At 61.6% G+C, this 230,686-nt stretch carries 203 protein-coding genes, 7 pseudogenes and 1 riboswitch (2 of these 211 only partly in view); of the genes and pseudogenes, 134 read left to right on the forward strand and 76 right to left on the reverse strand.

Annotated elements, in window-relative coordinates; translation table 11 throughout:
• The 4 genes from LDZ28_RS27725 to LDZ28_RS27740 all read left to right on the forward strand — a co-directional run.
• A protein-coding gene (locus LDZ28_RS27725) for a serine hydrolase (RefSeq protein WP_244831837.1) crosses the window boundary here: on the forward strand, window positions 1-399 show its end. The gene continues 657 nt to the left of window position 1, outside the view; the window shows 399 of its 1,056 coding nt (coding positions 658-1,056); the start codon falls outside the window, past its left edge; it ends in the stop codon at window positions 397-399.
• A 438-nt stretch (window positions 400-837) separates the two neighbouring features.
• Window positions 838-1,467 carry an SCO family protein gene (locus LDZ28_RS27730; RefSeq protein WP_244831838.1) on the forward strand — a complete coding sequence of 210 codons (630 nt, stop codon included), beginning with the start codon at window positions 838-840 and terminating at the stop codon, window positions 1,465-1,467.
• A 30-nt stretch (window positions 1,468-1,497) separates the two neighbouring features.
• Window positions 1,498-3,462, forward strand: a complete 1,965-nt coding sequence (locus tag LDZ28_RS27735) for an RICIN domain-containing protein (protein ID WP_244831839.1) — start codon at window positions 1,498-1,500, stop codon at window positions 3,460-3,462.
• The gene (locus tag LDZ28_RS27740; RefSeq protein ID WP_244831840.1) at window positions 3,462-3,869 is read left to right on the forward strand and encodes a hypothetical protein; all 408 of its coding nucleotides are present in this window, start codon (window positions 3,462-3,464) and stop codon (window positions 3,867-3,869) included. Before LDZ28_RS27735 ends, LDZ28_RS27740 begins: the two co-directional genes overlap by 1 nt.
• A 103-nt stretch (window positions 3,870-3,972) precedes the next feature.
• Here the strand turns inward: LDZ28_RS27740 and LDZ28_RS27745 are convergent, their stop codons facing one another.
• Window positions 3,973-4,890 carry a LysR substrate-binding domain-containing protein gene (locus LDZ28_RS27745; protein WP_244831841.1) on the reverse strand — a complete coding sequence of 306 codons (918 nt, stop codon included), beginning with the start codon at window positions 4,888-4,890 and terminating at the stop codon, window positions 3,973-3,975.
• Between the two features lie 157 nt (window positions 4,891-5,047).
• Here LDZ28_RS27745 and LDZ28_RS27750 point away from each other — a divergent pair, with 157 nt between their 5' ends.
• The 10 genes and pseudogenes from LDZ28_RS27750 to LDZ28_RS27795 all read left to right on the forward strand — a co-directional run bounded on the left by LDZ28_RS27750 (window position 5,048) and on the right by LDZ28_RS27795 (window position 14,250).
• The gene (locus LDZ28_RS27750) at window positions 5,048-6,103 is read left to right on the forward strand and encodes an ABC transporter substrate-binding protein (RefSeq protein ID WP_244831842.1); all 1,056 of its coding nucleotides are present in this window, start codon (window positions 5,048-5,050) and stop codon (window positions 6,101-6,103) included.
• Window positions 6,104-6,133: 30 nt separating this feature from the next.
• Window positions 6,134-7,213 carry an ABC transporter ATP-binding protein gene (locus LDZ28_RS27755; RefSeq protein ID WP_244831843.1) on the forward strand — a complete coding sequence of 360 codons (1,080 nt, stop codon included), beginning with the start codon at window positions 6,134-6,136 and terminating at the stop codon, window positions 7,211-7,213.
• Window positions 7,200-8,072, forward strand: a complete 873-nt coding sequence (locus LDZ28_RS27760; RefSeq protein ID WP_244831844.1) for an ABC transporter permease — start codon at window positions 7,200-7,202, stop codon at window positions 8,070-8,072. Before LDZ28_RS27755 ends, LDZ28_RS27760 begins: the two co-directional genes overlap by 14 nt.
• A 14-nt stretch (window positions 8,073-8,086) precedes the next feature.
• A pseudogene (locus LDZ28_RS27765) lies at window positions 8,087-8,884 on the forward strand (ABC transporter permease).
• A complete protein-coding gene (locus tag LDZ28_RS27770; RefSeq protein ID WP_244831845.1) occupies window positions 8,881-10,023 on the forward strand; it encodes an FAD-binding oxidoreductase in 1,143 nt (380 codons plus the stop codon). Before LDZ28_RS27765 ends, LDZ28_RS27770 begins: the two are co-directional and overlap by 4 nt.
• A gap of 7 nt (window positions 10,024-10,030) precedes the next feature.
• On the forward strand, window positions 10,031-10,393 hold the full coding sequence (locus LDZ28_RS27775) for a (2Fe-2S)-binding protein (RefSeq protein ID WP_244831846.1): 363 nt from the start codon (window positions 10,031-10,033) through the stop codon (window positions 10,391-10,393).
• Window positions 10,383-11,789 (forward strand): FAD-dependent oxidoreductase, encoded by a 1,407-nt coding sequence (locus tag LDZ28_RS27780; protein WP_244831847.1) that lies wholly within the window; start codon window positions 10,383-10,385, stop codon window positions 11,787-11,789. The genes LDZ28_RS27775 and LDZ28_RS27780 overlap by 11 nt, the downstream gene beginning before the upstream one ends.
• Window positions 11,782-12,954 (forward strand): FAD-binding oxidoreductase, encoded by a 1,173-nt coding sequence (locus LDZ28_RS27785; RefSeq protein ID WP_244831848.1) that lies wholly within the window; start codon window positions 11,782-11,784, stop codon window positions 12,952-12,954. Before LDZ28_RS27780 ends, LDZ28_RS27785 begins: the two co-directional genes overlap by 8 nt.
• A gap of 59 nt (window positions 12,955-13,013) precedes the next feature.
• A complete protein-coding gene (locus LDZ28_RS27790; RefSeq protein WP_244831849.1) occupies window positions 13,014-13,367 on the forward strand; it encodes a RidA family protein in 354 nt (117 codons plus the stop codon).
• Between the two features lie 110 nt (window positions 13,368-13,477).
• Window positions 13,478-13,646, forward strand: a riboswitch (FMN riboswitch).
• A gap of 100 nt (window positions 13,647-13,746) precedes the next feature.
• On the forward strand, window positions 13,747-14,250 hold the full coding sequence (locus tag LDZ28_RS27795) for a 6,7-dimethyl-8-ribityllumazine synthase (protein WP_244831850.1): 504 nt from the start codon (window positions 13,747-13,749) through the stop codon (window positions 14,248-14,250).
• 42 nt (window positions 14,251-14,292) lie between these two features.
• Here LDZ28_RS27795 and LDZ28_RS27800 read toward each other — a convergent pair whose 3' ends face one another.
• The 3 genes from LDZ28_RS27800 to LDZ28_RS27810 all read right to left on the reverse strand — a co-directional run bounded on the left by LDZ28_RS27800 (window position 14,293) and on the right by LDZ28_RS27810 (window position 15,656).
• Window positions 14,293-14,454, reverse strand: coding sequence for a hypothetical protein (locus tag LDZ28_RS27800; RefSeq protein WP_244831851.1), 162 nt, complete (start codon window positions 14,452-14,454; stop codon window positions 14,293-14,295).
• A 29-nt stretch (window positions 14,455-14,483) separates the two neighbouring features.
• Window positions 14,484-14,666 (reverse strand): hypothetical protein, encoded by a 183-nt coding sequence (locus LDZ28_RS27805; protein ID WP_244831852.1) that lies wholly within the window; start codon window positions 14,664-14,666, stop codon window positions 14,484-14,486.
• 279 nt (window positions 14,667-14,945) lie between these two features.
• Window positions 14,946-15,656 (reverse strand): hypothetical protein, encoded by a 711-nt coding sequence (locus tag LDZ28_RS27810; protein WP_244831853.1) that lies wholly within the window; start codon window positions 15,654-15,656, stop codon window positions 14,946-14,948.
• A 160-nt stretch (window positions 15,657-15,816) separates the two neighbouring features.
• Between LDZ28_RS27810 and LDZ28_RS27815 the strand changes: the two genes are divergently transcribed.
• The 5 genes from LDZ28_RS27815 (at window position 15,817) to LDZ28_RS27835 (ending at window position 23,883) form a co-directional block, all read left to right on the forward strand.
• Window positions 15,817-16,602 (forward strand): type VI secretion lipoprotein TssJ, encoded by a 786-nt coding sequence (locus LDZ28_RS27815; RefSeq protein ID WP_244831854.1) that lies wholly within the window; start codon window positions 15,817-15,819, stop codon window positions 16,600-16,602.
• 46 nt (window positions 16,603-16,648) lie between these two features.
• Window positions 16,649-17,998 (forward strand): type VI secretion system baseplate subunit TssK, encoded by a 1,350-nt coding sequence (gene tssK, locus LDZ28_RS27820; RefSeq protein WP_244831926.1) that lies wholly within the window; start codon window positions 16,649-16,651, stop codon window positions 17,996-17,998.
• 1 nt (window position 17,999) lies between these two features.
• Window positions 18,000-18,980 carry a DotU family type IV/VI secretion system protein gene (locus LDZ28_RS27825; RefSeq protein WP_244831855.1) on the forward strand — a complete coding sequence of 327 codons (981 nt, stop codon included), beginning with the start codon at window positions 18,000-18,002 and terminating at the stop codon, window positions 18,978-18,980.
• Window positions 18,977-23,035, forward strand: coding sequence for a type VI secretion protein IcmF/TssM N-terminal domain-containing protein (locus LDZ28_RS27830; RefSeq protein WP_244831856.1), 4,059 nt, complete (start codon window positions 18,977-18,979; stop codon window positions 23,033-23,035). Before LDZ28_RS27825 ends, LDZ28_RS27830 begins: the two co-directional genes overlap by 4 nt.
• A gap of 683 nt (window positions 23,036-23,718) precedes the next feature.
• Window positions 23,719-23,883 carry a hypothetical protein gene (locus LDZ28_RS27835; RefSeq protein WP_244831857.1) on the forward strand — a complete coding sequence of 55 codons (165 nt, stop codon included), beginning with the start codon at window positions 23,719-23,721 and terminating at the stop codon, window positions 23,881-23,883.
• Window positions 23,884-24,239: 356 nt separating this feature from the next.
• On the opposite strand, the gene tssA is transcribed toward LDZ28_RS27835, so the two are convergent.
• Genes tssA through LDZ28_RS27850 form a run of 3 tightly spaced genes read right to left on the reverse strand, consistent with a single transcriptional unit; the run spans window position 24,240 to window position 28,897 of the window.
• Window positions 24,240-25,817, reverse strand: a complete 1,578-nt coding sequence (gene tssA / locus LDZ28_RS27840; RefSeq protein WP_244831858.1) for a type VI secretion system protein TssA — start codon at window positions 25,815-25,817, stop codon at window positions 24,240-24,242.
• A 43-nt stretch (window positions 25,818-25,860) separates the two neighbouring features.
• A complete protein-coding gene (locus LDZ28_RS27845; protein WP_244831859.1) occupies window positions 25,861-26,601 on the reverse strand; it encodes a response regulator transcription factor in 741 nt (246 codons plus the stop codon).
• Between the two features lie 4 nt (window positions 26,602-26,605).
• Window positions 26,606-28,897, reverse strand: a complete 2,292-nt coding sequence (locus LDZ28_RS27850; RefSeq protein WP_244831860.1) for an ATP-binding protein — start codon at window positions 28,895-28,897, stop codon at window positions 26,606-26,608.
• Window positions 28,898-29,191: 294 nt separating this feature from the next.
• Here LDZ28_RS27850 and LDZ28_RS27855 point away from each other — a divergent pair, with 294 nt between their 5' ends.
• From LDZ28_RS27855 to LDZ28_RS27935, 17 genes are all read left to right on the forward strand, one after another.
• Window positions 29,192-29,680, forward strand: coding sequence for an Hcp family type VI secretion system effector (locus LDZ28_RS27855; protein ID WP_244831861.1), 489 nt, complete (start codon window positions 29,192-29,194; stop codon window positions 29,678-29,680).
• Window positions 29,681-30,150: 470 nt separating this feature from the next.
• Window positions 30,151-30,645, forward strand: coding sequence for a type VI secretion system contractile sheath small subunit (gene tssB, locus LDZ28_RS27860; protein ID WP_244831862.1), 495 nt, complete (start codon window positions 30,151-30,153; stop codon window positions 30,643-30,645).
• A 21-nt stretch (window positions 30,646-30,666) separates the two neighbouring features.
• On the forward strand, window positions 30,667-32,172 hold the full coding sequence (gene tssC / locus LDZ28_RS27865; RefSeq protein WP_370652288.1) for a type VI secretion system contractile sheath large subunit: 1,506 nt from the start codon (window positions 30,667-30,669) through the stop codon (window positions 32,170-32,172).
• Window positions 32,173-32,389: 217 nt separating this feature from the next.
• Window positions 32,390-32,878 (forward strand): Hcp family type VI secretion system effector, encoded by a 489-nt coding sequence (locus LDZ28_RS27870; RefSeq protein WP_244831864.1) that lies wholly within the window; start codon window positions 32,390-32,392, stop codon window positions 32,876-32,878.
• Window positions 32,879-32,941: 63 nt separating this feature from the next.
• On the forward strand, window positions 32,942-33,355 hold the full coding sequence (tssE, locus tag LDZ28_RS27875; protein ID WP_244831865.1) for a type VI secretion system baseplate subunit TssE: 414 nt from the start codon (window positions 32,942-32,944) through the stop codon (window positions 33,353-33,355).
• Window positions 33,356-33,385: 30 nt separating this feature from the next.
• On the forward strand, window positions 33,386-35,131 hold the full coding sequence (gene tssF / locus LDZ28_RS27880; RefSeq protein ID WP_244831866.1) for a type VI secretion system baseplate subunit TssF: 1,746 nt from the start codon (window positions 33,386-33,388) through the stop codon (window positions 35,129-35,131).
• On the forward strand, window positions 35,095-36,120 hold the full coding sequence (tssG, locus tag LDZ28_RS27885) for a type VI secretion system baseplate subunit TssG (RefSeq protein WP_244831867.1): 1,026 nt from the start codon (window positions 35,095-35,097) through the stop codon (window positions 36,118-36,120). Before tssF (LDZ28_RS27880) ends, tssG begins: the two co-directional genes overlap by 37 nt.
• A 37-nt stretch (window positions 36,121-36,157) precedes the next feature.
• Window positions 36,158-38,842: a type VI secretion system ATPase TssH gene (gene tssH / locus LDZ28_RS27890; RefSeq protein WP_244831868.1), complete on the forward strand. Its 2,685-nt coding sequence runs from the start codon at window positions 36,158-36,160 to the stop codon at window positions 38,840-38,842.
• Window positions 38,839-39,618 (forward strand): toll/interleukin-1 receptor domain-containing protein, encoded by a 780-nt coding sequence (locus LDZ28_RS27895; protein ID WP_244831869.1) that lies wholly within the window; start codon window positions 38,839-38,841, stop codon window positions 39,616-39,618. Before tssH ends, LDZ28_RS27895 begins: the two co-directional genes overlap by 4 nt.
• Before the next feature lie 159 nt (window positions 39,619-39,777).
• On the forward strand, window positions 39,778-40,266 hold the full coding sequence (locus LDZ28_RS27900) for an Hcp family type VI secretion system effector (protein WP_244831870.1): 489 nt from the start codon (window positions 39,778-39,780) through the stop codon (window positions 40,264-40,266).
• A gap of 64 nt (window positions 40,267-40,330) precedes the next feature.
• Complete coding sequence (locus LDZ28_RS27905) at window positions 40,331-41,908, forward strand: type VI secretion system Vgr family protein (RefSeq protein WP_244831871.1); 1,578 nt, start codon at window positions 40,331-40,333, stop codon at window positions 41,906-41,908.
• A gap of 78 nt (window positions 41,909-41,986) precedes the next feature.
• Window positions 41,987-43,030: a hypothetical protein gene (locus tag LDZ28_RS27910; RefSeq protein WP_244831872.1), complete on the forward strand. Its 1,044-nt coding sequence runs from the start codon at window positions 41,987-41,989 to the stop codon at window positions 43,028-43,030.
• Between the two features lie 13 nt (window positions 43,031-43,043).
• On the forward strand, window positions 43,044-45,761 hold the full coding sequence (locus LDZ28_RS27915) for a DUF2169 domain-containing protein (protein ID WP_244831873.1): 2,718 nt from the start codon (window positions 43,044-43,046) through the stop codon (window positions 45,759-45,761).
• Window positions 45,758-46,798 carry a pentapeptide repeat-containing protein gene (locus tag LDZ28_RS27920; RefSeq protein ID WP_244831874.1) on the forward strand — a complete coding sequence of 347 codons (1,041 nt, stop codon included), beginning with the start codon at window positions 45,758-45,760 and terminating at the stop codon, window positions 46,796-46,798. Before LDZ28_RS27915 ends, LDZ28_RS27920 begins: the two co-directional genes overlap by 4 nt.
• A gap of 23 nt (window positions 46,799-46,821) precedes the next feature.
• Window positions 46,822-47,523 (forward strand): DUF3540 domain-containing protein, encoded by a 702-nt coding sequence (locus LDZ28_RS27925; protein WP_244831875.1) that lies wholly within the window; start codon window positions 46,822-46,824, stop codon window positions 47,521-47,523.
• A gap of 56 nt (window positions 47,524-47,579) precedes the next feature.
• Window positions 47,580-47,972, forward strand: coding sequence for a DUF4150 domain-containing protein (locus tag LDZ28_RS27930; protein ID WP_244831876.1), 393 nt, complete (start codon window positions 47,580-47,582; stop codon window positions 47,970-47,972).
• A gap of 41 nt (window positions 47,973-48,013) precedes the next feature.
• A complete protein-coding gene (locus tag LDZ28_RS27935; RefSeq protein ID WP_244831877.1) occupies window positions 48,014-49,126 on the forward strand; it encodes a serine hydrolase in 1,113 nt (370 codons plus the stop codon).
• Between the two features lie 50 nt (window positions 49,127-49,176).
• Here LDZ28_RS27935 and LDZ28_RS27940 read toward each other — a convergent pair whose 3' ends face one another.
• A complete protein-coding gene (locus LDZ28_RS27940) occupies window positions 49,177-51,168 on the reverse strand; it encodes a hypothetical protein (RefSeq protein WP_370652289.1) in 1,992 nt (663 codons plus the stop codon).
• Window positions 51,169-51,743: 575 nt separating this feature from the next.
• Here LDZ28_RS27940 and LDZ28_RS27945 point away from each other — a divergent pair.
• Together LDZ28_RS27945 and LDZ28_RS27950 are read left to right on the forward strand one after the other, a co-directional pair.
• Window positions 51,744-52,937, forward strand: coding sequence for a type VI secretion system Vgr family protein (locus tag LDZ28_RS27945; protein ID WP_244831879.1), 1,194 nt, complete (start codon window positions 51,744-51,746; stop codon window positions 52,935-52,937).
• Window positions 52,938-53,062: 125 nt separating this feature from the next.
• A complete protein-coding gene (locus LDZ28_RS27950; protein ID WP_244831880.1) occupies window positions 53,063-53,323 on the forward strand; it encodes a PAAR domain-containing protein in 261 nt (86 codons plus the stop codon).
• Between the two features lie 405 nt (window positions 53,324-53,728).
• Here the strand turns inward: LDZ28_RS27950 and LDZ28_RS27955 are convergent, their stop codons facing one another.
• From LDZ28_RS27955 to LDZ28_RS28000, 10 genes are all read right to left on the reverse strand, one after another.
• Window positions 53,729-55,117, reverse strand: a complete 1,389-nt coding sequence (locus LDZ28_RS27955; protein ID WP_244831881.1) for an FAD-binding oxidoreductase — start codon at window positions 55,115-55,117, stop codon at window positions 53,729-53,731.
• 31 nt (window positions 55,118-55,148) lie between these two features.
• On the reverse strand, window positions 55,149-55,910 hold the full coding sequence (locus LDZ28_RS27960; RefSeq protein ID WP_244831882.1) for an SDR family NAD(P)-dependent oxidoreductase: 762 nt from the start codon (window positions 55,908-55,910) through the stop codon (window positions 55,149-55,151).
• On the reverse strand, window positions 55,907-56,671 hold the full coding sequence (gene rpiA / locus LDZ28_RS27965) for a ribose-5-phosphate isomerase RpiA (protein ID WP_244831883.1): 765 nt from the start codon (window positions 56,669-56,671) through the stop codon (window positions 55,907-55,909). Before rpiA ends, LDZ28_RS27960 begins: the two co-directional genes overlap by 4 nt.
• Window positions 56,672-56,691: 20 nt before the next feature.
• Entirely contained in the window at window positions 56,692-57,537 is an 846-nt protein-coding gene (locus tag LDZ28_RS27970; RefSeq protein WP_244831884.1) for a MurR/RpiR family transcriptional regulator, read from the reverse strand.
• Window positions 57,537-58,238 (reverse strand): HAD-IA family hydrolase, encoded by a 702-nt coding sequence (locus LDZ28_RS27975; RefSeq protein ID WP_244831885.1) that lies wholly within the window; start codon window positions 58,236-58,238, stop codon window positions 57,537-57,539. The genes LDZ28_RS27970 and LDZ28_RS27975 overlap by 1 nt, the downstream gene beginning before the upstream one ends.
• Complete coding sequence (xylB, locus tag LDZ28_RS27980) at window positions 58,235-59,764, reverse strand: xylulokinase (RefSeq protein WP_244831886.1); 1,530 nt, start codon at window positions 59,762-59,764, stop codon at window positions 58,235-58,237. Before xylB ends, LDZ28_RS27975 begins: the two co-directional genes overlap by 4 nt.
• A gap of 13 nt (window positions 59,765-59,777) precedes the next feature.
• Window positions 59,778-61,229, reverse strand: a complete 1,452-nt coding sequence (locus LDZ28_RS27985) for an aldehyde dehydrogenase (protein WP_244831887.1) — start codon at window positions 61,227-61,229, stop codon at window positions 59,778-59,780.
• Window positions 61,230-61,251: 22 nt separating this feature from the next.
• The gene (locus LDZ28_RS27990) at window positions 61,252-62,271 is read right to left on the reverse strand and encodes an ABC transporter permease (RefSeq protein WP_244831888.1); all 1,020 of its coding nucleotides are present in this window, start codon (window positions 62,269-62,271) and stop codon (window positions 61,252-61,254) included.
• An 11-nt stretch (window positions 62,272-62,282) separates the two neighbouring features.
• On the reverse strand, window positions 62,283-63,857 hold the full coding sequence (locus LDZ28_RS27995; protein WP_244831889.1) for a sugar ABC transporter ATP-binding protein: 1,575 nt from the start codon (window positions 63,855-63,857) through the stop codon (window positions 62,283-62,285).
• A gap of 72 nt (window positions 63,858-63,929) precedes the next feature.
• Window positions 63,930-65,024: a sugar ABC transporter substrate-binding protein gene (locus LDZ28_RS28000; RefSeq protein WP_244831890.1), complete on the reverse strand. Its 1,095-nt coding sequence runs from the start codon at window positions 65,022-65,024 to the stop codon at window positions 63,930-63,932.
• Between the two features lie 363 nt (window positions 65,025-65,387).
• On the opposite strand from LDZ28_RS28000, the gene LDZ28_RS28005 reads away from it, so the two are divergent.
• On the forward strand, window positions 65,388-66,449 hold the full coding sequence (locus LDZ28_RS28005) for an Ldh family oxidoreductase (protein WP_244831891.1): 1,062 nt from the start codon (window positions 65,388-65,390) through the stop codon (window positions 66,447-66,449).
• 18 nt (window positions 66,450-66,467) lie between these two features.
• Here the strand turns inward: LDZ28_RS28005 and LDZ28_RS28010 are convergent, their stop codons facing one another.
• The 6 genes from LDZ28_RS28010 to LDZ28_RS28035 form a co-directional block, all read right to left on the reverse strand.
• Complete coding sequence (locus LDZ28_RS28010; RefSeq protein WP_244831892.1) at window positions 66,468-67,208, reverse strand: Crp/Fnr family transcriptional regulator; 741 nt, start codon at window positions 67,206-67,208, stop codon at window positions 66,468-66,470.
• Window positions 67,209-67,952: 744 nt separating this feature from the next.
• Complete coding sequence (locus LDZ28_RS28015) at window positions 67,953-68,345, reverse strand: DUF3331 domain-containing protein (RefSeq protein WP_244831893.1); 393 nt, start codon at window positions 68,343-68,345, stop codon at window positions 67,953-67,955.
• An 84-nt stretch (window positions 68,346-68,429) separates the two neighbouring features.
• The gene (locus LDZ28_RS28020; protein WP_244831894.1) at window positions 68,430-68,648 is read right to left on the reverse strand and encodes a hypothetical protein; all 219 of its coding nucleotides are present in this window, start codon (window positions 68,646-68,648) and stop codon (window positions 68,430-68,432) included.
• Window positions 68,649-68,811: 163 nt separating this feature from the next.
• Window positions 68,812-69,486: a response regulator gene (locus LDZ28_RS28025; protein WP_310391042.1), complete on the reverse strand. Its 675-nt coding sequence runs from the start codon at window positions 69,484-69,486 to the stop codon at window positions 68,812-68,814.
• Window positions 69,470-71,299, reverse strand: coding sequence for a PAS domain-containing sensor histidine kinase (locus tag LDZ28_RS28030; RefSeq protein WP_244831895.1), 1,830 nt, complete (start codon window positions 71,297-71,299; stop codon window positions 69,470-69,472). The genes LDZ28_RS28025 and LDZ28_RS28030 overlap by 17 nt, the downstream gene beginning before the upstream one ends.
• 125 nt (window positions 71,300-71,424) lie before the next feature.
• Window positions 71,425-71,811: a response regulator transcription factor gene (locus LDZ28_RS28035; RefSeq protein WP_244831896.1), complete on the reverse strand. Its 387-nt coding sequence runs from the start codon at window positions 71,809-71,811 to the stop codon at window positions 71,425-71,427.
• 465 nt (window positions 71,812-72,276) lie between these two features.
• On the opposite strand from LDZ28_RS28035, the gene LDZ28_RS28040 reads away from it, so the two are divergent.
• The 5 genes and pseudogenes from LDZ28_RS28040 to LDZ28_RS28060 all read left to right on the forward strand — a co-directional run bounded on the left by LDZ28_RS28040 (window position 72,277) and on the right by LDZ28_RS28060 (window position 75,602).
• Complete coding sequence (locus tag LDZ28_RS28040; protein ID WP_244831897.1) at window positions 72,277-72,624, forward strand: DUF4148 domain-containing protein; 348 nt, start codon at window positions 72,277-72,279, stop codon at window positions 72,622-72,624.
• Window positions 72,625-72,699: 75 nt separating this feature from the next.
• Window positions 72,700-73,479, forward strand: a complete 780-nt coding sequence (locus tag LDZ28_RS28045) for an alpha/beta hydrolase (protein WP_244831898.1) — start codon at window positions 72,700-72,702, stop codon at window positions 73,477-73,479.
• Between the two features lie 158 nt (window positions 73,480-73,637).
• Window positions 73,638-74,685, forward strand: a pseudogene (locus LDZ28_RS28050) (catalase family peroxidase).
• Complete coding sequence (locus LDZ28_RS28055; RefSeq protein ID WP_244831899.1) at window positions 74,682-75,221, forward strand: cytochrome b; 540 nt, start codon at window positions 74,682-74,684, stop codon at window positions 75,219-75,221. Before LDZ28_RS28050 ends, LDZ28_RS28055 begins: the two are co-directional and overlap by 4 nt.
• Before the next feature lie 60 nt (window positions 75,222-75,281).
• Complete coding sequence (locus LDZ28_RS28060) at window positions 75,282-75,602, forward strand: pyrimidine/purine nucleoside phosphorylase (protein WP_244831900.1); 321 nt, start codon at window positions 75,282-75,284, stop codon at window positions 75,600-75,602.
• 68 nt (window positions 75,603-75,670) lie between these two features.
• Here LDZ28_RS28060 and LDZ28_RS28065 read toward each other — a convergent pair whose 3' ends face one another.
• The 3 genes from LDZ28_RS28065 to LDZ28_RS28075 form a co-directional block, all read right to left on the reverse strand.
• Window positions 75,671-76,216 carry a DUF2628 domain-containing protein gene (locus tag LDZ28_RS28065; RefSeq protein WP_244831901.1) on the reverse strand — a complete coding sequence of 182 codons (546 nt, stop codon included), beginning with the start codon at window positions 76,214-76,216 and terminating at the stop codon, window positions 75,671-75,673.
• Window positions 76,217-76,393: 177 nt separating this feature from the next.
• On the reverse strand, window positions 76,394-77,509 hold the full coding sequence (locus LDZ28_RS28070) for a nucleoside hydrolase (RefSeq protein WP_244831902.1): 1,116 nt from the start codon (window positions 77,507-77,509) through the stop codon (window positions 76,394-76,396).
• 83 nt (window positions 77,510-77,592) lie between these two features.
• Window positions 77,593-78,051 (reverse strand): cupin domain-containing protein, encoded by a 459-nt coding sequence (locus tag LDZ28_RS28075; protein ID WP_244831903.1) that lies wholly within the window; start codon window positions 78,049-78,051, stop codon window positions 77,593-77,595.
• Between the two features lie 67 nt (window positions 78,052-78,118).
• Here LDZ28_RS28075 and LDZ28_RS28080 point away from each other — a divergent pair, with 67 nt between their 5' ends.
• Together LDZ28_RS28080 and LDZ28_RS28085 are read left to right on the forward strand one after the other, a co-directional pair.
• Window positions 78,119-80,479, forward strand: a complete 2,361-nt coding sequence (locus LDZ28_RS28080; protein WP_244831904.1) for a penicillin-binding protein 1A — start codon at window positions 78,119-78,121, stop codon at window positions 80,477-80,479.
• 155 nt (window positions 80,480-80,634) lie between these two features.
• On the forward strand, window positions 80,635-81,288 hold the full coding sequence (locus LDZ28_RS28085) for a hypothetical protein (RefSeq protein WP_244831905.1): 654 nt from the start codon (window positions 80,635-80,637) through the stop codon (window positions 81,286-81,288).
• A gap of 12 nt (window positions 81,289-81,300) precedes the next feature.
• Here the strand turns inward: LDZ28_RS28085 and LDZ28_RS28090 are convergent, their stop codons facing one another.
• From LDZ28_RS28090 to LDZ28_RS28105, 4 genes are all read right to left on the reverse strand, one after another.
• On the reverse strand, window positions 81,301-81,702 hold the full coding sequence (locus LDZ28_RS28090) for a cupin domain-containing protein (RefSeq protein WP_244831906.1): 402 nt from the start codon (window positions 81,700-81,702) through the stop codon (window positions 81,301-81,303).
• 77 nt (window positions 81,703-81,779) lie between these two features.
• Complete coding sequence (locus tag LDZ28_RS28095; RefSeq protein ID WP_244831907.1) at window positions 81,780-82,592, reverse strand: AraC family transcriptional regulator; 813 nt, start codon at window positions 82,590-82,592, stop codon at window positions 81,780-81,782.
• A gap of 88 nt (window positions 82,593-82,680) precedes the next feature.
• Entirely contained in the window at window positions 82,681-84,792 is a 2,112-nt protein-coding gene (locus LDZ28_RS28100) for a phosphocholine-specific phospholipase C (protein WP_244831908.1), read from the reverse strand.
• Window positions 84,793-84,819: 27 nt separating this feature from the next.
• A complete protein-coding gene (locus LDZ28_RS28105) occupies window positions 84,820-85,104 on the reverse strand; it encodes a hypothetical protein (protein ID WP_244831909.1) in 285 nt (94 codons plus the stop codon).
• Between the two features lie 743 nt (window positions 85,105-85,847).
• Between LDZ28_RS28105 and LDZ28_RS28110 the strand changes: the two genes are divergently transcribed.
• A complete protein-coding gene (locus LDZ28_RS28110; RefSeq protein ID WP_244831910.1) occupies window positions 85,848-86,939 on the forward strand; it encodes a lipopolysaccharide biosynthesis protein in 1,092 nt (363 codons plus the stop codon).
• Window positions 86,940-86,967: 28 nt separating this feature from the next.
• Here LDZ28_RS28110 and LDZ28_RS28115 read toward each other — a convergent pair whose 3' ends face one another.
• Entirely contained in the window at window positions 86,968-87,402 is a 435-nt protein-coding gene (locus tag LDZ28_RS28115; protein WP_244831911.1) for an NUDIX domain-containing protein, read from the reverse strand.
• A gap of 293 nt (window positions 87,403-87,695) precedes the next feature.
• On the opposite strand from LDZ28_RS28115, the gene LDZ28_RS28120 reads away from it, so the two are divergent.
• On the forward strand, window positions 87,696-88,145 hold the full coding sequence (locus LDZ28_RS28120; RefSeq protein ID WP_244831928.1) for a response regulator: 450 nt from the start codon (window positions 87,696-87,698) through the stop codon (window positions 88,143-88,145).
• Window positions 88,146-88,148: 3 nt separating this feature from the next.
• On the opposite strand, the gene LDZ28_RS28125 is transcribed toward LDZ28_RS28120, so the two are convergent.
• Window positions 88,149-88,460: a DUF3613 domain-containing protein gene (locus tag LDZ28_RS28125; protein ID WP_244831912.1), complete on the reverse strand. Its 312-nt coding sequence runs from the start codon at window positions 88,458-88,460 to the stop codon at window positions 88,149-88,151.
• 420 nt (window positions 88,461-88,880) lie between these two features.
• Here LDZ28_RS28125 and LDZ28_RS28130 point away from each other — a divergent pair, with 420 nt between their 5' ends.
• The 11 genes from LDZ28_RS28130 to LDZ28_RS28180 all read left to right on the forward strand — a co-directional run bounded on the left by LDZ28_RS28130 (window position 88,881) and on the right by LDZ28_RS28180 (window position 101,070).
• Complete coding sequence (locus LDZ28_RS28130) at window positions 88,881-89,054, forward strand: Flp family type IVb pilin (RefSeq protein ID WP_244831914.1); 174 nt, start codon at window positions 88,881-88,883, stop codon at window positions 89,052-89,054.
• A 255-nt stretch (window positions 89,055-89,309) separates the two neighbouring features.
• Window positions 89,310-90,791, forward strand: a complete 1,482-nt coding sequence (locus LDZ28_RS28135; protein WP_244831915.1) for a collagen-like triple helix repeat-containing protein — start codon at window positions 89,310-89,312, stop codon at window positions 90,789-90,791.
• 111 nt (window positions 90,792-90,902) lie between these two features.
• Window positions 90,903-92,618 (forward strand): ShlB/FhaC/HecB family hemolysin secretion/activation protein, encoded by a 1,716-nt coding sequence (locus tag LDZ28_RS28140; protein ID WP_370652290.1) that lies wholly within the window; start codon window positions 90,903-90,905, stop codon window positions 92,616-92,618.
• A gap of 109 nt (window positions 92,619-92,727) precedes the next feature.
• A complete protein-coding gene (locus LDZ28_RS28145) occupies window positions 92,728-93,234 on the forward strand; it encodes a TadE/TadG family type IV pilus assembly protein (protein ID WP_244831917.1) in 507 nt (168 codons plus the stop codon).
• A 29-nt stretch (window positions 93,235-93,263) separates the two neighbouring features.
• Window positions 93,264-94,226, forward strand: coding sequence for a Flp pilus assembly protein CpaB (gene cpaB / locus LDZ28_RS28150; RefSeq protein WP_244831918.1), 963 nt, complete (start codon window positions 93,264-93,266; stop codon window positions 94,224-94,226).
• Between the two features lie 15 nt (window positions 94,227-94,241).
• Window positions 94,242-95,654 (forward strand): type II and III secretion system protein family protein, encoded by a 1,413-nt coding sequence (locus tag LDZ28_RS28155; protein ID WP_244831919.1) that lies wholly within the window; start codon window positions 94,242-94,244, stop codon window positions 95,652-95,654.
• A complete protein-coding gene (locus LDZ28_RS28160; RefSeq protein ID WP_244831920.1) occupies window positions 95,651-96,943 on the forward strand; it encodes a fimbrial protein in 1,293 nt (430 codons plus the stop codon). Before LDZ28_RS28155 ends, LDZ28_RS28160 begins: the two co-directional genes overlap by 4 nt.
• Before the next feature lie 3 nt (window positions 96,944-96,946).
• Complete coding sequence (locus tag LDZ28_RS28165; RefSeq protein ID WP_244831921.1) at window positions 96,947-98,329, forward strand: CpaF family protein; 1,383 nt, start codon at window positions 96,947-96,949, stop codon at window positions 98,327-98,329.
• Window positions 98,322-99,308: a type II secretion system F family protein gene (locus LDZ28_RS28170; protein ID WP_244831922.1), complete on the forward strand. Its 987-nt coding sequence runs from the start codon at window positions 98,322-98,324 to the stop codon at window positions 99,306-99,308. The genes LDZ28_RS28165 and LDZ28_RS28170 overlap by 8 nt, the downstream gene beginning before the upstream one ends.
• Window positions 99,309-99,316: 8 nt before the next feature.
• Window positions 99,317-100,291 (forward strand): type II secretion system F family protein, encoded by a 975-nt coding sequence (locus LDZ28_RS28175; protein WP_244831923.1) that lies wholly within the window; start codon window positions 99,317-99,319, stop codon window positions 100,289-100,291.
• Between the two features lie 29 nt (window positions 100,292-100,320).
• Window positions 100,321-101,070 carry a lipopolysaccharide assembly protein LapB gene (locus tag LDZ28_RS28180; protein ID WP_244831924.1) on the forward strand — a complete coding sequence of 250 codons (750 nt, stop codon included), beginning with the start codon at window positions 100,321-100,323 and terminating at the stop codon, window positions 101,068-101,070.
• 4 nt (window positions 101,071-101,074) lie between these two features.
• On the opposite strand, the gene LDZ28_RS28185 is transcribed toward LDZ28_RS28180, so the two are convergent.
• The 5 genes and pseudogenes from LDZ28_RS28185 to LDZ28_RS28205 all read right to left on the reverse strand — a co-directional run.
• Entirely contained in the window at window positions 101,075-102,910 is a 1,836-nt protein-coding gene (locus LDZ28_RS28185; RefSeq protein ID WP_244831925.1) for a diguanylate cyclase domain-containing protein, read from the reverse strand.
• Window positions 102,911-103,135: 225 nt separating this feature from the next.
• Window positions 103,136-106,054 (reverse strand): EAL domain-containing protein, encoded by a 2,919-nt coding sequence (locus LDZ28_RS28190; protein WP_244831053.1) that lies wholly within the window; start codon window positions 106,052-106,054, stop codon window positions 103,136-103,138.
• A complete protein-coding gene (locus tag LDZ28_RS28195; protein WP_244831054.1) occupies window positions 106,051-107,325 on the reverse strand; it encodes an extracellular solute-binding protein in 1,275 nt (424 codons plus the stop codon). The genes LDZ28_RS28190 and LDZ28_RS28195 overlap by 4 nt, the downstream gene beginning before the upstream one ends.
• A 198-nt stretch (window positions 107,326-107,523) precedes the next feature.
• On the reverse strand, window positions 107,524-108,027 hold the full coding sequence (locus tag LDZ28_RS28200) for an H-NS family nucleoid-associated regulatory protein (protein ID WP_244831929.1): 504 nt from the start codon (window positions 108,025-108,027) through the stop codon (window positions 107,524-107,526).
• A gap of 48 nt (window positions 108,028-108,075) precedes the next feature.
• A pseudogene (locus LDZ28_RS28205) lies at window positions 108,076-108,333 on the reverse strand (H-NS histone family protein); the annotation flags it as partial.
• Window positions 108,334-108,858: 525 nt separating this feature from the next.
• Here LDZ28_RS28205 and LDZ28_RS28210 point away from each other — a divergent pair.
• From LDZ28_RS28210 to LDZ28_RS28220, 3 genes are all read left to right on the forward strand, one after another.
• The gene (locus LDZ28_RS28210; RefSeq protein WP_244831055.1) at window positions 108,859-111,213 is read left to right on the forward strand and encodes an EAL domain-containing protein; all 2,355 of its coding nucleotides are present in this window, start codon (window positions 108,859-108,861) and stop codon (window positions 111,211-111,213) included.
• A gap of 8 nt (window positions 111,214-111,221) precedes the next feature.
• Window positions 111,222-111,956 (forward strand): TenA family transcriptional regulator, encoded by a 735-nt coding sequence (locus tag LDZ28_RS28215; RefSeq protein WP_244831056.1) that lies wholly within the window; start codon window positions 111,222-111,224, stop codon window positions 111,954-111,956.
• A gap of 102 nt (window positions 111,957-112,058) precedes the next feature.
• Entirely contained in the window at window positions 112,059-112,781 is a 723-nt protein-coding gene (locus tag LDZ28_RS28220) for an OmpW family protein (RefSeq protein ID WP_370652291.1), read from the forward strand.
• Between the two features lie 1,342 nt (window positions 112,782-114,123).
• Here the strand turns inward: LDZ28_RS28220 and LDZ28_RS28225 are convergent.
• The 3 genes from LDZ28_RS28225 to LDZ28_RS28235 form a co-directional block, all read right to left on the reverse strand.
• Entirely contained in the window at window positions 114,124-115,374 is a 1,251-nt protein-coding gene (locus tag LDZ28_RS28225; protein WP_244831058.1) for an IS256 family transposase, read from the reverse strand.
• Between the two features lie 2,173 nt (window positions 115,375-117,547).
• Window positions 117,548-118,525 (reverse strand): ParB/RepB/Spo0J family partition protein, encoded by a 978-nt coding sequence (locus LDZ28_RS28230; RefSeq protein WP_244831059.1) that lies wholly within the window; start codon window positions 118,523-118,525, stop codon window positions 117,548-117,550.
• The gene (locus tag LDZ28_RS28235; protein WP_244831060.1) at window positions 118,522-119,733 is read right to left on the reverse strand and encodes a ParA family protein; all 1,212 of its coding nucleotides are present in this window, start codon (window positions 119,731-119,733) and stop codon (window positions 118,522-118,524) included. The genes LDZ28_RS28230 and LDZ28_RS28235 overlap by 4 nt, the downstream gene beginning before the upstream one ends.
• 636 nt (window positions 119,734-120,369) lie before the next feature.
• Between LDZ28_RS28235 and LDZ28_RS28240 the strand changes: the two genes are divergently transcribed.
• Window positions 120,370-121,779: a replication initiation protein gene (locus LDZ28_RS28240; RefSeq protein WP_244831061.1), complete on the forward strand. Its 1,410-nt coding sequence runs from the start codon at window positions 120,370-120,372 to the stop codon at window positions 121,777-121,779.
• Window positions 121,780-121,824: 45 nt separating this feature from the next.
• Window positions 121,825-123,456, forward strand: coding sequence for an NYN domain-containing protein (locus LDZ28_RS28245; protein ID WP_244831062.1), 1,632 nt, complete (start codon window positions 121,825-121,827; stop codon window positions 123,454-123,456).
• Window positions 123,457-123,482: 26 nt separating this feature from the next.
• Here the strand turns inward: LDZ28_RS28245 and LDZ28_RS28250 are convergent, their stop codons facing one another.
• Window positions 123,483-123,623 (reverse strand): hypothetical protein, encoded by a 141-nt coding sequence (locus LDZ28_RS28250; protein WP_244831063.1) that lies wholly within the window; start codon window positions 123,621-123,623, stop codon window positions 123,483-123,485.
• Window positions 123,624-124,028: 405 nt separating this feature from the next.
• Between LDZ28_RS28250 and LDZ28_RS28255 the strand changes: the two genes are divergently transcribed.
• The 4 genes from LDZ28_RS28255 (at window position 124,029) to LDZ28_RS28270 (ending at window position 126,669) form a co-directional block, all read left to right on the forward strand.
• Window positions 124,029-124,352, forward strand: a complete 324-nt coding sequence (locus LDZ28_RS28255) for a DUF6566 family protein (RefSeq protein WP_244831064.1) — start codon at window positions 124,029-124,031, stop codon at window positions 124,350-124,352.
• Window positions 124,353-124,400: 48 nt separating this feature from the next.
• On the forward strand, window positions 124,401-125,450 hold the full coding sequence (locus LDZ28_RS28260; RefSeq protein WP_244831065.1) for a Dyp-type peroxidase: 1,050 nt from the start codon (window positions 124,401-124,403) through the stop codon (window positions 125,448-125,450).
• A 1-nt stretch (window position 125,451) separates the two neighbouring features.
• A complete protein-coding gene (locus tag LDZ28_RS28265) occupies window positions 125,452-126,258 on the forward strand; it encodes a family 1 encapsulin nanocompartment shell protein (RefSeq protein WP_244831066.1) in 807 nt (268 codons plus the stop codon).
• A 90-nt stretch (window positions 126,259-126,348) separates the two neighbouring features.
• Entirely contained in the window at window positions 126,349-126,669 is a 321-nt protein-coding gene (locus LDZ28_RS28270) for a DUF1330 domain-containing protein (RefSeq protein WP_244831067.1), read from the forward strand.
• Here LDZ28_RS28270 and LDZ28_RS28275 read toward each other — a convergent pair.
• Genes LDZ28_RS28275 through LDZ28_RS28290 form a run of 4 tightly spaced genes read right to left on the reverse strand, consistent with a single transcriptional unit; the run spans window position 126,666 to window position 130,365 of the window.
• Window positions 126,666-127,409: a FadR/GntR family transcriptional regulator gene (locus tag LDZ28_RS28275; protein ID WP_244831068.1), complete on the reverse strand. Its 744-nt coding sequence runs from the start codon at window positions 127,407-127,409 to the stop codon at window positions 126,666-126,668. The two genes, LDZ28_RS28270 and LDZ28_RS28275, sit on opposite strands and share 4 nt — an antisense overlap.
• A gap of 51 nt (window positions 127,410-127,460) precedes the next feature.
• Complete coding sequence (locus tag LDZ28_RS28280; protein WP_244831069.1) at window positions 127,461-128,249, reverse strand: ATP-binding cassette domain-containing protein; 789 nt, start codon at window positions 128,247-128,249, stop codon at window positions 127,461-127,463.
• A complete protein-coding gene (locus tag LDZ28_RS28285) occupies window positions 128,246-129,259 on the reverse strand; it encodes an ABC transporter permease (protein ID WP_244831930.1) in 1,014 nt (337 codons plus the stop codon). Before LDZ28_RS28285 ends, LDZ28_RS28280 begins: the two co-directional genes overlap by 4 nt.
• A complete protein-coding gene (locus LDZ28_RS28290) occupies window positions 129,259-130,365 on the reverse strand; it encodes a sugar ABC transporter substrate-binding protein (RefSeq protein ID WP_244831070.1) in 1,107 nt (368 codons plus the stop codon). The genes LDZ28_RS28285 and LDZ28_RS28290 overlap by 1 nt, the downstream gene beginning before the upstream one ends.
• A 321-nt stretch (window positions 130,366-130,686) precedes the next feature.
• Between LDZ28_RS28290 and LDZ28_RS28295 the strand changes: the two genes are divergently transcribed.
• The 10 genes from LDZ28_RS28295 to LDZ28_RS28340 all read left to right on the forward strand — a co-directional run bounded on the left by LDZ28_RS28295 (window position 130,687) and on the right by LDZ28_RS28340 (window position 140,889).
• Window positions 130,687-132,429 carry an IlvD/Edd family dehydratase gene (locus LDZ28_RS28295; RefSeq protein ID WP_244831071.1) on the forward strand — a complete coding sequence of 581 codons (1,743 nt, stop codon included), beginning with the start codon at window positions 130,687-130,689 and terminating at the stop codon, window positions 132,427-132,429.
• 182 nt (window positions 132,430-132,611) lie between these two features.
• Window positions 132,612-133,844 (forward strand): urea ABC transporter substrate-binding protein, encoded by a 1,233-nt coding sequence (locus LDZ28_RS28300; RefSeq protein WP_244831072.1) that lies wholly within the window; start codon window positions 132,612-132,614, stop codon window positions 133,842-133,844.
• Window positions 133,845-133,907: 63 nt separating this feature from the next.
• Window positions 133,908-134,777, forward strand: a complete 870-nt coding sequence (locus tag LDZ28_RS28305; protein WP_244831073.1) for a branched-chain amino acid ABC transporter permease — start codon at window positions 133,908-133,910, stop codon at window positions 134,775-134,777.
• Window positions 134,778-134,843: 66 nt separating this feature from the next.
• On the forward strand, window positions 134,844-135,824 hold the full coding sequence (locus tag LDZ28_RS28310) for a branched-chain amino acid ABC transporter permease (RefSeq protein ID WP_244831931.1): 981 nt from the start codon (window positions 134,844-134,846) through the stop codon (window positions 135,822-135,824).
• Window positions 135,821-136,531, forward strand: a complete 711-nt coding sequence (locus tag LDZ28_RS28315; RefSeq protein ID WP_244831074.1) for an ABC transporter ATP-binding protein — start codon at window positions 135,821-135,823, stop codon at window positions 136,529-136,531. The genes LDZ28_RS28310 and LDZ28_RS28315 overlap by 4 nt, the downstream gene beginning before the upstream one ends.
• A complete protein-coding gene (locus LDZ28_RS28320) occupies window positions 136,528-137,235 on the forward strand; it encodes an ABC transporter ATP-binding protein (RefSeq protein WP_244831075.1) in 708 nt (235 codons plus the stop codon). The genes LDZ28_RS28315 and LDZ28_RS28320 overlap by 4 nt, the downstream gene beginning before the upstream one ends.
• A gap of 13 nt (window positions 137,236-137,248) precedes the next feature.
• Window positions 137,249-138,235: an acetamidase/formamidase family protein gene (locus LDZ28_RS28325; RefSeq protein WP_244831076.1), complete on the forward strand. Its 987-nt coding sequence runs from the start codon at window positions 137,249-137,251 to the stop codon at window positions 138,233-138,235.
• A 74-nt stretch (window positions 138,236-138,309) separates the two neighbouring features.
• Window positions 138,310-139,464: a transporter substrate-binding domain-containing protein gene (locus tag LDZ28_RS28330; protein ID WP_244831077.1), complete on the forward strand. Its 1,155-nt coding sequence runs from the start codon at window positions 138,310-138,312 to the stop codon at window positions 139,462-139,464.
• A gap of 1 nt (window position 139,465) precedes the next feature.
• A complete protein-coding gene (locus tag LDZ28_RS28335; RefSeq protein ID WP_244831078.1) occupies window positions 139,466-140,107 on the forward strand; it encodes an ANTAR domain-containing response regulator in 642 nt (213 codons plus the stop codon).
• Window positions 140,108-140,124: 17 nt separating this feature from the next.
• The gene (locus tag LDZ28_RS28340) at window positions 140,125-140,889 is read left to right on the forward strand and encodes an SDR family NAD(P)-dependent oxidoreductase (RefSeq protein WP_244831079.1); all 765 of its coding nucleotides are present in this window, start codon (window positions 140,125-140,127) and stop codon (window positions 140,887-140,889) included.
• Window positions 140,890-140,904: 15 nt separating this feature from the next.
• Here the strand turns inward: LDZ28_RS28340 and LDZ28_RS28345 are convergent, their stop codons facing one another.
• Window positions 140,905-142,287: a hypothetical protein gene (locus tag LDZ28_RS28345; RefSeq protein ID WP_244831080.1), complete on the reverse strand. Its 1,383-nt coding sequence runs from the start codon at window positions 142,285-142,287 to the stop codon at window positions 140,905-140,907.
• A 912-nt stretch (window positions 142,288-143,199) separates the two neighbouring features.
• On the opposite strand from LDZ28_RS28345, the gene LDZ28_RS28350 reads away from it, so the two are divergent.
• Genes LDZ28_RS28350 through LDZ28_RS28365 form a run of 4 tightly spaced genes read left to right on the forward strand, consistent with a single transcriptional unit; the run spans window position 143,200 to window position 147,311 of the window.
• Window positions 143,200-143,919 (forward strand): FadR/GntR family transcriptional regulator, encoded by a 720-nt coding sequence (locus tag LDZ28_RS28350; protein ID WP_244831081.1) that lies wholly within the window; start codon window positions 143,200-143,202, stop codon window positions 143,917-143,919.
• Between the two features lie 37 nt (window positions 143,920-143,956).
• Entirely contained in the window at window positions 143,957-144,724 is a 768-nt protein-coding gene (locus LDZ28_RS28355) for an SDR family oxidoreductase (protein ID WP_244831082.1), read from the forward strand.
• 27 nt (window positions 144,725-144,751) lie between these two features.
• Window positions 144,752-146,059: an MFS transporter gene (locus LDZ28_RS28360; RefSeq protein WP_244831083.1), complete on the forward strand. Its 1,308-nt coding sequence runs from the start codon at window positions 144,752-144,754 to the stop codon at window positions 146,057-146,059.
• Between the two features lie 4 nt (window positions 146,060-146,063).
• Entirely contained in the window at window positions 146,064-147,311 is a 1,248-nt protein-coding gene (locus tag LDZ28_RS28365; protein WP_244831084.1) for an enolase C-terminal domain-like protein, read from the forward strand.
• A 2-nt stretch (window positions 147,312-147,313) separates the two neighbouring features.
• Here the strand turns inward: LDZ28_RS28365 and LDZ28_RS28370 are convergent, their stop codons facing one another.
• The 3 genes from LDZ28_RS28370 to LDZ28_RS28380 form a co-directional block, all read right to left on the reverse strand.
• Window positions 147,314-147,784, reverse strand: coding sequence for a hypothetical protein (locus tag LDZ28_RS28370; RefSeq protein WP_244831085.1), 471 nt, complete (start codon window positions 147,782-147,784; stop codon window positions 147,314-147,316).
• Window positions 147,785-147,826: 42 nt separating this feature from the next.
• Complete coding sequence (locus tag LDZ28_RS28375; protein ID WP_244831086.1) at window positions 147,827-148,294, reverse strand: zinc-finger-containing protein; 468 nt, start codon at window positions 148,292-148,294, stop codon at window positions 147,827-147,829.
• 155 nt (window positions 148,295-148,449) lie between these two features.
• Window positions 148,450-148,629, reverse strand: coding sequence for a CsbD family protein (locus LDZ28_RS28380; RefSeq protein ID WP_244831087.1), 180 nt, complete (start codon window positions 148,627-148,629; stop codon window positions 148,450-148,452).
• A 149-nt stretch (window positions 148,630-148,778) separates the two neighbouring features.
• Here LDZ28_RS28380 and LDZ28_RS28385 point away from each other — a divergent pair.
• Window positions 148,779-149,468, forward strand: a pseudogene (locus LDZ28_RS28385) (GNAT family N-acetyltransferase); the annotation flags it as partial.
• Between the two features lies 1 nt (window position 149,469).
• Here LDZ28_RS28385 and LDZ28_RS28390 read toward each other — a convergent pair.
• On the reverse strand, window positions 149,470-150,351 hold the full coding sequence (locus LDZ28_RS28390; protein ID WP_244831089.1) for a S9 family peptidase: 882 nt from the start codon (window positions 150,349-150,351) through the stop codon (window positions 149,470-149,472).
• A gap of 225 nt (window positions 150,352-150,576) precedes the next feature.
• Here LDZ28_RS28390 and LDZ28_RS28395 point away from each other — a divergent pair, with 225 nt between their 5' ends.
• From LDZ28_RS28395 to LDZ28_RS28425, 7 genes are read left to right on the forward strand one after another with little or no spacing between them, the layout of a single operon-like run.
• A complete protein-coding gene (locus LDZ28_RS28395; RefSeq protein ID WP_244831090.1) occupies window positions 150,577-151,656 on the forward strand; it encodes an ABC transporter ATP-binding protein in 1,080 nt (359 codons plus the stop codon).
• Window positions 151,653-152,558 carry an ABC transporter permease gene (locus LDZ28_RS28400; protein ID WP_244831091.1) on the forward strand — a complete coding sequence of 302 codons (906 nt, stop codon included), beginning with the start codon at window positions 151,653-151,655 and terminating at the stop codon, window positions 152,556-152,558. Before LDZ28_RS28395 ends, LDZ28_RS28400 begins: the two co-directional genes overlap by 4 nt.
• Entirely contained in the window at window positions 152,555-153,409 is an 855-nt protein-coding gene (locus LDZ28_RS28405) for an ABC transporter permease (RefSeq protein WP_244831092.1), read from the forward strand. Before LDZ28_RS28400 ends, LDZ28_RS28405 begins: the two co-directional genes overlap by 4 nt.
• Window positions 153,410-153,440: 31 nt before the next feature.
• Entirely contained in the window at window positions 153,441-154,520 is a 1,080-nt protein-coding gene (locus LDZ28_RS28410; protein WP_244831093.1) for an ABC transporter substrate-binding protein, read from the forward strand.
• Window positions 154,517-155,884: an LLM class flavin-dependent oxidoreductase gene (locus tag LDZ28_RS28415; protein WP_244831094.1), complete on the forward strand. Its 1,368-nt coding sequence runs from the start codon at window positions 154,517-154,519 to the stop codon at window positions 155,882-155,884. Before LDZ28_RS28410 ends, LDZ28_RS28415 begins: the two co-directional genes overlap by 4 nt.
• 10 nt (window positions 155,885-155,894) lie before the next feature.
• Window positions 155,895-157,124, forward strand: a complete 1,230-nt coding sequence (locus LDZ28_RS28420) for an acyl-CoA dehydrogenase family protein (RefSeq protein ID WP_244831095.1) — start codon at window positions 155,895-155,897, stop codon at window positions 157,122-157,124.
• 15 nt (window positions 157,125-157,139) lie between these two features.
• Window positions 157,140-158,438, forward strand: coding sequence for an NtaA/DmoA family FMN-dependent monooxygenase (locus tag LDZ28_RS28425; protein WP_244831096.1), 1,299 nt, complete (start codon window positions 157,140-157,142; stop codon window positions 158,436-158,438).
• A gap of 23 nt (window positions 158,439-158,461) precedes the next feature.
• On the opposite strand, the gene LDZ28_RS28430 is transcribed toward LDZ28_RS28425, so the two are convergent.
• The 5 genes from LDZ28_RS28430 to LDZ28_RS28450 are packed head-to-tail and all read right to left on the reverse strand — an operon-like array spanning window position 158,462 to window position 163,102.
• The gene (locus tag LDZ28_RS28430; protein ID WP_244831097.1) at window positions 158,462-159,658 is read right to left on the reverse strand and encodes an acyl-CoA dehydrogenase; all 1,197 of its coding nucleotides are present in this window, start codon (window positions 159,656-159,658) and stop codon (window positions 158,462-158,464) included.
• 39 nt (window positions 159,659-159,697) lie between these two features.
• Window positions 159,698-160,414, reverse strand: coding sequence for an ABC transporter ATP-binding protein (locus tag LDZ28_RS28435; RefSeq protein ID WP_244831098.1), 717 nt, complete (start codon window positions 160,412-160,414; stop codon window positions 159,698-159,700).
• A 3-nt stretch (window positions 160,415-160,417) separates the two neighbouring features.
• Window positions 160,418-161,233: an ABC transporter permease gene (locus tag LDZ28_RS28440; RefSeq protein ID WP_244831099.1), complete on the reverse strand. Its 816-nt coding sequence runs from the start codon at window positions 161,231-161,233 to the stop codon at window positions 160,418-160,420.
• A 23-nt stretch (window positions 161,234-161,256) separates the two neighbouring features.
• The gene (locus tag LDZ28_RS28445; protein ID WP_244831100.1) at window positions 161,257-162,261 is read right to left on the reverse strand and encodes an aliphatic sulfonate ABC transporter substrate-binding protein; all 1,005 of its coding nucleotides are present in this window, start codon (window positions 162,259-162,261) and stop codon (window positions 161,257-161,259) included.
• A 31-nt stretch (window positions 162,262-162,292) separates the two neighbouring features.
• Window positions 162,293-163,102: a class II aldolase/adducin family protein gene (locus LDZ28_RS28450; protein WP_244831101.1), complete on the reverse strand. Its 810-nt coding sequence runs from the start codon at window positions 163,100-163,102 to the stop codon at window positions 162,293-162,295.
• 291 nt (window positions 163,103-163,393) lie between these two features.
• Here LDZ28_RS28450 and LDZ28_RS28455 point away from each other — a divergent pair, with 291 nt between their 5' ends.
• A complete protein-coding gene (locus tag LDZ28_RS28455; protein ID WP_244831102.1) occupies window positions 163,394-164,965 on the forward strand; it encodes a sodium:alanine symporter family protein in 1,572 nt (523 codons plus the stop codon).
• Between the two features lie 48 nt (window positions 164,966-165,013).
• On the opposite strand, the gene LDZ28_RS28460 is transcribed toward LDZ28_RS28455, so the two are convergent.
• On the reverse strand, window positions 165,014-165,760 hold the full coding sequence (locus LDZ28_RS28460; RefSeq protein ID WP_244831103.1) for a glucose 1-dehydrogenase: 747 nt from the start codon (window positions 165,758-165,760) through the stop codon (window positions 165,014-165,016).
• A gap of 393 nt (window positions 165,761-166,153) precedes the next feature.
• Between LDZ28_RS28460 and aqpZ the strand changes: the two genes are divergently transcribed.
• Complete coding sequence (gene aqpZ, locus LDZ28_RS28465; RefSeq protein ID WP_244831104.1) at window positions 166,154-166,885, forward strand: aquaporin Z; 732 nt, start codon at window positions 166,154-166,156, stop codon at window positions 166,883-166,885.
• Between the two features lie 26 nt (window positions 166,886-166,911).
• Here aqpZ and LDZ28_RS28470 read toward each other — a convergent pair whose 3' ends face one another.
• The gene (locus LDZ28_RS28470; protein WP_244831105.1) at window positions 166,912-167,460 is read right to left on the reverse strand and encodes a MarR family winged helix-turn-helix transcriptional regulator; all 549 of its coding nucleotides are present in this window, start codon (window positions 167,458-167,460) and stop codon (window positions 166,912-166,914) included.
• A gap of 105 nt (window positions 167,461-167,565) precedes the next feature.
• Between LDZ28_RS28470 and LDZ28_RS28475 the strand changes: the two genes are divergently transcribed.
• Window positions 167,566-168,363 (forward strand): SDR family oxidoreductase, encoded by a 798-nt coding sequence (locus tag LDZ28_RS28475; RefSeq protein WP_244831106.1) that lies wholly within the window; start codon window positions 167,566-167,568, stop codon window positions 168,361-168,363.
• Window positions 168,364-168,392: 29 nt separating this feature from the next.
• Window positions 168,393-169,433: pseudogene (locus tag LDZ28_RS28480) on the forward strand (aldo/keto reductase).
• 82 nt (window positions 169,434-169,515) lie between these two features.
• Here LDZ28_RS28480 and LDZ28_RS28485 read toward each other — a convergent pair.
• The 3 genes from LDZ28_RS28485 to LDZ28_RS28495 form a co-directional block, all read right to left on the reverse strand.
• A complete protein-coding gene (locus LDZ28_RS28485) occupies window positions 169,516-169,653 on the reverse strand; it encodes a hypothetical protein (RefSeq protein WP_244831107.1) in 138 nt (45 codons plus the stop codon).
• Between the two features lie 89 nt (window positions 169,654-169,742).
• A complete protein-coding gene (locus LDZ28_RS28490; RefSeq protein ID WP_244831108.1) occupies window positions 169,743-170,198 on the reverse strand; it encodes a YaiI/YqxD family protein in 456 nt (151 codons plus the stop codon).
• Between the two features lie 52 nt (window positions 170,199-170,250).
• On the reverse strand, window positions 170,251-171,639 hold the full coding sequence (locus LDZ28_RS28495) for an MFS transporter (RefSeq protein WP_244831109.1): 1,389 nt from the start codon (window positions 171,637-171,639) through the stop codon (window positions 170,251-170,253).
• 214 nt (window positions 171,640-171,853) lie between these two features.
• Here LDZ28_RS28495 and LDZ28_RS28500 point away from each other — a divergent pair, with 214 nt between their 5' ends.
• Window positions 171,854-173,671, forward strand: coding sequence for an IlvD/Edd family dehydratase (locus LDZ28_RS28500; protein ID WP_244831110.1), 1,818 nt, complete (start codon window positions 171,854-171,856; stop codon window positions 173,669-173,671).
• Between the two features lie 15 nt (window positions 173,672-173,686).
• On the opposite strand, the gene LDZ28_RS28505 is transcribed toward LDZ28_RS28500, so the two are convergent.
• Window positions 173,687-174,787: a LacI family DNA-binding transcriptional regulator gene (locus LDZ28_RS28505; RefSeq protein WP_370652269.1), complete on the reverse strand. Its 1,101-nt coding sequence runs from the start codon at window positions 174,785-174,787 to the stop codon at window positions 173,687-173,689.
• 218 nt (window positions 174,788-175,005) lie between these two features.
• Between LDZ28_RS28505 and LDZ28_RS28510 the strand changes: the two genes are divergently transcribed.
• The 11 genes from LDZ28_RS28510 (at window position 175,006) to tssF (LDZ28_RS28560) (ending at window position 191,156) form a co-directional block, all read left to right on the forward strand.
• Window positions 175,006-177,375, forward strand: coding sequence for a type VI secretion system Vgr family protein (locus LDZ28_RS28510; protein ID WP_244831111.1), 2,370 nt, complete (start codon window positions 175,006-175,008; stop codon window positions 177,373-177,375).
• Window positions 177,376-177,450: 75 nt separating this feature from the next.
• Window positions 177,451-179,616 carry a M23 family metallopeptidase gene (locus tag LDZ28_RS28515; RefSeq protein ID WP_244831112.1) on the forward strand — a complete coding sequence of 722 codons (2,166 nt, stop codon included), beginning with the start codon at window positions 177,451-177,453 and terminating at the stop codon, window positions 179,614-179,616.
• Window positions 179,613-180,089: a hypothetical protein gene (locus tag LDZ28_RS28520; RefSeq protein ID WP_244831113.1), complete on the forward strand. Its 477-nt coding sequence runs from the start codon at window positions 179,613-179,615 to the stop codon at window positions 180,087-180,089. The genes LDZ28_RS28515 and LDZ28_RS28520 overlap by 4 nt, the downstream gene beginning before the upstream one ends.
• Window positions 180,090-180,696: 607 nt before the next feature.
• On the forward strand, window positions 180,697-181,377 hold the full coding sequence (locus tag LDZ28_RS28525) for a hypothetical protein (RefSeq protein WP_244831114.1): 681 nt from the start codon (window positions 180,697-180,699) through the stop codon (window positions 181,375-181,377).
• 77 nt (window positions 181,378-181,454) lie between these two features.
• A complete protein-coding gene (locus LDZ28_RS28530; protein ID WP_244831115.1) occupies window positions 181,455-182,024 on the forward strand; it encodes a hypothetical protein in 570 nt (189 codons plus the stop codon).
• Between the two features lie 478 nt (window positions 182,025-182,502).
• Window positions 182,503-182,958 (forward strand): hypothetical protein, encoded by a 456-nt coding sequence (locus LDZ28_RS28535; RefSeq protein ID WP_244831116.1) that lies wholly within the window; start codon window positions 182,503-182,505, stop codon window positions 182,956-182,958.
• A 625-nt stretch (window positions 182,959-183,583) separates the two neighbouring features.
• A complete protein-coding gene (locus tag LDZ28_RS28540) occupies window positions 183,584-184,207 on the forward strand; it encodes a hypothetical protein (RefSeq protein WP_244831117.1) in 624 nt (207 codons plus the stop codon).
• The gene (locus LDZ28_RS28545; protein WP_244831118.1) at window positions 184,204-184,464 is read left to right on the forward strand and encodes a PAAR domain-containing protein; all 261 of its coding nucleotides are present in this window, start codon (window positions 184,204-184,206) and stop codon (window positions 184,462-184,464) included. The genes LDZ28_RS28540 and LDZ28_RS28545 overlap by 4 nt, the downstream gene beginning before the upstream one ends.
• 116 nt (window positions 184,465-184,580) lie before the next feature.
• Window positions 184,581-185,771: a hypothetical protein gene (locus LDZ28_RS28550; protein WP_244831119.1), complete on the forward strand. Its 1,191-nt coding sequence runs from the start codon at window positions 184,581-184,583 to the stop codon at window positions 185,769-185,771.
• Window positions 185,737-189,306, forward strand: a complete 3,570-nt coding sequence (locus LDZ28_RS28555; protein ID WP_244831120.1) for an ImcF-related family protein — start codon at window positions 185,737-185,739, stop codon at window positions 189,304-189,306. The genes LDZ28_RS28550 and LDZ28_RS28555 overlap by 35 nt, the downstream gene beginning before the upstream one ends.
• A 65-nt stretch (window positions 189,307-189,371) precedes the next feature.
• Window positions 189,372-191,156: a type VI secretion system baseplate subunit TssF gene (tssF, locus tag LDZ28_RS28560; RefSeq protein WP_244831121.1), complete on the forward strand. Its 1,785-nt coding sequence runs from the start codon at window positions 189,372-189,374 to the stop codon at window positions 191,154-191,156.
• A 154-nt stretch (window positions 191,157-191,310) separates the two neighbouring features.
• On the opposite strand, the gene LDZ28_RS28565 is transcribed toward tssF (LDZ28_RS28560), so the two are convergent.
• Together LDZ28_RS28565 and LDZ28_RS28570 are read right to left on the reverse strand one after the other, a co-directional pair.
• Complete coding sequence (locus LDZ28_RS28565) at window positions 191,311-192,627, reverse strand: ATP-binding protein (RefSeq protein ID WP_244831122.1); 1,317 nt, start codon at window positions 192,625-192,627, stop codon at window positions 191,311-191,313.
• Window positions 192,624-193,286, reverse strand: coding sequence for a response regulator transcription factor (locus LDZ28_RS28570; protein ID WP_244831123.1), 663 nt, complete (start codon window positions 193,284-193,286; stop codon window positions 192,624-192,626). The genes LDZ28_RS28565 and LDZ28_RS28570 overlap by 4 nt, the downstream gene beginning before the upstream one ends.
• Window positions 193,287-193,707: 421 nt before the next feature.
• On the opposite strand from LDZ28_RS28570, the gene LDZ28_RS28575 reads away from it, so the two are divergent.
• The 3 genes from LDZ28_RS28575 to LDZ28_RS28585 all read left to right on the forward strand — a co-directional run bounded on the left by LDZ28_RS28575 (window position 193,708) and on the right by LDZ28_RS28585 (window position 197,161).
• Complete coding sequence (locus LDZ28_RS28575) at window positions 193,708-194,292, forward strand: hypothetical protein (protein WP_244831124.1); 585 nt, start codon at window positions 193,708-193,710, stop codon at window positions 194,290-194,292.
• Window positions 194,293-194,368: 76 nt separating this feature from the next.
• Entirely contained in the window at window positions 194,369-195,157 is a 789-nt protein-coding gene (locus LDZ28_RS28580) for a hypothetical protein (protein ID WP_244831125.1), read from the forward strand.
• A 156-nt stretch (window positions 195,158-195,313) separates the two neighbouring features.
• A complete protein-coding gene (locus LDZ28_RS28585; RefSeq protein WP_244831126.1) occupies window positions 195,314-197,161 on the forward strand; it encodes an FUSC family protein in 1,848 nt (615 codons plus the stop codon).
• A gap of 18 nt (window positions 197,162-197,179) precedes the next feature.
• Here LDZ28_RS28585 and LDZ28_RS28590 read toward each other — a convergent pair whose 3' ends face one another.
• The 3 genes from LDZ28_RS28590 to LDZ28_RS28600 all read right to left on the reverse strand — a co-directional run bounded on the left by LDZ28_RS28590 (window position 197,180) and on the right by LDZ28_RS28600 (window position 199,355).
• Window positions 197,180-198,106 (reverse strand): LysR family transcriptional regulator, encoded by a 927-nt coding sequence (locus LDZ28_RS28590; protein ID WP_244831127.1) that lies wholly within the window; start codon window positions 198,104-198,106, stop codon window positions 197,180-197,182.
• A 70-nt stretch (window positions 198,107-198,176) separates the two neighbouring features.
• The gene (locus LDZ28_RS28595; protein ID WP_244831128.1) at window positions 198,177-198,716 is read right to left on the reverse strand and encodes an ester cyclase; all 540 of its coding nucleotides are present in this window, start codon (window positions 198,714-198,716) and stop codon (window positions 198,177-198,179) included.
• A gap of 171 nt (window positions 198,717-198,887) precedes the next feature.
• Window positions 198,888-199,355, reverse strand: coding sequence for a cupin domain-containing protein (locus LDZ28_RS28600; RefSeq protein WP_244831129.1), 468 nt, complete (start codon window positions 199,353-199,355; stop codon window positions 198,888-198,890).
• A gap of 144 nt (window positions 199,356-199,499) precedes the next feature.
• Between LDZ28_RS28600 and LDZ28_RS28605 the strand changes: the two genes are divergently transcribed.
• A complete protein-coding gene (locus tag LDZ28_RS28605; protein WP_244831130.1) occupies window positions 199,500-200,384 on the forward strand; it encodes a LysR family transcriptional regulator in 885 nt (294 codons plus the stop codon).
• An 11-nt stretch (window positions 200,385-200,395) separates the two neighbouring features.
• Here the strand turns inward: LDZ28_RS28605 and LDZ28_RS28610 are convergent, their stop codons facing one another.
• The 4 genes and pseudogenes from LDZ28_RS28610 to LDZ28_RS28625 all read right to left on the reverse strand — a co-directional run bounded on the left by LDZ28_RS28610 (window position 200,396) and on the right by LDZ28_RS28625 (window position 205,800).
• The gene (locus LDZ28_RS28610; RefSeq protein WP_244831131.1) at window positions 200,396-200,776 is read right to left on the reverse strand and encodes a TraR/DksA C4-type zinc finger protein; all 381 of its coding nucleotides are present in this window, start codon (window positions 200,774-200,776) and stop codon (window positions 200,396-200,398) included.
• 99 nt (window positions 200,777-200,875) lie between these two features.
• On the reverse strand, window positions 200,876-201,562 hold the full coding sequence (locus tag LDZ28_RS28615) for a Fe2+-dependent dioxygenase (protein WP_244831132.1): 687 nt from the start codon (window positions 201,560-201,562) through the stop codon (window positions 200,876-200,878).
• A 60-nt stretch (window positions 201,563-201,622) separates the two neighbouring features.
• On the reverse strand, window positions 201,623-203,845 hold the full coding sequence (locus tag LDZ28_RS28620) for a TonB-dependent siderophore receptor (protein ID WP_244831133.1): 2,223 nt from the start codon (window positions 203,843-203,845) through the stop codon (window positions 201,623-201,625).
• 284 nt (window positions 203,846-204,129) lie between these two features.
• Window positions 204,130-205,800: pseudogene (locus LDZ28_RS28625) on the reverse strand (purple acid phosphatase family protein).
• Between the two features lie 121 nt (window positions 205,801-205,921).
• Here LDZ28_RS28625 and LDZ28_RS28630 point away from each other — a divergent pair.
• Both LDZ28_RS28630 and LDZ28_RS28635 read left to right on the forward strand, forming a co-directional pair.
• Window positions 205,922-206,662, forward strand: a complete 741-nt coding sequence (locus tag LDZ28_RS28630) for a DUF2278 family protein (protein ID WP_244831134.1) — start codon at window positions 205,922-205,924, stop codon at window positions 206,660-206,662.
• A gap of 7 nt (window positions 206,663-206,669) precedes the next feature.
• A complete protein-coding gene (locus LDZ28_RS28635; RefSeq protein WP_244831135.1) occupies window positions 206,670-207,035 on the forward strand; it encodes a glyoxalase superfamily protein in 366 nt (121 codons plus the stop codon).
• A gap of 13 nt (window positions 207,036-207,048) precedes the next feature.
• Here LDZ28_RS28635 and LDZ28_RS28640 read toward each other — a convergent pair whose 3' ends face one another.
• On the reverse strand, window positions 207,049-207,585 hold the full coding sequence (locus LDZ28_RS28640; protein WP_244831136.1) for a YbaK/EbsC family protein: 537 nt from the start codon (window positions 207,583-207,585) through the stop codon (window positions 207,049-207,051).
• Between the two features lie 199 nt (window positions 207,586-207,784).
• On the opposite strand from LDZ28_RS28640, the gene LDZ28_RS28645 reads away from it, so the two are divergent.
• From LDZ28_RS28645 to LDZ28_RS28665, 5 genes are all read left to right on the forward strand, one after another.
• The gene (locus LDZ28_RS28645) at window positions 207,785-208,369 is read left to right on the forward strand and encodes a hypothetical protein (RefSeq protein ID WP_244831137.1); all 585 of its coding nucleotides are present in this window, start codon (window positions 207,785-207,787) and stop codon (window positions 208,367-208,369) included.
• Between the two features lie 16 nt (window positions 208,370-208,385).
• Window positions 208,386-209,048: an HAD family hydrolase gene (locus LDZ28_RS28650; RefSeq protein ID WP_244831138.1), complete on the forward strand. Its 663-nt coding sequence runs from the start codon at window positions 208,386-208,388 to the stop codon at window positions 209,046-209,048.
• 121 nt (window positions 209,049-209,169) lie between these two features.
• On the forward strand, window positions 209,170-210,564 hold the full coding sequence (locus tag LDZ28_RS28655; protein WP_244831139.1) for an ethanolamine ammonia-lyase subunit EutB: 1,395 nt from the start codon (window positions 209,170-209,172) through the stop codon (window positions 210,562-210,564).
• Window positions 210,561-211,346 (forward strand): ethanolamine ammonia-lyase subunit EutC, encoded by a 786-nt coding sequence (gene eutC, locus LDZ28_RS28660; RefSeq protein ID WP_244831140.1) that lies wholly within the window; start codon window positions 210,561-210,563, stop codon window positions 211,344-211,346. The genes LDZ28_RS28655 and eutC overlap by 4 nt, the downstream gene beginning before the upstream one ends.
• A gap of 36 nt (window positions 211,347-211,382) precedes the next feature.
• Window positions 211,383-212,393, forward strand: a complete 1,011-nt coding sequence (locus LDZ28_RS28665) for a helix-turn-helix domain-containing protein (protein ID WP_244831141.1) — start codon at window positions 211,383-211,385, stop codon at window positions 212,391-212,393.
• On the opposite strand, the gene LDZ28_RS28670 is transcribed toward LDZ28_RS28665, so the two are convergent.
• On the reverse strand, window positions 212,366-212,980 hold the full coding sequence (locus tag LDZ28_RS28670; protein WP_244831142.1) for a helix-turn-helix domain-containing protein: 615 nt from the start codon (window positions 212,978-212,980) through the stop codon (window positions 212,366-212,368). The genes LDZ28_RS28665 and LDZ28_RS28670 overlap by 28 nt on opposite strands.
• 280 nt (window positions 212,981-213,260) lie before the next feature.
• Between LDZ28_RS28670 and LDZ28_RS28675 the strand changes: the two genes are divergently transcribed.
• The 7 genes from LDZ28_RS28675 to LDZ28_RS28705 are packed head-to-tail and all read left to right on the forward strand — an operon-like array spanning window position 213,261 to window position 219,391.
• Window positions 213,261-214,238, forward strand: coding sequence for a transporter substrate-binding domain-containing protein (locus LDZ28_RS28675; protein WP_244831143.1), 978 nt, complete (start codon window positions 213,261-213,263; stop codon window positions 214,236-214,238).
• 28 nt (window positions 214,239-214,266) lie between these two features.
• A complete protein-coding gene (locus LDZ28_RS28680) occupies window positions 214,267-215,070 on the forward strand; it encodes an amino acid ABC transporter ATP-binding protein (RefSeq protein ID WP_284503405.1) in 804 nt (267 codons plus the stop codon).
• A 1-nt stretch (window position 215,071) separates the two neighbouring features.
• Window positions 215,072-215,758: an amino acid ABC transporter permease gene (locus LDZ28_RS28685; RefSeq protein WP_244831144.1), complete on the forward strand. Its 687-nt coding sequence runs from the start codon at window positions 215,072-215,074 to the stop codon at window positions 215,756-215,758.
• Entirely contained in the window at window positions 215,755-216,408 is a 654-nt protein-coding gene (locus tag LDZ28_RS28690; protein WP_244831145.1) for an amino acid ABC transporter permease, read from the forward strand. Before LDZ28_RS28685 ends, LDZ28_RS28690 begins: the two co-directional genes overlap by 4 nt.
• A 55-nt stretch (window positions 216,409-216,463) precedes the next feature.
• The gene (locus LDZ28_RS28695; protein WP_244831146.1) at window positions 216,464-216,844 is read left to right on the forward strand and encodes a RidA family protein; all 381 of its coding nucleotides are present in this window, start codon (window positions 216,464-216,466) and stop codon (window positions 216,842-216,844) included.
• Entirely contained in the window at window positions 216,844-218,100 is a 1,257-nt protein-coding gene (locus LDZ28_RS28700; protein ID WP_244831147.1) for an FAD-dependent oxidoreductase, read from the forward strand. Before LDZ28_RS28695 ends, LDZ28_RS28700 begins: the two co-directional genes overlap by 1 nt.
• 40 nt (window positions 218,101-218,140) lie before the next feature.
• A complete protein-coding gene (locus LDZ28_RS28705; protein WP_244831148.1) occupies window positions 218,141-219,391 on the forward strand; it encodes an FAD-binding oxidoreductase in 1,251 nt (416 codons plus the stop codon).
• 23 nt (window positions 219,392-219,414) lie between these two features.
• Here the strand turns inward: LDZ28_RS28705 and LDZ28_RS28710 are convergent, their stop codons facing one another.
• Window positions 219,415-220,344, reverse strand: coding sequence for a LysR family transcriptional regulator (locus LDZ28_RS28710; RefSeq protein ID WP_244831149.1), 930 nt, complete (start codon window positions 220,342-220,344; stop codon window positions 219,415-219,417).
• A gap of 98 nt (window positions 220,345-220,442) precedes the next feature.
• On the opposite strand from LDZ28_RS28710, the gene LDZ28_RS32925 reads away from it, so the two are divergent.
• The 9 genes and pseudogenes from LDZ28_RS32925 (at window position 220,443) to LDZ28_RS28755 (ending at window position 228,144) form a co-directional block, all read left to right on the forward strand.
• Window positions 220,443-221,642: an NAD(P)-dependent alcohol dehydrogenase gene (locus LDZ28_RS32925; RefSeq protein WP_370652270.1), complete on the forward strand. Its 1,200-nt coding sequence runs from the start codon at window positions 220,443-220,445 to the stop codon at window positions 221,640-221,642.
• A pseudogene (locus tag LDZ28_RS28720) lies at window positions 221,551-221,874 on the forward strand (IS66 family insertion sequence element accessory protein TnpB); the annotation flags it as partial. The gene LDZ28_RS32925 and the pseudogene LDZ28_RS28720, both read left to right, overlap by 92 nt.
• Complete coding sequence (gene tnpB / locus LDZ28_RS28725) at window positions 221,871-222,218, forward strand: IS66 family insertion sequence element accessory protein TnpB (protein ID WP_244826215.1); 348 nt, start codon at window positions 221,871-221,873, stop codon at window positions 222,216-222,218. The pseudogene LDZ28_RS28720 and the gene tnpB, both read left to right, overlap by 4 nt.
• A 51-nt stretch (window positions 222,219-222,269) precedes the next feature.
• Window positions 222,270-223,814, forward strand: coding sequence for an IS66 family transposase (locus LDZ28_RS28730; RefSeq protein WP_244826214.1), 1,545 nt, complete (start codon window positions 222,270-222,272; stop codon window positions 223,812-223,814).
• Between the two features lie 7 nt (window positions 223,815-223,821).
• Window positions 223,822-224,418 (forward strand): plasmid pRiA4b ORF-3 family protein, encoded by a 597-nt coding sequence (locus tag LDZ28_RS28735; RefSeq protein WP_244826213.1) that lies wholly within the window; start codon window positions 223,822-223,824, stop codon window positions 224,416-224,418.
• Window positions 224,360-224,536, forward strand: a complete 177-nt coding sequence (locus tag LDZ28_RS28740; RefSeq protein ID WP_244831150.1) for a zinc-binding dehydrogenase — start codon at window positions 224,360-224,362, stop codon at window positions 224,534-224,536. Before LDZ28_RS28735 ends, LDZ28_RS28740 begins: the two co-directional genes overlap by 59 nt.
• Before the next feature lie 221 nt (window positions 224,537-224,757).
• Entirely contained in the window at window positions 224,758-226,047 is a 1,290-nt protein-coding gene (locus LDZ28_RS28745) for an MFS transporter (protein WP_244831151.1), read from the forward strand.
• A 159-nt stretch (window positions 226,048-226,206) separates the two neighbouring features.
• Window positions 226,207-226,866 (forward strand): DUF1275 family protein, encoded by a 660-nt coding sequence (locus LDZ28_RS28750; RefSeq protein ID WP_244831152.1) that lies wholly within the window; start codon window positions 226,207-226,209, stop codon window positions 226,864-226,866.
• Between the two features lie 48 nt (window positions 226,867-226,914).
• The gene (locus tag LDZ28_RS28755) at window positions 226,915-228,144 is read left to right on the forward strand and encodes a Gfo/Idh/MocA family protein (RefSeq protein WP_244831153.1); all 1,230 of its coding nucleotides are present in this window, start codon (window positions 226,915-226,917) and stop codon (window positions 228,142-228,144) included.
• Between the two features lie 25 nt (window positions 228,145-228,169).
• Here the strand turns inward: LDZ28_RS28755 and LDZ28_RS28760 are convergent, their stop codons facing one another.
• Window positions 228,170-228,784: a DJ-1/PfpI family protein gene (locus tag LDZ28_RS28760; protein ID WP_244831154.1), complete on the reverse strand. Its 615-nt coding sequence runs from the start codon at window positions 228,782-228,784 to the stop codon at window positions 228,170-228,172.
• A 94-nt stretch (window positions 228,785-228,878) separates the two neighbouring features.
• On the opposite strand from LDZ28_RS28760, the gene LDZ28_RS28765 reads away from it, so the two are divergent.
• A complete protein-coding gene (locus tag LDZ28_RS28765; protein ID WP_244831155.1) occupies window positions 228,879-230,213 on the forward strand; it encodes a PLP-dependent aminotransferase family protein in 1,335 nt (444 codons plus the stop codon).
• A gap of 15 nt (window positions 230,214-230,228) precedes the next feature.
• Here the strand turns inward: LDZ28_RS28765 and LDZ28_RS28770 are convergent, their stop codons facing one another.
• On the reverse strand, window positions 230,229-230,686 hold the 3' portion of the coding sequence (locus tag LDZ28_RS28770) for a GntR family transcriptional regulator (protein ID WP_244831156.1). 385 nt of this gene lie beyond the right edge of the window; 458 of the gene's 843 nt are visible here — the last part of the coding sequence; the start codon falls outside the window, past its right edge — the gene reads right to left on this strand; the stop codon is at window positions 230,229-230,231.

The raw sequence follows: 230,686 nt of genomic DNA on the forward strand, positions 1-230,686 counted from the left end.
ACCGAGATCGATGGACGGCGCATGCAGTCCGTTCCCGGAGGGACGCATTGGGGCGGCGGCATGTCGGTCAGTGCGAACGACCAGTTGAAGATCGCGCGGATGTTGCTGGACGAAGGTCTGGTTTCCGGGCGGCGGGTGCTGTCCCGCGAGTGGATCGAGAAAATGCGCACGCCTTGTGATATCGCGCCGTTTTATGGGTTTCTTGTGTGGCTCAATACGGGGCGAAAGATGTTTCCCTCGGTGCCGGAGTCGAGCTATTTTGGCGTGGGTGCGGGAAGTTCGTTCATGTGGATCGAACCTTCCACGCGGCTGGCGGTTATCGTGAGGTGGCTGGATTCGGCGTTTGCCGGGGAGTTTTTTGGGTTGGTGTTCGATGGCGTCAAGAGGATGACGCGTTGAAAGCTTGAGCTTCTTTCCGGCCGACACGACAAGTTGGCCGTCCTCTCATTTCGGGCTTTCGATAAATCTCCCAAGCGCGTACCTAGCGTGCACTAAAAAGGCCCCTGAATCGCCTCTGCTAAATGCCCCACATCGCAACATCAGCAATTCCGACCGAGTAGAACTTCCCGCAATTTCGACCCTTTATTTAAGCGCTCAAACGCAATGTGTCCGAGTACACATACGCGAGTATTTCCATTCGTGCGATGAACGTTCGACGCTGATTTGACCTGCTAAGCTTTCTTTCAATGGCATGACCAATACGCGAACGCGAAGCGGCTCGATCACGCTTCCCGGCACGTACGTCATTGGCCATTCGAACGGCGGGTCAGAGCCATAGAGCTCGATACGGGGATCATCAAAGTGTGGACAAGGTCAAGTTCGGCAGGTCACGAAACGATGCCCGATCGTGTGCGTTCCGGCATTCGTGCATGCACCCCGTCGTTGACTCGTCGCGCCCTGCTCGGTGACATCGCGGCGCTCGCTCTCGGTGCAGCGTCCCCCTTCGCCTTCGCTCAACATGATGCGGTGGGACTCGTCACGCCGCCGCTTCGCCTCGACGATATCGTGCTCGTCGATCAGACCGGCAAGACGCGTCGCTTGAACGAAGTGTTGCGTCACGGCGTGACTGCGTTGCAGACGGTCTACACCGGTTGCGGCACGGTATGTCCTTTGCAGGGCGCGCTATTCAGCGCGGTACAGAAACGCATAACGGGCATCCGTACTCGTCATGCGGTGCAGTTGCTATCGATTGGAATCAATCCGCTTTCCGATTCACCTCAGGCATTGCACGCATGGCTCGCCCAGTTCGAGGCGGGTCCTTCGTGGATCGCAGCGACTCCGACGCTTGCGGATGTCGACAAGATGCGCGTGGCGCTGTCGGGCAGCAAGGCATCGGCAAGTGACATCGCAGACCATTCGACGCAGGTCTATTGCTTCGATGCCAATGCGATGTTGCGCTGGAGAAGCGCCGATCTTCCACGCGTGAACGACGTCTGCGATGTGCTCGGCGCGCTTGCACTGACATAGCTATTCGACTTATCCACGGGGAGCAGGACCATGCCACGAATCCTTTCGGCCGGGAGCGTGTTGCTTGACGTCGCCCGCCATGCGCGCGTCGTCTTGCTGCTGGCGTTGGCGCTAACGTTAGCGAGTGTGTCGCACCAAGTCCGCGCGCAGACATCGGCGCCCATCACGCTAAGCGGCACCAGCATGTGCGCCGACGTGAGCGGCGAATCCAAAACACCGAACGCGCCAGTCATTACATGGCCCTGCACCGGCGGCGCGAATCAGCAATGGAAGCCGGTTGCTACAGGCACGCGCTACAACCTCATCAATCTCAATAGCGGTCTATGCATGGACGTGTCGGGTCAAAGTCCCGATCCCGGCGGTCCTATCATTCAATGGACCTGCAGTGGCGGCACGAATCAGGCGTTTTCGTTGATCCCGCAAGGCGGAGGTTACGCGATCGTCGCGGGACACAGCGGCTTGTGCGTGACCGCGTCGAGTACGACCTCACAAGGCGTGCAACTGACGCAGCAGGTGTGTAACGCAAGCGCCACGCAGACATGGAAAGTCAGCGGCTTGCCCGCGCCGCAAGCTGCGTTGCCTTCGAAATGGACGGCGCCCATCACGTTGCCGCTCGTGCCGCTCCAAGCCGCGAATCTTCCCGATGGAACCGTGCTGGTCTGGTCGGCCGATAGCGCCCTCAACTTCACCTCTGGCGAAGTCACGCCGGGCAAGACGTACACGGCGATCTTCAATCCATCGACGGGCACGAGCAAACAAATGATCGTGACCAACACCGGGCACGACATGTTCTGTCCGGGTATCGCCAATCTTCCCGATGGCCGCATCTTCGTGACGGGCGGATCGAGCACGAAAAAGACCAGCATCTATTCGCCTACGACCGGCACATGGACGTCGAGCAATCAGATGAACATTTCGCGCGGCTATCAGGGCAGCGTGACCTTGAGCAACGGTAACGTGTTTCTCGTGGGCGGCTCGTGGAATGGCGGGCTTGGTGGAAAGACGGGCGAGACGTGGACCTCGGGCTCGGGCTGGCAAATCAACGGCGCCATTCTCGACGACTACATCTTGACGAACGACGCTGCGGGCGTGTTCCGCGCCGACAACCACGCGTGGCTCTTCGCGGTCGCCAACGGACGCGTGTTTCATGCGGGCCCGAGCCGCGCCATGCACTGGTTCGACACGGCAGGCAACGGCAGCGTCACCGCAGCCGGCAACCGGGGCAGCGACAATGACGCGATGAACGGCAACGCGGTCATGTACGACGTCGGCAAGATACTTGCCGTGGGCGGCGCGCCGAGCTACGACCAATCGACGGCCACCTCCAATGCGACGCTGATCGACATCAGCAGCGGAACGGCGATCACGCGCACCATCGCACCGATGAGCTATCAGCGCGCGTTCAACAACAGCGTCGTGTTGCCGAATGGGCAGGTCGTCGTGATCGGCGGTCAGACCTTCGCCGTGCCGTTCTCGGACGACAACGCGATCCTCACGCCCGAGTTGTGGGACCCGACCACGAATGCGTTTTCGCGGCTCGCGCCACAGGCTGTACCGCGCACTTATCACAGCATGGCGCTGCTGCTGAACGATGGACGCGTGCTCAGCGGCGGCGGCGGATTGTGCGGCTCGTGCGCCACGAATCACACGAATGTCGAGATATTGACGCCGCCTTATCTTCTCAACACGGACGGGTCCGCCGCAACCAGACCGACCATGAGTTCCGCGCCGACCGATGCGTTACTCGGCACGACCATCGTCGTATCGGCGACCAAGGGCATGACAGCATTTGCGCTGATGCGCTCATCGTCGGCCACGCATTCGGTGAACAACGAACAGCGACGCGTGCCGCTGACGTTCACGGTGGGCACCGCTGGCGAGTACAAGTTGAAGATTCCGTCCGATCCGGGCATCGTCGTGCCCGGCTATTACATGCTTTTCGCGCTGAACGCGAAGGGCGTGCCGAGCCTCTCGCGTACCATGCGCGTGCATTGATGGCGCAGCGCTTGGTCGGCCTCGCGCTCGTTGCGATGGTAACGGTTGCCCATGCCGCATGCGAACCGCGCGACCTGGGCTGCGCGATTTTCGACGGAGAGCATCCGCTGTCGGCGCATTTGCGTGATGACGATCGCACGTTGCCTGCGTGGACGACTCGTTGCGTCAATTGCCATGTGGGCACATCGAAAGCGGCGGCCTTTGCGCCGCCGCTGACTCGCGAGTCCTTGCTTGGCGAAACGCGTCGTCGCGGAGGGCCGATGAGCCATTACGATCCCATCGCTTTTTGCCGCGCGATCAAGGATGGCGTCGATCCAGCGGACATCGTGCTTCGTCGGGCGATGCCGCGTTACAAGATTGCTGACGCACAGTGCGCCGCGCTCTGGCAATTCGTCATGAGCCGATGAGCGCGCGCATTCGTCGATGCTTTTCAAACGACCCAGCCGCTTCGCGCGGTCACGAGCACGGCACGGCGGCATGAGTGAATCGGTTGATCGTTGCTTGAAAGACTCAAGCCACCTTCGCCCCCTTCACCACCTCTTCCAGCAACTCCGCATGCAGCCCCTTCAGCACCTTCACGAACTCCGATGCCAATCTCTCCCTCGGCCGATGCGGCGGAAACAGCAAGTAAGTCGGAAACAACGTAGCCGGCAAAAATGGCTTGATGACAATTCCAGGACCCGCGAAATCCCGCGCGACGATCGGATGCGCAAGCGTCACGCCCATCCCATGACGCACCATCTCGCAGCACATTGCCGTGTACTGCGCCTCGATGGCAAGCACGCGCTCCACGCCCGCACGCTGAAACACCTCGTCCATCAGCGTGCGCGTGCCGTCGCCGTGACACAGCGAGATGAACGACTCGCCTTCGAGATCCTGCGGCTTGATACTGCGTTTCGACGCCAGCCGATGCCCCTCCGGCATAACACACACCGCCGCCACGTTCGACAACTGCTCGACCTCGCAATCCGACGCCTCGCTCACATACACGGCCACGCCGAGATCGCAGAACTGCGACGCCGTCCAGTGATTGACCGTACCCGATGTGTTCACGTGCAACGACACGGTCACCGTCGGAAATAACTCGACGAAGCGCTTGATCGCATGCGGCACGAGAGTCATGCCCGCCGATGGCATCGCCGCTATGCGCAAACGTCCGCTGCCGAGATTGCGTATCTGCGCCGCCGCGTTCGCCAGTCCTTGCAAGCCGACGAACGCACGTTCGACCTCGCGGAAGAACGCGGTGCCCTCGCTCGTGGGTATCAACCGCACGCCGCTGCGCTGAAAAAGCTGCAAGCCGGTTTCGCGTTCGAGCTGCGAAATCAGCCGGCTCACGTTCGGCTGCGAGGTAAAGAGCGCCTTGGCCGCCGCGGTCATCGACCCCGACACCATGACCGCCCGAAACGCCTCGATGTGCTTCAGATTCATGCGTGATCTCCCTCTCCGGGTGAACCCCGATCCATATCATCCATGCATAGGTAGGTATTTTATTCGTATTGGACGATATGGTCCGGCGGCGCGAAACTGCATTTCAACGACGGGTCATGAAGCCCGCCCCCACACCCCGGATCTGGAGATCGTCGTCATGAAAAGAGCGTTGCATCGCCGTCTGTCCGTCCCCGCTTGTACCGCCTTCGCGGCTCTTTCTTTCGCCGCTCCGCTTCTCGCTCACGCCGAAACCACGCTCTATGTCGCCAATGTGGGCGGCTCGAACGAGCAGTTGTATCGCCAGAAAATCATCCCGCCGTTCGAAAAGGCGCATGACGTCAAGATCGTCTACGTCGCGGGCAATTCCAGCGATACCCTCGCCAAGTTGCAAGCGCAAAAAGGCCATCAGCAGATCAACGTCGCCGTGATGGACGACGGCCCGATGTATCAAGCAATGCAGCTCAATCTCTGCGCCAAGCTCGACGAAGCGCCCGTGATGAAGGACGTCTATCCGCTCGCGCGTCTCGGCGCGACGTCGATCGGCGTCGGCATGGTGGCGACAGGCATCGGCTACAACGAGGAAGCGTTCAAGAAGGCCGGTCTGCCGCCGCCCGATTCGTGGAAGGTGCTCACCGACAAACGCATCAAGGGCAAGCTCGGCGTGCCGCCGATCACCAACACGTATGGTCTGCATACGCTCGTCATGCTCGCGCGTCTGAACGGCGGCGGCGAGAAGAATATCGAGCCGGGCTTCGCGGCGATGACCAAGGATGTCGCGCCGAACGTGCTGTCCTGGGCGCCCACGCCCGGCGAAATGGACGGTCAGATGCAATCCGGCGACGTGGTGCTTGCGCCCTACGGCAGCGGTCGCGCGGTTGCGCTGCAGAACACGGGCTTTCCGCTCAAGTTCGTCTACCCGAAGGAAGGCGCGGTCGCGTTGCAGGTGGCGGCATGTGCCATCGCCGAGAACGCACAGCCGCAGTTGTCGCAGCAGTTCGTCCAGTATCTTCTGAGCCCGGAAGTGCAGGCGTTGCAGGCGCAAGGCATCGGTCTCGGTCCGGTCAACAAGACGGTCAAGCTGACGCCGGAAATCGCCGCGCGCGTGCCTTACGGTCCCGACCAGATCGCGAAATTGACCGCGATGGACTGGACCACGATCAACCAGCATCGCACCGAGTGGACGGAGCGCTGGAACCGTTCGGTCGAGCGTTGAACCCCACACCGGCATGAAGGAGCGAGGCGCATGGCCTTCCTGACTCTGCAAGGTATCTCGAAACGCTACGGCGATTTCACGGCGATCGAACAACTCGATCTCGATGTCGAACGCGGCGAACTTCTCGCGCTGCTCGGACCTTCGGGTTGCGGCAAGACGACCACGCTGCAAATGGTGGCGGGGTTCGTCACGCCGACCACGGGCCGCATTCTGCTCGATGGCCGCGACATCACGCACGAACGTCCGGAGAAACGCGGCATCGGCGTGGTGTTTCAAAGCTATGCGCTCTTTCCGCACATGACGGTGGCGGGCAACGTCGGCTTCGGTCTGGAAATGCGCAAGGTCAAGCGCCGCGAACGCGAAGAGCGCGTGGAAGAAGCACTCGCGCTCGTGCGTCTAAAGGGACTCGGGCATCGCTATCCGAAGGAATTGTCGGGCGGCCAGCGGCAGCGCGTGGCCATTGCACGCGCCATCGCCATGCAGCCCGAACTGCTCTTGCTCGACGAACCGATGTCCAATCTCGACGCCAAGCTGCGCGAGGAAATGCATATCGAACTGCGGGCGATTCAAAAGCGCCTCGGCATCACGACGATCCTCGTCACGCACGATCAGGTCGAAGCCATGACCATGAGCGATCGCATTGCGGTGATGCATCGCGGAACCATCGCTCAATTGAGCACGCCATACGACGCCTACGAGCGTCCCGCCACGCCGTTCGCATCGACCTTTCTCGGGCGCACCAATACGTTTTCCGGCGAAGTCCTGCGGCGCAATCCGCGTTGCGCCGAAGTCGATGTACTCGGCACCACGCTGCACGTGCCGCACGAAGGCCGTCATGTGAACGGCGCGGTCAACGTTTATATCCGCCCGGAGAAGGTGCATATCGCCAATGGCGCGGCGCGCGTGCGTGGACGTATTGCAACGCGCGTGTTCGTCGGCAATCAATGGCTGCTGGAAGTGGAAACGGAACTCGGCAAGCTGCGTGTCGCGCAGCCGAATCACGGTGCGCCGCCGCCCGAGGAAGGTCACGAAGTCGGCCTCGCCTGGACCGACGACGATCTGCGCGTGCTCACGCAAGATGCTCCGGAGGGTGCTCATGGCCACGCTTGACGACGACCGTCCCGGCGCCGCGCCGTGGCTCCTGTCCGGCCCCGCGCTGCTGCTTTTTGTCGGCTTGCTGCTGGCGCCGCTCGCGCTCACGCTCGTGCTGTCGTTTCGCGTCTTCAGCGACACGGCCGGCGTCACCGCCGCCTACACGCTCACAAACTATTGGGAAGTAGTGAGCGACCCGTACTACCACACCATCTTTCTGCGCACTGCCGGCCTCGCCTTCGCGGTCACGCTGCTCTCCATCGTGCTTGGCGTGCCGGAGACCATCGTGCTCGCGCGCATGAAGAAGCCGTGGCAGTCGCTGTGTCTTCTCGTCGTGCTCGGCCCGCTCCTGATCTCGGTCGTGGTGCGCACGCTTGGCTGGCAGATTCTGCTCGGCAACAACGGCGTACTCAACAACGTGCTGCAAGCGCTGAAAATCACCGATGAACCCATCCGCCTCGTCTTCACGATGACCGGCATGATCATCGCGCTCACGCACGTTCTGGTGCCCTTCATGGTGATGTCCGTGTGGGCCACCATGCAAAAGCTCGACCCGCAAGTGGAATGGGCCGGACGCTCGCTCGGCGGCTCGTCGTTCGCGGTGTTCCGCCGCGTGGTGCTGCCGCAGATCATGCCGGGCGTGCTGTCGGGATCGATCATCGTGTTCGCGCTGTCGGCATCCGCGTTCGCCACGCCCGCGCTGATCGGCGGACGGCGCCTGAAGGTCGTCGCCACCGCTGCCTACGACGAGTTTCTCGGCACGCTCAACTGGCCGCTCGGCGCGAGTATCGCCGTGTTGTTGCTGATCGCGAACGTGGCAATCGTCATGGGTTGCAGCCGCCTCGCCGAACGCCGGTTCCGGCATATCTTCGACTAACGCGGACGACGATCATGAAACAGAACGGCATTCTCGGGCTCGTCTACAACGCGTTTTTCCTGACTTTCATCATGGCGCCGCTCGTGGTCGTGATGCTCGTCGCCTTCACCGACAAAGGCTTCATCTCGATGCCTTTCGATGGCGCGTCGCTGCGCTGGTTCCGCGCGATCGTCGAGAACGGCGACATCGTTTCGGCGTTCTAGCTGTCGATCCGCCTCGCGTTCGCGGCGGCGACCATCGGCGTGCTGCTTGCGGTGCCCGCGGCGCTGGCCATCGCGCGCTATCGCTTTCCCGGCCGCGCCGCGCTCACGAGCTTTTTCCTCTCGCCGATGATGATCCCCGCCGTCGTGCTCGGCATCGCGTTCCTGCGCTTTCTGTCGCTGCTGCATCTGTCGGGATCGTTCTGGTCGCTGGTATGCGCGCACGTCATCATCGTCTTGCCGTATGCGTTGCGGCTTGCGCTTTCGTCCGCCGTCGGCCTGGATCGCGATGCCGAACGCGCCGCGCTTTCATGTGGCGCGAGCCGCTTCACCGCATTTCGCCGCGTGGTCCTGCCGATGATCCGCACCGGCGTGGCAGGCGGCTGGGTGCTCTCGTTCATCCAGAGTTTCGACGAACTCACGATGACCATTTTCGTCGCGACGCCCGGCACGACCACGCTGCCCGTCGCCATGTACAACCAGATCGCGCAGACGATCGATCCGCTGGTCGCCTCGGTCTCGGCGGTGCTGATCGTCGGCACGGTGTTGCTGATGATCCTGCTCGACCGCATGGTCGGACTGGACCGCATTCTGATCGGAGAAGCGCGATGACACTTTCAACCTCCGCCAGCCCCGACGTGCTCGTGCTCGGCGGCGGCCTGGTCGGTTCCGCCGTGGCTTACGGTCTCGCCCGCGAAGGCGCGCGCGTGACCGTGCTCGACGAAGACGACGGCGGCTTTCGCGCCTCGCGCGGCAACTTCGGCCTCGTATGGATTCAAGGCAAGGGCTACGGCCTCTCGCCTTACGCACGCTGGTCGCGCAGTTCTGCCACGCGCTGGCCGGGACTCGCCGAGAGCCTCTTGAACGAAACGGGCATCGACGTGGCCTTGCGCCAGCCGGGCGGCTTCCACTTCTGCTTCAACGACGACGAACTCGCCGACCGCGAGAAGCGTCTCTCGACGCTCAAGGCCGAGATCGGCGACTACCCGTATCAGATGCTCGATGCCGCCGAGATTCGCGAGCGCATTCCGCAGATCGGCCCGCAAGTGATCGGCGCGAGCTACACGCCGATGGACGGCCATGTGAACCCGCTCAAGCTCTTGCGCGCGCTTCATTCGGCGATGCAGGCGCGCGGCGTGAAGCTCGTCTCGGGCGAACGCGCGGAACGCATCGAACCGGACGCGAACGGCCAAGGCTTCGTCGTGCATGGCAAGCGCGGAACGTATCGCGCGGGGCGTGTCGTGCTTGCGGCTGGCCTCGGAAACCGCATGCTCGCGCCGTTCGTCGGATTGAACGCGCCGGTCGCGCCGAATCGCGGGCAGGTGCTGGTGAGCGAACGCGTCGCGCCGTTTCTCGACTATCCGACGCTCAACGTGCGCCAGACCGACGAAGGCAGCGTGCAATTCGGCGATTCGATGGAAGAAGTCGGCTTCAACGATTTCACGACCACGCATGTGCTCGCCGATATCGCGCGGCGCGGCGTGCGCGCGTTCCCGATGTTGCAGCACGTGCGGCTCGTGCGGATGTGGGCCGCGCTGCGCGTCTACAGCGCGGACGGCTTTCCGATCTACGACCGGTCGGAAGCGCATCCCGGCGCGTTCGTCGTCACTTGCCATAGCGGCGTGACGCTCGCCGCCGCGCATGCCATGCGCGTGGCGCCGTGGATCACCGGTGCACCCGTGCCCGAGGAATTGCCGACCTTCTCCGCACGCCGCTTCGAGAACGCTCAAGAACCGATTCCCGCACACTGAATTCGACATGACTTCCCAATCGACTCACACGCTGTTCAAGCCGCTGCCGGGGGAATCCGCCGCGGCCATCGAGATCTTCTTCAACGACCAGCCTTTGTCCGTGCCGGGCGGCCGTTCCGTCGCGGCCGCGCTGCTCGCGGCGGGCGTCTCGCGCTTTCGTGCGACGCCGGTGTCGGGTGCGCCGCGCGCGCCGTATTGCATGATGGGCGCGTGCTTCGAATGCCTCGTCGAAATCGACGGCATTCCGAGCCGTCAGAGTTGCATGGTCGAAGTGCAGGCGGGCATGCGTATCCGCTCGCAGGAAGGCGCGCGCGATCTGCCGCCCATGACACTCGCCGATACCCCGCTGGAGAACGCGCATGGCCGCTGATTTCGCCCCCGAAGCCGTCGATGTGGTCGTGATCGGCGCTGGTCCGGCCGGCATGAGCGCGGCCACGCGCGCCGCCCGCGCGGGCCTCAAAACCGTCTTGATCGATGAACAGAACGCCGTGGGCGGCCAGATTTATCGTGGCATCGCTCACGCCGATGCGCGTCGCAAGGAAATACTTGGCCCCGACTACGCGGCGGGCGCGGAGATCGCCCGTGCGTTCGCGGCATCGGGCGCACGTCACGTGACCAATGCGAGCGTCTGGCAAGTCACGCGCGAGCGCGGCATCAACTATCTGAAGGACGGCAAGATCGGCAGCTTCGACGCGCAACGCGTGATTCTCGCAAGCGGCGCGCTGGAGCGGCCCTTTCCGATTCCTGGCTGGACGCTGCCCGGCGTGCTGACGGCGGGTGCCGCGCAGATTCTCCTGAAGAGCGCGGGCGAAGTGCCTGCCGCGCCACCGGTTCTCGCGGGCTGCGGGCCGTTGCTGTATCTGCTTGGCTGGCAATATGTGCGCGCCGGCGTGCCGATTCGCGCGCTCGTCGATACCACGCGTCACGAAGACCGCTGGCGCGCGAAGCGTCACATGCTGTCCGCGTTGCGCGCGTGGCCGTTCCTGAGCAAGGGCCTGCAACTGATCCGCACCTTGCGCGACGCCGGCGTGCCGATCTTCGAAGCGGCCGACGATCTGCGCGTGGAAGGGCGCATCGGCGCGGATAACGTCGAGCATGCGGCCGCGCTTCACTTCACGACGCAAGGCGCGGCGCACCGCCTTGAAGCGGACGTGATCCTGCTGCATCAGGGCGTCGTGCCGAATACGCAGTTCACGCAGGCTTTGCGGGCGTCGCATCGCTGGGACGACGCGCAGCTTTGCTTCACGCCCAAAGTCGATGCGTGGGGCGAGCTGGATGTGCCCGGCATCTTCGTCGCGGGCGACGGCGCGGGTATCGGCGGCGCGCAGGCGGCGGCCTTGCAGGGCTCGCTCGCGGGCCTCGCGGTCGCGGCGCAACTCGGCGCGCTGAACGCCGCCACGCGCGACGCCGAAGCGGCCGGGCAGCGCCGCGCGCTGGCGGGCGTGCTGCGCATCCGGCCATTTCTCGACAGCCTTTATCGTCCGCGCGATATCAACCGCATTCCGCGCAACGAGACTATCGTGTGCCGCTGCGAGGAAGTCACGGCGGGCGAATTGCGCAAATTCGTCGAGATGGGTTGCGTCGGACCGAATCAGGCGAAGTCGTTCGGACGTTGCGGCATGGGTCCGTGTCAGGGCCGCATGTGCGGTCTCACGGTGACCGAAGTCATCGCGGATGCGCGGCGTGTCTCGCCCGCCGAAGTCGGCTACTACCGCATTCGTCCGCCGATCAAGCCGCTCACGCTCGGAGAACTCGCCGGTGAATGACGCAACCGACGTTCAGGAAGCCGATGTGCTCGTGGTTGGCGGCGGACTGCACGGCACGAGCAGCGCGTTCCACATGGCGCGGCGCGGCGCGAAGGTGATCGTGCTCGAAGCCGATTACGTCGCGCGTCATTCGTCCGGCGTGAATGCGGGCGGCGTACGCACGCTCGGACGCGCGCTGCCCGAGATTCCGCTCGCGCTGATGTCGCGTGAAATCTGGCATGGCATGCGCGATCTGATTGGCGAGGATGGCGGCTTCGTGCCATCGGGCCAGCTCAAGATAGCCGAGACGGACGATGAACTCGAAGCATGCCGCGAGCGCGTCGCCCTGCTCGAATCGCATGGCTTCACGCACGAGAAAGTGATAGACCGAGAGGCCGTGCTCGAACTCGAACCCGCGCTGGCTCGGCATGTCACGGGCGGCATCTGGGTCGAGCGCGATGGCTTCGCGCTGCCGTATCGCACGACCACGGCCTTCCGGCTCGCCGCGCAAAAACTCGGCGCGCGCTTTCTGGAAGGCACGCCGGTGCGTCGTATCGAGCAACGCGGCGCGCGCTGGTTCGCCTACACGCCGCACGGCACGTTCAGCGCGGAAAAGCTGCTCGTCACGGCGGGCGCGTGGTCCGGCGAACTCGCGAAACAGGTGGGCGAGCCGGTGCCGGTGCATCCCGAAGGTCTGATGCTGATGGTCACGCATCGCGTCGCGCCCTTCTGTCGCGCGACACTCGGCGCAACGGGACGGCCGCTGTCCTTCAAGCAGTTCGATAACGGCACGGTGGTGATTGGCGGCAAGCTGATCGGCATTGCGGACCTGCTTGCGCGTCATGGCGAAGTGGATTTCGTGCGCCTCGTGCGCAGCGCTAAAACCGTCACCGATCTGTTCCCGCATCTGCGCCATCTGGGCGTCAATCGCGCGTGGGCCGGTGTCGAGGCATTCACCGAGGATGAGCTTCCAGTGATCTCGGCAAGCCGCAAGGCATCGAATCTCTATTACTCGTTCGGCTATTGCGGCAGCGGTTTTCAGCTCGGACCGGGCTGCGGCAAGCTCGTCTCCGAACTCATGCTCGATGGCGCGCCGTCCATTTCACTCGATGCATTCGCCATCGATCGCTTCGGGCGCGCGGCCGCTTCTTCGGATGCGAATACCGCGCGTCTCGTCGCGCATTGAATGCCGCGCGTTTTCGCGCGGCGACTTCGTTTCAATCTCAACGTTCAAGGAAAAACATCATGGGCGATATCGTTCGCATCGACACCAATCAGCGGATGAGCCGCATCGTCAAGGCAGCGGGTCTCGTGTTTATCGGCGGCCAGACTTCCGCCGATCATTCGCCGGATATCAAACTGCAAACCGCCAAGGTGCTCGAAAAGATCGACGGCTTTCTGGAGAAAGCGGGCATCGACAAGACGCGTCTCGTGTCGGCACAAGTGTGGCTTGCGGATATCTCCCGCGATTTCAGCGGCATGAACGAAGTGTGGGATGCGTGGGTGCCGCAAGGGCATGCGCCGACCCGCGCGACGGTGCAAGCGCAATTGGCAACGCCCGAGTTGCTGGTGGAGATCGCGGTGGTGGCGTTGGCGTGAACGGGCTGCTACCGCTTATCGCTTTTCGTGATTTGAATGTGCGAAACGCACCGCACAAAAAGCCACGTTTCATGGTAACTTCCAGCCTGTTCATCGCACGGTTGCGATGAGCGAGTTCTCGGGGCGGGGTGAGATTCCCCACCGGCGGTAATCGTTTCCCGATGTTTCCACGGAAGAGACGTAGCCCGCGAGCGCTCTCCGGCTTTCACGGTCGGAGAGGTCAGCAGACCCGGTTTGATTCCGGGGCCGACGGTATAGTCCGGATGAAAGAGAACAGGACAGTCAGTGTGCTTCGTCACGCTTCGTTCGCGCTTATTTTGTCGCGTGCGAAGGCCATTGGCCGTCCTTCGCCCTGTTCACACCAAACAGGCTGATGTCCATGAACTTTTCGAATTCAAACGAAACCCAGGCAGTATCGGCTGCAGGCTCCACTCGTGCGCGCGTCGCTTTCGTGCAGGCTTGCTGGCATCGCGATATCGTCGATCAATGCAAGACCTCGTTCATCGAAGCCATGCAAAAGCGCGGTTACACAGCGGACGATATCGATCTCTACGAAGTCGCTGGCGCATTCGAGATTCCGCTGCACGCCAAACGTCTTGCACTAAGCGGCCAATACGCGGGCATTGTCGCGGCGGGACTGGTGGTCGATGGCGGAATTTATCGGCACGAGTTCGTCGCGACGGCTGTCATCAACGGCTTGATGCAGGTGCAACTCGAAACCGGCACGCCGGTGTTTTCGGCCGTGCTTACGCCGCATCATTTTCATCATGGCGAAGAGCATGTCGGCTTCTTCAAGGAGCACTTTCTCGTGAAGGGCGCGGAAGCGGCGCATGCTTGCGCGGATACGATCGCCAAGTTGAGTGCGTTGCCGGTGGCGGGTTGAGCATTTGAAGCAGATGAGCGGGCCTTTCGACGAAGGCCCGCTTCAATCGCAAAGCGACGTGCTTTGATCGCCGACCGCGAACAGCCGTCGATCCCACACCACGGATATCGGTTCCGAAACCACGATCCGCGCGGCATCGAGATGAGCGGATTTCACGACGGCATTGAACTCCGTGCGCGCAATCACGGACGGAACCAGCAACACGGCGGACTTTGCGTTGCGCCGCGATCCACTCAACTTGCGGAATCCCCTGGTTTCACCGCGCGCATGGAATCCAGCGCCTGCAACACCTCTCCATCCGACGACACCACGCAGAACCCCGCCGACGGTAAATCGTCATTGCCGACCGTCGCGAAGCCCGCTATTAGCAACGCCGCCAGCACCACACCCGCCACCCATCCCAGACGCTTTTTCATGATGTTCCCCGCTCATGCTTCTCGAATGACTCCATGAAGCGCACTTTGCGCCAGCAGAGTTACACGAGCGTTAGCAAAAGGAAGCACGGGGGTTTCATCTGAAACATGGCTCCGTTACACGCCCATCAAGGCTGCAACGCCGCAACGTCACGCCGATCTCCGCCAAAAATCAAGCGAAACGCGTGTTACACTCGGTTCGCTTTTTTAAGACAATTCCTCTTGCCCGATCCGCCAAATCGTCTTTAGGGAGTACTGGCATCCGGTCACGGAATCAGGGAATCAAGGAATCGGCAAGTTGCGCACGACCGGCTGGCCATCGGGATACACCGCGAGCGTGTTGCCCGGGTCGTATGGCAGATCGGCGGACATCGGCTTGCCGTCGAGCATGAAATCAACCTTGTAGAGATCGCCGCCGCGAAAGCGGGCGTGCTGGACATCGCCGCATTGGTCGTTCGTCACGAAGTGCTCCACCGGCACGTCGACGGGCGAATCCGGCGTGGCCGGCTTCGGCGGGGGAATCAGGAAATGCCAGAGCGCCATGCCGATCAGGCCGCCCGCCACGCCGCCGGCGACCGTCACCGATATCTTGTGCGTCAGCGCGTGCCCAAGCACGCCGCCGCCCGCACCCAGCAGGATGCCGAACGGTCCGACCACCCAGCCCACGGCGCCGCCCGCGAGCGCGGCCGGCAAAATCCAAATGCGCTCCGCCAGAAAATGCGCCGCGAGCCACGCCGCGCCCGCCGCCCCGAGCGGAGCGCCAGTCAGACCTTCAATATGCCGCACGAACCACGGGCGCGCATTCGCCTGCGCCACCTCGAACTCGCGCACGGTGGTGAGCGTCGGGCGGCACTCGTGCTGACTGGCGAGCGTGGTCGTGGTGAGCGTGCTGACGGAAACGACCGGCACGGTGACGGGCAGGCCCGTGTGCGCAACTTCGGTCGATTGCACCTCAGGTTGAGCGGTGTCGCTGCCGTTAACCGTGTTAGCCATATCGGCGGCCCTGCATCCGGGCGCGGTGGCCGAAAGCATCGCGAAAGTCATCAAGCATGCGCTCGCGACGGCAAGACGGCGCAAGCCCGGCTTCGGCGGCAAGGATCGCTTGGCCAGACCATGACTACGACTACGATTACGACGGGAAAGATCGAGGGACATGAGTAGACCGACTCTCAGGCAAGCCGAATTTGCCGCAAGCGTAGCAGAGCAGACGATTCGCGTCGCCCCCACGTTGCGACGCGCGGCGCAACGCGTACTCACCGTCTGCGCGCTCGCCTTCGGCTTGGTACTCGCGGGCTGCTCCATGTTCAGCGGCACGAGCGCGAAGCAGGCCGTCGCGGCCGTCGACTGGAGCGCGGCGGGCGACGCCATCCTCGTGCAGCTCGACGCCGACGATCTACTCAACGAATACAACAACGAGCCGCATACGCTCCTGCTCGGCGTGGTGCAGACCGCCGACGCCGATTCGTTTCGCAAACTGTCGGCCGATGCCGGCACGCTCGCCTCGACGCTCGGCGAAGCGGCGCCGAATCCCGCGATCCTTCAGCTCACGCGCTACGTCGTGCAGCCGGGCGGTCACACGATCCTCTCGATCGATCGCGCCGCGAAAGCGAAGATGGTCGGGCTGATCGCGGGCTTCTACACGATGGACCCGGCGTCCAGCGCGCGTCTCTTCGAGATTCCGCTCGCCATATCGAATCAGGCGTTCGTCGGCCACGATTATGCGGCGCAACCGCAAACGCTTGCGTTGCGCCTGTCGCTTGGACGCGATGCGATCAGCGACGCCGCGCGTCTGAATCCGGAACCGCCGCAGATCGTCGCCGCGCAAAAACGCGCACAGGCGAAGCAGCAGATCGTGCCGCTCGACGGCGGCGGCAAGGAAGTGCCGCTCACGCCATCGAACGGCGCAGCCGATACCGCCACCATCAAACTCCCCAACTGACGAGCCCGACGTGGAAGACAAGCAAGCCGTCTACTGGCATCAGGGAATGTTTCTGCAGCCGCAGCATTTTCAGCTCGCGGATCAGCACAGCCGTTTCACGCAGACGCCGCTTTACGAAGCCGGCGTGCCGCATTTCTGGGGCGTCGGCGCGCTCGAACTGTCGAGAAGCGCCATCGCGAATCGCACCATCGACGTGCAGCGCGCGCGTCTTCTGTTCCGCGATCATCACTATGTCGAGTATCCCGAGAACGCGGTGATCGCGCCGCGCACCTTCGAGGCAAGCTGGGTGCAGGGCGACCGTCCGCTCAACGTCTATCTCGGCGTGCGCCGCGCGAGCGAGCAGGAAAAGAACGTCACCGAAGTCAGCACGCTCGCCGACGCCGCGAACGTCGCCACACGCTTCGCCACGGTGATGTCCGTTCCCGAGACGCCCGACCTTTATTCCGAAGGCCCCGACGCGCCGCTGCAAACGCTGCGCTATGTGCTGAAGGTGTTCTTCGAATCGGAGCTGGATCATCTGGATCAGTACGAGCTGATTCCCATCGCGCGGCTGGTGCGCGATGGCGACACCGTCGTGCTCGCCGACCGCTTCATCCCGCCGAGTTACGCGCTCGCCGGTTCCGATGCGCTGCGCACGATGCTGCGCGAGATCCGCGACGAGCTTGCAGGACGCGCCCGCCAGTTGCAGGAGTACAAGAATCCGCGCGAGATGCAGAAGGCCGAGTTCGACGCGTCGTACATGCTGTTCCTGCTCGCGTTGCGATCGCTCAATCGCTTTTCGCCGAGCCTGTTCCATCTGATCGAGAGCGAACAGGTGCATCCGTGGCTCGCATATGGCGTGTTGCGGCAACTCGTCGGCGAACTGAGCTCGTTCTCGGAGCGCTTCACCATGCTCGGCGAGATGGACGGCGGCGCCGGTCTGCCCGCTTACGATCACCTCGACCTCGACGGCTGCTTCGGGCGCGCGCGCGTGACCATCGGGCATCTGCTCAACGAGATCACGGTCGGGCCGGAGTTTCTGGTCGTGCTGGAGCCACGCGACGGCGTCTATCACGGACAAGTGCCGCGCAGCGTGTTCGGCAACCGCAACCGCTTTTATCTCGTCGTGCGGACGCAGGAAGATCCGCAATGGGTGGTGGATGGCATCGTCAACGGCGCGCGTTTGTCCGCGCTCGGCGAAATTCCGACGCTCGTGCGCCACGCCCTGCCCGGCCTCGAACTGATTCATATGCCGCACGCGCCGCAGGGTTTGCCGCGTCGCGCGCATTCGTTCTACTTCCGTATCGAACAGGTGAGCGAGCAGTGGGAACTCGTCGAGCGCGAAGGCGATATCGCTCTTCACTGGCTCGATGCCCCCGCCGATCTGCGCGCCGAGATCGTGATCCTGCGGAGATGACGTGCATCTGACCGACACTTTGATCCCCGTCATCGCGCTGGTGCGGCAGACGATCGATACGGCCGCCGCCCCGGCCTTCTTGCGGCCGTCGACGGCGGCGCCTGCCGTTCCAAGGCCCTTGCCCGCCGCGCCGCGTCCGGTTGCATCGCAGCCCGCTTCCGCTGGCGGTTCGCCGTTTGCGCCGCAGCCTATCGGCGAGATGGCCGCCAATGGCAATGCAAGCGCAAGCGCAAACGCTAACGCCAACGCCGTCGCCATCGCCATCGCCGATGCCCCGCCGGCGCCCGCGCCGCTTCCTTCGCTCGCGCCACGGGCGAGTGTATCGAACGCATCGAGCGGCACGCCCGCCGAGGACGCCGCGCGCGCACGCGCACTCGCCGAAGCGATCGACGAAGCCATCGACCAGGCGCGGCACGACGCGCGCATCCACAATTTCGTGCCATCGGATTTCGACAACGCGCTTTTCGCCGTGCTCGCCTGGGCCGACGAAGTGCTGATCTCATCCGAATGGGCTGGCGCGCCGCACTGGCAGCGCCATCTGATGCAGCGCCGCCACTTCAACACGACGACCGCCGGCGTCTCGTTCTACGCACGTCTCGACGATCTGCGCGACGATCAGGCCGATGTGCGCGAAGTCTTTGCGCTGTGTCTCGCGCTCGGCTTCAAGGGTCGCTATGCGCAAGAGCGCAGCTCGCGTCAGCTCGACGAACGCCGCCGCGTCACGCTTCAGAAAGTGCTCGACGAAGGCGGCGTTCCGGCCGCCACCGGCGCGGTGCTCTTTCCGCAAGCGTATGTCAGCGAAGAATCGGCGCGCGCGGCGCAAACCGGCGTCGAACCGGCGGCGCGCCGGGTGCGCTGGCGGCTTCGCCGGCAGACGCTCATCGGCTTCGGCTTGCCCGTGGTCGTGCTCGCCGTGCTCTACGGCACCTATCACCTGATCATCGTGCAGATGGTGAACGCTCTTCTTCCGCTCATCCAATGAAAGTCCTGCGCACCGTTCTGCTGTGGCTCCTTGCGCTCGTCGTGCTGGCGCTCGTCAGCTGGGGGCTGACGCTGTATCTCGAATGGCCGTTGTGGGCGTCCGCCGCGATTTTCTTCGGCGCGCTCGGCATGTTCTTCATGTTGATCTTCCTGCGGCGCCTGACGCTTGCGTATCGTTCCCGCAGCATCATCGCGCGGCAGCGGCGTGCCGAACAGGAAGCCGCGCAGCGCGGGTCGCGCACGGGCGCCTTGCGCCGCAAGTTCCGCGATGCCGCGGCGCTTCTGCGCGGTTCGAGCCTGAAGCGTCTCGGCAATCCGCTCTACGTGCTGCCCTGGTACATGGTGATCGGCAGACCGGGCGCGGGCAAGACCACGGCGCTTGCGCGCTCGCGGCTGTCCACTTCGCTGCAGGATCACACGCAACAAGGCGCGCCGGTCCCGCAAACCGAAAATTGCGACTGGTGGTACTTCGACCGCTCCATCGTGCTCGACTGCGCGGGCCGTTATGTCGATGCCGACAACGAAGACGCCGACCGCCGCGAGTGGAATCTGGTGCTGGACCTGCTGTCGCGCTATCGCGGACGCGAAGGCATCAACGGACTCGTGCTCGCCATCTCCGCCGACCGGCTCGTCACGCCGGACCGCGAGGCGATCGATCAGGAAGCGCGCGTGATCCGTGCGCGCATAGAACAGTTGATCCGCCTTTTCGGGCGGCGCTTTCCGGTGTACGTGCTCGTCACCAAGTGCGATCAGCTCTATGGCTTCGAAAGCTGGAGCACGCTCTTGCCCGAGACCGCGTTGAATCAGGCGATGGGTCATCTCGCGCCCGCCACCGCCGACGATCCGCCGACCGAGCGCTTCCTCTCACTGGCCTTCGATGCCATCGTCGAACGACTACGCGCGATGCGGGTTGCGCTGGTTGCGCGGCATCCGCAATCGGCGGTGGAACTGCTGCTGTTTCCGAACGAACTCGACCGCCTGCGCGCGGGCACCGAACTCTTCGTGAAGGCGTGCCTTGGTAACAGCCCGTATCTGGAATCGCCGTTCTTGCGCGGACTGTTCTTTTCGAGCGGCCTGCAGGCCGGCGGCGCGCGCTCGGCGGTGCTGCCGGAGACGCTGCGCCCGATGCCGCCGCACGAACCCTCGACGACCGGCGTGTTCCTGCACGACCTCTTCGGTCGCATCCTGCCGCAAGACCGCAACGTCGGCAAACCTGCCGCGCTCGTCAATCGCTGGTTCGCCGCGACACAGCATCTAGGCATGCTCGCGTGGGTGATGTTGGCCGTTGCGTTCGGCTTGCTGATCACGATGTCGTTCATCCGCAACGTCAACACGCTGACGCAGATCGAGCGCAGCTATCCATTTCATCAGCGCTTCGACGGCTTGCTCGTCGATGACGCCGCTACCCTCACGCGCAGCAACACCGCGCTGCGCGAGATCGATCGCCGCAACCGCAACTGGCGTTCGCGCTGGATGATCTCCGGCCATATCGACCGCTTGCAGGAACGGCTGCGCCAGCAATACACGCAGCAATATCTGCAGTACATCCGACCAGCCGTCGAACGCGATTTCGATCTGGATTTGCGGCGCGATCTCGTCAACGATACCGACGGCACGCTGCCGCTTAGCATCCTCAACGAAGTGCGCGTGACGAATCTGCTGCGCGCGAAAGTGGCGGGCGCGGATCGTCCGGAACTTGCCGCGATGCCTCAGCCGCTTTATAGCGACATGGCGCCGTGGTCGTCGCAACTCTTCGACCAGATCAACGACTTGCGCATTTCCTATATCGCGTGGTCGGCGACGAATGCGCGCGACATCGTGACGCGCGTGGCGCAACAGCAGGCGACGCTTGCCCAGGCGCTGTACCAGAACCGCATGCACTGGCTCACGCAGCTTGCGCCGATCGACCCGCATCTGCACGATGTCTCGCTCGCCGACTTCTGGCTCGACGCGAACTCGGCGCGCGCGCAATCCCTGCGTCTGGCAAACGTGGATGCTCCGGTTGCGGGCAATGTCGCGGGCGGGCGCATCACGGCGGCGTCGAGCCGTGCAACGGCGCCCGATTCGAAGGCCGTGGAAGCCGCGCGCACCGACGCGCAACTCGCCGAAGCGAACCGGCTCGCGGAGATCAAGGTGCCGGCCGCGTACACGCGCGCGGGACGGGTGGATATCGACGGCTATCTGAAGGAGATTCATCAGGCGGTCGTCGACGATGCGCAACTCGTGCAGCAACAGGCGTTCTTCGACCACGACTATCAGATCGAGCGCTTTCAGGCGTGGCAGAGCTTCGTGCAGACCGTGCCGCAGGGCGAACGCTTGCTACCGGGCCGCGATGCCTGGCGCGGACGGCTCGCGACCATCACGCAGAACGCGAGCCCTTATCTGCGCGCGCTCGATCGCGTCAACGACGAGTTCGAAGGCGTGGCCGACGCCCAGTTGCCCGACTGGCTGCAGACCGCTCGACGCATGGGCCGCCTGCGGCGCGATGCCACCGGCGCGCTGATCGCGAGCCGTGCGGGTGGCATCGTGCAAAGCATCAACTCGTTCGGCGGCCAGGCGATCCGCGACAGCATCGCGAGCAGTCCGCTGGCGGGCGCGGCGGCGGTGCGCGTCAATGCGCGCGCGGCATCCGCCATGCGCGACTATTTTCAGGACATCGATCAGATCGCGGCCACCGTCACCGATGGCACCGCGAAGGCATATGGCGTATCGGCTGCGTTTCATGGCTTTGGCGTCGATCCGGCGGTGAAGACATCGCCTGTACACGATGCCGCGCGCGCCCTCTTGCGCCTGCGTGACGAAGTCGATTCCAACGGCGCGGCTGATCAGGCCATCTGGCATCTGATCGGCGGTCCGCTGCATTTCGTGCTGGCTTATACGGAAGAAGAGACTTCGTGCGCGTTGCAATCGGATTGGGACAGCAAGGTGTATTGGCCGTTGCAGGCGGCGACCAGCATGACGCAGGTCGTCGATCAGTTGTACGGTCCGCAGGGTTCGGTGTGGAGTTTTGTCGATGGGCCGGCCAAGCCGTTCCTGACGCATTCGGCGAGCGCGATTTCTGAAGTGCAGACGGCCGATTACAGCGTGCCCTTCACCGCCGCGTTCCTGCCGACGCTGAATTCGGCGGTCGGCAAGCGCACCGCGCAGCTGATGGAAGCACAGCGCGCCAAGTCCCGCGCCGAAGCCGACGCAGCGCAGGCGCAGGCGGCGCAAGAGCAGGCGAAGCAGCAGCAGGCCAATGCGGAGCAGGCCATTGCGAGTGTGAAGCAGCAGATTGCGGCGGCGCAGGCGAAGGCGTATCCGTTGACGATCACGGCTCAGCCTATCGACGTGAATCCTTCAGCGCGCATGCGGCCATTCGCGACCGTGCTGACGGTGCAGTGTGCGGCGGGCGCGCGCACGTTGACCAACTTCAACTTCCCGGTGAGCGACACTTTCAACTGGACACTCGGCCAGTGTGGCGAGGTGAGTTTGCTGATTCGTTTCGATGGCCTGACGCTCTCCAAGCGTTATCGCGGCGATGCGGGCGTGGTCAGTTTCCTGCGCGACTTCCGCGATGGGCACCGATTGTTCACGCCGCAGGATTTTCCGTCGTCGGCGGCGGCGCTCGCGCAGCGCGGCATCGACCAGATCACGGTGCGTTACGAGTTCCGTGGCGAGGACGCGATCATCGATGGCGCGACGCAGCTGGCGCAATTGCAGGACGCGCAGCAGAAAGAGACGCAGCTGCGCCAGCAAGCGATCGATACGCTTGCGGCGCAGACGCAGCAGTTGTTGCTAATCAAGCTGGCGGGTAATGGTGGCGGGACGACGCCGCAGCCGCTACGCGTGTCGTTGCCGCAGCAGATCGGGATGTGCTGGAATGCGCCGGCTTCTCCGGCGGGAACGCAGACGCTGCAGGCGCGTTTCGATAGTCTGCTGGAAGCGCGCGGCCCGTTGGTGACGGCGGCGGCGCCTTCGTTTGCACCGATTCAGTCAGGACCGATGACGGCGCCGGACGTGCCGCCGTTGCCGGTTTTGCCGACAGTGCCGGGGTTGTCGGGGGCGGGGTCTTGAGTTCGCTGTTTGGTAGCTGGGCGGGGCTTGGGATGAGGCAACGGGCCGGCTATTCTTTATTGCCGAATACACTATGACACCGGCAACGACGCTGGTTCTTCGTTCTTCCCTTTCTTAGTCGCGCATCATCTCGCGCTCTCGCCATTCAAGCGGCACGGAGTAAACTTCCGTGCCGCCTTATCTAGCTATTTCCGCTCTGCTACATCTTCTCAAGGATACTGCCGCCAATGCGCGGGCTTATCCTGATCCTGCAAATGCCGCTCTCGTGCAACGTGTACTGAGTAGTTCATTGACAGTGCCCAATCCGCTGCCTCTTTCTGCGTTTTAGTTTCCTTTACCTCTTTTCGGTCAACGATTACCACGTGATGCGTCGTGCCCTTACCCTTTTCATTTGATAACGGCCTATGCGCAACATAAGCGTGCTTTTTCACAATAAATTCCTCGACTAATTAATGGAAACTAAGTTCTTACTGCCGCATAGACTTCAGGCCGTCCGCTGATTTTTTCAATGCCAGTATTTTCTGAATATTTTTAATGCGCGTCCTTGTCCGCTTCGGCATTCTTCGTCGCTAAGAGCGAAGCGGCGGTATCGCCATGAAGTGCCATGCTTCGCTATCGGGCTCGGCGTTAATTTAGATGCGCGAATTTCTGATGAAGGGGAGCGCGGCCCCGATGATGTCGCGTTGTCAGTTCGAAACCATTGCGCGCATGCCGAGCAGGATCAGCAACTCGTGCGCGACGTGCTCGATGCGTTGATCTTCAAGAATCAGGCGGGCGCAATGACGCGCGTGGCCGAGAGTGAGAAGCAGCTCGCGCGTAAAGCGCGTAAAGACAGTAAAAAGGGGTAGGGACCACAGCGGTAAATGGAGCGCGGGCTGGGAGTTAGCACTCGCGGCCCGTTGACCAGTTCACTTGAAGGCCTGAATATGGCTAACGCCGATCCTAAAGCACGTTCGCCTGTCGCGGAACGGGTGCTGACAGTGCAGCAGCTCTCCTGCGAGCACAACCAACTGGCACAAGCAGTATCACAGCAGCTTCGAACGGCGGCCTGCGCCCAAGTTTCCAACCTATGTTCTCTGGATTTGCCTCACTGGACGATGGCTTGAATAGGCGGGCTACCGGAACCGTGGGTGGCGCGCGTTGAGCAAGCGAACGAGGCATTGTCAGGCGGCCGTCGTCACGCGTCGCGCGCGACCGCCTTCCCCTACGCGCCCCCCAACGCCAACTTCACCGCCGCAGCCGCATCGATCTTCGCAATGCGCGCGACCAGTGCAATCGCTTCGGCATGCGCATCGTTTTGCTGATACAGCGCGTGCGCCGCGCTCAACGCCTCCAGCGCGAGTTGCGGCGTCCAGCGGTCGAGCTCATGCCGATCCACTTCGCCGACGATCATCTGCGCGAACGGCCGCAGCGGCGCGTTCGGCCGATGCGCCAGCATCAATTCGCTCAAGTGGATGGTCGCGCGCAGGCGTTGTTCCGGATTCGTGCCCAACGTCGCGCCCTGGAGCGCCACTGCCGCCGCTTCGAGATCGCCCGCCGCGGCGAGCGAGCGCGCCGTGCCGAGCGCCACCGCGAGCGCATCCGGCGCCGCGCCGCCGCCCGAACCCGTCGCCGCATTGCGTTGCAGGCTCGTGATCCATTCGAGCGTCGCGCCATCCGCGAAAGGCTTGCCATCCGCGAAAGTCAGATTCGGCAACTCAGGGGCGCGGCGCAACAGTTGCAGCGTCGCCGCGTTCACTTCGGCGAGCGCGTCCGCGAACGGCTCGCCAAGATTCGCAAGCGCCTGTGCGCTCGCGCGATTCAAATCCATCCAGAACGGAAACGCCGGCAAGTTCGCCTCTGCGAACGTGAGCGTGTCCTCGGGCGCATCGCCGGATTGCAGGCGGTCCAATGCAATCGCCAGTTCCGCGATCGGCCCCGGAATGCGCGTCTGGCCACGCTCGGCAAGCGGCGCGGTTTCAATCGCGCCCCACGCCGCAAGCCGATTCAGCCGATACGCCTGCGCATCGCTCGCCCGATTGCCACGCCGGAAGCCCGCCAGCGTCACCAGCCGTTCGGCGATCTGCTCGAAGGCGCGGTCGGCATCGGCATCGGACACAATGGCCGCGTTCGAAAGCGGTGCGACGGCAAGCGATGCGGCAGCGGCCGGCGCAGAAGGACGCGAGATTTGTGCTGGTCGTGTCTCCGCCGACGCGACAGGCGCGTCTACAGCAGGCACGGGCTCGGGCACAACTTCCCGAACCGGCAACGTGCGAATCTGATTGAGCAACGGCCGCACGCTCGGCGCGTCCGGGTCTTTCTCGGCAAGACGCGTATCGATGGCTTCGAGGCGCGTCTGCAACGCATCGATCAATGCGCGCTCCTGCTGCGTATCGCGGTCCACCTTGTCCACGACGAACTGAACCGCCCGCTCGAAAATCCAAGACAACGCGTTGCGCCGCGCCCGCAAGCGCGAGAGACCCGGATGCAGCGTTTCCCAGTAATTCGCGAGCAGATCGTCGATGACCGTCAAGCCGCTCGCAAGGCCTTCGAGGCCGGAACGGCGCATGAGCGCGCCCGCGAGATAACACGCGACGAGCAAGTCCTTGCCGCGTTCGGCGAGCAGCACGGTGGCAGCGCGCTGCACCACGTCCCAGTCCGTGCCGGCCGCCGCGCTCGGGCTGTTGAGTTTGTCGATCTCGGTCTGCAGGCGATCGAAGTCGGGATCGTCGCGGACATCGTCGCCAGCGGGGTTGTCCGGCGTAATGGGCGCGGAACCGAGCGTATCGAAAGGAGGACTCATGGCTTATTCGTCGAGGATAAATCGGGAAACACGCAAAGGTCGATCACCACACTTCCTCGATTTCCGCATTCAGGTAGTAGCCCGCGCCGCGTTCCGTGCACAGCAGCTTGGGCGCGCGCGCATCTTCCTCGATCTTGCGACGCAGCCGCAAAATCTGGACGTCGATGGCGCGGTCATAGACATCGTCGAACGCGCGGGTGCGCTCGATCATGTGTTCGCGCGACACCACGCGATTAGGCGCGCCGAGCAGCACGACCAGCAAATTGAACTCGGCGTTGGTGAGGGTAACGGTCTCGTCGTCCTGCGACTTGAGGCGGCGCGTGTTCAGATTCAGCGTCCAGCCGCCGAAGCGATACGCGCGCGGCAGCTTTCCGCGCGTGATCGGCGCGCCCTGCGCCGCGCCCGCGCCCGTGCGCCGCAGCACGGCGCGCACGCGGGCGAGCACTTCGCGCGGCGAAAACGGCTTGGTGACGTAATCGTCCGCGCCGAGTTCGAGGCCCATCACGCGGTCGGCTTCCTCGGTGCGGCCCGTGAGGCAGATGATCGGCATGGCGCCGCCCTCGCCGCCCGCGCGCCATTCGCGCGCGAGTTCGAGGCCGTCGCCGTCGGGCAGGCCGAGGTCGAGCAACACGAGATCGAAGGTATCGGCGGCGAGGCATTCGCGCGCTTCGGCGGCGGATGCCGCGCCTTCGGTCGTCATGCCGTGTCCGGCGAGATATTCGACGAGCAGAACACGCAAGGAATGGTCATCGTCGACGATCAATATGCGGGGTGAACTCGGCATGGCGTTAGCGCGTGGCTTCGTGTGAGTGATAAAGCGCCTGCACCGCGCGCGAAAAATCGGCGCGGCCAAACGGTTTGGCGAGGAACGGCACGCTCACGCCCGCGGCGATATGCGCGCCCTGCCGCGCCCCGCTGATCAAGAGCGCGGGCAGCGCGGGACTGCGTTCGCGCGCGGCGACGATGAGTTCGTCGCCGCGCAGGTCATCCATTTCGATGTCGCTGACGAGGAACGCGAAGCCGTGCGGATCGGCTTGCAACGCATTGAGCGCGGTGGCGGGCGACGCGTAGCTCGCAGGCTCGAAGCCGGATTCGGCGAGCCAGTCTTCGAGGAGCGCGCGGAGGGTGTCGTCGTCTTCGACAAGGAGGACGGGTTCGCCTTGGCCGATGGGAGCGTTGGACTCGGTGCAGGGCGTGCCCGGCGCGTGAGCCGCATCCATCGCTCGCGACATGGACGCAATGCTCGGCGCTGTCGCCAAATGATCCGCGTTAGCCTTTTCTCCATCCGACGGCAACGCATCGGTTCCGATAGTCGACCGCGGCGGCGTCACATAAGCCGCATCCGCACCACTAGCCTCACGCATTCCCCCGTCGCTCAGGCCACCGGGCGATACCGTCGCCACACCCTTCACGCGCTTCGCCGGCAACAACACCCGAAACATCGCCCCACCCAGCGGCCCGTTTCCGACCGTAATCCCGCCGTCGTGATCCGCGACGATTCCCGCCGCAATCGACAACCCCAACCCATGCCCGCTCTGCTTGCGCTTGGTCGAAAAGAACGGGTCGAAAATCCGCGACGCGATATCCGGCGCAATCCCGGGTCCATCGTCGTGCACTTCCAGAATCACCGCGGTGCGCTCCGGCACGCGCCCGACATCCGCGATTTCCTCGCGCGGCACGCCCGCCGACACGCGCAGGATCACCCAGCTGCGCGCCGCCTGCGCCGCGTTGCGCAACAGGTTCAAAAGCACCCGCACGAGCTGCGCATGGTCGCCCGCGACAGGCCACGCATCGATGCCGCTGGCGCCCAGGCGAACGTCGTCGTATTCCACGGCAATCGTCACCGGCCCGCGATGATCCGCCGTCGCCAAACCCACCGCCTCGTCGATGACCACGCGCATCGACACCGGTTCGCTACGTCGCGGACTGCCGCGTCCGACCGCGAGCAGCATCTGCTCGGTCATCGCGGTGCCGCTTCTGACTGCCGCCAGCACGTGTTGCAGCGGACGGCGCGCATCGGCATCGGCGGGAAGAAGTTCATCGGCGTATTCGGCGTGGCCGCGCACGGCGCCCAGCACATTGTTGAAATCGTGCGCAATGCCGCTCACCAAAAGGCCGAGCGATTCGAGCTTCTGCACGCGTTGCAGACGCGCCTCGTAACCACGCCGTTCGAGCAGCGCGACCGCCACGTAAAACACCAGCGTGCACAGCACGGCAAGGTCGATCTGCAACTGCCGCACGCCGATGATGCCGTTTTGATGGTACGAACCATTGCCCGTCACCGTGAGCGCCACGCCCGTCGTCACGATGACGAAAGCCGCGAGCGTCGCCGCGCGGATCGACCCGGCGACCGCCGCCCAGACGAGCAGCAAAATCAGCAGCAAATGCTCGGTCTCGTCAGGAAGCTGGATGCGAAACGCCTCGATCATCAGCGCCGCGCCGCACAGCGCCGGCACGACGACGACCCACGCGCGCACCGGCCGCGCATCCGGATCGGGCGGCGTAGTCCACGCGAGCAGACCGGGCACGAGGACGAGCATCGCCAGACCGTTGCTGCCCATGATGGTGCGCCAGACATCGATGAGATCGCGACCGCCGATCGCATGCGATAGCGCGCTACCCGCGAGCGCCATCGCGAAAACGGTGCCAAACGGCAGCAATAGCAGGAAGCGTGTGAAGCGCGCGGTGGTATCGAGACGCGCGCGGCGGCTCACAAAGCGCCAAGCAAGCCCGACGCCCACGCCCACGCCGAGCACGTTGACGAGCGCGAAGGACGCATCGACCCAAAGCGGGAACACGTCGAACTGACCGACGATGACCATCGCGATGAAGATCGCGACGAGCGCGGCCGGCCATTCGCCAAGCGGCCGACGCCAGAGATAGGCCACCGCCATCGCCGGGGCGGGCCACACCACCGCCGCCAACGCCGAACCGGTGCCGAGCGTGTCGAGCGGTGTCGAAAGGACGCCGTAAACCACGCCCAAAAACAGGGCGCGCCGCAAGCCCGCCACATAGTGACGCGCGCCGGTAGCGGGCAGACCGTGCGGCGCGGCGGCGGCCGCACGAACGTCATTGGTCACAGTGGCCCCCGGTTGAGCGAGCGCATCGGCGATAAGCATTCCGATACGACCTGAGATTTATCTTAGAAATGGTCGCAAGTGTAATGCGGGCTAAAGCAACGCACAACGCAGCGCACAAATCGCGCAACAGGCGACCGAACGTTCGCGAACCCAGGCAGTTGCGCGTTCGTTACGGATGAAACATGCGGCGCCCTTGGCGCAACACGGCTGCAACGGCGCCCGCCGACACTACAAACATGCGCCGGACCTGAAGAGAACGGCGCTCCAACCCGAACAACCTAGAAGAGGTGAATCATGCCGATGCCGTGCTATCTGACCGTCGAAGGTCAAAACCAGGGAAAAATCGAAGGCGCCACGAAGGTGCAAGGTCACGAAGGCAAGATCCTCGTGCAAGCCGTGGATCACACCATCGAAATTCCGAAAAGCCCGCAGACCGGACTGCCCACCGGCAAGCGCGTGCATGGCGCGATGACGGTGAGCAAGGAGATCGACAAGTCGAGCCCGAAGCTTTATCAGGCGTTGACGTCCGGCGAACAGTTGAAGACCGTCACGCTCGAGTTCTATCGCATCTCGCCGAAAGGCACGGAGGAAAAGTACTACACCGCCAAGCTCGAGAACGCGATCCTGACCAACATGAAGTCATGGACACCGAACTGCCTCGATCCGAACAACCGGCAGATCGGACACATGGAGGACCTCGCGTTCACCTACGAAAAGATTACCTGGACCTACGAGCCGGACGGTATCGAAGCCGAAGATTCATGGCTCGCGCCGAAGGCCTGAGCCACCTGGACAGCCGCTGGACATACGCTCGAAAGCCTTGTCGCACAAGGGTTTTCGAGCGCTGAAGCCGCGTCTTCGGAGGCCGCCGTATACGGCTTGTCGAGGACGATCTTTAGAGCATATGAACTGATAAAAATGCGTTGGGTTTTTGAGATACGTCTGTTTATAATGGCTCGCACTCAATTCCGGGACAGGCACTCAAGCCTCAAGGACCGTTTCCCATCCGGACTCGCCGATCCTTTCGCTCAATCGCGGGCAGAGCATCCGACAGTCTGAAGCGGCTCACATCCGCCCCGCGCCGCACCCCGCATTCCGTATCACGCAATTTCGTTAGTTATCCCGTGCTCAGGCGATGGCTGCCCGCCCGAGCGTATGCAGTGGCGGCGGCCCGCGTCAGTCGCACGGTGCGCGAGACGCGTTTTCATCGATGTCCGCACTGCCAGCGCGGCGCCGTGAATCTGGAGATGGAAATGGCAAATGATGGTTCGGTTGCTCCGAAGGAACGCGTCAATATCGTCTATCGCCCGGCCACGGGAGACGCGCAGGCAGAAGTGGAACTGCCGCTCAAGTTGCTCGTGCTCGGCGACTTCACGTTGCGTCAGGACGACGTACCGATCGAAGACATGAAGCCGATCAACGTCGACAAGGACAACTTCAACGAAGTGCTGAAAGGCCAAAAGCTCGGCCTGCAACTCTCGGTGCCGAACAAGCTCGACGAGAAAGCCGGTCCCGACGACGTGCTCTCGCTCGACCTGAAGTTCGACTCGATCAACGACTTCACGCCCGATGCGCTCGCGGAGCGCATTCCCGAGCTGCGTCAGATGCTCGAACTGCGCGACGCCCTGAAGGCGCTGAAAAGCCCGATCGGCAATCTGCCCGACTTCCGCAAGCGTCTGCAAGAGCTGATCCAGGACGAAGGCGTGCGCGCGCGGCTGCTCGGCGAACTCGGCGCACAAGACAAGTAACGCGGAACCAGCACTTCGTAGATGAAGGAGATTGAATTGAGCGACGAACAACAGCAATCCGGCGCAGCGGCGCCGGCAGAGGCCGCGGCGGGTGAAGTCTCGCTGCTCGATCAACTGGTGGAGTCGGCCCGCATCAAGCCGGGCGACGAAGCGTACTCGATCACGCGCCAGGGTATTCAGGCGTTCGTCGCGCAACTGCTCGAACCGCAGCGTTCGGTGGAGCGTGTCACCGCCGCGACCGTCGACGACATGATCGCGAGCCTCGACCGCAAGCTGTGCGCGCAGGTCGATGCCATCCTGCATCACGATGACTTCCAGAAGCTGGAATCGTCGTGGCGCTCGCTCAAGTTTCTGGTGGACCGCACCAACTTCCGCGAGAACATCAAGATTCAGTTGATGAGCGTGAGCAAGCAGAAGCTGCTCGACGACTTCCAGGACGCGCCCGAGATCACCAAGTCAGGGCTGTACAAGAACGTCTATACGGCCGAATACGGCCAGTTCGGCGGCCAGCCGTTCGGCGCGATCATCGCTAACTACGAGTTCAATGCAAGCGCGCCCGATGTCAAGCTGCTGCAATATTCGGCAAGCGTCGCCGCGATGGGTCACACGCCTTTCGTCGCCGCCGCCGGCGCGGATTTCTTCGGCATCGACTCGTTCGATCAGTTGCCGAACCTGAAAGATCTGTCGTCCATCTTCGAAGGTCCGAAGTACGTCAAGTGGAACGCCTTCCGCGAAAGCGAAGATGCGCGCTACGTCGGCCTGACCGCGCCGCATTTCCTCTTGCGCGTGCCGTATGGCCCGGAAACGGCGCCTTCGAAGAAATTCAACTACAAGGAAGACGTGTCGAGCGGTAACGACCAGTTCCTGTGGGGCAACGCGGCCTTCGCGTTTGCCACGCGTCTCACCGAAAGCTTCGCGGACTACCGCTGGTGCGCCAACGTGATCGGCCCGCAAGGCGGCGGCACGGTGCAGGACTTGCCGGTGTATTCGTTCGAATCCATGGGCGAGATCCAGAACAAGATCCCGACCGAAATCCTGATTTCCGAACGACGCGAGTTCGAGCTGGCCGAGCAAGGTTTCATGGCGCTCACCATGCGCAAGGACAGCGACAACGCCGCGTTCTTCTCCGCCAACTCGGCGCAGAAACCGAAGTTCTTCGGCCAGTCGAAAGAAGGCAAGGAAGCCGAGCTCAATTACAAGCTCAGCACGCAATTGCCGTACATGTTCGTCATGAGCCGCATGGCGCACTACATCAAGGTGATGCAACGCGAGAACATCGGCACGTGGAAGGAGCGCGGCGATCTGGAGAAGGAACTCAACAACTGGATTCGCCAGTACGTCGCCGACATGGACAACCCGAGTCCGGGCGTGCGCAGCCGCCGCCCGTTGCGTCAGGCCGAAATCAACGTGCTCGACGTGGAAGGCGAACCGGGCTGGTACAAGGTCGACATGAAGGTGCGTCCGCACTTCAAGTACATGGGCGCGTCGTTCACGCTGTCGCTCGTCGGCAAGCTGGAAACTGCCTGATGCGCGCATCGGGTTCGAGGCAGCCGCGAACATAAGCGGCGCTTCGGCCAGGTTTCATCCGTAACACGCGGGCGGTCACCTGCAACGAGGCGGTAACCGCCCGCGCTCACACTGTGTTCATGCGCTCCGACACCTACACGTAAATGGGCGCATCGAGTCGATGCATCAAGTCAAGAAGCGACACGCGGACAAACCATAACGGCAACTGGAGGCCACCATGCCGATGCCATGCTACCTGACCCTCGAAGGTCAGAATCAAGGAAAGATCGAAGGTTCCACGAAGGTTCAGGGCCACGAAGGCAAGATCCTCGTGCAGGCCGTGGATCACACCATCGAGATCCCGAAGAGCCCGCAAACGGGTCTGCCCACGGGCAAGCGCGTGCATGGCGCGATGTCGGTGACCAAGGAAATCGACAAGTCCAGCCCGAAGCTCTATCAGGCGCTCACCTCCGGCGAGCAAATGAAGACCGTGACGCTGGAGTTCTATCGCATTTCGCCGAAGGGCACGGAAGAGAAGTACTACACCGCCAAACTCGAGAACGCGATCCTCACGCACATGCAGTCCTGGACGCCGAACTGCCTCGACCCGAACAACAAACAGATGGGTCACATGGAAGATCTCGCGTTCACCTACGAAAAGATCACGTGGACCTACGAGCCGGACGGCATCGAAGCCGAAGACTCGTGGCTCGCGCCGAAGGCCTGACGCATTCCAAATCACGCATGACGCGGCGGCGGACTTACGCCGCTGCGTCGATCGGGACCGTCGATGAGAGAGCGCAGGCTGCTGGAACGCATATCCGGCTGGGAACAGGGCGCGGTGCGCACCAACGAGACCAGCACCGAGGTGCTCGTGAGATCCGTGATGGAGCATCTGTCGCGCATCCTCAATACGAGACAGGGCAGCGTGCAGCTCGATCCGCAATTCGGCGTGCCCGATTTCACGAATATCGCGGGCGGGCTGGAAGGCGGATCGACGGGCGAAATCGAGGAAGAGATTCAACGCATGGTGTCGCGTTACGAACCGCGCGTGCTCAACCCGAAAGTGCATCTTTTGAGCGACCGCAGCGACGTAATGTCGATCCGCTTCAGTCTCGACGGCACGCTCGCCGTGAACGATCGCGAGATTCCACTGCGCCTGTCCACCACCGTGAATTCCGATGGCCGCGTCACCGTGCTTTGACGCCTTGACGGCCCGCGACCGATCCCGACGATGCTCAATCGCTATTACGAAAACGAACTCACCAAGCTGAAGACGCTTGCCGTCGAGTTTGCCGAGGCCAATCCGGCGCTCGCGCCGATGCTCGCAGGCCGCTCGACCGACCCGGACGTCGAACGCCTGCTCGAAGGCGTGGCCTTCCTCACGGGTCTTGCGCGCCAGAAGCTCGACGACGAGTTCCCGGAGTTCATCCAGGAACTCTCCACGCTGCTGTTTCCGCACTATCTGCGTCCGGTTCCCGCGACGACGATGGTGCTGTTCGAGCCGCGCGGCGCGCTCACGGAAACCGCGAGCGTGGCGGCGGGCGTGGAGCTGGCATCGGCGCCGGTGGACGGCACGCCCTGCCGTTTCCGCACGACCCAGGCCGTGGACGTGCATCCGCTCACGCTCGCCGCGCGGCTTTCAGCGGGCGAAGGACGCACGCCTTCCATCGATCTCGACTTCAGCTTGCGCGGGCTCGATCTCGCGCGCTGGCAGACGAAGTCGCTGCGGCTCTTTCTGGCGGGTGGCTACAGCGATGCCTCCAAACTCCTGATGCTGCTCATGACCGAAGTGACGTCGGTGCGGCTGACGGCTAGCGGGGTATCGACGGAACTGGGCGCGCGTTCGCTCGTCCCGTCGGGCTTCGACAGCGAGCTCGTGCCGTATCCGAGTCACGCGTTTCCGGGGTATCGCAGTCTGCAAGAGTTCTTCGTGCAGCCGGAGAAATTCCTGTTCCTCGACCTGAACGGGATCGACAAGCTGCGCGGCGCCACCGGCACGACGTTCTCGGTCACGCTGTGCCTCAAACGTTTGCCCGTATGGCTCACCGAATTGAGCGCCGACGCCTTCATGCTCAACGTGACGCCCGTCATCAATCTGTTCGAGCATCACGCCAATCCGATCACGCTGGATCATCGGCAGATGGACTATCGCGTGAGCCCGGAAGGCGCGAACCGTCAGCATTACCAGATTCATTCGGTCGACAAGGTCACGTCGTATCGGCAAGGCGTGGCGCAGCAGCGCGTGTACCGGCCATTCGGCGTGCTCGGGCACGCGGCATCCGCCGCGACGGCGAGCGAAGACCAGCGCGCGCCGGGCGATCTCGTCTATCACACGTCGTTGCGCCCGGCCGCCGTCGGCAACGAGACTGAGCTGTATCTCTCGGTGGCGTATCCGCCCGAGGCCACGCCGCAGACCGAAACGCTTTCCATCGAGCTGACCTGCACCAACCGCTATCTGCCCGAAAGCCTGCGTTACGGCGATCTCAGCGAGCCAACCAGCAGTTCGCCCGAGCGCCTCAAGTTCCGCAATATCCGGCCGATGACACCGGTGGTCAATCCGCCCGTCGGCGAGGCGTTGCGTTGGCGGCTGCTCGGTCACGCCGCGCTCAACTTCCTCTCGCTCGCGGATGCCGCCAACCTGCGCGCCCTCCTCTCGCTCTACGTGTTCTCTGAGCGTCAGGAGCAAGGCCACGAGGCGGCGAACCGCAGACGCATCGCGGGCCTGAAGGAGATGAGCGTCACGCCCGAAGTGCGGCTCTTCGGGCGCAACATGCTGCGCGGTCAGCTGATCCGCGTGCGATGCGAGATGGATCACTTCGCGGGCGCGGGCGATCTCTATGTGTTCGGCAGCGTGCTCGACCGTTTTCTCGGCGCCTACGCAAGCATGAACACGTATACGCGATTCGAGCTGGAAGACATTTTCTCCGGAGAGGTATTCAGATGGACGCCGCGGCTCGGTCAACAAGCTCTGCTCTAGACGACGCGCTATTTGAGCAAGGCGAACGCTTTGCGTATTTTCAGGCGGTGCGCCTGCTGCGCCGCCGCGCGCGTCTTGCGGGCGACGATCCGGAACGCCTGCGCGTGCGTCCGCGTCTTGCGCTCGGCTTTCCCGAAAGCGATATCGACCAGATCGAGCGCGATCTGCCGCGCCGTCATGCCGATCTCGACGACGACGCGCCCGAGCCCGCGCCGACGCCGCGAATTACCGCGAACTTCTTCGGGCTTTACGGCGTGTCCTCGCCGCTGCCGAGCTTCTATACCGAAGACCTGATCGAGGAAGAACGCGAAGGCCGCAGCGGGATGCGCGAGTTTCTCGACATCCTGCATTACACGCTGTATCCGCTGTTGTTCGAGAGCTGGGTCAAGTACCGGCCGCACGTGCGCGTGGTCGAGGAAGGCGACACGGCGATGCTCGAACGCCTGTATGCGTTCGTCGGCCTGCACGAGCGCTCCATGCGCCGCGACGACACGCCCGGCGTCTCCGACATGCTGCGCTACGCGGGCCTCTTCTCGCAGCGCCCGCATTCGGCGCTTGGCCTGAAAACGCTGCTCGCCGATGCCTTCGCGCCCGCCGATGTGCATATCGTCAATTGCGTGGAAAGCTGGCTGCCGATTCCCGACGATCAGCGTCTCACGCTCGGCGATGGCCGTCATGCGCTCGGCGTCGAATGCTATCTCGGACAAGAGAGCCGCGATGCCAACAATCATGTGCGAATCGAGTTGCGCGGCCTGCCGCTGGCTCTGTTCGAAGCGTTGCAGCCAGGCCGGCGCGAGTACGAGCGTCTGCGTTTTTTCACGCGCTATTACCTGACCGAACCGTTCGACGTGACGGTGCTTCTCGAACTGCGCGCGGGCCTCGCCGAGAACGCCCGCACGGGCGGCATGCAATGGAACGCGCTGGGCCGCGACACGTGGCTCGCGCCGCGCGCGAATGCCGTGCCGCGTCCGGTCAGCTTCGCGATCTGAACCACCGATATCAAGAGACACGAGAGGAGCCCAAGCCATGTTGCTGGTCGATCTGAAACCGCTGGTAAGCCGGCTCAACGGCTACTGCCGGCAAGCGCTCGAAAACAGCGCCGGTCTGTGCATCTCGCGCGGCCAATACGAGATTTCCGTCGAGCACATGCTCGTCAAGCTGCTCGACGATCCGCAAAGCGATATCCCGCTTTTGCTGCGCGAACAGAACATCGATGCCGCGCTCTTTCGCCGCGCGCTCGATCGGTCGATAGAAGATTTGCGCGGCGGCAATACGGGCCGGCCGGTGTTCTCGCCGGTGCTGCTCGAACTGCTTCAGGATGCGTGGCTGATCGCCTCGGTGGACTTGCTCGAAACGCGCGTGCGTTCCGGTGCGATCCTGCTCGCGTTCCTTGCACGCGCCACTTTCTATGCAACCGGCGGCTATGCCGACATGCTGCGGCCGATCAACCGCGAGAGCTTGCTCGCGCGCTTCGGCGCGGCGTCGGCGACGTCGATAGAGCAGACGGCGGCGGGCACTTCGTCGGCATCGGAAGGCGGCGCGAGCGCGGCGGCCGATTCGGACGGCAGCGCAATCGCCAAGTACTGCGAGAACTTCACCGAGAAGGCGCGCGAGGGCAAGATCGATCCGGTTTTCGGACGCGACGCCGAAATCCGCCAGATGGTCGATATCCTCGCGCGGCGGCGCAAGAACAACCCGATCTGCGTGGGCGATCCGGGCGTCGGCAAGACGGCGGTGGTCGAAGGACTGGCGCTGCGTATCGTCGATGGCGACGTGCCCGAGTCGTTGCGCGACGTGACCATCCTCGGTCTGGACATGGGCATGTTGCAGGCGGGCGCGAGCGTCAAGGGCGAATTCGAAAACCGGCTGAAGGGCATCATCAACGAGATCAAGGCATCGGTGAAGCCGGTGATCCTGTTCATCGACGAGGCGCATACGCTGATCGGCGCGGGCGGTCAGGCGGGCACGTCGGACGCCGCGAACCTCTTCAAGCCGGCGCTCGCGCGCGGCGAGTTGCGCACCATCGCGGCGACCACCTGGGCCGAGTACAAGAAGTACTTCGAAAAAGACGCGGCGCTCGCGCGGCGCTTCCAGCTCGTGAAGCTCGACGAACCCGACTTGCCGACCGCGGTGCTGATCCTGCGCGGCCTGAAGGAACGTTACGAAGACGTGCACAAGGTCGTGATGCGCGACGACGCCATCGTGGCCGCCGCCGAATTGTCGAGCCGCTATATCACCGGGCGCCAGTTGCCGGACAAGGCCGTCGATCTGCTCGATACCGCGTGCGCCCGCGTCAAGGTGCTGCAAAGCGCGAAACCCGATGTGCTCGAAGACACCGAGCGCCGCATTCAGGCGTTGGAGCGCGAACGGCGCGGACTCGAACGCGATCGCGACAACATGCAGCCGGTGGACGACGAACGCCTCGCCGCCATCGCCGATGCCCTGCCTTCGCTCGAAGCCCGCGCGGCGGATTTGCGCGTGCGCTGGCTCGCGCAGAAGGAAGCGGGCGAGGCGCTCGTCGCGGCACGGGGAGCCGTGGCCGCCGCACGCGCCGCCGCGCAACCCGAAGCGCAGATCGACGCCCTGCGCGACGCCGCCAAGCGCGCCGAAGCCGATTTGCGCGAAGCCCAGGGCGATCAGCCGATGGTGCGCGTGGACGTCGATCCCGACGTGGTCGCGAAGGTCGTCAGCGACTGGACCGGCATTCCGCTCGGCAAGGTGCAGCGCGATCAGGCGCAGACCATCCTGAACATGGAAACGACGCTCGCCAGACGCGTGCGCGGTCAGGATCACGCGATGCATCAGATCGCCGAAGTGCTGAAGTCGTCGGCGGCGGGGTTGAAGGACCCCGAGCAACCGATGGGCGTGTTCCTGCTCGCGGGACCGTCGGGCGTCGGCAAGACGGAAACGGCGCTGACTGTCGCCGACATTCTCTTCGGCGACGAGAAGTCCACCGTCACCGTCAACATGAGCGAGTTCCAGGAGCGCCATAACGTGAGCCGTCTGATCGGCTCGCCGCCGGGTTATGTCGGCTATGGCGAAGGCGGTCTTCTGACCGAAGCCGTGCGTCAGCGTCCTTACTCGGTCGTGTTGCTCGACGAAACCGAGAAGGCGCATCTCGACGTGATGAACCTGTTTTACCAGGTGTTCGACAAGGGCATGCTCTCGGACGGCGAAGGCAAGGAAATCGACTTCTCCAACACGGTCGTGTTCCTGACTTCGAACCTCGCCACCGATGTCATCACCGAACTCACGGCGAACGGCGAGCGTCCCGACGACGAGACCATTCTCGCCGCCGTGCGGCCGATCCTCTCCGCGCACTTCAAGCCCGCGCTGCTCGCGCGCATGACCGTGATTCCGTACTACACGCTGCCGACGGATGCGCTCGCGGGCATCGTGCGCCTGAAGCTCGACAAGATCGTGAAGCGTCTTCTGGGCGCCAACAAGATTCGTCTCGCGTACACGGACAAGGTCGTGGACACCATCGCCGCGCGCTGCACGGAAGTGGAAACGGGCGCGCGCAACATCGACTTCATTCTGCGCGGCACCGTCATGCCGATGCTCTCGCACGAGATCCTTATCCGCATGAGCGAAGCCGAGCAGCCGACGCACGCCGAGCTCGACGTGAACGACGAAGGCGTGTTCGTCGTGTCGTTCGGTTTCGAGCCTGCCGAGGCGAAAGCCGCTGTCATCGAGGAAGAAGCGCAATGAAGCAGGTATGGGTCACGGCGCTCGCCAAAGACGAAGCGCGCATCGCGCAAGTGGCGGCGACGCTCAAGCGCTACGGGATCGCGGCGCAAGGCCACGTATGGCTCGACGAACCGGACAAGGCCGTCGCGCGTGTCGTGCTCGACGCGATGCAGGCGGCCGACGCGTGGATCGTCCTCGTCGATGAAGCGACGCTCGCCAAACCATCCGTGCGCTATGGCTTGTCGCTTTTGTACGCGAGCCTGCAGGCATCGCGCGGCGCGGCGCCGCCGGTGCTGTTCCTCACCGCTTCGGGCGATACCGTGCCGCCACCGTTGTTCGCCGGTGCGCTCACCTTCGCCGATCGGAACGCCGCGTGGCCCGCGAAGCTCGTCGCCGCGCTCGCACGCGCGCCGAAGCAGGCGCCGTTGGCGGCGCTCGGCGGCTATCGCCTGACGCTGTGGGGCGACGAGAACATCGGTCAGTGGTTCGAGATCGGCTCGCTCGAAGGGCCGCTTGCGGGCTTCGCGTTCGGCGTGCCGCGCAGCGACGAAGTATCGATCGACTTTCAGGCGGTCGGCGCACGCGGCGCGCTGCCGGCAAAGACCACGCTCGAATACGCACAGGAGGGTTTGCGCATGCAGATTGGCGGCACGGATTACGTGAGCTGGGCGGTGAGGAATGCGATCGGCCCGGACGATTCGTACTTCGTGCGCGTGCGCGGCTGCCCGGCCACGCTGCTGCTCATGCCTTATCCCGAAGGCGACGACGTCGAAGCGACGATCGTTCGGCTCGGATAACACCGCCATGTTTCGGATGTAACAAACCCGCGCCCCACTCGAAACGAAGCCGCAACGCGGCGACCTTAATCTGTACTCATGCGCTGAACGAGATCGAAGGCGCAAGCGGCCAGGCAAACACACAGCGCGCCGCCAACCCAAACTAACTGGAGATTAATCATGCCGATGCCCTGCTACCTCACCCTCGAAGGCCAGAACCAAGGAAAGATCGAAGGCTCCACCAAGGTTCAAGGCCACGAAGGCAAGATCCTCGTGCAAGCCGTGGATCACACCATCGAAATTCCGAAGAGCCCGCAAACTGGTCTGCCGACCGGCAAGCGCGTGCATGGCGCAATGACGGTGACGAAGGAAATCGACAAGTCGAGCCCGAAGCTGTATCAGGCGCTGACGTCGGGCGAACAGTTGAAGTCGGTGACGCTCGAGTTTTACCGCATTTCGCCCAAGGGCACGGAAGAAAAGTACTACACGGCCAAGCTCGAAAACGCGATCCTCACGCACATGCAGTCGTGGACGCCCAATTGCCTGGACCCGAACAACCGTCAGATGGGCCACATGGAAGACCTCGCGTTCACCTACGAAAAAATCACGTGGACGTACGAGCCGGACGGCATCGAAGCCGAAGATTCTTGGCTTGCTCCCAAGGCTTGATGTAACGCGTCGCGCCGCGGCCTGACCGCGGCGCGCTCCTCGCTTGAACGGCAGATAAAACGCCATGACTTCGCTCTCCGCACGACTCGCCAACAATCAGCGCTTCAGCTTCGTCTCCGATGCTTACGCGGCCGACACGTTCTCGGTGGTGCGCATGCACGGGCGCGAGGCGATCTCGCAACTCTTTCGCTTCGAAGTGACGCTCGTCGCCGACGACGCCGCCATCGATCTGACGAAGATGTTGCAGAACAACGCGACCTTCAGCATCGGCGCACCCGATGACAGTTCGCGCACCACGCCATATTCCGGCATGCTCGCCGAGTTCGACCAGTTGCATCATGCGGGCGGCTACACGTTTTATCGCGCGGTGCTCGTGCCGCGTGCGTGGCGGCTTACGCTTACGCGCACCTGCGAGGTCTATCTGAACGAGCAGACCATCCCGCAGATTCTGGGCGGCGTGTTGCGCGACGCGCAGCTCACGGGCAACGCCGTCGATCTGAAGCTGACGGGCGAGTATCGTCCGCGCAGCTATGTGTGCCAGTTCCAGGAAAGCCACTTCGAATTCGTGTCGCGCTGGATGGAAAAGGAAGGCATGTACTACTACTTCGCGCAGAGCGGCGAGGCGGACACGTTGACCATCGTCGATGACCGCGCCATGCACGCCGCCGATGCGCTGCCGGTCAACTACCGCCCCGCCGACGAACTGGATACGGGCGTCGCGCCGGACTCGGTGCAGAGCTTCGTGTGCCGCACGAAGCCGCTGCCCGCGAAGGTGGTGCTGCAGGACTACAACTATCGCAAGGCGTCGTTGCCGCTCGTCGCGCAGGCGGATGTATCCGCGCAAGGTTTCGGCGAAGCGATGTTCTACGGCGACAACTTCCGCGACGCCGACGAAGGCACGCGTTACGCGAAGCTGCGCGCAGAGGGGATTCTTTGCGGCGGCGTTCGTTTTCATGGTCAGGCCACGGCGGTGGGCTTGCGCAGCGGCTATTTCATGCAGATGTCGCATCACTATCGCGACGACTTCAACGGCCGCTATCTCGTGACCGAGATCACGCATGAAGGATCGCAGGCGGGCGCGCTGCTCGCGGGCATCAAGACGCCGTTTAGCGAAAACGGCGCGGCGCGTGAAGAGATCATCTACCGCAACTCGTTTTCGGCGATCAAGGCGGACGTTCAGTATCGCGCGCCGCGCGACACGGCGCGGCCGACTATCGCGGGCACGCTGAACGCGACCGTCGATGCGGAGGGCAGCGGCGAATACGCCGAACTCGACGAATACGGACAGTACACGGTGCAGTTGCCGTTCGACCGCACGGACAAGGCGGCGGCGAAAGGCTCGGCGCGCGTTCGCATGGCGACGCCTTATTCCGGCGATGGACACGGCATGCATTTTCCGCTGCTGAAGGGCGCGGAGGTGTTGCTTGCATTCAGCGACGGCGATCCGGATCAGCCGGTGATTGTCGGGACGGTGCCGAATTCGGTGAATTCGAGTGTGGTGAATCAGGGGAATCCGGCGATGAATCGAATGGTGACGAAGGGTGGAAACATCCTGGAGATGTCGGATAAGGATGGTGGCCAGACGATCCATCTTTTCTCGCCGAACGGCGCGACACATATTTTTATCGGCGCGCGCGACTAAGGCGCGATAGGCACGCGTTTCCATGTTCCTTTCATTGCATCGACAGCCACGCATCTGCGCTTTCAGGAGATAACAGTCATGAGCTTCACTCAGTTCACACTGGAAGACGTCAACACGATGACGGTCGGAACCACCAACAACCTCGCGGTCGGGGAAGTCAACTCCGCGTTTTGTACCGGCCAAACCGCACTCACAGCAACGACCAACAATTCGGTGACGCTCGGCACATATCTGGCTGCAGTGCTCGGCAACAACGTCACATGGACTTATGGGACCACGCTGGGCATGCAGGACGGTGCAACGGTCGATTTTAGCGACTCCACCTCCACGCAGGCACAAGGAACCGTAGCCCTCAAGGGCGGCATTCATCCTCTCGGCATGTCCGCACTCGCCATCCTCAAGGCCGCGATGACGGCGACCAAGGCGCTGATCGGCGTGACTGTCGCGATTAATCTCGTGTACGGCACCGCGCTCGGTGTGCTCGACGCCACCGACGTCAGCAAGGACAAGGTGAAACAGCAAGCGGCCGAGGCCGCGTCCATAGGCGTGAGCAATGCGCTGCTCACCGCGCTCCTGGTCGTCGTCGTCAAGCGACTCTCGACACTGTGCGAGGCGCTGCGCCAGACATCGACCCTGACCTTGGGACAGACCGGCGTGTCGCTCGGAACGGACTTTCTGCCAGCTTCCCAGAGCACGCTCGGAATGTCGCTTGCAGAAACCACGCTGACACGAATCACGCCGGCCGGTCAGAGTTCCATCTCATTGACGAATGCCACTGCGGGGTTCAAGCGCGTAGGCATCGACACAGGCTCGCTGAATTTCAGCGACGGCGCTTCGTCGCTCGACTTCACCGGACCAGCAGGCGCATCTTCGTTGCTGATGGGCCCGGACCAGGCAACCCTGCGCGGCGGCGACAGCAGCGTGCTCGTTACGCCCGCTACGTTGACGGCGCAGGTCGGCGCGAGCGCTCTGAACATGACACCCGAAGATTTTCTCGTCGAGTCGTCGGGTTGCACACTCAACATGGCTCAGGAAGTGTTCGTCGCGTCCGCGCCCGGCGCCATGATGCTAATCAGCCCCGAGGCGATCGAGGCCGATTCCGCATTCATCAAGCTCGGCTAGGCGATGAACGATCATGAAAATCCTCAAACCAGATACCGCCGGACTCGTCTATCGCACGTTGCGTTTCAACGAGCGCGATCTACTTTCCATGGGCGTGCTCGTGATGTTCGCTCTCGATGCGCCGCACGATGGACCGCCACGTCTCGCCTCCGAACCGGACTTGTGGAAGGCAGGCGCCGGCGCGACGGGAGACGGCCCGCTCGATGCCGGCTTCCCGAAGCCATGCGGCGAATGGCTCGCTTATGGCGCAGCCCACGCGCCGGCAGGCACGACCGCGACACTCGTCGAAACGACCGTGCAAGTAGGCGCTTCGCGAAAATCGCTCTTTGTCTATGGCGATCGCCGCTTCGGCCCGCTCGGAACGATCTCGGCCCCCGAGCCTTTCCACCGCATGCCGCTCGATGCCACGCGCGCGTTCGGCGGTCCTGAACACGCCGCCAATCCCGCCGGGCGCGGCGCGGTGTTCGCCGGCGACTCGGACCGCGTGTTACCTAACGTCGAGACGCCGGACGCGCTGATCGCCTCGCCCAGCGATGTCCGCGAACCCGCCGGATATTGGGCATTGCCCGCCACGTCGCCGCAACGGACCGCGTTGCTCGGCGCCTTCGATGACGACTGGCTCGCAAAGCAATGGCCGCATCTTCCGGCTGACACCCGGACCGATTACTTTTGCACGGCGCCGCACGACCAGCGTATCGCGGGATTCTGGCAAGGCGACGAGCGCATTGTTGTCGATTACATGCATCCCGATCAGCCGCATCTGGCGGCGCGCCTTCCGGCACTCAGGGCGCGCTGCTTCGTGACCCGTCGTATTGCTGGCGATATGCGCTTCGAGGAGTGCGCCGCGCGCCCGGAAACCGTCTGGATCCTGCCGGAGATCGGACAGGGCATCGTGTTATATCGCGCGGTTGCAGCGCTCGGCGATGAAGACGCGGACGACATCGCGCAGTTGATGGTCGACTTCGAGAGCATGACAAGCGCGCCGTTACCCGCCGAATACTATCGAGATCGCCTGCAAGCGCGGCTTAGTCTGACGCCTCCCGTGCCAGCCGCCGCAGTTGCGTTGGCCGCCCCTGCGGCGGCCGTCGCCACCCCGCCTGCCCTGAAAGCACCCGATGCACCTGATGCACCCGCCGTAGCGGGACCGAGCGATCCGGCTGCGTTCGCCGAACTCGAATCGCTCACCGCGCAGATCGAATCGACGACTCAGAATCTGTTGTCGAAGCACGGCATGCAAGCAAGCGAGCTCGAAGCACACTTACCGCAAGCGGGCATGCCGCCGTTCGACATCAAGTCGGGTGGCGATGCGGCATCCATGCAGCGTGACCTTCAATCGCTGACGCAAACGCTAGAAAGCAGCGCCGCTGATCTGATGAAGCGCTATGAACTCACGCCAGCCGACGTCGAGAAACTAACCGCACCCGTGCTCGGCGCGAACGGCGCCAGCGCGCCCGCCGACGCGGCGACGCTCGCCGGGCAGTTGCGCGCAGCGTTCGCGCAGACTCAACAGGCGCTCGCGGCGCGCGGCAGTTCGATCACCGGTCTTGCCGCACAGGTCACCGACCCTGAGACGGTCGCCGCACTGAACGAAGCGGCGAGCATCGACTTCGAGAGCATCGTGGGCGCGCTTTCGACCCTTGGCGCATCTCCGACCGCTGCTGCGCCCGCGACGCAACCGCCCGCGAGCGCCGTGCTCGGAGCGCCGCAGCCGTCTCTACCGCTACGGCTGAATCGCGACGATGTGATAGCGCGCGCCGCGGCTGGTCATTCGCTCGCCAGCCTGAATCTAAGCGGCCTCGATTTGTCAGGCGCGATGCTCGAGCGCGCCGACTTGCGCCTCGCCGTGCTCAACGACGTCCGTCTCACTGGCGCGCGGCTCTCCGGCACCGATCTGTCGGGCGCGATGCTCGCTGGCGCCGATCTCGTCGGGGCGCAACTGCACGACGCGAAGCTCGACAACGTCAGCGCCCGCAACGCCAACTTCGGCGGTGCGCAGTTGCAACGCGCGTCTTTAAGTGCGAGTGATTTCGCGGACGCGGACTTTTCGGCGGCGAATCTGGAGGGCGCGCAACTCGCCCGCGCCATCTTCAGCAACGCGAAGATGATGGGCGTGAAGGCGTCCAGATGCGGCGCGGCGAAAGCTAGTTTTTCGCGCGCGGTCCTTGCGGGCGCCGACTTCACCGGGGCAAATCTCGCGAACGCGGTATTCGATCATGCGTCAATCGCGGGCGCCAGTTTCGTCGATGCGGACTGCTCCGTTCTCCGTCTGTTCGGCACCCAGGGCGCGGGCGCGCGTTTCGACAACGCCAACCTATCGCAATCGCGCGCGGGCCTCGCCGCAAACCTCAGCGGCGCGAGTTTCGTGGGCGCGCGGCTGAACGCGGCCGTATGGCTCGACATTGACATATCTCAGGCAAACTTCGACCAAAGTGCGCTCGATCACGTGAATTTCAGCGGCGTCATAGCCCGTGGCGCGCGCTTCGTCAACGCGCGTGCGGTGTCTATCCGTCTGTCCAAGGCCGATTTGAGCGGTGCCGATTTCAGCCGCGCCAACCTGATGAACGCCAACTTGCGACGCGCCCGCCTCGACGGCGTGCGCTTCGTCTCGAGCAATCTTTACGGTGCGCAATGCTACGGATCAACGATCGGCAACAGCGTGCTCGACGGCGCCAACGTGGATCGCACGCTGCTGCAGATTCCCGGCCGCGTGGAAGGTGAGGTGCGCTTATGAGCGCGCTTCCCGAACTCGTGCCGGGCGCGGCGCTGTCCAGAACCAGCCTGGCAGGCGCGGACCTCGCCGGGCGCGACCTAAGCGGCTGTCTGCTGGAGGGCGTCGATTTGCGCGGCGCCGACCTTTCGCGCACGAAGCTGAATGGGGCGCGCATCCGCCAATGCGATCTTTCGGGTGCGAATCTGAATGCCAGCGTTCTCGATGGTTCCCAATGGCACAACACGCAAGTTGCCGGTGCGCGTCTGCGTGAGACGCAAGCCACACGGGTGTTCTTTACGCGTGTCGGCTTCGGACGCACCGACTTTACGAGCGCGCAAATCGAGCGCGCGATGTTCGACGGCTGCGATTTGAGCGCCGCGACCTTCGCCGGGGCTCGCGTCTATCGCAGCGATGCGCTTGCCTGCAAGTTCGACGGCGCCGACTTCACCGACGCCGATCTCACGCGCTTTACGGCCCGCGACGCCGCGCTCGCGCGGGTAACGTTCTTGCGCACTGAACTCGTACAAGCTTTCTTTCTGAACGGCGATCTTGCCGGCCAGCGCTTCGACCAATGCAACCTCCATCAGTGCCAGTTCACGAATGCGAACCTTTCCGGCTCCGATTTCACCGGTGCAGAGCTCGTGCAGACGCGTTTTGATCGCGCGAAGCTCAACGCGGCGCGCTTTGCGGGCGCATCCGGCCGATACGCGCGCTTTGCGCAAGCCGACTTGTCCGGTGCCGATCTGACCGATGCCGAATTCGTCGTGGCCGATTTCAGCGGCGCGACGCTGACCGGGTCGCGCTGCGACGGCGCGAGTTGGACGCAGGCGGTCTTCACGCGCGCCATCTGGCAACGTTCGACGTTGACGGCGGCACGCTTCACGGACTGCGATCTGTCACACGTCGATCTGACGGAATCCGATTGCGCACGCGCGGATTTCGGCAATGCCGACTTCCATGCGCTGATCGACTCGCGTACGCATTGGGCGGGCGCGTCGCGCAACCACACACGTCCCACCGATCCGGTTCGGCTGCGCGCCGAAACCTGGGGTGTTTGACTTCTACTGTCTTGGAGCACGACATGGATACGCTGCCACTTACCCCTAACGACGTTCCCGCCGGCTGCGCGCCAGCAGTCAGCACGACCCTGCGTGCCGCCACGGTGACCGGTCGCGCAGGACCATGGTTTTTGCTCGACAGTCCCGCCGAGCGTGCCTTGCAGGCTCAAAGCTGTCTGCTCGAACCGCAAGCGGGCGATCTCGTCCTCGTCTGCGGCGCGTTGCCCGCACAGGCTGCAGCCGACGGCGTGACGGCAACGACCACGGTGCCGTATCTCCTCGCGGTGCTGACCCGTGCCCAACCCGACGCCGGCACCATGATGCTGCCGGGCGGCGCAAGGATCGAATCCGCCGACGGCGACTTGCGGCTTTGTGCCACGCGTATCGCGCTGAACGGCGAGGAGGCCGTCGATGCCAGCACGCGCGCGTTCTCGCTCGACGCGGTTTCGACAGCGGTCACGAGCCACCAGGCCAGCGCGCGCATAGCGTCGCTCGACGCGGGTATCGAACGTCTTACGCTAGTCGCGCGCCATTTTCTCTCGACCGTCGGACGTGCCATCTTCCGTGCAAACGACAGTTCGCGATGGATTGAGGGTAACGACGAATTGCGTGCGGGCACGGCTCGCTGGCGCGTAAGCGGCGACGCGCACTTGCACACTCGCCACACGACCCTCGTCTCCGACGAGATGACGCGCATCGACGGCTCGAAGATAGAACTGGGCTGAGGCCCGGCCCCAGTCGACAAGACGCGACGAGACAATCGCACAAACGGAGGTATGCCGTGTTTGCAGTGACCATAGCTGCTGGCGAGATGATCGCCGAACCCGATGTCTGCCAAGTGCCGACGCCCGCTGGACCGGTACCGACGCCGTTTCCGAATATCGCCATGCCCATGATGGGCACGCCGCCGGCCGAGACCGTGCTGATCTGCGGAGCGCCCGCACTCAATCTCGGCTCAGAGATTCCGTTGACCAATGGCGATCAGGCCGGCGTGGCAGGCGGCGTGGCCTCGGGCACGATCATGGGCCCGGCGCGCTTCACCGAGGGCAGCATGAAGGTAATGGTGGCCGGCAATCCCGCCGTTCGGCTTACTTCGCCGACGACGCAAAATCAAAGTAACGCCATCGGCGTCGTGCTGGTGCCGAGCCAGCCTACCGTGATGATCATGAGCTGACCCCACGAGCCACACCGCCTCAAGCAACCACAACAACGACCATGCGCCACACCGCCCTCGCCCTTCTCCTCACCGCCTGCGCCACGCTTCCCGCCGCGGCCCAGCAACCCGCCGACGACAGCGCCGCCATCCGGCAAGTCGTCGATACCTACTTGCAGCCGCTGCTCTCGTCGCATCAGGCGGCGGGGGCGATCGTCGGCGTGTCGCTGCACGGCAAGCGTTACTACTACGCATACGGCTCGGCCAACGACAACGGCGCGCCCTTCACGGCCGATAGCATCGTCGAGATCGGCTCGTGCACGAAAGTCTTCACGACCACGCTCTTCGCGCTCGCCATCGGCCGGCATCAGATCGCGCCGGATTCGTCGATACAGCGCTACATGCCCAACGGCGTCACGCTGCAAAGCGCCGCGCAGAACGTCACGCCGATGCAGCTCGCCGACTTCACTTCCGGCATGCCCGACAATCCACCCGACGCACCGCGCAATCTGCGTTATCGCGGTATCGACCACTACACATCGGCGGATTTCTTTCGCTGGGTATCGTCGTGGTCGCCGGACGGTCCCCTGCCACGTCCCTACATGTATTCGAACGCAGGCGTCGGCGTGCTCGGCGTGACGCTCGTGCAGGCAACGGGGCGCGCGTGGGCCGATCAGCTATCGACGGACATCCTGCAACCGCTTGGCATGACGAGTTCGTTCTCGGGACCAGTCGACGTGCCAGGGCGCACGGCCGAAGGGCATCTTCGAGACGGGCAGCGCGCGCCGCAATGGCCGCTCTTCGCGTGGTACGCGGCAGGTGCCATGCGCTCCACCGCCGCCGACATGTTGCGCTTCGGCGAGGCCAATCTCGGACACGGTGAAATAGACGGACGTCCGGTGCCCGCCGAACTGATCTCGGCGATGCACGCGGCTCAAGCGCCGCGCTACACGTTGCCGAACGGCATCGCGCAGCAAGGCATGGCGTGGGTCACGAACAACGGCAACGGCTCGCCCGGCTTGCATCCGGAAATTCTGAAGAACGGTGGAACGGCGGGATTCAGCTCGGTGATTCTCGTGAATCCGCACAAAGACGCGGCGATTTTTATCGCGGTCAATCAGGGCGAGACGCCGCCCGCGCCAGTGGCGATTGCCATCGGACGGCATCTGCCTTGATGCGAAGCGCCGGAGTGGCGCATCGCATCATGCGTTTTTTTTCGGCGCTTTTACTTCGGAATACCCACGCGCTCGCACGTCGGCAAGCCGTTTTTCGGCACCTGGGTGTAGTGCATGATGTAGCCGTTCGCGAGCCCTTGCTTCGAGGCAAGCACGATCTGTCCCAACTGAGTCTTCGAGGCCAGCGTGGCCTTAGTCGGCTGCTGTTCGATGATCAGATTCTTGAGATCGGGATTCGCGCGCGCCGCGTCCTGACCGATGATCCGCCGGACATCCGACACGCTCGACCGATACCAGCCAATGAACGGGCGATACGAAGGCCCCGCATAGTGGCTGTCGATGATCATCCACGGATCGAGTTTGTCGAGCGCCTCCAGCACGTTGTCGTTCTGGAGGATGGACGCGAGATCGCCGCCAAGACGCGAACCCGGCTCGCCGATATGCGCCGGATCGTAGCGCCAGGCATCCGGTCCATTGCGCAAATCGGACCACTTCTTGCCGGTCCAGGTCACGACGTGCGTGAGGCCAATGGTGCTCGTCGGCGTAAAGGGAACCATCTTGCCTTTGACGATCGGCGACGCGGTGATATAGAGCAAGTCGCCCGGCAGCAGATACTGCGACGTGGTGTCGAAGTTGCCGCTGTTGATATCGAGCAGAACGCCCGCTTGCTTCGGTCCCGCCCAATCAGGCGTGCTTGTTGCGCCCGCGGGCGTCATGCACGCCTGCGTGGTCACGCCGGTTTCGACTTCCGTACTGCCCGTGAGCCCCGCGAAGTTGTAGACCCAAGACGTGAAGTCCGAGCAATCCACGCCATGCCACATGACTTCAGCAGGCGTGTAAGCCGGCGTGTTCGTGGCGGTGACGCCGCTCGCCTGGATCTGCTGCGAACCGGTCGCGCTGCGTTGACCGGTGCAGGTCATGCCGTACTTTGGCGTCTTGGCGCCGCTCGCGCTCGCGGCCGCACCCGACGTGCTGCCCGCCGACGAATTGCGGTACTTCGGATCGGTTCCACCCGAATCGTCCGGCGGCAGCCAGCCCGGCACATGATGATGGCAATAATTGATGTCCTGATCGACCCAGAAGTTTTCCACCGCCATCACGAGTTCGCGATAAAACGTGTCGGTGTCGGTGCATCCTGCAGGCGCCTTGATCGCGCCGTACTGAGCGGCGAGCGGCCCCCAGCTACTGGCGGTCAGATAGGTCGCCCAATTGGTCTTGGTAAGACCGCCGGTGAGCTTTGCCTGCACGTCGTTCTGACGGCCCGCGAAGATCGCGGCGTTGTCCCTGAGCAAGGCGATGCGGTCGCCGCAAGTGGCCGCGCTGCCAATAGCCGTTTGCGCCGCGCCTGGCACGACCGGCGCGAACTGCGCCATCGACGTAATGCCCGAGCGGTTGCCCGCGCTGCCCGCATAGGTCGCGGCGCCTTGCGTGATCGTGCAGTTGCCGCCCGAGGGCGCCGCGACGGTGCCGTCATCGGCGATATCGCCCGAGCCTGCGTGACAGGACGCGAGCGTATCGCCATTGGCTGCCTGTGCGACGATGTTCTGCGTGCTGGTATCGATGGAAGAACCATCCGTCGTGCGGCTTTGCGATTCGGCGCCGAGCGCGAGACTCATCTTCGCGCCATCCGTGACCGTTCCGGTCGTGCCTGCGGTGACGAGCGTCGGCGTGGTCTGCTGGACGTCGATGTCACCCGCGAACGCGTTCACGCGCGCGACTGCGGCGTTGATGTTGTCGGCGCTAAGGCCGCCGGCCGCGCGTGCATCGGCGACGATTGCGTTCGAATACGCCGAGACGACCATCTGCGAAGGCGCGTTGAGATACACGGCATCGATTTCGGTGGAAAGGCTCGTATTGGTGCCGGTCGCTTCTTCCTGGTAGCTGCCGCCCGTTACGCGCACGAAGAGCGGATAGTGCAGGCTGCCCTTGAGCGCGAAGGTGCCGTCGTTGTTGGTCGTGGCAGTGGCGAGCGGCTTGTCGGAGACGGTGCCGTCGGCGGCGAGTTGATACACCGCCACTGCTGCGTTCGCAACGGGACCCATGTACACGCCACCTGAAGTGGACGGCGACGAGCTGCCGCCGCCGCATGCGGCGAGAGCGAGCGAGAGCGCGGCGCTTGCCGCGACAGTAAGAAGAACGGGCTTCACGATAACCTTGCAGAAAGGGAACTGGGCACCACGAAGACTGGCGCGTGACTGATGCCTTTACGGCATGTCACTAGCGTAGGTGAAGGCCGTCAACGGCAAATGGCCGATAAGCCTTACAAACCACGTCCATTTCCGAAGATTGAAGCGGTTAAGTGAAAGCGGTGCAAAGGGCGTTCGTCAATGGGCGAACGCCTGGGCGAGGGGGTTTGAACGGTGTCTCTTGCTCAAGCTGCTGGCGACGACGCATTCACAAAGCCCCAAGAAGATACGTACTCGCACCAGTTGTGTGTGAGCAATCGACGCTTCTAAATTCCTGATGATCGGCTCATCTAATCGATTGTCACATTCTGTTGTCGTGCTTTCGGAACAACTGCGCGTGTCGTAGCCTGTTCGGCTCTTCAACCCTCATGGCGTAGGAGATCGTCAGGCGTTACGGCCAGTCATCGTCCTGCGTCGCACGGAAGACTTGAATGGAAGCACAAGCCAAGCCCACCAGCGCACTCGCGCGCTGGATCACCGGGCGTCAATCGTACTTTCTCAAAGTCGGCGGCGCGCCCGAGACGGATAACTTATCCATTTTCTCAGTCCATGCCGTCGAGCGGCTCGGCGAGCCCTACCGCATTACGCTCGAACTCACTGCCAAGACCGAACTCGCGCGCGCGGACTATCTCGGCAAGCGCGCCAAGTTCACGATCGAGCCGCCCGCCGATAGCGGCGAGCCGCGCATCTTCGACGGCTGCGTGACGCGCTTTACGCGGACCCGCAAGACTCGCGATTTCACTGCTTACCGCCTCATTGTCGAATCGACGCTGGCGCGTCTGAATCTCACCCAGGCGACGCGCATCTATCAAGACATGTCCGCGCCCGAGATCGTCATTGCAATACTTGAGCGTCACCAGTTTCTGCCGCACCAATACTCGCTCAAGCTGCGCAAGTCGTTCCCCAAGCTCGCGTTTCACATGCAGTATCAGATGTCCGACTGGGCATTCCTGCATCTGGTCATGCAGCAGGCCGGACTGTTCTGCTACACGCGCACCAGCAAGTTTGGCGAGGTGGTGCAGTTTGCCGATGACGTGGATGGCTACGTTTATCGCCCAGACGTCACTGTCCCTTACCGTGAGATCTCGGGGCTTCTGTCGGCTCAAGAGGCGATCTATCAGCTCGAGGCGCATAGCCAGCAGATACCGGCATCGGTACGGGTCGCGAATTACAACCCCGCGCTCGCGTGGGAACGGCTCGCCGCCGATATCAACCTCGCGCTCGGCGATCAGACCACTTACGGCGAAACCTATACCTACGGCACTCACCACCTCGATGCGGCAAGCGCACAGTGGGAAGCGCGTTTGCGCCATGAGGCGGCGCTCTCGCAGCAAATCAGGTTCGACGGCAAAAGCACCAATCACGACCTGCATGCCGGGCTCGTGGTGCGGGTTGACGAGACGTTGCCGGACGCGCCGCATGGCTTGCTGATGACCGAGGTCATTCACGAAGCAAGCCGCGAGCGGGATTACTTCAACTCGTTCAAGGCGATTCCGTGCGACCGGCCTTATCGTCTACCGCTTGACGAAGCGAACTGGCCCAAGATCGCGGGCACGCTCTCGGCGCGCATTACCACGCGCAGTGAAACCGAGTACGCCCAGCCTCGCCCATTTTTACCCTGGTGAAAATTTTCAGGCGGTTGTTGATTTAGCCCATAAGCAAAAGCCAAAGGCGACCACGGAGGAAGTGATTCAATGCCTCAATCACTATGCCGACCATGACGATTTTCTTGATCTAAGTTAGAGACAAAATGACATCAATTGCTTGCATAGGCGACAGCACCACTCACGGCGGCTGCATCATCACCGGATCAGACACGATGGACATCGACGGACGCAAAGGCGCGCGAGTGGGCGATCTCGTGTCATGTCCCGAACACGGCGTCAATCCGATCATTCAAGGCTCGGACATGCTAACCGACACCAACGGCGAACACGTTGCGCTGGATGGCCATCTCACAGCGTGCGGCAGTCGAATAATTGCCTTGGGCGATCATGGCTCGATTGATTGACTAGCTCTGATCGTGAGATCACGCGCTCGGGCAGGTACGAGCAGACCGGGTCGACGTGCGCAACATCAACTATTTCCGCGGGACGGTGCCGGCCGGCTGGCGGCATCGATGGAAGCCGGTGTCGAGACACGCTACGAGCGCGACCCAAAGGAACGCTCAGTGCTCGCAAGGTCGGCAAGCAGGCCCCAGAAGATTGCCACTACGACTCACGACCGCCAAGACTGCTGGAAGCCGGTAGTCTGCATCCACGACCGATAGACCAAAGCGACTTCATGGCACCAAGTAGCGATTCTTCACGCTCATGCTAAACGGCGGAATCACGTCGAACGTATTAATTGCGATCGGGGCAAGATAACCGATTCCCCGGATCTGTCCAAACCACCGCCTGAACTGCCAAACAAAGCGCTAAATCACCTTCCCCGGATTGAGAATCCCATCCGGATCGAGCGCCGCCTTGATCGCGCGCATGGCTTCGAGATCGGTCTCGCGACGGCTCTGCGGCAAGAAGTGCCGCTTCTTCACGCCGATTCCATGCTCGGCCGAAATCGATCCCGCGAACTCGCGCGTCACGTCGTAGATCACACTGTCGATCTCGTCGTGATCGTGCTTGCCCATGCCCGGCACGTCCACGACGATATGAATGTTGCCATCGCCAAGATGCCCATACGTCAGGACGAGCGCTTGCGGCCAGCGTTCGCGCAGGCGCGCCTCGCACTTCTGCGCGGCATCGCCCACCTGCGCGATCGAAAAGCTCACGTCGTACGCCGCGTGATTCGGAATGAAGCGCTGATACTCGCCGGGCGCATCGCGAATCGACCAGAAGTCGCGCGCGTGCGCTTCCGACGACGCAATCGCGGCGTCCGTCACCACGCCGTCTTCCAGCATCGCGCCGAGAAACTCTTCGAAGGCATCGCCGTGACGGACCGGATCGGTGCCGACGCTCTCCAGCAGCACGTAGAACGGATGCGCATCCGCGAGCGGCGCGCGCAGGTTCCTGAGGTTGCCGATAACGGCATCGTGATAACCCGCCCACATCACTTCGAACGCGGATACCCCCGCGGCCAGCCCCGCCTGCGCACGCGTCAGCAGCGTGGTCACCGCGTGAAAGTCCGGCAAGCCGCACCACGCGGTGGCGGTCGCCGTTGGCTTCGGCCGCAATCGCAGCACGACACGCGTGATGATCGCGAGCGTGCCTTCGCTGCCGATCAACAAATGCCGCAAGTCATAGCCGCTGTTGTTCTTGATCATCTTGTTCAAGTCGCCGATGACCTTGCCGCTCGCCAGCACCGCTTCGACGCCGAGTACCTGATCGCGCATCATCCCGTACTTGATGACGCGGTTGCCGCCCGCGTTGGTGGCAAGATTGCCGCCAATGGAACAACTGCCGCGCGCGCCGAGATCCAGCGGAAAGTAAAAGCCCGCCGCGCTCGCCGCTTCCTGCACCACTTGCAACGGCGTGCCCGCTTCCACCGTCATGGTCGCGGAGACTTCATCGATCTCGAGGATACGGGTCATGCGGTCGAGACTGAGCACGACTTCGTCCGTCAGCACGTTCGCGCCGCCCACGAGCCCGGTGAGCCCGCCTTGCGTAACGACCGCCTGCTTGTATTTCGTGCAGAGAGCGAGCGCCTTGGCGGCTTCCTCCGTGTTGCGCGGCCGGACAATGGCCGAAGGCGTCGCGCCCGGCAACCCGCTCCAGTCCACGACGCGCCGGTCGCCGAACTCTTCGGGCAACGCGACGACTTCCGCGCCAAGGGTTTCGCGCAAGGCGCTCACTGCTTCGCGTGCGGTCATTTGATGCTCGTCTCCATGCTGTTTTTGCGGATCACCAGACAGTGTAGCCACCGTCCATGACGAGGTCCGAACCGGTCACGAAGGCGCCTGCGCGCGAAGCGAGGAACACCACCCCGGGCGCGATTTCATCGGGCGTCGCCATGCGGGCGAGCGGCGTGCCGTCGATCCACACCTTGCGCCACGTTTCGTTTTCGAAGCCGCGTTTCGTGAGTTCGGTGCCGACATATCCCGGCGATATCGAATTGACGCGCACGCCATCCGCGGCCCATTCCGCCGCGAGCGAGCGCGTCAAATGAATCACGCCCGCCTTCGATGCGTTGTACGACGCCTGCGGCTGCGGCTTGTTGGCGATCGACCCGCTCATGCTCGCGATGTTCACAATGCGCCCAAACTTCTGCCGCGTCATGTGCCGCGCGGCGCTTCGGCAGCAATAGAACACGCCGTCGAGGTTGACCGCGAGCACCGCGCGCCAGGCGGCATCGTCGGTTTCGAGCGCGGAGGCATTCTTTACGATGCCAGCGTTGTTCACGAGCACGTCGAGCTTGCCGTGACGCGCGACGACGGTATCGAAGGCTTGATCGACAGACGATGAATCCGTCACGTCCAGTGCGACGAACGTGCCGCCGATTTCCTGCGCGGCCTTTTGTCCGAGCGTTTCATCGCGATCCGCGACGACGACCGTCGCGCCCGCGCTCTTCAAGCCTGTCGCAATCGCAAAGCCGATGCCTTGCGCCGCGCCCGTCACCACGCAGACATCGCCATCCAGACGGAAGGCATCCAGTGTCGAACTCATGTGCGCGCTCCTTCGAAGACGACGATATCCGCCGTGCCATCCGCGTGACCGACGATCATCTCGCTTGCAATGCCGGTGAAGAGGCCGTGTTCGACCACGCCCGGAATGGCGTTGAAGCGCGGCGACAGCGCGAGCGGCTCGGGAATGGCTTCGAGATGACAGTCGAGAATCCAGTTGCCGCTGTCGGTGACGACGAGTTCGCCATTCTTCACGCGCCGCTCGATACGCACGCTTTCGTCGAAGCCCGCCGAGACGAACAGATCGCGCAGCAAACGCTCCGTGCTCTGCCAGCCGAACTGGATGATCTCGATAGGCAAGGGAAAGCGCCCGAGCGTATCGAAGACTTTCTTATCGTCGACGACAGCGACCATCTTGCGCGATGCCGCCGCCACGATCTTTTCCCACAGAAGACACGCGCCGCCGCCCTTGATCATGCTGCCCTGATGATCGATCTCGTCCGCGCCGTCGATAGTCACGTCGAGCCGGTCGATCTGCCCTAGATCGGTCAACGGCACACCGAGTTCGAGCGCAAGCTCACGCGTGGCGTTCGACGTCGGCACGCCGACGATATCGAGCCCGTCCTTCACGCGCGGCGCGAGCGCACGCACGAACCAGTGCGAGGTCGTGCCCGAACCGAGACCCACCTTCATGCCCGGCTTCAGATAGTGATCGACCGCCTTGTTGCCAGAAACGAGTTTTGCTTCGTCCTGTTTCGATGCGGGTTTGAGCTGGGCATAGCCCGGTTCGATATACGTAGCCAATTGCGTCTCCGTTGACTTGCTTAGTCCATGAATTTGTCGGTGAACCACGGGTCGAGCGCGGCGAGATTGTCGGGCAACTCGCGGCCTTGAGCGAGGCCGAGCATTGCCACGAGCATGTTCACCACGAGCAGATGGTTGATCCGCGCCGTGAGCGGCGTGTACAGCTCGGTGTTCTCATAGGCGGGCACGGCAATGGTCAGATCGCACGTCTGCGCGAGTCGCGAGCCGGGCGCGCAAATGGCGATGGTGATTGCACCCTTGCCCTTGGCCATGGCAGCGGCCATTACGAGCGACTTGGTCGAGCCGGAATGCGAGAAGAACACGGCCACTTCGTCGTTGCGCAAGGTTGGCGCGAGCAGCAACTGACGCTGGCTTTCGAGCACTACGCGGCAATGCAGCCCCAAGCGAAAGAACTTGTGCTCGGCATCGAAGGCAATGGTTTCGGAGATGCCGAGGCCGAACAGAAAGATGCCCTTCGCCTCGATCAGATACTTGGCCGCGCGCTCGATGGCGCTCGCATCGACATCCTTGGCGAAGCGCTGAATGGCGTGCAGCGAGTTGTTGATGATCTTGTTGCAGACGTTCTCGGGCGCGTCGGCGTTGGTGATCGCTTCGTAATCGAAGGGCGCTTGCGGAATCAGACCCTGGCCCAGACGCACCTTGAAGTCCTGATAGTCCGCGCACTCGAAGCGCCGAAAAAAGCGCACCACGGTCGGGTCGCTCGTCTGCGCCGCTTCGGACAACTCGGCCATGCTCATCTTGAGCGCGGCTTCGGGCGCGCCCAGCAAGACATCGGCGATACGCAAGGTCGCGCCCGTCAGCGCAGGGTGTTCGAGCGCAATGCGCCGCAACAGGTCGTTTCTCATCAGGCTCCCGGCAGGCGCGACGCATTGAGCGCGGCGCACCTTGTTACTAGATCGGCGAACGAGTCGAGCCGGGCATCCTCGGCGACGGGAACGTCGGGTCCCGTGCCCCAGTTGACGATCAGGCAACGCACCTGCGCACGTTCGGCGCATTCGGCGTCGATGCGCGTATCGCCGATATAGAGCGCATGCTCGGGCGCGACGTCGAGCGCTTCGAGCGTCGCGAGCAGATGCCGGGGATGCGGCTTTCTCTGTGCAAGCATATCGCCTCCGATCACCGAGCTGAAGTACTGCTCGATGCCGAAATGCGCGAGCACCGCCTGCGCCAGATGCTGTGCCTTGTTCGTGCATACGCCGAGCTTGATGCCCGCCGCATGCAGCGCGGGAATCGCGGTGAGCGCGTCGGCGTACACGGTCGCTTCGCCAACCGGGTGCTGCTTGTAAATGGACAAATACGCTTCGACGTCGGCGCTCACGCGATCATGATCGAGCGTGAGACCCAAGCCCTTATACAACTTGTCGATCAGCCCGAACGAGCCTTCGCCGATGTACTGCGCCACGAAGCTCACCGTCTGCGGCGGCAGGCCATGCGTCGCGAGCAGACGATTCACCGCGTTGGCGATATCGGGCGCCGTGTCGACGAGCGTGCCATCGAGGTCGAACACGATGGCATCGACAGGAACTTCCGCGAGATTGACGGTCATCGGTTGGTGCTCTCCGGGTAGGCGGGTTCGGCTGCGATACGCTCATAGACCGGGCGCAACGTGTCGTACAGCGTGCGGAAGGTTTCGAAACGTGCGTCGTAGAGCGGCCCGAGCCGCGCGTCGGGACTGATGCGCTCCGTCACGCGCAAGGTGCTGACGGCTTCGTCGAGCGTGGTCCACCAGCCCGCGCCCACGCCGGCCGCGAGCACCGCGCCGTATGCGCCGCCTTCCGACGCGCCCGTGACAGTGGTGACTTCGCGTTGCAGCACGTCGGCAAGCAGGCGCAGCCAGAAGGGTTCGGCGGTCGCGCCACCGGACACCCGCACTTCGTTGCAGGCGAGGCCTGCGCTTGACCCCAGCGCCGCGATGGCGCGAATGTTCAACAACACGCCTTCCATGACGCTGCGCACGAGGTGCGAGGCGTCGTGCATCGAGGTGAGGCCGATCCACGCGGCACGGCCGTCGGCGGCAACGTGCGGGCAGCGTTCGCCGAGCAGATAAGGCAAAAACAGCAAGCCGTCCGATCCGGGCGCGGCGGCTTTGGCGAGATCGGTCATCTCCGAGAACGACAGCGCGGGCGTCATGCGTCTTAGCGCACCGCGCAGCCATTCGAACGCGCCGCCCGCCGACAGCGTCACGCCCATCACATGCCAGCGGCCCGGCGCGTTGCCGCACGAAATCTGCAACTGGCCTGTCGCCACCGGACACTCCCGCATGCCGCCCGCGACGATACCCGCCGTGCCGATGGTCACGCCGAGCGGTCCGGTATCGATCGCGCCCATCGACGTGGTCTGGATTACCGAATCGCCGCCGCCGCCGAAGACGGGTGTATCGGCGGACAGGCCCCACGCTTGCGCAAGCTCAAGCCGCAAGACGCCCGCGCGTTCGGTCGACTCCACGACCTTCGGCACGAGGCTCGCGGGCAGGTCGAGCAGCGAGAGCAGCGCTTGCGACCAAGCGCGGCGCTTTACATCGAAGAGGCCGGTACCGGATGCATCGGATACATCGGTGATATGTTCGCCCGTCAGACGCAGGCGCAGATAATCCTTCGGGTTCAGCATGCGCCTCATGCGCGCGAAGAGTTCGGGCTCGTGCTCGCGCATCCACAGGAGCTTGCCCGCAGTGAAACCCGGCAGCATGCGGTTCTGAACCATCGCAAGCAAGCCGTCGAGACCGCCCGCGCGCGCGGTGATCTCATCGCAATGGGGCGCCGCGCGTTGGTCGCACCAGAGAATCGCGGGGCGCAGCACGTTGTCGGCTTCGTCGAGCGCGGCGAGACCATGCATCTGACCCGACAGGCCGATACCCGCCACCGCACGGCGATCCGGCAGCGCGGCGAGCACTTCGGTAAGCGCGCTTTGCGTGGCCTGCCACCAGTGCTCCGGGTCCTGTTCCGCCCAGCCCGGACGCGGCGAGACGAGCGGATAAGACGCGAGCGCCTTCGCCGCCACGCGCCCATTGCCATCCACCGCGATGACCTTGCACGCGGACGTCCCCACGTCGATGCCGAGAAGATAGCGTTCCATCGTCGCTCTCCGCTCAGGCGCCGTGTCGCAAACGCACGTGCTTCAGATGCAGATACCCTTCCATGCCTTCGCGGCCGTGCTCGTAGCCCGTGCCGCTCTGTTTGCGGCCGCCGTAGGGCGCGTTCATGATGCCCGCATCGACGTGATTGATGGCGACGTTGCCGAAGTCGAGTTCGCGCGAAAGCGTGAAGCTCTCCTTCACGTGCTCCGTGTACGCATAGGCCGCGAGTCCGGCGGGCGTGCCGTTGGCTGCATCGATGGCTTCGTCGAGCGTCTTGTAAGGCGCAACGCCGATCACCGGGCCGAAGGTTTCCTCGTGCATGACGAGCATCTCGGGCGTGCCATCGGCGATGACGGTCGGCGCGAGAAACAAGCCCGCGCCGGAACCGAGCGCGGAAGGACGCCCGCCGCCGCAGAGAATGCGCGCGCCGCGCTCGCGTGCGTCGTCCAGATGCCGCTCCACCTTGACGACGCCCGCGCGCGTGGCCATTGGTCCGATATCCGCGCGTTCGTTGGCCACGCCATCGGCGACGACGAGTTTGTTCGCGCCTTCGGTTAGCCGCGCGAGAAACGCGTCGTAGACCGACTCTTGCACATACCCGCGATTGATCGAGATGCAGATTTGCCCGGCATTGCGAAACGCGCGCCGCAATGTGCCCGCCACGGCGAGATCGATATCGGCATGCGCGGTCACGATGAGCGGACAACTGCCGCCGAGTTCCAGCGACAGACCTGTGATGCCGCGCACCGTGCGATAGATGTCCTCGCCCGCCGTGCCCGAACCCGTGAACGCGACCTTATCGATACGCGGATGCCCGACGAGCCGCTTGCCCGCCTCACGCGCGCCCATCACCAGATTGGCGACGCCCGCTGGCAAGCCCGCGCGATCCACGCAGCGAAACACGGCTTCCGCGCTCGAAGGCGTGTACTCGGAAGGCTTCACGACGATCGTGCAACCCGCCGCCAGCGAAGCCGCGAGCTTCCAGCCGATCAGTTCGACCGGATAATTCCACGGCGCAATGGCCGCGACCACGCCGACCGGTTCCTTCTCCACGAAACTGACGAAGCCATCCTCTTCGTTCGGAATGGTTTCGCCATAGATACGCACCGCCTCTTCCGCGTAATAGTGAAACGCCTTCGCGAGTTTGCGCGCTTCGCCTTGTGCTTCGGCCAATGGCTTGCCCATTTCCACCGTGATCGACATGGCGATCGCGCGTTCGTCCTTCGCGATTTCATCGGCGATGGCGTGCAGCAGGCGCGAGCGTTCGAACGGATTCACGCGCCGCCATGTTTTGAACGCGCGCGAGGCGGCTTCGATTGCGGAATCGATCACGTCCTGGCTCGCATCCGGCGCGCGGGAAACGACTTGCTCCGTGCTCGGATTCGTTACGTCGATCCATTCGCTCACGCCTTCTTTCGTGAAGCGTCCATCGATATACATCTCGCAGTGTCGTGGTTCTGTCATGGCGAAAAAGTGGTGAATGCGTTTATTGCGAGACGAAGTTGACGCGGATCGCGTCGACGGCCACCGCGACGAAAATCAGAATGCCGCCGATCATCTGCACGTAGAACGACGGCACTTCGGTGATCGCTAGACCAACGTGGATCACCGTGAGCAGCAGCACGCCGCCGAGAATGCCGAGCGCGCCGCCGCGTCCGCCGAACACGCTCACGCCACCGATGATCGGCGCGGCAATCGCATACAGCAGGAAGCCTTCGCCCTGATCCGAGGTAATGGCCATTTGCCACGCGGCAAGCAGATAGCCCGCGACGCCCGAAAGAAAGCCCGACAACGTAAAGGCGATCACCTTCACGCGATTCACGCGAATGCCCGCCGAGTTGGCCGCGAGCGCGTTGCCGCCGGTCGCATACAGATAACGTCCGAGCACGGTCTTGCGCAGCAAAAAGCCCATGCCCAGCAGCACGACGAGAAACACGATAGGCATGACCGGCCAGTTGTTGATGGTGTACTGCCCGATCCAGATATAGCCGGCGGACATATCGGAGATGGTGTTGCCCTGCGTGACCGCAAGCAGCGAGCCTTGCAGCACGATCATCACGGCGAGCGTCTGGATCAGCGAGACCATCTTGAGGCGCGTCACGCACATGCCGTTGAAAAAGCCGATAGCCGTCGCCGCCGCGATGCCCACCGGCACGCCGACAGCGGGCGACAAGCCGAGCCGCGTCGAAACGATCGCGCCGATGGCCGCCGAAAAGCCCATGTTGCTGGCGATCGAGAGGTCGATCTCCGCGACCATCAGCGGCAACGAAACCGCGAGCGCGAGCAAGCCGAGCACGGTAGCCTGCACGAGCACGTTCTGCAGATTCGAGAGCGTGAAGAAGAACGGATTGAGTACGCCGAACACGATCACGAGCGCCGCGAGCCAGAGCCACACGACGTTCTGAAAGACCCACTGCACGCCCGCTCTGCTGCGCTTCGTGCCCGGCGCCGCGTTCGCCTTCGACAACGTGGCCGGCGCCGGCGTGATATCGCTACCTGATTGCATGGACTCTCTCCTCATGTTTGGCTCGCGAGCGGTTCCGGTTCGGTTTGTACCGACGCGGTTTCGACGTTGAACGCCGATTGCAGGATCGCGTCCTTCTCGATCTGCGCGCCCGTGTATTCACGCTCGATGCGCCCGCCCACGAACACGCAGACGCGATCCACCATGCGCACCATCTCGTCGAGATCGCTCGTGATGACGATCACCGAGAGGCCTTCGCGCGTCAGCGTGTCGATGATTCGGTGGACTTCTTCCTTCACGCCGACGTCGATGCCGCGCGTGGGTTCATCGAGAATCAGAAGGCGCGGCGACGTGGCGAGCACGCGGCCGAGACACACCTTTTGCTGATTGCCGCCCGAGAGCGTGCCGAGCAGCACTTCGGGCGTGGCCGCCTTCACGCGAAAGTGTTCGAAATAGCGTTTGACGACGTGACGTTCCGCGCCCGCGTCGATCACGCCGCCGTGCGAGACATCCGCGAGACTCGACAGCGTGATGTTGTGCGCGATGCTCTGCAGACCGACGAGGCCATCGCGATGCCGGTCGTCCGACAAATACGCGATGCCGCGCTCGAACGCCGGACCCGGATGATTCGGCATGACGCTTGTGCGGCCGTCGTGCGAGACGCGACCGCTTTTTGCGCGATTCAGGCCGAAGAGCGCCAGCGCGAACTCCTTCGCGCCCGATCCCGGCAAGCCCGCGAATCCGACGATCTCCCCCGGCGCAATCGAGAAGCGCTCCACGTCCACGCCCGGCGCGACCAGGTCTTCGACGAGCCACGCGGCGCCCGCCGCGTCGCCTGCGCCGCGTGCACGGGTGGCTTCGCGGTCGCGATAGAAAAGCGGCACGTCGCGGCCGATCACGAGTTCGGACAGGCCGTCGGAGTCGATCTGCGAGAGGTCGTCGTGCTCGCCCGCGAGTTTGCCGTTGCGCAGCACGGAGACGCCGTCGCAGATATCGAGAATCTCTTCGTTGTAGTGCGAGATGAAGACGAAGGTCACGCCGCGCGCCTTCAGGCTGCGCATGAAGTCGAACAGATGTTCGCGGTCGGCGAGCGTCAGCGCGGTCGTGGGTTCGTCGAGAATCAGCAGCTTGCCGCCGCTATGCAGCGCACGCAGGATGTTGAGCTTGCGCTTGGCGACCGCCGACAGCAAACGCGCGGGCATGCGTGGATCGAAACCCGTTCCTTCGAGCGCGATCTCGACGCTTTGCATCTGCGCGCGCTGGTCCACCTGTTTCAAGAGGCCGCGCTTGACCGGCCAGCGGCCCAGCATGAGATTGTCGGCGACCGACATGGAGTCGACGATCATCGGTTCCTGCGTCACGAGGAACACGCCGCGCGCTTCCATCTGCTTGACGTCCGAGCCTTGCATGTCCTCGCCGTCGAAGGTGATGCTGCCTTCGGTCGGCGCCGTCTGGCCGGAAATGAGCCGCACGAGCGTCGATTTGCCCGCGCCGTTTTCGCCGAGCAGACCGTGAATGGTGCCGCGCCGGATATTGACCGACACGCGATCCAGCGCGACTACCGCCTTGTAGCGCTTGACGACATCGTGCGTTCTCAGGATGTACTCGTTGCTGCTCATATCCGCCATGAAGCGAACCTCCGTTTGGCGATGGCGCGCGAAGCTCGCGCGCCGCCCTGCTCAACGTGAATCACCGGTGCATCAGGAGTAACGCAGTCCCCATTCGTTATAGGCGATGTTGCCCCACTGGCGTTTGTCCTTCACCGAGGAGGCATCGACGATAAACGGCTGGATCACGAGACTCGGGCCGGTCTCCGATTTGGTGATCTGCGCTTTCTCCCAAAAGTACTGGCTGTTCTGATACGGCCCGAGCGGCACCGGCTGGCCCTTCAGCGAATACTTGTCGAGCATGTCGACGGTGATCTGCGCGTAGGCGATCGGGTCTTGCGAAACCACCGCATCCATGTAGCCGTCCGCGATCCATTGCAGCGCGGCCGGCTCGCCGTCGATATTCACGAAGATCACGTGTCCCTGCTCGCCGACCTTCTTCCACTTGCCCTTTTGCTGCAAGGCCGTGACGATGCCGCGCGCGGGCGAATCGCTCGGCGCGTGGACGGCGTCGAGATCGGGATACTCGGAGAGTGTCGAGAGCGTGACGGACAACATGTTCTTCAGAAGCCCTTCGGTCGGACGGCTGATGAGCTTGACGTCCGGATACTTCTTCATCGTCTCCTCGAAGCCTTCCTTGCGCAGCCGCCACGCCACCGATTGCAGCGCGCCGTAGCAGTTGAGCACCGAGCCCTTTGCCGACCCGTGCTTCTTCTTGAGCAGACCGACAATGGCTTCCGCCGCCATGATGCCGCCCTGATGATTGTCGAAGTCCACCGTCACCGCGACATCGCCGCCGAGCGCGGGGGTATCGATAATGCCGACGGGGATCTTCTTCATGTTGTACTTCTTGATGACGCTGACGATAGCCTGGCTGTCGATCGGGTCCGCGATGATCGCCGACGGGTTCTTCAACATCAGGCTGTTCCACTGTTCGAGCTGCGTCGTGTTGCTGAAGTTGGCGTTGACGGCCTGAAACGTCCAGCCCTTCGCTTCGACGGCGCGCTTCACCGCTTCCTGCTGCGTGGCGAAGAAGTAGTAATCCAGACTCTTGTTGCTATAAGGAACGAACACTTTCTGCTGGGCGAAAGCCTTGCCCGAGACCGACGAAAGCGCGACCGAACCGGCCGTGGCGGCAAGTCCCGCCAGGAACTTTCTACGCGATGCGACTTCCAGTGCTTCTTCCATAGTTGTTGTCTCCTCAACACCGATATGGCAGCGACATTCGCCACGGGACTTGCGCCTTGGGTCAGGTAGTAAATTTCTTTTTGACCGTAGTAATACAAACAAAATATACAAAACGCTGTAGGCGGGCGACAAGATAGGGTTTACTAGCTGACGCGCTGCAATACTATATACAGCGTGCCTTCCGGCGAATTTTTAGCGCAAATAAAGTGTCCGTTGCAAACGTAGCGTTACTATTTTTTGACATGATGTCGAGCGAACGGACTACGGCAACCCTTCATTTCGCCGACGAAGGCATCAGGGCGCGCGAAAGCTGAAGCTGGTAGAGATAAGACCAGCACGCTTGCTCACTCAAGGAGACACCACATGAACGACGCCACGCGTTATCGCGTGAATCCGGACGCCTTGCGCGCGTTCGTCGCCGAGGTTTATAGAAGCGTGGGCGCGAACACCGAGGACGCGCACGTCGCCGCCGATGCAATGGTGCAGGCCGACCTCTGGGGTCATCAGTCGCATGGGGTGTTGCGGCTCGGCTGGTACTACGCGCGGTTGCGTTCGGGCGCCATGAAGGCGTCGACCAGCCTGAGTTTTCCCGTCGATGCAGGCGCCGTCGCGGTCATGGACGGCGGCGACAGCATAGGTCCGGTGGTGGGACGCGCGGCGACGCTCGACGCAATCCGCCGCGCGAAGGCGCATGGCATCGGCGCGGTATCGGTGCGCAACTCTAATCACTTCGGCACGTGCATGTATTTCACGCGGATGGCGGCGAAAGACGGCTGCATCATGCTGTGCATGACCAACGGCGGCCCGAACATGGCGCCGTGGGGCGGGCTCAAGAAGATGATCGGTACCAATCCGTGGTCCGTGGCCGCGCCCGCCGGACGTTATGAACCGATGGTGATGGACGTGGCGAACTCGGGCGTCGCGCGCGGTAAGATCTTTCTCGCGCAGATGCGTCACGAACCGATTCCACTCGGCTGGGCCGTGGATTCACGCGGCCGCCCGACCACCGACCCTGTGGAAGGCCTCAAAGGGTTCATCCTGCCGATGGCAGAGCACAAAGGGTATGCCATCGGCACGATGGTCGACGTGCTTTCCGGCGTCCTCTCGGGCAGCGGGTGTCTGACGGACGTGCACGGTCCGTACGATCCGGTGAATCGCAGCCGCGCGGGGCATCTGATGATCGCGCTGAATGTGGCCGCATTTCAGCCGCTCGACGAGTTCAATGCGCGTATGGAGCGCTATGTGGAAGCGCTCAAGGCCGCGCCGCTCGCCGAGGGTGTCGACGAAGTGTTCTATCCGGGCGAGAAAGAAACGCGCGCCCAGCAGACTCAACTCGAAGAAGGATTGTGGCTGCCCGCCGATACCATCGCCGGGCTGGACGCGGTCGCCGCCGAAGCCAACGTGAAGGTCGTGGCGCGCGACTGACCGCGTGAGACGCGTCGTTCAGGCAAACGTCGCTTCGTTCTGGCGAGCGGCGCGCGGCAGCATCCGGTCGAATTCACGCTTGACGATGCCGTAGCATTCGCACGCGCGCTCTTCCAGACCAGCGCGGTCGAGCACCTTGATGCAGCCGCGGCTGTGATGGATCAGACCCGCGTCGTGCAGCTTGCCTGCGGCTTCCGTCACGCCTTCGCGACGCACGCCGAGCATGTCCGCGATCATTTGCTGCGTCACCCGCAGTTGATCCGACGGGGTGCGGTCCGTTTGAATCAGGAGCCAGCGGCACAGTTGCTTCGAGAGCGAATGGTGACGATTGCAAGCGGCCGTTTGCGCGACTTGCGTCAGCAGGGCTTGCATATACAGCAGCATCACACGGCGCAGAAAGTCCGACTTGCCGAAGTGTTCACGCAATGCGCCCGCGCTCATGCGATACGCAAAACCCGCGCATTGCACTTGAACGCGCGTCGGCATGGTGTCGCCGCCCGTGAGCACCGGAACACCCGTCATGCCTTCGCGGCCCACTGCAGCCACTTCCACCGAGCCGCCGTCTTCCATCGTATGCAGAAGCGAGACGATAGCCGTGGTCGGGAAGTACACGTGGTGAATGCGTTGTCCGGAATCGCAAAGCAACTGCTCCGTGCGCAACTGGACGAGTTCCAGATGGGGAGCGAGAGCCTGCCATTCCTGAGTCGGAAGTGCGGCCAGCAGATGGTTGCCATGCAGATCGGATTGAAGGGTCAACATTTTTTATTCGCTTTATAAGAGCGCTTTCGCGCCGTACTTTTATCTGGTCCGCTCGCAGGTTTCGTGAGCGCATCTGGTGGCGTACATCGAAACATGTGGGGCCAGCCCCGTGAGCCTTGCATCGCCGCTTCGTGCCGTCACCGGCTACAGTGATGTTCGTGCTTTGTCGTACATAAGCGAGAGACGTGCCAGGAAGTGTCCGATCTATGTCCGATAAGGCATAGACGGCGATGCACGGAAGATGCACGGCCAGCGGCCCAGCGCGCGATGCATTTTTGATTCAATTCTGAACATTTGCTGAGGGGGCGCAAATGGCGGGGCACTACCGGCGGAAACCGCTTTCGTCTGTGGGATGCCTTGCCGGGCTTAGGTTTCCGGCGCGTTTCACCTTATCAAACGTAGATTGCGCGCGATGCAAACGTGCCTGGAAGCACGCGTCAGCGGGAACGGCCAAAAATGTTGCAAACCTGTTCATTCCGCGAAGGCGCGAGTCGCGGAGCACGAGCAAGAATGCGGCCAGTAGCCCGGTGAGGCGCGCTCGGCGCGACTTCGACCGTTTGCCTGGCGAGTTATGAACGATGCCAGGCGGCCCGCAAGCGAAATTGCTGAAAGTGTTGCATCGCGCACAAGAGCGCTGCGGCTCTTCGGGGATATCGGCAAAAAGTGTTCAAGACTGAACCACTTTTGGAGAGAGCAAGGTTCTGTCGAAGCGCGAAGGTCCAATCGGCATCGCGCGTCCATTGCTCACTCCACCAGTTCGCCTTCGAGAACCGATGCCAGAATCATCGCGTAGGCGTTGCGTGGCGCGGTGCGCCGACTCGGCCGATACACCGCGTCGCCGATCAATACCGGCTGGCCGCTCATTGCGCAGACGCCGGTGGTGCGTGCATGCGAGACGCGCCACATCTGATCGCCATAACAGCAGTGCGTGGAATCGCGCCACGCGATGATCGCCGTCGTCGACGAAGGACGTTCGATCAGGCTGATAGACAACCCGCGCTTTTCCAGCAGATCGCTTTTGGTCAGACGCTCGGGCGGCTTCTTCAAGATGCTGCTCAAACTCGCGTCTTCTGTCTTCACGCCCAGCATGAAAATGGTCCGTGCCCACGGGTCCATGATCTTCGCGCTTGCCTGCATGGTCTGACTCCTCAAAAATGGATGAACCTGCTCGTTTAAGAATTTGCAAATGGCGTATGAAACGTCAGACCAGAGCGCGCGTCTTCACGCGCCCGCTGATGACGTGGCGCTGACCGTTCGCTTGAATGCCGAGGTGTGACGAGGCTGAAAACGAATACCGCACGAAAGCGCGATATCGATGATGTGCTGCGATAAGAAGAGCAGTTCTCGCGCCTGTTCGATGCACCGCACCGAATGACGTGTGCGCTTCGCGATGCGGTGACGCGCATCGCCGCTGCCTGAAGTTTCCTGGAAGAGAATCATGGCGAATCCGTTCGTTTCCTTGAGGCTTGCCGGCTCGGTCGGAAGACCGGAACCCATGCATCAAAGTTAATCAAACGGACCCGCTGCGACTAGCCGTACCTTGGGTTGCCGGCGTCGCTGAAAGGTTTGGACAACCTATATCAAGGTTTAGTGTGGTTGATGCTCAGGTGCGCTGCACGCGCGACGGCGTGGTCGCGGACGCGGATGGCTTCACGCCGAGCGCTTCGGCCTTGAGCACGAAGTCGGCGAGCGAGCGCGACTCCATCTTCTTCATCGCCGCACCGCGATGAATCTTCACCGTGATCTCGCTCAGGTTCATCTCGGCGGCGATCTGCTTGTTCATCAGGCCACTCGCGACGAATGCCATCACCTCGCGCTCACGCGGCGTAAGGCGAGCGTAGCATCGGCGCAAGTCCGCCACGGAACGGTCTTCGTTGCGCCGCACTTCGTCTTTCGAGAGCGCGTTCGCCACGGCGTCGAGCATGTCCTGATCGCGGAACGGCTTGGCGAGAAAGTCGATGGCGCCGCCTTTCATCGCCTTCACCGACATGGCGATATCGCCGTGCGCCGTGATGAAGATGATCGGCACGGAAAGGTCGCCCGCCGCAATCTGCTCCTGCACGGCAAGCCCGCTCTGCCCTTTGAGGCGCACGTCGAGAATGAGGCAGCTCGGAACGTCCGGCATGTCGAAGGCCATGAACTCCTGCGCGGACGCGAACGCCTGCACCTGCAGGCCGACCGAGCGCAGCAGCATGGTGAGCGCGGTGCGCATGGAGTCGTCGTCGTCAACCACGTAGGCGATCGACTGGCTCGCGCCTTCCTCAGTTTCGTGGCTCACTGCATGTCTCCTCTTCGAGCGGCAAGACGAACTGCATCGACGCGCCCTGACCTTCCTGCGATTCGGCCCAGATGCGGCCGCCGTGTGCCTCGACGATGGATCGGCAGATCGACAGCCCCATGCCCATGCCATCTTTCTTGGTGGTGAAGAACGGGTTGAAGAGCGAGCCCGCATCTTTCTCGCTGATGCCAATGCCCGAATCTTCGACCGAAAGCTGCGCGTGACGCTCGTCCGCGAGCCGGGTGGCGACGCGCATGACGCGTTTGCGTCCGCTCACGCCGGACATGGCCTGCACGCCGTTCATCAGCAGATTGATGACGACTTGCTGAAGCTGCACGCGGTCGCCGCAAACCACTGGCGCGGGCTCGGCAAACGTAGCGGAAAGCTCGACGCGCTGGCTTTGCAATTCGCGCCGCACGAGTTCGACCGATTCTCTCACGATCATATTCAGATCGACCAGCGCGGGTTGCGGATCGCGCTTTTGCGCCATGGAACGAATCTGACGAATGATGTCCGTCGCGCGCTTGGCGTCGCTCGTCATCTGACTGATCGACTGGACCGCCTCGTGCACATTCGGCGGCTGACGGTTGAGCCAGCGCAACGCGGCGTCGCCCGCGGTTACGATGGCGGCGAGCGGCTGCGTGACTTCGTGCGCAATCGACGCGGCCATCTCACCGAGCGTCGTCACGCGCGTGACATGCGCGAGTTCCGAGCGCGAGCGGTCGAGCGCCTGTTCCGCGCGCTTGCGTTCCTCGATGTCGGTGTTCACGCCATACCAGCGCACGAGATTGCCTTCGGAATCGCGCAGCGGCGCGGCACCGATGTGCATCCAGCGAAACACGCCGTCGCCGCGCCGGATGCGCGCCGTCACTTCAAAGCCGCTGCTGGTGGCGAGCGCCTCGCGCCACGCGGCTTGCAACGCGGCGAAGTCTTCCGCATGCACGATCTCCTGCCAGATGTCGTGACCGTCGTCCGCGAGCTTCACGCCGTACTCGTTCCAGCGGCGGTTGAGATAAATGAGGCGGCCATCGTTCGATGAACTCCACACCATGCCGGGAATGGCGTCGATGGTCGCGCGCAGTTCGTTCTTCTGGCGCAACAGCTCGCCTTCCATGCGCTTGGCGTCGGTGATGTCGTTGTTCGTCGCGAGAATGGCGAGCGGCTTGCCCCATTTGTCGCGCGAAAGCGTCCAGCGGCTCGACACGACCACCGTCTCGCCGCTCTTCTTCACGCGCTTGAGTTCGCCTTGCCAGCTTCCACGCGTAAGCGTTTCGCGGCGAATGTCGTCGACGGGCATGGCCGCATCCGTCTGCGTGAGTCCGTGAATGGGCTGGCCGATAGCCTGCTCGGAAGTCCATCCGTACAGCCGTTCCGCGCCCTGATTCCAGAACGTGATGCGGTCGTCCATGTCGTACACGACCACCGCGTCGTGCGTGAGATTGAGCAGTTCGACCTGCTTGCGCAAGGTGGCGGTGCTCGTCTGATTGCGCAGCGCGAGAAACGACACGGTCAGAATGGCGATGAGACTCACACCGCAACGCGCGATGGAACTGCCAGGGTCCTGCGCGTTGTGCGAGAGCATGAAGCCGAGCACCGTCGCCGCGACGCAGGCCCACGCGACTGCAATCGTGACAGGCCGCGATGCGACCGAAGCCACGAGCAGTACCACTACGACATACAGCACGGCAATGGCGATATCGAGCGGCGTGAATGCGTCGATGAGAAACACCGCGAGGCCGACTACCGTGGCCATCGCCTTGAGGGTGGTGGGATTGCCGAGGAAAGACTGCTCGGCTGCCTGATCGAGCTTCATCGCGGCCTCATTGCGGAAAGCGGCCGCTCATTCATGCCCGATGGCCCGAGTAACGGACTGCCCAGATTCACATTGCGCGGATCTTTCATAGGACGAGAGAGCCTGAGCCCGGAAAGCGGGCCACTTCAAGGATGAGCGCCAGCGCCGCTGGCCCGGATGTCGTCGAGACAGTGCATTACCTGTGCGCCGTCGACAGGCTTGCCGAGCACGCACAGCGCGCCAACGTCCAGCGCCTGTTTGCGCATGGCGTCCGAAGCGAACGCGGAGATGAAGATGATAGGTGGCGCGACGCCGCGATCGACGAGTCTGCGGTACATCTCCACGCCCGAGATGCCTGGCATCTGGACATCCGAAATGATACACGCGACATCCGCGATCGAACCCGAATTCAGGAACGCTTCGCCGGAGTCGTAGAGCCGAACCTCCCAGCCAAGCGAGCGAACCAGGCTTGAGGTCGCGATGCGGACGGATTCGTCATCGTCGATGATCGAAACGACTGGGTTATTGAACACGCAACAAAGTCCTCGGGCCTAGTGTGCGGTGGCGGCGATAAACCAGGCGGCGGGCCGTCGACCGTGATGCCATGTTAAGTAAAAGCATCGGACGTGAAAATCATATTTATGTATGAGACGAAGCCGGTCTAATACCTTCGTATGAGCCGTTTAACCCTGCGTCTCATACCGCTTCATACGCGCGGCCTAACCATTCGGCGCAGGCAACGACGCCGTGCCGACTACTCATGCAAAGGTTTAGGCGCGTCATCTCTAACGGCCGCATGAGCGAACGCACGTAGGGATAGGCTCACCGCGCATCCGGACATAAAGTTACTCCAAGGTCGCAGCAACGAAAGCCTCACCGCTCAAGCAGACGACCTCATCGTATGCGAAGCCAGTGAATCGGCTTCCTAAGTAATGCCATCTGTCCATTACGTCATTCGGCTCCACGCGGAAACGCCGAGCCTTTAAAGGAGTATCACCATGAACAAGTTTCTCGTCAGTCTCGCTTTCGCAGTCAGCGCCGTTGCCGCTCCCGCCATGTCGTATGCGCAGTCGAATCAGCCGGTGACGCGCGCCGAAGTGCGCGCCGATCTCGTGCGCCTGGAGAAGGCCGGGTACAAGCCCGCAGTGAACGACGACGCAACCTACCCCGCAGACATCCAGGCAGCCGAAGCCAAGGTCGCGGCGAGCTACGCGGCCACGCACGGCACGAGCGATGTAGGCGGCGTGGCATTGACCGGTGCGTCCGCCAGCGGCTCGAAGGTGTCCGCCGCTTCCAGAAACTGCGTCGGCCCCGCGGACTACTGCGTGCCGTATTTCGGCAGCTAAAGCCAAGCGGTCCGGCGCCGGTCACTGCGGCATGCCGGACCGCACACGCGTACTGAATGCCACTCGGAGTTCCACATGAAAAACCTGTTGCTCTCTGCCGCGATGTTCGCGGTATCCGCCGCTTTTCTCACCTCGGCGCCCGTCATGGCGCAAGGCGAAAAGCCCGTGAAGAACATCGTGCTCGTGCACGGCGCCTGGGTCGACGGTTCCGGCTGGCAGCCGGTCTACGACATTCTCAAGAAGGACGGCTACCACGTCAGTATCGTGCAGGAACCGCTGACTTCGCTCGATGACGACGTCGCCGCCACCAAGCGCGTGCTCGACTTGCAGCACGGACCGACGATCCTCGTCGGACACAGTTATGGCGGTTCGGTGATCACCGAGGCAGGCGAGCATCCGGATGTGGTCGGACTCGTGTACGTGGCCGCGCATGCGCCGAATGTCGGCGAGGACGAAAGCACGCTCGGCAAGGGCAAGCCGAGCTTCACCTCGAAGCAGGCCGGCGCGATCGAGAAGACGAGCGACGGTTATACGTTCCTGAATCCTTCCGCGTTCCCCAAGGATTTTGCCGCCGATCTTTCTTCAAAGGAAGCGACCTTCGAAGCGCATTCGCAAATGCTGACCGCAGCGAAAGTCTTCTCGGAGCCGCTCACGTCCGCTGCGTGGACCACGAAGCCGAGTTGGGGCATCGTCGCGGGCGCGGACAAGATTATCAATCCGGATCTGGAGCGCTGGTACTACGAGCGCGCGCATAGCCACATGACCGTGATTCCGGGCGCGAGCCACTCGGTGTACGAATCGCAGCCGGTTAAGGTGGCCGCAGTGATCGAGGACGCCGCGAAGCACGCGCAATAACCTGCAATAACGCGACCTTGGATAGACGAGACATCGACACTTCAAAGGTGCCGATGTCTTTTGCATGGCGTACGAGCCGCGACTGTGCAGGATTCAGGCGCGGTTTTTCTTCTGCTGTTAAATTAGGGGCCAGCCAAACCACCGATCGAGAGAATCCGATGGCTGAACAACCCGCATCCCCAATACGCCCGCTCATTCTTATCGCTATCGTCGTGGCCGTCGTGGTCGCCGCGTTCGCGTACACCGCCGGCTGGCTGTCGCCTACGCGACTCACGCCTGCGAAGATCGTCAATAGCCTCGCGCCACCGGGCGGACCCGCGCTCGGCTTCAGACGCAACCATGCGAAGGGCGTCTGCTTCACTGGCAACTTCGAGTCGAATGGCGGCGCGGCTTCGCTATCCAAGGCGCAGCTTTTCGCGCCTGGCAATTACCCCGTGACCGGCCGACCTTGCGACGCCCGACCCGAAGACCGCCGATTCATCGGCGCGCGTGCGCGGACTGAGCTTGCGAATCGTCATGCCGGACCACAGCGAGTGGCGCTCCGCGATGATCGACGCGCCCTTCTTCCCCGTCGCCACGCCGGAAGCGTTCTATGAACTGCAGCGCGCATCCGCCCGTAAGGACGATCCCGACGCGATGAAGCAGTTCGCCGCCGCGCATCCGGAGATCGGCGCATTCGGCAAATGGGCGTCGAGCGCGCCGTTCACCGGCTCCTTCGCGGACGATCAGTACAACAGCCTCAATAGCTTCGTCTTCACGGACGCCTCCGGGCAAGACCGCGTCGTGCGCTGGTCGTTCGTGCCGGTGGCCAAGCCCGAGACCTTGACGGGCGATCAGTTGAAGCAGAAAGGCGCGAACTTTCTCGATGCCGACATCACGCAGCGCGTGCAGAGCGGGCCGCAACGCTGGACCATGGTCGTGACGGTGGCCAATCCCGGCGACCCCACGGCGGACCCGAGCAAGGCGTGGCCGGACGATCGCCAGAAGGTCGAAGCGGGCACGCTGGTCGTCACCGCGATCGAGGCCGAGCCGGATGGCCCATGCCGCGATCTGAATTTCGATCCGGTGGTGCTTCCGCCCGGCATGCACGTTTCCGACGATCCGTTCCCTGCCGCGCGTTCGGCTGCCTATTCGGTGTCGTTCAACCGGAGAACCGCCGAGGACAAGGACTATCCGCATCAACCGGCGCAAGGAGCGAATCAATGAGCACGATCCACACACGCTTCTCGCCCCTGCAACGCGCGCTGCACTGGCTCATGGCGATTTGCATTCTGGCAATGCTGTTCATCGGCGTCGGCATGGTGTCCACCGTGCGGCCCGACTATCTCACGCTGGTGTCGATCCACAAGCCGCTCGGCGTGACGATTCTCGTGCTCGCACTGATCCGGCTGGTCGTGCGGCTCGTGCGCGGCGCGCCACCGTTGCCCGCCAATATGCCGGAGCCGATGAAGCTCGCCGCCCACCTCTCGCATCTCGCGTTTTATGCGCTGATGATCGGCTTGCCGCTCATCGGCTATGGCATGTTGTCGGCGGCGGATTATCCGGTCGTGGTGTTCGGCGTGCGATTGCCCTCCATTCTTCCGCATAGCAACTCGCTGCATTCGCTGCTTTGGGACGCGCACAAGTACCTGGCGCTTTGCTTCTTCGCGCTGATCGTCGTGCATCTCGCGGCGGCGCTGTTTCATGCGCTCGTCCGGCGCGACGGCGTGTTTCAGGCAATGGCGCCGTGGAGCGATCGCTGACGCGTACACAGGCGGCGCTTCTGTATGATGGCGGGCCACCATCATTCGAGGATTATCGCCATGAGCGCAGCATCGCAATTCGATCAGGTTTCCGTCATCAAGCGCGCGAACGTTTATTTCGATGGCAAGTGCGTCTCGCATACGGTGCTTTTCGCCGACGGCTCGAAGAAGACGCTTGGCGTGATTCTGCCCGGCACGCTCGACTTCGGCACCGATGCGCCGGAACTGATGGACGTGCAGGCGGGCCAATGCCGTATCCGTCTTCAAGGTAGCGATGAATGGAAGACCTACGGCGCTGGCGAGTCTTTCTCGGTGCCGGGAAAGAGCCGCTTCGATATAGAAGTGGTCGAGACGCTGGATTATGTTTGCAGTTATCTTTGACCTAGTTTAGAGGCTAGGGGCGAAGCGGCTGATCCGGCGTGATTGGCCGTTTTTCTCGGCGCCTGCGGTCAGACAGCACCGATCATCGACCAGACGCTGAAGATGAGAATCGCGAGAGAGACTGCCGACGCTATCCAGCCGGCCATCGCGCTCGTTCCGCCGCGCAGCTTCAGTTGCTCTGCGCGCTCGCCCGGCAGCAACACCTCAGCCTTGATCCGTTCGACTGCTTTCTCGACATGCGCGCGATAAATCAAGTTGCCTGAAAAAGCCCACGCGAACATCAATGCGTAACTCGACACCTCGCCAAGCGAATCGCTCATCAAGCCGAGCAGCAGGTTCAGCAACGTGCCGCCAACGAAGACCGCGACCGCCTGCCAGTACATCTTGCGATACGCAAACCATACGGGACCGCCAAAGAACGCCGCGACATTCCACGTCGGCTTAATGTTTCCATTTTTGTCCTTGGCTGACCACTTGCCCGCGTAATACTCCACGTTCTTTCCGACAAAAGCGGCCATATCCTTATCCAAGCCAGCCGCTGCCGCAGTCGTAACCGTTCCCTTGATGCCTTCGTTGTTATCGAATTCCATGTCTTGCTTTAGTTGCTGTTGCATCTGTCCGCATGGAAGCGGACTCGAATTACCGAATGCGAACGACGTTTAAAAAATCGTTTAATTCGGGCAGCAGACGATACACGCGCGACCTGCACTTGAAAAGTCAGGACGCGCGAGCCTTACAAAAATTTGCGCTTGCTTGTCGCCGTGTTCAGGCGAGCTTCGAAGCCAGACCACTCACTGAAACACCACTGGCACCGGCCTCGTCAGCAAGTCCACGTACAGCTTGAAGAATCGATCATTATCGAACTTCGTGACATACGTGATCTTTTGCGGCGATGCCCCCGCAGCAGGCGTGTCCGGATACACCCGCACATGACCCTGATCCTCGCCGGGCGTCGTGTCGATATCCAGGTATGCGCTCTGCGTCTGCGTCGCGTAAGTTGGATCGCTGAAGTAAGCGATGGTCAGCGTGTCGTAGAGATCCGTGCTCGATGCGAACGCACCCGCATTCACGGTTGCATACGCCTTCGTCACGGCCGTCTGCCCGGTCGGCGGGTTGACGATCTGGTTGTAGATGCTCTCGGTCAACGGCACGGTGTTGGTCACATCGAGCGGAATGACGGTTTGCGGAATCGACGTCTGCAAGAGCGTGCGCACCGCGAGCGGATCGAACCACCAGTTGAGCTCGCCGACTGCATTGGCGTTGCCCGGCACGTTCATCGCGCCGCCCATGTAGACGATCTGCTTGATGAGCGGCACGATCTCCGGCGCCTTCTGCACCGCCGTCGCGAGATTGGTCGGCGGCCCGACTTCGAGAATCGTCACTTCATGTGGATAATGTTTGATCGTGTCGATGAGAAAGTCGGCGGCGGCTTGCGTCTGTAGCTTGGTCGAGGTTGCGAAGCCGTCCGGCGGCGCGGTGAGCTGCGCTTGCGAAGTCGGCTCGGGACGCGACCACGCGCCGAAGTATCCGTTCGGATTCGCGGCCTGCTGCGCGCGGATGCTCGTCACATCGTATTGCAGCGGATAATCCGCGCCGCCGTACACGCCGACCTTGTTCTGCACGCCCATGCGTTCGACGGCCTTCAACGCATCGGCTTCTTCTTGCAGCAACCAGTCGTTGCCCGTCACCACGCACAGGCCGAGCAGATTCACCTTGCCCTGTCCCATCAACTGCGTGGTCATGGCGAAGAGCTGGCCGTCGTCGCCCATGGTGTTGAAGTCGGAGTCGATCACGATCTTCGGCGCGTTCGTGTATGCGTTGTGGTCGTCCGATGAGCCGCCGCAAGCGGCAAGCACCGCGACGACGCAAAGGGAAAGGGTCAAGCCTGCTGCAGTGCAACGTCGCATGATGCTGTCTCCGGATCGTTATATTCGAGTGATCACGTCATCGCGGACGGTGATTCATTCTACGACCGTTTGAGCAGATACGACTACGCTTCGATCGGCGAGCCGTCCTTGCGCACGAACCGGCCATCGGCGTTGGCACTCATCATGTCGATGTCGGAACACGTGGTGAGATCGGGCCACGCGCGCGAGCCGACTTCGAGATACACGGCCATTTCCCGCGACCGGTTGATCATGTGATGCCCGTTGCCCGTGCCTTTAGCGAACGCGGCGCAATCGCCCGCACGCAACATGGTTTCGCCTTCGTCTTCGATCAGCACGAGTTCGCCCTGCAGCACATATACGAACTCGTCCTCGTGCGAATGCCAGTGACGCTGACTCGACCAGCTTCCCGGCGGCAAGTGCATCAAATTCACGCCGAAGTCCGTCAAGCCGCCAGCATCGCCAAGACGCCGACGGATGCGCGCGGCGCATGGTTGATCGTAAGGCGGTGGATAGCCGGAGCCTTGGTGCTCGGGCACATTGGCAAGATCGATTTTCGGCATGATGCGGCTCGTTTTGGAAAGTCGCGGAAAAAGCGCTTGTGCAAGGGTGTAGAAAGAATACGCTACGATGCACGTTTTCTTCGCGCAAGCCCGCCGTATCTTCGTGACCGCTTCTGAATTCAAAGCCCTGGCGCGCGCATTCCTCGTTCGCCTTGCCGTCGAGCTTCGCCCGCATGCGCGTGTGCGCACGCTGCTGCTATTGCCCGCGCTTTTCGTGCTCTATGTGCTGGTGCTGATTCCCTTCACGCCCGGCATTCGCGACCTGCGCCGCGCGAAGGTGGATCAACCCGCGCAAATCTATTCCGCCGATGGCAAGCTGCTCGCCGAATTCAAGCCAACGCATCGCGAATGGGTGAGCCTCAAGGACGTCTCGCCGCAAGTGATCGACGCGCTCATCGCCACTGAAGACAGGCGATTTCATGAGCATCATGGTATTGACTGGCGACGCACGGCATCGGCCGCGCTGCATACGTTCAAGGGCCAGAAACAAGGCGGTTCCACGCTTACGCAGCAGCTCGCGCGCAATCTTTATCCCGATGACATCGGCCGCTCGCAGACGCTCACGCGCAAAGTGAAGGAGGCCATCACCGCGTTCAAGATCGAAGCGGTCTATTCGAAGGAAGAGATTCTCGAAACGTATCTGAACACGGTGCCGTTCTTGTATAACGCGTATGGCATCGAGATGGCCGCACGCACTTACTTCGATAAATCCGCGAGCGAACTCGACGTGCTCGAAAGCGCGACGCTTATCGGCATGCTGAAGGGCAACAGCTACTACAACCCTGTGATCAACCCTGAACGCGCGCTCGACAGACGCAATATCGTGCTCGGGCAGATGGTGCGCTTCGGCCATCTCGCGCCTGCGAAGCTCGAAGCGTTGCAGAAGAAGCCGTTGCGCATCGACTTCGAACGTCAGACCGAGGAGCCGGGACGCGCGCCGCATTTCGCGCAACAGTTACGCAAGTGGCTGATCGCGTGGGCCGACGACAACGACTTCAACATCTATTCCGATGGTCTCGTCGTGCGCACGACGCTTGACTCGCGTTTGCAAACGATGGCCACGCAATCGCTTACGTGGCAAGGCAATCAGTTGCAGTCCATCGCCAATGCGGCTTGGGGCGGGCGCGGTGGCTGCGCGAATGCGAACGCGGACCTTGCACATGCGTTCATCCGCGAGACGAGCGAGTATCGCGTGGCGCGCGATGGCGGAGCGAACGACGCCGACGTCATCAAGAGCCTTAGCGCGAATCGCACGTTCATGCAGGCGTTATGCGAGAACAAGACGCGTGTGCAGGCCGGCTTTTTAGCGCTAGATCCGCGCAACGGGCAGATCAAGGCGTGGGTCGGCAGCCGCGACTTCACGCAAGACCCGTTCGATCATGTGCAACAGGCGCGCCGTCAGCCGGGCTCGACATTCAAGCCGTTCGTGTATGGCGCGGCCTTCGCGCGCGGCTCGAAGCCCACGGATACGATCATCGATCAGGCGGTGGAGATTCCCATCAAGGGCGAGGAAACCTGGCGTCCCACCGACGATTCGCCGCCAAGCGGCCGGCCGGTGAGTCTGCGCGACGGCATCGCGTATTCGAAGAACCGCATCACCGCGCAACTGATGCAGCAAGTGGGTCCGGCGCGCGTGGCGCGACTCGCGCGCGACATGGGCGTGCGCGAAAGTCATCTCGACGTGGTGCCTTCGCTTGCGCTCGGCACGAGTCCGGTGACGCTCAAGGAGATGGTGGCGGCTTACGGCACCATTGCCAACGACGGCAACTACATGGAGCCGCTGCTCGTGACGCGCATCGAGAACAAGGATGGCGAGGTGCTCGCGCAATTCGAAAGCAAGCCGGAACGCGCGCTGTCGGTCGATGCCACGCGCAAGCTCGTCGACGTCATGCGCGATGTCATCAATCGCGGCACGGGCACGCTGATCCGCACGCGCTTCGGCATTCGCGGCGACGTCGCGGGAAAGACCGGCACGACGCAAGACAACGCGGACGGCTGGTTCATCCTGATGCAACCGCAACTCGTGGCGGGCGCTTGGGTCGGCTTCAACGACAGCCGCGTGACCTTGCGTAGCGATTACTGGGGACAAGGCGCACATAGCGCATTGCCGATGATCGGCGACTTCACGCAACGGGCGATGCGTTCGCATCTGATCGATGCCCGTGCACGCTTCGATACGCAGGAAGTGCCGGGCATGTGGGACCTCATGGCGACGCGTGTGAAGACGTGGTTTGCCGAGACGTTTTCGAAAGCGCCGAAACCTGCGCAGACGCCTCAGCACGCACCGCGCGCGCGTCGTTCACCCGCCACGCATACCGCGCCCGCTGCTGAAGTCACGGAAGAAAAAGCGCAGCCGCCCGTCTTCGACACATTGCCGCCGATACTTCCCGCGCCTGCGGAACCGGCCTCGCCGACACGTCAGGAATAAGGTTAGCAAACGTTCTCTAAAGTTTCCTTGTACCGCTCCGTTAACTCGGATGTCTCCTGACATGACCGCGTGAATCATGGCGTCCGCCTCTCCGGCGGCAATTCTTGCCATATCGCACAGACGCGCTCGGGTCTTATCCTCAAGGAATTCTTGCAATGATGAAAACGTTGGTCGCGCTTGCGGCGGGTATCGCCGCGCTTTCCGCCCCTCTCGCGCACGCACGCGAAATCTATGGACAAGTCGGCACCGAAGGCGTGGGTATCGGCTATTCGGAACCGCTTGGCACGCGTGATAACGTGCGGGCCGAATTCAACGGCATCGCCTTCTCGCACAACTTCAATGCGGGCGGGCTGCATTACGACGGCACCGCGCACATCTATCACGGCGGTCTTTATCTCGACTTCTTTCCCGCACCGAACACGGTGGCCTTCCGCCTGACCGCTGGCGCGCTGATCGGCGGCGACAACGTGGACGCCGTCGCGACGAGCCCGACCGACACCTACACGTATCACGGCACGACCTACAACGTGGCCGGCGAGCAGATCCACGCGAAGGCGCGATTCCCGACGGTGCGCCCGTATGTCGGCATCGGTTTCGGTCACACGCCGGTGGCGCAGAAAGGCTTCTCCGCGTTCTTCGATGCAGGCGTGGCTTTTGGCCGTCCGCATGTCGATTACGACGTGCCCGCCGAAGTCGTCGCGATCACTGGTCAGGCTTTCGTCGATCAGGAAAAGCAGGACTTGCAGGACAAGGCCGACAAGTTGCGCTTTTATCCGATCGTCAAGGTCGGCGTGACGTATCGCTTCTAAGCGGCTTTCGCTTCAGATCCACAAGTCGTTCGGCACCGTGCGCTCGTTTCGCGAGTCGCCGGTGTTGACGACGCCGCGCGGCTCGATCAGCATGATCTTCACTTCGCGCGCGGCATGGGGTTTGTGCTCGACGCCCTTCGGCACGATTCCCATCTCCCCTGCTCTCAGCACCATCTCGCCATCGCGAAAGTCGATGCGCAATTCGCCTTCCAGCACGATGAACGTCTCGTCGGTATCGGCGTGCGCGTGCCACAGAAACTCGCCTTCCAGACGCGCGACCTTGAACTGATAGTCGTTCATCTCGGCGATCACGCGTTGCTGCCAGAAGCCGTCGATCAAACGCGCTTTTTTTAATGGATCGATGGCGGCGCGCTGGCCACGTGTAGCTTCGGCTGTCGCTGCGTGTGTTTGCATGATGCGGCTCCCTGACGATGAATTCGTTCAAGGCTACCGCTGTCACACGTAAAGGGTCTTGAACGATCGTGCAAGCTCTAACGCGTACTAACGCAGGCCCGCCAACGCGCGGGCGGCATGCCGAAGGTGCGTGTGAATTGCCGCGTCATATGGCTCTGATCGGCGAAACCGGCGCTCGCGGCGACATCCGCCAACGATGCGCCCGTGAGCACGAGACGGCGCGCGACATCAAGACGGCGCATTGTCAGATAGCGGTAAGGGCTCGTGCCGAAAAAGAGCCTGAAATCGCGCGACAAGCTGTAGCGGTCGCGTCCCGTCGCGCGTTCGAGTTCCTCCATCGTGACGATACGATCGCAATTGGCGTGCAGAAAGTCTTTCGCCAGCACGGCGCTTGCGTAGTCGCCCGTGTCGCGCGAGGTGGTCACGCCCGCTGCTTGTGCCAGCGCGAATGCCAGTTCGGCGAGCGCATCGTTTTGTGCGAGCGGTTCGCGCAGCGTCTGTGCGAGCAGCGCTTCGGTGGCGGCGCTGACGCGCGCATCCATCGTCGTTCCACCGGCGATGAACGGCAACGCGCGACCGCCGAGCGCGGCCTGGATCATCGCGGGTTCGACATAAAGCATGCGATACCGAAAGCCATCACCGGTGCCGGCGTGGCCGTCATGTGCTTCGTCGGGATGAAGCACCATCGTCTGGCCGGGCAAGCTGTGACGCAATTCGCGCCGGTAATTGAAGCTCTGCACGCCCGTCATGGTGCGGCCGATGGCATAGGTGTCGTGCCGATGCCAGCCGTATGCCTTGCCGCCGAAAAAGGCTTCGATCCGTTCGATGCCCGCCGATGATTCGGCATGGCGGACCCAGTCGGAATTCTGTGGAGCGGTGCGTCGGTTCATGGTTGCGGTATCGCAGAGACGATACGCAATGATATGCCCGAACGTGAAAAACGCCGCGCGAGACTGTTCGCGCGGCGCGTCGGCGCGATCAGCCGCCCAGTGCCGGATCGCTCAGGCTGTCCTTGCCCGTTTCGACGTGGCCCGCACAACGGCGCAGAAAGGCGCTGTCCGTGTCCACCTTGACCTCGATGTCGTACCAGCCGTGCGCGCTGCGCAAGTCGAGATACAGCTGCGCGGTGTCGCCGCCTCGCACACGCTTGGTGATGGTCTTCGCGGCATCGTAGGCATTCACGATACTGAAGGTGCACGCGCCCGAGCCCTTGTTTTCCAGCCTCAATTGCAGGTTGCCGTTAGCGACGTCGTAGCCTTCCGCGACTTCCGGCGCGGCGTCATCGTGCGACCACCAGCCGCCATGTTGCGCCTTCGCCTTGCCCGCGACACGGCGCAAGAAACCGTTCGGCCCATGCACGACGAAGTCGAAGCTGCCATCCGCGTTTGCATCGATACGATCCGACAGGCGCTTGTGCGCTTCGACCGTGTAAGTGTGCGGAACAGCAGTACTGGCATTGCGATACAGCAAAAAGACCGCGCCTGCATCGCCCGTGTTGATGAAGTCGAACGACACCGCGCCCTTCGATGCATCCGGCTTCGAGCGCACGAACAATTCGTAAGGCAATGCACGCGACGGACGCACGCCGGGCTCTTGCACGGGCAGTCTCTGATCGACGGGCGGCAGCGGCACGTAATCCGGATGACGCGCCTTGTCGGGCGGAACGTAAGAGGTCGTGGCAGGCAGCGTCGGCAGCTTGCTGTTGGGATTACGGAAGTCGAACGCGGAGGTCAGATCGCCGCAAATCGCGCGACGCCACGGCGAGATATTCGGCTCGGCCAGTCCATGCGCGCGGCCGAAGCGCTTCTGAATGAAGCGGATCACCGACGTATGGTCGAACGTCTCCGAACACACCCAGCCACCTCTGGACCACGGCGAGACGACGAGCATCGGCACGCGTGCGCCGAGGCCATACGGGCCGCTCGCATACTTCGCGCTGCCGGGGAAAATCTCGAGACTCGTATCGACAGTGGAAAGACCGTTCGCGTTCGATGAAGGCGGGAACGGCGGGACGATATGGTCGAAGAAACCATCGTTCTCGTCGTAGTTGATGAGCAGCGCCGTCTTGCTCCACACCTCCGGATTCGACGTCAGCACTTGCAGCACTTGATCGATGTACCACGCACCATAGTTCGCGGGCCAATTCGGATGCTCGGAGAAGGCTTCGGGCGCGACGATCCACGAGACTTGCGGCAGCGAGCCGCTCTGCACGTCGTTTTTCAGAATGGAGAAATAGTCGTCACCCGCGGCGGCATTCGTGCCGCGCCGCGCCTTTTCATAGAGCGGATTGCCGGGCTGCGCGTTCTGATATTGCGTGAAGTAGAGAAGCGAGTTGTCGCCGTAGTTGCCGATATAGGCGTCGTCGGTCCAGCCCCACGAACCTTTCGAATCCAGTCCCGTGCCCTGATCCTGATAGACCTTCCACGAGATGCCCGCACGTTCCAACACTTCGGGAAACGTGGACCAGCCGTAGCCCGCTTCTGCGTTATCGACCACCGGCCCGCCGCCCGTGCCGTCGTTGCCCACATAACCGGTCCACATGTAATAGCGATTCGGATCGGTGGATGTATTCGTCGAGCAGTGATACGCGTCGCAGATCGTGAAGGCGTCGGCGAGTTGATAGTGGAACGGGATGTCGTCGCGACGCAGATGCGCCATCGTCGTCGTGCCCTTGTATGGCACCCACTGATCGTAAAGACCGTTATGGAACGCGCCCTGTCCGCTTACCCAGTCATGCGGCAAGTCCTGCAGAAACTGCAAGCCGAGATTCGATGCGCCCGGATGAAACGGCAGTACTTCGCCCGCACCCGCCGCGATAGGCTGGTGATAAACCGGCTTGCCGTTCGGCAGCGTGACGGCGGCTTTATCGCCGAATCCGCGCACGCCGCGCAAGGTTCCGAAGTAATGATCGAACGAGCGGTTCTCCTGCATCAACACGACGATATGCTCGATATCCTCGATCGAGCCATGTCGCTGATTCGCTGGAATGGCAAGCGCCTGGCGAATGCCGAGCGGCATTACGTTGAGCGCTGCCGCTGCGCCTGCGGCCTCCATCGCCGTGCGCAGAAATTCACGTCGGTTCTTCGTCATTTGAGTAGTGGGGAAGTAGAAGGGATGCTAGTCGACCGTATGGATCACCGGGGTTGCGAGCGCTTCCGATGAAGCCCGCGCGATACCTCTTTGCTCGGCTTGCACCGGAGCACCGGACGTGGCTTGTTTCGCCCAGTCCTCGAGATCGCTCGTTGCGTTTGTCGTGGGCGCTTCGCTGCTGGCTGCTGAGACGGATGCCGGCGGCTTGATGTCGGTCGAGTTCGAATCGCCGCAGGCACTCAGGCCAACGATTGCGCAGGCGCAAATAGCGAAGCGCGCCACGCTGAAGTAGCGACGTGATGAAGTCGACATGATCTGGCTCCCGCAAAGCGCGTGAAGGTCTCACAGCGCCGGGAAGCTTATCGGTCGCTTATGTAAGCAATATGACGATTCTTTCCCGCATCATTCAATCTCAAATGTAACGAGGTCGATACATCTCGGCCATTTGGTAAATTGATTAGTTCCCCGATTTATTAATTACCGGATTAGAAATGTTCCCACTGATGATATGACCAAGCAAAAATGGCTGGTCGGTGACGGAATAATGCGTAAAAAATGTGACATCGGTTTACATCGAGTTCTGGAGGCAGTACTCTTTCGACCGCTGCAGGAGTTTCGGCAAGCCTTGCCGAAGCAGCGGAAAAATCGGTAAATCTTCAACAGCAACATTGCTGTTTTGCAGTGCGGTACACGGGCGGGCTGCCATGACTGGCGGACTTCGCGCGTATCTCCTCGACCGTCTTGCACGACCTTCGACGAGCCTTTGAAGACATGCGCTTCACAGGCTGTCATCCGTCGGGCAGCGGCAGGCATGAGCCGCATCAGCACATACGTATTGCCGCCGCGGTTGCCCGCCAACGTTTATCCGTCTGGCGCAGGTCAGCCCCTTTTCAACTGCAGAAACGAATCGTTCGTTCTGCTAACGACCGTTCGCATCCCGTAGTAATGGGACATGTGGTTGGCGGTCGTCGAGGCATCCATACTGCCGCATGCAGCATCGGCAAGCGCCTTTTCGCGCATGGACGTCCATACTTTCATTAGTACGCCGAAATCTTATGAAGAAACTTACATCGCTTCCGGTTTTTCCTTACTTCGCCACGCCTAAGGCCACGGTTATCGCTGCAGCCGTCGCGACGAGCCTGTTGCTCGCGGCATGCGGCGGCAGCAGCGACAGCGCGGTGGATGCCGCCACGGGCAAGAGCGCGTCCGAGCTCAAAGCCACGTCGAAAGCCGCGAACAATGGCTCTATTTTCTACGGCATGAACGGCCACAACAACGGCGGCGGCGCCTACGACGCATCCAGCCCCCAGCAACAGTTGTCGCAATTGCAGGATTTGGGCGCGAAGATTTATCGCAACGAGGTGTACAACCAGGCATCCGCGACGAAGCTCGCCGGCATTGCAAAGACGATGGCCGACGGCGGCGTGACGGTGTATCCCGTGATGATGATGGGTATCGACTTCAACAGCGAAGACGACGCCTACAACGCCGCGTTCACGCTCGGCCAGCAAACGGCCAACGCGTATCACTACCCGTACTACGAGATCTCCAACGAACTCGAAGCCAATACGCTGAATGGCAACGTCGACGGCGTTTTCTGGCAGCAGTACAACAACCACCAGTATCAGGTTGCACGCGGTGTCATTCGCGGCCTGATTGCGGGCGTGCGCTCGGTGGATAGCGGCGGACAGATCGTGCTTGGCGGAACGTGGCTGCACTACTCGTTCTACCAGATGCTTGCGGACGGCTCGCAGCCTGACGGCACATGGGGCCATCCGACAGTCAGCTGGGACATCACCGCATGGCACTGGTATTCGAACGAAGGCGACATCACGAACGCATGCGGCGGCACGGGCTGTCACGATGTGCTCGCCGTGCTTCACAACATGGGCAAACCGATCTGGATCAACGAGTTTGGCGTGCGTCCGAACTATGGCTCGGATCAGCAGATCGCGTCGTATCTGACGGGCAACGACATGATGGCGCAGTTCGTAAGCGTAGCGTCGAAGTACAACATCCAGTCTATCCAGGCGTACGAGCTATACGACGACAGCGAAGGCAACTACGGCATGCTGCAAGCGGACGGCAAGACGCAGAAGGACGCGTACTGGGCCTACCGGAGCTTCGTGCAGAGCAACCCGAGGTGATGCAGAGAGCGGGCGGACCGCGCCGGCTTCAGAAGTCGGCCGGTCTGTCCGCGCCGAAACCCTTGTTCGCCCACGGCGGTGCACGGCCCACGCTGCCGTTGATACCGGCGGCGCGTGCAAGGATCGCCTTGGTGCCGGGCGTAACCGGCATGGTGTGCAGCAGGGGGATGTTGACCCAGCGCACCTCGTCGACGCCCTGCCCCGGATTCGTGAACAGCCGAGCATCCGCTGGAATGGCGACGCGAAAAACATGATGCAGATGCTGCGCGGATACGTGCTGCCACATAAAGGCCGCCGCGCTCGCCTCGGCGCCGGTTCCCTCGTGCAGTTCGCGGATCGCCGCGGCCATCACCAACTCGTTATGCCTTACTTCACCGCCCGGCAGATACCACGGGCCACCGCGTTGCCTGACGAGCAACACCGCGTCATGGCGAACCACCAGCACAGTTGCGCGAACCCTCATTGTCCCCGTCTCCCAGTCGTGATTTGCATGCTTGCTTTGGCCGCGCTCGTCTGAGAATGATTCCAGATTCGGCGGGCATCGTTTCTTTTAACGCAGAACGTGCATGCGATGCAATCCGTGACGCCGCTATGGCCGTCATATTGACCGAAAGTAACTTGATATGAGGCGTATTTGCCGGGTCTTGCGGCTTGTTATGCAAACACGGCGGACGGAACGTTGCATCGCTGTTTGAAGCACGCGCCACTTGCGCCATAATGCGCGCACCCTCACGAGCCGCCACCGCAGAGACCATGATGTTCAAGCCGATCCTGCTCGTCGAGGACAACCCGAACGATCTCGAACTCACGCTGCTTGCGCCTGCAAAGACGCATCTCGCCAACGACATTGTGGTGGCGCGTGACGGCCAGGAAGGCCTCGACTATCTTCTTGGCAATGGCGAGTGGCGCGAACGCGTGCCGGGCAATCCCGCCGTCATCCTGCTCGATCTGAAGCTGCCGAAAATCGACGGACTCGAATTGCTGCAGTTGATCCGCGCGAACGCGTCGCTGAAAACCATTCCCGTCGTCATGCTGACTTCGTCGCGCGAAGAACGCGATCTCATCCGCAGCTATGAACTCGGCGTGAACGCCTACGTCGTGAAGCCGGTCGAGCTTGCCGAGTTCTTCCGCGCGATCAGCGATCTGGGGATGTTCTGGGCCGTGCTCAACGAGACGCCGCCCGGTTCTCCCCGCCGCGAACCATAAGGCTCAACCTCCGCCGTTCGACGCGCTGCTGTCTTTCACCGTCGATCCGAACCGATCTGGAATCTCTTTTTCGAAGGTTTTGAGGTAGCGCGCACGGGCGGCGCTCGCCTCGACACCGAGCATCGGTTCATATGGTGCCGACGCGCTTCCCTGCGCCTGCATGGCAAACCACGCGCTGGCGGCATCGCCGATTCTCGCTTCTTGCTCTTCCGAAAAGACAGCGCCCGCGTTCGTTACCAGCGCAGCGCCAATCAAGCTGAATATAAGCCGTTTCATTTTTTGAATATCCGCGTTAAACAGAAGATCCGGACGCACGTGCCAAATCAACGCGCGCCGATATATCTTTTATCGGCTGATTCGGGCCAAAAGAAAGGATTTACAACGAGACAAGTCTTTAAAAACGGCTAATCGGTAAAAACGAAGTAAGCGTTAACCATGCGGTCCAAAAATTTCCACAAAAAACCTAATGTCCTCAACTTGACGGCCGTAATCAAAAATATGAAGTCAGGTTGCGATTCCGCCAGCAGCATGCCGAACTCGATAACCGTTACTTCTAGTCGTCCGACATAACGGGCGAGAGTAATACCAGAGCCTTAGAGAGGCCTGGGCATTAGACGAAGCGTCTGCGCACACACAAACTTCGGATCCGTCAACTGAGAGAGGCGGCTACCGATGCAGACGAAGACTCCCGTGCACCGGGCAGAAGACAGCAAAACGTAGAACCCGAGGATCATCATGACGCACTTCTTCAAGCGCTATCTCAAGGATACGCGCGGCATTACCGCCATCGAATACGGCTTGATCGCCGGCGTACTTGCGCTTGGCATCATGACCGCTGTCGGCGGCCTTGCCGGTCAACTCGAGACCACTTTCAACAGCATCACGGCCAAGCTAGCGACCGTCCATTAAGTCCGGACGTCGTACTCCCGCCATTTCCGTCGGGAAGCGCCTTGCCGTCGATGAACCGCGATCACGAGTCGCGGTGGTCCGTGCACGCCTGTAGCCATTCCGCAGGCCGGCGCGCGTTTATTTACGCGCAATCGAATCTCCGATTTCATCCGCGCGCAAATGACGTGCTTTTAAAAAGCGGCATTCAAACCGGTATTTGCTCGATGCAATTACCACGGATAGCCGTCGAATCAAAAATATATATCTGAGAGAAAAATGAAGACATCCAGTCTCAAAGGCGAAACCATTCGCATGACCGGGGCAGCCGCGGCCGTGGCCCTGCTTCTGGCGTTGAGCGCCTGCGGGGGCTCGGGCTCGGTCAACAAATCGACGGGCGGGGCAGCCAGCCATCCGGCTGCCACCGCTTCGACCGACGGCACGCAGCAGGAGCATCCCACGACGGGCGCACGCGATACCAGCACCGCGTCGAACACCGACGCAAACGCCACGACAATCGAAGCCAGCGCAGGCGGTACTGTCGGCGCGACGGTCAAGACCGGTACGGGCGGCGGTAACGGCGGTGGCGGTAACGGTAACGGCGGTGGTGGTAACGGCGGCGGAGGCGGTGGCGGCGGCAATGGTGGCAACGGCGGCACGCCCACCGTCACGCCGCAGCCGGTCGCGCAAGTGGTCGACAAGGCTAGCAACATCGTGACCGCCGCAGGCGAAACCGTCACCGGTCTCGGCACGGCTGTTGGCGGTGCAAAAGTGCCCGGCCTCTCCGACGGCACCACCAAGAACCTCGGCGGCGTCGTGCAAAACGTGGGCGCGGCGGTCTCGACGCTCGGCGACGGCGTGGGCAATGGCATCGGCTCGCTTGGCTCCAACCCGAACGCAGTCGGCACGACCGTGACGAGCGTCGGCGGCGTGGTGCAAAAACTCGGCGATGCCGTCACGAGCGGCGGAAGCGCCGTCACGGGCCTCGGCAGCGGCCCGCTTGCTCCGCTCGCCGCCATCACGACGCCCGTTGGCGCGCTCACGAGCGGTGTCGGCGGCGTGGTCTCGCAAACCGGCGGCAGTCTGACGGCCGCGTTGTCCAGCGCACCTGTCCAGCAACTGACGACGCAAGCGACGACCGCCATCGCTCCGATCACCTCGATGATCGGCACCGCGACGCAGACCGTCGGCACGGCAACCGGTGTCGGCGCACCTGCCGCTGGTCTTTTGACTGCGCTCGGTTCGAACCTCGCCGCGGGCGGCCAGAAGCTGACCGCGAGCTCGAATCCGGTCACGTCCGGCACGGGCACGCTGGTTTCGGCTGTCGGCACGACGGTCGCGACCACGGGCACGCTCGTCGGCGGCAAACCGGCAACGACGCTCGGCACTTCGCTTGGCAACACCGTCACCGGCGTGACGACTGCAACCGGCACCACACCGGTCGCGGGCGTCGTGAGCGGTGTCGTATCCACCGTGGCGGGCACCGTCAACACCGTGACGTCATCGCCTGCGACGACCTCGCTGCTGGCTCCGGTCACGACCGTGGTCAGCACGGTGCTCGCGCCGGTCACGAGCGGCGTAAGAACCGCGCCCGCGACGACGACCGCGCCCGCAGCCGCCGCCACGACCACGACGGCAACTGTCACTGCTGGCGTGGGCGCAACGGCGAGCACGGGTTCGACCAACGGCGGCGTCGTGGGCGGCCTGCTGACGGGCGTCACCACGACGCTCGGCGGCGCGCTCGGCGGCCTGCGTCGCTAAGTCGAAGCAAAGAAGCACGAAGCAAGACACGCAGCCTCGCGAAGCTGCAAATCACCGCAACTTCGCGAGGCGTGCGTCGCGCGATCAACAGTCAGACGACATACGAAGAGAATCGGAACTGAAATGGGTACCTGGAAAACGACCGCACTCGTGGCCGCACTCGCAATGACGCAGATTGCGCACGCCCAGACACCGGCCGCCGCGCCGCGCTCGAGCGTCGGCAGCAACCCGCTCGACGCTTTACCGCAAGTGAACGCTCCGGCGCGACCGCCCTCGGTCGAAGTCGAAGTCAAGGCGCCGCAACAACAGCTTCAGGAGCTGCTCGCACGGCACATCACGCCATCGTCGATTCAGATCGAAGGCGTGAAGTCGATTCCCTTCGATGAAGTCGCCAAACGTTTCACGTCGTTCGTGGGCACCGACATCACCATCGGGCAACTGGTGGAAACCGCGAACGGCGTGACCGCGCTCTACAAGGAACGCGGCTACGCACTCTCGTTCGCGTTCGTGCCGGCGCAGACCTTCGAGAAAGGCGTCGTGCGCGTGACGATCGTCGAGGGCTACGTATCGGACATCAAGATCAAGGGCGAGCCCGGCAATCTCGAGAAGCGCATTCGTGCGATCGCAGAGCGCATTGCCGCCGACCGTCCCTTGCGTCAAGCCACTTTCGAGCGCTATATCAACGTGCTCGGCATGATTCTCGGCGCGAAGATCGATGCCACCGTCGCGCCGCCGCAGAACACCAACGGCGCCACGACGATGGAGCTCAACGTCACGCGCAAGCGCTTCAACGTGAGCACGGGTATCGACGTGAATCATCCGGGGCTGCAGGGCATTTTCAGTGCGACGGAGAACGGGCTGCTGGGACTCGGCGAATCGATCACGGCATCCGCGCTCGCACCGAAGGGCCGCAACGATTCGACTTACTACGGCATCAATGCGATGGCGCCCGTCGGTTCCGACGGCTTCGCAATGAAAGTCGATGCCTCGCATTACTACGGCCATCCAGTCGATAACCCCGGCCTGCCTTCGTATATCGAGCGCACCGTGGTGAACGACAAGCTCGCGCTGTCGGCAATCTATCCGTTCATTTTGAGCAACTCGAAGAGTCTGCTCGGCACGGCGACCGTGTATGCCACGCATGACGAAGACCGCTTGAAGAACATGATTGTCGCGGGCAATCCGCAACTTACGCAACGTTCGCAAATTCGCGTCGCGCAGTTGTCGCTCGACTACACCGGCATTCAGACAGGCGTCACGCGTCGTGTGAATGTTCAGATAGCGAAGGCATTCGATGTGCTCGGCGCATCGAAGACGGCGGAAAGCAACATCGTCGGCCTGCAACTGCAGAACCCGGTTTCGCTGACCTTCCTGCGCACGGGCGCCACCTACACGCAGACCAACGACTGGCCGTTCAAGATCGGCACGGTGGTCGCCATGACGGGGCAGTTCTCGCCAGATACCTTGCCGACCTCCGAACAGATTTCGTTCGGTGCACAGCGCTTCGCGCTGGGCTATCAACCGGGCGAAGTGTCAGGCGATTCGGGCTGGGGCGCGTCCTTCGAAGTGAACCGGCCGCTGCCGCTCGAATGGGCGTATTTGAAATCGCTCACGCCGTATGCATCCGTCGACATGGCGCGCATCTTCCTGCATGGCGGTACGCCGACGCCGCGTCGCTTGTCTTCGGTGGGCATCGGCTTCCGCATTTCGGATGCGAAGCACTACAACATCGACCTCTCGGTGGCGCGTGCCATAGGCGATGCGCCCATCGAAAGTTCATCGCGTAGTCCGCGTGTCAACGCGACATTCTCGTACCAGTTGAATTGAGCGATAAGGCCTGTTTTTACGGCGTTTATCGCGCTCAAGGACAGGTACTCAGTACCGTTAAGTAGTTATGAGCAGTCGAACATAACAGAGCATCGGCGAGCAGAGAGCCATGAACGACACCACGATCCGAAACACGCACGACGAATCGACTGCAAGTCGCTTCGTGCCGCGTTTCGCGCGTGATGAAGAAGGCGCCACGGCCCTCGAATTCGCGATCGTGTTTCCGCTCTTCTTTCTCATCTTCTACGCGATCGTCACCTATAGCCTCATCTTCGTCGCGCAGCAGTCGCTCACGCTCTCGGCGGAAGAAGGTGCGCGCGCCGCGTTGCGTTATCAGCGTGGCGCGACCACCGCGGCGCAAGCGCTCGATCTACGCACAGCTGCAACCTGCACCACGGCTAACGGCCTGAAGAACTGGCTCGGCTCTGCATCGACGTGTACGGCAAGCCGCGCGCCGTGTACCTACGACACGACGATGCAATGCGTCGCCGTCGCGCTGTCTTACGACTACGCATCGAATCCGCTCGTACCGACGCTGCCGCTTTTATCGCTAGCGTTGCCGGCGAAACTCACGGCGAACGCGAGCGTGCAACTCAATCCCGACAGCGTGCTTTGAACGCTGACTTTTTTTGAAGAACCGATGTCATGGCCAACGTTTCCCGCATCATTGCAATCGCGCTGTTCGCGCTGGCTGCACTGCTCGGCCTCTATGCCGTCACGTTGACGCGCGCCGCGCCCGCGCCACGCGCGCCACTCGTCATGCCGGCCGGTTCGCCCGCGGTGACGGTGATCGTCGCGGCGCACGATCTCTTGCCAGGCAAGGCGCTCACCGCCGACGATCTCACCATGCAGACGCAAGCCGTTCTGCCCACGGGCTCATTTAGTTCGGCATCCATATTGCTCGGCCGTGTGCCGGTTGTACGCGTTCCGGCTGGCGGCGCGTTGACCGACGGTGTGCTCGCGGGCGGACTCACGGCGGCTATCGAACCGGGCGAGCGTGCAATCGCGATTCGCGTCGACGAATCGAACGCGGTGAACAATCTCGTGAAGCCGGGCGATGCCGTCGATGTCTTCGTCGTGCTCAAGCGCGATTCCGTGACGGACGGAGAAATCCCCGCGAGCCACGCACGCTTGCTGCTTTCGAAAGTGCGCGTGCTCGGCTTTGGCGACAGCGTCATCGCGGGCGATGCGGCCACTAATGCCGCTAACGCCACCAACGCAACGAACCATGCAACGGCCGCGCGTACCGCCGTGCTCGGTGTGCGCGTCGACGACATCGACACGCTCACGCTTGCAGAAAACAGCGGCCGTCTCTTGCTCGCGCTGCGTAATCCCGCCGATACGGCCAGCACGGACTCGCAGGCACGCAATGCATCCGCTCTGTCGCCGATAGCGCGCGCCGAGGCGGGCGTCTCGCTCGCGACACTTTCGGGCGGCACATCGCGCCCTGCGCCACCAGTTTCCGCGATGCTCGCCGCCGCGCCGATGCTCCCGCCGCTTCCCGCCGCGCTCGCAACCGGCGGTGCAGTTGCGTCGCGCAAGGTCGCGTCGGCGAGCGGCATCGAAGTCATTCGCGGCTCGCATAGCGAAACCGTGTCGAACCCCTGATTGGCCATCGAGATCATGTATCAACTTCCTCTTTCCCGCGCCGCGCGTCGTATCGCATTCGCCTGCGCACTCTCGATGCTTGCGGCCACGCCCGCAGAAGCGCGTCATTCGCACGCGTCCTCGAAGAAGCCGAACGCACAGAAGCCGCAGACGACGCCAAACCAGTCGCCCGCGCAAGCCGAAGCCATCAAACTGACCAGCGGCGCACAGAAGCCGCTCATGCTGGGACGCGCGTTGCAACGCGTCGCCGTGGGCGATCCAGCCGTCGCGGACGTGCTCGTGCTGAAGGGCAACGACGGCGTGATGCTGGTCGGCAAAGCGCCCGGCAACACCGACGTCATGCTGTGGGAACCAGGCCGCAAGACGCCGCTCACCTGGCATGTGCAAGTCGAGTCTCAAGCAAGCGCGGCACTCGTCGATGGCGCGACGCCCACCGTCAACGTGCTCGGCAACACGGCGCTCGTGCAAGGCTCGGCCGCGACGATGGAAACGCATGAACGCGCGGTCGCGGCGGCGAAGGCATCGGTGGGCAAGGACGGCGCGGTCGTCGATACCTCCATCGTTGCCACCAAGAGCGTCGTTCAGGTCGATGTCAAAGTGGTCGAGTTCAGCAAGTCGGTGTTAAAGGAAGCGGGCTTCAACCTGTTCTCGCAGAACAACGCGGGCTTTGCGTTCGGTACGTTCGCGCCGAGTTCACTCGGCAGCGCGTCGCGCAATGCGGGCGGCACACTCGATGTCACGTCCGCCTCGCCCATCGGCGCCGCGTTCAACCTGCTGCTCAATTCGAGTTCGCGTGGTCTGTTCGCCAATTTGAGCCTTCTGGAAAGCAATAATCTCGCGCGCGTGCTCGCGCAACCGACGCTCGTCGCGCTCTCCGGACAAAGCGCCAACTTCCTCGCAGGCGGTGAAATTCCCGTGCCGGTGCCGCAGTCGCTCGGCACCACGACCATCACGTACAAGCCGTATGGCGTGGGTCTCACGTTGACACCGACCGTGCTCGGACCGCATCGCATTGCGCTCAAGGTCGCGCCCGAAGCAAGCCAGCTCGACTTCGCACACGCCATCACGCTGGATGGCGTCTCGGTGCCGGCGCTCACCACGCGCCGCGCCGAAACCACCGTCGAACTCGGCGATGGCGAGAGCTTCGTGATCGGCGGACTCGTGGATCGCGAGACCGCATCGAACGTGAGCAAGGTGCCGCTGCTCGGCGATCTGCCGATCATCGGCACGTTTTTCAAGACTTTGCAGTACTCGCAGACGGATCGCGAACTCGTGATTCTCGTCACGCCGCATCTCGTCACGCCTATCGCGAAGGGCGCAGCCGTGCCGCCGTTGCCGGGCGCGTCCGAGCAACGCGACGGCAACGTGTGGCGCAGCTTCGCGGCAGGCGCGGCATCCGATGACGAAGCACCGGGGTTCTCCAAATGACAGCAGCCACGCAAAGCTTCGCGCCTGAAGCCGTATCGGCGGATGAGCGCGCACGCCCTCGACTTCTGTGTGCAAGCGCGCAACCCGGACGCATCGCGCGTCTCGCCGCCGCGCTCGCTACGGTAGGCGAAGCCATGCTCGCCTCGACCGTTGCCGCGCAACTCGTGCAAGAGATTGCATCGGCCGCGCCCGCGCTCGTGTTCATCGACTTCGATACGCCCGTGGAAGCCACGATGCTCGTCGCCGAGGTTCATCGCGCGTTTCCATTGCTGCCCGTGATCGCGCTCGGTTCGGAAGCCGTCGGTGAAATCGCGCTTGCCGCAATGCGCGCGGGCGCACGCGATCTGCTCGACATCGAACCCCGCCACGCGACGCCCGAAGCCATGCAGATCGCCGCCTTGCGCGCGCTCGACATGGTGAGCCGCATCATGGCGCAAGCATCGGCAATGAGCGCGCCTGCAAGGCGCGGCAAGCTCACGGTACTGCTCGGCGCACGCACGGGCGCGGGCGTCAGCACGCTTGCGGCGAACCTTTCGGTGCTGCTGCAAAAACGCCTTGGCAAACGCAACCAGGGCGCGGCGCTGCTCGACCTCGGCCTGCCCGCCGCCGACAGCACGCTGCTGCTCGACACACGCAGCGAACTGCATTTTCACGACGCGGTGCACAACCTGCGCCGCTTCGATGAAACCTTCGTGCATACCGCATTCGCGCGTCACGCGAGCGGCCTTGCGTTGATGACGCTGCCCGCCGATCTCGCCGAGATGCGCACCGTCTCTTATGCGGCCGCGGTCAAAACGCTCGAACGCTTGCGCGCGTTCTTCGATCATCAGGTCGTCGATCTCGGTGGCTTCTCGAATCTCGAATTCGTGAGTCATCTGATCGAAGCGGCCGACACGCTCTGGCTCGTCTGCGATGCCAACATCGCGTCGGCGGTATCGGCGGCGAGTCTTTGCACGGCGCTCGAAAGCGCGCGCGATGCCGAAAGCACGAGTCATCGCAAGCCGGAACTCATCGTCAACAAGCACGATCCGGCCTGCAATCTCGGACCCGAGGCGCTCGCCGCGCGTCTTGGGCTGCCGCTCGTGGCGACGTTGCCCGCGCGTGCGCAAGCACTCGTGCGCGCGGTGAATCAAGGTCAATTGCTCGGCGATACCGCGCCCGCCGATCCCTACGTCCGCGCCGTCGATGCCCTCGCCGCGCAACTCGCGGGAGAGCCCGTGCGCGCGTCGAACGATGTCGCGCCCGCAAGCCTCGCCCGTTTGTCGGCCAGACTTTTCAAGCGAGCCTAAGCGATGATCTCTTCCTTCGATCAGGATGTTGCCTTCGCGAGCGAAGCAGGCCCCGAAACCGTGGCCTTCGCTCACTCGCAACAGTTCCAGGATGTGGCAAGCGCCGCGCACGAGCATCTGCTAACGCGCATCGAGGAATTGGGCGCCGAGTTCGGCCGCTGGTCGCGTCAGGCGATTCAACAGTTCGTCGATACGGAAATGGACAGCTTCGTGCGGCAACGGCGCATACCGCTCAACGAAAGCGAAGTGCGCCTGGTCGCCGCCGCGTTGACTAAAGAGCTCGCAGGTTTCGGTCCGATAGAAGACTTGCTCGCCGATGCCGCCGTGGAAGACATCCTCATCAACGGCTATAGCGACGTGTACGTTTCGCGTCACGGCATGCTCGAAAAAGTGCCCGTGCGTTTCGCGGACAATGCGCATTTGCTGCGTATCGTGCGGCGCATTCTCGCGCCTATCGGCAGACGGCTCGACGAGTCGAACCCGATGGTCGACGCGCGTCTGCCCGATGGCGGCCGCCTGAACGTGATCATCGAACCGTTGTCGATAGACGGACCAGTGATCTCCATCCGCAAGTTTCGCCGCGACCCTTTGCGTCCCGACGATCTGCTAGCCAACGGCACGTTCGATGAAAACATCTCGGCGGTGCTGAAGGCTGCCGTCGAAGCGCGCTGCAATATTTTGGTCTCGGGCGGCACGAGTTCGGGCAAGACATCGCTGCTCAACGCGCTCGCGTTCTTCATTCCGAAGCACGAACGCGTCGTGACTATCGAGGACACGGCCGAGTTGTCGCTCAATCATCCGCATGTGGTGCGGCTCGAAAGCCGTCCGGGCGGCTTCGATGGCGCGGGCGTCGTCGCTATCCGCGATCTCTTGCGCAATACGTTGCGGATGCGGCCGGACCGCATCATCGTGGGCGAAGTGCGCGGCGGCGAAGTGCTCGAAATGCTTCAGGCGATGAACACCGGCCACGATGGCTCGATGGGAACCGTGCACGCGAGTTCGCCGCGCGAATGTCTGTATCGACTGGAGATGCTTGCGGGTTTTGCCGGCTTTCAGGGCACCGAAGCCAGCTTGCGCCGGCAGATCGCCAATGCCATCGACTTCATCGTGCAAATCGGGCGGCTCTCGAACGGCAAGCGACGCATTCTCTCGGTGACGGAAGTGACCGGCCTGTCCGACGACATCATCGCGACGCAAGAGCTTTATCGCTATGAAGCGGTCACGTCGGCGGATGGCGTCGATACGGACAACTGGGCCTCGCTCGGACTGCAACCGCATTCACCGAAGCTCGCGAAGTTCCGTCAGTCGCTTGCCGCCTTGACGCGCGCCGAAGACTTCCCACCGCAGGAAGGCCGCTTCAATGTCAGCGGAGGCTTCGGTGTCTAGCGGAATCGCACTCGTCTGCATGATCGCCGTGCTGTGCGCCGCAAGCGGCATGCTGCTGTGGATGCGCGGCTTGCAAAAACGCGACGCACGCCTCGCGCAGCATTTCTTCACGCGTCAGATGCAAACGGCAGGTACGCAGACACCATTGCCGCCGCTTTCCGCGCGCGTGGCGCAAGCGCAGCATCGGCAAGCGGGTGAAGCCGTCGCGCCGCGCAGCGACGTTCATCGCGCGATAGAGCGCGTCATGGGCGAACTCGGCGCGCTCTTTCACCGCGCAAGCGTGCGCAAGCCGCGCGCGGCGCTCACCATGTGGGCGGCGTTCACTGGCGTGGCGGCGCTCGTATGCTGGACGCGTATCGGCATGGTGATGGCGCTCGTTGCCATCGCGATGTCGGCGGTCGGCTTCTACGCGATCCTCACGTGGCGCGCGCAGAAACGCAATCAACGCATCGTGCGCCAGTTGCCTTCGTTTCTCGAAGGCATCGTGCGGCTCGTGACCATCGGCAATAGCGTTCCGGCGGCTTTTCAAGGCGCGGCCGCCACCGCCGACGATCCATTGCGTGAGTGCCTCGAACAGGTCATGCCGCGTCTGAAGGGCGGCGCGGATATCGATCAGGCGTTGACGGCCGTCGCGCGCATGTATCGCGTGGAGCAGTTCGAACTGATCGGCTCGGTGTTGCGCATCTCGGTCAAATTCGGTGGCCGCTCGGACGTAATGCTCGAACGCATGGCCGCGTTCATGCGCGATCTCGAACAGGCGGATCGTGAACTCGTCGCGCTATCCACCGAGACGCGGCTTTCGTCGTGGGTACTCGGCTCGCTGCCGGTCGGACTCGGCGCCGCGATCATCCTGCTGAACCCCGCCTACTTCGATGCAATGTGGACGGACGTGCTCGGCAAGAAGCTCGTCTACGGCGCGTTCGCTCTGCAGACGCTCGGCGCGTTCCTGCTGTATCGCCTCGCGCGTCTGCGCGATTGAAACAACACATGGACAACAGCATCGTGCCCGCTCAATTCGTTATCGCGCTTGCCGCCGTCGCCGCCGCGCTCGGTTGCGTGCTTATCGGCGTGAACGCGTTCTCGCGGACCTTACGCTCGCGCCGCGCGTCCGGCGTGCTCGAACGCGCGCTCGATCGTCAGAGTGCGCCCGTGCAAAAAGACGACGCAAATCGGCGACCATTTCCGCGCTTTTTCTCGCTCACGGGAATGGCTCATGTCGTCGGCTCGAAGTGGCTCGAATCGCGGCTCGGACGGATGATCGTCGCCGACGAAGACCGCCGCCTGCTCGACCGCTGCGGCCATACCGATGCAAGCTCCCGCGCCCGCTTTCTCGCCGCGCGGCTCGTTGCATCGATCGTGCTACCGGCCTTCGTGGTGTTCGCATCGCACGGCAATGTGCACGGCTCGCGCTTCATGCTGACGTGCTTCGCCGCGCTCCTCGTAGGCTTCATGGCGCCGAAGTGGTATGTGAAGCGCAAGGCAACGAAGCGGCAACGGTCGATCATCGGTGAATTGCCAATGTTCGTCGACCTGTTACGCATTCTTCAGGGCGTGGGACTTTCGCTCGATCAGAGCATCTCGGTCATCGTCAGCGACTTTGCCAAGGTGATGCCGATTCTCACGCAGGAACTCGCGCTCGCGCAACGGCAATACGCGACGGGCCGCACGCGTGAGCAGGCCATGAAACGCCTTGCCACGAGCTACGAAAGCGACGATCTCGCCGCCGTGCTGCGCCTCATGATTCAAATCGAACAGCATGGCGGCGCGGTGCAGGAACCGCTGCGGCAATTCGGCGACCGGCTGCGCGAAATGCGCCGCACGGGCCTGCGCGAACGCATCGGCAAATTGACCGTGAAGATGACGGGCGTGATGGTGCTGACGCTCTTGCCCGCGCTTCTCATCATGACGGCGGGGCCGGGCTTCATCGCCGTATTCCATTCGCTGGCCGGCTTGCACAGGTAACGCGGCCAACCTTTTCAACGAGATCAGACATGAACTTCACGACCCACGCGCGTATCGGCGCCATTCTTCTCTGTGCCTTGCTTGGCGCATGCGCCTCGAAGCAGGATCGCGGCTATGGTCTCGGCGCGCAGGCCGAGCACGAAGCAACGCTCGAACGCACGAACCGTGAGAGCGCGTTGCCCGACACGCCCGGCATGTATCTGGCGTTGATCGACAAGATGCAGAGCGAAGGGATGTTCTATGCATCGCTCGCGCATATCGACGCTTACGAGAAGCGCTTCAACCGCTCCGCCGATTCCACCTTGCGCCGCGCCGATGCATTGCGGCAGACGGGACAAGCGGCCGCGAGCCGCACCGCGTACGAAGCGCTTTTGTCGACGCCGCTCGCCGCGCGTGGCTATCGTGGACTGGGCTTGCTGTCGGGTCAGTCAGGCGATTTCGACGCGGCCGCCGCGCAATTCGCGCACGCCTCCGATCTCGCCCCGACCGATGCGCCGATTCTTTCCGATCTCGGTTATGCACTGCTGCGTGCAGGCGATGTGGAGGGCGCGCGCGTGCCGCTGATGAAGGCGTCCGAACTCGCGCCGAACAGCACGAAGACCATGAGCAATGTGGCGTTGTATCTGCTCGCGAGCGGTCAGGCCGCGAATGCGCAGAGCCTGATGACGCAGCAGAAGTTTTCGCCGAACGCGCAGCAGGCTATTGCCGACGATGCAAAACGCGTCGCGGATGCGGCGCGCTCGCATCGCCCGGCAAGCATGGCGAGCGCAGCGCTGTGAGCAACTACGCCGCGGCGCTGACGGCCGCCATGCGCCGCGCCGCGAGTTCGGCTTCGGCCGATATGGGCGCGAAGCGAAAGCCGTTGCGGCCCTTGCGCTTGGCTTCGTACATGGCGCGGTCGGCTTCCGCGAGCATCGTTTCCGTGGATGTCGCATAACCCGCCGCGCACATCGCGATACCCACGCTCGTGCCGAGCTGCGCCTCGCGCTGACCCAGATCGAACGTCTTGCCGATAGCGCGGCAGATATCCTGCGCGATACGGCTGCAAGCACTCGCCGATGCAATGTCGCGCGCCAGCAAGACAAACTCGTCGCCCGCGAGGCGGCAGACCAGATCGGTCGCGCGCGTCGCTTTCTTCAGGCGGTGCGCGACTTGTCTCAGCAAGGCATCGCCCGCGTCGTGACCGTACTGGTCGTTGATGGCTTTGAAACCGTCGAGGTCCATGAAGAAGAGCGCAAACGGAATTTCTTCATCGCGCGCGGAGTGCACCGCCAGCGACAGCTGCTCTTGTAACGCGCGGCGGTTCGGCAGGCCGGTCAATGCATCGAGCATGATTTCCGAATGCATTTGATTCTCGCGCTGCTTGCGCTCCGTGATGTCCTGCGACATCACATAGAAGCCGACCACCTTGCCGCGCTCCATGTCGGGAATATAAGTCGCGCTCCACACACGTCCGGATTCCACGTTGTAGACGATATCCTCATGCGTCACGCGCTCGCCTGCCAGCACGCGCTGGAACAGCGGATAACTGCGCTCGAAAACTTCATCGCCCACGGTCTCGCGAACAGACTTGCCGCGCAGCGCCATGGGATCGAAGCCGAATACATCGCGATACACCTCGTTGTTGAAGCGGTAGCAGAGATTCGCATCGACGTGAGCGATCAGAATCGGCAGGTTGTCCGTGATCGTCTGCAACGCCATGCGGCTGCTCGTCAGTTCGCAGGTGCGTTCGAGTACGCGGCGCTCGAGTTCCTGCTGATAGTCGCGCAAAAGCTGCTCGCTATGTTTGCGGCTCGTGATGTCCTGCATGACACTCACGAAGTGGCTCGGCGTGCCGTCGTGATCGCGCAATAGCGCGACGCTCAGGTGAATCCACACGGTGCCGCCATCTCGTTTGCGATAGCGTTTTTCAAGCGAATACGTTTGACGCGCACCACTCAGCAGTTCCGCGACGAGTTGCAAGTCGGCGGCAAGATCCGCTTCTTCCGTGATCTCCTGGAAGGTCATGTGCACGAGTTCGCTCGCGCTGTAGCCGGTGATCTCGCACAGCTTCGGATTCACTTCGATGAAGCGCCCGTCGAGATCGACGATAGCCTTGCCCGTCGGCGTCTGCTGGAAGATCGTATGGAAGCGCGTTTCCGAAAGCCTCAAACGGCGGCGGTCGTTCTCCTGGACTTCGCGCGTATCGCGGGCCGCTTCGCGTTGCACGAGTTCGCGCTCGACTGTCGCCGCCAGATCGCACAGCGCGGCACGCAGATTGGCGGACAACGTGCGCGGCTTCGTATCGATGGCGCAGAGTGTGCCGAGCACGAGACCTTCGGCCGAACGCAGCGGCACGCCCGCATAAAAGCGCACGAAGGGCTCGCCCGTGACGAGCGGATTGCTCGCGAAGCGTTCATCCGCGAGGGCATCATCGACGACGAGAAGCGCCTCGGAATGCACCGCATGCGAACAGAACGATACGTCGCGCGCGGTTTCGCACACGTCGAGCCCTACTCGCGACTTGAACCACTGCCGGTGTTCATCGACGAGCGACACCAGCACGATAGGCACCTGCAACAGCTCCGCGACGACGCGCGTAATGCGGTCGAATACTTCTTCTGGCGGCGTATCGAGCACGTCGATACTCCGCAATAATCGCAGCCTCTTTTTTTCGTTCGCGGGCAGCGGCGCTACATGCCATGTATTCACGATCGGTCGAATGCTCGTTACGGTTGCGATGAACCGTTGCGCTGTCTGGCGACGCAACGGGGGTTTCTTGCATCGCACTCTAACGTTCTCGAATGAAAACCAATTCGCCGATTAGGGGCTTTTTCACGCCGTTTATCCGGCGCTTCGTGAAGTTCAAACGTCGACGATCACCGCGTCGGGCCACATCAGCAGCTCGAATTGCGCGGGCGGCACGGGCTCCGAATATAGGAAACCTTGCGCGAAATCGCAGCCCACGGCCGCAAGGAAATCGCGTTGCTCGATCGTCTCCACGCCTTCGGCAATCACCTTCAGGCCGAGCTTGTGCGCGAGTCCGACCATCGCTTCGCAAAGCGCCTGGTTGTCCCGGTCGGAATCGAGGTTGTGCACGAACGAGCGGTCGATCTTCAGATAATCGATGTCGAAGCGCGTCAGGTAAGCCAGCGATGAATAGCCGGTGCCGAAGTCGTCGATGGAAATGCGGATGCCCGCATCGCGGAAAGCCAGCAGCTTTTCGTCGATGTTTGCTTCGGCATGCAGCAACAGACCTTCGGTGATCTCCACCGCGACGCTTTGCGCGGACATGCCGTGGCGGGCGAGATAGTCGGACCACTCCGTGCAAATCTGGCTGTCGTGCCGAATCTGCACCGGCGACATGTTGATACTGATCTGGAAGTCTTGATGAAAGCGCTCGCGCCAGTCGCGCGCCTGATGCGCCGCCTGCCTGAACACCCAGTCGCCGATGGGCACGATCAGCCCCGTATCCTCGGCAAGCGGAATGAACTCCAGCGGGCTGATGGTGCCGCGTTCCGGATGCAGCCAGCGAATCAGCGCCTCGGCCTTATGAATTTCCCCGGTCGCGAGATCGACGATCGGTTGATAGTAGACGCGGAATTGCTCTTCGGCCAAGGCGGTGCGCAGATCGCTCGTAAGCCGCAGGCGCTTTTCCGCCGCCACTTGCAGGTCGGGCGTGAAGTAGCTGAAGCGATTGCGCCCGGCGTTCTTGGCCGCGTACATCGCCTGATCGGCATTTTTGAAGAGCACGTCGAGTTCGCCCGCATCGTCCGGATAAAACGTCACACCCACGCTTGCGGAAATGAACGCCTCGTCGGGACCGAGCGTGAACGGCTCCGCCAAGGTGTCGATGATCGTGCGCGCCATCTCTTCGATGCTTTCGCTGTCGTCATCCACGTTCGGCACGATCACCGTGAATTCGTCGCCGCCTAGACGGGCGACCGTATCGGTGCCGCGCACGCAGGACGTGATGCGGCGCGCGGCTTCGATCAGCAGGACATCGCCCGTGTCGTGACCAAGCGAGTCGTTCACTTCCTTGAAGCGGTCGAGGTCGATCAACATCAGCGCCATGCGCCGCCCCGACAGACGCGACATGCGCGCTTCGTATTCCAGCCGGCTCAGGAACATCTGCCGGTTGGGAAGATGCGTGAGCGCATCGAAATTGGCCTGCTTCCAGATGGTCGCTTCGAAAGCCACGCGCTCGGAGATATCGCGGCCCACCACGAGCACGGAGATTACCTTGCCCGACCAGTCGATTTCCGGCGTCAGGCGAAAGTGCGTGCACTGTTCCTCGCCGTCGCTCGTCACCGCGCGCAGTTCGAATTGCGCGCTTCGCGCGCTCGCAATCACTTCGCGTACGCGTTCCTCGTAGAGTTGCGCGTTCGGACCGCCCGGAATTTCGGAAGGCCGCCTGCCGAGCAGTTCGCCAGGATTGCGCCCGGTCCACGCACAGAACGCCGGATTGGCATAAATACGCCTCAGATTGCGGTCGTATCGCGTGATCGTGTCCGGCGAGTTCGTGATGAGCGTGCGCGATTCCTGTTCGCGCGTCACCAGTTCCGCCGTGCGTTCGATGACAGCCTGTTCGAGCGTCGTGTTGATCTCGTTGATCTTCTGGATCTTCTGCTTGATCGCTTCGCGCATTTTCTCGAAGCGTTGCGCGAGCCGGCCGAGTTCGTCTTTCGCGTCGTCCGTATGGTCTTGCGAAGGCGCGCCTGCGTCGGTGCCGGCATCGTTCATCTTGCGCACGAGGTCCTTGAGCGGCGCCGAGATGCTGTAAGAGATGAAGTACGCGAGGACGATCGAAAGCAGAAAGCCCGAAATACCGACCAGCATGATCTGGTTGCGCACGGACTGCACTTGCGCGGTCAGTTTCTCCTCGGGAATGGTGCTGACCACGAACCAGTTGGTGCCGGGAATGCGCGTATAAGCCGCGAAATAGCGGTCCTGCCGCGAGCCTTCGAAGGGCACGAAGCCGTTCGGCTGCGCGCCATCCCGCGTGTGCGCGATCTTCTCGACGAGGTCTTTCGCGGCGGATGCATCGGTGCTTGCGCCGCCTTCCGCGCGCACGATCACCTTGTTGTTGCCGGCATCGAGTACATAGATTTCGGTCTTGTTGCCGAGCGCGACGTCGGAGAAGATCGTCGAGAAATGCTCGGGGCGAATCACCAGCACGAGATTCCCGATTTGCCGATTGTTGTTCTTGCCAAAGATCGCGCGCACCATGCCGAGATTTTGCTGGCCGACGCCGTCGTCATAACTGCCCCAATAAGGGCGTCCGTTACGATCGGGCACCTGAGCGACTAGACGCGTGACGCCGCGCGACAATTGCGCGAACGCCTGTGTATCCATGATGCGGTTATGCTGATCCAGCAAATACTTCTGGTTGATATAACCGAGCGAACCATAGTGATCCAGCAAGAGGCGCGTCATGTCCTGCCGCGCTTCGCTGCGTTCCTTCGCGCTGCCATTCGCAGCCTTGGTCAATGCACCCTGCACGCGATCCGACAACACGAGCAATGCACTTTCCGTTTCCAGTTGCTCCATGCGCAGCGCGATATTGCGCGATACCTGCTTCACCACTTCCTTCGAAAACATCTCCGCATTCTGTTTGATCGCGGCCGTCGATTCCACGTAGGAGATATAGCCCGAAATCAGAATGGGCAGCAGCGCAACCAGAATGAATGCAGCGATAAGGCGATAGCGAATCTCGACGCGTCTCAAAAGATCTAGAGACAGCAATTCGAACGCGCGTCGTAGCGAACCAAGGATTGAGCTCATTTGTAATGCATCTTTGCTTCGTTCTTGACTGACTCATCCAGGAGGCGCGCGGCCTGCCGGGGCGTGATCTTTCCGAGCAGCACATCCTGCATCAGACGATGCAGCCGCTCGATCGAATTGGACGGCAGCACCGAATAATACGGGCTGGATGTCACGGGGTAATGACTGACCATGACGGTGTATTCGGCAATTTTCGGATCGCTCAGACTGGCGTCCGACGCCTGCGTGAATGGCGCGATATTGCGGCGTTTTCTCTGCATCACCGAAAAGCCCTTGCCCGCGATGAAATCCAGGAAACGCGTGGCAGCCGCCTTATTGGCCGTTTCGCAAACCGCGAAGCCCGTCTCGCTGCCGACGACCGGCACCGCTTCCTTGCCCGGCGCATTCCACGGCGGCACGAATACGCCGACTTCGAAGGGATTGCCGTGCAGCAAAAGACCGGCGGCCCAGCTTCCATGAAACGCCATTGCGACTTCGCCGTCCTTGAATAGACGGATGCCTTCGTCGTAATCGGTTGCCATATAGCCGTCCTGCACGTAGTGACGCGCGGGCAATAAAAGAATCTTCGAGAAGATATCGGCGACTTCGGGCGTATTTAGATCGAGCGTACCGTCCGCGATTCTCGCTTTCCATGCCGGATCGCGGACTACGACGTTATCCGCGAAGCCGGAGCCGAAAGGACCATTACCGAGCATGTTCGGAAAACCGCCGTTCCACATGATCGGTGTGAATCCCGCGCGTTTGAGTTGCGCGCAGGCGGCGAGAAACTCGCGGAAATTTGTCGGCGGCTGTTTTATGCCGGCGAGTGCGAACATCGCCTCGTTGTAATAGATGAGCGTCGTCGCCACGCCGCCGGATATGCCGAAGTGCCGGCCTTGACGGCTCGTCCAATCGCTCTTGAGCGGCGTGAGCATGGCTTTCCAAGCCGCCGTATTCCCGACATCCGCGAGAATGCCTTGATCGGCCAGTTCGGCGGCGTAAGCGTTTGGATTGACGCTCACGAAATCCGGCAGATTGCCCGATGCCACGCGCGGCTTGATATTTTCTTCAACCGAATTGCCGATCATGAACTGCACGTTCACGCGGATGTCGGGATTCAACTTGCTGAATTGCGCCGCGATCTGGAGCATTTCTTCCGTCCAGTCGGGCGCCCAGACGAGCGCGGAGATAGTCGTGACCTCGTGCGCGGCCGCCGCGTCATTCGCGAGATCAGCGGACGTGGCGCGGTCGTCCTGACGGCAGCCCGCGAAGGACAGCAGTATCAGGCTCAAGAAACCCGCCAGCAGGGAAGCAAGCCCGATTCGTCGCACTTGCGCTTCGCTCGTTGTGTTTGTGTTGTTGTTGGACCGGATCGGCTGCGGTGCTGCGACGCAATTTGCCGATGCAGCACCAGCACTGCTTATCGGCAAACAATTTCAGTTCTTTAGTGACTACGCGCCGCTATTGCGCGACAGCGATGCTCGTTGACTTCAGGCCGCGGACGCCTGGTTGCTCTCGGGCGTGGACGATGCGGCGCCGTTTTGCGGATCGAGAGCGCCAGTCGGTTTGTTCGCGGCCGATTTCTTTCGTGGTACCGCGACGCGCTTTGTCGCGGTCGGCGCCTTGCGTGCCGTCTTGCTTGCCGCGTTGGCTTTGGTTTTCTTTACCGCTGTTTTCTTTGCCGCTGTTTTCTTTACGGCGGTTTTTTTAACAGCCGCTTTCTTTGCTGCGGTTTTCTTGACGGCCGCTTTCTTTTCCACGGCTTTTTTAGCAGTCTTAGCCGCTTTGCCGATTAGATAAACAGAACGATCGCTTGCGCTTGCGATCCAGCCAGGTGCGCGGCCATGTCCCGTCCAAGTCGCGCCGCTCTCGGGATCTCTATATTGCGCGACGCCTGCGTTTTTGCTGGAAGCGCGCTTTTTGGCGCCCGTCTTGACGACACTGCTCGCTAAAGCCTCGCTTTTATCGATCAGAAATTTGCTGCGATTCTTCACGCTCGCAATCCATTTCGGCGGTCTTGCGCGGCCGCTCCATGTTTCGCCGGTTTTCGGATTGCGATATTTGACAGCGACTTTGCTATTGCCAGCCGACCCGGTTTGATCGCCCGTGTCCTTCGATGCGAGCGCCGTGCCCTGTCTGCGTTTGCGCGCGGCGTTTTCAATGTCGGACGTAGTGAGCCCATGCTCGAGCATGAGATTGCGAATCTGGTCGACCACCTTCTGCGCCTGCTTTGCGATGATGGCATCGGCCTGCTTTTGCAGCTTTTGTATTCTCGATTGAATCTGCTTGATGGTCGTCATGGCGCAGTTCCTTTGGAATGTTTGTGCTGAACTATGCCATCAAATCGGGACGCATAAAAGCTCGCTTCATAAAGTCCATGACGCGGCGCCGGACTTTAAGCTTGCCCGTCACGCATATAAAGATTCGCTTACGTGAACGTTGCGCGAACCAAAGCGTGTTTTCGCTAAAGAGGACGAAGCATTTTTTAGCGCGCACTCGTGGACGACGCGCCTCGCAAGGTTTACCGCCCGATAAAACGGTTGCCACTATTTCTTCTGACGAATTAAAAAAAATCGCTAGCTTCGCGGCTATTATTCCCATCCATGTCTCTTGCGAATTAGAGCCTCAACTCTGCGCCGAAAGTGCCGTTAGTACTCGAAGCGACAGGACTTTTCCTGCGCAGAAAGTCTTAGCCGGAGGTCAAGAAGGCTGCCATGCGGCAAAACCTGCATCGCCCCACCCCGGAATAAAACGGAAAAGAAAGGCTCGATATGCCTGCGGCCTCCCGAACCAATCGACAGCTGTTCAGAACGACATGGCCCTTCGTGGCCGTGGTGGTCTCGTTGCTCACGCTCGTGGCGACGAGCCTTTCGATCATGTCGTCGGTGCGCGCGTATATCGGCGGCGAAAGCACTTGGTCGAAAGGCCAGAAAGACGCCGTGTTCTATCTCATCCGCTACGCGCAAACGGGCGACGAAGAGGCATATCGGCAATATGAAAGCTCGATTGCAATCCCGCTCAATTTGAAGCGCGCGCGGCTCGCGCTCGACCGTGCTCATCCCGATGTCGAAACGGCGCGCGCCGCGCTGCTTGAAAGCGGCGTCTATCCCGCGGATGTTGGTTCGGTGATCTGGGTCTTTCGCACGTTTCGCCGCGCGAGTTACTTCGAGCAGGCCGTCGGCTACTGGACGAGCGGCGATCTTTACGTCGAACGGTTGACCGTCGCCGCGCGCGAGTTGCGCACGGCGAAGGCGGCGGGCGTTTCGGCGCGCAATGAAGTGGACTATCTGACAGGCGAAGTGTGGAACATCAACGCGTCCATCGCGCCAATCTCGCGCGCTTTCGCCGATGTTCTCGGCGCCGCGTTCCGGCAAACCGCGCTGCTTTTGTTCGTCTTGAATCTGCTGGTCGCCGTCATTCTGGTGTCGCTGTCGGTGTGGTACGCGCGGCGCTTCATCACCGGACGCATCGCCACCGAAAACGCCTTGCGTCGAAGCGAGGCGCGCGCAAAAGCGACACTCGGGTCGATTGGCGAAGCGGTCATTTCAGTCGGCCCGATGGGACTGGTCGAGTTCATCAATCCCGCCGCCGAACGCCTGCTTTGCCGCGAGGCCGCCGCTTGCGTGAAGCGCCCGCTCACGGATCTCGTAACCATCGTCAGGGAATGGGACAGACGGCCTGTCGATCTCATCGAGAAGGCGCTGCGCGGCGCGGATCGCGAAGAACCGGGCGGCGATCTCATTCTGACTAACGTGCATGGCGTCGAAACCGTCGTGCAGGCCATTACGTCGCTCGTGCACGATACGTCCGAAACGATCACCGGCGTCGTGCTGCTCTTGCGCAACATGACGCGCGAGCGCGAGTACGTGTCGAGCCTTTCGTGGCAGGCATCGCACGATGGCTTGACGGGGCTGCTCAACCGCACGGAATTCGAACGGCGTCTCGCGGCATCGCTCGATCCGCAAGCGGACAGCGCAACCGAACGCGCCTGCATGCTGATGATGCTCGATCTCGATCAGTTCAAAGTCGTCAACGACACCTACGGTCACGCAGCCGGCGACACCATGCTGCGCGAAGTGGCCGCGCTCATCAAAAAATGTCTGCGCGACGAAGATTCGCTCGCGCGTCTGGGCGGCGACGAATTCGCCGCGCTCATGTTCGACTGCCACGAAAACCACGCCTTGCAGATCGCCGAACGTCTGCGCAGCGAAATAGCCGCGTTCGAGTGGTCGTGCGAGACGCACACGTTATCGACGAGCGTGAGCATCGGCCTCGTCGATCTCAAGGGACTCGATGTCGAAACCGCCATGCGCTTCGGCGATATTGCCTGCTATCTCGCGAAGGAACGCGGACGCGATCGCGTTCATCTCGCGCTGCGCGGCGACGCGGAACTCACGCGCCATGCAAGCGCGATGTCGTGGTGCGGGCGCATCAAGGACGCGCTCGCCAACAATCGCTTTTGCCTCTACGCGCAAGAGATTCGCGCGATTGCGCCCGAGCATTGCGAGTCGCATCCACGGCATGTGGAAGTGCTGCTGCGCATGGTGGGCGAAGGCGGCAAGATCATTCCGCCGAACTTCTTCATGCCGGCGGCCGAGCGCTATGGCCTCATGTCCGCCATCGATCGATGGGTCGTGCGCGCCGTGTTCGCGGTGCTCGCGAAGACCGGAAATCACGAGGGCGTGCAGTACGCGATCAATCTTTCGGGCGCCTCCATTGGCGACGAGCGCTTCCTGCAGTTCTTGAACGATCAGTTCGCGGTCAGCCATATCGCGCCTTCGTCGATCTGCTTCGAAGTGACGGAAACGACGGCCGTGGCCAACCTCGCGACGGCCGCGCGTTTTATCCGCGAACTCAAGAGCCGCGGCTGCAAGTTCTCGCTCGACGACTTCGGCGCGGGCATGTCCTCGTTCGGTTATTTGAAGCATCTTCCGGTCGACTACATCAAGATCGACGGAGGATTCATTAAGGACATGTTGAAGGATGCCGTTAACCGAGACATGGTGGCGGCAATCAACGATATCGGCCATTCGATGGGACGCTTGACCATTGCGGAATACGTCGAGAGCGAAGCGATCTTGCGCGCACTCGCCGCGATGGGCGTCGATTTCGTTCAGGGCTTTCACGTCGGCCGCCCGGCTCTCTGGGCGCAGAACGTCGAGTTCCTTGCGATCAACTAGGAGGAGTTTTGGATCCCACTTTTGAGCGGGTTGGTGACCTCAAGGACATTGCCAGCTATCCGGCATGGCTCGCGGATGTCCTGGCTGAAACACATGCGGCCAAGCAACGGGTCGTCGACCATCCCATTTTCGCGGCGATGCGTGAAGCGCGTCTTGAACCGCGTCAGGCCGAAGCGTTCCTCGTGAACGGCTGGCCGGTCGTCGAGCAGTTTCCGCAATACATGGCGATGAACCTGCAGAAGCTGCGCTATGGACATTCGCGCGGCGAAGATCTGGCGCGTCGCTATCTGACGCGCAACATTCGCGTCGAGCAAAACCATGCGGATTACTGGGTCGATTGGGCCGCGGCTCACGATGTCAGCAAGCGCGCGTTGATGAAGGGCAATGGCCCGTCGCTCGCTTATGCGCTCAGCCACTGGTGCTGGAAAAGCAGCAGCACGGATGCGTTGGCTGCGAGCATCGCCGCGACGAATTTCGCTATCGAAGGCGTCACGGGCGAATGGTCCACGCTGGTTTGCAGCACCGATACCTACGCAATGAGCTTTGCGCCTTCGATGCGTCGCAAGGCGATGCGCTGGCTCAGCCTGCACGCCCATTACGACGATGCGCATCCGTGGGAAGCGCTGGAGATCGTGGCGACGTTGCTCGGCAATGCACCGGGCGTCGATGAAGTGCATGCGGTCAAGCGCAGCATCGAGATGAGTTACGAGTATTTCAAGGTGAGCCTCGACTGCTGTTTTTGAGGCTTGCTTTCCTTTGTGGTGCTCCGGTTCCGCAGGCGCTGCCTGAGCGGTTCGGATGCGCTCGGCCGTAATCCGAACCGAATCTGGAACAGCAGAATGAAGATCAAATTGATGGCATGTGCGGCAATGGCGGCGCTTTGCGCGACGGGTGCACACGCACAGGCCGCCGGGGATATTCAGCTCAACGCCGGCTGGATGCACTTTGCGCCGCAGGATTCGAGCGATCCGTTCAACATCTCGGCGCTCGGACAATCGATGACATCGCCGGGCGCGGGCGCTTCCGTCAGTAACTCGGACACGCTCGGACTCACGGCGGCTTACTTCTTCACCGATCACATTGCGGTCGAGGGAATCGCCGGCGTGGCGCCGAAATTTCATCTCGATGGCAAGGGCACTCTCGGACGCCTGGGCGAACTCGGCACGGCGCGCGAGTGGAGCCCTACCCTTTTGCTGAAGTACTACTTCATGAGCGCGCAGAGCAAATTCCGGCCTTATGTCGGCGCGGGCGCGTCTTATGTGTGGTTCTCGGATGTAAAGCTCAGTTCGGCGATGTCAAATGGCGCGTTTCTTTACTCGCCGCAATTTGGAACCGCGCTGACTGGACCGACGACGGCGCATATCAGCAGTTCGTTTGCGCCGGTGGTAAATGCGGGCTTTGCCTATAACTTCACGCAGCATTGGTCGGCGGCGTTTTCGGTGTCTTATATGTGGCTGTCGGCACGAGCGACGTTGACGACGAATTCAGCGGTGGGGACGGTGCGGAGTGAATCGAAGATCAAGCTCGATCCGATCGTGACGTTTCTTTCGGTGGGGTATCGGTTTTGATGGGTTGTTGTTTGTCGTGTTTGATGTTGTGTTGGTTGATGACGTATGCGCGGGTGGCGATTTAGCGACGGGGTGAGTGTGTTGTTGCTGTTCGTGGTTATGGTGGTCGCTTTGGTTTAGGGCTTTGATTCTTCGTGGGTCAGATTGGGTTTGGTGGGTGCTTGGGTATGAGCGGCGGTTTATCAGCGTCGCGCGAGGGCTTTGTATAGCGACGAACTTTTTGAATAAGCCCGATGCGTTTGTCGCTGTAGGTGTTCAACTTTCCGAAGCACCGAGGCGCGAGTCAGCGAGAGCTTTGGTTGTTTTTGCTGGACCGCAGATGTGTTGGTTCGCCGATCAGCGGTTGCTAATTCGCGTCGGAGCTTATGTGAGGCGTCTTGCGCATTTTCGAACTTAAATACGAAAAGCGTATTGTTTGATACGTCGGACTGAAGTCATGCGCTTGGATGTCGTTTTCCATTCAGGTTTTGCTAACTCAGCTAGTTCTGACCGGCCAAAAGCTGCATAGTTGCGTGAAACAACTTGCATTCATACGCTTAACTAACTGATTTAAAACGAATAATTTGAATTCCCAGGGAGACGACATTGTTTCACGGTCGCAACTGTGCGCGCTTGCAGATGCATCGATATCTCAGCATTTCATCACGCGATTTTTGACTGCGAAGCTGTTTAATGGTCGAGAGTTAAACCGGTCTGGAGGCTTTCGCGGCACTCTCTGCTGCGTGAAGTTCGTGACGCCTGATCGTGATCATCGTTTAAACCGACTACGCGTGCAAAAGCATTCCGCGATACGAGCCCCAGTCTGGTGTGGCTCGGTCGATCGACGGCTAGCCAGGCCTTGATTAAGAGGCTTTCTTCCTTTGCAGGATCATGCCTTGGTCGCCAACTAGCCGGCGTCCGTCTTCGTTTCCATCAACCATCGACTGGCTAGTACAGAGTAAGCAAATGTTGCACGCGTGGCGCGCTTCCCTAGCAGCGTTACAACGTTATACGAAGCTGTGCGAAAGTAGTTGGCGACTTGGCGCAAAGCCGCCGACTGCCATTGTCATTGAATGCTAGATCCGCCAGTCGCTTTTTGCCTTGCTGTTCCATGAAGGTGCAGCGGTATTTCGTCTCTCTGATGCGGTGAAGCATTCATCGTTCGCGTCGCGATGTTGCGGCATACCTGAGGTGCCGTCTAAGCTGGCTCCATGGAAGTAGCCGTGCATGTCAATGCCGGTGCGCAGGCGAATCCATTCCTAGTGTTTCTTACCTACCTTATTCGGCAAGGGACTGTCAGATTTTTTGTGTTTGAGGCAGTTAAGGCAACCCGCTTTTCAGCGGGTAGCGGTTTGAGGATATCTCAGTCGTAGGGATGCGTGAAGCGCTCCTCGTACAGTATCGCGAATTGGTTCATGGCGGCTTTCCAGTCGTGTGCGGCACGCGTCCAGCCTGCCGTGATGTTGCGTAATACCAGCCACAGCAGCTTGGTCGCGGCTTCGTCACTCGGGAAGTGGCCGCGCGTGCGAATGATCTTGCGCAAACCTGCATTCACGCTTTCAAGTGCGTTTGTCGTGTAAATCACCTTGCGTACTGCTGGCGGAAACGTAAAGAAGGGAATGACACGCTCCCACACCCGTCGCCATGCCGCAGCCACCGTCGGATAGCGACGACCCCATTCGCCTTGGTCGAACGCATCGAGTTCGGCAGCAGCGGCTTCGGCGCTGGGTGCGGTGTACACCGGCTTGAGCGCGGCGGCCAACGGCTTGCGGTCCTTCCAGTTCGCGTAGTCCAGACTGCTGCGAATCAGGTGCACGATGCAAGTCTGCAACGTTGTCTTCGGGAACACGGCTCCAAGCGCTTGCTCCATGCCTTGCAGGCCGTCGGTGACGGCGATCAGGATGTCATGAACGCCGCGCGTCTTCAAGTCATTAAAGACCTTCATCCAGAACTTGGCGCCTTCGGTGTTCTCGATCCACAGGCCCAGAATATCGCGAGAACCGTCCGGCAGGACGCCCAGGGCTAGACAGACCGCTTTGTTGCGCACCAAGCCGTCTGCACGGATTTTTACCCGTAAAGCGTCGAAGAAGACCACCGGATACATCGGCTCGAGCGGACGGCTCTGCCAGACAAGCACCTCGTCCATGACGGCGTCGGTGACCGAGCTAATGAACTCCGGCGACACCTCCGTGCCGTACTGCTCCTGCAAAAACGCCCGAATCTCGCGCACCGTCATGCCGCGCGCGTACAGGGCGATAATCTTGTCGTCGAAGCCCGTAAAACGGCGCTCGTGCTTCGGGATGAGGATCGGTTCGAAGGTGGAATCACGGTCTCGCGGAATCTGCAAGTGTAGCGGGCCATCGGATGTCAGCACCTTTTTGGCGCTGTGCCCGTTGCGCTGATTCGTGGCCGTAGCCGGCTTCTCAGCCCCGGGCTCGTAGCCCAGATGCTGACCGAGTTCAGCCCCCAGAGCGCGCTCGATGAGCGCCTTCTTTAAAGCGGCGGACAGATCCTCAATTGCACCCGCCGTCATCGGGCCTGAGGCCAATTGGTCGAGCAGCTCTTTAGGGATTGACGGCAGTTCTCGTGGCGGTGTCTTGGGTTTGCGTGGCATAACGGCTCCATTTCCATAATGGTAGCCTCACACACAAAATTGCTGACAGTCCCTTCGGCAAGGGCGTGGAGGTAAAAACACTCGAACCCAGCCAACCAAATGCGCCTGCTCTTTGCCACTCCTCCCCTTTTCTCGAGCGCAACTCGAGTTGGCGGCGAATTTTGTCGTTGACTTAGATTTACGCAGATAACGTCGATATTGCGGTTATGCACATAGTTGCGATTGCACGCTCAAACTTCTTTCACTTTTGGCCAGTGGGAGCGGACAGAGCGCAGATTGAATGCGCCTGGGGTTTGCGTTCGAACACGCTTCGACTTATTCAACGCCGGGGAAGTTTGTCTCCTACGCAGCGCTTGAGTTAAATGTCCAGTCACTTACACATCGCCGAAATAACTCCGAGCACTCCACTCGCTTGAATATTCGTACCCCCTTTGGATGAGCAGTCATCTCAACGTGTCGCGGCACATACATCATCGATTTTAGATGCGCTCTCCTTGCATTACGTAACGACTAGACGGAACTAGTAAACGTCGTCGCGGACGCCTATTCCCGGATGCCGGAATCGATCTTTTCCGGTCGAAGCACCGCCTCCAGTTTCGGCCGGTTCATTGAGTACGCGGCAGTATCAGCACCATTTTGATCGATTGCTACGTCCCTGCGGGCAGGACGGCCAAGGGCTTGGGAGGTGGACGCAATCAGACGGCAACTGGTAGTCCAAGACACTTTGGCAGCATTTGTCAGCGACAGGTATCCGACCGCACTGCCTCATGTACACGAAAAAGCAGCGGCGCTAAGGAACGCGATCTTAAACGCGGATGCGAAATTACCGCCGCGCGAATGAGCAACAATCCGACCACAGAAGGTTTCGCTGCCTTATCTGCTTATCGCCCGGTGATGGCCGCGACGCTAGCGCGAGATGAAAGCCAGGCCGACGCATGCCCACCAGCCTTACTCAACGAACCCTGAGCAGCGCCGTGATTTCATATGCCGTGAAGTGCACTGGATTGCGTGAGTCACCTGTTGTTTCGCGTGCGCGATCCGGTGATTAATAGCCGTCGAAACTCGGGGAAGAATCTGCGAGCATCAGGAAAGCCACCGTCAAAGTCGCGCAAGAGGATGACCATGCATGCCTCTTGGACGAAAGAACCCTACAAGCCCATGTTCGCGTGTCCGAATTCGGACACTATTTCACCCGAATTGGTCCGCGTATCGCGCCATTTTGCTGCGTCCGCTCATGCGTTGCAGAAGCCTCAAGATCAGGCTTATCAGCTTCTCTCGCTGCCTGTCCGAATTCGGACACCCAAGGTCGGGCGCCTCAAGAGCGCTCATTCGATCCTCGCCCGTGGTGTGGAATCATCGGCGTGCAGCTGCGCCCCATAACGGTCGGAGCGCTATCGCCTAAAGTTATGCATACACGCAATGTCAATGCTTCGAGATTTTGCGAGCGTGGCGTCATCCGTCCTGCACCGTAAATTGTGTCTTCGCGATGGCGCGCGATCGTGGACTGGCACGTGTGTCCTAATCTGCAAACTTCGTTCGCGGACGAAACTGTCCGAATTCGGACAGTCATGAGAAGCGCGGGCAAAGTGAGAGGAGTGCGCTGCACGCTAACTAAAGCGCTCGCTAGAATTGCTCATTAGTTGTTGCTTCGTACCAGCGGAACGGCGCCTCGTACCGGTGGTGCGGAGGTCTCTTCAACTCGAATTTGCTTAAAGTATTGTTGGACATCAGAGTGTTTGCGAGCGTCCACATCGACGCCGGCAGGGTAGCGGAGGGGGACCACCGGCAGGCGCCACGCTGATGCTCGCTGAGCCGGCAGCGTCTGTCGAAACATTTTGCCTCGCGGAAACAGACGATCTATTTCGCGTGTACATTCATCTCACAACGGCGAGTAACCTTTCCGCACTCATCGCGAGAAATTGTTAGAACCTCCGTGCTCTAACGCGTCGACAATGCGCAGGAAGCACATGAGACTGCGAAGCGATAGTCGCCGCACCCGAGCGAGTGTGGACCCACTTGCAAAAAATGTCTTCGTACGCTGAAGTGCGCACGCGTATTCCGAACACTGTCCGAATTCGGACACTTCGATGCGACTTTGGGATGGCTCTCGCTAAAGTACAAAAGCTTCGTGCGAAAAAAAACCCGCCAGCGGCGGGTTAAAGAGACTTAAACATCACTCCGACCGAATCGAAAACATTTTCCCAATATGTTCCCTAAGCTGACTTTCCTGTTCCTCGGTCATCACACCAGACTTGAACTTAAACGTAAGTCCCTTCACGTCTTTGGTAATGCTTCCAGCCTGAACCTTCCCCGCGAAAATCTTTAAAATGCTTCTTCCGCCGGCATCCGTAGAAGAACCACGCTGTCCCGCCTGCGCGCTCAAACTAGCCGCGAGCTTTGTTTGAACTAGATCACCCGACACAACCTGCGGCCACAATTCTTCGAGGGCCCGCACTCCAGATTCACCGGTCTTCTTGAGCGCATTAACCGTATCTTGTGCCGATGAAGCACCCAACACCGCCGGATTCAAATCAAGGTCACGCTTAACGAAATCCGGCAGATCGTCATAGGCCAGAAAACGATATAGGTCGCTACGCGAGATACCCATCGCTTGCGCGAGTCGGGTTCGATTAGGAAACTCAGCTTCAGCCCGTCGAATCGAGATTGCGATCTCATAATCGGAAAGATCATCTCGCGTGACATTTTCCATCAGCGCAAGCGCCGCCATGTCTTGATCCGAACACTCGATCACGACCGCCCTGATGTTCTCGCGATTGATCAGCTTGTGAGCGCGAAGCCGCCGCTCGCCCGCAACCAACTGAAACCCATCACCCAAACGACGGACGGTAACGGCCTGCAGCAAGCCGACCTCATCGATAGAACGTGCTAGCTCCGAGAGCTTGGCTTCGTTGAACTGCCGACGAGGCTGCCAAGGATTCGGTACGATCTCACTCACCGGAATCTCAGTCTCGACGCCCTTCCCCTCCAACTCCTGAATCCGCAGTTGGGCCGCAGCCAAGGCACTCGTAATTCCCGGCATGGTTTGCGGACCGCGCGCCGACTTGTCCTTCTTCGTCTCGCCTTTGAAGTCTGCCGGCTTCGGCAAGTTGGCCGTCTTGGCCATGAGTTGTTCTCTGATGTTATTGCTCATGCCGACTCCTTCCAGGATTTGACGAACATGTCATCTAGCCACTTGGCATACTGCATCATCGGCTGACGAACACGCTGAAGCGACTTGGCGATCGAGTGCGTACTCACTACATCGAGCGCAGTCGAAAAGGACAAAGCGCCTCCACTCATGACAGAACTTGCCGGGATTTCGAATGGATCGAGCCACCGTCCATACGCACTCTGTGCCCACTGACGAACGACCGGAGCCGAAGACGTCTTCCCGTAATCGACCTTGGACAACAAGATCGAAATGAAGTCATAAACCTTGTCTTCCTCATAGGGCAAAAAGTCTTCCGCGACATCCGAAAACAGACGCCAAAATGCGAGCGAACTGATGAAGTCGAGGTTCTCGGGAATCATCGGCATGACAAGCGCATCCGCTGCGAGCAACGCGTTCAGATTCATATACGAGAGCGACGGCGACGTATCGATCAGTATGTAGTCATACTGCGCCTTCAGAGGCTCAAGACCTTCACGGAGAACCGCCCAGAAGCGATATCCCTGGATCGTCTTCTGACGTGCAGGAAGCAAGAACTCCGCGCCATAGAGGAACGTGTGACCTGGAATGATGTCGAGTCCATCCCAATAGGTCGACTGAACGCTCGCGCCCAGACCGCCTTCGACATTCTGGTCATATATGTAGGGGAGCACGGTGTCGTCTCCGGAGATTTCTTTCTCGGCGTAGAGTCCGCAAAGCTCGGAAGCCGATGCTTGCGGATCCAAGTCAACGAGCAGTACCTTGCGTCCTAACAGCGTCAATGCCTGCGCGAGACATACAGTCGTCGTCGTCTTAGCAGAGCCGCCTTTGAGCTGAGCAGTCGTCAGCACTTTCCCTCGGAAATCGCTTTCACCATCCGCGAGACGAGTCTGATAGATATCGGACGCCATCTTCACCCACAGACGAACCTCGGGCAGCGTGAACGTACGGCTGCGGCCGTTGCCGTTGAGCGTGCCTTGCGGCAAGCCGCCTTCGCCCTTGGTTACAAGATACTGAATTTGCTGCCGCGTTAGATTGCACATCTCCGCAAGCTCGCCGATCGTGTAATACGGCGCAAGTTTACGCGGACGAGGCGCTAGGATCTGTTCGCGAAGATTGTCCGAGAAGGGTTCGAGGTTATCGGCGAACTCCGCGACTTCGCGAAGCGTGACCCTGCGGTCTTCCATCGGTAGGGTGCCTACGTTGGCCATTCTGCGCTTCCTCCTTGTTTTGATGTCGAAGCGCAGAATACACGATAACGCGTAAACAAGGTTGTAGCGAAAATCGGAGCTAATCGCACACAGACACACGCACGGCCTAACTCCTTGTTTATTAGCGATTTATTGTCGCCGAAGACGCGTCAAACTTTGTCGCCAATGCCTAATCTTGACCAATGACGCCCGCACACATCGTCCACCTTAGAACGCCTGCACAAAAACCACCTCGGGGTCGCTTTTTGTGCAACACGACTTAATCAATGATTTCAAGGACTTATATACCAAAATTCGAAGATTCCTATTTTCCTCAAAATCCGGTTTGTTTTGTTCTTTTGTAAACTTTAACCCGCAAACCTACAAACAGAGACCGAAGAACCGTTTCGAATCAAAGATCACCCCTGTGGATAGGGACGCTTTTTGTGCTGTACAGGGCGGTTTTTGTGCGCGATAGGCCGGAAAATGTGAACGACAGGGCGGAAATTGTGGGCGGCAGGGCGGAAATTGGGCAAGCCGTCCGACTGCCGGGGCGCTTTTTGTGCGGATCGCTTCGCACGCAAGCCGGGGTGGTTTTTGTGTTGACACGCCTTTGTCGCCTGATAGAGTGCCGGGGAATCGAACCGAACCAAACGCATGCAAGCTCAGGACCTCACCGCTACGCCGCAGCAACTCGCCTTGGACATCTACGAAGACATGTCCTCGCAAGGCTCGGCTATTTGCGAGTCCACGAGGGACATAGGCTTTCTGCGCAACAACATTTTCACGCGGGTCGGTGGCCTCGGCATCGCCGCACGCCGCGTGCTGGACGCCGCCTACTTCATCGTGGCCACCAAAGCGCCCGATGAACTGATCGACGACAAGGTCTACACCTTCACAGCCGACATCAACTACTTCAAGTGGCTGATGCGCTACGACAGCCGCAACCATAGCCACCTGATCGCGCAAATGCGCTCGGCGGCACGGGCGCGGGTCGAAATCATGACGGCGCCGTCTATCGAAGAACTCACCGAGAAGGATTCGTGGGGCACCATCAGTCTGCTCGGCGACTGCTATATCGAGCGCAACGTCGTTTGCATTCTGCTGGCGGGGCGCGTCATCAAGTATCTGATCAGCCCGTACAAGGCGCATTGGCTGAGCTTGCGCGCATCGACGGCATTTTCATTGTCGCTTGCGCGCGCCATCTACGACCGTCTGATTCCCTGCGAAGGGCACGGCGTGACCGAATGGTTTCCGTTCTCGGAAGTGATCGAGTGGCCCGGCAAGGTCGGCGAATCGCGAAAAGAGGTGAAGGAGTTCAAGAAGCGCTTTCTCGAACCCGCCATCGATCAGCTCAATGAAGTATCTGATTTCGATGTCAGCTGGGAACCCAATGCGGAACGCGTATCGGGCGACAAGCTGAAGATTCGCTTTCGCTTCACGAAGAAGCAGGGCGCCGATGCAGCCCGAGCCGGCATTCAGGACTCGATGTATCTCGTGCTCCACAACGAATTCGCCTTCGACACCCCCGACTTCGAGCGCCTCGCGAGCCGCCGCGACCTCTGGACCGACGAGCGTCTTCAGCAAGCTATCGAATACACGCGTTTCAAGCTGAACGAAGGCAAGGTCACGGTCAGTCCGCGCGGCTATCTGTTCAAGGCGCTCGAGGGCAATTACCGGATCGGCGAGGCGGATCGCAAGATGGCGTCGATCAAGGCGAAGCAACTCGAAGACGACAAGAAGACGCGCCGCGATCACACCGACGCGCAAGCGCAGCTCGAAGCCAGCATCCAGGCTCAGAACGACACGGCCCGCGCAAAGATGGTCGAAGAGACGAAGGCGGGCCGCGAGTTTTTCGAAGCCGCCGATGCGCCGCTGCGGCGGGAACTGTGTCAGTCGTTCGTGAGTCAACTGATTCCGCAGCGTCTCATCGAGAAGCAGGGCGTCTCGCGTGAAACCCTGAGCGCCGACAATATCCTCACCGTCAATCGCGTGGTCGCGGATGCATTCTGCTCGCACGTTTTCAACAAGATGAAGAAGGTCAGAGCGGGCTTGAAGCCAGCGTGACCGATGCCAGCGGGACAGCGCTCCCGCGTCTCACCAGGAAGCTGTATGCCCGCGAATCAGGATAGCGTCAGCATGGCGCTCTTTTGCGACTTCGAAAACGTCGCACTCGGCGTGCGCGACGCGAAGTACGAAAAGTTCGACATCAAGCCCGTGCTCGAACGATTGCTCCTCAAAGGCAGCATCGTCGTGAAGAAGGCTTATTGCGACTGGGATCGCTACAAGGGCTTCAAGTCCGCGATGCACGAGGCAAGTTTCGAACTGATCGAGATTCCGCACGTGCGGCAGTCGGGCAAGAATTCAGCCGATATCCGGCTCGTCGTCGATGCGCTCGACCTTTGCTACACGAAGTCGCACGTCGATACGTTCGTCATCATCAGCGGCGACTCGGACTTCTCGCCCCTCGTCTCGAAGTTGCGAGAGAACGCGAAGAAGGTGATCGGCGTGGGGGTGAAAAACTCGACCTCCGACTTGCTCGTCGCCAATTGCGACGAATTCATTTTCTACGACGACCTCGTGCGCGAGCAGCAGCGCGCGCTCGCCAAACGCGAGGCGAACGTGGCAACCAAGCGTCCCGCCGATGCCGACCGGCAGCCCAAGCAGGAGCCCGACGCGCGCAAGTCGCAGGCGGTCGCGATCGCCGTGGAGACGTTCGAGGCGCTGGTGTCCGAGCGAGGCGAGGGCGAAAAGATTTGGGCGTCGGTGCTCAAGAGTGCGATCAAGCGTCGCAAGCCGGGGTTTAGCGAATCGCATTATGGCTTTCGCGCGTTTGGGAATCTGCTCGACGAGGCGCGTTCGCGCGGTCTGCTGGAAGTCGGTCGCGATGACAAGTCCGGCTCTTTTGTCTTTCGTGCGGCCCAGACGGTGAGCGCGGATGCGGGGCAGGGAGAAGCGGTGGCGGCATCGGTGGCGGAGCCTCAGGGCAATCAGCGCCGACGCGATAAGCGTGGCGGCCGTAAGGACAAGCAGCATGCCGTTGCGGAGGCCGTGCAAACTTCGGCCGATGACGACGCATTCGAAGTCGTGGATGAATTCACGGAGCATACCCGCGAAGACGCGCAATATCCCGCGCAAGAGTCGGCTGACAACGACGCGCTCGCAACTGCCGACGAACCCTCGGGCCACCATTCGCGTGGACGTGGCAGGCGAAATGATCGCCGGGGCTCGCAGCGTCCTGCGCCCGAATTCGCACGCGCTTCGGCTGACGACGACACGTTAGAAGTCGCGGGCCACGCAGTCGTACCCGGCGATCACGATAGTCGCGAAGACGCGTCGGAGCACTTGCAAGCGTCGCCTGACAACGACGCGTCCGCACTGGCCGACGAACCCACGGGCTATCCACGCGGGCGGGGCAAGCGTAATGGCCGAAGAGACGCGCAGCGTCGCGCATCGAGTGATAACGACGCGTCTGAAGTCACCGACGAACCCGCCGCGCCGATTAACCAGGAACCCACCGCTGCATCTCACACTGAGAAGAAGCCCTCAGCGAGCCGACGCGGCGGGCGAAAGACCGCTGCAAAGAAGGCCGCTGCCGAAAGCGCTGCCGCGTCCTCGGATACAGGCGTTTTCGTGCAGCCTGGCGATGCAACCGACATTCCGAAGCCCGCAAAAAAAGCGCGCAAAACGACGTCACGCACGAGCCGGTCGCGCAAAGCCACCACGCCAACCGACGAGCAGTAAGCAACCTCAGTCGAGACGGAGTCGTTTCAGCACACGACTTCGTCGCTGACCACTTCAATCGCTCTCGAAGCCCAGTCGATGAGCGCTGACGGCAAGCGCCGCGAGTTCATCGAAAGCAACGCAATCAACACCGCGAGCACGATGAGGGGAATGACGAAACGCTTCATCGTTTTGTCGCCCCGATTTTATTCGGGCGGCACTTGCGCAACGAGACGCGCACCGCCAACGAACACGACGAATAGACTGACGTTCGCATTCATCGTCGAGATACACAAAGGGCTCTTTCAAGCGCGAAGTGACGCGCGATGGATTCCGGTCGCGCAATGAAAGCGTGAATCGAAGGCGGCTTCCTTCCCGCCGAAACTGATTCGTATGACGAAGTAATAAATCATGCGTCCATCCGTACAATGATTTTCCATAGGGCTGCGGCAACAAACCGAGTGCACGTTTCAACGTCATTTTCACGAACTTGTTGTAATCTAGAATTTCGTTCACCGCTTCGTCATCAGCAGGAAAAAGACGGCGGCACGACGCACTTCAACCATGTCCATGTATGCCGAGTGGAGGAAGCCATGGAGTCAGCCGTTGACGTTTATGCAGGGTTCGAGATTTCCGTGCGCGCCAAGCGCAACGAGCGCGAAGCGTGGGTCGCGGATATCGACGTTCGTCGCGATGGCGCGTCCGTCATCGACGAATGGCCGCAGACCACGCAGCCGGAGTGGCGCACCATCGACGAAGCGCTACGCGACGGCATAGAGTGGGCGCGTCGCACCATCCGGCATCGCTTTCTTAACGATCCTTCCCACTCCGACGTAGCCGAGCGCGAGCGCGCGCAAACCTGGTTCAACGACGAACTCGAGCATCGGCCCGGAGCGGTCGTGGTGCGCGTCGGTTGAAGCCGCTTCGCCTACGACAACATCATCCCTTGCAATCGAATAGAACAGATGCCCAACGAGATTCCGGAACCGCAAGCTGTCTGTAACCCCATTTCGCGCAGCGCGATCTTTCTCGTCGCCACGGTGGCGCACGGACGCGAGCACGGCGACACCGTGCGCTCCTGGTGCGGCGATATCGCCGCGCTGGTCCGCGCAGTCGGCACGCGGGCTCCAACCGCGAATCTCTCTTGCGTGTGCGGCTTCGGCTCCGAAGTTTGGGACTCGCTGTTCGGCTCGCCACGCCCGGCCGCGCTGCATCCGTTCCGCGAGTTCGGTTCGGGTGAGCGGCGCGCCATTTCCACGCCCGGCGACATTCTGCTGCATATCCGCGCGGACCACATGGACCTGTGCTTCGAGCTTGCCGCGCAAATGCTCGAGGCACTCGGCGATGCCGTTACCGTCGTCGATGAAGTGCACGGCTTCCGTTACTTCGATCTGCGCGATATGGTCGGCTTCGTGGATGGCACCGAAAATCCATCGGGCCGCGCGGCGCAGCACTTCGCGATCATCGGTGAGGAAGATGCGGAATTTGCGGGCGGCAGCTATGTGATCGTGCAAAAGTATCTGCACAAGATGGCCGCTTGGAACGCGCTGACGGTAGAGCAGCAGGAGAAGATAATCGGCCGCAAGAAGCTGTCCGATATCGAACTCGACGCAGCGGTGAAACCCTCGTGCTCGCACAGTTCGCTCACCACGCTCGATGAAAACGGCCAGGAAGTGAAAATCCTGCGTCACAACATGGCCTTCGGACGGCCCGGCGCGGGCGAATTCGGCACGTATTTCATCGGCTATGCGCGTTCGCCCGCGCCCACCGAGCAGATGATGGAGAACATGTTCGTCGGCAGGCCGCCCGGCAACTACGACCGGCTGCTCGACTTCAGTCACGCCGTCACGGGCGGCTTGTTCTTCGTACCGTCGGCCGACTTGCTCGAAGCACTCGCCGACCGCGATCCCGCCGCACAACCCGCGCCCGCATCGTCATCGTCGTCTTCTTCCGATGCAACGCCGAGCCGTGCGGACGGCTCACTGAACATCGGTTCACTCAAAGGACAGTCCTGACATGAACAACCTGCATCGCGAGCTCGCGCCCATTTCGAGCGCGGCATGGTCGCAAATCGAAGCGGAAGTGGCGCGCACCTTCAAGCGCTCGCTTGCCGGCCGGCGCGTGGTGGATGTGAAAGGTCCCGGCGGTGTCGATCTTTCGGGCGTGGGAACGGGACATCAGACGGCGATTGCATCGCCTGCCAAGGGCGTAAGCGCGAAGCGTTACGACGTGAAGACGCTCATCGAACTGACGGTGCCTTTCACGTTGCAGCGCGAATCGATCGACAGCGTCGAGCGCGGTTCGAACGACGGCGACTGGCAGCCCGCGAAGACGGCGGCGAGCGAACTGGCTATCGCCGAAGACACCGCCATTTTCGATGGTTTCGGCGCGGCGGACATCACGGGCATCCGCGAAGGATCGTCCAACGACGCGACGACACTGCCTGCCGACGTAAGCGACTATCCGCGTGCCATTAGCGAGTCGCTCGAAAAATTGCGGCTTGCGGGCGTGGACGGTCCGTACACGGTGTTGCTCGGCGCGGATGCCTACACGGCGCTCGCCGAAGCTAGCGATCAAGGCTATCCGGTGATCCAGCATATCAAGCGCATAGTGGATGGCGATCTCATCTGGGCGCCTGCCATCAAAGGCGGCTGCGTGCTTTCCACGCGCGGTGGCGACTACGAACTGCATCTCGGGCAGGACCTCTCCATAGGCTATACGAGCCATACGGACACGACCGTGCAACTCTATCTGCGCGAAACGCTGACCTTCCTGATGCTGACGAGCGAGGCGTCGGTGGCGGTGGTCGCTGCATCGGCTTAAAGCGCGGGCCACGCCTTACCTCTCAGGTAATCGACGCACGGCACGGCGCACGCGAAGATGTCTTCACCTCATCAAACAGGAGACATTCGAATGACCGCATACGCCGTGGGCCAACTGCACGAAGTCGAGATGTGCGCGGATATCGTTCAATACCTGGAAGCGATCGATGCGACGCTCGCGCCTTTCGACGGTCACTTCATCATTCACGGTGAACGCCCGGAAATGCGCGAGGGAGAGTGGAAGGGCGATCTCATCGTGATCGCCTTTCCCGATCTCGCGCAAGTGCGCGCCTGGTACGAATCCGACGCTTATCAACGCATCCTGCCGCTACGCACGAAGCACGCGAGCAGCGCGGTGTTCTTCATCGATGGCGTGGATAGGGATCACAAAGCGACCGACATCCTGACTTAACCCGACAGCGGCCGCTCGGGTTCCAGGGCTGCGCCGCCCAGAATGGACGTTGCATCGGCGCGCGCGTGGTTGAGTTGCACGAGGCTCGCCTGACGCGCGGCGAGCGCATCGCGATGCGCTATTGCCGTGAGAATGGCTTTGTGCCGCGGCAGCGACAGCGCATGCGTGTTCGGATGCCGGCTCGTCAGCTTGATCGATTCCGACAGCGCGAGCGACAGCATATTGCCGATATACGCGAGCATGTCGTTGTGCGTCGCGGACATGATCGCGCGATGAAAATACAGATCCGGTTCGAGCAGCTCTTCGGCGGTCTGCGCGGCTTCCATGCTCTTATATGCCGCGCCGATACGCTCGATATCCTCGTTCGTTGCGGAGATGGCGGCGAGCGCGGCAGCGGCAGGCTCGATGATCTGCCGCACCGTCATCAGCGAACGAAAGAACTCGCCCTCACGGAGATTGCCGACGGTCCAGACGAGCACATCGGGATCGAGCATGTGCCATTCGTCGCGCGCACGCACCACGCTGCCCACGCGCGGCTTGGAGACGACGAGTCCCTTCGCCACCAGCACGCGCGTGGCCTCACGCAGCACGGGACGGCTCACGCCATAGGTTTCGCAGAGCGCGGGCTCGGCAGGCAGACGTTGTCCCGGCGCGAACACGCCGCTCACGATCTGCATGCCGAGTTCCTGCACGATCCGTCCGTGCATGCTCTTGCGTTTCGCCGGGTTCCGGTAGTCCATATCGATCCGGCCGATGTCCTGAAGTCGCGCGCGTTGCGCCCGTTGCGTCCGCTACGCGGTGGTCGCACGCATCGCGCGATATTCCCGCCGCACGATTTCCATCAGCTCCGCCACCGACGTATTCGCGCTGCGCTGCTCATACGTCACGCGCCCGCGTTGCATCAGGATGATGCGATCGGCGATATCGAGCGTCTGCGCGTAGTTGTGCATGATCATGATGATCGACAGGCCGCCTTTTTCCTTCAGACGCAAGACGAGATCGATGATGAGCGCAGCCTCGCGTGCGCCCATGGCGGCGAGCGGTTCGTCGAGCAACAGAATCTTCGCGTTGGAATTGACGGCGCGCGCCACCGCGATAGCTTGACGTTGGCCGCCCGAAAGACGCTCCACAGGCAGATCGACGGAAGGCACATGCACGCCGATATCGTCGAGACATTGCGCGGCGCGCTCGCGCATCTGCTTGTGATCGAGCAGACGAAACGGGCCCGGCTTCACGATCTCGCGATTCAGGAACATGTTGTGATAGATGCTCAGCGAATTCGCGAGCGCGAGATCCTGATACACACATTCGATACCGAGCGAACGCGCATGATCGACCGAGCGCAGCAAGGTTTCTTCACCGTGTATCTCGAGCTTGCCATCGGTCTGCTGATGGTAGCCCGTGAGTATCTTGACGAGCGTGGACTTGCCCGCGCCGTTGTCGCCGAGCACGCCAAGAATTTCGCCCGAGCCGAGTGAGAACGACACGCCATCGAGCGCCGTCACCGCGCCGAAGCGCTTGACGAGGTTGTCGCCACGCAGCGCATAGCTCGCCGGGGCGGTTTGCAAAACATCGCTCATACCCGGCCTCCCTTGCGGCGAACGCGGCCGATATGGATGTTGAAGATCATCGCGGCGAGAATGGCGGCGCCCAGAATGATGTTGAACGTGAATGCGTTGATGCCGATGAGCGTAAAGCCATCGTTCAGAATCCCCAGCACGGCCGCGCCGATGAGCCCGCCCACGATGGTGCCCGAGCCGCCGGTCAATGGCGTGCCGCCGATCACGGCCGCCGCGACGGCCAGAAACATGATCTGATTGCCGCCTGCTTGCGGGTCGATGGACGTAATGCGGTAGCCCTCGAGAATGCCCGTGAAGCCCGCGAGCACTGCGGCGAGAACGAAGTTTCCGAGCCGCAGGCGGTTCACCTGAATTCCGGCCTCGCTCGCGCCAATGGCGTTCGCGCCGGCCGCCTGCGTATGCAGTCCCCATCGCGTATGACGTAACAGCACGTGCATGACGAAGCCTATCGCCACCGTCCAGATGATCTCGCTATAGCCCCATCCGCCCATCACGGCAGCGAAGCCCGGTTCGCCCGGCGTGGCCACCGGCGTGCCGCGTGAAAGCGTCAACGTGATGCCGTTGATGAGAAACAGCGTGCCGAGCGTGGTGACGAATGAAGGCAGGCGCAGCCATACCGTCACCGCGCCATTCACGAAGCCGATGATCGCCGCCGCGACGAGTCCCGCGATCACCGCGAGCCACATGGGCGCCCCCGCGTCGTTGGCGAACACCATCATGAAAGGCGCGAAGGCGAACACCATGCCCGCCGACAGATCGATGTCGCCGCCGATCATCAGCATCACTTCGCCGAACGCGATGATCGCCACCGGCGCGATGAACTGCGAGAGGTTGACGAGACTCGCGTTGCTCAACAGGAAGTCGTGATTGATGACCTGAAAGTACGCGCACAACAGCACGGCCACGAGCAGGATGCGCAACTCCGCCGCCCAGTTCGACAACAAGGCCCCGCGCGGCCGTGGAACGCGCGCGGGAGCTTGTGTCTTCTGCGGTTCGTTGACCGCGTTCATCATGATTTGATCGCGCCGTTCATCGGCACGATCTGCGGCTTGGTCGACTTGCCTTCATAGCGCGTCGACGTGTTGAGATACGGCTCGACCGTGCCCTTGGTGACAAACTTCAGGCCCGTGTTGATGTTGGCCGGCCCGACGAGTCCACCGGAAGCCAGGAACGTGAACGCTTCCACGACCGTATAAAAGCCCTGCACATAAGGCTGCTGGTCGATGGTGAAATCGAGGAAGCCTTCGTGAATCAACTGGACGGTCTGGGGCAACAGATCGAAGCCCCCGCCGTGCACGCCCTTGGACGGCAGGTTGGACTCCTTCATCACTTGCGCCACGCCTTGCGTGCTGCCTGCATCGACCGCGAACATGCCTTTCAGATCCTGATGGCCGAGATAGAACGCCTTGATCTTCGAAAGCTCTTCGTTGACCGTGGCGCCCGTGGCGACCGTCTGAACGTCGATTTTCTTGCCGGACTTCTTGATCGCGTCGCTCGCGCCATCGAGGCGCGGCTGGATGTTCAACTGTCCCGGCGTCGCGATGAAAAGCGCCACCAGGCCGCTGTCGACGAGACTCGCAATACGCTCGCCCATCTGATAGCCAGAGAGATACAAGTCCTGCCCGATGTACGCGAGGCGCGGGCTCGTCTTGCCGCGCGGCGCATCGGCGTTATAGGCGAACACGGCGATGCCCGCATCGAGCGCGGCCTGGATGGGCTTGTCGAAGGCGGTCGGATCGACGATAGGAACGGCGATGGCATCCGCCTTGGCCGCGATGGCGGAATTCACCGCACGCACCATTTCGCCCGCATCCGAAGTGGCGGAGCCCGTCCACTGATAATCCATGCCGAGCAGCGAACAGGCGTCCTGAATGCCGTATTGCGTTGGCACGAAGAAAGGATTCGTGGTCACGTGATTGACGAACACGATCTTCCATTTCTTGTGCTGCGGAAATGCGGTTTCCGCGGCCTGCGCCGACGAGATCAATCCGCCCGCGCCGCCGGCCGCGCCGAGAAGCGACAGCGCTGCTCCCAGACCCGCACCCTGCATGAGGCCGCGACGGCCGTTGTTGATCGTGCTCTTGTTGTCTTCCGCGTCTTTTGAATCATGCGCCATGTCTTCCTCCTAGCCCTTTCTCGTTGGTCGATGGGTCGACTGATCGTCGATCATGTTCAGATAGTGAGTGGTGCGGGTTTGCGTCAAATGATGGGATGCTGGTGCAGCTCCGACGTTGTTCTATTTCTTCGATTCATCGCGCTCTCAGGTTCGGCGTGGTGAAGCTCGAAGCACTCGGTTTGCTTCGCTGCAGCATCGCCTCTCGCCGAATTAGCCAAACTATATGCAGCGTTCACGCACGTTTCGATTAGCGTTTTCCCGGTAAGATGAAGCGCAATAGTCATGCTATTTCCAGCATCTCTCAAAGAGTGGGTAAAAGACATGGATGAGCCAAAACGTAAGCTTCGATCGGCCGCCTGGTTCGGCACCGCAGACAAGAACGGCTTCATGTATCGAAGCTGGATGAAGAACCAGGGCATTCCCGATCACGAGTTCGAAGGCAAGCCGATCATCGGCATATGTAATACGTGGTCCGAACTAACTCCGTGCAATGCGCACTTCCGCAAGCTCGCCGAGCACGTGAAGCGCGGCGTATTCGAGGCGGGCGGTTTTCCCGTCGAGTTTCCGGTGTTTTCGAATGGCGAATCGAACCTGCGTCCCACGGCCATGTTCACACGCAATCTCGCGAGCATGGATGTCGAGGAAGCCATTCGCGGCAATCCGGTCGATGCGGTCGTGCTGCTCGTCGGTTGCGACAAGACCACGCCCGCACTTATGATGGGCGCGGCGAGTTGCGACGTGCCGGCCATCGTCGTGTCGGGCGGGCCGATGTTGAACGGCAAGCATCACGGGCGCGACATCGGCTCGGGCACGGTCGTGTGGCAACTGAGCGAGCAAGTGAAGGCGGGCAAGATATCGATTCACGAATTCATGTCGGCGGAAGCGGGCATGTCGCGTTCGGCGGGCACCTGCAACACCATGGGCACCGCATCGACCATGGCGTGCATGGCCGAAGCGCTCGGCGTGACCTTGCCGCACAACGCCGCGATTCCTGCCGTCGATGCACGCCGCTATGTGCTCGCGCATTTGTCCGGCATGCGTATCGTCACCATGGCGCTCGAAGACTTGCGACTGTCGAAGCTCCTCACGCGTGAAGCATTCGAGAACGCCATCCGCGCGAACGCGGCCATCGGCGGTTCGACCAATGCGGCCATTCACTTGAAGGCGATTGCCGGGCGCATTGGCGTCGATCTACAACTCGACGACTGGACGCGCGTCGGACGCGGCACGCCCACGCTCGTCGACCTTCAGCCATCGGGCCGCTTTCTGATGGAGGAGTTTTATTACGCGGGCGGCTTGCCTGCGGTGCTGCGGCGCCTTGGCGAAGCGAATTTGCTGCCGCATCCAAACGCGCTCACCGCGAATGGCCACACGATCTGGGAGAACTGCAAGGAAGCGCCGCTCTATAACGACGAAGTCATCCGGCCGCTCGACAAACCGCTCGTGGTAGACGGCGGCCTGTGCGTGCTGCGCGGCAATCTCGCGCCGAATGGCGCGGTGCTGAAGCCGTCGGCGGCGACGGCGTCGTTACTCAAGCATCGCGGACGCGCGGTCGTGTTCGAAAACTTCGACGACTACAAGCAGAGAATTGCCGATCCCGAACTCGAGGTCACGAAAGACTCCGTGCTCGTGATGAAGAACTGTGGACCGAAGGGTTATCCGGGCATGGCTGAAGTCGGCAACATGGGTTTGCCGCCCAAGATTCTCGCGCAAGGCGTGACCGACATGGTGCGCGTATCCGATGCTCGCATGAGCGGCACCGCTTATGGCACCGTCGTGCTGCACGTTGCACCGGAAGCGCGCGCGGGCGGTCCGCTGGCTATCGTGCGCAACGGCGACTGGATCGAGCTCGATGCCATGCAGGGCGTGCTGCGTATCGATATCGACGAAGCGGAAATCAACACTCGGCTCGAAGCATGGAAGGCGGCGAAGACCGAGACGCCCGCGGACCAGAGCGGTTATCGCAAGCTCTATGTCGATCATGTGCTGCAAGCCGACGAAGGCTGTGACTTCGACTTTCTCGTGGGCTGCCGGGGCGCGGAGGTGCCGCGTCATTCGCACTAGACACGAAGCGCACCGAACTATTTTGATTTCTCGTTGACAACGCGAATTTCGGCGCACTAGTATCGACTCCATTCCTTACGGCCCGACAACGATGTCCGCCGGAGGACCCGGCGTAGAAGCCCCCTGACGAACCGTGCGTTCGTCAGGGGGCTTTTTTTTGTCTGTTTTCCTGGAGAACCTCAATGTTGCCAAAGCCGTCTGGCTGGATGCGTCTGGCCCTGCTTGCAGGACTTGGTCTCTCGTCGCTTGCTGCCAGCGCGGCGGACCCCGTGAAAATCGGCTTGCTCGAAGATGCTTCGGGCAACTTCGCGCTTGCGACCATCCCGAAGATCCACGCGACGCAACTGGCCGTCGATGAAATCAACGCAAAGGGCGGCATTCTCGGGCGCCCCATCACGTTGATCGCGTATGACACGCAGTCCGACAATACGAAGTTCCAGGAGCTTGCACGGCGGCTCGTTCAGACCGACAAACCCGACGTGATTTTCGGCGCATTCTCCAGCGCGTCGCGCGAGGCCATTCGTCCGATCATGGACCGCGCCAAGCAACTCTATTTCTACGATAACCAGTACGAAGGCGGCGTCTGCGACAGCACCACATTCGTCACGGGCGCCGTGCCCGAACAGCAGTTCTCGACCTTGCTGCCGTGGATGATGCAGAAGTTCGGCAAGAAGGTGTACACCATCGCGGCCGACTATAACTTCGGCCAGATCTCGGCGGAATGGGTGCGCAATATCGTCAAGGAAAATGGCGGCACGATGGTCGGCGAGGAATTCATTCCGCTTTCTGTTTCGCAGTTCGGCCAGACCATTCAGAACATTCAGAAGGCCAAGCCCGACTTCGTCGTGACCTTGCTGGTGGGCGCCAATCAGGCTTCTTATTACGAGCAGCAAGCGTCCGCGCATCTGAACTTGCCGATGGCGAGTTCGGTCAACGTGGGCCAGGCCTACGAGCACAAGCGCTTCAAACCGCCTGCGCTCAAGGACATGTACGTGACGGCGAATTATGTCGAGGAAGTCGATACCCCCGCGAGCAACGACTTCAAGAAGCGCTTCCACGCCAAGTTCCCGAACGAGCCGTATATCAACCAGGAAGCGGCCAACGCTTACGACGCCATCTATCTGTACAAGGCGGCGGCTGAAAAGGCCAAGACCACTGATCAGGCGGCGGTGCAAAAGGCGCTGGAAAGCGGCATCTGCACGGAAGGCGCGCAGGGCAAGGTGTGTATCGATCCGAAGAGCCATCACGTGAGCCACACGATCTACCTCGTGCATGTGAAGGACGATCACTCGGTCGACATTCCGAAAGTATGGGACGACGTGCAGCCTTACTGGCTCGGCAAGGTCGGCTGCGATCTGCCGAACAAGCCGGATCATCGTCAGTACACGCCGACGAATCTGCCGAAGAAGTCGTAAGTTGAGGAAACGGCGCGCCGCTCGTCACGAGCGAAACGCGCCGGCAACCTGGGTGACGCATTCATGGCCACGGTGTCCGTACTTTATTCGCTCGTTTATCAATTCGGCGACAGCTTCGCTTATCTCGTGCTCGCAGCGCTCGGTCTTGCCGTGATCTTCGGCATGATGGGGGTGATCAATCTTGCGCATGGCGAGTTCATCATGTGCGGCGCGTATGTGACGATCATCGCGGCGAAGCGCGGCGTGCCCTTACCGCTCGCGATGCTGCTCGGCGCGATCGCCGCTGCGATAGCGGGCGTCGTCATCGAGCGTCTGGTGATACGTCATCTCTACGACCGTCTCTTCGATTCAGTGGTCGCGACGTGGGCCATCAGCCTTATCGTGCAACAGACCATGCTGCTGGTCGCCGGGCCGTCGATAGAAGGCATCGGCACGCCGTTCGGATCGTTCTATGTCGGCGAATACTCGTTCTCGGTGTATCGCGCCGTCTTGCCGGTGATCGCGCTCGTGATTCTGTTCGCGTTGTACCTCCTGTTCTTCAAGACCAACTATGGCGTCTGCGCACGGGCCACCATACAGAACGCGAACATCGCGCAATGTCTCGGCTTGCGCACTGACCGGCTCTACACGCTGACCTTCGCGCTCGGCGCGGGGCTCGCGGGGCTGACCGGCGCGCTCTATGCACCGACCATGACCGCCGTGCCCACGATGGGCAGCAACTTCATCGTGCAGGCGTTCGTCTCGGTGGTGGTCGGCGGCGCCAACGTCATTGCGGGCACCACGCCTGCCGCTGCCGTGCTCGCGGTGATACAGACGGCGCTCACTGCATCGTATGGTCAGTTGTTCGGGCAGATCGGCTTGCTGGTGACGGTGATCGTCGTCATCCGGCTGATGCCGCAAGGCCTCGGCAATCTGTTCACCCGCTTGCGTTAGGAGCCTCGTGTGAACAAATCAATCGCATTGAAGTGTCTGCCGTGGCTCGTCGCATTTTGCTTGCCGATGGTGATCGACGCCACCGCAAGCGGCAATCTCGCCTACTGTCTCGTGTGGGCTTTCAGCGCCGTCGGACTTGCGGCGATGTGGGGCCACGGCGGCATTCTCTCGTTCGGACAGACCGCGTTCTTCGGGCTTTCGGGCTATACGTATGGCGTTTTTACGCTCAACTTCGGCGACTACTGGTATCAGTCGTGGCTCGGCGTGATCGTCGGCTTGCTGGTGAGCGTCGTGGTGGCCGCGTTGATCGGCTACATGATCTTCTACGGGCGCATCAAGGGTGTGTTCATCGGCATCGTGACCTTGTCGGTCACGCTCGTGCTCGAAACGTTCATGGCGCAGACGGCGGGGCCGCAATGGACCATCGGACAGGCGCCGCTCAACGGCTACAACGGCATGGGCGGCATGCCGCAGCTCACCATTCCGTGGCCCGGCGGCACGCTCACGCTGGAGAACGCGAGTTTCTATTACCTCGTGCTGGTATTGCTGCTGATCGTGTATGCGATCACTAAACGCCTGCTCGACGGAACCTTCGGACTCACGCTCGTCGCGATCCGCGAAAACCCGCAGCGCGCGGAAATGCTGGGCGTGGATATCCGCCGGCATCAGTGGATGATCTTCGTATTCGGCTCCACGCTCGGTGGCCTGTCCGGTGCGCTCTATACGATCTGGGGGTCCTATATCACGCCATCGACGATGGGACTCACCGCAGCCGCAATGCCCGTCATCTGGGTGGCTACCGCGGGCAGGCAGAGCATCGGCGGCGCGATCATCGGCACTGCATTGCTCGTGTGGCTCTCGCAGAACCTCGCGGTGTACGGCAGCCAGTACGCGCTCATTCTGATGGGTGCGATCCTGCTGATCGTCGTGCTCGCGGCGCCCGAAGGCTTGTTGCCATCGTCGGCGAAGTTGCTGCGACGACTCTTCGAACGCGACCGGACGCATTCGCATGGCGCGATCAATGCGCACAAGGAGAGCAAATCTTGACGGCCTTACTCGAAACGCGCGCGCTCAAGAAGCACTTCGGCGGCGCGCATGTGATCAACGGTATCGACTTCCAGATCGATGCGGGCGAGATACGTTGCGTGATCGGTCCCAATGGCGCGGGCAAGAGCACGTTCTTCAAGCTCATTACCGGTGAACATAAACCATCGGACGGCAGCGTGTATTTTCTCGGCCGCGACATGAACCATGTGTTGCCGCATGAGCGCATACGCATGGGCATGAGCATCAAGTTTCAGATACCCGGCGTGTTCCCGGACCTCACCGTGCGCCAGCATCTGCAACTGTCGCTGCATCGCGCGAAAGATGACAGGCCCGAGAACATCGACGAACTCTTGCAGCGCTTCTTGCTCGCGCAGGAAGAGCATGTACCGGCGCGCAATCTTTCGCACGGCAAGAAGCAATGGCTTGAAATAGCGATGGCCGTATCGCTGCGCCCGAAGCTGCTGTTTCTCGATGAACCCGTGGCCGGCATGTCGGTGGAAGAGACGCACGCGACCGGCGAACTCATCAAGCAACTACGCGACGATGGTCTCACGATGATGGTCGTCGAACACGACATGACCTTCGTGAAGCAGATCGCAACGCGCGTGAGCGTGCTGCACGGCGGACGCCTTCTCGCCGATGGTCCGCTCGATGAAATACTCGCGCGCGACGATGTTGCCGAGGTTTATCTGGGGAAGAAGCAATGAGCGCCTTCTTCGAAGTATCGGGCGTGGAAGGCGGCTATGGCGGCGGACGCGTGTTGAATAGCGTGTCCTTCGGCATAGAACGCGGCGAAGTGCTCGCAATGATCGGCCGCAACGGCGTGGGCAAGACCACGTTGATGCGCGCGTTGATCGGACTCGTGCCGTTGAGCGCGGGAAGCATTGCGCTCGATGGCGTCGAGCTCGGGCATGCGAAGCCTTACGTGCGAGCGCAGCAAGGCATCGGTTATGTGCCGCAAGGGCGCGAGATATTCGGCATGTTGACCGTGGCCGAGAATCTGCAGGTCGGTGCACAGGCCAATCGCGCGCAGGCTGCCGAGATGAAGGCGAAAGTCGTCGAGTACTTTCCGATTCTCAAGGCGCGTTACCGGCAAAAGGCGGGCACCATGAGCGGCGGCGAACAACAGCAACTGGCGATTGCGCGCGCGTTGATCAGCGCGCCCAAGGTGTTGTTGCTCGATGAGCCGTCCGAGGGCATTCAACCGTCGATCGTCACGCTCATCGGCGACACCATTCAACGGATTGCGCGGGAGGCGCGTATCGGCGTATTGCTGGTCGAGCAGGACATGGGCATGGTAGAGCGCATTGCGTCGCGCTGCTGCGTGATGGACAAGGGCCGAATAGTCGATACCCTGAGCCCGGCGCAACTCGGAGACGAACAACTGATTCGCCAGTATCTGGCACTGTGAAGGAGCATCGGACATGAAATGGCTTGAAGATTCGATCATGATGAAACGTGGCGTCGGCGCGAGCCGCGAGCCGGTTGAGCACCATCTCACGGAAGAGTTGCAGCAGACGTTCCACTACACCATCGGTCCTTATTCGCAACCGGTGCTGCATGTGAAACCGGGCGACCGTATCGTGGTTGAAACGCGCGATGCCTTCGAAGGCAAGATCAAGGAAGAGACCGACAAGCCATCCGAACTGCTGACTGTGCCGTTTCTCAATCCGCAGAACGGACCCGTCATGATAGAAGGCGCGGAGAAGGGCGACGTGGTGGCCGTGTACATCGAAAAGATGTCGCCGCGCGGTGACGACCCGCACGGCTTCTGCTGCATGATCCCCAACTTCGGCGGCCTCACGGGTACGGACTACACGGCGCTTCTCAACGAGCCGCTGCCCGAGATCGTGCGCAAGATCAAGATCGACGAAGAGAACGTCTATTGGAGCAAGCGCAATACGTTGCCGTACAAGCCGCATATCGGCACCTTGAGTCTTTCGCCGGAGATCGACTCCATCAACTCGCTCACGCCGGATTCGCACGGCGGCAACATGGATGTGCCCGACATGGGGCCAGGCAGCATCACCTACTTGCCGGTGCGCTCGCCAGGCGGACGGCTTTTTATCGGCGATGCACACGCCTGCCAGGGCGATGGCGAAGTGTGCGGCACGGCGGTGGAGTATCAAAGCACGACGACGGTGCGCATCGATCTCATCAAGGGCTGGAAGATCGATTGGCCGCGACTCGAAAACGAAGACGCGCTGATGAGTATCGGTAGTGCGCGTCCGTTGGAAGACGCCACGCGCATTGCGTACCGTGAGCTCGTGTTGTGGATGGCCGCCGAATATGGTTTCGACAAGTGGGATGCATATATGATGCTGAGTCAGGTAGGCAAGGTTCGGCTCGGCAACTTCGTCGATCCGAAATACACGGTGGGCGCCATGGTCGCGAAGCGCTACCTGAAATAACACTCAAATAAAGGCGTGCGACGCTCGAGTTCACGCGTTGCGCGTCCGTACATTTCCGGTGAGCGTGTCACGCTATGGCTTTGTCCGATCCCATCAAAGTGGGCCTGCTTTCTTCCACGAGCGGCGCGACTGCACTGCTCGAACGTTCGCAATGGCGCGGGGCCGCGCTTGCAATGGCCGAGATCAACGCGTGCGGTGGCATTGGCGGGCGCGAACTCGTGGCGGTTCATTACGATCCCGCGTCCGACCCAGCGGCATTCAGAGAGCGGGCGGAATGGCTCATCATGAAAGACGGCGTGAACGTGATCTTCGGCGGTTACACGTCCACGAGCCGCAAGGCCATGTTGCCGGTGGTCGAGAAGCACAATCGTCTGCTCATTTATTCGCAGCAGTATGAAGGCTTCGAGTATTCGGACAACATCATTTATAGCGGGGCATCGCCGAATCAAAATGGCGTGCAGTTGGCCGACTTCATGACGGAGACGTTCGGTGCGCGTGTGTATATGGTCGGCTCGCGCTATGTCTATCCGTATGAGTGCAACCGCACGATGCAGGAGTTGCTGTTGCAGCATCCGGAAGGCGCGATTCTCGGTGAACGTTATCTTCCGCTCGATGTATCGCGCGAGCCGTTCGCCGAAGTCATCGCGGACATCAAACGCAAATCGCCCGACTGGATTTTTTGCACGCTGATCGGCGCCACGGTGCCGTATCTCTACGAAGCCTATGCGCGCGCCGGCCTCGATCCCGCGGTGATGCCCATTGCTAGCCTCAACACGTCCGAGACCGAGATTCATGCAATGGAACGAGGAATCGCACAAGGACACTACACGGCCGCGCCTTATTTTCAAAGCATCGATACGCCGGAGAATCACGCCGCCGTGCGTCATCATCAGACGCGCTTTGGCGCCGATACACCCACCGACATGAACTGGGAGGCTGCGTACTATCAGATGCACATGTTCGCCGAAGCCTGCGCGCGCGCGGGCTCGGACGAGATCGGCACGATCATGCCGCATCTGCTCGGCGCGGAGTATGCGGCACCGCAGGGACGCGTGCGTATCGACCCGGTGAATCATCATATGGCGTTGTATCCGCGTATTGGCCGCGCGAATGAAGACGGTCACTTCAGCGTGTTGCGCGAGTCGAAGATCGCGGTCGCGCCCGATCCTTATATGACGCACCAGACGCTCGGCGATTGGGTGACCAAGCTGAGCTTGCGGGACTACTGACGTGAGCACGCGAGGCGACAGAGGACAGCGCAGTCTGACTGGCTCCATTCTGGAGCGCAGTCCGCGCGTGATCGTCGTGCATCCGGACGATGACGACGGCCTCACGTTGACGAGCCATTTGCGACGCATTGGCTTCGAGGTCGAACGCGTATGGCCGCCCACGGATGTGCTGCCCGATCACGTGGATCTCGTGTTTCGCGCGTTGCGGCCCGACGAACGCGCGCCGCAGGACGAATGGCTCGGTCCCGACGCGCCGCCGCTCATCTGCGTCATCGGCTACGAGAACCCGACGTTTATCGATCAGGCCATCAAGATGGGATCGGACGGCATCATCACCACGCCCATACGCGCGTCCGGCTTGTTGTCGGCCATCGTCATGGCGCTCTATCACGCACGACGCGCGCGTCAACATACGCAGCGTATTGCGAAGCTCGAACAGAAGCTGCTCGACAGTCGGCATTTGAGCGAGGCGAAGAGCATCCTCATGCTCATGCATCAGATCAGCGAGAGTCAGGCTTACGACATGCTCAGGGCGCAGGCGATGGAAAAGCGCGTGACTATCGACGATATCTGTCACTCGGTCATTCAAGCGGGCGAAGTGCTGCAGCTCAAACGCTGCGCCGCGCCCGGAGAGGAAAGTTAGGCACAGGAGCCACGGACATGGACTTGCAACTCAATGGATTGAAAGCGATCGTCACGGGCGGGACCAAGGGCATTGGCCTGGCCATTGCACAGACGCTGGCGAAGGAGGGCGCGGATGTCGCCATCTGTGCGCGCGATGCGGCAAGCGTGGCAAGCACGGCGGATGCGCTCGCGGAACTGAGCGGTGCGCGTTCGCTGGGCGCAGCCGTCGATGTCGCCGACGGCGCGGCGCTCGGAACCTGGGTGCAAAGCGTTGGAGAGGACTGGGGCGGTATCGATATCATCGTCGCCAATGTGAGCGCGCTCGCCATCGGCAACGACATCGAATCGTGGCGCAAGGAGTTCGAGACCGACTTGCTCGGGACGGTTCATCTCGTCGATTCCGCCATGCCCTACCTCGAAAAGAGCGCGGCTGCGTCTATCGTGGCCATTTCCAGCGTGTCGGGACGCGAGATCGATTTCGCGGCGGGACCATATGGTGTTTTCAAGGCGGCGCTCGTTCACTACATGCAGGGGCTTGCGAATCAGCTTGCCGCGAAGGGCATTCGCGCGAACACGGTGTCGCCCGGCAATGTGTACTTCGAAGGCGGCGTGTGGGACTGGATCGAGCATAACGATCCCGAGCTCTTCGCCAAGGCGCTCGCGTTGAACCCGACAGGACGCATGGCAAGGCCGCAGGAGATCGCGAATGCCGTTGCGTTCATCGCGAGTCCGGTGGCGAGTTTCGTGAGCGGCGCCAACTTCGTCGTCGATGGCGCGCTCACTCGCGGCGTGCAGCTTTGAGCGGCACAGCGACCCTTACATCGGGTTCGCGGCGACGAAGTTCTTGAACGCCGTGTACTTCGGCTTGATGGTCCTGCCGTCGTTCTGCATCAGGCCGTAGGGACCTTCGCCGCCCACCGGGTCGTCATAGAGCTCGTAAGTCTGGATGGACTGGATGTTGTATTGCCTCGCGAGCAGCACGAACTCCGCCATCATCAGGTTGCCGACCAGATAGTTCGCGGTTTGCGTGTCCGTGCCATAGCTCGGGCGCACACCGAATTCGTTGATCCAGATGGGCTTATTGAACTGCGCGAGCGCCGCGAGCACGTTGTGGCATCCGGTGCCGCCGCAAGCGTTCACGATGTCGCCCTGATCCGAATACCAGTGCCATGCGGTGATGTCCCAGCTGACGATGGGGTGATTCGTGGTGCCGTCGGGTTGCGTGCCGTTGGCGAGCATCTGATCGAAGCCGTAGTGCATCCACGCGCCGCCGCCCATGATGATCTTGCCCGCCGTATCGACGGACTTCACGCCCGCGATCATGCCGCGGATCACGCCGCGTGCAATCTGAAACTTCGCGTTGTCGTAGTGCTGCGGATAGATGCCGTCCACGTTTCCGGTGAGGCATAGCGCTTCGAGCTCGTTGCTGACTTCATAGTACGGATAGCGATTTGCGGCCGCCGTCTGCTGACCGAGCGTGAAGGCCGCGTTATAGGCATCGGCTTCGCTGCTGTAGTTCAGGTCCATCAGCATGACGGGGTAAACGGTCACGCCGCCTGCGGCCATCGTCGTTGCGATGCCGGCGAGCTTGGTCGCACCATACGCGCTGAACACTTCGTTGCGATACATCTTCACGCCTAGATCCTGCAACTGCGAGAGTTGCAGCGCGGGGCTCGATATGTCGTAGGCGCCGCCTTCGTTGTTGTGGCCGTTCGCGCCATAGAAGATCGAGTGCACGGTCACGGGCGTGACGGGCGTGACGATCGTGCCGGAAGCGGGGGAGACTGATGACGCCTGAGGGTTGTTTGCAACGGGCGGGACAATGGGCGTTATAGGCGTTACGAGCGCTGCGGGCGCCGTGGGCGCGATGACGGTCGTGTCGTTGCTGCTGGTCGAGTTGCTGCCGCTGACCGTATGCGCGGACGACGTCGTGTCGCTCGTGGATGCCGTCGTCGTCGTGGTGGTCGTGGCCGAAGCCGATGCAGCGCCGCTTTGGGTCGTGGTCGTGGTTGTAGTCGTCGCTGCGGAGCCGGACGAGTTGGTGCCTGCCGCCGAGGTGCTCGACGCTTCCTTTGCATCGCCTCCGCCACCGCCGCCACCACATGCCGCGAGAACGAGGCTCGCGGCGAGCGCTGCTGCAAGCTTGATCGCGCTTGGCGCGGTAAAACGGGTTGCAAAGGAAAGAGGCACGGTCGTCATAACGATACAGAATCCCTTAAAGAAGGCGTGATCATCCGCACGGACCAGACGCAACGGAAGTTAGTCATCCGTATAAACGCAAATCGAGGACGAGCGAAGCCGTCCGACACGAAGATCGGTGCTGGACCACTAAAGCGGTATCACGTCAGCCTGCGTCTTCAACGACGCGCGGCCCTGGGTGGCGAGCGTCGGACAATCGTTTGCCTCGAAACTCGCGTTTGAGAAAAGCTTGAAAAGTCGCTTGAACCGATGTTGCAAGAACGACCGATCGTCCTATAAGCATCGCTGCAACAAGTACGTTATCGGCGCGGCAGTGGCGAACTTTAGGCATTCAGGGAACGATGACAACGAAGTCCATCACGCCGGTTTCAAAGTCCAAAAAAACCAAACCCCGCTGGGCCATCGGCCGAACGGGGGTTCGTCGTTGCACTTGCTCATTGCTCACTTCCTGACCATTGCGCTCAGGCCTGCATTACGGCTACAGCGGGAAAACGTGCTGCGCTTTGTTGCGATAAAGATGACGCGTTGGTTTCAGACAACTTCTGTTTGCAACTGCTTCAAGCGAACCTTGGCTTGGCTGCGCTTCGGTCAAGGTAGGTAGGTGAGGCCGTGTGTTCAGCACTCGCCGGGTCCGCTTTCGTGCGGTGCGTTGATCAGCACCACGGAACAAAGTTTAATGCGCGTGCTCGCCTTTCAATCGGTGAAGGTGATGCCTTTTCGACTTTCTGTTCGGCGCATATGCGGCACTCAAGTCCAGCGAGATACGGCCGTCTGATCGACGCCGCGCAACTAACCGCCGAATCCTGGCGCCCCGGCCTTCGCTGACGCCATCCTAGGGACAACCCGCATTGTTCTGACGGCCGTTTGATTGATACATTCCAAATCATACGTATGATCTAGAGACATAGAAAAATGCCGACTTTGCATAGTCAAGTGCTCAACGAGATGGGCGAACAGATTTGCTCCGGCAAATTCGCGCCCGGCGACATCCTGCCTGCCGAGACAGAACTCGCGGAGCAGATGCAGGTGAGCCGCATCACTATCCGCGAGACGATGAAGTCGTTGTCGGCGAAGGGCATGCTTCAGGTGCGCCGCCGCCACGGCACCATCGTGCTGCCGCGCGCGCAGTGGCAGCTTTTCGATCCCGACGTCATCACGTGGCGCGCACGCGCAGGCGCCATCGACGACGCGCTCATTCAGGACCTGATGGAGTTGCGGCTCATCATTGAACCGAATGCCGCGAAGCTCGCCGCGAAACGGGCGACCGCGCAGGACCGCAAGGACATTCGACGCGCATTCAAGGCAATGGAGCGGGCTGTCGCGGGCCAGGGCGAATACGTTCCCGCCGACCTTGCTTTTCACGGCGCGATTCTCACCGCTTGCCATAACCAGTTCATCCAGCAGATGCAGAACGCGCTGTCGGCCATCCTGCGCACGAGTTTCGAACTGAGCTCGGAGATCGCGGGCGGTCCCGCGCGTTCGTTGCCGATGCACGAAGCGCTCTGCGTCGCAATCGAACAGGGCGATACCGCCGCCGCCGAGCGCGCGGTGCTTACGCTCATCGAGCGGGCGGAGAAGGACTTCGACGATCGCGCCGCGATGACGCGCACGCTCAACGACAAGCCGCTTTGAACCTGCAACGCGAAACGATTCAACCGAGGACTTACGCATGACACAGTTGTTCGACTTGAGCGGCCGCACCGCGCTCGTAACGGGATCGGCGCGCGGCATCGGCTTTGCGCTGGCGGAAGGCCTGGCGCAAGCGGGCGCGGGCATCATCGTGAACGGCACGCGGGCCGATACCGTCGATGAAGCCGTGCGCCGTCTGCGCGAACGGGGCGCCACGGCGCAAGGCCGTGCATTCGATGTCACCGACGAAACCGCGGTCGCCGCCGCCTTCGAGGCGTGGGACGCCGAAGGCGTCGAGGTCGATATCCTCGTGAATAACGCGGGCATCCAGTTTCGCAAGCCGCTCGTCGAACTCGCGCTCGCGGACTGGCAACGCGTGATCGACACCAATCTCACGAGCGCGTTCATCGTCGCGAAGGAAGCGGCGCGGCGCATGATCGCGCGCGGCAAGGGTGGCAAGGTCATCAACATCGGGTCGCTGACGAGCGAAGGCGCGCGCGCCACCGTCGCGCCTTATACGGCGGCCAAGGGCGGCGTGAAGATGCTCACGCGCGCCATGAGCGCCGAATGGGCCGCGTTCGATATTCAGGCGAACGCTATCGGCCCTGGCTACATCCTCACCGACATGAATCAGGCGCTCGTCGATAACGTGCAGTTCGACGCATGGGTCAAGGCGAGCAATCCGTCGCAACGCTGGGGCAAGCCCGAGGAACTCGTCGGCACGGCGGTGTATCTCGCGTCGCCTGCATCGAGCTATGTGAACGGCCAGATCATTTATGTCGATGGCGGCTGGCTCGCCGTGCTTTGAAGTATCACCATGAATCTTGGAGACAACATGGATAGCGTCAAAACGGTGGCACCGCAAAGATGGTGGTATCTCATGCCCATCATCTTCATCACATACAGTCTTGCGTACCTGGATCGCGCGAATTACGGCTTCGCGGCTGCGGCGGGCATCGACCGCGATCTCGGCATCACGCATGCGACGTCGTCGCTCATCGGCTCGCTGTTCTTTCTCGGATACTGCTTGTTTCAAGTGCCCGGCGCGATCTACGCGCAAAAGAACAGCGTCAAGAAACTCATCTTCATCAGCCTCGTGCTCTGGGGCGTGTGCGCCGCGTTGACGGGCATGGTGAGCAATATCCCGATGCTGATGGTGCTGCGCTTCGTGCTCGGCATCGTCGAGGCGGCGGTGATGCCTTCCATGCTCATGTACATCAGCCGCTGGTTCACGCGCACCGAACGCTCGCGCGCGAACACGTTCCTCATTCTCGGCAACCCCGTGACGGTGCTGTGGATGTCGGTGGTTTCGGGCTATCTCGTGAAGAGCTTCGGCTGGCGCGAGATGTTCATCATCGAAGGCGTGCCGGCTATTGCATGGGCCGTGGTGTGGTGGTTCACGGTGAAGGACCGTCCCTCGGAAGTCACCTGGATGAGCGACGCCGAGAAGGCCGAACTGCAAGCGCGTCTCGTCTCGGAACAGGCGCACATCGCACCCGTGCGCGATTACAAGTCGGCGTTTCGGTCGTCCATCGTGCTCAAGTGCTGCGCTATCCACGCGCTGTGGAGTATCGGCGTGTACGGCTTCATCATGTGGCTGCCGTCCATCCTGAAGGCGGCCTCGACCATCGACATCGTGTCGGTCGGCTGGCTCGCGGCGGTGCCTTATCTCGCGGCCATCATCCTGATGCTGCTGGCATCGTGGCTCTCCGACAAGACGCGTAATCGCAAGCTCTTCGTGTGGCCGCTGCTGCTGATTGGAACGATCGCGTTCGTCGGCTCCTATCTCGTCGGCAGCTCCAACTTCTGGCTCTCGTTCGGCTTGCTCGTGATCGCGGGCGGCACCATGTACGCGCCCTACGGACCGTTCTTCGCGCTCGTGCCGGAACTCATTCCGAGCAACGTGCTTGGCGGGGCGATCGGGCTCATCAATGCGTGCGGCGCACTCGGCGCGTTCTGCGGTTCGTGGGTCGTCGGCTATCTGAATGGCGCGACGGGTAGTCCGTCCGCATCGTATGTGTTCATGGCTGCGGCGCTCTTCGCTTCGGTCGTGCTGATGATGCTCGTGCCCGCCACCACCGGTGAACGTTCCACGCCCAAGGGAGGCGCGGGCAAGTCCACGCCTTCCGTTCTTGCAAAGTAACGTCATGGCCATCCTCATCACCGATGTCAAAGTCATACTGACCGCGCCGGAAGGCATCAATCTGCTCGTCGTGAAGGTCGAGACGAATCAGGACGGTCTCCATGGGCTCGGCTGCGCGACCTTCGCCTACCGGCATCTCGCGGTCAAATGTCTGATCGAAGAGTATTTGCGGCCGCTGCTCATCGGGCGCGATGCGCAAGCTATCGAAGAGCAATGGCAGCTCATGCATCAAAACGCTTACTGGCGTAACGGGCCGATAGAGAACAACGCGATCTCCGGCATCGACATGGCCTTGTGGGACATCAAGGGCAAGCTCGCGAACATGCCGCTCTATCAGCTTTTCGGTGGCAAGGTGCGCGAAGGCGTGCCGATCTATCGTCATGCGGATGGTCGCGATCTCAACGAACTCTGCGAGAACATTCAGCGATATCGCGAGCAAGGCATCACGCATATTCGCTGTCAAAGCGGTGGTTATGGCGGTGGCGGTTTTGGCAAGGCACCGCAGAGCGCACCGCGCGGCGCGCCCGATGGCATCTATCTCGACAGCCGCAAATATATTCGCGATACGCTAAAGCTTTTCGATGGAATTCGCTGCAAAATCGGTTTCGATGTCGCGCTGTGCCACGACGTGCACGAGCGCCTGAAGCCAGTGGAAGCGATTCGCTTCGCACGCGAGCTGGAACCGTATGAACTTTTTTTTCTCGAAGATGCGATCGCGCTGGAAGAAGGCGAATGGATGCGCCAGCTACGCGCGAAGACCACGACGCCGCTCGCGCAAGGCGAGTTGTTCAACAACCCTTATGAATGGCGTTTTCTGATCACTGAACGGTTGATCGATTTCGTGCGCGTGCATCTGAGTCAGATAGGCGGCATCACGGCGGGACGCAAGCTGCAGATTTTCGCGGAGCAGTTCGGCGTGCGCACGGCATGGCACGGTCCAGGCGATATGTCGCCGCTCGCGCATGCGGCGAATATTCATATCGATCTGGCATCGCGTAATTTTGGCGTGCAGGAATGGTCGGGCACGGAGCCGCCCAACTTCGTGATCCAGAATCTGAAAGGGCCGCGTGCCGCCTTGCTCGATGTGTTCCCCGGCCTGCCGGAGTTTCGCGACGGCTACGTTCATGCGAACGACAAGCCAGGCTTGGGCGTCGATATCGACGAGAAGGAAGCCGCGAAATATCCCTGCGAGGCCGACGTTACCGTATGGACGCAAACGCGCCTCATGGACGGCAGCCTGCAAACGCCTTGAAGCTAACTTAAGGCGCGGCGTTGCTGCATCGGTTGATACGCTTCGCCAGCCTTGAAGCGGTCGAGGCGCTCGCTTGCCGTCGTCAGGGCGGCGAGCGTGGCGCGCTGCAACTGATGATCGTATAAGGAGACGATTGCCGCGATCTGCTCGAATGCTTCCGGCGCAAGGGTCCACGTGCCGGATTCGCGGCCGCCGTCGAATACTTCGGCCATGATGCGGTCGGCGGCCATCAGCGCGTCGTGGGAGAAGTCGCCGTGACCCGCTTCGGACAGGAAGCGCGCGAGCAGCATCGCTTCGGTGATCTGCTGGGCGGGTGCGATGTCGGTGGCGCCGGCACGCAGCGCTTGCAATGACAGATGCACTTGCAACGCGAGTTCGTTGGCTACCGCGCGAGGAATCGGCAGCAGTTGCGCTTTGGACAGCCGCGCGCGCGAAGCCTGCGGCGAACGCTGAAAAGGAAGGGTGCGTGACATGCGTATAAGCGAAAGAAGCGCCGTCGTGGTTGACTTCTCTCGTTAACGTTCGTCCCACGCGTTTTCTGAAGGGTTGTTTTGGCGTGTGCGTGCAAATTCTTCGAGGATCGCAATGGCGCGCTCGCACTGCGCCGCGTCCAGCGAGTGGATGGACGGTTTTACCGGATCGGCGCCGATTTGCTGCGCGAGCCACTTCAGGCCCTTTGCGCGGGCTTCGAAAATATTGCACGCGTCGCGGCGCACTTTTGCCTGGGCGAGCGGTTCGAGGGCAGCGTGTAGTTTTGTCTTCAGATCGCGTAAAGCGGCATCGGCCAGACGCCCGAGCGGAACCTGGCGCGTGCTGCGCGGGAAAACACCGATCCACGCCTGGCAAGGCGCACAAACCCAGAGCGGGCCGTGATCGTCGCGATACGGGTAGACTTCATCGTCCGAGCGAGCAAGCGTCGCGGGCACGCCGCAATAGTCGCAATCGGGATGAGGCAGAGGTTTGACCGGGCGGCCGACTCGCATTGTTGAATAAGTCGAGGGACGAAAGCGGCCAATATATCAAACGCAAACTGCGAAACGGATCGATGCCGGCAAGTGAGCGCGAAGCTCTCGTGCCGGCATCAAACCTCGACTTGCAGGGAGCGGCTCAAGGCTCACTCCTGGAGGCATTTAGCGACTTAGCGCTGGTCCTTCTTCACTTCTTCCTTGACGTCGCCGTATTGCTTGCGAGCTTCGCCGGCGCCTTGCTGGACCTGACCCTTCACTTGCTGGGCGGTGTCGCCAGTCATCTTGCCGACCGCCTCATTCGCCTTGCCCTTCACCTTTTCGGCGGTACCCTTAACTTGATCCTTGTTCATGGTGAACCTCCTTGAATGGTTGCGTGGGACGGTTTGCCTCCACGAATATCCTTACCGCAAAACACGGGCCTGCCCTGCGAACGATCGGTCGTTTTTCGTTCGTGCCACACTACACTGCAAATTCAACTGAAAGAGGAGACTTTCGGCGTATGGCAAGAACCAACGAGTACCAACAAGCTATCGGCGATGCCGTGACCGACTGGAAAACGCGCGAGCGGCCCGCGCGAATCGTCGTCGAAGGCACGCACTGCAAGATCGTGCCGCTCGATGTCGACGCACATGCGCAGGATCTTTTCCATGCGTACAGCGAGCCGAGCGACTGGACCTATCTGTTCACCGGTCCGTTCAAGGAGTTTGCGGCGTTCCGCACGTATTTGACACAAGCGGCGGCATCGGCCGATCCGTTGCACTACGCCGTCATCGATAAATCCAGCGGCAAGGCAGTCGGGACGTTCGCGCTGATGCGCATCGAGCCGGTTCATGGCGTGATCGAAGTGGGCAGCGTGACGTTTTCGCCGCTGCTCAAGCAAACGCGCATCTCGACCGAAGCGCAGTATCTGCTGATGCGCTACGTGTTCGAAGCCCTGCAATACCGGCGCTACGAATGGAAATGCGACAGCCTGAACGCGCCATCGCGCAAGACGGCGCTGCGACTCGGCTTCGAGTTCGAAGGCATCTTCAGGCAAGCTATCGTGTACAAGGGTCGTAACCGCGATACCGCGTGGTATTCGATCATCGATAAAGACTGGCCCACGGTGCGCGCCGCATTCGAACGCTGGCTCGCCGACGACAACTTCGACGCCGACGGCAAGCAACGCGCATCGCTTGCGAGCTTGAGAGTCAACGCATCTGAATGACAGGCGCGAGAAAATTGCGCACGTAAGGCAGCCAGATCGGAATGGCCGCGCGGGACGCGAACATTCCGTGACCGTTTTCACCGTAGGGCGGCTCCATCACGAACTGCCCTTTGCCGCCTGCTTGCTGGAATGCGTTGAACCAGCTTCGCGTGTAGTCCGGGCCGAAGTACTGATCGTTCTCGACATAGTGCCAAAGCACCGGCACGCGCACGGTGCCCGCGAAGTGCGTGATCGCTCTTAGCATGTTGTCCGGGGCGCACGGCACGGTTGGATGCCTTGCCGGATCGCCGCCGCGTCCGCCCGAGAAGTTGAGCACCGCTATCACGCCGGGCGGATCGAAGCTCGCCGCCGCCAGCGAAGAAAACCCGCCCGCAGATTGCCCCGCCAGCACGATCCGGTTGCCGTCCACTTGCGGCAGGGTCTTCGCATACGCGATGGTCGCGAGAATGTCCTGTGCGGCTGCATTGCCGGATGCTTCGTAATCGGCATTGGCGCACTTGCCGGTGCTCTCGGCATACGTGCCGCCCGTCGCGCCATAGCCTCGGCGAATCGGCACGATCACGGCGAAACCCATCTCCACGAAAGTACGAATCTGCGGAATCAGCCGATAACGCCCGGTCTTCACGCGATTGAGCGGATCGGGCGGACTGCCGTGACTCAGCACGATGAGCGGAAACGGCCCCGCGCCATCCGGCTGATAGAGCGTCGCGACCAGTTCACGGCGCGAGTCGCCGAACAAGCCTTTCTCGATCATCGGAACCTGCACGACGGTTTCATGCAGATCGGCGGCGAGGCTTTCGGGTTCGTCCGCGCGCGCGACGGAGACGGCGGCAAGCGCGACAAACACAAGGGCTGAAAGGCGCATGAGCGGAGTTCGAGCGTCTGGGTGATGCGCAATGTATCAGATCGTCTCCTTAGTTAATCACCCATCGGTGAATTCGTTTATCACCGCGCCGTCACTTTTCTAAGCCAGGAAAATTGGTTTGGCCTCGGCATGCCGGCTCTTATTCTTTTTGCTCTGCGACGACGCGTCTCTCCAGTGCTCGTTCCATTCAACCGGCGCGGCCACGCGCTGCATCTCAGAGCGTCCATGGCAACGGTTCAATTGCATAGCGTCATCAAGCGCTACGACGGCGCACCGGTCGTCGATGCGGTCTCGCTTTCCGTGCGCGACGGCGAATTCCTCACCTTGCTCGGCCCGAGCGGATGCGGCAAGACGACGTGTCTCCGCATGGTCGCAGGCTTCGTCACGCCGGATGCGGGCTCGGTCCATATCGGCGGCGAGGATGTGACGCAGGTTCCGGCTCATCGGCGCAATACGGGCATGGTGTTTCAACAGTACGCGCTGTTTCCGCATCTGACGGTCGCGCAGAATCTCGCCTTCGGTCTACGCGTGCGCAAGCTGCCGGGCAAGGAGATCAAACGGCGCGCCACTGAAGCGCTCGACCGCGTGCGCCTTTCGGGTTATGCGGATCGTTACCCGGACCAGCTATCGGGCGGGCAGAAGCAGCGTGTCGCGCTGGCGAGGGCGCTCGTCATCAATCCGCGCGTGCTGTTGCTCGACGAACCGCTCGGCGCGCTCGATCAGAAACTGCGCGAGGAATTGCAGGCGGAGATCAAGCGCATTCAGCGCGAAGTGGGCATCACGACCATCTTCGTCACGCACGATCAGAGCGAGGCGCTGAGTCTTTCGGATCGCATCGTCGTGATGCGGCAGGGCGGTATCAGTCAGATTGGCTCGCCGCAGGAACTGTACGACCGGCCGGTGGATCGATACGTCGCGAGTTTCATCGGCAAGATCAATCTCGTCGCGGTGACGGCGGGCGCGCTCGGCACCGATGGCCGCTTGCGCGTGCAAAGCCGCCAGACGGCCGAACCATTCGATGTCGATCTCGCCGGCGGCGCGGCGCCCGCGCCCGGCGAACCGCTGTTGCTCGCGTTGCGGCCGGAGCGCATTCAGATCGGCGCGGGTTTGCCGAACCGCGTGCAGGGCCGCGTGGAACTCGCCACGTATGCGGGCGACGGTTGGTATCTCGAAGTCCGCACGCAGGCAAGCGAGCCGCTCATCGTGCGCACGTCGGGCCGCGCGGCACCCGCCGCTGGCGATACCGTCACGCTCGGCTGGCACCACAGCGATGCCGTCCTCTTGCGCGACGAGGCCGCCACATGAGCAACGATGCCTTGCTGACAGGCGGCGATCTCGCCGCGACGCCTTCGCCGCTTTCGGCGACGAAGCGCAGGGGCGCCGCCTACGGCGCGCTCGCCTTGCCGGGACTGGCGTTTCTTGGCGTGTTCTTCGTCGCGCCTATTGGCTATCTGCTGATCTTGTCGCTGCACGGCGGCGGCTCGATGGGCCGTGTCGACGACACGTGGACGCTTTCCAACTACGCGCGCTTTCTCTCCGATGCGTACTACCTCCATATCCTGCTCGACACGCTCGTCTTCGGCGCATTGACGGCGATCATCTGCGCGGTGTTCGGCTTTCCGTTCAGCTATCACCTTGCGCGCACGCGTTCGCGCTGGCGCACGCCGCTTTTGTTCGTGACGGTGTTGCCGTTGCTCATCAGCGCCGTGATCCGCAACCTCGGCTGGATTCCGGTGCTTACCGAACACGGCATGCTCAATACGCTCTTGCTGGGTTCCGGTCTGGTGAAGCAACCCGTGCAGTGGATCTTCAACTACACCGGCGCGCTCATCGGCATGGTGCACGTGGAGTTTCCCTTCATGGTGCTGATGCTGACGAGCGCCATCCGCAAGATCGATCCCGCGCTCGAGGAAGCCGCCATCAATCTCGGCGCGACGCCTTTTCTGGCGTTCGTGCGCGTGGTCTTGCCGCTGTGCCGGCCGGGACTGGCGGCGGGCGCGTCGATGGTCTTCATGGCCGCGATCAGCGCGCTCGTCACGCCGGGCATTCTCGGCGGGCATCGGGTGATGTTCATGGCGCTCTACATCGATCAGCAGATGCACGGCGTGCTGAACTACACGGTCGGCTCGACCGCCGCCATCCTGACGATGATCGCCGCGCTCGCATCGATGCTGCTTGCCGTGCGCATGAGCGGAGCGCGGACATGAGTACCCAAGCGAGTACGTCGGCCGTCGTGTGGCATCGCGATGCCGCATCGAGCGCGTTGAAATGGCTGCTGCGTATCACGACCTTCGCGGTGCCCGTGTTTTTGCTGCTGCCGTTTATCGGCATCGTCAGTGCTTCGTTTTCGAAGAGCGGCGCGCTCGCGTTTCCGCCGAGCGACTGGACGCTCCACTGGTATCGCTCGATCTCGCCGGACTATTACGCTGCGCTTCGCTACAGCGTCGCGCTGGGCACGGCGACGACCGCGCTCGCCACGCTCGTCGGTGTGCCGCTTTCGTTGTCGATCGTGCGCGGACGTTATGCGGGGCGCGGCATCGTGAATGCGCTATGCGTTGCGCCGCTGGGCGTGCCGACTATCGTCATTGCGGTGGCGGGCTTCAAGTTCTTCATGCTCGCCGCCGACTGGCACGACATCGGACTCAACGGAACGAGCGCGGCCATCGTGCTGATGCAGGCCGTGTTCACCTTGCCGCTCGTCGTGCGCTCGGTGGTCGCGAGCTTCGCGCACTACGACAATGCGCTCGACGAAGCCGCGCAGAACCTTGGCGCCACGCCTTGGCAAGTGTTTTGGCGCGTGACCGTGCCACTCGTTTTGCCCGGCGTGATCGCGGGAATGCTGTTCGCTTTCGTGCTTTCGTTCGACGACGTGGTGGTCGCATGGTTCATGGGCGACCCGAGCCGTCCGACCTTGCCCGTCAAGCTCTTCAACGCGATGGAAGTGGAGTTCGATAACGCGGTCACCGCGCTGTCGACGCTGATCGTTGCGTTCTGGGCCGCGCTCGCGTTGCTGCTCAATCGTTTCTTCCGTCTCGAACGCCTCTTTTCGCGGCGTTGAGCCTTTTCCTTCTTTCCTCACGAGGCCATTCTTGAAAGTTATCGCCAGGCTCGCGCTCGGGCTCTTCGCACTGACCGCATCCCTAGTTGCCGGGCTCGCGCATGCGCAGAGCGCAGACCCCAAAGACATCGTGCTGCGCGTGTCGTCGTGGGGCGGCAAGTCCACGCAGACGCAGATCAAATACGCGGGCGACATCTTCACCAATAAAACGGGCGTGAAGGTGCAATTCATCGATGGCGCGTCGATCGATCACGTCGCCAAGCTCGTCGCCGCGAACGGGCGCAACGTGCCCTATGACGTCGTGCTGCTCGATGGCGACGTGCGCGCGCAAGCCATCAAGGCAGGCGTGCTGCAAAAGCTCGATCCGGCGAAAGTGCCGAACGTGAATTTCGCGCTCGATCTCGCGAAGAACGCGCAGGGCTATGCGCCTGACTTCGATTTCGTCTCGGCGATCTTCGTATACAACGCGGACAAGTTTCAGCAAGCAGGCATTCCCGCGCCGTCATCGTGGAAGGACTTGTGGAACCCGAAGCTCGCGGGTCACGTTGCGTTGCCCGATCTCGCCAATGGCGCGGGCCGCGCGCTGCTGATCGAAACGTCGCGTCTGAATGGCGGCGATGAAGGCAATCTCGACAAGGCCGTTGCGGAGATTGCGAAGGTCAATGCGCGCACGTTCTGGCAGACCTCGCAACAGGCGGAGCAACTCATCAAGTCCGGCGATATCTGGCTTACCGTCATCGCCGATGGCCGTGCCTACGCGCTTCAGGATGCCTACAAGCCCGCGCGCGCGGTGCGCCCGAAGGAAGGCTCCATCGCGTTCGCATCGACGGCGGATATCGTCAAGGGCACGCCGCATCCCGAACTTGCGGCGCAGTTCCTGAATGAGATCTACGGCGCGCTTTATCAGCTCGGCAACGCAACGGACTTCTACTACGGCCCGACCAACCGCCTGCTTGCGCCCGTGATCGAAGCCGACCCGCAACTCGCGGCCAAGCTCATCTACAAGCCGGAGCAAGCCCAGGCGCTCTATCACCCGGACTGGAACAAGTTCTGGGGCGCGTTCGATCGCGCGCAGGACTCGTGGAACCGGACCATCGTCTCCAGAAAATGACCCAGCACATCCACTTCAACGCGTTCCACATGAACGCACCCGCGCACTCGTGGGCGGGCTTCTGGCGGCATCCTCGCGACCGCTCGCTCGAACACAACACGCTCGGCTACTGGGTCGAACTCGCGCGGACGGCCGAGCGCGGTCTCTTCGACGGCGTGTTTCTCGCCGATGTCTTCGGCATCTACGATGTCTACGGCGGCGGCACCGACGCCACGCTCTTCGCGGCTGCGCAAGCGCCTTCGCACGATCCGTTGCTGACCGTGCCCGCCATGGCTTATGCGACGAAGCACATCGGCTTCGGCGTGACGGCGAACCTCACCTACGAGCATCCGTATCAGTTCGCGCGGCGCTTTTCCACGCTCGATCATCTGACGAGCGGCCGTGCGGGCTGGAACGTCGTGACGGGTTATCTGGAAAGCGCGGCGCGCGGCATGGGTCTCGCGAAAGCGCGCGAGCACGACGAGCGATACGCGGCCGGCGAGGACTTCCTCGAAGCCGTCTACAAGCTGTGGGAAGGAAGCTGGGCCGAAGGCGCGGCGGTGCGCGACAAGCGTGCGGGACATCCTTATACCGACCCGTCGCGCGTGCGGCGCGTGAAGCATGAAGGCCCGTATTACCGTGTCGATGGCTTCAATCTCACCGAGCCTTCGCCGCAGCGCACGCCGGTGTTGTATCAGGCCGGTGCGTCGGGACGCGGCAAGGCGTTCGCGGGCAAGCATGCGGAATGCGTGTTTCTCGAAGGACAGACGCCTGCCATCGTCGCGGCGGCGGCGCGCGACATCCGCCAGCATGCAGTCGATGCAGGCCGCGCTGCCGACGATGTGCTGCTCTATCTCGGCGCGACCGTCGTGGTTGCGCGCACGTCGAAGGAAGCGAGCGAATTGCAGGCCGAGTATGCCGAATACGTCGATACGCTCGGGCAACTTGCGCTGGTGTCGGGCTGGACCGGCATCGACTTCGCGGAACTGGATCTGGACGAACCGATTCGCTATGTGAGGAGCAACGCGCTGCAGTCGACCGTCGAGAATCTCACGAAGCGTGCAGGCCGGCCCATCACGCCGCGCGACATGAGCCGCTTCGATCAGATCGGCGGACGCGGGCCGTTCATCGTCGGCGATCCGCGCGAGGTGGCGGATCAGTTGATTGCATGGATAGATGAAACCGGCGTCGATGGCTTCAATCTGCGGCGTCTCGTGATGCCCGAAAGCCTGCATGCGTTCGTGGATCTCGTCGTGCCGGAACTGCAGAATCGCGGGCGTTATCACACCGAGTATGCCGAGGGCACGCTGCGCGAGAAGCTCTTTGCCGGGCGCGGACCTCATCTGCGAGCGACGCATCCGGGCGCGCAATATCGCGACCTTTGAGACAGCCGACATGAACCAGATCGATCGAACCATTTTCTCCGATGCCATCGCGCGCCTGCATCGTGGACTTGCCGAAGCCACGCCGGTGCTCAAGCAACGCAGTGCGCAAACCGACGAAGCCGCGACGTTTCCCTACGACAACATCCGCACCTTGCACGATGCGGGTCTGCTCGCAGCCGGTCTGTCGCTAGAACGCGGCGGAGCGGGCTTCGGACGCGGCACGAGCTTCACGCATTTCTTCGATGCGGTGACATCGATCGCGCGCGCCTGCAGCAACACCGCGCAGCTCTATACGGTGCAGACAGGCGCGCTTTTCACGCTGGAATTGCTGGCCGATTCCGCACTTGTGGATGAACTCGCCGCCGCCGTGCGCGACGATGGCGCGACCTTCTGCTTCACCGCCGCCGAACCCGACGAGCGCTTCACGTACGACAACAAGCGCACGAACCTCAAGTCGTATGCCGAGCGTCTCGACGACGGCCGCTGGCGCGTCAAGGCGGAAAAAGCCTTCGCGACAGGCTCGGTCGGCTGCACTTACGCGCTCTTCCAGTGCGCGACCGTGACCGATGACGAAGGCCGTCCGCCCGAGTCCGTTCTCGTGCTGCTGCCGCGCAGTCACGAAGCGGTGAACGTGCTCGATACGTGGGACGGCATCGGTCAGCGGGCGACATCGAGCGGTCGGCTCGTCGTGAACGAAAGCGTGATCGATGGCCGCTGGGTTGCGGGCAATCCGGCCAGCGTGCCTGCTGCGGCTATCTTCGCGCCGCTCTATCAACTCGGCTTTGCGGCGATTCTCGCGGGCATCGGCGAAGCGGCGCTCGACGATACCTTGCACTTCGTGAATCACGTGCAGAAGCCGACCAACGGGTACGCACGCGCCGCCGAGGAGCCCGCGATTCAGGCGCATGTCGCCGATATCCGCATCGCGCTGAGTGCGAGCCGCGCGCTGATCAACGAAGCAGCCCGTTCGATGGACGCCTTCACGCGCGGCGAAGCGGATATTGCCGAGGTGCTGGTCGCCGTTTATCAGGCGAAGGTGCATGCGAGCGGCAGTTCCATCGAAGCGGGTTCGCGGCTCTTTCAGATCGGCGGCGCGCGTTCGGCTACGAGGCGCGTCGCGGCGGACAGGCATTGGCGCAACGCGCGCACGCTGACACTGCACGATTCGGTCGACAAGCAAAAAGGCGTGGTTGCGCGACACGTGCTCGGCGTCGAGCGTCCGAACGTTTCCACGCGCTAAACAAGGACACGTATCGTGCTGCTTGCATTCTTTCTGTCGCATTCGGCTTCGCCGCACACGGTCGGGCAATGGCGTCTGCCGCGCTCGTTCCAGGGCTTGCGCTACGACCGTCCGACGTATTGGGAGCACGTTGCGCGCACGGCGGAGCGCGGCGGCATCGACACCATCTTCTTGTCGGATTCGTATTCGATCTACGAGACGTATCGCGGCGACAGTGACGACACCTTGCGCTGGGCCGTGCAATGTCCGCGACATGACCCGCTGCCGCTCATTCCGATCATGGCGCGTGTGACGCAGTCGATTGGCATCATCACGACGCTGAGTACCGCGTTTCTGCCGCCGTACTGGGTCGCGCGGCAGTTCGCGACGCTCGATCATCTGACCGAAGGGCGCGTGGGCTGGAATCTCGTGACCACGGCGGGCGAACCCGAAGCACGTCAGTTCGGGCAGAAGCTCGATGAACACGACACGCGGTATCGGCGCGCGGAGGAGTATCTCAAGCTGTGCCAGACGCTATGGGATAGCTGGGAGCCGGACGCGATCGTCGCGGACCGCGCGTCGGGCGTGTTCGCCGATCCATCGAAAGTCGCGAAGATCGATTTTCACGGCGACTTCTTCGCGAGCCAGGGGCGCTTCACGGTGCCGCGCTCGCCGCAGGGCAGGCCGTTGATTGCGCAGGCGGGTTCATCGAGCGCGGGCGCGGCATTCGCGGGACGGCATGCGGAACTCGTGTTCGGCTTGCGGCATTCGGCGCGCGGCATGCGCGAGTTCGTCGACAAGGTGCAGGGCGAAGCCTCGAAAGCAGGACGTAGCGCGGGCGATGTGCGCATTCTGTGGGGTATTGTGCCTATCGTCGGTCAGACTCGCGAAGAAGCCTTGCAGAAGCAGAAGGCCATTCGCGACAACGTGACGGTCGAAGCGGGCCTCACCATGTTGTCCGCGTTTCTCAACACCGACCTCTCGCGCTTCGACGCCAACGCGCCGTTTCCCGATATCGGCGAAACGAGCGGCATTCGCGGGCATCTTTCCACCATCACCGAAGACTTCGCGCCGCATACGCCGCTCGGCGAGATCGCGCGTCATTTCGCTGCGGGACAGGGACCGCATGTCGTGGGTACGGCGTCGGAAGTCGCGGATCAGTTGCAGACCTTGCTCGATGAAGGCGGCGGCGATGGCTTTATCTGCATCACGCACGCGTTGCCTGCCTGCATGGACGAGTTCGTCGATCTCGTGGTCCCCGAGTTGCGGCGACGCGGCTTGCGGCCCGCGTCGTATGAACATGCGACGTTGCGCGAACGCGTGAAGGCGGGTTGACTTGCACGGCACGCGAGCATGATTCAGAAGTAGGAGAGATTGGGCAGCGGCGTGCCATGCGCCGCCTGCCTGCCGATTGCAAGCGCCTTGAAGATGAGCGGATTGTGCGCCGTCACCGTACGCAACGCGCGCCAATGCCGGTCGAGCCGCTGGCTCACGCGCGTGCTCGAAGCGCCACCGAGTTCGAAGAGTTCGCCCGCTGCGCGCAAGGCGAGTTCGTCGATCACCACTTTCGACTTCGCCGTGCTGTTGGCGGCGCGCTCGAACGCATGCGAGGAGACATCGCCCGACGCGGCGCTGCCGAAGCCGCGTTCGAGCCATTGCGCCGCTTCAAGCACACTCACACGCGCCAGATGCGCCACGCTTTCGATGCGGCCGAGCACTGCTTGCAGAAGCGGGTCGTTGGCGGGTACTTCATCGACGCCGTGATAGAAATTGCGTTCGCGCGACTTCAGCAAGTGCGCGGCATCGGAAACAACGCGCTGCAAAATGCCCGCCACCACCGCCGAGAGATACAACTGCGCGAAGGTCGCGACATACGGCAGCGCGGTGACACGGCTGTTATCGACGATCTCGTCGGGCAACACCTTCACGTTCGTGTAGTTGGTCGAGCCGCTTGCCGTGAACTGCTGACCGAAGCCGTCCCAATCGTCCGCTATATCCACGCCTTCGCGCGTGGCGGGCACGACGACCTTGATCTGCTTGCCGGCTTCATCGACTGCATAGACATAGATGTGGTCCGCATACAGGTTGCCCGTGCTGTAGAACTTCTTGCCATTCAGACGCAGGCCGTCAGGGCCGGACGTGACCGCTGTGTCGTAATCGAAGTTGCCTACGTTGCGCTTGCCAAGTTCCGTCGCCGATGCGCCATAAGTCTCGCCACGCGCGACGCGGTCGAGATAGGTATCGAATGCAGGGAGGCGTTTATGGTCGATCAGCAGGCTCTCCACCAGATTCAGATGGTTGCGGAACGCGTGCGCGACATTCGGATCGGCTGCTGCAAGATCGATCACGAAGTCGAATAACTGCGTGAGCGTCAACGCGGCGCCGCCACGTTCGCGCGGCAAACGCAATGCGCCGATGCGCGCGTCTTTCAGGCGCTGCATCGTGGCCTTGAAGGCGGCCGTGTCGCGGCCGGGTTGCGCTTCCTGATCGGCGACCCAGGGCAAAAGCGCGCGCAAGTCGCGGACATCGAGTGCAGATGGTGCGGTGTTGGTCACGTTGATCTTCCTTGAACGATGAGAGGGAAAGATGTCGGATTACGCGTGCGCTTCGGCGGGCACACCGAGCGTCGCGAGCAAGCGGTCGCGTAGCGCCGCAAACGCGGGATCGGTGGACACGCGCGGGCGCGGCAACACGATGTCGATATCGCTGCCAATGCGGCCATGCTCCAGGACGAGCACGCGGTCGGCGAGCAGCAGCGCTTCATCGACGTCATGCGTGACGAGCAGCACCGTCGCCGCATGCGCTTTCCACACGTGCGCAATGAGCCGCTGCATCTGGATGCGCGTGAGGGCATCGAGCGCGGCGAACGGTTCGTCGAGTAGCCAGACTTTCGGATCGCGGACCAACGCACGCGCGAGCGCCACGCGTTGCGCTTCGCCGCCCGACAGCGTCAGCGGCCATGCATGCAGCCGATGCCCGACGCCCACTTCGTTGAGTGCCGCGGCGATCACGGCGCGCGCGTCGGGCTTGCGCAAACCGAGCGAAAGATTTTCCTCGACGGTTTTCCACGGTACGAGACGCGGCTCCTGAAACACGACCGCGCGCTTGTCCGGCACGTCGACCGTGCCGGCGGGTGCTTCATCGAGGCCCGACAGCGTGCGCAACAAGGTGGACTTCCCCGAACCCGAACGGCCGAGCAACGCCACGAAAGAGCCGCGTTCGATGTCGAGATCGAGCCGGTCGAGTACGGTGTGCGCGCCGAAGCGCCGCGTCAGTTGCCGGATACGGATGATAGGATCGCGTGTGGTCATCGCTCAGTCCTTGATCGTGGATGGCCGCCATGCAAGCAGACGTTTTTCGGCGCCGCGCACGAGGGCATCGGTGACGAGTCCGAGCAGTGCATAGATCAGGAGACACGCCATAATGATGTCGGTACGCATGTAGTTCTGCGCCGTGATCGCGAGATAGCCGATCCCGCTCGACGCGTTGATCTGCTCGCCCACCACGAGCGAGAGCCACGCAATGCTCAGCGAATAGCGCAAGCCGACGAGAAACGAAGGCAATGCGCCCGGCAGCACGATATGGCGAATCTGCTCGGCACGTGTGAGGCCGAGCGTGCTCGCCATCTCGACGATCTTGGCATCGACGCTGCGGATACCCGCGAACAGATTGAGGTAGACCGGTATCAGACAGCCCAGCGCGACGAGCGCGATCTTCGGTGTCTCGCCGATACCGAACCACAGGATGAACAGCGGCACGAGCGCCAGATGCGGCAAGGTGCGCGTCATTTGCAAAAGGGCATCGACGGAATCCTCGCCACGGCGCGAGAGACCGCTAACGAGCGCAAGCGCGACACCGAGCGTGAGGCCGATGGCAAGCCCGCTTCCCGCACGCGCCAGCGACGCAAGTAGATGCGTGCCGAGTTCGCCGCTGGCTGCGAGTTCCCAGAGCGTCGTGGCAATCTGCGCGGGCGACGAGAAGCGCCGTTCGTTGACGAACCCGGTTGACGACGCCAGTTGCCATGCCGACAACAACGCCACCGGCACGACGAGCCGCCGCCAGCGCAATACGGCGGCGCGTCGCGGCGCGGGCGCGGCTTGGCCTTCGACGGCAAGTGTTGGATGCGACATGAGACGGCTCCTTCGGAAAGTGTTCATGCCCGCGTCGCGAGCTGGCCGTCGAAGGCCGTGCTCACGTTGCCGATCGACTGCTTGATCATGCCGTAGCGATAGAAACCGTCAGCGGCGTGCTGAAGCGCGTTGCGCACGTTGGAATCGAGCGGCGCGGGCGTCGGCTTGTACTCGGCGAGCAAGGACTTCGCGGTGGCGGGATCGAGATGCGTGTCCTTCACGAGCGCGGCGGCGGCCGCATCGACATTGGCGAGCGCCCAACGTTGCGCGCGCTCGCTGCGAGCGAGGAAGTCGCGGATCGCATCGCGCTTGTCCCGCGCCGCTTTCTCATGCACGAGTAGAAAGTTGTTGCCGCTATAGAGATAGTCGACGTCGCGCAGATCGGCGATGGGATACGCGCCGTTCTGCTGGATCGCAAGCGTCGAATATGGCGCCCAGGTGAGCCACGCATCGACGGCGCCGGCGGCAAATGCGGGCTTCGCGGCACCGGGATCGAGGAACACGAGGTTCACGTCTTCTCGCTTCAACCCCGCCTTTTCGATGAGACCGTAAGCCATCAGTTGCGGCCCGCCGCCTGCATTGACCGCGAGCTTCTTGCCCTTCAGGTCCGCGACCTTGCGGATGCCCGAGTCGCGTTGCGCGAGCAGCGGAATGAAGCTCGGCGCGAAGGTAATGGCGCTGACCGCGCGCGCCGGGCAACCCGCCGCATATGCAAAGAGGAACACGCTGTCGCCGGTCTGACCGACATCGAGTGCGTCGGCGTTGAAGGCCTGCAATTCCGGCTGGCCTGCGGGAAACTTGCTCCACTCGATTTCGTACGGCAGATTCTTCGCTTCGCCGGAGGCTTCGAGGAAGGCTTTCCAGCCGATGGAATTCATGTCGCCCACGCGCAGCACCGGAGCCGCGCGCGCGGACGTGCCTATCATGAAGCCCGCCGCCGTGGCGAGGCCGCCGAGAATCAGCTTGCGGCGAGTCGAAGAGCCGGGAGTGTCGTCGGATAAAACGGTGTTGGTCGATTGGTCGGTCACGTGTATATGTCGGCAGAAGAGTGGCGGGAAGTCAGAGGGCGTAACCGGGATTGCGCTGATCGAGCAGACGCTTGAGCGCTTCGAAATGCAGCACGTGGTAGGGCTTGCCGGACCAAGCCGCGCCTTCCTTTGCCGCTTCCGTGTATTGGCGATGCACCTTTTCCTGCTGCTCTTGCGATAAAAGCCGCAGCGGTTTGCCGGTTGAATACGCGAGCACCTGAAAGCGCGCCGCGCGTTCGAGCAGATAAAGACGGTCATACGCCTGCGACACGCTGCGCCCCGTGACGATCACGCCATGATTCGCCAGGAACAAGATGCTCTTGTCGCCGAGACGGTCGGCAAGACGCCGCCCTTCCTCGATGTCGTAGGCTAGCCCGGTGTATTCGTCGTCGTAGGCAATGTGCTTGAGCAGCAGCAATTCCGCCTGGCCGATAGGCAACAGCCGCTGATCCGCAAGACGCGTGAGCGCGGTCGTATAGGGCATATGCGTATGCAGCACGGCGGCATGACGAACTGGATCTGCCTGATGGATCGGCAGGTGAATGCATAGCGCCGATTGCTCCACCACGCCTTCTCCGGCAATGCGGTTGGCGTCGTAATCGAGCGTGAGAAAATCGCTGGCCTTGACTTCGGACCAATGCAAACCGAATGGCGCGACGAGAAAGCGCCCGCGCGGATCGGGCAGCGACAGCGAAAAGTGATTGGCGATGCCTTCGTGCAGATCGTGCATGACCGCTGCGCGATGCGCGGCCGCAAGATCGATGCGTCCTGTCTGTTCGAATCGTTCGATTTCCGCGATTTCCGCGATATCCACGAGCGTCGCGCTGTCCGCTTCGGCCATTGCAGTCCACCTTTCCTTGCATTCGATGGAGAAGAGCATTCTGCTGGCGTGCAGATGCGCGAACAAACATCGAAAGGTGATTCGCTATTGAGCGCGCGGCTTGATTAGTTATGCGATGGGGACAGCTTTGTAAATAATCGCGCGTGAATGCAGGACTATTTGAGACGCGGCCTGACAGTATAATGAGCGCCCGCGCCCGTAGCCGGTCGCACCAATGCTCTCGCAATCAGCCAGATTTTTGCAATTCGACCGTCCTTCAGGACAGGTCGCAGCAACAAAGGATAAGCCTGCGTGGAAAATCTTTTCCAATCCGTGAATGCGTTCTTCGCATTCATCGCGCCCATTTCCGATTTTCTCTGGGACTTTCCCACCAACTTCAAAGCTTATTCACAGATTCCGGTTCTCGGACAGTTCCCCTTCGCAATACTGCTGCTGGTGGGCGTCGGCATTTACTTCTCCATTCGCACGCGCTTTGTCCAGACCATGAACATGCGCAAGATCGTGCGTATCATGTTGCGCCGGCAGACATCGAGCACGGGCGTAAGCGCGCTTGCATCGTTCATGCTGGGACTCGCGATGCGCGCGGGACCGGGAAATATTGTCGGCATCACGGGCGCGATTTCCGTCGGCGGACCAGGCGCATTATTCTGGATGTGGGTCGCGGCGTTCTTCGGCATGGCGACCGCTTTCATGGAATCCACACTGGCGCAACTCTTCAAGGAGAGAAAGCAGAACGAGTTCGTCGGCGGCTTGCCGTTTTATGGACGCCGCATTCTCGGCGACCGGCGAATTGTCGGCACGTTTCTGTCGCTCGTGTTTATCGTCTATGCGCTTTTCAACGTGCCGCCGCAAACGTTCAACGTGTTCACCGCGATAGGCCCGATTGCCGATACCGTCGCCGGCACGCATCTCGCGCGGCAATCGGCGGTGTATTACTTCATTGCGGGCGGATTGATCGTCGCGTGTTCGTTCATCATCATGGGCGGCATTCGGCGAGTCACGGCTTATACCGATGTACTCGTGCCGATCAAGGCCGCGCTCTTCTGCCTGATGTCGCTCGTTATCATCCTCATTAATCTGCCGCTCATTCCGTACTTCTTTCGCGAAGTGGTGGTCGGGGCGTTCGCGCCGCATGCATTGTTCGGCGGCGCTATTGGCACGGCGCTCGCGCAGGGCGTGAAGCGCGGGCTGATGTCGAACGAAGCAGGACAGGGCACCATTACGATGGCGGCCGCCATTGCCGATAACGATCACCCGTGCGAACAGGGTTTCGTGCAAAGCCTGGGCGTGTTCTTCGACACCATGGTCATCTGCACGATGACGGGCTTCATCGTCGTGATGGCGCACGTGTGGACCGGCACGGTCGATGGTCAGGCGTGGGAATCGGTGAGGGCATCGAAGATCACGGTTTATCTGGCTTCCGTGCAGACGCTGGTGCCTGAGTCGGTGGGCCACGTGATCCGCATCGTGATGTGTCTGTGCTACGGCCTTTTCGCGTTCACCACGTTGCTCGGCATGATCTCGTTCGCGGAGATTTCCGCGAATTTCATCTCGCGTGGGCGCGCGTTCATCGTGGGAATAAGAGTCGTCGGCTCGCTTGTGTTCGTGCCGTTCGGCGCGTTGACGGTGCTCGCGGGCCTCGAATTGCCAAACTTGTGGGCGTTGTCGGACCTGATGAATATCGTCATGGTGCTGCTCAACGTTCCAATCGTGCTGGCTGGGCAACGGCTCGTGTATCGCGCGCTGGCGGATTATCGGAAGGGAAGCGGCGGGAGGTTCGTCTCGGCGAACATTGGCGTGAAGACAGAATATTGGCTGGACGATCGGAAAAGCGCCACGCCGCCGCAGCAGACAACCCGCTGACGGCGGCGTGATCGAAGGTCCTCTCGCGAGGACCCGTTACCGCTCAACTTAACGCATACCGCCGCTGGCGATCAGTTGCTCGCCGGTGATCCACTTCGAATCATCCGAGGCCAGGAATACCGCGATCGTCGCGATATCGTCCGGGCGGCCAACGCGGCCAAGCGGCGTTTGAGCGACGATCTGAGTCTCGAAGTCAGAGCCGATGATACCGTTGCTCTGCGTGCCTTCTGTCACGATCATGCCGGGGTTGATGGAGTTCACGCGGATCTTCTTCGGGCCGAGTTCACGGGCGAGGGAACCGGTAATGGCATCGACCGCGCCTTTCGTGCCGCTATAAACCGCGCTTTGCGGCGGCGTGATACGCGACACGACCGAACTCACGTTGATGATGCTTCCGCCTTCGCCGAGGTGCGCCGCAGCGAACTTGGTCGTCAGCAGCACACCGAGCACGTTCACGTTGAACTGCTTATGGTAATGCTCCTCGGTGATTTCCTCGACCGGTGCGAACTCGTACACGCCCGAGTTGTTCACGAGGATATCCAGCCGTCCGTAGGTTTCGACGGCGGCATTGACGATTCCTTGCGCATCCGCCGACTTCGACACATCGCCGCCCACTGCGGTCGCCTTGCCGTTTGCCGCGGTGATGGCCGCGACCACTTCATCTGCGCCCGCCTTGCTGCTTGCGTAATTCACGACCACGGAAGCGCCTTCTGCCGCGAGCGCCTTGGCGATTGCCGCGCCAATTCCCTTCGATGCACCCGTTACGACTGCAACCTTGCCGGTGAGCTTGCCCATGTCTGTCTTCCTTTATCGATGATTCGCTGAAAGTTAAGCCGGCGTTGAATCAGGTTCAGGCCGGCTTGCGTTGAGAAGCAATGTATCCGTGAGCGGCATCTTGAAAAAGCCCGATATGACGAATTGATTTGCGGGATTTAACGAACAATCGGACGCTGGTTATTCATTGAACGATGAATTACCACGCGGCTTGCGCATTCTTCAGAGGTGAAGGGGCCCAATGGCGAGCATTACCGATTCTGAAACATCCGGCTAGCAATCGGCGTACTTTCGCATACTCTTAAGGAGCACAGAAGGTGCGATCTCGGCGGCTGCTTATTCAACAGCGGCACCACATACTTCAGATAGATTGGTATTACTTAGTAAACTGCGACTAACCTGCGGAGAAAGGACATGCCTCTACAGAATCGAATGTTAGCGGAGTTCGTCGGAACGTTCTGGCTGGTGGTGGGCGGATGCGGCAGCGCGATCATCGCGGCAAAATTCTCGACTGTTGGAATCGGGCTCCTTGGTGTGTCGCTCGCGTTCGGACTGAGCCTTCTCACGATGGCCTATGCCGTCGGTCCCATCTCCGGATGCCATGTTAATCCCGCTGTCACAATCGGCCTGACGGTTGCGGGCCGTTTTCCCGCGCGCGATGTCGGTCCTTATATCGTCGCTCAGGTGCTTGGCGCCATAGCGGGCGCGGCCGTGCTCGCATATGTCGCAGCGGGTGCGCCGGACTTCGACCGCTTCGCGGGATTCGCCGCCAACGGATACGGCGATCATTCACCCGGCAAGTACACGCTAGGCGCGGGACTCGTGTCCGAAGTCGTGATGACGTTCATGTTCGTGTTCGTCATTCTCGCGGCCACGCATGAGCGCGCGCCGGTCGGCTTCGCGCCGATCGCCATCGGACTCTGCCTTACGCTCATTCATCTGGTAAGCATTCCGGTGACCAACACCTCGGTCAACCCGGCGCGCTCGACCGGTCCCGCGCTTTTCGCGGGCATGTGGGCAATCCAGCAACTTTGGATGTTCTGGGTGGCGCCGATAGTGGGCGCGATATTCGCGGGCCTGATCTATCCGGCGATGTCCGGGTCGTTGTCGCCCACCGCGCCTATCGTGGGCCGCAAGGTGAGTTGACGCCAAGCCCCAGGCGCGCGGTGAAGCTACCGCGCGCTGTCGGCCTGATAAGCCTCGAAGAAATCATCCGATGCGACCTTGTCCGCAAGCGTCCGCAACGTCGCCGCAGCGCCCGCTCCGAGCACGCGATCCACGCGCCGGTTCGCAGCCACCCAATACGCAAGCGCGGCCTTCAATTGCTTTCTGCCCAACGCCGTGAGCACGCAGCGCTTCGAGCGCTTGTCCTCGGCATCCGCGCGTAATTCCAGCAGTTCGTCACGCACGAGCGGACGCATGGCATGCGTCACCGCCGACACCTGTATGCCGAGCCGCGACGCCAGTTCCTGCAGGGACGGTCCTTCGCTCGCGTGCTCCTTGCAGTATCGATCGATCTGCGAGAGCAGCGCCATTTGCGTCGCCTTCATGTCGAGCGGCGCGAGCGCCTCGTCATAAAGCTGGCTCAGTCGACGCGATGCCCGGCGCAGCGCCGTGTTCGTGCAGGCGAGCGGTGCAAACACGTCAGCGGCATCGGACTCGATAGTCGGGACGGACTCGGCACGCTTCGTTCGTGCCTTAGATGTAGCTTTCTTTTCCATACGCATAGGATGGTTGATTGCCTCGCGCTTGACAAGCTTCGGGCAAATACACATATACTTGAGCCCTCAACTAACTCCAGTTTATTCCTTCGTCAGGGAGAAGTCATGGTGAATCAAGCATCCCGCAAGATTGCGGTTGTCACGGGCGCGTCGTCGGGTATCGGCGCGGTGTATGCGCAACGTCTGGCCGCGCGCGGCTACGATCTGTGGCTGGTCGCGCGTCGCGCCGACCGTCTGCGCGAACTGGCGAGCGAGATTGGCGGCGCGCATGGCGTGAACGTCGAGACGGTCGTCGCAGACCTGACCAGCGAGGCGGATCTGCAACGCGTCGAGCAGCGCATCGCGGCCGAAGCGAACATCCACGTGCTCGTCAATAACGCGGGACTCGCGCGGTTGCGGCCGGTGGCGCAGTCATCGGTGGCGGATACGGCCACGCAGATCGCGCTCAATATCACCGCGCTCGTTCGTCTGACGCAAGCCGTGGTGCCCGGTTTCGTCGCGCGCAACGAAGGCGCGATCATCAACATTGCTTCGGTGCTGGCGCTCGACACCTTGCCGGTCAGCGCTGTTTATAGCGGCACGAAGGGCTTCGTTCTGAACTACACGCGCGGCTTGCAACTGGAACTCGCGAACACCGGCGTGAAGGTGCAAGCGGTGCTGCCCGCAGCGACGGCCACGGAAATCTGGGACGAATCGGGCGTGCCGCTCGACTCGCTGGCGGCGGGCACGGTCATGCGCACCGAAGACATGGTCGATGCCGCGCTCGAAGGTTTCGATCAGGGTGAAGCCATCACCATGCCGTCGGTACACGACGCGCAGTTGTTGCACAGCTTCGAAGAAGCGCGTCAAACGCTATTCCGCGCATCGCAGAACGGCACCGCCGCGCCGCGCTATCGCGCCTGATCGCCGGAAACGGAGAGGAGCAGATCGACATGCGTTATCGCATTTTCGGAAGTACGGGGCTGAAGGTATCGTCGCTGGCTCTGGGCACGGGCAACTTCGGCACCGGTTGGGGATACGGCTCGGAGCGCGACGAAGCGAAGACGGTCTTCGATACGTATCGTGCGGCAGGCGGCAATTTCATCGATACCGCCGACAGCTATCAGTTCGGCGATAGCGAAACCATCCTCGCCGAGTTCATCAAGGCGGAGCGCGAGGACATCGTGCTCGCGAGCAAATTCTCGCTCGGGGCGTCGCCGGACGCGGGTCTGCAGCGCACCGGCAACAGCCGCAAGGCGATGGTGCAGGCGGTCGACGCAAGCCTGAAACGGCTCGATACCGATCGCATCGATCTTCTCTGGGTGCACATGCCCGACGGCGTGACGCCAAGCGAGGAGATCGCGCGCGGGCTCGACGACCTCGTGCGCGCCGGCAAGATCCTCTATGCGGGGCTATCGGACTTTCCCGCCTGACGCGTCGCGACGGCGGCGACGATCGCCGAGATGCGCGGTTGGGCGCCGATCAGCGCGTTGCAGATCGAGTACAGCCTGGTCGAGCGCACCGTCGAACGCGAGTTGCTGCCAATGGCCGCGGCTTTCGGTCTTGGCACGGTGGCCTGGTCGCCGCTCGGAGGCGGGCTTCTGAGCGGTAAGTATCGGCAAGGCGAGACGGGGCGCAAGCAAGGACTCGGTGTCGTGATACACGACGAAAGCGACGCGCGCAAGACCGCCACGGTCGACGCGGTTCTCGCCATCGCCAATGAGCTGGGTGTATCGGCGGCGCAGGTGGCGATTGCGTGGGTGCTCTCGAAGGGCGTGTTGCCGATCATCGGACCGCGTACCTTGAAGCAGCTGGACGACAACCTCGGTGCGCTCGCGGTCTCGCTTAGTGCGGAGCAGCTCGCGCGTCTGGATGCGGCAAGCGCCACGCCGCTCGGTTTTCCGCATGACGTGGTGAACGCGGAGAGAACGCGCAGCCGGCTGGCGGGCGGCAAGGCGGATTTGCTGGATTATCCGCTGACGCCTGTTCGATGAAGAAAAGGGGGCGAGCCTCGGCCCCAAAAAACAAAAAGCCTCGCATTAAGCGAGGCTTTTCAAAGACCGCACGAGGCAGCCGTTACTTGCAGTGGCGTTCCCAATGATGATGCACGCGCACCTTGTGGCACTCGGCATGATGGTGGGGGGCCGCGAAAGCGGTGGTAACGGAAAGGAACGTGGTGGCGGCCAGCAGTGCGGCGAAAACAGCTTTCTTCATGACGTCGATTATCAGGGGATTGAGAGGAGGCGCCATCGTATCAACCGAACTTTACGATTACGTTATGTGATGCGTTTTGCGCAACAAGATTACTTTGTGGCGGACCGCTTCGCGAAAAATCTGTCCAGTTCGCCCGCGAACTTCTTGCCATCGCGCGGAGCGTAGGGCGGCGGGCCGCCGGTCTGCACGCCGGAACTGCGCAACTGATCCATCATCGCGCGAATGGAGAGTCGCTCCTCGATATTTTCCGCGTTCATCCATTCTCCGCGCGGGTCGAGCACATGCGCGCCTTTCGCGAGCGCGGCGGCCGCAAGCGGAATGTCCGCGGTGATGACGAGATCGCCGGCTTGCGCCATTTCGACGATGCGCTTATCCGCGACGTCGAAGCCCGCAGGGACTTGAATGGCGCGCAGCCACGGCGACGCGGGCGTGCGCAAAAATTGATTGGCGACGAGCGTCACGCGTACTTCCACGCGCGGCCCGGCGCGGAACAGAATGTCCTTGACGATGGCAGGGCAGGCGTCGGCATCGACGAAAATTTCCATTGACTGGCGTCCGCTCGAAGGAAGACGCCGATCATACTCCCGATGCCAACGCTCAACGAACGGCGTCGCGCAAGTCGGTGAGATCGCGGCCACGGGTCTCGGTGGACATGGCGACGCCGACGAGCGTGAGCGCCGACAACACGGCGGTGTATGCGCCCATGACCCAGAAGCCGCCGCCCGCGCGGCCAATCATATAGATGCCGAGAATTGGCGCGAGTCCGCCCGACAACACCGCGCCGATCTCGCGCGACAAGGCCACGCCCGAATACCGATAGCGATTGCCGAAGAGTTCCGCGAAATGCGCGCACTGCGCCCCGAGCATGCTGTTTGCGCCGATGGCGAGCCCGCCGAACATCGCGAGCGCGACCCACCAGAAGCTGCCGGTGCTCACCATCCACCACGCGGGGAACGCCCAGAGCAGCATGAAGATCGCGCCGCCGCGATACACCGTCTTGCGCCCGAGCCGATCCGACAACGCCCCGAAAAGCGGTGTGGTAATCACGCTCGACAAAGTGGCGATAAGCGCGCCGCTCGTGCCCACGCGCGCCAGTTCCGCTGGCGGCACGCCGTGCCGCGCCGCCACGGTGCCGCTGAGGAACGCGATCACGATGGTCGTATAGATGGTCGAGCCGCCTTGTTCCGCAAGCCGCATCAGCACGGCCGCGACGACGGTGCGGCGCGCGTCCTTGATGACGAGCCGCATCGGCGAACGCGCGACCTTGTGTCCGCCTTCGAGCGCGGCGAAGGTCGGGCTTTCGCGCAGACGCAAGCGTATCCAGATGGCGACGCCGATCAGCACGACGCTCGCGAGGAACGGAATGCGCCAGCCCCAGGCGAGGAGCGTGGCCTGATCCATCGAGTGCTGCATGATGCTGAACGTCGCCGTCGCAATGCCGAAGCCCGCGAAGATGCCGACGAACGGAAGCGCCGCGAAGAAGCCACGCGTCTTCACGGGCGCGACTTCGGCCATCAAGGTGGATGCGCCCGCCTGTTCCGCGCCGGCGCCGAATCCTTGCGTGAGGCGCAGCAAGACGAGCCCGACCGCGCCGAGCGGACCGGCGGGCAGCAAGCCGACGAGCGTCGTGGATACGCCCATGATCGCGATGGTCAGCAAGAGGACGAACTTTCGGCCTTTCCTATCGCCGAGCGAGCCGAAGAACAAGCCGCCGAGCGGACGCGCGAGAAAGCCCACGCCGTAGGTCGCGAAGCTCGCGAGCAGACCTGCGCTCGCGTCGAGCGTGGAAAAGAACACGCGGCTGAAGATCAATGCCGTGGCCAGCCCGAAGATAGCGAAGTCGTAGTATTCGAGCGCGCTGCCGACGGCGCTCGTGAGAATCGCGCGCCGAAGCTGCCTCGCGGAAACGGGCGCGGAAGCGCCGTCGGAAGGACGATCGAGCGGAAGCGCGCCGGCATGCGCCAACGCATCGTGGTGGGACGTCATCTTCTCGTGTCTCCTGATTCCTGCGCGGTGTCTCTCTGACGACACTCGATCTGAAAGCCGGACGAAAACCGCCGCCTTCGGATAAACCCGGTTATCGGTAACCGTCAACAAAATCTAACATGGAGGGATGCCGATCTACAAGAAAGCGCTAATGGGCATTTGCCCGGATGCGCGTAGGCTGGAACCCCGTCGTTAACGTATCGCGAGTACTGTCATGACACCAACGAATAACTCAGCTCCCCAATCCGAAGACGCGCAGAACAAGAAGCGCCTGCGCAGCCGCCGCTGGTTCGACGATCCCTCGAACCCCGGCATGACCGCGCTCTATCTCGAGCGCTATATGAACTACGGCATCACGCGCGAGGAATTGCAGTCGGGTAAGCCGATCATCGGCATTGCACAGACGGGCTCCGATCTCGCGCCCTGCAACCGGCATCATCTGGAACTGGCGACGCGCGTGCGCGACGGCATCCGCGATGCAGGCGGCATTCCACTCGAATTCCCCGTGCATCCGATCCAGGAAACCGGCAAGCGCCCGACCGCCGCGCTCGACCGCAATCTCGCGTATCTCGGGCTCGTCGAAATCCTGCACGGCTATCCGCTCGATGGCGTGGTGCTCACCACCGGTTGCGACAAGACCACGCCCGCGTGTCTGATGGCCGCGGCGACCGTCAACATTCCGGCTATCGTGCTGTCGGGCGGTCCCATGCTCGACGGCTGGTGGAAGGGCAAGCTCGCGGGCTCGGGCACCATCATCTGGGACGCGCGCAAGCGTCACGCCATCGGCGAGATCGACTATGAGACGTTCATGGACGAAGTGTCGTCGTCCGCGCCTTCGGTCGGGCATTGCAACACCATGGGCACGGCGTTGTCGATGAATTCGCTCGCCGAAGCGCTCGGCATGTCCTTGCCCGGTTGCGCCGCGATTCCCGGGCCGCATCGCGAACGCGGCTGGGTGGCGTATCGCACGGGGCAGCGCATTGTCGGCATGGTGCACGAGAATCTGCGGCCTTCGGACATCATGACCAAGGGCGCGTTCGAAAACGCCGTGGTCGCGGCGGCGGCGCTCGGGGCATCGTCGAATTGTCCGATTCACATGATCGCGATCGCGCGGCACATGGGCGTGGATCACACGCTGGATGACTGGCAACGCCTCGGTCCCGAGATTCCCTTGCTGGTGGACTGTCAGCCCGCTGGCCGCTTTCTCGGTGAGGCGTTCCATCGCGCAGGCGGCGTGCCGGCCGTCATGCGCGAACTGCAGGCGGCAGGCAAGCTCGACACGAGCGTGCGTACGGTCACGGGCAAGACGCTCGGCGAAGACCTGGCCGCCGTCGCAGACGTGGATCGCGAAGTGATTCGCGCCTATGACGATCCGCTTAAGCCGGCGGCGGGTTACGTCGTGCTCTCCGGCAATCTGTTCGACAGCGCGGTGATGAAGATCAGCGTGATCGACGACGCCTTCCGCAAGCGCTTTCTCTCCGATCCCGAGCATCCGAACGTGTTCGAAGGCAAGGCGATCGTCTTCGAGGGACCGGAGGATTATCACGCGCGTATCGACGACCCCGCGCTCGAGATCGACGAACGTTCCGTGCTGGTGATTCGCAATTGCGGGCCGGTGGGTTATCCGGGCGGCGCGGAAGTGGTGAACATGCAGCCGCCCGCCGCGCTCATCAAGCAAGGCATCACGCAGTTGCCGACACTGGGCGATGGCCGCCAAAGCGGAACCTGCGCGACGCCTTCGATTCTCAACGTATCGCCGGAAGCGGCGGTGGGCGGCAACCTCGCGCTGCTGAAGACGGGCGACCGCTTGAGAATCGACCTGCAGAACTACAAGGTCAACGTGCTGATCGGCGATGATGAAATGGCGCAGCGCCGCGAAGCGTACGTGCCTATCGAGTTGCAGAACAAGACGCCGTGGGAAGAGATTTATCGCAGCATGGTCGGGCAGCAGGGCAGCGGCGCATGTCTTGAGCCGGCGCTCGGCTATCAGGACATCATCGAGACGCGCGGCGAGTCGCGGCACAACCACTGAGCCGTAACGAGGTCTTTACGCGCTTTCTCGCGGGATGACTTCGTAAGGCACGCGCATGAGCGTGGGCACGTCCTGCCGGTCGGGACGCGCCTGCGCGATTTCGCGCCGCGACGCGTTGGGTGTCTCGGACTCGTCGAGCGCGGCGAGCAGCGATTCGCCGGTGGAGTGACCGATCCCGTAGGCATCGACGGATACGGTGGTGATGGTCGGATAGCAATGGCGCGACACTTCGAAGTCGCCGAAGCCCGCCACCGCGATATCGCGCGGCACCGACATACCGCGCCGATGACACGCCATGATGACGCCGAACGCGTGGATGTCGCTCGTGCACATGATGGCGTCGGTATCGGGCCATCGGTCGAGGATCTGTTCGAGCGCCGCGCCGCCGTGACCCATGGCCGCGCCGTGCGCCATGTCCGTGGTCCAGTCCGTGTGCGCGATTTCGCGGATGTCGTGCAGACCCGCTTCCTTCACGGCGCCGAGATAGCCATTGCGCCGCGCGACGCCGCGCAAATCCAGGTGCGATGCGCTGCTCACGAAGCCAATGCGCCGATAGCCGCGCGCATAGAGATAGCGCATCATCGCGGCGGCCGCATCCGCGTTGGAGAAGCCGACGACGCGATCCACGGGTTTCGCGGGAATCTCCCAGATTTCGACCACTGGAATGCGCGCCTGTTTGAGCATGGCGCGCGCCTTGGACGTGTGCTGACCTCCCGTGATGACGACGGCACGCGGCTGATGACTCAGGAGCGCGCGGATGAGCGCTTCTTCTCTTTCGAGCAGATAGTCCGTGTTGGCGAGCAAGAGGCGCAGACTGCGCGCCTCGACGACATCGTTGATGCCGCGCACGGTCTCCGCGAAATTCGAACTCGATAACGACGGCACGATGACCGCGACGACATTCGTTCGGCCGGAAGAGAACGCACCCGCGATGGCATCGGCGACATAGCCGGTTTTGAGCACGGCATCCATGACTCGCGCGCGCGTCTCTTCGCTGACGTGCTGGCCTGTCAAAACGCGCGACACCGACATCTTCGACACCCCGGCGATACGCGCGACATCGGCCATGCGCACGGGGGCGGCGGTGGGTGATGTGGGGTCGTTGACTGATGTCATGCCGGGGCGTTGCGCGGTGATGATTCGATGGGGGTAATCATACCGGCTTGTGGGGGGCAAGTTCGCGTTCAGACGATGAGCGTGACCTTAGCTACTTGAGACTATTCCTATTTGTCAGCCGATCGATTGACGTTCTTTTGTTGCAGCCCTAAATTCCTGCGCTAAAAAGCTCCAGGCGCGACGGTTCCATTCGTTGCGTTCAACTGAACAGGATGCGAATGAATGCTGTAACGAAAAAACTGACGGACGCGCTGCAGCATCCAAGCGCGCGACTCACCCAGCGTTTGAGCATATGGGTCGGTACGCTCGAGCTCGAGCTCGACGTGCTCAAGTTCAAAGTCAAAGCAGGATTATGCGATGACTACAAGGCGGAGGTCACCGTTACCTCGCCGCGTCTCGATATCGAAGGCAAGCTCTGCGTGGGTCGGCGCGCGGGCTTGCAGATCGACGAGCGAGTAGCCGTCCCGTCGGTGAATTATGTCGCGCCTGTCGATCACGAGGCGGCCACTTTCAATGGCATCGTCACGCGCTTCGAACGCATCAAAGCGAGCCGCGACGAGGCGACCTACAAACTCCGGATCGAACCTCGGTTCGCCGCGCTCTGCAAGCGCGTGCATGGCTCGGAGGTATTCAAAGACATCACCTTTCAGGAGATGGTGACGCGACTGCTGGTCGACCGGAAGAACATCGATGCCTTCGATATCGAGTTCCATCTGGAAGGCGCGCAAGAGAAGATGGAGCAGGTTGTGATGTACGAGGAGTCCGTGTGGGCCTTCGTGACACGTCATGCAAGACGTCAAGGCATATGCTGGTTTTACAAGCAGGGTCGAGGCAAGGATGGTCAACTCGACACGCTCGTGTTCACGGACAATCCGCGCGGGTACGTGCGCTCGATCGACGTACCCCTGCTCTCTGACTCGGGCATGAACAGCAACTGGCATGAGGCTGCACTCTCGGTCAGCGAGACGCGTACGCTGGTGCCGGCCGCCATCGAGTTGTGGGAGCGCAATTACCGCACGCCGGAAGATCCGCTGCGGGCGAGCGCGAGCATTTCCAATGAGGCCAATGACCAATCGGTGTTCGGGCGGATCAGCGGCAGCGCGGAATTTCATCTGACGCCTCAGCAGGGTGAGTCGCGAGCACAGACGCGGCGCGACGAGCAGATTGCAAAGCAGGTAAAGCTTTCGGGCAAGAGCAACGCGAAGGGCATGGCACCTGGCGTGGTGGTCAAGCTGACCAATACGAAGCTGGCGAGCGCTCCGTATGGATTCGTGGTCGAGTCGATGACGATGAAGGGCAGCCGATCGAAACCGGCGCATGTCCGCTTCAAGGCGATGCCCGCGCATCTGGCCTACCGTCCCGACTTCGTTTATGAACGCGACTGGAGATTTCTGAAGGGACCGGTCGTCGGCGTCGTCACGACGTTTGACTCGTCGCCTTATGGCTGCATGGACGAGCATGGCCGATATCCTGTGTTGCCGAAGTTCCTGCAGGGAACGGCTAACACTGACAAGCAGTTGCTGAAGCTGCGGCTGCTGCGTCCGTCTTCGTCGTATCAAGGTGGCTTCCATTCGCCCTTGCTGCCGTCCACGGAGGTTTTGCTTGGTGCGGCGCATGCCGATGTAGATCGCATGCATATCGTGGGAGCGCTCCATGACTACTCGCATCCGGACGTGGTGCACGGCGCCGATGCGATGTTCAGTTACGCAATCTGGCGCGCGCCGCTGCTCGGCGCCGAGGTCGTCTTCAATGATCTGCGAGGCAAGGAAAGCGCGCGTATCGCCACGGTCTACAGCCAGACGGCGTTCAATCAGGGCTATCTGCTCAACAGTAAAAAGCTCGCGCGAGGCGAGGGCTTTGAAGCGACCACCCAGGCGTGGGGGACCGTGCGCGCAGCGAAAGGACTGTTCTTTTCGGCCGATGCGGCGGCTGGCGCTGATACGCCGCACTTGGAGATGCCTGCTGCCGTCGCGCAACTGAAGGCCGCGCTACAGCGCGTAACGGACCTTGCGGCGGCGACGACACAGGCCGGTGCCGATCCTGCCGACCGGGCTAAGCAGGCGGCGCTCCAGGACAGCCTGAACCAGCTTCGCGACGCGGGGCTGCTCGCGAGCGCCCCTGGCGGCATGGCATTCGTGACGCCGAAGTCGATACAGCACTCGGCGGGCGAGAACCTGATCGCGACGGCCCGAGACATGGACGTCAGCATGGCGAAACGTCTGCGCATGGTGGCGGGCGAGCTGATTTCGCTATGCGCGCATAAGCTCGGTATCAATCTGGTGGCTGCAAAAGGGAAACTGACTGCCGCAGCACTGACGGACGGCATGGACCTGTTCGCGCAGAAGCAGCTCCGCGTTGCGAGCGAGAGCGCGGACGTCCAGGTGGCCGCGAAGACGAAAATCACGCTCAACAGCGGCGGGGCCTCGCTCGTGATCGAGAACGGCAACATGACATTCCACTGTCCTGGTGCGTTCGCCATCAAGGCGGGCTCGTTCATGTTCGTTGGCCCCGACAACATGCCCGCAGTGCTGCCAGTCCTGCCAAAAAGCAACCTGACGCTCAATGAGCGGTACTCCCATACGAACTGACGCGCCATGATTATCAGCCCTCCGTTTTTGCCTGAATCCGGCCTTACGTCTAGCGACCAATCGAAGCCGGACCCCATGATGGACGCCGTCGACAAGTTCGAACTTGCACACGGTATTTATCCAATTGCGTTTGACCGGCGCTGGCATTGCGGCGCCCATCTCGCCCCCGACACGCATGGCCCTGTCTATGCCATCGCCGATGGCGAGGTGGTCGCCTACCGGGTCTGCCAGCATGCGATGGACTCGGGCAATGGCAACGCGGGCTTCGTCCTGCTGAAACACTCGACCGAAACGGGCGAAGGTCGCACGCTGACGTTCTATTCGCTCTACATGCACTTGCTGCCGCTCGCCGAGTACCAGTCTTTCGGGCACGACGCAAAACGATTGCCAGAGTTCCTTCGCAAACCTACCGGCCAAGTCGCCCAAGGCGCGGTGGAGCCGGCGGTGGCTAGCGGAGGCAACAAGGTGCGGCGCAAGGACGTTATCGGTTTTCTCGGGCGGTATGAAGGCGTGGTTTATATGCACTTCGAAATCTTCATGATGCCAAGGGATTTCGATAGCTACTTTAGCCATACGGCGCTTGGCATTGCCGGGCCAGACACGTCGACGACGTCGGATTGCTGGGGGCATACCTGGTACACGATTCCCGGCGGACGGCAGTTCTATGCCCTGCCGCCAGGAACGGATGCACACAACAAACTGCATGGCATCAATTTTGATGCAGGCCAAACCGGCACAAACCCATTACCGCTCATCGTTGAGACTTACTTTAGCAAAGGGGGCAAGTACACCAACGTCTGGAGCGTCGCGACGGATGGATCGCGCACGCTGCTAACCGCGCAGCCAGTAGCTGAAGCCGATTACGAATACGATCTTTATCGTCGTGCGACGGCGCTCTACAGCGCCTGCCCGAGCGACGGGTACGAGATGCTGCGCTTCGGGCGCATCCTCTCGACGCCGGCGACGCTGTCCGGGAGAGACTGTGCGACATGGGTGAAAGTGACCTACGCCCCGGGAGCGCAGGGTTACATTGATATCAACAACACCTCGGTTAAGAAGTTGTCTGACGCGGATTTCCCGTCGTTTGTGGGCTGGCAGAAAATTAGCGATGGCGCTACGCCCTATGGCAGCGATGGGCTGTGCGATATCGACGCACTCAAGAAAATCGTCAAGGATGCTGAACCATCAGGCACGGCGCCAACGACCGAAGCGCAGAAGGCGGACGCGCTTTCAAGCTATGTAAAAAGCCATGATGGCGTACGCCAGGCGTTGCGCGGATTCATTTGCAACGCCCCAAGCGAATGGGATAGCACAAACAACGAAACGCGCTACGCAAAACTGCTCGATGCAGGCGGCTTTTATCACGGCAACAATCAGGGTTACGACGACTTTCTTAAGTATCTTAAGGAAATACAGTTTTGGGGCGTGACGGGTCTTCCCGCAGGGCAGAAGTTGTGGTTCTTCCATCCGCTTGCGTTTATCCGGCATTTTAGGAAGTGCGGATGGTTGAGCAAGGGAGAGTTGTCACAAATCTACGATGAATCGAATTACACGGCCTTGGGTAAGACGGGGGAGGAATATCGTGAGCACTATCGCAATGCCATCAATTTGGTCTTTAAAAAGTACAGAATTTGCGATCCGGTACGCAGTGCTCATTTTTTTGGGCAAAGCGCAATCGAATCGGCCCATATGATGGTTGTGCGAGAGTGCTCGGCTGCTATTTCTACGGCAATTAAGACGAACCACGTCTCAATTATGCCGGAATTAAATGGCTATTTGCGCTCCCCCCCAGCTGCCGCAAAAGATGTTGCGTATTTCACAAAATACGATGGCAACATAGCGTTGGGTAATACCGATGCGGGCGACGGCGTCAAATTCCGCGGGAGAGGTTTTAAGCAGCTTACCGGGCGATATAATTATTCAGAGTACTGGGTGTATCGGGGGTGGCTTGATAGAAATTCGTATGATCATGCTTGGTTCAGGAAAAAGGATGGCGGGCGTTTCAAGGATGGTCCAAAAGTGGATAATCCTGAGATTCTTGGAAATGATGCCTATTCCTGCGTAGATGCCGCAGGTTTCTTCTGCGTGCATACTCCGCTTGAAAAGGCTGCGGATCGAGGAATTTCTGAAAGTTCGTCTCGCGCGGTGACCAAGATAGTCAACCCGTATGATGTAAAAAGTCCGCCATTGCGCTGGAATGAGACGAAAAAAGCATTCCAAGTATTGGGGGATCAGTTATGAAAAAGTACTTGCTTCTGACTCTGATGGCCATGTTCATCGGTGATGTACATGCGGCAGTTGTCAGTTCTTGCGATGGAGGTTACTCAGCAAAAAATGATGGTCGCGGCCAGATGATAGTGGAGCATGGTGAGAAAAAAATTGGTTCGGCACATATTGATCATGCTATCGATGGTGGCGCGTTTAGCCTAGACGACTCTATTTTGGTCCTGTTCGGGTTGCCGAAAAAACTTGACACGCACTACCCTCAAGTAACACATCTTTCAGTGTATCTTGTAAAGCCAAAAATCCATCTCATTGAAAGTGATGTGTATGGTGGGGGGGTATATGACGCTACCTTTAGCAAAGATCAAAAATTTATCGTGGTAAATAATCAATTTGGGGTTGATGTGATAAATATTAAGGAGCGGAAAGCTCAGTCGTTTGAAGCGACTTACGTCCCTCCGTTCAAGACACAGCAATGCGCCAAAAGATAACTATATAGAATGAAATCCTCATCCGCATAGGCGGCAACACGTCGGGAACAAAATAATTAATCCTCCTACCCAAAAGATGCATGTGTGACACCAATGCTAAGATTTGAATAGTTAATAAAACGAAACAGATCATCTTTTGGGCTTTTGTGCTTGTTTCTCTTTCGGTAAGCGCAGTTGAGCGTGAGCAGATTGTCTCTGCGTCTCCTGGCATCAAGGCGATGATTGAAATCGAAGGAAAGGCTTTGATTTGGACGGTAGGTTTGCTGGCAGTAACAATCAAGGGCGAGTGGACGTTGATGCAGAGAAGCCGTTAAAGTTACACGTTGGTGATTATGAGTTTAGCGGTCAACTTAGATTTGCCGTATGTCATGTGGATGACAGGATGGGAACGTACTTGGTTTATAGGATTTTTACATTTCTGCATCGATTAAAAAATTTGTAGAGCGGAGTCCGGCGCCGTTGTGTGGGGGATGAATTTATCGACTTGAAAGTCGACAAGAAAAGACATCGTCTGTTTAGTACTTATTGGAATAGCAAAAATTGGCTTTCGAATTGAAATCTCTCATCTACAATGGCGATAAGATTGAAAATGGCGGCGAAGTTCTTGATGAATAACGTGACTATTGAAAAGCTTGTCGCCATAATGCTATTCGTCTCGTTCGCTACATTTAATATGAGCGCCAATTCCAGCGCCTTGGCAGTCGGACCAATACCGGCTATTTCGAATATTTCGACGGGCTTGAAAAAAGCCATTGATGCGCTAAAGGCGCGCGTTAAGTCAGATGCTAAAGGTTGCTCTGAAACAGCAAAAGGAATGAGGTCAACTGCACAATATAGTTCTTTCATCAGGAAAGTGCTAGACACGGATAGAGTAGTCGCCCTTCAGGTGTCGGGGGACATGATTTGCGATGGTGTGCATCCTTCGTCGTTTCAATATGGAGTTGCATTCGAAAAGGCAAGTGGGAAACGGCTTGATTTGAATCGAGTGTACAACATTGCTATCCGACAGGATGGCCGTCTATTTGTTCGACCTGATCTCACCGATTCGGTGAAGACTAGCTATAGGTTAGCTAACAAAAATAACCCGTCCTGTCTTTCCGCAACGGAATTGGAAGACAAGCTGGCTAATTTTCCAATCACGTTTTCTCCACTTCCAGATGGATCTATTGCTCTTTATTATGCGGCACCGGATGTATCTGCCGCTTGCTTTCCCGCTTTGCGGTTGGAGCCGAATGAGTTTTCGAAGTTTAGAGATGCGAAACAGGCGACGCAATACGCATTGCCATAGCCTCCAGAATGCTTTTTCCGAACTAAATGATGAAGTCGTTCCAAACTCAGATTGTAGGCCGATAATTTGATGGTGATATGAAAGGCATATTTTTGCGTGTGTTTGGCATTTTCGCTCTGATTGTGGCAACAACTGCTGCGAGTGCCAAAGGGCCTGAGCGTATCTCCCGAGGTGATTGCCATGCAACTTTCATAGTGCCAAATGGCTTGGAATATGTTGAGGTGGATGGCATCCAAATTTCTAGTAACGATGAGTGCCACATTGCGTTTCGTTATACCGGGGATTTGAAAATCAAATCTAGGGCGATTCCTCCTCCCACGGCGGAGGATTGGCGCTGGTTGACGGATTTTGCACTCTCTGTTAAGAGAGAGCCTTTGGAAGATAGACTCGCTCAGATTAAGTCGACTGATGGATTGGAGAAACCCGGCATGTTTAATTTGGTATCAAGTGAGCATTTTGAGATTCCAGGAGGGGAAGTGTTTATATTGCGCTATTCGGCTATAGAACCAGGAAAAGCTATGCTTCGCTCAAATGAGCCTGAAGAAACAATTTTTGCTGCCGGAAACAGTTCTTGCTCAATATCCTATATTCAATATACTGGCTTGAAGATGACGAAAAAGGATAATGAAAAAAGCCGCAGCGTATAGACGTTTGTTTTCGTCATTCAGCTTTGAAGATTAATTGGGTTGGAGAAATGCATAATTAGTACGCCCCCTGTTCGCAAAGGCGACATACTTGAAAACGGAGGCGGAGCTCGTGCCGGAAAGATATTACTAATGAGAAGCTTTCGCCGCCGTTATGCTATCATTTCGTTAGCTGCGTATAATTAGGGTGCCAATTTTAATGTAGTGACAAGTGACGTCTGTTTTCAATGTTTTGCTCGACGTCCTAAGACGGTTTTGGCCGAATTTAGAAAAGACATAGTGTGTTATGAAAAATCGACGGATCTTTGCACCGCGCTTTTTGCTAACGTTGTTATTTCTCTCCTTGATACACCAGGCCTGCGCAAGAGATGTCCCTGCTGACGTACTAGCGGCGGTAAGTGCTCGCGCTAACGGTGGCCTCAAACTGCAGTCTCCCATCATTAATGTGAGACCCGCGATGGAGGGAGTATATATATACTTTGTGACGAATACATCCGATGAGCCGGGCTATACCAAAGACAACAGACCTTACATGTTGGATGCACATTTGCTGTTCGCTGACGGAAACCATCTTTGGCATGATGTGCAATTCGATCGCTACATGAAAGATGACGGTATTCCGGAAATCGCCAGTGTATTTTTTGCAAATGCGGATCATGATCCGAAGAGCAAGGAAATCGTTGTTTTGGTGCGGACGCCGCTTAACCATTACGATTACGGAGGCGAATATTATGATGGCTACATCTACAAACTAACAGGAAACGCTCAAAATGGCGCTGTTTTCGCGGGATTGCAAAGTGATGCCAGCGCAACCTTTCAAGATCAATGTGAATGTGGCTTTCGCGATGGGCATTCTACAAAAGCACGGTATAAAGACGCTAAGTCCATTCGAAAGGCCCTTGAAAATAAGTACCAAGTTTCGTCTGAATCGAAATGATTGCGCCTCATTCTACGCTACGTACGACATTAAAACGAGTTCCGATTAATCAGTAACTGACGATAATTACCCATTGCATTTGACCGGCGCTGGCATTACAGCGTTTATCTGGCCCCCAACGCGCATGGTCTTGCGTTTGCAATCGCTGGTGGCGAGGTCGTTAGATACTGGGTCTGCCAATATGCAATGGACTCAGGCAATGGTAACACGGGTTTGTTCTGACGAAGTACTCGACCGGAACGGGCGAAGTCGCACACTGAGGCTCCATCCGCTCCACATTGCACTTACTGCTGTACGCCGTTTGAGCGTGAAGCAGCCAAAGCTTATAACGGTAAAAGAGTGAACATGTGCGAAAATAGCCTCAGTTATGACCATTGTCGAGAGTGTCGTCTGTGTGTATTTACGGTTTGCGCAAGAACATTAGGGACGCGGAGCAGCGTTTCGTTTCTTTCAAATTTGTTCTAAGGTTGTTTGCGCTGTTGATGGAGATGGTTGAATACCGAGAACCACTGCGCGGCTTGCAAAAGAAGAGCCGGCGATAAAAGATATGACAATATTTATTAACGCTTCGTTTATCGAAGTCGAAAGCGCCTTAGTTTACGCGTATAATTAAGGAACGTTTTCTGTGAAATTTAACTTCTTCGTCTTTGTAGCTTTATTTTCTGTCTCAATCCACGCATCCTGTAATAATGATGAGCCGAAGGGATCAGGATCTTTCAATTTGTCTATCCAGAACGAGGCTGGTAGCTTTCAATGCTTGATAGACGAGGAACCAATCGGCGCCGCGCTCAGTTCTGATGGTAAAACGGTTATCGTCTCTGGTACCGGCTACCTTCCTATTACTGAATTAAGTCACTGTAAGGCAGACGTCCCTGCTCACGTTCGGCGCGCCGCCCCCCACGTGGGATTCCTATCAGACGTAAATATCAAGGCGGGCATTTATGCATCGATGGTTCCGGTTAGCGTGTCGCCCATGAGTTTTTTGGCGGTGGTTGCAAAAATCGGAAGCGACAAAAGTCTAGTTAAAAAGCCAGGCTTTTATAGGACTACGGTGAGCGAGGCTAAGCTGAAAGAGGAGGCGTCTTCGGATATGAACCCGGTTATATCACTCGATGGGGAATATATATCAGTAGATCGGCGTCAGTGCGGCTCAGATTCTGAAGTTGATGTAGTCGAAATCAAAACAGGAAAGACAGTAGCGATCGACAACAAAACTTGCGGCAAGCTGTTCAATTGGGCTGCGAAATGAAGTCCCCCATCCGCAAAGGCGACAAACTAGAAAACGGCGGCGAAGTAACCGGCGGCTCCGAATGGTTCGTATTCATGGGTCGCCCGCTCGCCCGCAAGGGCGACGAAGCCCTTTGCGATGAGCACGGCCCGACCGTCATCGACGAGGGCTACACAAAGTTCCCCGACCGCGACGGCAAGCCGGTTGCCTTTCACCACTACCGTTGCGCGTGCGGCTGCCGCCTGATCTCGTCGCTCCAGAACGTCAATATCGAGTAATGCCGGTCGATCTGTCTTTGGCCGGACGCCCTAGTGCCTATCCACGCCGCCCACGGTTTTGGCCGTGGTGGTTCTGCATCTGGCTTGCCTGCAACGTTTTAGGCGTTGCCGTTGCCATGCTGCTCTGGCCGAAGGGACAGCCCGTGAGTGGCGCGCCGTTCTGGTTCTGGTTCGTTGGGGTACCCAACGGTGTATTCCTGATCCTGTTTGCCATTGAGCGCGCTGGCTACGAGGGTCTCTGGTATCGGGCGTACTGGCGCAACTATCATCGTAGCCGTTGGCTGGCGGAGCGGTTGCGCAGGGCACAAAAGCCCCTCGAGGTACTCGGTGTCGGCTACTGCCTGCCGCTTGGCGAACAGACGCTTGCCGGTGCGATTGCTGCCAGGGAACGCATGCCTGCAGCGCAGTTGCCCCGTACAGGTGCTGAACTCGTCTTTCACGCTCGTTTCGAGGACGCGGACTGGATGGTCGACGAACCTGATGCGGTCGGTCTTGAGGTGGACGAAGAAAGCATTCAGGCGGGCCGTGTGCCGAAGAAAATCGAGTTGCTGACGCTCAAGATTGCCGATGCGCTTAAGCCGCTTGAGACGAGCCTACGCGCCCTGACGTGCTACGAGCGGCAATGGTGGCCGCAGATTCGCGTACTGAGCGCAACGGGAAGCGAGCAGCGGGACATTGCGCGGGTCATTGACGCACTGCGCATGGCGGGCCTGCCGCCGCTCGCGGTGCAAGCGGTAGCGGCTACGGATGGCCTGATGGTTGCCGATGCGTGGCTCGACGCAAAGGACGCGCGTCCACTGCTCGTCGTCGCGACCGCATGGCACGAGGCTGGACCGCCCGAAGGCAGCACCGAGGGGTGCGTCGCCGTACTCCTGACGGCGGGATACTTCCGGCTGCCGGACACGGTCAAGGTCGCCGCGCTGCTTCACAGGCCCGTTACCGCGCTCGCGGGCGAAGTCGAACACGGCTTCGCCAATGCTGCGGTATGGGGTAAGGCTGACTTCGCTTCAATCGTTCGCGCATGGATAACGCGTCCTGTAGATGGAGGCGACAGAGCGTTACGCGCGGCCAATATGGATTCCATTTCAAAAGACGAGGCGCAGCGACGCTCCGACCGCATCGCCGGCGACCTCGGCGACGCAAACGGCTGGCTGTCCATCATAGCGGCGATCGAATCAGGCGCGGCAGATGGTCCGCAACTCATCATAGACGGCTTACAGTCCGCAGTCCTGCGCGTAACGCCCGCAATAAACGATAACAACCGGAATACCGATGAACGACCCCAGGCTTACCCTGCGCTCGCTTAAGCCCCCAACCGCGAACGAGGAATCCGCGCCGTCGAGCCGTCTGCCAATCTGGGGGATACCCGTCGGGGCGCTGATCGTCGCCCTGCTCGCAATCGGCTTCGTATCGCTGCGCGGCGATATTGTTGGCGTCTCGGCCGGTGAAGCTCATCTGAAGGCGGTCATTGACATTCTGTCGATCTTCGCAGTCGTTGTCGTCGTTCACCTCATCCTGTTCCCGACTGGCGCCTATGGCTTTGCCACGCGGCTTTTTCGCTTCGAAACCGGCGACCGCACGACGACGGCGAAGCCGCTCAAGCACGACGCGCGACTGCAACGCGTGGCCGAGGAACTGCGCGTCGCGCATGGCTGGTTCTGGCGTAGCCGCCTGCGCTGGCTGATGGTCGACGGCAGCGATACGCGGGTCGATCAGGTTGCACCGGGACTCAAGCAGGCAGGCGTTATACACGTCGGCGAGACCGTCCTCGTTCACGCCGCGCCGGACGGTATCGCAAAAGAGAAGTGGCTCGGCCAGATACGCAGATTGCGTAGTCGTCGCCCGGTCGATGGTCTGGTCCACGTCGCAAATGCCGACGAGCCCGATGCGGACCTGCCCCGCACGCTCTCGTTGATTGCCACCGCGCTCGGCTGGGCCGCGCCCATCACGTTCCTTCACCCGGTCGAGACCGAGGGTCGTCCATCCGAACGGTTCGAAGCGATCGGCGCCTTCATGCCGAACGAGTCGCGTAGGCAGGCGCAGCATGCCGCCGAATGCGTGCCTGACTTGCTCGACCACGTTCAGTGGAGGTCGGCAGACGCGGGCGTGAGCCTTCATACGCGCGAGAAGGCGATATGGCTGCTGCAAATCTCGAAGTATGTTTGCGACCATGCCGCGCGGATTGCTACGACCCTGTGCACGCTCGCCTCGTCGAACTGGCTGCGTGCGCCGCTCGCAGGCGTCATGTTCGCGCCGGTCTTTCCGGTGCCAACTGTCGTACCGGTACCGATACCGGTCGGGGACGAGGACGCAAACGCCACGCCGGATCAGCCTGCCGATGCTCCGCAGGTAATGACGGTTACGCGCGAGCAGCCAGCCGCGTTGCTTCCGGTATGGAAAGAGATCGCTGCCAGGGCGCCCTGTTATCGGGGCCGGCGCGCGGGCTTGTACTGGCGCGACGCGGTTGCAATGGCGGTCCTAACCGGGGCCGTAGTATGGGCGGTCGCGCTGGTCGTCTCGGGCCTCGGTAACCACGCACTCATCAAGGATGCCGAAGCGACCGCGTGGGCGGCTCTGCAGGCAGCGCCAGGTTCGCCACAGGCAATGCGTGCGCAACTCGCCCTGCAGCAGCAGATCGAGACGCTCGAATACCGCCGGGATCATGGCGTACCGTGGCATCTGCGCGCGGGTCTCGCGCGCAACGATGAACTCCTCGACGCGCTCTGGCAACCGTATCAGACCGTGGCCATACGCAACCTGCGCGATCCGTCCGCCCATCAACTCGAAGCCACGCTCACGCAACTCGCTCAGTCTCGCGCCGACGCACTGCCCAGCACCGAAGAACAGCAGCACGACTACAACGCGCTCAAAACGTATCTGATGCTGGCGCAACCTCAACATGCAGACGCTGCCTACCTCGCCAAGCAGTTGCCGACCACATGGCCCGCAATCGCCGGCATGAGCACGGGCGAATGGCTCGACACCTCGCAACGGCTCGCGTCGTTCTACGCGTCGCACTTGCGCGCGCATCCTGAATGGCGACTCCATGCATCGGATGATCTGACCCAAGCCGCGCGCAACATGCTCGTCAATCAGATCGGCCTGCAGAACTCCGACGACACGCTCTACCAATCCGTGCTGGAGCAGGCGAAGGGCAAATACGCCGATATGTCGCTCGTGACGCTGATCAACGGATCGGACGCACGCGGCTTATTCACGACGACGCAAACCGTACCGGGCATCTACACGCGCGCCGCATGGGACGGCATGATCGGCGAGGCGATCGACAAGGCCGCCAAGGAAGGGCGCGTGGCGGCGGACTGGGTGCTCGCCGACGAACGCGCCGCGCGCGTGCCGGGCGCGGCGCTCGAAGCGCATCAGGACATCGAGGAAGTGAGGCAGCGCCTGCGCGCGCGCTATTTCGCAAGCTATACCGCCGCGTGGCAGGCGATGCTGAACAGCCTGCAATGGCAGAATGCGACCAATCTAGGCAGCGCGATCACGCAGCTCACGCGCTTGACCGATGCGCAGACCTCGCCGCTGATTGCGCTGATGAAATCGGTTCAGTATCAGGCACAGGCGGGACGTCCCTCGCAAGCGCTCTCGGACACGCTAGTGCGCAAAGCACAGGACCTGATCGGCAACAAGACAGGCATCGCGAGTGCTCAGGAAGTCGATCCGCTGGACAAATCTTTCGGCCCGCTGCTCGCGTTGATGGGCGATGACGTGGTGACGGGCACGGCCAGCAAGTCGAACGGCAAGCCCACAAAAAGTGTCGCCGACTTCAGCGGCGTGAGCCTCGCGCATTTCCTGACGGTGGCCACGACCATGCGCCTGAAGCTGCAGCAAATCGCCACCAGCACCGACGCCCAGGCCATGGCGCGTCAAATGGCGCAGGCGGTGTTTCAGGGCAAACTCTCGGAACTCACGCAGGCACGCGACGATGCCGCGCTCACTGCCGCAAGCCTTGGCTCGCAATGGTCGGGCTTCGGCGACGCGCTGTTCTCGCGGCCCCTCGACGTGGCGTGGCAAACCATTCTGCAGCCGGCCGCGGCCAGTTTGAACGAGGCGTGGCGCTTGTCGATCGCCGCGCCGTTTGCGAGCAGCTTCAACGGGCACTACCCATTCTCGGACACCGACGCAGATGCCTCGTTTGCCGAGCTGGGTCGCTACATCAAGCCCGACACCGGACTGATCTCGCGCTTTGTGACGACACAGCTCGCAGGCACGCTTCAGCCTGAAGGCAATGCGTGGGCGCCGAACGAACTCGCGCCACAAGCATTGCAGTTCGATCCGGAGTTCCTCTCGGCACTGCGCCAGTTGTCGACGCTCGGCGCGCAGCTGTACGCGCAGGGCGATGCCAGCTACCGGTTCCAGCTCATGCCGCATCCAAATCCGGACGTCACCCGCAACATCCTGAGCATCGACGGCGCGAAGATCGAGTACTTCAACCAATTGGAGACATATACCTCGATTGTGTGGCCGGCGATCGGGCAAAGCGGCTCGAGCGGCCAGAATGGCCGTGTACAACTGACGTGGGAGTCGCTCGACGCCGGAGCACGCATTGCTTTCGCCGCCAACGGTGACTGGGCATGGCTGCGCTTGCTCGCTACTGCTCAAGTCAAGCCGCTTGACAGCACCACCTATGAGCTGACCTTCAATCAAGGCAACGGTTTTCCTCTGCAGTACGACCTCAAAGCGCAGGTCGGCGCGGGGCCGCTCGATTTGCTCAAGCTGCGCGGCTTCAAGATGCCGCAGCGCGTGTTTCTCGTCGGCAAGGGTGTGATGATGCCCGCCGGCGGACTGTCCTTGCCACCTCTGCCGCCGGAGATGCGACCATGACCGCGCCTTGGAAGCATTCCGCGCTTGAGCACGAGAATCCGTTTCTCGAATACTTCGATGCGGAAATGCGCTACTTGCGCGCCGCATCGGGCGAGTTTGCCAAGGCCCATCCTGATGCTGCCCGTCGTCTGGGTATGCGCTACGGCGAGGTGGGCGACAGCGTGCGCGCCACCTTCGAGGGCTTTGCGCTGCTCATGGCGCGTTTGCGCATGAAGCTCGACGATGGCGGTCCGGAATTCACCGAAGCGCTGATCGACAATTTGTACGAGCATGCGGCGCGGGCGATTCCCTCGCTGTCTATCATCGAATGCTCGCCTCTAGGCCGTGGAGCCGCAGCGGCCGCGCAGGTGCCAGCCGGGGCTTTGGTGCGCTCGGCGCCCGTTGGGCCCGATCAAGTGCAGTGTCTATACCGGACGACGCAGGCCGTCCAGCTACTGCCACTCTCAGTCGAGGACGCGGAGGTTACGGTGCGCGATGGTGGATGCACGATCATTCGCGTCACATTCAGGTTGTGGCTGGGCGAACAACGTGAGGCGACGGACCTGTCGCGCATTCGTCTGTATCTGCACGGCGAGCGGGCCGCCGCGGCCGCGCTCTATGCGGCGCTAACGCGTCAGGTCACCTCGATTAGCCTGCGCTTGCCTTCGGTGCGCAATGGCGAGTTGCAGCCGCTCGAGGGCGTTCAATTCGAAGGGGCGGGCTTTGGCCCGACTACGCGGCTGTGGCCGGTCACCGAGCCCGAGCGCGACCGCACGCTGGATCGCGAGCAGACGCTGCTGGAATACTTCGTGTTTCCGCAAAAATTTCACTTCGTCGATCTGTGCGGCTTCGACGCCTCGATGCTGCCGGCGGGCGAATCGCAGATGACGTTTGAAATCGAACTGAGCGGGCGCGTACCGGGCGATTATCCGGTGTGTCGCGAGAGCTTCCGTCTGTTCTGCACACCAGTGATCAACCTGTTCGAAGTGGATGCGCTGCCGCTGCGACCTACGGACTGGCATGATCGCGAACATCGCGTTCAACCCGGCGCGGCGGGGCACGTCGAGCCGTATCACGTGCTCGCAGTGACCGCCGCAGATCCGGAGGACAGCGCACGTCACACATATAGCGCCTTCACGAGCTTTCGCCATCGCGGCTGGACGCTGCAGTACGAGAAGCCAGAGCGTTATTTCCATACCTCGATGCGTTTGGGCGTGACGGGCCGGGAGCTTTGGCTGACGCTATCCGGGCAGTTGTGGGAGCGTCTCCACGCGGACGCTGCGCACGATGAGAACCGTCCGCAACCGGATCGCCATCTGACGGTGAGGGCACTGGCGAACAATGGACGCTTGCCGCGCATGGCGCTTTCCGAGGCGACGATCACTGAGACAGTGTCGGGCTTTACCGGTATCGCGTCGGTGCGCAACCTGAGCGCGCCGACGCTGCCGTTGTATCCGCCGCGCCATCACCCGGAGTACGACTGGCGCTTGCTCGGCCATTTCACGGCGGGCGGCGCAAATGAATTGAACATGATCGGGATGGTGGGCGCACCTGCATTTCGCGAGGCGCTGGAGCTTTACGACTGGTCGCCTGACGACAGTACTCAGCGGCGCATCGATGCTATCGAAGATGTGTGGTTGGCCGAGCATGAGTCGGTGGGCAGAGGACATATGCGACGCGAGGTTCGCGTGTACGTGCGCCTCGACGCTAGGGCATTCGACGGGCCGGGTGACGCAGCGCTGTTCGGTGATGTGCTAAGCCGGTTCGTGGGCCGCTATGCAAGTTTTCATCATGCGATGCGGTTGGTGCTGGACGTCGAGGGTAAGCAGACTGTGTATCCGGTGATGGAGTTCGAGGGGGCGCCATTTTGATTCGCGATACCGCAGCGCGTCAATCACTACGGTCGTCGCCCGCGACGTCTGCCGGCGGCTTGCGCAATACCTGTGTTGTCTGGAATTGTGGCGTGGCGCTGCCGGTCGACGACGGCTTCGTCGCACACTGTCCGTACTCGCGTGAGAGACCGCTTCAAGCCGCTCTCCGCACTTCCCTTTCCGCCGCGAACCTGACCACCACAACCAGCCCATGCGGTTCCGCATCCCTTAACACAACCTCCGCGCCGATCCGCGCCGCCACGGTGGCGACGATCGACAAACCAAGACCCGAGCCTTCGGTATCCGTGCCGAGCACGCGATAGAACGGATCGAACACACGCTCCCGTTCTTCCGCCGCAATGCCGGCGCCGGAGTCCTCCACGCGAATGAACGCGCGGCCATCGATCACGCCGGCCGATAAATCCACGCGCCCATCTTCCGGCGTATAGCGGATGGCGTTATCGACGAGGTTCTTCAGCAAGATCGAAAGCTCGGCCTCGGGCACGTCGATCACCACGTCATCCTCCGTACTCGACACGCCGATGTCCAGACGCTTCGCCTCGGCAAGGGGCATCAGATCCTCGAGCACGTTGCGAAAAACTTCCTGTACACGCAGCCGGCTCGGCTTGCCCACGGTCTTGTCCTGCACGCGCGCGAGCGTGAGCAACTGATTGAGCAGCGCACGCGTGCGCGCGAGACCTCGCCGCAACGAGAACAATCGTTCGCGCGCGGCGGCGGGCATCTCCGAGGCGTCGAGGCGCTCGGCTTGCAGCGAAAGCGCCGTTAGCGGCGAGCGCAGTTCATGCGCGGCATCGGCGACAAAGCGGCGTTGCATCGCCAGCGAAATGTCCACGCGGATCAGCAGGCGATTGATCGCCACGACGAACGGCGTGATCTCGGAAGGAACCGTATCTTCCGTAAGCGCCGAGAGATCGTGCTCGGGACGCTGATCGAGATCGCCCGCCAAAAGCGCGAGCGGACGAAACATGCGGCGCACGAGCCAATGAAGCGTGATGAGCAAAACCACCGCGAGCGTGCCGAACGGAATGACGGTGGCAAGCGCACTGTTGCGCGCGATCTCGTCGCGCCCCATGGTCTTCTGTCCGACCACGACACGCACGCCGTCGTTGAGCGTCTTCACGATGATCCGCCAGCGCAGGCCAGCCACGTTCGCATACTGAAGGCCGTCCCGCAGGTCGGCGGAGAGCGCGAGCGGCGCGCGTTCATCGAGTGTCTGAATCACGATCTTCGATGCGAAGTCCACACCCGGCACATCGGCAAGCGTTTCGCGCCGCATGACGGCGAGACTGCGCGGCGTCACGAGCGCGGTGATCTGCTTGAGCTGCCCGTCCTGCAACTCGTTCGCCTCGTGAAAAGCCGTCTTGAACGCGATGAAGCCGCCGATGAGCGCAATCGCCACGATCAACACCGACAGCCATGCCGACAAACGAAACTGGAGCGAACGGTTCATGTCTGCTTCGAGACCATCCAGCCCACGCCGCGCACATTCTTGATCGCCTGCGCGCCGAGCTTCTTGCGCAGCGAATGAATCAGGAATTCGACGGCGTTGCTTTCGACTTCCTCATTCCAGCCGTAGATGCGGTCTTCGAGTTCCGTGCGCGAGAGAATGGCGCCGGGGCGCAGCATGAGCGCCTGAAGCAACGCAAACTCGCGGCTCGACAGACGCGTGACGTTGCCCGCGGCCGTGACTTCGCGCGTGGCGGGATCGAGCGAGATGATGCCGTTCGACATGACGGGCGCCGCCTGACCGCTGCGCCGCCGCACCACGGCGCGCATCCGCGCGAGCAATTCGGACATCTCGAAGGGCTTGAGGATGTAATCGTCCGCGCCTGCATCGAGGCCACGAATACGCTCTTCCACCGCATCGCGCGCGGTGATGATAAGTAACGGAACCAGATTGCCGCCGGCCCGCACCGCGCGCAACACGTCGATGCCGTCCTTGCCCGGCAAGCCCAGATCGAGCAGGGCAACGTCGTAGCTGTGCGTTTCCAAGCTTGTCAACGCAAGCCGGCCGTCACGCACCCAGTCGACGGCGTAGCTGCCGTCCTTGAGGGTGTCTTGCACAGCTTCGCCGATCATGCGGTCGTCCTCGACCAGCAACACCCTCATGCCATTTCTCCGTGGGCTCACCTTCGCCCCCGCGCGCAAAACATCTGCGAAAAGGGCGGCAAAAGCGACTTTACACCGAGTGAGAAGGGGGATGGGGACATCGGCATGGAGGATGCGTCTTCTTGACTGAGTCTGAAGTCTCGAAGCGTAGACTTAGCTGGTGCTTAGGAATAAAAGACCAGGCGAATCGTTTGCTCGATGGGCCATGCCATCCGCGAAAACCCGCATCGCCGCCAATCCTAAGCTTCTAAGTCTCGGCTGCAACGGTGTCGCTCTGCACGGAATCATCGCCCGCCCGTTCGCCCATAAGACAGACATGACCACCACCGCGCCCACGAAAAAAGCCCCGCGACGGCCGCCGTCCGCCGTTCTCGCCCGCCCGTTGGCCTGGGAACATTACGATCTCTCGCAATCGAATGTCATGTTCGAACGGCTCCCCGCGCCGGGCGAACTCGCGCTCTGGCTCGTGCCTACCGAATTCCGCTTCGTGTCCGCATCGAACGTCGGTCTTTGGCTCACGGTCGCCGAGCGCAAACGCGCGCGCATTCATCCAAACGCGGCGGTGGGACGGCGCTTCGGCGTCGGACGGGCGACGCTTCGGCTGCTGCTTTCCGGGGTGCTCGCGTGCCGGCAACACGAAGTGAAGCTGGAGGAAGGGCCAGAGGAACGCATCGTGGTGGCGAATCTGCGCGATGGCCAGTCGGTCGGCGTCGACATCGCTTATTGCGGTATCTGGATCGTCATTGCGATGGCGGCTGACAGAGTAGGGCTGAAGATAGCGCCGAATCTGTTCGCGCCGCGCGATACGAAAGATTTGTTCGCAGCCGCACGAGCGCGCGCGGAACGCGGTGAGGTGCGATCGCTGCAAGAGCGGGCCGCGCAGGAGACGACATGGCATACGCTTCCGCTGCTCTTGCCGGGCGAAGCGCGTGGCGCTGTCGTGCTCGAAAGACCGTTCGAACGCGTGCGAGCGTTTGGCTGGGAGCGTCCGTTCGATGCAATTTGACCAACGGCGCTAAGCGTCCGCTAAGGAATCGATTGTTATTCTGCGGAGACTCACGGCTCTCACGGAATACTTCGACATGCAAATCAATACGGAAACGCAGGACCGACACGACCTCAAGGTGCCGGCCGTCACGCTCGGCTTCTGGCTCATCAAGATTGCGGCGACGACGCTCGGCGAGACCGGCGGCGATTGGGTCACGATGTCGCTGAATCTCGGCTATCTGGTGGGTTCCGCGATTTTCGCGATCCTGTTCGTCGGCTTCGTCATGGCGCAGGTGCGGGCGAAGGGCTTCCATCCGTCGTTCTACTGGATCACCATCGTCGCGACCACGACGCTCGGAACCACGCTCGCCGACTTTGCCGATCGCTCCGTTGGGCTCGGTTATCCGGGCGGCGTCTCGTTGATCGTCGTGTGCCTGGTGCTGTGCATCTTTCTTTGGTATCGCGTGGAAGGAACGGTCGCGGTGTCGAGCGTGACCACACCGCGCGCCGAATGGTTCTACTGGATCACGATCCTGTTCTCGCAAACGCTGGGCACCGCCGTCGGCGACTGGCTCGCAGGCGACGATCGCGGCGGTCTCGGCCTCGGCTACGAAGTGAGCGCGCTGATTTTCGGCACGCTGCTGCTTGCCGTGTGCCTGATGTACTTCTTTACGCAGATTTCCCACACGCTGCTCTTTTGGCTCGCGTTCGTGCTGACGCGGCCGCTCGGCGCCACGCTGGGCGATTTCTTCGATAAACCCGTCGACCAGGGTGGACTCGCTTTCAGCCGCTTCACGGCTTCGGTCGTTCTCATCGTGGCGATGGTCGCGGCTGTGTGGATCACGGATCGAGTCGATAAGCGCAAGGCTGCGGCGTATCCGTGACCTGAGTCACGCAAAAAAGAATTTTGACGCGCTATCATCCGGGAAAACCCGTATTTGTCCGAGTGCCGGCGATCCCGGCCGACGACGAATCGGCATTGTCCCTTTGCATCGGCGCCGGCCAAAAGCCGTGTCCGATCTCCGACCGGATGTCGACCCATGATTGCGATCGTCTTTCGACGAGCGGCTGACCGCCTGCTCGTAGCAGATCCCGGCCTCGCGCGCTTCGTCACGGCGCTTCGTGCGACGCTCGCCACGTTGATTAGCGCCTTCATCTGCATCGAAGTGGCCGCGCGATTCGGGTCACCGCCGGTGGTCGCCGGACTAGCCGTGCTGTTCTGCATGATCGCCCCGCTGTTTTTGCGCGATCACACGCTGCGCGGCTGGTTAGTCTCCCTCTCTTCCCTCTATCTCGTCGCCGTATCGAGCTTTGCCACGGCGGCCGCGCTCGATGTCGTGCCCTTCGTCGCCGATGCGGTGTTCATCGCGCTGCTCTTCGCCGGCATGCTGGTGCAGGCTTGCGGACCTCGAGCGCTTGGTAGCGCGCTGATCGGCATCGTGGCTTTTTACTTTGGCGTGTATCTGCATCCATCGGCGAACGAGGCTGGTTTGATTCTCGCGCTGTCGATGGTGGCGCCGTGCGTGATCGTGTGCGTCGCGCGCGGAATCGTGCCGCAACGCCGTATCGCCGCGATACAACTGGCGATTCGCACCGTCGCCTTGCGCGCAAGAGACGTGCTCCGCGAAACGCACCGCGCGGGGCGCATGCACACGGCGCTGTCCTCGATGAACGAAGCGGCCATCGCCTTCGAAGACCGGCTCGCGCTTCTAGACCCGGACGACGCCGGCGCGCTGCGCGAAGCGCTCGTGGAACTCGAAGTCGCCGCAGGCCAATATGTCTTCGATGCAACGAGCCGCCCCGCACGCGAAAGCGCCTTCCGCTCGGCGATTGCGAAGCTCGAAGGCATCGAAACGACGGATTCGAAGCGCAAGAACGCGCCGCCGCCGCGCAAGAGAATCGACATGAGCCAGCTACGCACGAGCCTTTCATGGCTGCCCGCCTTGCGCACGGGCGCGGCAGCGCTGATGGCCATGCTCGCGGGTCACGTGCTGTCGTCGGAGCGCTGGTTCTGGGCCGTCATCACGGTGTTCGTCGTGTTCCTCGGTACGCGTTCGCGCGGCGACACGCTGTATCGCGCCATGCAGCGCATTGCCGGAACACTCGCGGGCGGACTGGTCAGCGCGCTTCTGGTGACGAGTCTGCACGATCAGCCCGCCGCGATTGCAGCCGCCATGCTGCTCTGCGTTTTCGGTTGGGCGTACTTCATCATGAGCGCATACGGGCCGGGCGTGTTCTTCATCACCGTGCTCGTGGGTCTGGTCTATGGCGGTCTCGGCCTTGCCGTGCAACCGCTCGTCGAACTGCGGATCGAAGAAGTGGCCATAGGATGCCTCGCCGCCTTGATCGCCGCGTTCACCGTCAAGCCGCTCGATACCACGAGCCATATCGAGGCGCGCTTCGTCGGCGTGGTCGATGCCTTGATCGAAGGCGTGAGCGCGGCTTCAGCCAATGCGGATGAAAACCAGGGAGGGGCCGCCGCCGCGGTCAGAGCGCTGGATCGTCAATGGCACGACTTCCGCGTTGCATTGCGTCCGCAGCGCGTCTTTGTTTGGGAGCCGCGTTACGAGCAGATCGCCGGAGCCTTGCAGTGCTGCGTCCACAACGTGCGCGCCATGCTCAGCGAGCGCTCCGATACGCGACAGGATGCTGGCAGCGAACACAGCTTCGGCTCGGTGATGGCGCGGCTGGAAAGCATACGCGCGCGTTATGCACGGCCGATACGCCACACGTCTCCTATCGATACCCGCACCAGCGATGCACTCGTCTCGCTCGATGGCGCCGTCGCGCTGCTTGCGTCACGCATTCGCGATGCGCAAGCCAGCCGCGATATCTCCGTCACGTGGCGCACGCTTGCTTCGTTACGGGCGCGAATCGGCTTCCATTAAGGCAGACGGCACGTGCGGTTAATTGTCGAGATAAGGCGCGAGGTCTCGCGTCGCATCCGCGAATTTGGCGCTCAGATAATCGAGCAGCGCCCGCACGCGCGGCGCCATGTACTGACGCCGCTGAAACAACGCATGCACGGGCGTGTCGGGGCAACGCCATTCGGGCAGCAGAACCTCGAGCCTGCCAGCCTGCAGATCCGCGCCGATGTCCCATATGGACTTCATCGCCACACCGTGTCCTTCGAGCGCCCATTGCCGCGCGAGTGCGCCATCGTTCGTCTCGCGTGCATGCGTGAGCGGAGCGGTGAAATTCTCGCTGTGGGCATCGCGCATGAAACGCCATTCGTTCGCCACGCCAGCAGCTGAACTCAGCAAAATGAAGCGATGCCGAGCGAGCGCCGCGACGTTCTCCGGCCTGCCATGCGCCTCGATATAAGCCGGTGACGCGCATAGCGTGCGACGGTTCGGCGCCATGCGCTTGGCGATCATCGTGCTGTCGGCGGGCACGCCGAAACGGATCGCGAGGTCGATATCGTCGAGTAGCAAATGCGACAGCGAGTCCGACAACACCAACGCAATGCTGACCTCGGGATGCATCTCGTTGAAGGCGTCGAGCCATTGCGTGAGGACATGGCGGCCGAAATCCGACGTGGCCGAGACGCGCAACTTGCCGCTCACCACGGCGCGTCCGGCGTGCAGCGCGGCGTGGGCGTCGTCGAGTGTTTGTAGCGCGTGCTGGCAGTGCGACAGGTATGTGCGGCCTTCGTCGGTCAGTCTCAGACTGCGCGTGGTGCGCTCGAAGAGTTGCACGCCGAGCGCGCTTTCGAGTCGCACGAGCCGCGCGCTGGCCGCAGCCGGCGATAGATCGAGCTTGCGGCCGGCCGCCGAAAGACTGCCGAGCGCCGCTGCTTCGACGAAAAGCCGGATGTCACCCAGGTTATCCACGCGCTGCCGCTCCAGGTTTGGTAGGTGGGACGATCGCGCCGAGGTGCGCGTGGGTATCATACCCGCGCCCTTATTTGCTCACCACGCCGAGTTGCTGCAGGAAAGCGAGGTTGTCTTCGAGATGCCAATTGTCGGTAATCTTGCCGTCGCGGATACGGTAGATATCGGTCGCGATGAAATCCACCGGTTGTCCGTTGCCCTGCACGCCGTTGAACGTGCCGGTGAAATGCCCCGTGAAGTGCAGATGCGTGACGACGCGGTCGCCCGCGACGATCATCTGTTCGACCGCAGCGTGGACGTCCGGCACGGCTGCATGAAACGTTTTCGATGCAGTCAGCGGCCCGGCAATGCCCTGCGGGCGGCCGGGCGGCAGCGTGCGGTCCGTGAAGTCGTCGGCGAGCGCGGCGCGTGCCTGAGCTTCGTCGCCGGTAGTCCAGAACGTGTCGTAGGTGCGGGCCGCGTGAATCTGCCGCGCCGCCTGCTGCTTCGACAGAGTTTTGTCGACGATAAGCGTCTGCGGCTCGACGAGGCTGTCGGCGGCGGACGCCGGCAGCGCACTTGCAACAAGTGCTGCACCAAGGGCAGCGGACACGATACGTAAGAGCGACATGACGTTCTCCGTGAATGGCTGTTCGTATGAGGTTTAAGCGGCGCAACGCGGACTCGGTTATTGCTTGCAATGCGCCTTGCATGAAAGCCATTCTGCGTTCCTCGATGTCGCTTGATAATGGGTCTGCCTCTTGAATGATTCTTCAGCGAAACCAAAAAGTGCCGCGCGTCTTCAAGCCGTCGCGGCCGGCGGATAAATCGTGATGCCGAAGCGCGACGCAGCCTCGCGCATGCGGGCCTTGTCCGCGTCGGTCGGGTCGTGCGGGACGACCTGGCCGCTTTGCGCATCGGCACAAGCATCGACGAAGCGGTCGAAGCCTGCGGGCGTGCAGATCACGAGATAACGGGCTGTCTGCGCGCCTGAATTGATGAGCTGATGCTGCGAGCCACGCGGCAGCACCACGGTCGAGCCAGCCAGCAAGCGATGCCGCGTACCATCGACGATGGCCTCCAGTTCGCCTTCCAGCATCAGCAGCGTCTCTTCCTCATTCTCGTGACGATGCATGGGTGTGGCGCGTCCGGCGGGCGAGAACATTTCCAGCATGCAGTAAGCATCGTCCGTATGATTGCCGGACACGAGCAGGCGAGCGCGGGAACCGCCGAAATCGTATTCGACCGGGTTATCGTTCAACATGGACATGCAAGATTCTCCATATAGTTCGTATCACGTACTAATGAGACATGAGCCGAAATCACTCTCACCGCGCTACTCTACGCGAATATCGGCCATGCATTGGGGGCAGCCGTGCCACGTCTTTCACGTTAATCTGTCGCGAATGACGCCATGAAGAATCTCAGCCAGTTCGTTAATTTTTCTGCTGTGGCGCGCCACGGCAGCTTTGCGCAAGCAGCACGTGAACTCGGGCTTGCGCCTTCATCCGTGGCGAAAAGCGTCGCACGCTTAGAAAAGGATCTCGGCGCGCGGCTGTTTCACCGGACCACGCGCGCTGTCACGCTCACCGAAGAAGGACGCGCGCTGTTTGCGAAAAGCGCGCGCTTGCTCGAAGAAATCGAAGCGCTCGATCTGGACTCTGTCAGCGACAACGACGAGCCCGCAGGCGTGCTGCGCATTGGCGCACCGATAGGCTATGGCGTGCGTGTCGTGTTGCCGGTGCTCGCGCGTCTGCGCGAACGTTATCCGCTACTCGAATTCGATCTGCGTCTTTCCGATGGACGCGTGAGTCTCACCGACGAAGGACTCGATGCGTCGATCCGCTTCGGCGAGCTCGAAGACTCGTCGCTGATTGCGCAAAAGATCGACGAACAGGCGCTCGTGTTGTGCGCGAGTCCGACGTATCTCTCGCGGCACGCAAGAATTCGCGCGGTGAGGCACCTCGAAGATCACACGTTGATTGCGTTTCGTCTGCCGACGAACGGGCGCGACCGGCCGCTCGAATTCATCGAGAACGGAGAAAAGGTATCGGTGGAACCGCAAGCGCCGTTTCGCATCAGTCACGGCGAGGCGCTGGCGGAGGCGGCGTTGCTCGGTATCGGCCTTGCGCAGATGCCCGAGTTCTTCGCGCGTCAGTATCTCGCGGCGGGCGCGCTCGTCGAAGTGCTGGCGAATTGCCGCCCCGCGCCGCTTGCCGTGAATCTCGTGCTGCCGGGCTCGCGTGTGCGGCCCGCGCGGGTACGCGCGTTGATCGAAGCATTCACGGCAAGTGCCTGACGCGCAAAGCCTCAATGGCCCGTTTCGCGCTTGCTCTGCTCGGCGACGGTGAGAATGGCTTCGGGCATGACCTCGAGGCGCGCCTTGGGAATGGGGTCGCCGCTTTCGTCGGAAAGACCGTAGCTGCCTTCCTCGATTTTTTGCAGCGCGCGCTGGATGTCGGCGATACGCAAGTCGTTCACGTTGCGCAGCGCCTGATTCGATACGTATTGCTCGCGTCGCTGTGCGTCGTCTTCGTATTCCTCGGCTTCGGCGCCTTGTTCTTCCTGTAGATTTCGCTCGCTCGCAATCGTGCCTTCTTCGTTGCCGAGCAATTCGCGCTGCAATGCTTCCAGACGTTCGCGCTGCTTTGCGATGAACTCGTCACTCAAGCCGTTTTCGTCGGTGGCCATGATGGTGCCTCGAGTAAGTGTTCATCAAACGTACGCTTCGGCAGTCGGCATTGTCAAGGCAACTTGTTCGTGGCCGTGCTCCGACAAAAGCCGGACCGCTCAGGTCTCGCTCCACATGCGCAGCAGATTGTGATAGCAGCCGACCAGCGTTCGCTTTGCGGCTTCATCGCCTTGCGTGGCGTTCAGGCGTTGAATGGAGTTGTCGAGATCGAAGAGGAGGGCGCGTTGAGCGTCGTCGCGCACGAGGCTTTGCGCCCAGAAGAAGCTCGACACGCGTGCGCCGCGCGTCACGGGCCGTACTTGATGCAGGCTCGTCGCGGGATAAACGATCGCATGTCCCGCGGGCAATTTCACTTCCTGCACGCCATACGTGTCTTCTATGACGAGTTCGCCGCCATCGTAGTCTTCGGGACGGGACAGGAAGAGCGTGACGGAGACGTCGGTACGCACGCGTGCGCCATGACCCGGCACGATACGGATTGCGCCATCGACATGACTGCCGAAGTGCATGCCGCCTTCGTAGCGATTGAAGAGCGGTGGATACACGCGATTGGGCAGCACCGCGCTGATGAAGAGCGGATGCCGTTCGAGCGCGCCGACGATGGCGTCGCCCATTTCATGCGCAATGGGCGAGCCTTCCGCGATCTGCCGGTTATGTTTGACCGGCGCGCCCTGATAGCCAGCGGTTGCGCGGCCGTCGACCCATGAGTCCGTGGCGGCTTCAAGCCGTGCGCGCATGGCGGCGGCATCTTCGGGCGTGAGAACGCCGGGTATGGAGAGGATCATCGTTCTGACTTTTCAACTGCGCGCGCCGCGCCTTGATTCGGCGTGGCGCGCGCAGGCACATCAACGGAAGCGGTAATTCAACGTCGCGAGGAAGGTGCGGCCGTAGCCCGGCACCGCGCGTCCGCCATCCGACGGGATCAGCGCGTCGTAGTAACGCTTGTCCGTCAGATTCAGCACGTTGAACTGGATATCGTAACGCTTCTGATGATAGGCGGCCATCGCGTCCCAGCGCACGTATCCGCCCACCTGAACGAGATTGTTGTTCGCGGCATAGCGCGAGGACACATACGAAGGCCCGCCGCCGATCTGCCATGCCGGCGTGAAGTCGTAGGTCGTCCAGAAGTTGAGCATGTGATGCGGCGTGTTGGCGAGCGTGTTGCCGGTCGTGCCGTCGAGCGCCTTCTGCACGGTGCCGTCCATGTAGGTGTAGCCGCCGAACATCTGCCACTGCTTCGTGATGTGGCCCGCGACGCCCAACTGATAACCGCGCACGCGGACGTCGCCATCGAGCGTGTATTCGCCGGTCGAAACCTGCGTGCGAGCGTTGGTCTTCTCGATGTTGAAGAGCGACTGCGTCACCGAAAGGCCGCCGTTCAGCAAGTCCCACTTCGAGCCGACCTCGTACGAACGGTTCTTTTCAGGCGGCGTGTTCTGCTGATTGTTGGTGAGCGTCAGTGCTTCGAGCGACGGGTTGAACGACGTCCCGTACGACACGTAATACGATTGCCAGTCGGCCGGCTGCCACACCACGCCGGTACGCACGCTCGTGAAGAAGTTGGTCTGCGTGGCGTAACCGGGCGCGTTGATCGAATTGTTGATCGACGCTTCGTAGCGGTCCCAGCGCACACCGCCAATCCACTTCCAGTTCTCGCCGATGGACACCGTATCGTTCAAATAAAGACCGATGCCGTTCGCGCTCGATTCGGCCAGATTCGTCGCGACTTCACGATAATTCGCCGGGCGCGGCACGTATGCCGGATCGACGAGCGGCACGATGGCAAGCGTATTCGAAGGCAGGCCGGGCGTGGTCGCCGTGAAGCTCTGGTTGCTGTAGGTCTCGTGACTCAGATCGACGCCGACGAGCATGTCGTGCTTCAGGAAGCCGGTTGCGAACTTGCCCTGAAGATCGGTCGTGTTATAGACCGAGTGATCGTTGATGTTGCGGTCCTTGCCCTGCAGCCGCACGAATAGCGACGACAGCGGCAGTGCCGTGTAGTTGCCGTTCGCAAGCGCGGTCGAGGTTCCGAGCGGACCCGTCAGCACGGCCGCTGCGTTGGTCGCGCGCGCCTCGGTGCTGTAGTGGCTGAACTGCGTCTGGTTGCGCAGCGTGAACATGTCGTTGAAGCGATGTTCCACACGCGCGTTCACCGTCTGCACGTCCTGGATCGTGCGGTCGTCCGTGAAGCCGTAGAAGGTTTTTCTATCGACCGGCGCGGGATGGCCGTTGAGCGGCGGAATGCCATAGTCGGGCTGATCGTAGTTATGCTGGATCAGCGCGGACAAGGTCACCTGCGTAGGCGTACCGATGCCGAACTTCACTTCCGGGGCCACGCCGTAATCCTTGTTCTTCATCTGATCGCGGGTCGAACCGAGATCCTGTCCGAACGCGTTGATACGGAACGCGGAGGTATCCGTGAGCGGCTGGTTGATGTCGACCGTGCTGCGATAGCGGTCGTGCGTGCCCGCTTGCACGGAAACATCGGCGCGAGGCTTCAGGTTCGGCTGCTTGCTGACCTGATTGATGACGCCGCCCGTGGAACCGCGCCCGAAGTACAGCGACGACGGGCCATACAGCACGTCGATGGATTCGAGATTGAAGGTATCGCGATAGTACTGGCCGCGGTCGCGAAAGCCGTCGAGATAGATGTCGGTGCGCGCCGTGAAGCCGCGCAGGTTGATGTTGTTGCCGATCTGGCCGCCTTCGGCCGCGCCGAGGGTCACGCCCGGCACATTGCGCAAGGCGTCGGAAAACGAACTCACCGCTTGCGATTGCAGCACTGCTTTCGGCACGACCACGACGGCCTGCGGAATGTCGCGCAGCGCCGTCGGTACCTTGGCGCCGACGCTCGAGACTTCCGGCTGGAAGTCGGCTTGCTGATCGGCCTGTCCCGTGACCTTGACCGCCGGCAGCGCGGCGGTTTCCGGTGCGGATGCGTTGCTCACCGGGGCATCGGCCTGGGTCGTCTGCGTCACTTGCGGGGCGGTTTGCGCGTAAAGCGGCGCCGCAATCGGCGCAACGGTAAACGCGGCCAACGCCGCGGCAAGCGGTGTTTTCCTCAACATGTCGTTCCTCAAATTTTTTCGACCGCATGCGTGTCGCTGACGCATGCGCAATTGACTTGTTCTTGGCTCGGCATCCACGAATCAGAAATAAGCCCTTAATTCAGGTGAATGCGAATCACTATCATTACACAAAGGCCGAAATATTTGGAAAGAATTTCACAATTCCAGGGAACTTTTTCCGAAATGGTCAGGCGATTGTAAGGGTGCGTACAGTGCCTGTACTAGACGGGTAAGAAGCAAAACGCCCGCAACGCGCGGGCGCTGCGGGCGTGAACGCGGGCCAATCAGCGACGGCATCCTTTTTCGAGAACGATGGTTTCGAACAACTCGTAGTCCGCGGTGGGCGTTTGGTCCGCGCCCGGCGCGTGGAAGTAGTTCATCGTGATCGATGTCTTGCCGCCATGCTAGCCCGGATCGCAGTCGAAAACGGCGATGCCGTAGCCCGTGCCCGTATCGCGTTGCGCGGACCAGATGGCGTCTTCCACCGCATCCGCTACGGGACGCACGAACGTGCCCGCCGTCGCGCCCGGAATGGGCCGGTTGCGTTTCGTGAAGACCTGCGCTTGCGGATTGCCCGTGCCCGCGTCCGTGCCGTAGACGTCGAGCGGCGCGCTGGTGCCTCCGCCGCCGAGAATCAGATGGACCGTGCCGTGCGAAGTATCGATAGGATCGTTCGCGCGCTGCGCTGTCATCACCGGACGCGGTTGCAAGGTGTCGACGCGTTCGCCCGTCGTCGCATCGCGGCCTGCGTGATGATTGCAACCGCGCACGGGATGGCTGCGCTCGTAATCGTGATCGTGGCCGCACAGCACGAGGTCCACGCCGTATCGGTCGAACAAGGGCAGCCATGCTTCGCGAATGCCCTTGTCGGAGCCATTGCCCGTCTTCGACGAACTCAGCGCGTCCTGATGCATCTGCACGATGATCCAGTCGATGTCGTCGTCGCGCGACGCATCGCGCAGCGTCTTTTCGAGCCAGCGCGTCTGCTCGCCCTGACTGTAGCCGCGAATGTAGAACGACGTGCCCGGTTCGATGGCCGGATTGCCCGTGCTCGCGGCCGGAACGAGCGGAGCGGGACCGGCGACGAATGCGGCGGCATCCTGATACACGACGTCGTCGGCATCGAGCGAAACGAACAGCACCGAACTCACGCGGAAGCTATACCAGCGCCCCGGAAACTGCGTGCCGTTGTCGGGCAACGTGTAGCGCGTGAGATAGGAATCGAAGCCCTGGCGGCCGTTGTTGAACTCGACTTCGTGATTGCCCGGACAAGGCATCCACGGACGATTCGCGGCAGAGACCTGCGCGTTATTGCCGAAGTCGCGCCACACTTCAGGCTGATGAGCGGCGTTGAGATTCGCGTAGCAAAGATCGCCGTTGAGCAAGTGAAAGAGCGGGTCGAAACGTTCCACAGCTTGCACCGCGAAACGGCTTTGCGGCGACGACAACACCCAGCCCGTGTTCGGCGTCGCGAGGTCGCCGTAACTCGTGAAGCGGAACTTGCGACGGCCGCGCGGCGCCGTGCGAAAGCTCGCGCTGAAAGGCTGGGCCGCGTTGCTGTCGTTATCGGCGGTGACTTCGTAGTGATACGTCGTGTCCGGATGAAGGTCGCCAAGACGCGCATGATACGTGCAGACAATCTCGCCGTTCAGACCATCGGTATAAGTGCGTTGTACGCCGTGAATCACGCTTGCATGACCTTCGTGCGTTCTGATGCGAACACGCGGATGCACGGCCTGCGCAAGCGATGCCCAGCTCACGACGACTTCTCGCGTCGGGTCTTGGCCCCAAGTCAGATGCACTTGTTCGGGCGTGCCATCCGGGCCGGGCGATGCCGCGTTCGCCGTCGCGCTCATGACATTGGCCGCGGTGGCTATGCCGGACGCACCGGCGAGCTTGAGAAAGCCTCTGCGCGATGCAATAGATGCGGAGTCTTGCGGGTTCTTCGTTACCATGGACGGGCCGTCTCCTCGTTTGATCAGGACGCGATGTGTCCGGAGACATTATTACTATCGGTATGACCCGGCTATGACAAACGGCCTGCACGACCGGCTTAGGTGAAAACAGGAGCGAAGAATGGCAAGCAACGAGTACGTGGTGTTCAAGGGAAAGGTAAGGCTTGGCGTTCCCTTTCTGAACGGTTACAAAGGCGACCCGCACTATGTGATCGTAAGCGACGACGAGAAGGGCAACGAGTTCCGCATCGTCACGAACGTGAAGTCGGATAGCTCGCTGACGGGTCCTGCGGGTTACCTCGTGTTGTATGTGCTGAATCAGAACTTCGACAACGCGATCACGGCAGACCTCGCGAAACTGAATGCGGGCGTCACCACATCGAGCTTTCCGAAACTCGACTACGTGCACGAAGAAGGCCTCGTCGATCTAAGCGCCATGCGTCCGATTCCGCTCGACACGGCAAGCGAGCACAACGACATCAACGCGCTCGTCAACGAGATGCTGCAGCTCGATATGTCAGCCGATCCGGTGAACTATGTTTATCCGACGCCGAGCTACAAGGATGAACGGCGCGGCTGGAAACCAACGAAGGACGTCACGGTTTATGGTTTCGGCTTTCTCTTTCAGCCGGGAGAAGACGGGCTTCATGAGACGCATATGAATCAGGGCAATGCAAAGCCCATGAAGGGTAGCCACGTGAAGGATCATTCGAATGAAAACGGTGTGTCGCAGGATGGTGCCGTGATCGTCGAAGTGGATGGCAAGTATCAGGCGCTCTTCGTGGCGTTTCAAACGCAACTCGTGCCGACAGATAATCGCGGCTTTCCGATTCCGGGCGAGTCGCATCCCATACTCGACTGAACTCAGCATGCGAATTCACCCTGCCATACCGATCATCCGCATCTTTGCCGTCGATCGGGCCAAGGAGTTCTATCTCGACTTCCTCGGCTTCACGCTCGAATGGGAGCATACGTTCGGCGAGAATTTTCCCCTCTACGCGCAGATCAGGCGCTCGGACCTCACGTTGCACTTGAGCGAGCATCATGGCGATGCAACACCCGGTTCGACTATCTTCGTGCCGATGGAAGATATCGATACGTTGCATCGCGAGCTGGAAGCGAAGGCGTATCGATATGCGAAGCCCGGCGTCGAAAGCGTGGACTGGGGACGCGTGATGGAAGTCGCCGATCCGTTCGGCAATCGCATTCGGTTCTGCGAACTGGCGAAGAACTGACAGCAATCCCAGGCTACACGGCCAACGCCGCCACGATCACTTGCGGCAGTGCGAGCAAACGCTGCGGCGCGAGCAGCAGCTTTGCCTCGCGGATACCTGCGCCCATCACGATGCGCTCGCGCTCCATCACGGACGCTTCCACGAGCACGGTCATCGACTCAGGCAAGCCAAACGAGGTGATGCCGCCGTACTCCATGCCCGACAACTCCGTGGCCGCTTCGCGCGAAGCGAACGAAATACGTTGCGCGCCGAGTTCGCGTTTGACCGCGCCGTTCACGTCGAGCCGGCGCGTCGCCAGCGTGACGATAGCGGCGAACTGTTCGCCTCCGTCCTTCTTGAAGCGCACGACGATGGTGTTCGCGCAGTCGTCGAGATCGATACCGAAGCGCGCGCTGCAGGCGGCGGTATCGGAGGCGTCGTCGGGCACGCGAAACACATCGACGTTTGCGCCGTTCAGCGACGCGAGCACGGATGCGGGCAGGCGCGCGGCCGCTTCGTCGGCGGACATGATGTCGAGATTCAGAGCGTAATCGGCTTGTGGCGTGTTCATGAGCGTTCGATAAAGAGGCTTCAGGCAAAGGCCCGAAGTGCCAAAAAAAAGCCAAGCGTAACCGAATCCAGTGAGCCGCGCAGCGCTGCAACCATGCTGGAAGCATCGACCGGATATACTTGTCCCTCGTGGAATCGAATGCGAACAGGCAAGCAAGCCGCGTTCGCGCTCGAAAAGATATCTTTGTTCAGGGGCTGGAATGAGTCGATCGACGGTCACGTACCGGGGCTATGAGCTGGTTATCAAGAACGCGTCCAACGGTGTCGCGCAATGTTGGGCGTGGAAGGATCAGAAGGCCGCGTTCAAGGAAACCGGAGAGACGCTCGACGACGCCGAACGCACCGTGCGTGCGGCGATCGATGCGGAAATGGGACCGGCGACCGGCGCGGGAGATGCGGCAGTGGACGCCTACATCGCGGCGTTCAAGGCTATCTTGCCCGTCAGCGAAGGGCAGCGGAAGATGCTCGTCGCGCACTATCAGGCGCCCGCGCGCACCATCACCGCCATGCAGTTGGCCAAGGCCGCGGGCTATGCCAGCTATCGCGGCGCCAATGTGCAATACGGCAATCTGGGCAAGCTCATTTACGAGCAGCATCCGGTGGACCTGCCGCGCCGTCCGCGCGACAACTCGCTCATCTTTACGTATGCCATTGCCGATCCCGGCGCGGTGGCGGCTGGCAGCGTGCTCGAAGGCTATACCGAAGAGCACGAAGCCGAATGGAGCTGGCCAATGCGCGCGGCAGTCGCACAAGCGCTGGTCGCATTGGGCATCGTGAAGGCCTGAGGCACATGACCCAAGCATGATCAAACTCTGCCTGCTCGATTTCGACGGAACGTTGTGCGCCACGCATGACGCAATTCGCACCTGCATCGAATTGACCTTCGATCATTACGGTGTGGAGCGGCCCGATGCCGCGCGCATCGAGCACGTGATCGAAGCGGGCGTGGTCATGTCCGAGGCCATGCAGCAGCTCATGGGCTCGCGTCTGAGCGTGGCTCAAGCGGATGAATGGGCGGCCACGTATCGCGCGTATTACGTCGAACGTGGACTGCAACATACGCAGCTTTTCGCCGATGTCGAACGCGTGCTCACGGAGTTGCAGACCTTGGGCGTTGCCCTGGTGATCACGAGCAACAAGGCGGAAGCGTCGGTGAAGAAGGCAATCGATCATTACGGTATTACCCACTTCTTCGACATGCTCGTATGCGACCCACTCGGCTTGCCAAAGAAGCCGGATGCGGCGTGTTACGAGCAACTTATCGCGCCTCGCTATCCGCATGTGCCCCGCGGTGAGATTGCCGTCGTCGGCGACACGCAAGCGGATCTGGGCCTTGCACGCAACATCGGCGCCATTGCTTGCTGGGCCGCGTATGGCTACGGCGACAAGGCGCGTTGCACGGCGATGGAGCCGGATATCGTATTGCAGGGCTTCGGTGAACTGGTTGAGAAGCTGAAGGCTTAAGCGCGCGATGAACCTCGGGCGAAGCCGCGCGCATCGCCCAAGTTTGCCGATTTTCGATAACTCCCCGGTTTTTGAGCCGCTAGGATTGCCTTCGACGAGGCCTTCCAAGAGCGAGCCGCCCATGAGCTTTACCGAAACGATCGGCGTGCGCACCTACCGCTTCGCCGACCTTAAAACCCTGCTGGCAAAGGCAAGCCCTATGCGCTCGGGCGACCAACTTGCGGGCGTGGCCGCGACGAGCGAGGAAGAACGTGTCGCCGCCAAACTAGCGCTGGCGAACGTGCCCTTGCAAAGGTTCCTCGAAGAACCGCTCATTCCCTACGAGCAGGACGAAGTCACGCGGCTGATCGTCGATGAACACTCGCGCGAGGCCTTTGCGGACATCGCGCATCTCACCGTCGGCGATTTCCGCAACTGGCTCTTGAGCCACACGACCGATACCGCCGCGCTCGAACGCATCACCTTTGGTCTCACGCCCGAAATGATCGCGGCCGTGTCGAAGCTGATGCGCAATCAGGACCTCATCGCGGTTGCACGCAAGCGGCCGGTCGTGACGCGCTTTCGCAATACCATTGGTTTGCCGGGGCGCATGTCGGTGCGTCTGCAACCGAATCATCCGACCGATGACGTGAAGGGCATCGCGGCATCCATGCTCGATGGCCTGATGTACGGTTGCGGCGATGCCGTCATCGGCATCAATCCCGCCAGCGACAATCTTGCCGCGATCACGACCCTGCTCGTGATGATCGACGAATTTCGCGAGCGCTTCGGCGTACCGACGCAGTCCTGCGTGCTCACGCATGTGACCAACACGATCACGGCCATCGAGAAGGGCGCGCCTGTTGATCTCGTGTTTCAGTCGATTGCGGGCACCGAAAAGGCCAATACGAGCTTCGGCATTTCGCTCGCGTTGCTGCAAGAATCGTTCGAAGCCGCGCGCTCGCTCAAACGCGGCACCGTGGGCGACAATGTGATGTACTTCGAGACGGGACAAGGCAGCGCGCTGTCGGCGAACGCGCATCATTGCGTCGATCAACAGACCTGCGAAGTGCGCGCGTATGCCGTCGCGCGCAAGTTCGAACCGCTGCTCGTCAACACGGTGGTTGGGTTCATCGGTCCCGAGTATCTTTACGATGGCAAGCAGATCATGCGCGCCGGTCTCGAAGATCACTTTTGCGGCAAGCTGCTCGGCGTGCCGATGGGCTGCGACATTTGCTACACCAATCACGCCGAAGCGGACCAGGACGACATGGACAGCCTGCTCACGTTGCTCGGTGTCGCGGGCATCAACTTCATCATCGGCGTGCCGGGCGCGGACGATGTCATGCTCAACTATCAAAGCACCTCGTTCCACGACGCGCTCTATGCGCGCGAAGTGCTCGGCCTGCGCCGCGCGCCCGAGTTCGAAACCTGGCTCGAAACGATGCAGATAGCCAATGCGCGTGGCGCATTGATCGATTCGGCGACGCGTCAGCCCTTGCTCGAAGCATCGCGCGAATGGATGGGGGCCGCATGAGCGATACGCTCGTCAAGAACCCGTGGCAGTCGTTGCGGCAATTCACGAACGCGCGCATTGCGCTCGGCCGCGCGGGCAGTGGCATGCCGACCGAACCGTTGCTTGCGTTCAATCTCGCGCATGCGCAGGCGCGCGACGCCGTGCATCATCCCCTCGATGTCGACGCACTTCGCGCGCGTCTTGCCGATGCCGGCTTTGCGAACGTCGTCGATGTGCATAGCGCGGCGCCGGATCGCGCGCATTATCTGCGTCGCCCCGACCTTGGCCGCCGTCTCGCCGATGAAAGCCGCGCATTGCTCGACGCAACGTGTGCACGAGACCATGACGTGCTCTTCGTGATCGCGGACGGCTTGTCGGCGTTTGCCGCATCGAAGCAGGCCGTGCCTTTCTTGCAGGCGATTCTTTCGAGACTCGACGACTGGAACATCGGACCTGTCGTGATCGCGCGGCAAGGACGCGTCGCGCTCGCCGACGAGATCGGCGAAGTAATGCGCGCGAGTATCGTCGTGATGTTGATCGGCGAACGGCCGGGCCTGAGCTCGCCGGACAGTCTCGGCATCTACGTGACTTACGCGCCAGCGGTAGGCCGCAGCGACGCCGAGCGCAACTGCATATCCAACGTGCGTCCGGAAGGTTTGAACCACGACGCGGCCGCGTACAAGCTGCATTATCTGCTGACGCATGCGCGTCGTCTGGGCCTTACTGGCGTCGCGCTCAAGGACGACAGCGACGCAGCTATCGCCGCGAAAGAACCACTGACGTCGATTGCGTGCCACGCCTGAACGACATACTTCATTTTGGCGATCTATATTCGTCCCATGAGAAGCGAAGCGAGACCATCCAAGCCGAATGCTGACGCGCCGCGCGGTCCGTGCGTGCATCGGCTCGTCTCGCACGATGCGGACGAGCAGGCGGGCAATCTGCGCGGCTGGCGGCAGGTCTACGATCAGTTGAGCGCCGGACGCTTCGTCGGCACGCTTGCCGAGATCGACTTCGACGACGTGCAGTTGTTTCGCGAGACGACGAGCCAGACCTTGCGCCAAAGCTGCGAAGTGCCGGTCGATGCGTGCTGGTTCGGCATTCCGCTCTTGCGCGATGGCGCCGGGCGCATACAGTCGCGCGCCATCGATGAAAACGCGCTTGCGGTTCGCCCGGGCGGCGTCGAGTTCGAACTGTTGACGCCGTCCGGCTACGAAATTCTCGGCGTGGTTGCAACGCATGATGCGCTGCGCCGTCATGCCGAAGACGTCGAGCATATCGATCTCGAATGCGCCACGTCGCGCGGTGAGATCGTCGTCGTGGGTGCGGGAGAACGTGCGCGACTCGCGGCATCGCTCATGACCATGTTGCGAGGCGAAATCACACCGACCACGTCGATGCGCTCGTCCTTGTTGTCGTGGCTCTTCGAGTGCGGCGCGCTGCAATGCGGCGAGCCGGTCGCGCTGCCCGTGGCCTCGCGTCGTCATGCGATCGCAACGCAAGCGCGTCACTATGTGCTCGAAAATCACGACCGCGCCGTGAACGTGCCCGAACTGTGCACGCATCTGCATGTGAGCCGCCGCACGCTTCAATACTGTTTTCAGGAAGCATTCGGCATGGCGCCGAATGTCTATTTGCGCGCCATACGCCTCAACGGTGCGCGACGTCAGCTACGATATGCCGGTGCCGCGCGAAAGACGCAAACCGTTCAGGACGCCGCCGCTGCATGGGGTTTCTGGCACCTCAGCCAGTTCGCGCTCGACTATCGCAAGCTTTTCGGCATGCGTCCTTCGGATACGCTCAACACCGCAACCGCGCAAGCTCACGGCTTTGCCACGATCGACAGATAGCGCGCCGGCATCTTGACGCCATAGCATGCGTGCGGCGTGGCTGCATCGAAATACACGCTGTCGCCTTTTTCGAGCATGAGCGGTGCGTAGTCGCGCATCATGAATATCAACGAGCCATCGGTGACGTAGATGAACTCCTGTCCGTCATGCGCCGAGAGCACATGCTTGCCGGTATCGGCACTGGCTTCGATGAGCGTCGGCTCCATCGACTTCGTCACGAGGTCCGCGCCGAGCCATTCAAAGATACCGGTGGAGGTCGGATGCTTCACGCCATGACCCGCGCGGCTCACTGCCCGACAGCCTTGCGCAAAGGACTTTTCGTTGCCGCCGACCATGTCGGGCCAACGGATATCGAGCGCCTTCGCTAGCCGCGACAACACCGAATAGGTCGGCGATATACGGCCATTCTCGATACGCGAGATGGTCGAGATCGCCACCGACGACAACTCCGACAACGCCGCGAGCGTCATGCCCCGCGCGTGCCGATGATGCGCGATGGTCTCCCCGGGACTCGCTTCGCTTGTTTCTTCAACAGGCGCGGGTGCGGGCGCCGCCTCGGCTTCTGGCTTGCGCTTGGGCTTGCGCACGACCGCCGCCTTTGCCGCAGGGCTCGTTCTCTGCGCCGCCTTCCGCGGGCGATTTTCTGTTTGCATGGTGTCTCTTGTATTCGTTCGATATGCGGGCAGCCGCCACTTCGCCATCACGACATGGTGACATAGGCGCCCGGCGTTTGCATGTTTTTGCGTATATGCAAAAGTTTTTCTTGACCATCAAATTTTAGCTCAATAGGATGGTTTTCATGGTTTTGCATATACGCAAAATCCGCCGACGTTACCCGATCAATCCATTCAGGAAGGGCTGACCACCATGTTCGACGATCCTCTCACCCACGCCATCGACGCACTCAAGTCATCCCGGCGAGGCTTTCTCAAGACGGCGGGCTACGGGGTCGTCGCGGGACTCGGCGCAAGTACGCTCGGTCGCGCGGCACTTGCCGCACCGACGCTCGCACCGATCAAAACCGTGCGTCCCGGCTATCTGACGGCTGCGTGCCTCGGCGACATGCCGATTGCATCCGTGCGCGACGGCAAGCTCGTGGGAACGGACTTCGACATGCTGCAGTTGATCGCCGAGCGTCTGCAACTGAAGATCGACGTGCAGCAGATGACCTTTTCCGCCGTGATCGAAGCGGTGAAGTCGGGCCGCGTGGACTGGTTCGGCGGCAACTTCGCGTGGACGCCGATCCGCGCCAAACTGTTGTTGCTCACCGATCCCGTTTTCTACACGGGCGCCTACGTCATCATGCGGCAAAACCAGACGCAGAAGAGTTCGCTTGCCATCGCGGACTTGAGCGGGCACACCATCGGCACGGCGACGGGTTATTCGGTCGTGCCCGACATGAAGAAGGTTCCGGGCATCGTCGAAGTGAAACTGTATGACGGTATCGACTCGTGCTTGCGCGATGTCGTCGCGGGGCGTCTCGACTTTGCCGTGCTCGACGCGCCGACCGTGGACTACATGATCCAGCAGAATCCGTCGTGGGGACTGAAACAGATTCCCATCGGTTTCGACGCAGCGTACCCCAGCCTCACGGGCAAGTTCGCGTCGATCTGGGGCGTGAGTCCGGACAAGAAGGACCTGTTCGACGGCATCAACGAAGGCGTGCGCTGGCTCTGGCGCACCAACCAGATCAAGCCGATTCTCGCGAAGTACGGGATCGATAATCCCGACTACTTGCAGCCGTTGCCGACCGACCCGCGCACCGGCGTGGACCGCGACGCGAAGGGCGCGCTGATTGGCCCGTTCGCGCACGATTCGCGGGACTTCAGCAAAGCCTTCGCCTGAAGGCCGGATCATCATGGGACACCGCGATATGTCTGCGACGCTAAGCGCCACTCCTTCGGTCGATACGCGCATGCTCGTGCGTATCGACGGCCTGCACAAGTCCTTCGGCACGCATCATGTGTTGAAGGGCATCGACCTCGATGTGATGCCGGGGCAAAAGGTGTCGCTGATCGGACCGAGCGGCTCGGGCAAGACCACGCTGTTGCGCTGCGTGAACTTTCTCGAGACGCCGAGCGCGGGGCATATCTTCATCGACGGCGCGGCTATCGGCGAGCGTCGTCACGGTGACGGCTGGCAAGCGATGTCGGGCCGCGAACTCGCCGCCATGCGCGCGAATATCGGCATGGTGTTCCAGCGCTTCAACCTGTTTCCGCACCTGAGTGTGATCGACAACGTCCTGCTCGGACCGCGCAAGGTGCAGAAGCGCAGCGGCCGCGAGTTGATCGACGAAGCGCGTGCGTTGCTAACGAAAGTGGGCATGGACGAGAAGCGCAACGCGTTTCCCGATCAATTGTCGGGCGGCCAGCAACAACGCGTGGCCATTGCGCGCGCGCTCGCCATGAAGCCGCGGCTCATGCTTTTCGACGAAGCGACTTCCGCGCTCGATCCCGAGCTCGTGGGCGAAGTGCTCGGCGTCATGCGCAAGCTCGCGGACGAAGGCATGACGATGATCATCGTGACGCACGAGATGCGCTTCGCTGAAAGCGTGTCCGACAAGGTCGTGTTCATGGCCGATGGCAAGATCGTCGAGGAAGGACCGCCACGGCAGATCTTTCACGATGCAAAGGTCGAACGCACGCGCGCGTTTTTGCGCGCGGTGCTGGAGCACTGACATGGCGCTTCTCACCGCGTGGGCTCACAGCCTGCATTTTCTGCCGTATTTCGTGCGCGTGTTGTGCGTGAGCGCGGTGACCACCGTGGTGCTGACCGCGAGCGCGTTCTGCGTGGCCTTCTTGCTGGGCTTCGTGATCGCGCTCATGCGGTTGTCGCGCAGTGTCGTGTTGAAGGCGGTGGCGAACGTCTATCTCGAACTGTTCCGCAACGTGCCCTTGCTGACGCAGTTGTTCGTGCTGTACTTCGGGCTCGAACGGATCGGCGTCACGCTGCCCGCATTCGTGGCCGCAACGCTCGGCTTCGGTCTCAACGGCGCGGCGATTCTCTCCGAGGTGTTCCGTTCGTCGATCAACGGCGTCGACCGAGGCCAACGCGAGGCGGCGCTTGCCATCGGCATGACATGGCCAATGGCGCTCGCAACCGTCGTGTTGCCGCAATCGATGCGGCTCGCCTTGCCCGCGCTCGCCAACTTCGCCATCGGGCTATTGAAGGATACGTCGCTCGCTTCCGCCGTCGCGGTGCCGGAACTCGTGTTCCGCGCAAGGATGCTCGTGAGCGAGACATATCAGACCAACCTCATCTACTTCATCGTGGCGATCATCTATCTGCTGCTGAGTCTGGCGTTGTCGCGTCTTTCGACGGCGACCGAGCGCGGACTCGGCAAACCGAGGGCGGCGCTGTCATGAACTATTCCGAACTCTGGTCTTCCATGCACGACGAGCTGTTTCAGGCGGCATGGGCAACGCTGCGTCTGGCGCTTGGCGCCATCGCTATTGGCGTCGTGCTCGGGATGGTGCTCGCCATCGTCAGGATGGGCAGTCGTGGCATGGCCGCGCGTATAGCACGTGTCTATATCGAAGTGTTTCGCGGCACGCCCGCGCTCGTGCAACTCTTTCTCGTGTACTTCGGCTTTGTTGCCATTGGCATTCGCTTCGATTCGTATCAGGCCGCCGTGCTTGGTCTCGGCATGAACGCCGCCGCGTATTTCGCGGAGATCTTTCGCGCGGGCATCGAAGCGGTGCCACGCGGACAAAGCGAAGCAGCCGCGAGCATCGGCATGACGAGCGGCGCGGCCATGCGCTGGGTCGTGCTGCCGCAAGCCATTCGGCTGGTGCTCGCGCCTTCGGGCAATGTCGCCATCTCGCTTCTGAAGGACACGTCGGTGGCCTCGCTCATCGCCGCGCCCGACCTCATGCTGCGCGCTCAGGACTTGAGCTCGCAGTATTTCATGCCGTTCGAAATCTACGTCACCGTAGGGGCGTTCTATTTCGTGCTGTGTTATCCGCTGTCGCAATTGATGCGTCATATCGAGCGACGTCAGCCTGCTCACGGCTGATACGGCGGTCTTTCCCAACCAGTGTCTCTCAAGACAGAACAGAAGGAGTAAGTGTATGCGCAAGGTCATCGAAACCGGCTTGCCCAACGGAAGCGCGCCGGTCGAATGGGCGACCGTCTCGAACGGCACGCTCTACACGGCGAGCATTCCCATTCGCGCGGACGGTTCGATCGAAGACGGCGACATCGCCACGCAAGCCGAACTGACGTTCGCGAATCTCAAGCAGATCGTCGAGTCGGCGGGCGCGACCATGGACGACGTCACGCAGGTGCAGGTCTTTCTGACGGACAAGAGCTATTTCGAAGGCATGAACGAGGTCTATCGCCGCTTCTTCACGAAGCCGTATCCGAACCGCGCGACCATCATCGCGGATCTCATGGTGCAAGGCGGCAAGATCGAAATCCTGGCTCATGCCGATGTGAGCAAGGTTGCCTGATGAAGCATGTGATCGTCATCGGTGCGGGCATCATCGGGACGACGACCGCGCTCGCGCTTGCGGGCGCGGGCTGCCGCGTCACCGTGATAGACAGCCGCCGTGAAGCAGGCCTGGAAACCAGCTTCGCCAACGGCGGCTTGCTCGCGGCCAACAGCGCGTTGCCGTGGTCTTCACCCGGCACGCCGATGCAATTGCTTAAATGGCTCGGCCGCGAAGATGCGCCGCTTCTGCTGCGGCCTCGCGCAATCCCCGGTCTCGGCATGTGGGGTGTGCGCTTTCTGGCCAACTGCCGCGCGGCCAAGTACTACAAGACGGCTGCGACGCTCACCGCGTTCGGTCAGCAAAGCCTCGCGGCCATGGAGCGTCTGCTCGGCCAGAAGCGCATAGACGCGGGCATCCAGCGTGGCGGCCTGCTTGAACTGATTCGCGGCAAGGACGCCGAGCGGCGCGCGGAATCGTTCGCGCGCATGCTCGAGCGCATGGGCGCAAAGGTCAGGCGACTCGATGCAGCGCAAAGCGTGGCGCTCGAACCATCGCTCGGAGGCATTGCACATAGCATTGGCACGGCGCTCCTGCTCGAATCCGATGCGTGGGGCGACGCGCATGCGTTCAGCGTCGCGACCGCCGCCGCAGCCGAACACGAAGGCGTGACGTTTCGGTGGGGAAGCGCGGTGAGCGGTATCGACCTGCAGCGCGGTTCTGTTGCCGGCGTTCGTCTCGCCGACGATTATTTGAGCGCGGATAGCGTCGTGATATGCGCGGGCGCGATGTCTCCGTCGCTCGTCGGCCCGCTCGGCGTGCGCCTGCCGATGGCGCCCGTCAAAGGCTATTCGCTTACGCTCCGTGCCGACGAACTGGGATTTCTGCCGCAACGGCCTATCGTCGACGATTACGAGCATATCGGCGTAACGCCGCTCAAGGACATGCTGCGCGTGGCGGGCACCGTCGAATTCGATGGCTTCGACAAGACGCTGCGGCCCGGTCGCGTGGAGAACCTGAAACGCGCGCTGACGCGGCTTTTTCCACAGGTCCGGATGCCTGCCGAAGTGCGGCCCTGGTGCGGGCTGCGGCCCATGGCGGCAGATGGATTGCCGATCATTTCACCGACGGCGGTGCCGCGTCTTTTCGTCAACACGGGACACGGCGCGCTCGGCTGGACGCTTGCGTGCGGCTCGGCCGATCTCATTACGTCGATGATCACGAGCCAGAGCGATGCGCGCGACACGCCGTTCAGTCTCACGCGCAGCTTCTGGTGAAACGAAGCGCGATAATCAAGTCAATGCAAGAGGGCAAGTCATGTCGGGTGAGGGAAGACGCGAAGTCATCGTGATCGGTGCGGGCGTGGTCGGCGTTGCGTGCGCGCTGTGGTTGCGAAGAACGGGTCTCGACGTGATGCTCGTCGATAAGGGCGAGATAGCGGGCGGCGCTTCGTTCGGCAATGCGGCCACCATTGCGGACTACGCATGCACGCCCGTGCCGCAGCCGAAAATCTGGAGCGACATTCCCGGCTTGCTGTTCGGCGCGGACTCGCCGCTTTCCATTCGCTGGTCGCGCCTGGGAAGCTATGCGGGATGGCTCGCTGCGTTTCTCGGGCAATGCAACCGGCGCGCTTATGTCGCCAATAGCGAAGCGCTTGCGTCGTTGCTGCATGGTACGCACGAGGGATATGCGCCGCTTCTCGAAGACAATCCACATGCTGAGTCGTTCATTCGGCGCGATGGCTGTCTCTACTCTTATCGCACGCAAGGAGCGTTCGAGCGCGCCGCGGGCGATATCAAACTGCGTGGCTTGCTCGGCATTCGTCAAGAGGTGATAAGCGCGGCCGAACTCACGCAACTGGAACCCGCCATGCAGCAGCGCACGGTGGGCGGCGTGCTATTTCCTGCCGCGTGCCATCTCGTCGATCCGCAAGGCTTCGTGCAGGCGCTGGCCAAACCGCTGATCGACGAGAAGCGTTACGCACGCATGGAGGTCAGCGATATTTCGAGCAGCACCGCGGGCATCTGCCTGCGTTCCGCTGCCGGCGAAACGCGACACGCCGACAGAGTGGTGATTGCGGGCGGCGCATGGTCCGCGAAGCTCGCGGCGCAAATGGGCGATTCCATCCAGCTTGGCGCGGAGCGCGGTTATCACGTCGAGTTCCAACTGGATGAGCCGATGTTCACGCGGCCGACTTGCGTCGTTGAGTCGAGCTTCTATATGACGCCGTTGCGGGACCTGCGGCTGCGTGCTGCGGGGACTATCGAGTTGAGCGGGATCAAGTCACCGTTGAACCCTTCGCGCACGGCGTTCATCGAACGAAGCATCCGCCGCAACGTGGATATCGAAGCGCCCGTGTCCAGTAGCTGGCTCGGTATCCGGCCGACCATGCCGGACTACTTACCGGTGATCGGACCATCTTCGGCGGACAAGCGCGTGATCTACGCGTTCGGGCATCAGCATCTCGGCATCACGCTGGCGGGAACCACGGGCGACATGGTCGCGCGATTGATTCACGGCAAGAGCCCCGGCGCAATCGAGCGCTTCTCCGCGGACCGCTTTAGATAATCGATACTGCCGCCGCGCGCGTCTTACTTCGCTCGACGTCTGCGCGTAGTCCCCCACGGCGGCGTCTCGAACGATTGCACCACCCAGTCGATGAACGCACGCGTTTTCGCGGCCGCATGCTTGGAAGACGCGCGCACCACGCTGAGTTGTTCGCCCGCGTCCACCTTCCAGCCGGGCAGCACTTGCACCAGCTCTCCGCTCTGCAATTCCCGGCCGACGAGCCAGTCCGTCCCGTACATGATGCCGACGCCCGCGCGTGCCGCATGCAGCACGGCATCGATCTCATCGGTCGTCATTCTCGCGTTGATGCGAATGGCGCGGTGCATGTCGTCGCGTTTCAGATGCCATACCGGATGCGTGGAGAGCCGCGAAAAGCCGATGCATTCATGGCGCATCAGGTCTTCGGGCTTCGTGGGACGTCCGCGCGCGGCGAGATAATCCGGCGATGCGCACAGTAAGCGCCGCATGGTCGCAAGCGGCCGCGCGACAAGCCGGCTGTCTTCCAATTTGCCGATACGCACGCCTACATCGAAACGTTCTTCGATCAGATCGACATAACGGTCCGTGTACGTGCATTCGACATCGAGCGAAGGATAGCGCGCAAGGAACTCCGGCATGCGCGGCGCAATCCACATGCGCCCGAACCCTGCGGGCAAGCTGATGCGCAAGAGTCCGCGCGGCGTCGCAGCTTGCGAGCGCGCTTCGTCTTCCGCATCGCGCATGACGTCCCACGCTTCGCGCACGCGATCGCGATAACGCGTGCCTGCTTCCGTCGCCGATACGCGGCGTGTGGACCGTTCGAGCAAACGAATGCCAAGACGCGTTTCCAGTTCCGCGATACGTCGGGAAATGACCGAGCCGTCGCGCCCCAACTGGCGGCCTGCCGCCGTAAAACTCCCGGTCGCGAGCACCGCGAGAAACGCCTGAACCTGATCCGTTTCGATGCCGTTCATTGATGCACCCCATGCACGAATGTTATGCAGTATGGGTCGATTATAGAGGCGCGTCTTCGTTAGCATGACCTCTGTGCTTAACGAAAAAGGAGCGCACCGTGAAAGCGTATCGACTGAAGGCAGGCAAGCCCTACGAATTGACGTTGACCGATAACGCACTCGAGCCCGTACCGGAAAGCGACGAAGTGCTCATCCGCATTCGCGCGGCGGGACTCAACTATCTCGATCTCATGGTGGCGAACGCGCGCTTCGGCAACGTGGACGCGAGCTTCGTGCCGGGTGCGGATGGCGCGGGCGAGATCGTCGAGGTCGGATCGCGCGTGAAAGGCTGGAAGGCGGGCGATCGCGTGATCGCCGGAATGATCGTGGATTGGGCTGCAGGACCGCTCACGGTAGCGAACGGCGAGCGTCTTCGCGGCGTCACCATGCCGGGCTCGCTCGCGGAATATGCGGTCGTGCCCGCTACCGCGCTCGTCGCCATTCCCGCTGCCATGCCGTTCGTGCAGGCCGCAAGTTTGCCAGTCGCCGCGACGACCGCATGGAACGCCATCGTCGCGGGCAATGTGCGGCCGGGGTCCACCGTGGCGTTGCTGGGTACGGGCGGTGTGAGTCTGTTTGCGCTGCCGCTTGCCAAGGCGGCGGGCGCGCGCGTGATCATCGCGTCTTCATCGGACGAGAAGCTCGCCCGCGCGCGCAAGCTGGGCGCGGACGTCATCATCAACTACCGGACCACGCCCGCGTGGGACGTCGCGTTGCTCGAAGCCACGGAAGGGCGTGGCGCGGATCTCGTCGTGGAAACCGTCGGCGTGGCGACTTTCGAGCGCTCGGTGAACGCGGCGGCAATCGGTGGAACGATCTTCGTCGTCGGGCTGATAGGCGGCGAGGAAACGAAGATGCCCTTGCTCAAGGTCATGGTGAAGACCTTGCGCATTGTCGGTAATCAGACTGGCTCGACGGCCAATCTCGCCAATGCGGTCAAGGCCCTCGCACAGTCCCGAATCGAACCGGTGATCGATCGCGTCTTTCGTAAGCGTTATTTCATGGCCGCATGGACAGACCTGAAGCCGTTGTACAAAGTGATACCCGTTACTTCAAGTGGTGGGGACTACTTTGGACGCAAGGAGTGCGAGACCATCGAGCCGCAAGGGCCGACCGAACTACGCACCGGAGTACCGACGGCAAGTTGCCGTTGCGGCGAGCGAGCCGGGTATTTCGGTAGCGAAGCTCGCGCAGGCGCACGGGCTGAATCTCAATATGGTGTTCAAGTGGCGCCGGCAACTGCGGGCGGGCCTGTTTGACGAGGTGGCGCACAGCACGGCGGTGTTGCTGCCAGTTGCGCTACCTGAAGCACCGACAGACGAGCAGAGCGCGCCGGCGTCACTGGCACTGCAGCCGGTCGAGCCACATCGCGAGAGCCTACAGTCAGCGTCGGGCATCGAGATCGAACTGAACGGTGCCCGTGTGCGCGTCACGGGTATGGTCGATCCAGTGCAGTTGCGCCTCGTGCTGCGCTGCCTGATGCCAGCATGATTGCTCCACCCAGCGGTACCCGCGTATGGCTGGCAGCGGGCGTTACCGATATGCGCCGGGGCATGGATGGACTTGCCGGGCTGGTGCAATCGACACTGGGACGTGATCCCTTCTCAGGTCACATCTTCCTTTTTCGTGGGCGTCGCGGTGACCTCATCAAGATTTTATGGTGGAGCGGCGACGGCATGAACCTGTACGCGAAGCGACTTGAGCACGGACGCTTCGTGTGGCCACAGGCGAACTCGGGAACAGTCCATCTATCTGCGGCGCAGTTGTCGATGCTGCTCGAGGGGATTGACTGGCGACATCCAGAACGGACGTGGCAGCCGACGCACGCGGCGTAACGCAGGGTGTGGGAGTCCACAAGCGCACGGTCTTCAATTACACTGGCATGCATGCCAGCCAGCCATCTGCCCGACGACATTGCCGCCCTCAAGCGCATCGTTGCCTCGCGTGACGAGACCATCGCGCAGTTGCTGGCCGAGATCTCGCGACTGAAGCGATGGCAGTATGGCCGTTCATCGGAGCGTATGACCGAATTGATGGACCAGCTGCAGCTCGCGCTCGGTGAGCTTGCCGCTCCAGAATCGGCCATCGTCGCAACGGCGAAGGTGCCCGATGCCGACACGACTTCGGATACATCGGCCACAACGGACGTTGTTCCGCTGCGTCGCAAGCCACGGCGCTTCCCTGCCCATCTCCCCCGGGAAACTGTTGTTCATGCACCGGGCGATTGCGGATGCCCGGAATGCGGCAAGCAGATGCGCGCGCTCGGTGAAGACGTCTCGGAGGTGCTTGACTATGTGCCCGGTTACTTCAAGGTGCTACGTCACGTACGTCCCAAGCTAAGCTGTCCGCGCTGTGCTGCAGTGGTGCAGGAGCCAGCGCCTTCGCGACCGATAGCGCGATCGATGGCGGGTGCCGGACTACTCGCACAGGTCGTCGTCGCGAAGTACGCTGACCATACGCCGCTATACCGGCAGGCCGGCATCTTTCGCCGCGCGGGCATCGAACTGGACCGGGCAACACTGGCGTCGTGGGTGCGCGAAGGAGCCGCGCTGCTGCAGCCGCTGTCCGATGCACACGGTCGTTACGTGCTCGACGCAGACAAGATCCATACCGACGACACGCCCGTTCCTGTGCTGGAGCCGGGGCGTGGCAAGACGCGCACGGGGCGTCTGTGGACCTATGTGCGCGATGACCGCCCAGCGGGAAGCCGCGCGCCACCAGCAGTCTGGTACAGATACTCACCCGACCGCAAAGGTGAGCGACCTCGGGAACATCTGGCGGGCTATACGGGAATTCTGCAGGCAGATGCTTTCAGCGGGTACGACGCCCTGTATCGTGACGGCACGATCATCGAGGCCGGATGCTGGGCGCATGCCCGGCGCAAATTCTACGACCTGTACAAGCTGGACAGTTCACCGATTGCCGAAGAAGCACTGCGCCGCATTGGGGCGCTATATGTTGTCGAACGCGAGGTTCGCGGTCAAACACCGGACCTGCGCCTGTCTGCGCGTCAACAACGATCCGCCCCATTGCTCACTGAGCTGAAGGCCTGGCTTGAACACACGCTGTCACAGGTCTCGGCGAAGTCGGGACTGGCGAAGGCGATCAGATACTCGCTGGGGCACTGGCACGCACTTACACGCTATTGCGAAGACGGGCGCGTCGAAGTGGATAACAACACGGCGGAGCGCGCGATCAGGCCGCTGGTTCTGGGCAGGCGCAACTATCTGTTCGCAGGTTCCGATGGCGGTGGCCAAAGCGCGGCCGTGATCTACAGCCTCATCGGTACGGCGCGCCTGAACGGTATCGAGCCGTTTGCCTATCTGCGCACGGTGTTTGAGCGCATCGCCGACCATCCCATCAACCGCATCGATGAGTTGCTGCCGTGGCGCCTGATGCCAGCCGAACACGTCGAACAGCAAGCCGCGTAATTATTCGATGGTCCAAACCCGCAAACCCGCTGTGCGCCTGGTCAAGTCGCCAGTGCCCGATTACGTGCTGCGCGTTGAGCTGAAGTACATCAAGCCTGCGATCTGGCGACGAATCATCGTTCCTGGTTCTATCCGCCTGGGCAAGCTGCATGTCGTGCTGCTGCTGGCCATGGGCTGGGATGGAGGCCACCTGCATGAATTCGTCTTCGGCGAAACCAACTATGGCGAACCGGATGACTTCGGTTTCCAGAGCGATCCGCCCATGCTAAATGAAGCACGGGTCACGCTGGCCAAGGCGCTGGGAGGATTGAGGTCGTTCACCTACATCTACGACTACGGCGACAACTGGCAGCATCGGATCAAGGTCGAGAAGGCCCTCGTGCCTGATCCAGACATGCGCCAGCCGCTATGCCTCGACGGACAGAACGCATGTCCGCCGGAGGACGTTGGCGGCGTGCCGGGATATGCCGCCTTCCTCGAAGCAATCGGCGATTCAGCGCACGAGGAACACGACCACTTCCTCGAATGGTGTGGCGGCAACTTCGATGCCGGCGCCTTCGATCTCGCGCTTGCAAACCAGCGGCTCTCAGAGATCAAATTCTGATCGTCAAGACGGCCAAGGTTTGACGCTTACCGTCTTTCCCTTCGATGCCGCGCAGGAAGCCTATGCCTATCTCGAATCGGGTGGCCACTTTGGAAAAGTGGTGATAGACGCCACTTGATGCCGGTTGTCGTACAACTAGTCAATCGTAATGCACCTTTTGGCGCTATGTAAGGAAAGCATTCTGTGTGCGAAGGACCGCATGAAACCGGCGGTTCGTAGGGTTTTCACGGACGCGAGGCAAGCAACTGACTTGTATGATGACGTATCTTTACAGATTCGTCGTCAGGTCTCGCGTGCGCGCATTGCTCACGCGCTTCGATAGCACCCCCAGGAGAAGACATGCGATTCCGCTACCGCTGGATAGTCGCCGCGCTGCTGTTCTTTGCCGGCATGCTCAACTATCTGGACCGCGCGGCGCTCTCCGTGGTCGCACCGCTCGTCAAGAGCGAACTGCATATCAACGACGCGCAACTCGGCGTGCTGTTCAGCAGTTTCTTCATCGGATACTGCGTGTTCTGCTTTATCGGCGGATGGGCGGCCGACAAGTTTGGTCCGCGCAAGGTGTTCGCCATTGCTGCCGCGTTCTGGTCACTGTTCTGCGGCGCCACGGCATTCGCGGGCAACTTCGCCACGCTGATGGTGGCGCGCGTCGCGTTCGGTGTCGCCGAAGGCCCAATGGGCACGACGACCAACAAGTCGATCTCGAACTGGTTCCCGCGCAGTGAAGCGGGCCGCGCCGTGGGTCTCACGAACGCTGGTCAGCCGTTGGGCGCCGCCATTGCCGCACCGATCGTCGGGCTGGTCGCTTTGCAGTTCGGCTGGCGCATCTCCTTCGTCGTGATCGCGGTGCTCGGCTTCGTGTGGATTGCGTTCTGGTTGCGGTGCTTTCGCGATCATCCGGAAGATCATCCTGCCGTGACGCGCGAGGAAGCCGCGCATATCGCGAGCGACAGGCTCGTGCCGCATCACGCGGAAAGTTCCGCTGAAGCAGGCTCGCAAGCGGGCGTGATGCACTATTTGCTGTCGTTGCCGGTGCTCGGCGTGGCTGCCGCGTTCTTCGCGTTCAACTATGTGCTGTACTTCTTCTTGTCCTGGTTGCCGAGCTACTTCACGGACTATCAGCATCTCGACATCAAGCACATGAGCGTGATCGGCATCCTGCCGTGGCTCGGCGCGACGGCGGGCTTCGTGCTCGGCGGCATTATTTCCGACGCGCTCTACAAGAAGACCGGCAACGTGCTCTTCGCGCGCAAGACGGTCATCATTCTGGGACTTGGCGTGGCGGCAATCTGCGTGTTGCTGGTGTCGCGCGTGAGTTCGCTTGCGCCTGCCGTCGCGTTGATCGCGGTGGCGAGTCTCTTCGCTTTCATGACGCCGCAAGCGTGCTGGTCGCTGTTGCAGGACATCGTGCCGCGGGATCGCATTGGCGCAACGGGCGGCTTCGTACATTTGCTCGCGAATCTCGCGGGCATTCTCTCGCCGAGCATTACCGGCTTTCTGATTCAGTACGGCGCGGGTTACTCGTCGGCTTTCATTCTCGCAAGCGCGTTGTCGGCACTCGGCATGCTGATCTTGTGGGTCGCCGTGCGTGAAACCCAAGTCATGCGGCTGCGTGGCGCGCCAGTCTGAAGAAGTCAACGAAGGTAGAAGCCAAGCTGACTGGTAAGCGTCGGGCATCGATCTTGCGCCCGATGCTCAAGGCAAAGGGTCCTGGCGAACGATGTTCGTCACGCGCACCTGCATCGCGGAGCACCGCTTTCGCCATGCCGCCAGTCACGGAGCATCGCCTTGCCTTCACCCAATTCTTCGATACTCGAACGGCTCGCTCTTTCGCCTCTTCCGGTCTTCGTGCTCGTTGCTATCGCTGGCGGCACGGATGCGCTCGTCATGCTTCACAGCAAGGAATGGCTCGCGGTCTATATGACCGGCAATTCCACCAAGCTGAGTCAGTCGCTTGTTCAAGGCGCGGTCGAAAAGACGATTCCGCTCATCTGCGTCATCGCGTGCTTTCTTGCGTTCACGACGCTTGCCGCGTGGCTTGGAACGCGCTTTCCCCGATGGCGCGCCGCCCTGTCCCTCACGCTCACCGCAATCCTTCTCGCTTGCGCCGTGCCGCTCACGGGCGAGCAGTTCTCGCCGCTCACGACGTGTCTCGTCGCGGCAGGCATGGGCGCGATCAATCAGGCGCTCGCCGATCAGCCGGGCGTCACGTTCATTACGGGTACGTTCATCAGCGTCGGCAGGCAACTCGCTAGCCGCAAGTTCGGCGCAGCTGCGCTCGGCATGCTGCGCTGGATATCGTGGATCGTCGGCGCAGCTGCGGGCACGGTGCTGAATATTCTGTTCGGCCCTGGTGCGCTGGCGGCCATTGCGCTTGCCGCACTCGTCTGCGCACTCACTGCGACCGTGTATGGCAGCACCATGCACGCGGAACGGCTCGCGCATTGATTGCTGTTCGATTCGTCCAGCAATCGTTCAACGATGGAGAAACTACTCATGTCTGGCAACGATACGACTCCCTATTCCGTCACCGGCCCCGGCACCGCCGATGGCCCGAAGCTGCCCGCATCCGGCGAATGGCAAGCGCCCGCGGAGATCGACGTGGGCAGCGTCAAGGACGGCAAGGTCGAGTTCCCGAACTGGAAGGGCGATGCGGACAAGCCATCGCCTCCGCCGCCAGCACCGACATCGCCGGACAAACGTGTTGGCTTTGCAATCGTCGGTCTGGGACGTCTGGCGCTCGAACAGGTTTTGCCGGCGTTCGTGAACAGTAAGCACGCGCGGGTTGCGGGGCTGGTGTCGGGCAGTCCAGACAAGGCGCGGGCGGTTGCCGCGCAATACGGCGTGAACGAAGCGGCCGTACTTGGCTACGATGACATGTCGCGTCTCGCCGACAATCCCGACATTCAAGCGGTATACGTCGTCACGCCTAACGGCTTGCATCTGCCGCACGTCATTGCAGCAGCGAAGGCCGGCAAACATGTGCTATGCGAAAAGCCGATGGCCAACACCGCCGACGAGGCGCGCCAGATGATCGACGCCTGCGCGAAGGCGGGCGTCAAGCTCATGGTGGCTTACCGTTGCCAATTCGAAGTCTTCAACAGTGCGGCGATGAAGCTCGTGCGATCGGGCGAGCTGGGAAGGGCGCGCATCATCGAGGCGACCAATGCGCAGGTGCAAGGTCCCGGCGGTCAATGGCGTTTGAGGTCGGCCCTGGCGGGCGGCGGCGCGTTGCCGGATATCGGCTTGTACTGTTTGAATGGCGTGCGTCATGTGCTCGGCGAGGAACCCGTCGAGGTCTATGCGCAGATCGTGAATCCCGCCGATGACGAACGCTATCGGGAAGTGGAGGAAACAATCGCGTTCACGTTACGCTTTCCGTCGGGCGCGATTGCGCAATGCGCAAGCAGTTACGGCGCGCATGAATCGAAGGATATGCGTATCCGTATGGAAAGAGGCTGGATCGATATCGAGAACGCGTTTGCGTACAAGGGACAGCGCATGCGCATTGCGCGACGCAAGGACGATTTCGAAGTGATCGAAGAGCAGCGGCTCGAATTCAAGGATCAGTTCGTGCTTGAAATCGACCACTTCGCGCAGTGCGTGCGCGATGATCGCCAGCCCGACACACCGGGTGAAGAAGGTCTGCGCGATCAGGTGTTGATGGAGGCGATTTATCGGTCGGCGCGAGAAGGGCGGCCGATTGCGGTGGCCGAGAGCGCTTGAAGATTCGAAGCGCTCTCGCCGCACATCAAAGCGTAGGCGAGAGCGCCAGGTACGGCGTGATATTGCGCATGGCGCGCGCAACGTAGTCTTCTTTCTCGGCCACAGGGGCCACATAATGCAGCGCGCTTTCGGCCGCTTCCACGCCTTCGAATCGCGCAATAACCCAAGCTGCCAGATACTGTGAAGCAAGACAGCCGCCAGCGGTTGCCACATTGCCGTTCGCGAAAAACGGCTGATTCAACACATCGACGCCGGCTGCCTCGACCCACGGCTTCGTCGTCAGATCGGTACAAGCGGGAACGCCCCCAAGCAACCCGAGCTTTGCCAGCACGAGCGTGCCCGAACACTGCGCGCCGAGTAACTGCCGCGCCGGATCGAACCGCATCTGCGCCATGAGCGCTGCATTGGCGACGACTTCGCGCGTCAGCAATCCGCTTCCGACGATGACCGCATCCGCGTCACTCGCCTCGCGCAGGGAAATGTGGCCTTCGATTACCACGCCGTTCATCGACTTCACGCGCGTTTCGGGTGTCGCAATCGACACGCGCCAGTGTGGCTTTTTGATGCGATTGAGAATGCCCAGCGCGATGAACGAATCGAGTTCGTTGAAGCCTTCGAACGTGAGAATGGCGATATGCATGATGGCGCACCGTTGAGCGTTTGAATGATCGAATGAGCCGATGCTAAACCTGGAGTCCATTACAATCAAATAATTGTCATGGATACATCTTCGCATGGCCCAGCCCCGCTACAAGACGCTCGTCGATTCCTTGGCCGCCGATATCCGCGCGGGCCGTTTGCGCCCAGGCACGCGCCTGCCCACGCATCGCCAGCTTGCGGCCACGAAGGGCCTCGCGCTCGTCACGGCGTCGCGCGTCTATGCGGAACTCGAAGCCATGGGCCTCGTGCGCGGCGAGACCGGGCGCGGCACTTTCGTGCGGGAAATCTCGCTGCCGCCGGGCCTGGGCGTCGATCAGCACGTGTTGGGATCGGACATGATCGATCTCAACTTTAATTATCCGTCGCTGCCGGGTCAGGCCGAGTTGCTGCGCAACGCCTTGCGCCAGCTCGCCGCTTCGGGCGATCTCGAAAGTCTGCTTCGTTACCAGCCTCACGGTGGCCGTCCGCATGAACGGGCAATCGTGGCGCGACATCTGAAGGCGCGCGGGCTTGCGGTGAGCGCGAACGAAGTGTCCATCGTCAACGGCGCGCAAGCGGGGCTCGCGGCGACCGTCGTGGGCTTGCTTCGTCCCGGCGATGTCGTCGCGGCCGATGCATTGACGTATCCCGGCTTCAAGGTACTGGCCGAGGCGCACGGGCTCGAACTCGCGCCGATTCCAACGGCCGGCTCCGGGCCTGATCTGGATGCGCTGGACCACTTATGCAGAAGGCGCCGCGTGCGGGCGGTCTACGCCATGCCCACGCTGCACAATCCGCTTGGCTGGGTGATGAGCGCGCATCGTCGCAAGCAACTCGTGGCGATTGCAAGAAAGCACGGGCTTTTGATCATCGAGGACGCCGCATACGCCTTCCTCGTCGACGATCCTCCCGCACCGCTGGCCGTTCTCGCACCGGAGTCGACCGTCTATGTCTCCGGGCTTTCGAAGAGCGTCGCGACGGGCTTGCGCGTGGGTTTCGTGGTGGCATTCGCCGACGCCATGAAAGCGATTGAACGCGCTATAAGAGCGACCACTTGGAACACGCCGGGCGTGATGACGGCAATTGCTTGCGAATGGCTCACCGATGGCACCGTGCGCCGGCTCGAAGCGGAGAAGCGTCGCGACGCGAAGCATCGCCAGGCAATGGCCGCCGACATCCTCGCGGGCATGCGATGCGTCCGTCATCCTGCGTCGTATTTCGTGTGGCTGCCGCTCGCGGAAGAGGTTCGCGCCGATCAGGTCGCAGCGTCACTCATGCGCGAGGGCATTTCGGTGGCAACCGCTGAACCTTATTCGGTTTCGCCGCATGTGCCGCATGCCATTCGGCTGGCGCTGGGTTCCGTCGAGCGCGATGTGCTGCGCGATTCGCTCGAGACAGTGAGGCGGGTGATCGGCGAGTACGCGTATTGAAGATGCACCGGCGCGTCAGGGAAACTGCTTGACGTTGAGATCGAACGGCGGGGCATTGCGACTCTTGAGCAGATGCACGAACCTGTCCTGTGTCGCTCGCGCATGCGCGGGCAGATACTTCACGAGCGCCGCGCGGTCCTTGCGCTTCACGATATCGATGATCTTGTCGTGCTCACGCAAGTTCCTGTCGAACTGCAGGTCCTGCTCTTCGGGCGTCGATTCGGCTTCCATCTTGTAGAGATGCACCAAAAGCCGCCGGACATGGCGGTGCGTCGATTGCGCAAACTCATAGAAAAAGCCATTGCCCACGGCCTGATTCATTCGCATGTGGAACTTCTCGTTGAGCGCGGTGATGTTCAGAAACGCGCGCGCCTGAACCTGCGTGACGTATTGCGTCTGAATCGTCGTCAGGTCTTCCGCCAGTCCCGGTTCGAACCGCATCATCTGCGCGAGGATATTCTCGGCTAGCTGAT

The sequence above is a fragment of the Caballeronia sp. TF1N1 genome, assembly GCF_022878925.1.
In the GTDB taxonomy this organism is placed as follows: Bacteria; Pseudomonadota; Gammaproteobacteria; order Burkholderiales; family Burkholderiaceae; genus Caballeronia.

Coding starts and splice junctions, on each gene's coding strand:
- LDZ28_RS27730 (WP_244831838.1), top strand. CDS start 838: ATGCCCGATCGTGTGCGTTCCGGCATTCGTGCATGCACCCCGTCGTTG.
- LDZ28_RS27735 (WP_244831839.1), top strand. CDS start 1,498: ATGCCACGAATCCTTTCGGCCGGGAGCGTGTTGCTTGACGTCGCCCGC.
- LDZ28_RS27740 (WP_244831840.1), top strand. CDS start 3,462: ATGGCGCAGCGCTTGGTCGGCCTCGCGCTCGTTGCGATGGTAACGGTT.
- LDZ28_RS27745 (WP_244831841.1), bottom strand. CDS start 4,890: ATGAATCTGAAGCACATCGAGGCGTTTCGGGCGGTCATGGTGTCGGGG.
- LDZ28_RS27750 (WP_244831842.1), top strand. CDS start 5,048: ATGAAAAGAGCGTTGCATCGCCGTCTGTCCGTCCCCGCTTGTACCGCC.
- LDZ28_RS27755 (WP_244831843.1), top strand. CDS start 6,134: ATGGCCTTCCTGACTCTGCAAGGTATCTCGAAACGCTACGGCGATTTC.
- LDZ28_RS27760 (WP_244831844.1), top strand. CDS start 7,200: ATGGCCACGCTTGACGACGACCGTCCCGGCGCCGCGCCGTGGCTCCTG.
- LDZ28_RS27770 (WP_244831845.1), top strand. CDS start 8,881: ATGACACTTTCAACCTCCGCCAGCCCCGACGTGCTCGTGCTCGGCGGC.
- LDZ28_RS27775 (WP_244831846.1), top strand. CDS start 10,031: ATGACTTCCCAATCGACTCACACGCTGTTCAAGCCGCTGCCGGGGGAA.
- LDZ28_RS27780 (WP_244831847.1), top strand. CDS start 10,383: ATGGCCGCTGATTTCGCCCCCGAAGCCGTCGATGTGGTCGTGATCGGC.
- LDZ28_RS27790 (WP_244831849.1), top strand. CDS start 13,014: ATGGGCGATATCGTTCGCATCGACACCAATCAGCGGATGAGCCGCATC.
- LDZ28_RS27795 (WP_244831850.1), top strand. CDS start 13,747: ATGAACTTTTCGAATTCAAACGAAACCCAGGCAGTATCGGCTGCAGGC.
- LDZ28_RS27805 (WP_244831852.1), bottom strand. CDS start 14,666: ATGAAAAAGCGTCTGGGATGGGTGGCGGGTGTGGTGCTGGCGGCGTTG.
- LDZ28_RS27810 (WP_244831853.1), bottom strand. CDS start 15,656: ATGGCTAACACGGTTAACGGCAGCGACACCGCTCAACCTGAGGTGCAA.
- LDZ28_RS27815 (WP_244831854.1), top strand. CDS start 15,817: ATGAGTAGACCGACTCTCAGGCAAGCCGAATTTGCCGCAAGCGTAGCA.
- tssK (WP_244831926.1), top strand. CDS start 16,649: ATGTTTCTGCAGCCGCAGCATTTTCAGCTCGCGGATCAGCACAGCCGT.
- LDZ28_RS27830 (WP_244831856.1), top strand. CDS start 18,977: ATGAAAGTCCTGCGCACCGTTCTGCTGTGGCTCCTTGCGCTCGTCGTG.
- tssA (WP_244831858.1), bottom strand. CDS start 25,817: ATGAGTCCTCCTTTCGATACGCTCGGTTCCGCGCCCATTACGCCGGAC.
- LDZ28_RS27845 (WP_244831859.1), bottom strand. CDS start 26,601: ATGCCGAGTTCACCCCGCATATTGATCGTCGACGATGACCATTCCTTG.
- LDZ28_RS27855 (WP_244831861.1), top strand. CDS start 29,192: ATGCCGATGCCGTGCTATCTGACCGTCGAAGGTCAAAACCAGGGAAAA.
- tssB (WP_244831862.1), top strand. CDS start 30,151: ATGGCAAATGATGGTTCGGTTGCTCCGAAGGAACGCGTCAATATCGTC.
- tssC (WP_370652288.1), top strand. CDS start 30,667: ATGAAGGAGATTGAATTGAGCGACGAACAACAGCAATCCGGCGCAGCG.
- LDZ28_RS27870 (WP_244831864.1), top strand. CDS start 32,390: ATGCCGATGCCATGCTACCTGACCCTCGAAGGTCAGAATCAAGGAAAG.
- tssE (WP_244831865.1), top strand. CDS start 32,942: ATGAGAGAGCGCAGGCTGCTGGAACGCATATCCGGCTGGGAACAGGGC.
- tssF (WP_244831866.1), top strand. CDS start 33,386: ATGCTCAATCGCTATTACGAAAACGAACTCACCAAGCTGAAGACGCTT.
- tssG (WP_244831867.1), top strand. CDS start 35,095: ATGGACGCCGCGGCTCGGTCAACAAGCTCTGCTCTAGACGACGCGCTA.
- tssH (WP_244831868.1), top strand. CDS start 36,158: ATGTTGCTGGTCGATCTGAAACCGCTGGTAAGCCGGCTCAACGGCTAC.
- LDZ28_RS27895 (WP_244831869.1), top strand. CDS start 38,839: ATGAAGCAGGTATGGGTCACGGCGCTCGCCAAAGACGAAGCGCGCATC.
- LDZ28_RS27900 (WP_244831870.1), top strand. CDS start 39,778: ATGCCGATGCCCTGCTACCTCACCCTCGAAGGCCAGAACCAAGGAAAG.
- LDZ28_RS27905 (WP_244831871.1), top strand. CDS start 40,331: ATGACTTCGCTCTCCGCACGACTCGCCAACAATCAGCGCTTCAGCTTC.
- LDZ28_RS27910 (WP_244831872.1), top strand. CDS start 41,987: ATGAGCTTCACTCAGTTCACACTGGAAGACGTCAACACGATGACGGTC.
- LDZ28_RS27915 (WP_244831873.1), top strand. CDS start 43,044: ATGAAAATCCTCAAACCAGATACCGCCGGACTCGTCTATCGCACGTTG.
- LDZ28_RS27920 (WP_244831874.1), top strand. CDS start 45,758: ATGAGCGCGCTTCCCGAACTCGTGCCGGGCGCGGCGCTGTCCAGAACC.
- LDZ28_RS27925 (WP_244831875.1), top strand. CDS start 46,822: ATGGATACGCTGCCACTTACCCCTAACGACGTTCCCGCCGGCTGCGCG.
- LDZ28_RS27935 (WP_244831877.1), top strand. CDS start 48,014: ATGCGCCACACCGCCCTCGCCCTTCTCCTCACCGCCTGCGCCACGCTT.
- LDZ28_RS27940 (WP_370652289.1), bottom strand. CDS start 51,168: ATGGGTCCCGTTGCGAACGCAGCAGTGGCGGTGTATCAACTCGCCGCC.
- LDZ28_RS27945 (WP_244831879.1), top strand. CDS start 51,744: ATGGAAGCACAAGCCAAGCCCACCAGCGCACTCGCGCGCTGGATCACC.
- LDZ28_RS27950 (WP_244831880.1), top strand. CDS start 53,063: ATGACATCAATTGCTTGCATAGGCGACAGCACCACTCACGGCGGCTGC.
- LDZ28_RS27955 (WP_244831881.1), bottom strand. CDS start 55,117: ATGACCGCACGCGAAGCAGTGAGCGCCTTGCGCGAAACCCTTGGCGCG.
- LDZ28_RS27960 (WP_244831882.1), bottom strand. CDS start 55,910: ATGAGTTCGACACTGGATGCCTTCCGTCTGGATGGCGATGTCTGCGTG.
- LDZ28_RS27970 (WP_244831884.1), bottom strand. CDS start 57,537: ATGAGAAACGACCTGTTGCGGCGCATTGCGCTCGAACACCCTGCGCTG.
- LDZ28_RS27975 (WP_244831885.1), bottom strand. CDS start 58,238: ATGACCGTCAATCTCGCGGAAGTTCCTGTCGATGCCATCGTGTTCGAC.
- xylB (WP_244831886.1), bottom strand. CDS start 59,764: ATGGAACGCTATCTTCTCGGCATCGACGTGGGGACGTCCGCGTGCAAG.
- LDZ28_RS27985 (WP_244831887.1), bottom strand. CDS start 61,229: ATGACAGAACCACGACACTGCGAGATGTATATCGATGGACGCTTCACG.
- LDZ28_RS27990 (WP_244831888.1), bottom strand. CDS start 62,271: ATGCAATCAGGTAGCGATATCACGCCGGCGCCGGCCACGTTGTCGAAG.
- LDZ28_RS27995 (WP_244831889.1), bottom strand. CDS start 63,857: ATGGCGGATATGAGCAGCAACGAGTACATCCTGAGAACGCACGATGTC.
- LDZ28_RS28000 (WP_244831890.1), bottom strand. CDS start 65,024: ATGGAAGAAGCACTGGAAGTCGCATCGCGTAGAAAGTTCCTGGCGGGA.
- LDZ28_RS28005 (WP_244831891.1), top strand. CDS start 65,388: ATGAACGACGCCACGCGTTATCGCGTGAATCCGGACGCCTTGCGCGCG.
- LDZ28_RS28010 (WP_244831892.1), bottom strand. CDS start 67,208: ATGTTGACCCTTCAATCCGATCTGCATGGCAACCATCTGCTGGCCGCA.
- LDZ28_RS28015 (WP_244831893.1), bottom strand. CDS start 68,345: ATGCAGGCAAGCGCGAAGATCATGGACCCGTGGGCACGGACCATTTTC.
- LDZ28_RS28020 (WP_244831894.1), bottom strand. CDS start 68,648: ATGATTCTCTTCCAGGAAACTTCAGGCAGCGGCGATGCGCGTCACCGC.
- LDZ28_RS28030 (WP_244831895.1), bottom strand. CDS start 71,299: ATGAAGCTCGATCAGGCAGCCGAGCAGTCTTTCCTCGGCAATCCCACC.
- LDZ28_RS28040 (WP_244831897.1), top strand. CDS start 72,277: ATGAACAAGTTTCTCGTCAGTCTCGCTTTCGCAGTCAGCGCCGTTGCC.
- LDZ28_RS28045 (WP_244831898.1), top strand. CDS start 72,700: ATGAAAAACCTGTTGCTCTCTGCCGCGATGTTCGCGGTATCCGCCGCT.
- LDZ28_RS28055 (WP_244831899.1), top strand. CDS start 74,682: ATGAGCACGATCCACACACGCTTCTCGCCCCTGCAACGCGCGCTGCAC.
- LDZ28_RS28060 (WP_244831900.1), top strand. CDS start 75,282: ATGAGCGCAGCATCGCAATTCGATCAGGTTTCCGTCATCAAGCGCGCG.
- LDZ28_RS28065 (WP_244831901.1), bottom strand. CDS start 76,216: ATGCAACAGCAACTAAAGCAAGACATGGAATTCGATAACAACGAAGGC.
- LDZ28_RS28070 (WP_244831902.1), bottom strand. CDS start 77,509: ATGCGACGTTGCACTGCAGCAGGCTTGACCCTTTCCCTTTGCGTCGTC.
- LDZ28_RS28075 (WP_244831903.1), bottom strand. CDS start 78,051: ATGCCGAAAATCGATCTTGCCAATGTGCCCGAGCACCAAGGCTCCGGC.
- LDZ28_RS28080 (WP_244831904.1), top strand. CDS start 78,119: ATGCACGTTTTCTTCGCGCAAGCCCGCCGTATCTTCGTGACCGCTTCT.
- LDZ28_RS28085 (WP_244831905.1), top strand. CDS start 80,635: ATGATGAAAACGTTGGTCGCGCTTGCGGCGGGTATCGCCGCGCTTTCC.
- LDZ28_RS28090 (WP_244831906.1), bottom strand. CDS start 81,702: ATGCAAACACACGCAGCGACAGCCGAAGCTACACGTGGCCAGCGCGCC.
- LDZ28_RS28095 (WP_244831907.1), bottom strand. CDS start 82,592: ATGAACCGACGCACCGCTCCACAGAATTCCGACTGGGTCCGCCATGCC.
- LDZ28_RS28100 (WP_244831908.1), bottom strand. CDS start 84,792: ATGACGAAGAACCGACGTGAATTTCTGCGCACGGCGATGGAGGCCGCA.
- LDZ28_RS28105 (WP_244831909.1), bottom strand. CDS start 85,104: ATGTCGACTTCATCACGTCGCTACTTCAGCGTGGCGCGCTTCGCTATT.
- LDZ28_RS28110 (WP_244831910.1), top strand. CDS start 85,848: ATGAAGAAACTTACATCGCTTCCGGTTTTTCCTTACTTCGCCACGCCT.
- LDZ28_RS28115 (WP_244831911.1), bottom strand. CDS start 87,402: ATGAGGGTTCGCGCAACTGTGCTGGTGGTTCGCCATGACGCGGTGTTG.
- LDZ28_RS28120 (WP_244831928.1), top strand. CDS start 87,696: ATGTTCAAGCCGATCCTGCTCGTCGAGGACAACCCGAACGATCTCGAA.
- LDZ28_RS28130 (WP_244831914.1), top strand. CDS start 88,881: ATGACGCACTTCTTCAAGCGCTATCTCAAGGATACGCGCGGCATTACC.
- LDZ28_RS28135 (WP_244831915.1), top strand. CDS start 89,310: ATGAAGACATCCAGTCTCAAAGGCGAAACCATTCGCATGACCGGGGCA.
- LDZ28_RS28145 (WP_244831917.1), top strand. CDS start 92,728: ATGAACGACACCACGATCCGAAACACGCACGACGAATCGACTGCAAGT.
- cpaB (WP_244831918.1), top strand. CDS start 93,264: ATGGCCAACGTTTCCCGCATCATTGCAATCGCGCTGTTCGCGCTGGCT.
- LDZ28_RS28155 (WP_244831919.1), top strand. CDS start 94,242: ATGTATCAACTTCCTCTTTCCCGCGCCGCGCGTCGTATCGCATTCGCC.
- LDZ28_RS28160 (WP_244831920.1), top strand. CDS start 95,651: ATGACAGCAGCCACGCAAAGCTTCGCGCCTGAAGCCGTATCGGCGGAT.
- LDZ28_RS28165 (WP_244831921.1), top strand. CDS start 96,947: ATGATCTCTTCCTTCGATCAGGATGTTGCCTTCGCGAGCGAAGCAGGC.
- LDZ28_RS28175 (WP_244831923.1), top strand. CDS start 99,317: ATGGACAACAGCATCGTGCCCGCTCAATTCGTTATCGCGCTTGCCGCC.
- LDZ28_RS28180 (WP_244831924.1), top strand. CDS start 100,321: ATGAACTTCACGACCCACGCGCGTATCGGCGCCATTCTTCTCTGTGCC.
- LDZ28_RS28190 (WP_244831053.1), bottom strand. CDS start 106,054: ATGAGCTCAATCCTTGGTTCGCTACGACGCGCGTTCGAATTGCTGTCT.
- LDZ28_RS28225 (WP_244831058.1), bottom strand. CDS start 115,374: ATGCCACGCAAACCCAAGACACCGCCACGAGAACTGCCGTCAATCCCT.
- LDZ28_RS28230 (WP_244831059.1), bottom strand. CDS start 118,525: ATGAGCAATAACATCAGAGAACAACTCATGGCCAAGACGGCCAACTTG.
- LDZ28_RS28235 (WP_244831060.1), bottom strand. CDS start 119,733: ATGGCCAACGTAGGCACCCTACCGATGGAAGACCGCAGGGTCACGCTT.
- LDZ28_RS28240 (WP_244831061.1), top strand. CDS start 120,370: ATGCAAGCTCAGGACCTCACCGCTACGCCGCAGCAACTCGCCTTGGAC.
- LDZ28_RS28245 (WP_244831062.1), top strand. CDS start 121,825: ATGCCCGCGAATCAGGATAGCGTCAGCATGGCGCTCTTTTGCGACTTC.
- LDZ28_RS28250 (WP_244831063.1), bottom strand. CDS start 123,623: ATGAAGCGTTTCGTCATTCCCCTCATCGTGCTCGCGGTGTTGATTGCG.
- LDZ28_RS28255 (WP_244831064.1), top strand. CDS start 124,029: ATGGAGTCAGCCGTTGACGTTTATGCAGGGTTCGAGATTTCCGTGCGC.
- LDZ28_RS28260 (WP_244831065.1), top strand. CDS start 124,401: ATGCCCAACGAGATTCCGGAACCGCAAGCTGTCTGTAACCCCATTTCG.
- LDZ28_RS28265 (WP_244831066.1), top strand. CDS start 125,452: ATGAACAACCTGCATCGCGAGCTCGCGCCCATTTCGAGCGCGGCATGG.
- LDZ28_RS28270 (WP_244831067.1), top strand. CDS start 126,349: ATGACCGCATACGCCGTGGGCCAACTGCACGAAGTCGAGATGTGCGCG.
- LDZ28_RS28275 (WP_244831068.1), bottom strand. CDS start 127,409: ATGGACTACCGGAACCCGGCGAAACGCAAGAGCATGCACGGACGGATC.
- LDZ28_RS28280 (WP_244831069.1), bottom strand. CDS start 128,249: ATGAGCGATGTTTTGCAAACCGCCCCGGCGAGCTATGCGCTGCGTGGC.
- LDZ28_RS28285 (WP_244831930.1), bottom strand. CDS start 129,259: ATGAACGCGGTCAACGAACCGCAGAAGACACAAGCTCCCGCGCGCGTT.
- LDZ28_RS28290 (WP_244831070.1), bottom strand. CDS start 130,365: ATGGCGCATGATTCAAAAGACGCGGAAGACAACAAGAGCACGATCAAC.
- LDZ28_RS28295 (WP_244831071.1), top strand. CDS start 130,687: ATGGATGAGCCAAAACGTAAGCTTCGATCGGCCGCCTGGTTCGGCACC.
- LDZ28_RS28300 (WP_244831072.1), top strand. CDS start 132,612: ATGTTGCCAAAGCCGTCTGGCTGGATGCGTCTGGCCCTGCTTGCAGGA.
- LDZ28_RS28305 (WP_244831073.1), top strand. CDS start 133,908: ATGGCCACGGTGTCCGTACTTTATTCGCTCGTTTATCAATTCGGCGAC.
- LDZ28_RS28310 (WP_244831931.1), top strand. CDS start 134,844: ATGGTGATCGACGCCACCGCAAGCGGCAATCTCGCCTACTGTCTCGTG.
- LDZ28_RS28320 (WP_244831075.1), top strand. CDS start 136,528: ATGAGCGCCTTCTTCGAAGTATCGGGCGTGGAAGGCGGCTATGGCGGC.
- LDZ28_RS28325 (WP_244831076.1), top strand. CDS start 137,249: ATGAAATGGCTTGAAGATTCGATCATGATGAAACGTGGCGTCGGCGCG.
- LDZ28_RS28330 (WP_244831077.1), top strand. CDS start 138,310: ATGGCTTTGTCCGATCCCATCAAAGTGGGCCTGCTTTCTTCCACGAGC.
- LDZ28_RS28340 (WP_244831079.1), top strand. CDS start 140,125: ATGGACTTGCAACTCAATGGATTGAAAGCGATCGTCACGGGCGGGACC.
- LDZ28_RS28345 (WP_244831080.1), bottom strand. CDS start 142,287: ATGACGACCGTGCCTCTTTCCTTTGCAACCCGTTTTACCGCGCCAAGC.
- LDZ28_RS28350 (WP_244831081.1), top strand. CDS start 143,200: ATGCCGACTTTGCATAGTCAAGTGCTCAACGAGATGGGCGAACAGATT.
- LDZ28_RS28355 (WP_244831082.1), top strand. CDS start 143,957: ATGACACAGTTGTTCGACTTGAGCGGCCGCACCGCGCTCGTAACGGGA.
- LDZ28_RS28360 (WP_244831083.1), top strand. CDS start 144,752: ATGGATAGCGTCAAAACGGTGGCACCGCAAAGATGGTGGTATCTCATG.
- LDZ28_RS28365 (WP_244831084.1), top strand. CDS start 146,064: ATGGCCATCCTCATCACCGATGTCAAAGTCATACTGACCGCGCCGGAA.
- LDZ28_RS28370 (WP_244831085.1), bottom strand. CDS start 147,784: ATGTCACGCACCCTTCCTTTTCAGCGTTCGCCGCAGGCTTCGCGCGCG.
- LDZ28_RS28375 (WP_244831086.1), bottom strand. CDS start 148,294: ATGCGAGTCGGCCGCCCGGTCAAACCTCTGCCTCATCCCGATTGCGAC.
- LDZ28_RS28380 (WP_244831087.1), bottom strand. CDS start 148,629: ATGAACAAGGATCAAGTTAAGGGTACCGCCGAAAAGGTGAAGGGCAAG.
- LDZ28_RS28390 (WP_244831089.1), bottom strand. CDS start 150,351: ATGCGCCTTTCAGCCCTTGTGTTTGTCGCGCTTGCCGCCGTCTCCGTC.
- LDZ28_RS28395 (WP_244831090.1), top strand. CDS start 150,577: ATGGCAACGGTTCAATTGCATAGCGTCATCAAGCGCTACGACGGCGCA.
- LDZ28_RS28400 (WP_244831091.1), top strand. CDS start 151,653: ATGAGCAACGATGCCTTGCTGACAGGCGGCGATCTCGCCGCGACGCCT.
- LDZ28_RS28405 (WP_244831092.1), top strand. CDS start 152,555: ATGAGTACCCAAGCGAGTACGTCGGCCGTCGTGTGGCATCGCGATGCC.
- LDZ28_RS28415 (WP_244831094.1), top strand. CDS start 154,517: ATGACCCAGCACATCCACTTCAACGCGTTCCACATGAACGCACCCGCG.
- LDZ28_RS28420 (WP_244831095.1), top strand. CDS start 155,895: ATGAACCAGATCGATCGAACCATTTTCTCCGATGCCATCGCGCGCCTG.
- LDZ28_RS28435 (WP_244831098.1), bottom strand. CDS start 160,414: ATGACCACACGCGATCCTATCATCCGTATCCGGCAACTGACGCGGCGC.
- LDZ28_RS28440 (WP_244831099.1), bottom strand. CDS start 161,233: ATGTCGCATCCAACACTTGCCGTCGAAGGCCAAGCCGCGCCCGCGCCG.
- LDZ28_RS28450 (WP_244831101.1), bottom strand. CDS start 163,102: ATGGCCGAAGCGGACAGCGCGACGCTCGTGGATATCGCGGAAATCGCG.
- LDZ28_RS28460 (WP_244831103.1), bottom strand. CDS start 165,760: ATGGGCAAGCTCACCGGCAAGGTTGCAGTCGTAACGGGTGCATCGAAG.
- aqpZ (WP_244831104.1), top strand. CDS start 166,154: ATGCCTCTACAGAATCGAATGTTAGCGGAGTTCGTCGGAACGTTCTGG.
- LDZ28_RS28470 (WP_244831105.1), bottom strand. CDS start 167,460: ATGGAAAAGAAAGCTACATCTAAGGCACGAACGAAGCGTGCCGAGTCC.
- LDZ28_RS28475 (WP_244831106.1), top strand. CDS start 167,566: ATGGTGAATCAAGCATCCCGCAAGATTGCGGTTGTCACGGGCGCGTCG.
- LDZ28_RS28485 (WP_244831107.1), bottom strand. CDS start 169,653: ATGAAGAAAGCTGTTTTCGCCGCACTGCTGGCCGCCACCACGTTCCTT.
- LDZ28_RS28490 (WP_244831108.1), bottom strand. CDS start 170,198: ATGGAAATTTTCGTCGATGCCGACGCCTGCCCTGCCATCGTCAAGGAC.
- LDZ28_RS28495 (WP_244831109.1), bottom strand. CDS start 171,639: ATGACGTCCCACCACGATGCGTTGGCGCATGCCGGCGCGCTTCCGCTC.
- LDZ28_RS28500 (WP_244831110.1), top strand. CDS start 171,854: ATGACACCAACGAATAACTCAGCTCCCCAATCCGAAGACGCGCAGAAC.
- LDZ28_RS28505 (WP_370652269.1), bottom strand. CDS start 174,787: ATGACATCAGTCAACGACCCCACATCACCCACCGCCGCCCCCGTGCGC.
- LDZ28_RS28510 (WP_244831111.1), top strand. CDS start 175,006: ATGAATGCTGTAACGAAAAAACTGACGGACGCGCTGCAGCATCCAAGC.
- LDZ28_RS28515 (WP_244831112.1), top strand. CDS start 177,451: ATGATGGACGCCGTCGACAAGTTCGAACTTGCACACGGTATTTATCCA.
- LDZ28_RS28520 (WP_244831113.1), top strand. CDS start 179,613: ATGAAAAAGTACTTGCTTCTGACTCTGATGGCCATGTTCATCGGTGAT.
- LDZ28_RS28525 (WP_244831114.1), top strand. CDS start 180,697: ATGAATAACGTGACTATTGAAAAGCTTGTCGCCATAATGCTATTCGTC.
- LDZ28_RS28530 (WP_244831115.1), top strand. CDS start 181,455: ATGAAAGGCATATTTTTGCGTGTGTTTGGCATTTTCGCTCTGATTGTG.
- LDZ28_RS28545 (WP_244831118.1), top strand. CDS start 184,204: ATGAAGTCCCCCATCCGCAAAGGCGACAAACTAGAAAACGGCGGCGAA.
- LDZ28_RS28550 (WP_244831119.1), top strand. CDS start 184,581: ATGCTGCTCTGGCCGAAGGGACAGCCCGTGAGTGGCGCGCCGTTCTGG.
- LDZ28_RS28555 (WP_244831120.1), top strand. CDS start 185,737: ATGAACGACCCCAGGCTTACCCTGCGCTCGCTTAAGCCCCCAACCGCG.
- tssF (WP_244831121.1), top strand. CDS start 189,372: ATGCGCTACTTGCGCGCCGCATCGGGCGAGTTTGCCAAGGCCCATCCT.
- LDZ28_RS28565 (WP_244831122.1), bottom strand. CDS start 192,627: ATGAACCGTTCGCTCCAGTTTCGTTTGTCGGCATGGCTGTCGGTGTTG.
- LDZ28_RS28570 (WP_244831123.1), bottom strand. CDS start 193,286: ATGAGGGTGTTGCTGGTCGAGGACGACCGCATGATCGGCGAAGCTGTG.
- LDZ28_RS28575 (WP_244831124.1), top strand. CDS start 193,708: ATGTTCGAACGGCTCCCCGCGCCGGGCGAACTCGCGCTCTGGCTCGTG.
- LDZ28_RS28580 (WP_244831125.1), top strand. CDS start 194,369: ATGCAAATCAATACGGAAACGCAGGACCGACACGACCTCAAGGTGCCG.
- LDZ28_RS28585 (WP_244831126.1), top strand. CDS start 195,314: ATGATTGCGATCGTCTTTCGACGAGCGGCTGACCGCCTGCTCGTAGCA.
- LDZ28_RS28595 (WP_244831128.1), bottom strand. CDS start 198,716: ATGTCGCTCTTACGTATCGTGTCCGCTGCCCTTGGTGCAGCACTTGTT.
- LDZ28_RS28600 (WP_244831129.1), bottom strand. CDS start 199,355: ATGTCCATGTTGAACGATAACCCGGTCGAATACGATTTCGGCGGTTCC.
- LDZ28_RS28605 (WP_244831130.1), top strand. CDS start 199,500: ATGAAGAATCTCAGCCAGTTCGTTAATTTTTCTGCTGTGGCGCGCCAC.
- LDZ28_RS28610 (WP_244831131.1), bottom strand. CDS start 200,776: ATGGCCACCGACGAAAACGGCTTGAGTGACGAGTTCATCGCAAAGCAG.
- LDZ28_RS28615 (WP_244831132.1), bottom strand. CDS start 201,562: ATGATCCTCTCCATACCCGGCGTTCTCACGCCCGAAGATGCCGCCGCC.
- LDZ28_RS28620 (WP_244831133.1), bottom strand. CDS start 203,845: ATGTTGAGGAAAACACCGCTTGCCGCGGCGTTGGCCGCGTTTACCGTT.
- LDZ28_RS28630 (WP_244831134.1), top strand. CDS start 205,922: ATGGCAAGCAACGAGTACGTGGTGTTCAAGGGAAAGGTAAGGCTTGGC.
- LDZ28_RS28635 (WP_244831135.1), top strand. CDS start 206,670: ATGCGAATTCACCCTGCCATACCGATCATCCGCATCTTTGCCGTCGAT.
- LDZ28_RS28640 (WP_244831136.1), bottom strand. CDS start 207,585: ATGAACACGCCACAAGCCGATTACGCTCTGAATCTCGACATCATGTCC.
- LDZ28_RS28645 (WP_244831137.1), top strand. CDS start 207,785: ATGAGTCGATCGACGGTCACGTACCGGGGCTATGAGCTGGTTATCAAG.
- LDZ28_RS28650 (WP_244831138.1), top strand. CDS start 208,386: ATGATCAAACTCTGCCTGCTCGATTTCGACGGAACGTTGTGCGCCACG.
- LDZ28_RS28655 (WP_244831139.1), top strand. CDS start 209,170: ATGAGCTTTACCGAAACGATCGGCGTGCGCACCTACCGCTTCGCCGAC.
- eutC (WP_244831140.1), top strand. CDS start 210,561: ATGAGCGATACGCTCGTCAAGAACCCGTGGCAGTCGTTGCGGCAATTC.
- LDZ28_RS28665 (WP_244831141.1), top strand. CDS start 211,383: ATGAGAAGCGAAGCGAGACCATCCAAGCCGAATGCTGACGCGCCGCGC.
- LDZ28_RS28675 (WP_244831143.1), top strand. CDS start 213,261: ATGTTCGACGATCCTCTCACCCACGCCATCGACGCACTCAAGTCATCC.
- LDZ28_RS28680 (WP_284503405.1), top strand. CDS start 214,267: ATGTCTGCGACGCTAAGCGCCACTCCTTCGGTCGATACGCGCATGCTC.
- LDZ28_RS28685 (WP_244831144.1), top strand. CDS start 215,072: ATGGCGCTTCTCACCGCGTGGGCTCACAGCCTGCATTTTCTGCCGTAT.
- LDZ28_RS28690 (WP_244831145.1), top strand. CDS start 215,755: ATGAACTATTCCGAACTCTGGTCTTCCATGCACGACGAGCTGTTTCAG.
- LDZ28_RS28695 (WP_244831146.1), top strand. CDS start 216,464: ATGCGCAAGGTCATCGAAACCGGCTTGCCCAACGGAAGCGCGCCGGTC.
- LDZ28_RS28700 (WP_244831147.1), top strand. CDS start 216,844: ATGAAGCATGTGATCGTCATCGGTGCGGGCATCATCGGGACGACGACC.
- LDZ28_RS28705 (WP_244831148.1), top strand. CDS start 218,141: ATGTCGGGTGAGGGAAGACGCGAAGTCATCGTGATCGGTGCGGGCGTG.
- LDZ28_RS28710 (WP_244831149.1), bottom strand. CDS start 220,344: ATGAACGGCATCGAAACGGATCAGGTTCAGGCGTTTCTCGCGGTGCTC.
- tnpB (WP_244826215.1), top strand. CDS start 221,871: ATGATTGCTCCACCCAGCGGTACCCGCGTATGGCTGGCAGCGGGCGTT.
- LDZ28_RS28730 (WP_244826214.1), top strand. CDS start 222,270: ATGCCAGCCAGCCATCTGCCCGACGACATTGCCGCCCTCAAGCGCATC.
- LDZ28_RS28735 (WP_244826213.1), top strand. CDS start 223,822: ATGGTCCAAACCCGCAAACCCGCTGTGCGCCTGGTCAAGTCGCCAGTG.
- LDZ28_RS28740 (WP_244831150.1), top strand. CDS start 224,360: ATGCCGGCGCCTTCGATCTCGCGCTTGCAAACCAGCGGCTCTCAGAGA.
- LDZ28_RS28745 (WP_244831151.1), top strand. CDS start 224,758: ATGCGATTCCGCTACCGCTGGATAGTCGCCGCGCTGCTGTTCTTTGCC.
- LDZ28_RS28755 (WP_244831153.1), top strand. CDS start 226,915: ATGTCTGGCAACGATACGACTCCCTATTCCGTCACCGGCCCCGGCACC.
- LDZ28_RS28760 (WP_244831154.1), bottom strand. CDS start 228,784: ATGCATATCGCCATTCTCACGTTCGAAGGCTTCAACGAACTCGATTCG.
- LDZ28_RS28765 (WP_244831155.1), top strand. CDS start 228,879: ATGGCCCAGCCCCGCTACAAGACGCTCGTCGATTCCTTGGCCGCCGAT.